This is a genomic window from Enterobacter sp. MGH119, from assembly GCF_001037675.1.
GTDB lineage: Bacteria > Pseudomonadota > Gammaproteobacteria > Enterobacterales > Enterobacteriaceae > Enterobacter > Enterobacter hormaechei_C.
Map to the genome: position 1 here is coordinate 2,198,546 of NZ_KQ089929.1, position 181,269 is coordinate 2,379,814.

Consider the following 181,269-nt stretch of genomic DNA (forward strand, 5'->3'; position numbering starts at 1 on the left):
GGCCTTTCACACGCTCTTCGTCAGCTTTCAGCTCGTGGGTACGAATCACTTCGCCCAGCAGCAGGCCAACAACAACGCGACGTTTCGCTTGCTCTTCGAACAGCTCGCGTGGCAGTTCCATCGCTTGCTGCTGGTTGCCACCGAAGCGCTGTGCAGCCTGACGGCGCAGAACGTCGATTTCGCTGTCGATCAGGGCAGCAGGAACGTCGATGTCGTTCGCTTTCACCAGACCTTCAATCGCCTGAGACTTCACGCGGTTACGTACAGCGCCGTTCAGCTCGCGCTCCATGTTTTTACGCACTTCGGTACGCAGGCCCGCAACAGAACCATCTTCCACGCCGAAACGCTTGATGAATTCTTCAGTCAGTTCTGGCAGTTCGCGCTCTTCCACTTTCTTCAGGTTGATAACGAACTTCGCTGCTTTACCTTTCAGGTTTTCAGCGTGGTATTCTTCAGGGAAGGTCACGTCGATGGTGAACTCTTCGCCCGCTTTGTGGCCTTTGATACCGTCTTCGAAGCCTGGGATCATACGACCCTGGCCCATCGCCAGTACGAAATCAGACGCTTTACCGCCTTCGAACTCTTCGCCGTCTACAGAACCGGTGAAGTCGATGGTTACGCGGTCTTCTGCGTCAACAGCGCCTTCTTTCTCTTTCCAGTTCGCCTGCTGCTTACGCAGGGTATCCAGCATGCCGTCAACGTCTTCGTCGGTCACGGAAACGATCGGTTTTTCAACTTCGATAGATTCCAGACCTTTCAGCTCAACTTCCGGGTACACTTCGAACTCTACGGAGTAGGTGAAGTCTTCGCCCTGCTTGTATTCGCCTGGAACGTAGTTCGGCGCACCGGCTGGATTGATTTTTTCTTTGATGATCGCGTCGATAAAGTTGCGGCTCATCAGTTCACCCAGCACATCCTGACGCACGGAAGCGCCATAACGCTGAGCAACAACATTCATTGGTACTTTGCCCTTGCGGAAGCCGTCAATACGTACTTTTTTTGCTACGTTGACCAGCTCGCTTTTCACAGCAGTTTCGATGCTGTCAGCAGCGATAGTAATCGTTACACGGCGGCCAAGGCCTTGAGTGGTTTCAACTGAAACTTGCATCTTGTTACCTCAAAAAAATCACAGTGCTCGGTCAACTCTGAATCTGTCTGTTATACCGGGATGCTCTCTTATGTGCAGATTCACATTCCCTGTCGCCAGAATCATCCCGAAGACATTCAATAAGACGCGGCATTATAGCGGCATCACTTAGGTGAGTCGAGAACGGTTGGAGCATGTTGCTGCGGCTTTTTTCACACTTTAAGGCTATTTTTAGCCTTAAAAACGCGCCATCCGCTCAAAACTCAGACAAAACAAAACGGCCCGAAGGCCGTCTTGACGAAATCTGTAAGCAACATACTGGAAAAACTCCGGCGGTTGCAAATCCGATTTATCAGGCGATGGTGCCTGCACCCCGACAAGGCGGTGATGCGAATACCGTATCCTGTAGCCCTTCCCATTCCTTAATGGTGTAGGTATGCAGCGCCAGCGCATGTACGGTTGTGGAGAGTTCTTCCGTCAAGGTGCTGTAGATCAAGCGGTGTCGGTTCAGGAAACGTTCTCCCGTGAAGCGATCGCTGACCAGAACCACTTTAAAGTGGCTTTCAGAACCTGCCGGCACGTTATGACGATAGCTTTCGTCGACAACTTCGAGAAACACAGGGTTGAACGCTGCCCTTAATTTTTCTTCTATCTGTTCACGTATCATCATGAAATCACTCCTCCGACAACGCTAAGATGTCACCCATCCCTTTAAATATTAGCCGCTTTTACCGGTTCCATTACACCTTGACAACAAATATTTAGCTTTCGTCTGATTTTCTCACCCAAACGAATGAAGTTCACTATGTGGTTCATACGTTTTGTCACTTACAGGCAGAGAAAAGCGCAAAGGTGGTCAGTTTTCGGACAAGGCGATGAATTTACATGCGTTGACCACTTCCCCTGGCCGTTAGCGATGTTATGATGGCGGCAATTTTTCTCTCTTTGCTTACGATTCGTTGAGAACCCGAAAATGTTAAAAAAACTCTTCTTTCCGTTGGTAGCACTCTTTATGCTCGCCGGCTGCGCGACTCCGCCGACGACCATTGACGTTTCACCAAAAATTACCCTGCCTCAGCAGGATCCAAGCCTGATGGGCGTTACGGTCAGCATTAATGGCGCCGATCAGCGTCAGGACCAGGCGCTGGCGAAAGTGACTCGCGACAACCAACAGGTCACGCTAACCGCCTCCCGCGACCTGCGCTTCCTGTTGCAGGAAGTGCTGGAGAAACAGATGACCTCCCGCGGCTACATGATTGGCCCAAGCGGCGCGGTTGATCTGCAAATCATCGTGAACAACCTGTACGCTGACGTCTCCCAGGGTAACGTTCGCTACAACATTGCGACTAAAGCCGATATCGCCATCATCGCTACCGCGAAGAACGGCAACAAAATGAACAAAAACTACCGTGCGAGCTATTCCGTTGAAGGCGCATTCCAGGCCTCCAACAAAAATATCGCTGACGCGGTTAACAGCGTGCTGACTGACACCATTGCCGACATGGCACAGGACACCAGCATTCACGACTTCATCAAGCAGAACGCCCGTTAATCCTGCTGACTGACCCGGTGCTTCACCGGGTCAGTTCATAAGAACATGTCCAGTCACTACTTACGCATTTTCCAGCAACCGAAATCAGCTATTCTGCTGCTCCTTGGTTTCGCCTCAGGTTTGCCCCTTGCGCTCACCTCCGGCACGTTACAGGCGTGGATGACGGTTGAGAACATCGATCTTAAAACCATTGGTTTCTTCTCGCTCGTCGGCCAGGCTTACGTCTTTAAGTTCCTGTGGTCGCCGGTGATGGATCGCTATACCCCACCGTTCCTCGGGCGCCGTCGCGGCTGGTTAGTGATGACGCAGGTGCTGCTGTTGCTGGCCATTGCCGCAATGGGTTTCCTTGAGCCGTCAACACAGCTGCGCTGGATGGCCGCGCTTGCGGTGGTCGTCGCCTTCTGCTCCGCTTCGCAGGACATTGTTTTTGACGCCTGGAAGACGGACGTCCTGCCAGCGGAAGAGCGTGGCGCCGGTGCGGCAATCAGCGTGCTTGGCTACCGCCTGGGTATGCTGGTTTCCGGCGGGCTGGCCCTCTGGCTTGCCGACCGCTATCTCGGCTGGCAGGGAATGTACTGGCTGATGGCCGCTCTGCTGATCCCCTGCATTTTTGCCACGCTATTCGCGCCTGAACCGAGCGATGTGATTCCGGTTCCCCGCTCGCTGGAGCAGGCCGTCGCCGCACCGCTCCGCGACTTCTTTGGTCGCAATAATGCCTGGCTGATCCTGCTGCTGATTGTCCTTTATAAGCTCGGCGACGCTTTCGCCATGAGTCTGACCACCACCTTCCTGATCCGCGGCGTCGGGTTTGATGCGGGCGAGGTCGGCGTGGTGAACAAAACCCTGGGGCTGTTTGCCACGATCGTCGGCGCGCTGTACGGCGGCGTATTGATGCAGCGTCTGTCGCTGTTCCGTGCTCTGCTGATCTTCGGCATCCTTCAGGGCGCTTCGAATGCCGGTTACTGGCTGCTGTCGATCACCGACAAGCATATGATCAGCATGGCGACGGCGGTATTCTTTGAAAATCTGTGCGGAGGTATGGGCACTGCGGCATTTGTCGCCCTGCTGATGACGCTGTGCAATAAGTCATTTTCCGCCACCCAGTTTGCCCTGCTCTCTGCCCTCTCAGCCGTCGGGCGCGTGTACGTAGGTCCCGTCGCGGGCTGGTTTGTTGAAGCCCACGGCTGGCCGACATTTTATCTCTTCTCTGTGGTGGCGGCTGTGCCGGGGATTTTATTGTTGCTGGTCTGTCGCCAGACGCTGGAATATACCCAGCGGACGGAACACTTCATGCCGCGCACGGAATATCAGGCTGCCTACCGGTTTGCCCTGCGTCTGCTGATGGCAGGTTGTCTTGCGCTGGTAGTGTGGCTCGCGGTTCTCATTATCAATGCGACGACCACCTTGTCGCTTCCTTTTGAAACCCAGCTGCTTGATGCAGGCGTGTTTCTCGCCATCGTGGGTATCCTGACCGGTGGGATGCTGGATTTCATGTCACTGCGGAAAACGCAGATGACATGAAGTAAAAAGCGAAAGGTTATTTCCCGTTGTAATAACGACACGAAATTATAACGGCGAAATAACCGCCATCGGCAAAAAAAAATATTTGTTGTTTTGTGCGGGATAGCATTCGGAAATTATTGGAGCTTATTTCGCTACGCTATTTTCCGTTAAACGATTCAGCATTCGAAAGATTGAATTTTCGTTTTTTAGTTGTCTTTTTATTGATAATTAATTGTTAATTATTTGTGTATTTTCCGCAATGGTTATACCAATTGTCCCTTTTGCGGTATGCTGGGGCACCCTTTCGTTATAACGCCCACTCCGTGCGGCTTCCCCCGGAAAACGCGACATAATTTGCAACACTTGTGACATGTGCGGCAGAACCCGGTAACACCTTCCTGACACAGGGCTAATGATGTTTACAGTAATGTAACCTTCCCGTAAAATGCCCCCACACTTTAAACGCCACCAGACTCCCGTGGAATTGAGGTCGTTAAATGAGACTCAGGAAATACAATAAAAGTTTGGGATGGTTGTCATTATTCGCAGGCACTGTATTACTCAGTGGCTGCGATTCTGCACTACTAGACCCCAAAGGACAGATTGGACTGGAACAACGTTCATTGATACTGACGGCTTTTGGCCTGATGTTGATTGTGGTTATTCCTGCCATCTTGATGGCTGTTGGTTTCGCCTGGAAGTATCGTGCGAGCAATAAAGATGCGAAGTATAGCCCTAACTGGTCACACTCCAATAAAGTGGAAGCTGTGGTCTGGACGGTACCTATTCTGATCATCCTGTTCCTTGCTGTACTGACCTGGAAAACCACTCACGCACTTGAGCCGAGCAAACCGCTGGTTCACGATGAAAAACCTATTACCATTGAAGTGGTCTCCATGGACTGGAAATGGTTCTTCATCTATCCAGAACAGGGCATTGCTACCGTGAATGAAATCGCCTTCCCGGCGAACACTCCGGTTCAGTTCAAAGTGACCTCCAACTCCGTAATGAACTCCTTCTTCATCCCACGTCTGGGTAGCCAGATTTACGCGATGGCCGGTATGCAGACTAACCTGCACCTGATCGCGAATGAAGCAGGCACCTACGACGGTATCTCCGCCAGCTATAGTGGCCCGGGCTTCTCGGGTATGAAGTTCAAAGCTATCGCTACGCCAGACCGCGCGACTTTCGACCAGTGGGTTGCAAAAGCGAAGCAGTCTACCAACACCATGTCTGACATGGCGGCGTTCGAAAAAGTGGCTGCACCTAGCGAATACAACAAGGTGGAGTACTTCTCTAACGTGAAACCGAATCTGTTCAAAGATGTTATTGGCAAATTTATGGATCACGGCATGAGCATGGACATGACCCAGCCTGAAGGCGAGCACAACACGCACCAGGGTATGGAAGGCATGGACATGAGCCACGCGGAAACCGCTCACTAAGGGGCCGAGGAAGAAAATGTTCGGAAAATTGACACTGGATGCAGTGCCCTACCATGAACCGATTATTATGGTTACGGTGGCTGCAATTATCATTGGTGGCGCGGCCTTAGTTGGCCTGATCACTTACTTCGGTAAGTGGAGCTACCTGTGGAATGAGTGGCTGACTTCGGTTGACCACAAAAAACTCGGTATCATGTACTGCATCGTCGGTATCGTCATGTTAATTCGTGGCTTTGCGGATGCAATCATGATGCGTAGCCAGCAGGCGCTTGCGTCTGCGGGCGAAGCCGGCTTCCTGCCACCGCACCACTACGATCAGATCTTTACCGCCCACGGCGTTATCATGATCTTCTTCGTGGCGATGCCGCTGGTAATCGGTCTGATGAACGTGGTCGTTCCGCTGCAAATCGGCGCGCGCGACGTTGCGTTCCCGTTCCTGAACAACCTGAGCTTCTGGTTCACGGTTGTCGGCGTTATCCTGGTTAACCTGTCACTGGGTGTGGGCGAATTTGCTCAGACCGGCTGGCTGGCCTACCCGCCGCTGTCGGGAATTGAATACAGTCCGGGCGTGGGCGTTGACTACTGGATTTGGGCGCTTCAGCTCTCCGGTGTCGGTACCACTCTGACCGGTATTAACTTCTTCGTGACCATCCTGAAGATGCGTGCACCAGGTATGACGATGTTCAAGATGCCAGTATTTACCTGGGCATCTCTGTGCGCCAACGTCCTGATTATCGCGTCGTTCCCAATTCTGACCGTCACCATCGCGCTGCTGACCCTGGATCGCTATCTGGGTACCCATTTCTTCACGAATGATATGGGTGGCAACATGATGATGTACATCAACCTGATTTGGGCCTGGGGTCACCCGGAAGTGTACATCCTGGTTCTGCCGGTGTTCGGTGTGTTCTCCGAAATCGCGGCAACCTTCTCGCGTAAACGTCTGTTTGGTTACACCTCTCTGGTGTGGGCAACCGTATGTATTACCGTTCTGTCGTTCATTGTCTGGCTGCACCACTTCTTCACCATGGGTGCGGGTGCCAACGTAAACGCCTTCTTCGGTATTACCACCATGATTATCGCGATCCCGACCGGGGTTAAGATCTTCAACTGGCTGTTCACCATGTACCAGGGTCGTATCGTGTTCCACTCAGCCATGCTGTGGACCATCGGCTTCATCGTGACCTTCTCCGTAGGTGGGATGACCGGGGTACTGCTGGCGGTACCTGGTGCTGACTTCGTTCTGCACAACAGTCTGTTCCTGATTGCGCACTTCCATAACGTTATCATCGGTGGCGTGGTCTTCGGCTGCTTCGCTGGCGTAACCTACTGGTGGCCAAAAGCGTTCGGCTTCACGCTGAACGAGAAATGGGGTAAACGCGCGTTCTGGTTCTGGATCATTGGCTTCTTCGTAGCATTTATGCCGCTGTACGTGCTGGGCTTCATGGGTATGACCCGTCGTCTGAGCCAGCAGATCGATCCGCAGTTCCACCCAATGCTGATGATTGCAGCGGGCGGCGCAGCGCTGATTGCCTGCGGTATTCTGTGCCAGCTGATTCAGTACTACGTGTCTATCCGTGACCGTAACCTGAACCGCGACCTGACCGGTGACCCGTGGGGTGGCCGTACGCTGGAGTGGTCTACCTCTTCTCCACCTCCGTTCTATAACTTTGCCGTAGTGCCACACATTCATGAGCGTGACGCATTCTGGGAAATGAAAGAAAAAGGTGAAGCGTACAAGCAACCTGAACATTACGAAGAGATCCATATGCCGAAAAACAGCGGTGCGGGCATCGTCATTGCCGCCTTCGCAACGGTATTTGGTTTCGCAATGATCTGGCACATCTGGTGGATGGCGATTGTTGGCTTCGCTGGCATCGTAATCAGCTGGATTGTGAAGAGCTTTGACGAGGACGTGGACTACTACGTACCAGTCCGTGAAGTTGAAAAGCTGGAAAACCAGCATTTTGACGAGATTTCTAAAGCGGGGCTGAAAAATGGCAACTGATACTCTGGCGCACTCGACTGCCCACGCGCATGAACATGCGCACCATGATACAGGACCGACGAAAGTCTTCGGTTTCTGGATCTACCTGATGAGCGACTGCATCCTGTTCTGCTGTCTGTTCGCAACCTATGCCGTTCTGGTGAACGGCACAGCGGGCGGCCCGACCGGTAAGGACATCTTTGAGCTGCCGTTCGTACTGGTTGAAACCGCACTGCTGTTATTCAGCTCCATCACCTACGGCATGGCGGCTATCGCCATGTACAAAAACAACAAGAGCCAGGTTGTCTCCTGGCTGGCGTTGACCTGGCTGTTTGGTGCTGGCTTTATCGGGATGGAAATCTATGAATTCCATCACCTGATCATGGAAGGTTTCGGCCCGGATCGTAGCGGCTTCCTGTCAGCGTTCTTCGCGCTGGTCGGCACCCACGGTCTGCACGTGACCTCGGGTCTGATCTGGATGGCGGTATTGATGTTCCAGATCTCCCGTCGCGGCCTGACCAGTACTAACCGTACCCGTATTATGTGCCTGAGCCTGTTCTGGCACTTCCTGGACGTGGTATGGATCTGTGTGTTCTCTGTTGTCTATCTGATGGGGGCGATGTAATGAGTCATTCTAACGATCATGGCGCTTCCCACGGCAGCGTAAAAACCTACATGACAGGTTTCATCCTGTCGATCATTCTGACGGTGATCCCGTTCTGGATGGTGATGAACGGTTCTGCATCTAAGCCGGTTATCCTGGGCGCAATCCTGGTGACCGCGGTGATTCAGATTCTGGTGCATCTGGTTTGCTTCCTGCACATGAACACCAAGTCCGATGAAGGCTGGAACATGACGGCCTTTATCTTTACCGTGATTATCATCGCTATCCTGGTAGTCGGTTCCATCTGGATTATGTGGAACCTTAACTACAACATGATGGTTCACTAAGAGCGGCGAGTATGTTTAAGCAATACCTGCAAGTCACGAAACCAGGCATCATCTTTGGCAACCTGATCTCCGTAATCGGAGGGTTCCTGCTGGCCTCTAAAGGCAGCATTGATTACACCCTCTTTATTTACACGCTGGTCGGTGTGTCACTGGTGGTTGCGTCCGGTTGTGTATTTAACAACTACATCGACATGGATATCGACAAGAAGATGGAAAGGACCAAAAATCGGGTGCTGGTTAAAGGCCTGATTGCCCCTTCCGTCTCGCTGGTGTACGCCACCTTGCTGGGTATTGCTGGCTTTATGCTGCTGTGGTTTGGTGCTAACCCGCTGGCCTGCTGGCTGGGGGTGATGGGGTTCGTGGTGTATGTAGGCGTCTACAGCCTGTATATGAAACGTCACTCCGTCTACGGCACGCTGATTGGTTCTCTCTCCGGCGCTGCGCCGCCGGTGATTGGCTACTGCGCCGTCACGAACGAGTTCGACAGCGGTGCGCTGATCCTGCTGGCTATCTTTAGCCTGTGGCAGATGCCGCACTCCTACGCCATCGCGATTTTCCGCTTTAAGGATTATCAGGCGGCGAACATTCCGGTTCTGCCGGTCGTGAAAGGCATTTCGGTTGCCAAGAACCACATCACGCTCTACATCATCGCTTTTGCCGTGGCAACGCTGATGCTCTCTCTGGGCGGTTACGCCGGATATAAATATCTGGTGGTAGCAGCTGCGGTGAGCGTCTGGTGGCTCGGCATGGCTCTGCGCGGTTACAAAGTGGAAGATGACAAGGTCTGGGCACGCAAGCTGTTTGTGTTCTCGATTGTCGCCATCACCTCCCTGTCCGTGATGATGTCCGTAGACTTCATGGTGCCTGATTCACAAAACCTGCTGACTTACGTCTGGTAAGCTATAGCAAGGACATAAAGGGGTGCTTCGGCACCCCTTTTTTATTCATGAAATCTATTAGTAACGTATGTAATATTTGTTAAATAACCGATTATTTACCCCGCCCCTTCCCCGCACTACACTATGGCCTGCTTTTGAACTGAGGTGGTAATGAACGATTATAAAATGACGCCAGGCGAACTGCGTGCGACCTGGGGTTTAGGGACTGTTTTCTCGCTGCGGATGCTTGGCATGTTTATGGTCCTGCCCGTTCTGACCACATATGGCATGGCGTTACAGGGTGCCAGCGAAGCGCTGATCGGTCTGGCGATCGGTATCTACGGCCTGGCGCAGGCAATATTCCAGATCCCCTTTGGCTTGCTCTCCGACCGAGTGGGTCGCAAACCGCTGATTGTCGGCGGGCTGCTGGTGTTTGTGCTCGGCAGCATCATCGCCGCCCTCTCCCACTCCATCTGGGGAATTATTCTTGGGCGCGCCCTGCAAGGTTCCGGGGCGATTGCCGCCGCCGTGATGGCGCTGCTGTCAGACTTAACCCGCGAGCAAAACCGCACCAAAGCCATGGCGTTTATCGGCGTCAGCTTTGGCGTCACGTTTGCCATTGCCATGGTGCTGGGGCCCGTTATCACCCATTCACTCGGCCTGCACGCCCTGTTCTGGATGATTGCGGTGCTGGCGACCATCGGGATCGCACTCACGCTGTGGGTTGTACCTGACAGTAAAAACCACGTCCTCAACCGTGAATCCGGGATGGTCAAAGGCTGCTTCAGCAAAGTCATCGCCGAGCCGCGCCTGCTTAAGCTGAACTTCGGCATTATGTGCCTGCACATTCTGCTGATGTCCACCTTTGTCGCCCTGCCCGGTCAACTGGCCTCAGCAGGTTTTCCGGCGGCAGAGCACTGGAAAATTTATCTGGTCACAATGCTGATCTCGTTTGTCTCCGTTGTGCCCTTCATTATTTACGCCGAAGTGAAGCGCAAAATGAAACGCGTCTTCGTGGGCTGCGTGGCGTTACTGCTGATTGCCGAGATTGTGCTGTGGGGCGCCGGCCCGCATTTCTGGGAGCTGATCGCGGGCGTACAACTGTTCTTCCTGGCCTTTAATCTGATGGAAGCCCTGCTGCCGTCGCTTATCAGCAAAGAGTCTCCGGCAGGATACAAAGGCACCGCGATGGGCATTTACTCCACCAGCCAGTTTCTCGGCGTGGCGATCGGCGGGTCACTCGGCGGCTGGGTGGATGGTCTGTTTGACTCCCAGACCGTTTTCCTCGCCGGTGCGCTGCTGGCGATGCTCTGGCTGTTTGTGGCCAGCACCATGAAAGAGCCGCGTTACGTGAGTAGCCTGCGGGTAGAAATTCCCGATGACGTGGCAATCGGTGACGCGTTACAACAGCGTCTGGAAGCGACAGAGGGCGTGAGCGAAGTGCTGATTGTCCCGGAAGAGCGCAGTGCGTATGTCAAAATTGACAGCAAAGTGACTAACCGCTTTGAGGTAGAGCAGGCGCTGAAGGCCTGAAAAAATGCCCGGTTTAGCCGGGCATGATTGTCTTAATCGCGGAAGTTTTTAAACTGGAATGGCTGACCGAGATCGCCGCCACGCACCAGCGCCATCACGGATTGCAGGTCATCACGGGATTTTCCGGTCACGCGGATCTCTTCCCCCTGGATCTGCGCCTGCACTTTGAGCTTACTGTCTTTGATAAGCTTCACGATTTTCTTCTGCACGGCGCTTTCAATCCCCTGCTTCAGCTTCGCTTCCACAAACCAGGTTTTGCCGCTGTGAACAAAATCTTCCGGCACATCGAGTGAGGTCCCTTCAATGCCGCGCTTGAGCAGCTTGGCGCGCAGGATATCCAGCAACTGGTTGACCTGGAAATCAGACTCGCTCAGGACTTTGATCGTCTTGTTCGCGTCGTTCAGTTCAATGGTCGCCTCAACGCCACGAAAATCGAAACGTGACTCAACCTCACGGACAGCATTTTCTACGCCGTTACGCGCTTCCTGCAAATCAACTTCAGAAACAATATCGAAAGATGGCATCTTTTCTTCTCCCTTCATTTTTGTTGCGTTGCATAATACCCGCAACGAGGCATAACTAGAAGCTTAGCTGATGGCGCTATACTTAGCGTCATAGCACCTGGCGCCGTTGCAGGTGAGGAGGAACGATGAAAGTAACAGTGCTTGGATGCGGAGCCCTTGGCCAACTCTGGCTTACAGCGCTATGCAAACAGGGACACGACGTTCAGGGCTGGCTGCGAATTCCCCAGCCCTATTGCAGTGTGAACGTGATGGGTACAGACGGTTCAATTTTTAATGAGTCTTTAACGGCAAACGATCCGGAATTTCTTGCCACCAGCGATTTGCTGCTGGTCACGCTGAAGGCCTGGCAGGTCTCCGATGCGGTGAAAAGCCTGGCCGCCCAGTTACCTGAAAGCACGCCAATCCTGCTGATTCACAACGGTATGGGTACCATTGAAGAGCTAAAATCTGTCCGGCAACCGCTGCTGATGGGGACAACCACACACGCGGCGCGTCGCGACGGTAACGTCATTATCCATGTTGCCAGTGGTATCACTCATATCGGTCCCGCGCGTGAACAGCCCGGCGATTACAGCTATCTTGCGGATACCCTGCAAAGCACGCTGCCTGACGTCGCCTGGCACAATAACATTCGCGCGGAACTGTGGCGCAAACTGGCGGTGAACTGCGCGATTAATCCGCTGACCGCCCTGCTGGATTGCCCTAACGGTGAACTGCGCCAGCATCCTGATCGGGTAGCGCTGATTTGCCGGGAAGTTGCCGCCGTCATTGAACGCGAAGGCTACCACACCTCAGAGTCCGATTTACGTTATTATGTCGACCAGGTCATTGAGAGTACGGCAGAAAATATCTCCTCAATGTTGCAGGATATCCGGGCTATGCGGCATACCGAAATTGATTACATTACCGGTTATCTGTTAAAACGCGCCCGGGCACACGGCATTACCGTTGCGGAAAACAGCCGTCTGTTTGAGTTAGTAAAACGAAAGGAGAGTGAGTATGAGCGCATCGGCACTGGTATGCCTCGCCCCTGGTAGCGAAGAGACAGAAGCGGTCACCACCATTGATTTGCTGGTACGTGGTGGTATTAAGGTTACTACCGCCAGCGTCGCCAGCGACGGAAGCCTGGCGATTACCTGCTCGCGTGGGGTGAAGATTCTGGCGGATGCACCGCTTGTACAGGTGGCGGACGGTGATTACGACATTATCGTTCTGCCGGGTGGTCTGAAGGGGGCTGAGTGTTTCCGCGACAGCCCGCTGCTGGTTGAAACCGTTCGTCAGTTTCATCTTTCCGGGCGTATCGTCGCGGCAATCTGTGCAGCCGCAGGTACGGTGCTGGTTCCGCACGACATTTTCCCCATCGGCAATATGACCGGCTTCCCTGGTCTGAAGGATACAATTCCGGAAGACCAGTGGGTGGATAAACGCGTGGTCTGGGATCCGCGCGTTAACCTGCTCACCAGCCAGGGGCCGGGCACCGCCATTGATTTTGGCCTGAAGATTATTGACCTGCTGGTTGGGCGCGAAAAAGCGTACGAAGTCGCGTCATCACTGGTGATGGCGGCGGGGATTTATAACTACTACGAATAAAAAAGTCGGGTGGCGCAAGGTAAAAGCAAAACGGCAACCCGAGGTTGCCGTTTTTAATGTTTGCGGCCTCTCCCTGTGGGAGAGGGACGGGGTGAGGGCATCAGGCCGCACTCCCCGACAATAAACTACGGGCGATACACCTTCACGTTCGCGAAGCCCTGCTCACGCAGATACAGCGCCTGCAAACGGCTCATGACCCCACGCTCACACCACAGCAGATACGTTTTGCTCTGGTCGAGATCGCCAAACTGGGTGCTCAGCTTGTAGAACGGCAGCGAAACCACCTCCACGCCTTCCACCTGCAACGGCTTGTCATCCTGCTCATCAACAGAACGGATATCCAGAATCGTATCGTTAGCACCAAAGCCGCTGACCGTCTCCACCTCAACCACTTCCTGCTCGGTCTGCTGGGCGATCTCACGGATATCGATGTTGGACGCTTCCGCCACCACTTTTTCCAGGATGCTGAAATCGAAGTTCTCTTCTTCCGCTTCGATCTTCGCCTTCACCGCTTTAATGGTTGGACTTTTTGAGATCACACCGCAATATTCCGGCATGGTACGGGCAAAATCTTCAGTACCGATTTTACGCGCCAGATCGATGATGTGCTCTTTATCGTGAGAGATCAGCGGGCGCAGGATCAGCGTATCAGACACGTTGTCGATAAGACGCAGGTTGGTCAGCGTCTGGCTGGAGACCTGCCCCAGCGCTTCACCGGTGACCAGCGCCTGCACGCCGTAGCGCTCAGCCACTTTGGACGCCGCGCGCACCATCATACGTTTCAGGACCACGCCCATCTGGCCGTCGTCCACTTTTTCGAGGATTTCCCCGACCACCGGCTCAAAGTTGATCGCCACAAAACGCACGCGGTGAGAGCTGCCGAAGCGGTTCCACAGGTAATGCGCCACCTGACGTACGCCGATTTCATGCGCCGCGCCGCCCAGGTTAAAGAAGCAGTAGTGCACGCGGCAGCCGCGACGCATCAGCATATAGCTGGAGACACCGGAGTCGAAGCCGCCCGAGATCAGCGACAGCACATCTTCCTGCGTGCCGATCGGGAAACCACCAATACCTTCATAACGACCCTTAACCAGCAGCAGACGATCGTTCTCGATCTCAAGGTTAACGGTGACGTCCGGGTTAGTCAGGCGCACGCGCGCCGTCTCAACGTGCTGGTTCAGACCGCCGCCGACGTAGCGCTCGACTTCAATCGAGCTGAACTCGTGTTTACCACGACGCTTCACGCGCACGCAGAAGGTTTTGCCTTCGATCTGGTCGCGGTACTGTACCAGCGCCTTTTCGAAGATATCGTGCATATCGCTGAACGGAACGTCTTCCACTTCCAGAATATGGTGAATACCCGGGATACGGGTCAGCGCGTCGCGAATATCAAGACGTTTGCTTTCGTCTTTCGCGCGGACTTCAACGTGGTCCCAGTGACGCACCACAGCGAGCGTTTCGTCGTAGTGTTTTAATACGTTACGAATGTTCCCGGTGAGAATTTTAATAAAGCGCAAACGCACAGATTGGCTTTTGATGGTGATTTCAGGGAACAATTTAATGATAAACTTCATGGCGGCAATGTTTCTTAGGCAAGCTTATAAAGGCTTGTAGTGGAAAATGATACAGCAGCCCACACCCGTGGCTGCATCCAGGCGCGCAAGTATACCACCATCGCGCCACTCGCGTTATTTGATAATTGCCCCGAGTCCGTTACCATGTTGGGGCGAAGAATATAAGAGTTAATTCACTATGCCGAAGAAGAACGACGCACCGGCCAGTTTTGAAACTGCGCTGAGTGAGCTTGAGCAGATTGTTACCCGCCTCGAGAGCGGCGATTTACCGCTGGAAGATGCCCTCAACGAATTTGAACGCGGTGTGCAGCTTGCGCGCCAGGGGCAGGTAAAGCTTCAGCAGGCCGAGCAGCGTGTGCAGATCCTGCTTTCCGACAGCGAAGACGCTAAAACCACGCCATTCACACCGGACGCCGAGTAAATGGATTTCTCCAACGCGCTTCAGGCGCGCGTCATCCGCGCCAACGATGCGCTGCGCCGATTCATTGAGCCGCAGCCTTTTCAGAACACTCCACTGGTTGAAGCCATGCACTATGGCGCACTCTTGGGGGGTAAACGCCTGCGTCCGTTCCTGGTATATGCCACGGGCAACATGTTCGGTATCAGCGATAACACGCTGGACGCCCCGGCAGCCGCCGTGGAGTGTATCCACGCCTATTCGCTGATCCACGATGATTTGCCAGCCATGGACGATGACGATCTGCGTCGCGGTCAGCCAACCTGCCATATCAAATTTGGCGAAGCGAATGCCATTCTGGCGGGTGATGCGCTGCAAACTCTGGCCTTCTCCATTCTGAGCGATGCGCCGATGGTTGAAGTGAGCGATCGCGATCGTCTGGCAATGGTGTCCGAACTGGCAATGGCCAGCGGCGTCGCCGGGATGTGCGGCGGCCAGGCGCTGGATTTAGAGGCTGAAGGTCGTCAGGTTACTCTGGAACAGCTGGAGCGCATCCACCGTCACAAAACGGGCGCACTGATTCGTGCAGCCGTTCGCCTGGGCGCGCTGAGCGCGGGTGAACGCGGGCGTAAAGCCCTGCCGATTCTGGACAGATACGCAGAAAGTATCGGTCTGGCATTCCAGGTTCAGGATGACATTCTGGATGTGGTGGGCGATACTGCAACATTGGGAAAACGTCAGGGTGCGGATCAGCAGCTTGGCAAAAGTACCTATCCCGCCCTGTTGGGCCTTGAGCATGCCCAACGTAAAGCCCGGGATCTGATAGACGATGCCCGCCAGTCGCTGAATGAGCTGGCCGCGCAATCGCTGGATACCTCGGCACTGGAAGCGCTAGCGGACTACATAATCCAGCGTGATAAATAAACTATAAATCTCGATGAGCCTTTGATGAGTTTTGATATTGCCAAATACCCGACACTGGCGTTAGTTGACTCCACTCAGGAGTTACGTCTGTTGCCGAAAGAGAGTCTGCCGAAGCTGTGTGACGAGCTGCGTCGCTACCTGCTCGACAGCGTTAGCCGCTCCAGCGGCCACTTCGCCTCCGGACTTGGCACGGTTGAGCTGACCGTGGCGTTGCATTACGTCTATAACACGCCGTTCGATCAGCTGATCTGGGATGTCGGCCACCAGGCCTATCCGCACAAAATTCTGACCGGTCGTCGCGATAAAATTGGCACCATTCGCCAGAAAGGGGGCCTGCACCCGTTCCCGTGGCGCGGCGAGAGTGAATATGACGTGTTAAGCGTCGGCCACTCTTCCACCTCCATTTCTGCGGGCATTGGTATTGCCGTTGCCGCCGAAAAAGAGAATAAACAACGTCGCACTGTCTGCGTGATTGGCGACGGGGCGATCACCGCCGGGATGGCCTTTGAGGCCATGAACCACGCGGGCGATATCAAACCGGACATGCTGGTGATCCTCAACGATAACGAAATGTCGATCTCCGAGAACGTCGGCGCGCTGAATAACCATCTGGCGCAGCTGCTGTCCGGCAAGCTTTACTCCTCACTGCGTGAAGGCGGTAAAAAAGTCTTCTCCGGCGTACCGCCGATCAAAGAGCTGCTTAAGCGTACCGAAGAACACATCAAAGGCATGGTCGTACCGGGTACGCTGTTCGAAGAGCTGGGCTTTAATTATATCGGCCCGGTGGACGGCCACGATGTGCTGGGTCTGGTGACGACGCTTAAAAACATGCGCGACCTTAAAGGCCCTCAGTTCCTGCATATCATGACCAAAAAAGGGCGTGGTTACGAACCGGCGGAGAAAGATCCGATCACCTTCCACGCGGTGCCTAAGTTCGACCATACCAGCGGCTGCCTGCCGAAAAGCAGCGGCGGGATGCCGAGCTACTCAAAAATCTTCGGCGACTGGCTGTGCGAAACGGCGGCGAAAGACAACATGCTGATGGCGGTGACGCCTGCCATGCGTGAAGGCTCCGGCATGGTGGAGTTTTCCAAAAAATACCCGGACCAGTATTTCGACGTCGCCATTGCCGAGCAACACGCGGTAACTTTTGCTGCGGGCCTGGCGATTGGCGGCTACAAGCCGGTGGTGGCGATCTACTCTACCTTCCTGCAACGCGCCTACGATCAGGTTATCCATGACGTTGCCATCCAGAAGCTGCCGGTGCTGTTTGCTATCGATCGCGCGGGCATTGTGGGGGCTGACGGCCAGACGCACCAGGGCGCGTTTGATCTCTCCTTCCTGCGCTGCATCCCGGACATGGTGATCATGACGCCAAGCGACGAAAATGAGTGTCGTCAGATGCTGTATACCGGTTACCACTATCAGGACGGTCCCTGCGCGGTACGCTATCCACGCGGTAATGCCCTTGGCGTTGAATTACAGCCGCTGGAAAAACTGGACATCGGTAAAGGTCTGGTGAAACGTCGCGGTGAAAAAGTGGCGATCCTGAACTTTGGTACGCTGATGCCGGAAGCGGCAAAAGTCGCTGAAAACCTGAATGCGACGCTGGTCGATATGCGCTTCGTGAAGCCGCTCGATGAATCTCTGATTCTGAGCATGGCGGAAAGCCATGACGTGCTGGTCACGCTGGAAGAGAACGCCATCATGGGTGGCGCGGGTAGCGGCGTGAACGAAGTGCTGATGGCGAACCATAAAGCCGTTCCGGTGCTTAATCTCGGCCTGCCGGACCACTTCATCCCGCAAGGCACCCAGGATGAGGCGCGCGCCGACATTGGTCTGGACGCCGCCGGTATCGAAGCCAAAATCCGCACCTGGCTGGCCTGATCTCTCCCCTTTTCTGCTCCTGCTATGCTTAAACGTATTGTTTAAACAGCAGGAGCGGAACCATGCAATACACGACATTAGGAAAAACGGACCTTAAGGTGTCCCGGCTTTGCCTGGGATGCATGACGTTTGGCGAGCCTGACCGGGGAAATCATGCCTGGACGCTGCCGGAAGAGAGCAGCCGCCCCATCATCAAGCGCGCCATTGACGGCGGCATCAACTTCTTCGATACCGCCAACAGCTACTCCGACGGCAGCAGCGAAGAGATTGTTGGCCGCGCCCTGCGAGATTTTGCCCGTCGTGATGACGTTGTGGTTGCCACTAAGGTGTACTACCCGTCAGGCGACCTGGCGGAAGGCCTTTCTCGCGCGCAGATCCTGCGTTCTATTGATGACAGCCTCAGACGCCTGAACATGGATTACGTCGACCTGCTGCAAATCCACCGCTGGGATTACAACACCCCGATCGAAGAGACGCTTGAAGCGTTGAACGACGTCGTGAAAGCCGGTAAAGCGCGCTACATCGGCGCATCGTCCATGCATGCCTCACAGTTTGCCCAGGCGCTCGATCTCCAGGCACAGCACGGCTGGGCGCGCTTTGTCACCATGCAGGATCACTACAACCTGATTTACCGGGAAGAAGAGCGCGAGATGCTGCCGCTCTGCTACCAGGAAGGCGTGGCGGTGATCCCGTGGAGCCCGCTGGCGCGCGGAAGGTTAACCCGTCCGTGGGGCGAAACCACCGCCCGGCTGGTATCGGACGAAGTGGGTAAAAACCTGTATGACGATACAGAAGCCAGCGATGCGTTAATTGCCGAACGCTTAGCCGGGATCGCCGACGATATCGGTGCAACGCGCGCGCAGGTGGCACTGGCGTGGCTGCTGAGCAAGCGCGGTGTCGCCGCGCCGATTGTGGGCACATCGCGGGAAGAACAGCTGGATGAGTTGTTGAGTGCGGTGGACTTATCGTTGACGCCGGAGCAGATTGCCGAGCTGGAGACGCCGTATCAGCAACATCCGGTGGTAGGGTTTAAATAAACAATTCAGGGAACAAAATCCGTAGGCCGGGTAAGCGCAGCGCCACCCGGCAATACAGAGCGCACAAAATTACGCGAAGTGATCGTACCCTTTCCAGTCAAGCGTAACCGGGGCGCCGTCGCGGACAAACAGCAGCCCTTCACTTTCCGGCATCACCTGCCCGATGCAGGTAAATTTCGCCCCCAGATGCGCTAACGCCACATCCAGTGTTCCGCGATTCAGCTCGGGCACCGTGAAGCACAGCTCATAATCTTCTCCACCGGATAACGCCCATCGCAGCGCCTGCTCAGGCTCGGCATGGCGACGCAACGGCTCTGACAGAGGAAACAGATCCAGATCGATCCGCGCGCCCACGCCGCTGGCTTTAAGGATATGGCCGAGATCGGAGATCAGCCCGTCAGACAAATCGATAGCCGAACTGGCCCGCTCGCGCAGCGCCTGGCCGTGCAAAATACGCGGCGTGGGCCGGAGATGGCGCTTCACCAGGTACGCCGCATCGTCAGCATCTTCAACCGTTAAACGGTTCTGAAGGATTGCCAGCCCTGCCGCGCTATCCCCCGGCGTACCGGTCACGTAGATCCAGTCGCCCGGTTTTGCGCCCGAACGTTTCAGCGCGCGCCCGGCAGGCACATAGCCGTGGATTGCCAGGGTCATCGACAGCGGACCGGCAGTGGTATCACCGCCAATCAGCTGCATATCGTAATAATTCAGCTGCTCAAACAGGGCATCGCTGAAGGCTTCAAGCCAGGCTTCATCCACCTCTGGCAAGGTCAGAGCCAGCGTCAGCCAGGCCGGGTCGGCGCCCATTGCCGCCAGATCGCTGACGTTCACCGCCAGCGCTTTATACGCCAGATCGGCAGGATCGATGTCGGGCAGGAAATGTCGCCCACACACTAAGGTGTCGGTGCTGATTGCCAGCGTCTGTTTTTCGGGAATATTGAGAAGTGCGCAGTCATCGCCAATGCCGGTTTCAACATCAAGACGAGAGGTTCTGACACGGTCGAAATAACGGGCAATCAGGGAGAATTCGCCGCATGCCATACGTTATGCCTCAGCAAATAAAAGAAAAAACCGGAGCCGCACTGCCCGTCAGGCAATGCAGAACTCCGGTTTGCGGATCACTTTTTGTGGGGACGGATCGCAGGTGCGGCTTTATCCAGCACGCCGTTAACAAACTTGTGGCTGTCTTCAGCGCCGAAGGTTTTCGCCAGTTCGATCGCTTCGTTGATGGCCACTTTGTACGGCACATCATCACGTTTAGACAGCTCAAACAGCGCGATACGCAACACTGCTTTTTCGACCTGGCCCAGCTCTTCGAGCAGACGGGACAGGTATGGCTTCATCAGACCATCGAGATACGCGCTATTAGTCGCCACTCCCGACAGCAGTTCACGGAAGTACAGAACGTCAACGTCTTTCACGTCCTGTTCTGACAGGAACTGGTATTCAACATCAGCGATGTCGTTCTGGGACAACTGCCAGGAGTAAAGTGCCTGGACGGCACATTCACGGGCGCGGCGACGAGCAGCAGGTTTCACGGAATTCCCCTTACAAAAAAATCAGGCCTTGATGGCTTTCAATACATTGATCATTTCAAGCGCGGTCAGTGCAGCTTCTGCACCTTTGTTACCGGCTTTGGTGCCAGCACGTTCGATGGCTTGTTCAATACTTTCGGTGGTCAGCACGCCGAACGCGACAGGAATTTCAGCATCCTGCGCAACGTGCGCCAGACCATTGCTTGCACCGCCCGCAACGTATTCGAAGTGCGCAGTGCCGCCACGAATAACAGTACCCAGCGCAATCACCGCGTCGTATTTACCGGTTTTCGCCAGCGCGCCCGCTGCCAGTGGCAGTTCGTAAGCACCTGGTACCCAAACGACGGTAATGTTGTCATCTTTAACCTGGCCGATACGTTTCAGGGCGTCAACCGCACCTTCCAGCAGGCTATCATTGATGAAGTTGTTGAAACGCGCAATGGTGATGGCGACGCGAGCGTCCGGGGTAGCTACAGCAGCTTCAATAATGTTCATACTCTTCCTTTACGGGTTCATTTGGCCCCGCAGGGGGGCGGATTTTATCATAATACTTTGCGTACTGCTTCCCTATTTCAGGAGCAATTACGCTGTCGTTAAATGGAGGCAGACATCCGGGCCTACCGGACGAATCTCACTGAATGAGAGTTGCGGCGCATCGGCCAGTTTTTCAAGGCCGGGCAGCACAAACAGGCCGCGCGCGTCGTTACCTAACAGTTTAGGCGCAACGTAGACGAGAAGCTCATCCACCAGCCCCGCCTGAAGCAGTGCGCCGGCGAGCGTCGGACCGGCTTCAACCCAGATACTGTTGACCTGCTGTTTGCCGAGCAACATCATCAGCACCACCAGATCCAGATGCCCGTTATGTTCCGGCACCGTAATGCTGCGCACGCCTTGCGGCCATTCGCGCGTATCTTCTTTGGTGCGTGCAATCCAGGTTACCCCCGGCTGCTGCACGATGCGGTGCTCCGGCGTCACGCGGTTCTGGCTATCAATAATAATGCGCAGCGGCTGACGCAGGTTCTCCTGCGGATAGAGCGCCTGCGTATCTGCATTCAGCTCTTCCCAGCGTACGGTCATGGCCGGATCGTCAGCCAGTACCGTTTCACTGCTGGTGAGAATAGCATGGCTTTGCGCGCGCAGACGTTGCACATCGCGCCTTGCCTGTGGCGAGGTGATCCACTGGCTCTCGCCGTTCGCCATCGCCGTGCGGCCATCCAGTGACGCGCCAAGCTTAAGCTGGATAAACGGGAAGCCGGTGCGCATACGCTTCAGGAAGCCTTTATTCAGGGCTTCCGCATCCTGCATCATCAGGCCGTGGCTGACGTCGATTCCTTCCTGTTGCAGACGATACAGTCCGCGGCCCGCTACCTGCGGGTTAGGATCCTGCATGGCGGCGACAACGCGCGAGACGCCCGCCGCAATCAGCGCTTCACAGCACGGCGGCGTACGCCCATGGTGGCTGCATGGCTCCAGCGTCACATAGGCCGTCGCGCCACGCGCTTTCTCCCCCGCCATGCGCAAGGCATGCACTTCAGCATGCGGCTCGCCTGCGCGATAGTGAAAACCTTCCCCCACGATCTCACCATCTTTAACAATGACGCACCCGACATTGGGGTTAGGGTGAGTGGTAAACCGACCACGCTGCGCCAGCTTCATGGCTCGCGCCATGTACATCTCGTCGTGCATGGTCTTAATCCTGTAAGCGGGCGATCTCTTCGCCAAACTCTTTGATGTCTTCGAAGCTGCGGTAAACGGAGGCAAAGCGGATATAGGCGACTTTATCGAGCTTTTTCAGCTGTTCCATCACCAGATTGCCGATCATTTTGCTCGGCACTTCGCGCTCACCTAACCCCCGCAGATAAGATTTAATGTGGTTTAACGCCATTTCGACGTCATCGGAGCTGACGGGCCGTTTTTCCAGCGCCTTGAGCATCCCGCTACGCAGTTTTTCTTCATTGAACGGTTCGCGCACATCGTTACTTTTTACCACGCGCGGCATTACCAGCTCTGCCACCTCGAAGGTGGTAAAACGCTCGTTGCACACCAGACACTGCCGACGACGACGCACGGAAGACCCTTCGCCTACAAGACGTGAGTCGATGACTTTGGTATCCACAGCGGAGCAAAATGGGCAATGCATACGATGTCCCTGTTATCTGGTTAACTGATTTCTATTTTACCCTGAACTGGCCCGACAACAAAGGAAGAGCTTTTTGAGACAAAGGATCTATGCCTGACGGCACTATCCTGTCTACCATTGCAGCAATCTGTGATTTCAAGGAATTAAACGCAATGACAAGACGTTACCTGAAAATAGTGCTGGTGGGGAGCCTGTTCACGCTTAGCGCCTGCGCACAGCAAAGCGAAGTCCGCGAGATGAAACAAAGCGTGAATACGCTTAACGTGGCGATGGACAAACTTAATAAAGAAACCGTGAAGATCACCCAGCAGAACGCGCTGAATGCCAAATCCAGCAATGGCGTTTATTTATTGCCAGGTGCAAACACGCCCGCGCGTCTGAACAGCCAGATTGGCACGCTAAAGATGTCTCTGGTGAATGTTGCAGCGAATGCCGATGGTACTCGCGCAACATTACGCATTCAGGGTGAGTCCAACGATCCGCTGCCCGCGTTCAGCGGCACCGTAGAGTGGGGCCAGATTCAGGGCACCACGGAGAGCTATCAGGAAGTGAACGTGAAGAATCAGCTCTTCACCGCCCCCGCCAGCACGCTGGCGCCGAGCGATGTTGACATCCCGCTCCAGCTGAGCGGACTGACGCCAGAACAGCTGGGCTTTATCCGTATTCACGACATTCAACCCGCCGCGCAATAACCCGCCCTTTTAGCGGAGTGAAATGTCACTCCGCTAACATTTACATTTCGTATGGATTGGCAACATAAATGATTGCCGCTACAATCGCGTCCGTCTAAAGTACGCAAACGTGAACGCAATCGATTACGTATGTGAGAGATATGTGAAACAACACATATTTTTGTGAGCAAGGATTCCTATAATAGGCTCCGCAGAAACACGAAATATTTAGAAACGCAATTCGCGCATTTTTCACTCCCGGAAGGGAATTTCAATCAGTGGCATGATTATGAAAAAAACATTACTCGCAGCCGGTGCAGTTCTGGCACTGTCCTCCTCTTTCACTGTTAACGCAGCGGAAAACGACAAACCACAATACCTCTCCGACTGGTGGCACCAGAGCGTTAACGTGGTAGGCAGCTACCATACCCGTTTCGGACCGCAGATCCGTAACGATACTTACCTCGAGTACGAAGCATTCGCAAAAAAAGACTGGTTTGATTTCTATGGCTACATGGACGCACCGGTATTCTTCGGCGGTAACACCGACGCGAAAGGTATCTGGAACCACGGTTCCCCACTGTTCATGGAGATCGAACCACGCTTCTCCATTGATAAACTGACTGGTACCAGTCTGGCGTTTGGTCCGTTCAAAGAGTGGTATTTCGCAAACAACTACATCTACGACATGGGCCGCAACAAGTCCGGTCGCCAGAGCACCTGGTATATGGGTCTGGGTACAGACATTGAGACTGGCCTGCCGATGAGCCTGTCCATGAACGTCTACGCAAAATACCAGTGGCAGAACTACGGCGCTGCGAACGAGAACGAGTGGGATGGCTACCGTTTCAAAGTGAAATACTTTGTGCCAATTACCCAACTGTGGGGCGGCAACCTGAGCTATATCGGCTTCACCAACTTTGACTGGGGTTCAGACCTGGGCGATAACGATTTCCGCGACCTGAACGGCAGAAAAGCGCGCACTAACGACTCCATCGCGTCCAGCCACATCCTGGCGCTGAACTACGATCACTGGCACTACTCTGTTGTTGCGCGTTACTGGCACAACGGTGGTCAGTGGAACGACGACGCCAGCCTGAACTTCGGCAACGGCGACTTCAGCGTTCGTTCTACCGGTTGGGGCGGTTACCTGGTCGTGGGTTACAACTTCTAATCAGTGCGGGATTGTGCGGGCTGGTGCCCTCACCCCTTCCCTCTCCCACGGGAGAGGGCGCAAACACAAAAAACGGCAACATCGTTGCCGTTTTGCTTTTACCTCGCCACCCGGCTTTTTACTGCTTCACCTTGCGCAAAAAATCCGCCAGCGACCTGTCCGCGCTTTCGCTAAAGTGTCTTTCCGTCAGCGTAATATGCAAACACCGGTCGAGACGGAAGCAGCGATAGTCATCGCGCCGTTCACACCACGCGGCCAGCAGCCAGTGCTCACCCCAGAAGAACAGCCCCAGCGGCTGAACCTCACGCCAGGTTAACTGCCCGGCTTCATCGCGATAGTGCAGCGCCAGCACACGCAGGGCAGAAATTGCCTGGTGGATCACGTCGAAACCACTACGGGAGTGTGGCTGAAGGGCAATATCCGGCGCGTAAATTCGCGTCTGTTCAGCTTTACGGCGGCTCTCTTCTGGCAGGATCGCCAGCACTTTTTCCTGGGCCGATTCCAGCTCGCGCGACAGCGATTCCCCGCCCCAGGTTTTGAGCAGACGGATCGCCACCATCAGCGCCTCGGACTCCTTGTTGGTCAGCATCAACGGGGGTAAATCAAAACCCGACATTAGCCGATATCCGCTTCCCGCCTCGCCTTCCACCGGCACGCCGGAAAGCGACAGGTCGCGGATATCGCGGTACACCGTGCGCTCGGACACGCCAAGCCTTTCCGCCAGATGCGCTGCCGTTGTCAGACGCCTGCCCCGCAGGATCTGCACAATCTGGAACAAACGGTCAGCGCGTCGGGTCATCGGTTTACTCTCATACCGGTTGATGGAGGCCGACGCGATTACCTTCGCTGTCGGTAAACAGGGCTATAGTGCCAATGCCTTGCGGCAGTTCCAGCGGGCCAAACACGCACTCACCGCCCGCAGAAGCAATACGATCGAGCGTGGCCGCCAGATTGTCAGTATGCAGGTAAATAATAGCGCCCTGCGAAGAAGGTGTAACGCCGTCAAATTTCGCCAGCGCGCCGCCGGTGGCCGGATCCTCGTGCGGGAAAACCGCCAGCTCAGCCACGTCCATCTTCTCGCGCCGCAGCGCGACCTGCATCACCGACTCATAAAATTTGATGGCGCGATCCATATCGGCGACCGGAATTTCAAACCAGTTAATAACACTTTTCATACGTCCTCCTGCCTGTTGTTAGGGTTCAGAAGGAGTCTACGACAGGGCTCCTGACAGCATACTGTCAGGAGTGTTTGTGAGATGCAGACAAAAAAAATCCCGGCCAGCAGGCCGGGATTTCGATACCGCATAAGACGCTTACGGCAGAATGGACGGCTGATCCGCCCCTTCTTTCTCGACTTTCTGCTGGATCAGATGCTCGCGCTTCATGCCCAGCTTCAGCGCCAGCGCGGACGCGACGTAGATAGACGAGGCCGTACCGATAGACACACCGATCAGCATGGTCAGCGAGAAGCCTTCCAGCACCGGGCCACCGAACAGGAACAGCATCAGGATCACCATCAGGGTGGTGCCGGAGGTGATCAACGTACGGTGCAGCGTCTGGGTCAACGACACGTTAAAGATTTCGTACGGCGTGCCGCGACGGATCTTACGGAAGTTTTCACGAATACGGTCAGATACCACGATACTGTCGTTCAGTGAGTAACCGATAACGGACATCAGGGATGCCACAATCGTCAGGTCAATCTCAATGTGGAAGAGGGACAGTATGCCCATGGTGATCACCACGTCGTGCGCCAGGGCGATAACCACGCCTGCCGCCAGTCGCCACTCAAAGCGGAAACCGACGTAAATCAGGATCGAGATCAGCGCCACAAGCAGCGCCATCGCACCGGTCTGCGCCAGGTCAGCACCAACGCTCGGGCCGACAAACTCAATACGCTTAACCGTTGCGTCCTGGCTGGTCGTTTCGTTAATAACCTGAACGACCTTGCTGCCCAACTCCTGGCTGCCGTTGGCATCGTGTACCGGCGGCATACGCACCATGATGTCGCGGCTGCTGCCGAAGTTCTGTAGCAGCGGCTCTTCAAAGCCCGCTTTTTGCAGAGACTCACGCATCTGGTCCATATCGACCGGTTTTTCCAGGGTAATTTCGATCACCGTACCACCGGTGAAATCCAGGCCCCAGTTAAAGCCTTTCACGCCCATAATGACGATGGACAAGATCAGCAGAAAACCTGAAATGCCGAAGGCCCAGTAGTCCCAGCGCATAAAGTCCCAGACTTTACGGCCGTGGTTCAATTGTTCAACAGTATATACCTGTGCCACAACGCACTCCTCAGATAGACAGCTTTTTGACGCGCTTGCCGCCGTACAGCAGGTTCACGATGGCACGGGTGCCGACAATAGCGGTAAACATCGACGTTGCGACACCGATACCGGTAGTAATCGCAAAGCCTTTGATCGCGCCAGTACCCACTGCATACAGGATAAGAACCTTAATCAGTGTTGTTACGTTCGCATCGAAGATGGAGCTGAACGCCCCTTTGTAGCCTTCTTCAATCGCCTGCTGTACAGAACGACCGTTGCTCAGCTCTTCTTTGATACGTTCGTTTATCAGTACGTTGGCGTCGACCGCCACCGCAAGGGTTAGAACGATACCCGCGATACCTGGCATGGTTAGCGTCGCCCCTGGCAGCAGGGACATGATACCGATGATCAGCACCAGGTTGGCAATCAGCGCGGAGGTCGCAATCAGGCCGAACTTCTTATAGAAGAAGATCATGAAGATGATGGACACCGCCAGACCGGCCAGACACGCTTCCAGACCCTGTTTGATGTTCTGCATACCCAGGGTTGGACCGATGGTACGTTCTTCAACAATCTGAATTGGCGCAATCAGCGCACCGGCACGCAGCAGCAGAGAGAGCTGACGCGCTTCGTTCGGGTTGCTGATACCGGTAATACGGAAGCTGTTACCCAGACGAGACTGGATGTTGGCGATGTTAATCACCTCTTCCTCTTTCACCAGCACGGCACGGCCATTGGCGTCTTTCTTACCGCTGTCTTTGTACTCCACGAACAGGGTCGCCATCGGCTTGCCGATGTTGTCCTTGGTGAAGTTAGACATAATGTTGCCACCTGCGCTATCCAGCGAGATGTTAACCTGCGGCTGGTTGTACTCATCCTGGCTTGAAGTGGAGTCGGTGATATGGTCACCGGTCAGGATCACGCGTTTGTACAGCACAACCGGCTGGCCTTCGCGGGTCTGCTTCACTTCGGAATCGCCCGGCACACGGCCTGAAGCCGCAGCAGCCTGGTCAACGTTGGAGTTAACCAGACGGAACTCCAGGGTCGCCGTCGCGCCCAGAATCTCTTTCGCACGGGCGGTATCCTGGATACCCGGCAGTTCGACCACGATACGGTCAGCACCCTGACGCTGTACCAGTGGCTCAGCCACGCCCAGCTGGTTTACACGGTTACGCAGAATGTTAATGTTCTGCTGAACGGCGTATTCACGTGCTTCACTCAGACGCGCGTCGGTCATTACCGCACGCAGCTGATTGCTGCCCTGAGAGGTGATCACCAGATCGCGGTGACGCTGAGACAGATAGGTCACAGCCTGATCGCGTGCCGCGCTGTCGCGGAACGTGATGCTCATGCCGTAGTTATCTTCTTTACGTACGGTGGTGTACGGAATGCCCTTATCGCGCAGATCGCTGCGCAGGCTGTCGATGTTCTGTTCCTGTAGCTTGCCGAGCGCGGTATCCATATCCACTTCCATCAGGAAGTGAACGCCGCCACGCAGGTCAAGACCCAGTTTCATTGGCTCTGCGTTCAGCGCAGCCAGCCAGCGTGGGGTTGCAGGAGCAAGGTTAAGCGCCACGACATATTTATCACCCAGCACGCCCATCAGCGCTTCACGTGCGCGGAGCTGCGTGTCGGTGGTGTCGAAGCGAGCAAGAATTGCGCCCTCTTCCAGTGCCACAGACTTAGCGGTAATTTTTTCTTCTTGTAACGTTTTCTGGACCTGGATCAGCGTTTGCTCACTGGCGGCGACACCGCGCGCGCCAGTGATTTGAACGGCCGGATCCTCACCATACAGGTTGGGAAGCGCGTACAGCAGGCCGACGATAATCACGACGACCAGCATGATGTACTTCCACAAAGGATAACGGTTTAACACGGCAGTTCCCTTTGGGAAAAGTTGGGATTACAGCGCCTTCATGGTGCCTTTCGGCAGAACGGCAGCTACGAAGTCACGTTTGATAACCACTTCAGTGGTGTCGTTGAGGGCGATAGCAATGTAGCCGTTTTCCGCTACTTTGGTTACGCGACCCACCAGGCCACCATTGGTCAGGACTTCATCGCCCTTCGCGATGGAGTTCATCAGGTTTTTGTGCTCTTTAGTACGCTTCTGCTGTGGACGCAGGATCATGAAGTAGAAGATCAGACCGAACACAACCAGCATCAGAATCAGAGACATCGGGCTGCCCTGCGCTGGTGCACCCGTTGCTGCTACCGCATCAGAAATAAAAAAGCTCATTCAAATTCCCTCATTATTAAAATTAATCAACGTTCAACGGTGGAACATCCCGCCCCTGACGTTGGTAGAAATCGGTCACGAAGCTCTCTAATTTACCCTCTTCGATAGCCTTACGTAAACCAGCCATTAAGCGCTGATAATAACGAAGATTATGAATGGTATTGAGACGCGCCCCCAAAATCTCGTTGCAACGATCGAGATGATGCAGGTACGCGCGAGAATAATTGCGACAGGTATAGCAATCGCACTCGGAATCGAGCGGGCTGGTGTCACTCTTATGCTTCGCGTTACGGATTTTCACCACGCCATCGGTAACGAACAGATGACCGTTACGCGCGTTTCGGGTTGGCATAACGCAGTCGAACATATCAATGCCGCGACGTACGCCTTCCACCAGATCTTCTGGTTTACCCACACCCATCAGGTATCGTGGTTTATCCGCCGGGATTTGCGGGCAGACATGCTCCAGAATGCGGTGCATATCTTCCTTCGGCTCACCCACAGCCAAACCGCCGACAGCGTAGCCATCAAAGCCTATCTCTACCAGACCTTTAACCGAGATATCGCGTAAATCTTCGTAAACGCTACCCTGGATAATGCCGAACAGCGCATTTTTGTTTTGCAGGGAGTCAAAACGGTCGCGGCTACGCTTCGCCCAACGCAGGGACATCTCCATAGAACGCTTGGCGTAGTCCCAGTCCGCCGGGTATGGCGTACATTCGTCGAAGATCATTACGATATCGGAGCCGAGATCGTACTGAATCTCCATGGATTTTTCTGGATCGAGGAAGATTGGATCGCCGTTGATCGGGTTACGGAAGTGTACGCCCTGCTCAGTGATCTTACGGATATCGCCCAGGCTGAAGACCTGGAAACCGCCGGAGTCGGTGAGGATGGGGCCTTTCCACTGCATGAAGTCGTGCAGATCGCCGTGGAGCTTCATGATCTCCTGGCCTGGACGCAGCCACAGGTGGAAGGTGTTGCCGAGGATAATCTGTGCGCCAGTGGCTTCAACTTCTTCCGGCGTCATTCCTTTTACGGTGCCGTACGTGCCCACAGGCATAAACGCGGGGGTTTCTACCACGCCGCGATCAAACACCAGACGACCGCGACGCGCGCGACCATCGGTGGTATCGAGTTCAAATTTCATTTTTTCTCCGACGTCAGAAAAACAGTCCAACGTTGTAACACAGTGCCGCGGACTTATTCCCCGACACGCTCATTCAAAGCCTGCGGATTGTACGTGATAAACATCGCGTCACCGTAGCTAAAAAAGCGATATTTTTGTTCTACCGCAGACTTGTAGGCGTTCATCGTATGCTGATACCCCGCAAACGCGGAAACCAGCATAATCAGCGTCGATTCAGGCAGATGGAAGTTGGTCACCAGCGCATCAATGACTTTGTACTGATAGCCCGGGTAGATAAAAATCTGCGTATCGCCAAAGAACGGTTCAATCAGCTCGCTTTTCGCGGCCTGCGCAGCGCTCTCAAGGGAACGTACCGACGTTGTACCGACGGCCACGACGCGGCTACCGCGCGCTTTCGCCGCCAGCACCGCATCCACAACCTCCTGCGGCACTTCGGCATACTCAGAGTGCATGATGTGATCTTCGATGCTGTCCACGCGCACCGGCTGGAAGGTCCCCGCGCCGACGTGCAGCGTCACGAAGGCCATCTCAATGCCCTTGGCGCGCAGCTTTTCCAGCAGCGGTTCATCAAAGTGCAGGCCCGCCGTTGGCGCCGCCACCGCACCCGGCTTCTGGCTGTAGACGGTCTGATACAGCTCGCGGTCGGCCTCTTCGTCCGGGCGTTCAATGTACGGCGGCAGCGGCATGTGGCCGATGGCGTTGAGGATATCAAGCACCGTGCGTTCGTCGTTGAACTCCACCTCGAACAGCGCGTCGTGACGCGCGGTCATGGTCGCTTTGATGCTCTCGTCATCCCCCAGCAGCAGCTCCGCGCCCGGCTTCGGCGCTTTGGAGGCGCGAATATGTGCCAGAATACGTTTATCATCGAGCATACGTTCGACCAGCACCTCAATCTTGCCGCCGCTGGCTTTACGGCCAAACAGACGCGCCGGGATCACGCGGGTATTGTTAAAGACCAGCAGATCGCCAGGGTTGAGCTTGTCGAGCAGATCGGTGAAAGTACCGTGCGTCAGCGCGCCCGTTGGCCCGTCCAGTGACAGCAAGCGACAGCTGCTACGCTCAGGCATGGGGTAGTGAGCAATCAGGGATTCAGGTAGTTCAAAGGAGAAATCGGCGACGCGCATGACGTATACTCGTGACTTAAAAACAGGCGGCATAGTCTAGTGCTCACACCCTTTTGCTGCAACAACTAGCCGCCACCGGACAACGAAAACGCATGAATTTTCTCGCTCACCTGCATCTCGCTCACCTCGCGGACAGCTCCCTCTCCGGCAATTTGCTGGCCGATTTTGTACGCGGCAACCCGGCGGAAGAGTATTCCCCTGAGGTTGTCGACGGGATTTTTATGCACCGCCGCATCGACGTGCTGACCGATAACCTGCCGGAAGTGACGGAAGCCAAAACCTGGTTCCGCCCCGAAACGCGACGGGTGGCGCCGATCACGCTCGACGTCATGTGGGATCATTTCCTGTCGCGCCACTGGCCGCAGCTGTCGCCTGATATGTCGCTGCCTGAGTTTGTGCGCTACGCCCACGCGCAGGTGTCGATCATTTTGCCGGACTCCCCGCCGCGCTTTGTGAATCTGAATAACTATCTCTGGTCTGAACGCTGGCTGGAGCGATACCGCGAGATGGATTTCATTCAGAACGTCCTGAACGGCATGGCGAGCCGTCGACCGCGTCTGGACGCGCTGCGCGACTCATGGCATGACCTGGATGAACATTACGATGCGCTGGAAACCCGCTTCTGGCAGTTCTACCCGCGTATGATGACGCAGGCGAAAAATAAAGAACTGTGATGCCGGTATGATTGATAGGTAAAAGCTGGTGGAACGATTGTTACCACCTCTTTGTCTTATTCCCGTACTGCCTCTATACTGGCCCGCGTTGCGTTCCAAATAACCTTAGTATCTACAGGAGAATCATATGGTTCTGGTAACTCGTCCGGCTCCGGATTTTACAGCTGCCGCCGTTCTGGGCAATGGTGAAATCGTTGAAAACTTCAACTTCAAACAGCATACCAACGGTAAAGCGACCGTTCTGTTCTTCTGGCCAATGGACTTCACTTTCGTTTGCCCGTCTGAGCTGATCGCGTTCGACAAACGTTACGAAGAATTCCAGAAGCGTGGCGTGGAAGTGGTTGGCGTCTCCTTCGACTCTGAATTTGTACACAACGCATGGCGTAACACCCCTGTCGAAAACGGCGGCATCGGTGCGGTGAAATACGCGATGGTTGCGGACATCAAACGCGAAATCCAGCAGGCTTACGGTATCGAACATCCGGACGCTGGCGTTGCACTGCGTGGTTCTTTCCTGATCGATGCAAACGGCATCGTTCGTCACCAGGTTGTGAACGATCTGCCGCTGGGTCGTAACATCGACGAAATGCTGCGCATGGTTGACGCGCTCCAGTTCCACGAAGAGCACGGTGAAGTGTGCCCGGCTCAGTGGGAAAAAGGTAAAGAAGGTATGGCGGCTTCCCCAGACGGCGTAGCTAAATACCTGTCTGAGAACGTATCCAGCCTGTAATCGGCACGGTTTACGAAAAAACCCGCGAATACGCGGGTTTTTTTATGGCTTATGCTGCGCCGTCTTTTTTTACCTCGCGCCAGATGCGCCATGCCATACCCGCAAGCACCATCACCCCCGCAATCAGTACGCCCCAGACCATCAGCGTTTTCATTCTGCTTTCCTGCTCAGCCGCAGACGTCGCGGTTAAACGCGCCTCGCCCCCCAGCGGGACAGGTTCCAGCGTATCCGCCATCGGCAAGGCTGCCAGATCGTAGGTTTTACGCAGTTCGGTCGGGATCAGCATATCCGTCTCCACGCTCGCCGGTTTCGCAGCCCCGTTCCCCCACGCGAGCAGGTACGGCCCCTTCCCCTGCGCGTTAAACACCAGATCGTAGCGCACGCGCTGCCCTATCACGCCAGGCAGGTTCTCGGGCAGTCGCGCATTGAGGGTCTTAATTTTTACCGCCTCGACCAGCCCGCCCGGGAGCGGAACAGGTTCAGCCGTTTTGCCGCCGAGCTGGTAGATCACCTCTTTTTTCAGCGTATGCCATCGATCCTTGTCCGCCCCCCGCCAGGCTATTTCTGCCGGGAGAACGCCGTCGCCATTCAGCATGAAGGCGATCGCACTCAGAGGCTGCGGATGTTTCCAGCGCCACACGGCTTCGCTTTCGGATAACCGCTCCCCCTCTCCCGCCAGGCTAATGTGCTCTGATTCCGGCGGCGCAGGCGCGTTAATCGCGTTGACGCCGGTTAACGTCAGGGCAGAACGTCCCGTGTTCAGCACCAGCAGCAGATAGCGATTCGCCTCAGGTGATAACACCAGATCGGTATCGATGCGGTCGAGCTTCAGGCGCTCCCGTCCACTCATCACGTCCAGCAGGGGCATCTCTTCGCGCAAGGTATACCAGTTTTTCAGATCCTCGCTGTAATAGACCGATGCCGTCCCCTGCCACGAGCCCTGCGGCGTGTCCCAGAAAAGCTGGAGCTGAGAGAGCGGAACCTCCGTCGCGTTTTCCGGCAGGGTCAGCAGATAGTGCTGTCCGGCAGCCGCAGCGTGTTGCCCTTCCAGCACAATTTCCACGCCGTTTCTGGCCCGTAGCATAATTTTATCGCCGCTGTCCTCTTCCCCGCCCGGCGAGGCGTTAAGCGCAAAAAGGCGCAGCGCCGTGGTGGTCGGTGCCGGCTGCGGACGCGTCGTAGTAACCAGGCTGAACGGTACAGGCTCGCCCGACTGATTAAACACGCGCACGTCGCGCAGATCGGGCGATGTGCTCTGCTGATAAATCGCCAGCGGCAGCATGACCCGATACCACGGCGAAGAGGCAGAGGTATCAAGGGACAGGCCGTAGGCATAATCCCGCGGGGATTCCGCTGGCGCGCCCTCGCTGAATGCCGGACCGGCCATGGCCAGCAGTGCTGCACAAACAACCGCATTCATCCATTTCATTTTTCTTCTCCTGCTTTAGGCGGTAGCGGCGAGAAATAGCCCACAATCAGGACCAGGATCGCCACGCCAATAAACGCGACGGCGCGCGCCAGGCCGCCACCGCCCGCGCTGTCCACCAGCATCAGTTTGAGCATGACCACCCCCAGCAGCGCCGCACCGCCAAGCCACTGCTGACGGGAGGCCTGACGGGTGGCGCGGATCATCACCACCAGCGCGCAGAACATCCAGAACAGGGCAAAGGTGGTCTGAATAAGCCGCGAATGCCACAGTGATTCCATGTTCCAGGCCACCTCGCCGTACCACGCCAGCGCACGCAGCAACGCGCCGTTGAGCCACCAGAAGCCAAGCGCCATCAGCACAACGGCGGGCCACGGTCGGGACTGCGCAAGCGATGCCGGATAGTAGCGATCCACTGCCCGATAAAATACTACCAGCCCCAGCAGCGCGAACGCCGCCCCTTCCTCAAGCGGGTTCACCAGCGGCAGCCAGGTCTGTCGATAGACCACACCGTCCTGGAAATTGGTCACGACCAGCAATACCACCAGCGCCACAACCACAGGGATCGCGGCAAGGCAGGCGTAGAGCGCAGGCCATACCCGGAAAGGCCACCCGCGACGCCGTACGGCCGCGGAGAGCGCCATAATCACCCCACCGCCGACAGCCATCGCAATGCCGCTTCCCCAGGCCGCCATGCCCCATGGCAGGGAGCGGGCAAACCAGTAAAGCTCGGCGGCAAGGGCGAGTAAAATCATCCACAACAGCGACAGATGCAGCCCCATTGAGATGCGCGGCAGAAGTTTATCTTCGTTGCGCCGCAGCAGCATCAGGGCGGCAGGCAGCGCGATAGCCCAGGCCAGATTTGCCCAGCCGGCCGCCAGAATCTGCTGGTGCGAGACCTGATACAGCACCATCAGCAGCATCACCGGCCACAGCAGCCATTTGCTGGCATCCAGCTCCCACCATGCCAGACGAGCGGCAGCCTGCCGCCATCCCCAGGTCGACGCCGCCGTCAGCGCCAGCACGCCTGCCAGAAGCGATAACTCCTGCTTCAGGAACAACTGCGACGCGCCCAGCAACGCCACTAACCAGAACAGCAACCCACCGGCCAGCAATGCCCAGCTGCCCGGCAGCGCGATTTTCTGCCACAGCCAGGCCGCAGCCAGCCAGCAAAGACTGAGCACTGCGAAAATAAGCAGGAGGCTCAGCGAAGTGACGCCGTCCATTTGCGCCCATATCGCGCTGCCGAGCGCCAGCACCAGCAACGCCGTCCCGCTATAGCTCATGCGCCGCTGCTGCTGTTGCACGCCCAACCAAAGAATACCCAGCCCTTCCAGCGCCCAGGCCATCGCCGTCCAGCGCGCTGAAAGCGCCAGCGGAATGGCAAGCGTGGCAAACCCGCCGCCGATCGCCAGCGCCGCCATAACCAGCGGTCGTCCGATGGAGGGGTAACGCCGCAGCGCGAGAAACGCCAGCGAGAGGTAAAACGCACCATAGCCCAGCGCGCTTAGCGCCGGGCCGTACGTCCAGTGAGACGTCATGCCATACTGCATCCCAAAACCAATCAGCGGCGGAGCAAACAGCAGTACGCCGTCAATAATCTGTTTGCCTTTTTCCTGCGCCCGCAGCGACAGCGCCACGCTAAACACGCCAAAAATAAGCGTATTGGCAATCAGGAACAGCTGACAAATAACATAGTCTTCCGGCTGGTAGTCGCTCAGTCCCCACACCCCGCCAACGCCAAACGTGAAGAGCAGCCCGAGCAGGTTGAGCTCGCGCCAGTGCTGCCAGATGCTGATGACGAGAATGCCGATGGACAGCAGGAGATAGAAGGAGAATAGCGCCACAAAGCTACCGCCCCCGGTAGACAGGAGCAGCGGCGCAAGATATCCGCCGAGGCTCGCCAGCATGGCAAGGCTCAGCGCCTTTTGCAACACGGCCAGCCCGACGCTCGCCGCGCAAATCACCACCAGCAGCGCAAACGCCAGCGTCATCGGCAGCATCTGCCACAGCCGGAATGCGCCAAAGACGGTCAGATAAAGCACGCCGGTCGCTCCGCCCTGGAGGATCAGCGCGTAGATCCGCTGCCTGTGCCGCAGCCGCCATCCAACGGCCAGCAGAACCATGGCAAACAGCGCCGTGGCGGCAAGACGCAGCTCAAGCGGAAACAGTGAATGTTCAACGGTATAGCGCAGCAGGAAAGAGAGGCCGAGGAAGAGCAGTACAATCCCCAGTTTTGCCAGCGGATTGCCCTGCATAAACCAGCGCGTCAGCGAGGACAGGATGCCGCCAAAGGCGGAAGGACGTTTTGCCGCCGGTACAGGCACAGGCTCTGCTTCAGTGACGGGCGGTTCGGGACGCCAGGGATCGACAGGTGCGTTAACGGCCTCTGACACCGGCGCTGGCGTCTTCACCGGCGCGGCGGTCTGCACCTGCTCCGGTGCTTTCTCAGCCACACTACGCTGCTCGAGCGCCTCAATGCGCTGGCGAAGCCGGGCGATCTCCTGCCGCGCCGCCGTGCTTCGGTTAAAGCCTATCACCGCGAGCACGGGTGCCACGACCAGCGCAAAAACCAGGAACAAACAGCCAAGGATGTAAAGCTCGTCCATGTTTCCACCTTCACCGTAAACGATCCGTTAAGATTGACACAAATCGTTGCATTTGCGCCATCTTAAAAGGTGAAAACCATTCTGCCTGCGCTTAGCTGCCGAACCAGACCGCAGCGGAGATCGCTGGCAGCGTGAGCACGCTCCCCTGGAACGTCGCTTTACCCTCTTTGCTCTTCCACATTTTACCAGCCAACAGCGGTGAATCTTCCAGCACGACTTCACACGCCTCGCCCCGGTTGATCGCCACCAGCACGCGCTGCTGGTTATAGACGCGGACAAACACCACCACGTTATCGTGGGCGTACATCACCTGACAGCCCCCATATCGCAGGGCCTGGCTCTGCTTGCGCAGCGTCGCCATGCGCTGGTAGAGGCTGAACAGATCCTGATCCTGCTTTTCAGGCTCCCACGGGAAGGTTTTACGGCAGAACGGATCGTTGTTGCCGTCCAGCCCGACTTCATCGCCATAGTAGATGCAGGGTACGCCCGGCCAGGTAAAGAGCCAGGTCACCGCCAGCGGCAGACGCGCCACATCCTTACCCAGCAACGATTTAAAGCGTGCGGTATCGTGGCTGTCGAGCTGGTTAAACATCCGCAGCTGCTGCTGATGCGACAGGCCAGCGCGATAGTTTTCCATCCACGCCATGCAGGTTTCGGCGTCAATATGCTGCGGATCGTAAGAGATATCGGTGTTAGCGAGGAAACCCCACAGCGGGAAGGTGAAGCCGCGATAGTTCATCGCCGCGTCTTCTGCATCAGCCTGCAACCACTGACGCGCGTCGCCAAAGTGCTCCCCGAAGACGAATGCTTCCGACCGGGCCGCTTTTGCCGACCGAGTAATGCCGGCGACATGCTGAAGGTTATTCCGCGCCCCGCCTGCTTCACCCAGCATATGCACCACGTCCAGCCGCCAGCCGTCCATGTTCCACGGCGCTTTCAGCCAGTGGCGCACGATGCTGTCGTCGCCGCCGTAGATCTCATTCACCAGCGATGGCGACTGGAAATCGAGCTTCGGCAGGCTCGGGTAGCCCAGCCAGTCCAGGGCGCGGCCATTCTCGTCAAAACTGTACCAGTCACGCTGCGGTGAGTCCGGATTATGGCATGCGCCGCCCATCGACTGATTGTGACGGTCAAACCACGCATGAGAATCACCGCTGTGATTGAACACGCCATCAAGGATCAGGCGCATACCCTCTTTTTGCGTGTTGTGCCGCAGCCGCAGCAGCGCTTCGTCACCGCCAAACTGCTCGTCAACGTGGCGGTAGTCCTGCGTATCGTATTTGTGCACGCTTGGCGCTTTAAACACCGGGTTCAGGTACAGCGCCGTCACGCCGAGCTTTTTCAGGTACGGCAGTTTTTCGCTGATACCGTCGAGATCGCCGCCGTAAAAGGTCGATCCCCCCGCCTGGGCGGTCAGCGGCTCGTCCCATTTTTTCAGAATGATGTCGTGACCGACCGCATGATGGTAATAAACCTTGTCCTGATCGACGGTGCGCTTTTCACTGCGCGCAAAGCGGTCCGGGAAAATCTGGTAAAAGACCTGATCGTTAACCCACTGCGGGCCGTTATCCGGGTGATCCACGGCAAACTGCTCCAGCCTGGCCGGAGGGAAACGGCTGAAACCCTGCGGGGTAAACCACAGCTGGCGGTTGTTCCACAGCAGCTTGAAGCCGTAGCGGCGACGCGGTTGCCCGCTGCGCAAATCGATATTTGCCCGCCACGCCGTGACGCCCGGCTGCGGCTGGCTGCGCACTTTGTGCATTTTCAACGACGTTTCTTCGTTATCCACTTCGGCGCGCAGGGTCACACGTTCAGGCTGATTGTCCCCTGCCAGCCAGAGCGTAATCACAAGGTTGTCTTTGTTTTGGTTAACAAATGGGGCAACCGGAAGGTGCCAGGCGTTTAACATCACGAATCCCCTTTGATGAAATTGACGTCACCTTGCCACAGGGTGATTAAGGATAGCTCACCATGATGGGATTTATTGGGGGAGGAGGACGGGGGAGGAGGCATCAGTGCAGCCTGATGCCCTCACCCTAACCCTCTCCCACGGGGAGAGGGGAAAAGAATGTTACTGTGCTTCCGCCAGCTGACGATCGCGGCGACATTTAAACATCCAGCCCACCAGCAGCAGGACGATCCACGCGAAGCCCACGTACAGGGAAATACGGGTATCCGGGTGATAACCAATCAGGCCAATGATGAAGACCAGGAAGATCAGACCGACAATGGTCGTTGGCACGCCGCCCGGCACTTTAAACTTCAGCGCTTTGGCCTCTTCTGGCGACAGGCGGCGACGGAACGCAATCTGCGACAGCAGGATCATGATCCATACCCACACGGTGGCGAAGGTCGCCAGTGACGCAATCACCAGGAAGACGTTCTCCGGCATGATGTAGTTCAGGTAGACCGAGAACAGCAGCGCCACGGTCATGACCAGCACCGTTACCCACGGGGTGCCGCGACGCGACGTTTTGGCAAACACCTTCGGCGCACTGCCCTGCTCCGCCATGCCGTGCAGCATACGGCCCACGCCGAACACGTCACTGTTGATGGCCGACAGCGAGGCGGTCAGCACCACAAAGTTGAGAATGCTGGCGGCAAACGCAATGCCCATATGCTGGAAAGTCAGGACAAACGGGCTGCCGTTGGTGCCCACCTGGTTCCACGGGTAGATGGACATAATCACAAACAGCGTGCCCACGTAGAACACCAGGATACGCATCGGCACCGAGTTGATGGCGCGCGGAATAGACTTCTCCGGATCTTTCGCTTCCCCGGCGGTGATGCCGATAATCTCGATTCCGCCATAGGCGAACATGACCATCTGGAGCGACATGACCATCCCGAGCCAGCCGTTGCTAAAGAAGCCGCCGTTGCTCCACAGGTTATGGATGCCGGTTGGCTGCCCACCGTTGCCGATACCCCAGATGATGATGCCGAAACCGGCGAGGATCATGATGATAATGGTCGCGACCTTGAAGAAGGAGAACCAGAACTCCAGCTCGCCAAACACCTTCACGCTCATCAGGTTAACGGCGCAGATAATCAGCACCACGCTCAGCACCCAGATCCAGTGCGGCACGGCAGGGAACCAGACCCCCATATAGATGCCAAACGCCGTCACATCGGCAATGGCGACAATCAGGATTTCAAAGCAATAAGTCCAGCCGGTGATAAACCCGGCCAGCGGGCCTAAGTTCTCTTGTGCATAGCGTGAAAACGAGCTGGCAGACGGGTTGTGAACCGACATCTCCCCCAGCGCACGCATGATGATATAGGCCGCGGCACCGCCGATGATGTAGGCCAGCAGAACGCTTGGACCGGCCATTTTGATGGCATCTGCCGAGCCATAAAAAAGACCGGTGCCGATAGCCGAGCCCAGCGCCATAAAGCGGATGTGGCGGGTGCTCAATCCACGTTTAAGTTTGTTAGTGCTTTCCATTAAAATCTTGCCATTCAACACGAAAAAAACAAAAAACCACGGGGCCTTAAGCCCCGTGGTTAAACAATTTGTTGCCGTTGATTAATGGGCGTTGGATGTCACCTGACGCCCGGCCGCACGGTCCCAGATAATCGCAAGAACCAGCGCTACAACGGAAGGCATCAGCCAGGCCAGGCCCTGCTCGGACAGCGGCAGACGCTGTGTCCAGGCTGGCAGGATTTCTGCAAATGCTGATGCTTTGATCCCGTCAAGGATACCAAAAATCAGGCTGATAAACATGGCCGGCGCAATAATTCGCGTCGAGTTATGCCACCACGGGCGGGTGAAGCTCAGCACCACCAGCACGATACATGGCGGATAGATAGCCGTCAGCACCGGAATTGACACCTGGATCAGGTGGCTCAGACCGAGGTTTGACACCGCCATGGAGAAGATGCCGAGGATAAACACCAGCGTGCGGTAAGAGAGCGGCAGATACTGAGCGAAGAACTCCGCGCAGGCGCAGGTCAGACCCACTGCCGTCACCAGACAGGCCAGGAAAATCAGCGCCGCCAGCAGCATACTGCCTGCACCACCAAAGGTGTGCTGCACGTAAGCATGCAGGATCGCCGCGCCGTTTGCGCTCTGATCGACCAGCGTTGCGCTATCTGAACCCAGACGGAACAGCGCCAGATACAGCAGCGTCAGGCCGACACCGGCCATCAGGCCAGCCCAGATAGTGTAACGAGTCAGCAGGCGCGCTTCGGTCACCCCACGGGAACGCGCGGCGTTAACGATAACAATACCAAACACCATCGCGCCAAGCGTATCCATCGTCAGATAGCCGTTCACGAAACCGTTTGAGAACGCCGCGTTCTGGTAGGCGTCCATCGCGGAGCTGATGGGCCCCGCAGGCCAGACAATGGCCGCAACCGCCAGCACAATCAGCGCCACAATTTTCAGCGGTGCCAGGAAGTTACCCACGGTATCCAGCAGTTTGCCGGGATAGAGAGAAACCAGAATCACGATGGCGAAGTAAATGAGGCTGTAAATAAACAGTGGCATCGCGCCGTCACCGGTCAGCGGGGCGATACCCACTTCAAAGGAGACGGTCGCCGTGCGCGGGGTCGCGAACAGCGGGCCAACGGCCAGATAGCAGACGGTTGCCAGCAGAACGCCAGCCACTTTGCCAATCGGGGTGCTGAGGCTGTCCACACCGCCACCGACTTTCGCCAGCGCGATAACGGTCAGTACCGGCAGGCCCACGGCAGTAAGCAGGAAGCCAAACGCAGCCGTCCAGACGTGTTCACCCGCCTGTAAGCCAACCATTGGAGGAAAAATGATGTTACCTGCGCCAACGAACAGCGCAAATGTCATAAAGCCCAGCGCGATAATGTCACGCGATTTCAAGTGATGGGTCATAAAACCTTACTGCCTGTGGATGTGGTGTTGAATACGTTGAGATTTTCGCCATCCCTGATGGGACGATACAGCGGAAAATTTGCTCAATTTCAGCGGGATATGCTCCCGTCCTGGCGTGGCGAAGAATAGTTTTTCGATTTACCACGCAAATACAGTCGGTCTGACAGTATATGGGGGGCAATTTAAACGCTTATAACGTTTAAAGGCAAGAAGGGATCGTAAAACCAGAACAATATGCCAGCATGAAAATCCAGACCAACATAATATGCCATGTATAAGAAAAACTCATGGCTAATCATGCGAACAAAAAAGCACCAGCCGTATAATATTCATCCGCGTTTCGCTTGACTGCAAAGCAAACGGGCCAGCAATCGCTGGCCCGTGGAAAGGTAGCCTGACACACACGCTGTCAGGCGCTTTTTTTGGCAATTAATCGTTCCGGAATCACGAAGCTAAAGCGCGTGCCCTTACCGAGGGTGCTTTCGATATTGAGCCGGCTTTCGTGGTGGCTGACGGCATGCTTCACAATTGCCAGCCCCAGTCCGCTTCCGCCGGTCTGCCGCGAGCGCGCCTTATCCACCCGGTAGAACCGTTCGGTGAGACGCGGGAGGTGTTCAGGCCCAATCCCCGGCCCGTTGTCCTCGACGCTAAACTCAGCCCCTGCCGGAGTATGCTGCCAGCGCACCGCGATATGCGTCCCTTTCGGGGTATGATTCACGGCGTTATAGACCAGGTTTGAGATAGCGCTTCGCAGCTCATCTTCACTGCCGAGCACTTTCAGCGTGTTATCAACATCAAAACTCAGGGTGTGTTGATTATGGCTCAGCGTTTGGGCTTCGCGCTCCACCACCCGCAACATCATCGGCACATCAATGATGTCATTTAGCGCCAGCGACGGGGCTGCCTCAATTTTTGAAAGCGTCAGCAGCTGTTTGACCAGCCCTTCCATGCGGAACGTCTGCTCCCTCATGGTATGCAGCGCTTTCTCACGCGGCGCCCCCTCAAGCGTTTGCTCCTGCATCATCTCCAGGTAGCCCTGAAGCACCGTTAACGGCGTACGCAGCTCGTGGCTGACGTTGGCAAAGAAGTTACGTCTCGCGCCCTCAAGCTGGTGCATCTGGGTAACGTCCCTCGCCACCATCAGCCACTGCCGATCGCTGTAGGGCATCACGCGGATCTCCAGATGGCGACCGTTATTGAGCTTCAGATTGTGCGGGCGCGAAAAATCCCGCTTTTTCAGATACAGCGTGAACTCGGGATAACGCAGAAGGTTCAGGATGTTCTGACCATTATCATCCGGCCAGCGCAGGCCCAGCAGCTGTTGCGCGAGGCCATTACACCAGAAGATTGTCCCTTCTTCCGTCGTCAGGATCACCGCGTCCGGCAGCGACTCCGCACCGCTACGAAAGCGTTTGATCAGGCTTCCCAGCTCACGACGGCGCTTTTTGTTACGCATCTGCATCTGGTGCAGGCCGTAGAGTAGCGGTTCCCAGCTCCCGCTTCCCGGCGGGGGTGTCATACTTCTGTCGACCCACAGCCACCAGGAAAGACGCAGTAAATTCCAGAAATGCCAGACGAGCAATCCCGTCACGGCCACCAGTAAAAACCACGGCAGATAGCCAAAGATAGCCCCCAGAATGAGGGCCGGAATACAGCATAAGATCAGTTCAAAGACGAGCCTTTTCCATGACAGACGTTCCAGCACGCGTCACACTCCTGTCATTGTTCAGAAACGGGTCGAGAAGCGATAACCCGTGCCGCGGACCGTCTGTACCATGCGATCGTGGCCGCTCAGTTCCAGTGCTTTACGCAGGCGGCGAATATGGACGTCAACCGTTCGGTCTTCGACATAGACGTTAGTTCCCCAGACGTTATTCAGCAACTGTTCGCGGCTGTAAACGCGCTCCGGGTGGGTCATAAAGAAGTGCAGGAGTTTAAATTCGGTCGGTCCCATATCGAGGGGATTTTCACCGGTCATGACCCGGTGTGAGGTAGGATCCAGGCTCAGCCCCTGCATCTCAATCACCTCTTCCACCGCCATCGGTGAAATACGGCGCATCACGGCTTTGATACGCGCCACCAGCTCTTTCGGGGAGAACGGTTTGGTGATGTAATCGTCCGCGCCGGTTTCCAGACCGCGCACGCGATCCTCTTCCTCGCCGCGCGCCGTCAGCATCACCACCGGGATATCACGGGTCATCGCCTCGCGTTTGATATGCTTGATAAACTGCAATCCGGAACCGCCAGGCAGCATCCAGTCCAGCAGGATCAGATCGGGCCAGGGTTCATTCAGCTGGTTCACCGCGCTGTCATAATCTTCCGCTTCAACCGGCTGGAAGCCATTTTGTTCAAGCACGAAGCACACCATTTCACGGATCGGAGCTTCATCTTCTACGACCAGAATACGTCTCGCCATACTTTGCCCTGTCTTATCGTATTTAAGTTACAAGTCTGTAATGCGGCGTCATTATGCGTCAGATTTATGACAGATTTATGAAAAACATTACCACGATAAATAGCAAACTGTTGTTTTATTACAGCGGTTATTTTCCGTTCCCCGAACGTTTATAATCCTGCTTTCTTATTATTGCCACGGATCTTTTATGCGCATACTTCACACCTCAGACTGGCACCTGGGTCAAAATTTTTACAGCAAAAGCCGCGCCGCGGAACATGAAGCGTTCCTGAACTGGCTGCTGGAGACGGCTCAGGCTCACGAGGTGGACGCGATTATTGTGGCGGGCGACATTTTTGATACCGGATCGCCGCCGAGCTATGCGCGTGAGCTATACAACCGTTTTGTGGTCAACCTCCAGCAAACCGGTTGTCACCTGGTGATTGTCGCCGGAAATCATGACTCGGTGGCGACGCTGAATGAATCCCGCGATATTCTGGCGTTCCTCAATACCACCGTGGTGGCCAGCGCCGGGCACGCGCCGCAGATCCTGAAAAAACGCGACGGCACGCCGGGCGCGGTGCTGTGCCCAATCCCGTTTTTACGCCCGCGAGATATCGTGCAAAGCCAGGCGGGTCTGTCCGGCAGCGAAAAACAGCAGCATCTGTTGCAGGCCATCACCCGCTATTATCACCAGCAGCATACGGAAGCCTGCGCCCTGCGCGGCGATCAGGCCATTCCGATCATTGCCACCGGACACCTCACCACCGTCGGAGCCAGTAAGAGTGATGCGGTGCGCGAGATCTATATCGGTACGCTGGACGCGTTTCCGGCGCAAAACTTCCCCCCCGCCGACTACATTGCCCTCGGGCATATTCACCGGGCGCAGATCATCGGCGGCTGCGAGCATATCCGCTACTGCGGCTCGCCCATTTCGCTCAGTTTTGACGAAACGGGCAAAGCCAAATCCGTCCATCTGGTGAGCTTCACCGGGGGCAAACTCAGCGCCGTTGAGACGCTTGAGGTGCCGGTCACCCAGCCGCTGGCGGTGCTGAAAGGCGATCTGGCCGCCATTACCGCTCAGCTTGAGCAGTGGCGCGGCGCAGCGCTTAATCCCCCCGTCTGGCTCGATATCGAAATCACCACCGACGACTACCTGTACGATATGCAGCGTAAAATTCAGACGCTGACGGAAGACCTTCCCGTGGAAGTACTGCTGGTACGCCGCAGCCGCGAGCAGCGCGAGAAAATACTGCTCAACGCCCAGCGTGAAACGCTTAGCGAACTTCGGGTTGAAGAGGTGTTCGCGCGGCGGCTTGCGCATGAAGAGGTGGACGAGGCCAGACGCACCAGGCTTAACGAGCTGTTTGCCCAGACCCTGCACTCCCTCCATGACGAGGACGAAAACGCATGAAAATTCTGAGCCTGCGTCTGAAAAATCTGAATTCGCTAAAGGGTGAGTGGAAAATTGATTTCACCGCGGAGCCGTTCGCCAGCAACGGGCTGTTTGCCATCACCGGCGCAACCGGCGCGGGTAAAACCACGCTGCTGGATGCCATCTGCCTGGCGCTGTACCACGAAACTCCGCGTCTTAATAAGGTCTCTCAGGCGCAAAACGACCTGATGACGCGCGATACCGCTGAATGCCTGGCGGAAGTGGAATTTGAGGTCAAAGGCGTTGCTTATCGCGCTTTCTGGAGCCAGAACCGCGCCCGCAACCAGCCGGACGGGAACTTACAGGCACCGCGCGTAGAGCTGGCCCGCTGCGAAGACGGCAAAATTCTGGCCGACAAAGTCACGGATAAGCTGGAACAAACCGCCGCACTCACCGGGCTGGACTATGGTCGCTTTACCCGCTCGATGTTGCTCTCGCAGGGGCAGTTTGCCGCCTTCCTGAATGCTAAACCGAGCGATCGCGCTGAGCTGCTGGAGGAACTGACCGGCACGGAAATTTACGGCCAGATTTCCGCCATGGTTTTTGAAAAACACAAAGCGGCACGTAACGCGCTGGAGATGTGCGAAGCGCAGGCCGCAGGGGTTGTGCTGTTGAGCGAGGAACAGCAGCAGCACTTGCAGCAAAGTTTGCAGGCACTTACTGACGAAGAGAAAATCCTGCTGGCACAGCAGCAGAGCCAACAGAAAGATTTTCAGTGGCTTACGCGTAACGACGAACTGATACGTGAGCAGCAGCGCGCAGCCGCTTCGCAGCATCAGGCGCAACAGGCTCTGACGGACGCCGCGCCGCAACTGGCTAAGCTCCAGCTGGCGCAGCCCGCCGCCCAGCTACGTCCGCTATGGCAGCACCAGCAGGAGCAGACCGCCCGCCTGTCGCAAACCGCAGAGCGAATTGTCGAAGTAAATACTCGCTTACTCGACAGAGCGGCACAGCGCGCGCGTATCCGCAACGGTGCGCAGCGCAACCGTGAACAGTTGCAGACAGAGCACACGGCGCTGACGCAGTGGCTAACCGAACACGATCGTTTCCGTCAGTGGGGACAGGAAATTGCCGGCTGGCGGGCGCATTTTACGCAGCTGAATCGCGATAAAAATCAGCTTGTTGCCCAGGCAGTGCGCATGGCTGAGCTTCGTCAGAAGCTGGCTGAGCTGCCGGAGAGTACGCTGACGCTGACGGCTGAGGATCTCGCGACGGCAATGGAGCAACAGGCACAATCGCGGGCGCTCCGCCAGCGTCTGACTGCACTTCACGCTCGCTATCAGCCGCTGCAAAAACGACTGCGCCAGAATGCGGAAAGCGTGCAGAAAGCGCAGGCTGAGCAGGGTAAGCTCAATGAAACGCTGATCCTGCGGCGTCAGCAGTTCAAAGAAAAAAATCAGCACTATGCCGACCTGAAAGCGCTCTGTGAGCGTGAGGCGACAATCAAGGATCTTGAGAATTATCGTGCTCAGCTGGAAGCGGGTAAGCCTTGCCCGCTCTGCGGTTCACGCGAACACCCGGCAGTTGTGCAGTATCAGGCGCTTGAACTGACTGACAATCAGCGCCGCCGCGACGCGCTGGAGAAAGAGGTTGCTGCGCTAAAAGAGGAAGGATTGCTGGTACTCGGGCAGGTGAATGCGCTGACCCAACAGATCCAGCGCGAGACTGAGGAAGCACAGGCTCTCTCTCAGGAAGAGCAAGCACTCACTAAAGAGTGGCTGGAGGTCTGCACCTCCCTGAACATAGCGCTGAATATTCAGGATGATATAGCACTCTGGATGAGCGCACAGGAGCAGTATGAACGCCAGCTGTATCAGCTCAGCCAGCGTCTGACGCTGCAAAACCAGCTCATTGAACAGGAAGGTCAGGCGCGCCAGTACCAGCAGCAGCTGACGGCGACGCGTCAGGCGCTGGCGGCCTCGCTAGAGTCGCTGTCGCTTAGCGTGCCCGATGAAGGGGCCGAAAGCGCCTGGCTGAGCGCGCGCGAAAGCGAATATACCCTGTGGCAGGAAAAACAGGCCCAGCACGGTACGATTCAGGAACGTATTAACGCCCTGATGCCAATCCTGGAGACGCTGCCGGTTACCGATGATACAGAAGCCGACGCGGTTATACCTGAGAACTGGCGCGGCATCCACGACGAATGCGTGTCGCTGCAAAGCCAGCTCACCACCCTCCAGCAGCAGGAGACGCTTGAGCGTGAACGGCTCCAGCAATCACAGGCTCAGTTCAACGCCGCGCTGACCGCGAGCTGCTTTGCCGATCGGGAGGCATTTCTCTCCGCCCTGCTGGATGAAGCGTCGATCCGCCAGCTTGAACAGCAAAAGCAGACGCTGGAAAACCAGCTCCAGCAGACCACGGCGCTTTCGGTGCAGGCAAGCCAGCAGCTTCAGGCGCATCAGGCACAGCGCCCCGAGGGGCTGGAAACCGATGCCGCAACGCTTCAGGCGCAGTTACATCAGCTGGCGCAACAGCTTCGGGACAACACCACGCATCAGGGGGAGATCCGCCAGCAGCTCAAACAGGACGCCGATAACCGTCTGCACCAGCAGGCGCTTATGCAGCAGATTGAGGAGGCGGCGCGTCAGGCCGACGACTGGGGCTATCTCAATGCGCTGATAGGCTCCAGCACCGGCGATAAATTCCGTAAATTCGCCCAGGGGCTAACGCTGGATAATCTGGTGTGGCTTGCCAACCAGCAGCTCAACCGTCTGCATGGCCGCTATCTGCTTCAGCGTAAAGCCAGCGACGCGCTGGAGCTGGAAGTGGTCGATACCTGGCAGGCCGATGCGATACGCGATACCCGTACCCTTTCCGGCGGGGAGAGTTTCCTGGTCAGTCTGGCGCTGGCTTTAGCGCTTTCCGATCTGGTCAGTCACAAAACGCGCATTGATTCGCTGTTCCTGGATGAAGGGTTCGGCACGCTCGACAGTGAAACGCTGGACACCGCGCTGGATGCGCTCGACGCACTGAACGCCACCGGGAAAACCATCGGCGTGATCAGCCACGTTGAGGCGATGAAAGAGCGTATTCCGGTGCAGATCAAGGTGAAGAAGATCAACGGGCTGGGGTATAGCAGGCTGGACAGGGAGTTTGCGGTGAATTGAATGGGGGACGGTGCGGTCTGATGCCCTCACCCTGACCCTCTCCCTGTGGGAGAGGGTACAAACATCATAAACGGCAACGCAAGTTGCCGTTTTGCGTTTATTCCGGCCACAGCCACGCCGCGCCTCGCACGCCGCTGGAGTCACCGTGGACGGCTTTGCGGATCGGCGTTTCGCACTCGCCGCCAAATACCCACTGTTTCACCAGCGTTGGCACCGTGGCGTAAAGTCGGTCGACGTTGCTCATGCCGCCGCCCAGCACAATCACGTCCGGATCGAGGATATTGATCACATGCGCCAGTGACTTAGCCAGCCGCATTTCGTAGCGGCTGAGCGCCAGTTCAGCCACCGGATCCTGCTCCTCAACCAGACGCATAATCTCGTTACCTTTCAGCGGCTGGCCGCTCAGACGATGATAATCGGTGGCAAACCCCGTACCGGAGATAAAGGTCTCTATACAGCCCTGCTTGCCACAGTAGCACGGCACTTCGGCGCGGTATTTGAGTTCATCTTCATCCATCCACGGCAGCGGGTTGTGCCCCCACTCGCCCGCGGTGCCGTTGCCGCCAATATGCGAGCGCCCTCCGAAGGCCACGCCCGCCCCGCAGCCGGTGCCGATAATTACGGCAAATACGGTCTGCGCGCCAGCCGCTGCGCCATCCACGGCCTCAGACACCGCCAGGCAGTTTGCGTCATTCGCCAGACGCACTTCCCGGTTCAGGCGTTGACTTAAGTCTTTATCAAACGGCTGACCGTTGAGCCAGGTGGAGTTGGCGTTTTTCACCACGCCGGTATACGGCGAAATGGAGCCAGGGATCCCCATCCCGACTGTGCCCGTCTCGCCCGTTGCCTGCTCTGCCATATCGACCAGGCGGGCAATCGTCTCTATGGTCTGGTGATAATCATCGCGCGGCGTAGGCAGACGGTGGCGAAACAGTTGCTCCCCCTGCTCGCTCAACGCAATGACTTCTGTTTTGGTGCCGCCCAAATCAATCCCAATACGCACAAGACACTCCTCATTATTTTGATTATCAACAGAGTAGAAGCCCGCTTCCCGATTAGCAATGCAAGCGATGCGACAATTCGTTATCATGCCCGCTGATTTAACGACAAGGCCGTGGAAATTATCATGCTGTGGTTCAAAAATTTGATGGTTTACCGTCTCAGCCGCGACGTTTCGCTGCGTGCAGAAGAGATGGAAAAACAGTTAGCCGCTTACTCCTTTACCCCTTGCGGTAGCCAGGATATGGCAAAAACCGGCTGGGTTCCGCCAATGGGTTCTCAAAGCGATGCGCTGACCCACGCCAGCAGCACGGGGCAAATCATCGTTTGCGCCCGCAAAGAAGAGAAGATCCTGCCGACGCCCGTGGTTAAGCAGGCACTCGAAGCGAAGATCTTCAAGCTGGAAGCTGAACAGGGCCGTAAGCTTAAAAAAACCGAAAAAGATTCGCTGAAGGATGAAGTGCTGCACTCGCTGCTGCCGCGCGCCTTTAGCCGCTTTAGCCAGACCATGATGTGGATCGACACCGTTAACGGGCTGATTATGGTGGACTGCGCCAGCGCCAAAAAAGCCGAAGATACGCTGGCGCTGCTGCGTAAGAGCCTTGGCTCATTACCGGTGGTACCGCTGGCGCTGGAAACGCCGATTGAGCTGACCCTGACCGAGTGGGTGCGCAGCGGGACTGCCGCGCAGGGCTTCCAGATCCTTGATGAAGCAGAGCTGAAAGCGTTGCTGGAAGATGGCGGCGTGATCCGCGCGAAGAAACAGGAACTGGTGAGCGACGAAATCGCCGTGCACATTGAAGCGGGCAAAGTGGTGACCAAACTGGCACTCGACTGGCAGCAGCGCATTCAGTTTGTGATGTGTGATGATGGATCCGTGAAGCGCCTGAAATTCTGCGATGAACTGCGCGATCAGAACGAAGATATCGACCGCGAAGATTATGCTCAGCGCTTTGACGCAGACTTTATCCTGATGACCGGCGAGCTGGCGGCGCTGATTCAGAACCTGGTGGAAGGTCTCGGCGGCGAAGCGCAGCGCTGACAGGCAAAACGTAGGCCGGGTAAGCGAATGCGCCACCCGGCATGCTTTTATTTCAGATAGCGGCACAGATAAGAGGTTGGCTCTGCAACCTGTAAATGGAACTCGCTGTGGCCCGGCACGTTGAAGACCTGCCCGGCACTATATACTTTCCACTCCGTTTCACCCGGCAGCAGGACGTTCAGCGCGCCGCTGACCACCGTCATCTCTTCCGCTTCTGCGGTGCCAAAGGTGTATTCCCCTTCCGCCATTACGCCGACACTGGCGCGGCCAGTGCTGCTGCTGGTAAAACCAATGGATTTCACTTTACCGGAAAAGTATTCGTTACTTTGAAGCATGAACTGGCCCTTATATTTATAGAGAAAAATCCACTATAGGGGCCATGCTCATGACCTGTCACGCAAAATCATTACACCAGTAATTCTGACGCCAGACGCGCCATCAGGACGTTAGAGAGCAGCACCGGAACATCCAGCGCCTTTTGCAATAAATCACGATGCCGCTGATGGAAGCCCAGGCAGTCGAGCATCAGGACATCCGCCCCTCTGTCGATCAATTCCTGCCCGGCCGCAATCAGCTTCGCTTCGCTGTCCCAGAACGGGTTAGCCAGCGCGTACAGCGGGGTGTGCTCCAGCGCAGCCCACTTCACCGTCTGGTTATCCAGCAGTTCCTCAACGGGAACGATGACCCCAACCTGATGACCATCAACAATAGAGGCCACCAGCGGGGGGATAATCCGCATCGGTTCGAGCAGAATGGCATTACGCGCGCTGAGTCCTTTAACGGGTGCCGTGCTCATCAGCAAAATGACGTCATAGTCCTGATTGTCGAGCACTTCGATCACGCCCTGTAGCGCGCGCTCGATTTTCTGGCGCGACACATGCGCCAGTTTACCGTCACTGAGTAACGTTGCCAGGGGATCTTCCCCCTCTCCGACCGCGTAGTCTTCCATGACCTCTTCCCGACTGAGCTTCCCTAACAGACTGAGATGCGTAATTTGTTGTTCAGAGACATGCTCGGTTAAGAGCGGTAATACTTCGCTTACAGGCACCACACCAATCGTGAGGATCGCCAACGTCGCCTTCATTTTGATCGCCTTCCGTTACTACCACAACTGCCACACAGGTGCAGGCTCACTACGCTGCACTGTTCATTTATTCAACAAAACAGCACCAAGCGTAGCAGGGGATCTCAACACCGTAGTGTAAAGATCGACTGGCCTTTCCGAATCCACCTGTAATAACTAAATATTAACTGCTGCTTAACATCAGCGATAAGTTAAAAGTGTGATTCAGGCACGGTTGTAACGAATTCGGATTCCTGTCAGGACTTCTCAGGATCCTCATAGCGCCGTTTCGCATCCAGCGCTTCCTGTTCGGTTTCATGTTCGCTGATCAGCGAATCAGGTTTAGGGTGATCGGCACGCAGCTGGTACCAGGTTACGGTTTGATCACCATTACCTTTTTCAACGGTAACGATGCGGGCTTCACGTGGATAGGGAGGTCTGGTTGGCATAGCTCATCCTTTTTTTATGTCTGAGCTATGAGTATAGACGGCTGTTAGCTGGCGCAAGCCAAACGCAGGGCGGTAATAATCTGAATCGCAACTTTTTCGGGTGACGCCGACGCATCCACAACGTGGTGTGCCGCCTCGCGGTACAGTGCATCGCGTTCGGCGAGGACCTCGCTGACCTCTTCACTCAGCGGTTTCGCGGTCAGCGCCGGGCGCTGCCCCTCTTCCGGAAACGCCTCCAGCCGCCCCACCAGCGTAGAGACCGGGGCACAGAGGTAGATCACGACACCCTTTTCGCGCATAAACTGGCGGTTATACGACGCCAGGATAATGCCCCCACCGGTCGCAATCACGGTTGACGGCGCGGTCACCGCTTCCAGCGTGGCCGTTTCACGCGCACGAAAGCTCTCCCAACCCTCATCTTCAACGATATCGGCGATAGTCTTACCCGCATTCTCCTGAAGCCAGTGGTCAGTATCGACAAACTGACTCTGGCACAAACGCGCCAGCTCCAGACCAACGGTGGTTTTCCCACAGCCGCGAGGGCCAACTAAAAAGATGGGTGGGTTCATAACCAGGTGTTCCCCTTGCTGCCGGATAACTGAAGGCTGTAAAGAAATGATTGCAGTAGATGTTGCGCTAACTTTACTGCAAAGCGGTACGGAATGACAAGCCTGTGGAAGCCACACTGTACCACAAAACCGCCCGGAGGTGGGCTACGCCGGGCGGCGCTTCACTTCCAGCAGCCATTTATCCAGCTCGGCGGCAAACTGCTGGCGATCGCGCTGCGACAGGCTGTCCGGCCCACCGGTTTGCACGCCGCTGGAACGCAACGTATCCATAAAATCACGCATGGTGAGCTTCTCCCGGATCGTTGCCGGAGAGTACCGCTCGCCGCGCGGGTTAAGCGCCGCGGCCCCCTTCGCCAGCACGTCGGCAGCCAGCGGGATATCCGCCGTGATCACCAGATCTCCTGCGTCACACAGGCGTACTATCTCGTTATCCGCCACGTCAAACCCGGCCGGAACGCGCAGAGATCGGATGTATCTGGAGGGCGGCACGCGGATATTCTGGTTCGCCACCAGCGTTAGCGGCATCTGCACGCGCTCGGCAGCACGAAATAAAATCTCTTTAATCACATTCGGACACGCGTCCGCATCAACCCAAATCGCCATCGTCTCTCCCCATTATGATTCTGGCGACTATTGTCGCCTGCATTTCGTTGTTAAGCTATCAATGAGAGATAACAACGCATAATAACGGAGAGACGTGATGGATAAGAAAATCGGGTTTATCGGCTGCGGAAACATGGGCAAAGCTATCCTCGGCGGACTGATTGCCAGTGGGCAGGTGCTGCCGGGGCAGATTTGGGTCTATACCCCATCCCCGGATAAAGTCGCGGCGCTGCGTGATGAGTATGGTGTCAACGCTGCCGAAAGCGCGCAGGAAGTGGCTCAGGTGGCGGATATTGTCTTTGGCGCCGTTAAGCCGAATATCATGATTAAAGTCCTGAGCGAGATCACCTCCAGCCTTAACAAAGAGACCCTGGTGGTGTCGATTGCCGCAGGCGTGACCCTCGATCAGCTCGCCCGCGCGCTGGGTCACGACCGTAAGATTGTTCGCGCCATGCCAAACACCCCGTCGCTGGTGAATGCCGGTATGACCTCCGTTACCCCGAACGCGCTGGTCACATCTGAAGACGTGGCAGATGTACTGAATATCTTCCGCTGCTTCGGCGAAGCGGAAGTGATTGCCGAACCGATGATCCACCCGGTGGTCGGCGTGAGCGGCTCTGCCCCGGCGTATGTATTTATGTTTATCGAAGCCATGGCCGATGCCGCCGTATTGGGCGGAATGCCGCGCGCGCAGGCCTACAAATTTGCAGCGCAGGCGGTGATGGGCTCGGCCAAAATGGTGCTGGAAACGGGTAAGCATCCGGGCGAATTGAAAGATATGGTGTGCTCGCCGGGGGGCACAACCATTGAAGCCGTGCGCGTGCTGGAAGATCGCGGATTCCGCTCCGCCGTGATCGAGGCGATGGAAAAATGCATGGAAAAATCAGAGAAGCTCAGTAAGTCCTGATGCGCTACGCCGGGCGTCAGGCGGCCACTTCGGTGCGGCCCCGTCCGGCATTTTTGGCTTTATAGAGGGCCACGTCCGCCGCCTTTAGCCATTCACGATAGTGGGTGAACTGCGCTCCCCAGGGGGCAACCCCAACGCTGATACACAACCTCGCCGTTGGTGCTCCGTGCAGCGGCATGTTGACCAGCCGTTCATGGACGCGCGACATCGCTGCAATCGCGCTGTCGGCAGGCGTGCCGGACATGATCACCGCGAACTCATCCCCACCAAAGCGGCCAATATAATCGCCTGAGCGCAGAGTCAGCTGAAGCTGGCGCGTAATGGCAACAATCGCTTCATCTCCCACGTCATGCCCCCAGGTGTCGTTGATCGTCTTGAAGTGATCGATATCAATGAGCAGTATCGTCGCCTGTCGATGGCTGCGACGGCAGGCCTCAAATTCGTAACGCAGCAGCGTTTCCCAGTGACGGCGATTGAACACGCCGGTCATTCCGTCGCGGGTACTCATCAGCTCAAGCCGACGCTTATGCTCTGCCAGCCGGATCGCCGTGCGGTGGCTGAGCCATGCAAACAGCATGGGGTAGACCACCAGCACGGGGAGCGTCAGCCACAACGCCAGCGGTTCAGAGGTCAATAGCACAGGAGTACCCGTGGATTGCACGGTGAGCAGAGCAGACAGGGCAAGCAGCGCCAGTCCTGTCAGAAATAAGCGACATCCCCCCGATCCCATCATATTCATGCCGATCATCATGATCAGCGCCGCCGTTGGTAGCGCATTGAACCCTGTTAGCCCCATCCAGACACCGGCAAGAATGGCATCGATTTTCAGATTAACAATTTCACTTCTGTGGGGTTCAGCCGAACGAAAAGCCAGCTGCCAGGCCAGATGGGGCCAGACAAAGACCCAGCCCACCAGCAATAACCACCAGACGCCGGAAAGAAACTGGCTCACCAGAACGCTGGCAAGCGGAACAAATAGCGCCGCCAGACCAACGATGCGTGCCAGCCGTATTCGCCGGGCAAATCGCAGACCGGAACGGTATGAATCATCCTGAGAAAGCTGCTGGTGCCACGCTTCCCGAATGTTCTCGTGACTGTCATAAAACTCATCATTCATCATCTTTGGGAATATTCTGAAACATTTTCCCAAATTATAGAGAGGGGGATAGCGGGGAAAGTATGAAATTTTGGGTGAGCCACAGCCGTGACTCACCCGTTAGCACTACGCCTGTTTTTTCAGGCACGCGCTCATGAACTTGCTGCGATCGTCGCCTTTCAGCATCTGCTGTGTCGCCTGGGCATTGCACTCGCGCATTTTTTGCTGCTGCGGGGTCAGGCTTTTTTCACCGGGTTTTGTCGCACCATTTTTTAGGCAGTCGCTCATGTACGTTTTACGGGCATCCCCTTTCAGGCTTTGCGATGTCGCCTGTTGGTTACAGGTCGTCATGCGTTGCTGCTGGGGCGTCAACGTTTTCTCTTCCGCATGTGCTGATGCCATCAGACACAGGCCAGAGAGCAGGGTAATCAGTATTGTTGTTTTCATTGCACCATCCTTTATGTGAAGTTCCACGTTAAGTCTGGTTCGTTACGGAAAAAAAACCACCCTGCGCACCTGATTTTCGCCGGGCTCCGCGGTTATTTCAGCCCTGTAGCGGCACAATGATCATTATCCGGTTTCGCCGGCAGGGAGGCGGTAATTAATAGCAGAAATTATGCGGTGAAAACTGTGCTCTGTCTCAATTTAATTTACCCTGAAAAATGTGTAAAAATAAAAACAGAGCGACGCCAGGCATCCTGCATGACAATTCTGTGACATGTCATTTCACCTCTGGCCGGTTAACTGCGAGGATGCCTCAAAAGCTTTTTTACGTATTGCTGAAGCAGCTCCGCATCCTCTGCGGGAACCTGTGAATCAGGGCGAGCTTTTTCCAGCGCGCCTTCAACGTTGTCGATCAACGCCTCCTGCTCTGGTTTTGCCATCTGTCGCAGCAGCGCCGTCACAACGATTTCCAGCGCCTCGACCTGGGCAACCAGCTCTTTCGACTCTTCTTCCTTTTGGGCAAGCTTAACCAACAACTCAGCAATGAGATTTTTCATGGTGCTATTTCCTTATGTGATTTCCCCTGAAATTAACACCCTCACTGAATAATGAAAAGCATGGATTGGCTTTATCTTATGCAAAAGTGACATCGCTGCCAAAAAAGATATTTCGTGGAGAAAGCGAAACGTTTTTCTAAAAGAAAGGCGCCGCATTTCGTTATATAAAAATGCGGCGTTCATAAGAATAAATAATATATTATCGTGTTTACCGGGCCGACTTTGCCTCAGCGATTCGCCTGCGACGGCGTAAGGCAAAGGCCAGTTGAATAATATTCAGCAGTACCACCACCGCCGTCGCGGCAAATACCCAGCGGAAACCCGCCATCGCCGAGACCGAGGCGCCAATAAGCGGACCCGCTACGTTGCCTAAATACATGAACGACTGGTTGTAGCCAAAAATGCGGCCGGTTACCTGGTCACTGGAATATTTCACCAGCAGCGTCTGAACAGCGGGCAGCATGGCGCCATCCGCGAAGCCAAGCAGGAAGCGCAGGATGCCCAACTGAAGAGGTGTGGTGACGAATGACATGGCAAAGAAAAGGATCACCGCAATGATGAGCGTTGCCATCAGAATACGTGCCGTACCGATCCTGTCGCCCAGTTTCCCCAGGCGCGGAGCAGACATCAGCGCCGACACGCCCGGCACGGCGGCAATCATCCCGCTCAGAAACGCAATGTTGCTGCTGTCCGGCGCCATCGACTTGATAAACAGCGCCAGAATCGGCCCCACCGAGCCGTTACAAAGCTGGATCACCATCGTCGTCACAAAGAGGCTAATCATCAGGCCAGGATAAGGCAGCGAGGCGAAAACCGCTTTTCCGCTCAGGCGTTCGGATTTGCTGACAACAGGCCGCCCGCCCTCTTTAATCAGAAAAAGGGTGACCAGAAAGCTGATCGTCAGCAGGATCGCAGTAATGATAAAGACCGCACGCAGCCCGACATGGTCCGCCAGGAAGCCGCCGAGCAGCGGGCCGCCAATGACCCCGCTGATCTGGGCGGTGGAAAGCGTGCTGAGCGCCCAGCCGCTTCGCTCACGCGGTACCTGTGAGGCCACCAGCGCCATGGCATTCGGAATGTACCCAGAGGTCAGCCCCATTATCGCCCGCAGAATAAACAGCTGCCAGACGTTGGTGGCGAAGGCCTGGAGCAAAATGGCTATCGCCATCCCCAGCGAGGCGCGGAGCAGCATCAACTTGCGCCCCTTGCGATCTGCCAGGCTACCCCACATCGGCGACACAATGGCGGAGACCAGAAACGTCACGCTGAACGTCAGGCCGGACCACATGGAGAGCGCTTCATGGGAAGTGACCCCCAGCTGCGACACATACAGCGGCAGGAAGGGCAATATCTGGCTGATAGCCAGTCCGGTGAAGAAGCAGCCGAACCAGACTGAAATGAGGTTAACTTTCCAGGATTCCATAACAGAAATAGTCTTCATTTTTAGGCGAATTCGCCGACAGATTAGCAAGTTACGCGCAATGACATAGCGCCAGAGATGCGGCCTTGCAGACTTTGGTGTTTTATCTTCCCAGTCATCATATTTGTGAAATAAGTCACAATTCATCCAAATTTCGGCGGAAGATTATGCTTCATCGACATAATCCATATCCGCGCATTCCCAGATGGAAATGGTTGGCATGGGCGGCATTATAGTCCGGTCCCAGACCGTTACCGTAATAACCACAGCTTGCCGAGAGCAGCGCCTGTAGCCAGGGCTGCGTCTTTTCCGCTTTCCAGCCGTTTAGAACGGTAACACGCTGTCCGTTTGCCAGCCTGAAAGCGCTGATATCCAGCGCATCCGCCGTGGCATGTTCGCTGCGCCGCGCATCCGGGCGGCTGTAGATATTGCGGCAGGCAAAGCTGCCCAGATGTTCAATACGCGCAAGCTCGCTTCCCGTCCAGGTTTTGGTGAGCGGCCGGGCCTGCTGGCTGACAAACAGCGCCGAACTTAACGCCAGCGGGCAACTGGCAAGAAAGCTGCTGTTCAGACTGACCGGGCCAAAATCACGTACGCGCACCACGTTACTCAGTGGACACTCCCCGGCGCTGTCAGCGACCGCCTGGGTACGGATAAGCCGACGTTGGTTCGCCTGCGTTAACAGGCTTTCGCACGCCTGGGGGGTTAAACGCCGAAGTTTAAACTGGGTTATTTTTCCGGGCGGATCGTCAAGCGTAAGCGGCACGAAAGGGTTGTACTGCGACGGCAACCAGCGGTAGCCCACCGTGACGATCCCGGCAATAACAATAAGAATAAACAGACCTTTTCCTTTCACGCGCCCCCCTTCAGCATCCCTCAAAACATTATGGCAGAAGGCCGCGAAACCCGCCGGGCATCGTGGTATGTTATTGGCTTTTCGTCAGACTGGAAGAGAGTGAGATGGCAAAGCAGCGCGTAGGTATTGTCTTTGGGGGAAAATCGGCAGAGCACGAGGTGTCATTGCAATCGGCTAAAAATATCGTTGATGCGATTGATAAAAGCCGTTTTGACGTGGTGCTGCTGGGCATAGATAAACAGGGCCAGTGGCATGTTAACGATGCCAGCCAGTATCTGTTACACGCTGACGATCCGGCGCACATCGCCCTTAATCCTTCTGATATCAGCGTCGCAACGGTTCCAGGCGTGGTACAGGGACAGCTTATCGATGCCGGGAACGCGCAGGCGCTGGCACAGATTGACGTGGTGTTTCCTATCGTTCACGGCACGCTGGGCGAAGATGGCTCCCTGCAAGGCATGCTGCGGATGGCGAACCTGCCGTTTGTCGGTTCCGATGTGCTGGGCTCTGCCGCCTGCATGGATAAAGACGTCACAAAACGTCTCCTGCGCGACGCCGGTCTGAATATTGCGCCGTTCGTGACGCTTACTCGTGCCAACCGCGATAAACATAGCTTCGCGCAGATCCAGGCGCAACTCGGCCTGCCGCTATTTGTGAAACCAGCAAATCAGGGCTCGTCCGTTGGCGTCAGCAAAGTCACCAGCGAAGCGCAGTTTAACGAAGCCGTTCGTCTGGCCTTTGAGTTTGACCATAAGGTGGTGGTTGAGCAGGGAATTAACGGACGCGAAATTGAGTGCGCCGTACTGGGCAACGACTTCCCGCAGGCGAGTACCTGCGGTGAAGTAGTGCTGAACAGCGACTTCTATTCCTACGACACCAAATATATTGACGACAAAGGTGCCCAGGTTGTGGTCCCCGCCGCGCTCGATCCTGACGTTAACGACAAGATCCGCGCGATCGCCGTTGAAGCCTATCAGGCGCTGGGATGCTGTGGGATGGCGCGCGTCGACGTGTTTCTGACGCCGGATAACGAGGTGGTGATTAACGAAATCAACACCCTGCCGGGCTTTACCAATATCAGCATGTACCCGAAACTGTGGCATGCCAGCGGGATAAGCTATCCGGAACTGATCACCCGCCTGATTGAACTGGCGCTGGAGCGTCACGCCGCTGACAGCGCCCTGAAAAGCTCTGTTAACTAACGGTTAGTCGGTTTTCTCTGCCGTCGTCGTCTCATCGGGGCGACGGCGGATAATGAATCCCGCCAGCCAGAAACTGATTACCCAGGTCACCAGCCCAACCGCATAGGTTTGCCAGCCTTTCGCTTCAAATCCCAGCAGCCCGACAACACCGTTGAGAATAAAGATCAGCCCGATCGCAAAGGCGTAGTAATGCCAGTCACGGCGTAGTTTGGAAGTGAGCTTCATGACAACTCCGGCAGAAAAAAAACTATCCTCTCACAGTTTGATAAAGGCGTCTGTGGCGGATACGTAAATTCTGAAAAGCAGCGCAGTTTCACTTATGTTATCAATTTGTGACGTGATGCAGAATTCGACAATCCAGGAGAAATCCTGAACCGAATTTCCCACGATTCTGATATTGACAAATGCTATGACCTGTCACACTCACCCTGTACGACGCGTATTAAAACAGAGTGATATTTTCGGGAGGTCTTATGGCAGACTTTACATTGTCGAAACCGATTTTTGGCGGAAAACAACCAAAAACCTCCACGGCGGGGAATATTGCCTATGCCCTGTTTGTTCTGTTTTGTTTCTGGGCAGGAACCCAACTGCTGAATATGCTGGTGCATGCTCCTGGCGTGTATGAGCATCTGATGCAGGTGCAGGATACAGGCCGCCCACGCGTTGAAATCGGTTTAGGCGTGAGCACCGTATTTGGACTCATTCCCTTCCTCGCGGGCAGCATGGTTCTGGGCGTGATTGCCCTCGTCCTGCGCTGGCGCAATCGCCACTGATTACAGTCCCATACAGCGTGCCCGACGATCGTCCACGCGTTTCGCGAACCAGGCGGTCGTCAGGTTACGCGTGATCTTCGGGCTTTCCAGCTGAATCCCTGGCAGAATGGCTCTGGGTAATGCCTTTCCACTTTTCTTCTCGGCCAGCGCAAAGACCTGCTTATAGAGATCCGTTTTCTCAAACGCCAGGCTGTCGCCCTTCTCCAGCTGTCGGCGAATGTCGTTGTTGCTCATCTCCAGCTTCGTCGAGAGTTTTTGCACCGCACGTTCGGTGGTCCCAGCCTCACTGCTGCCGTATGCAATGAGATCGCCATCCAAAGCGAGCTTCACACCGCTGGCGCGGCTTACCGCATTCTGGAAGGCTGCATTTCGGCTGGCATACCAGCCCGCATTAAAGTCGGCAAAGCGATACAGCGGTTTATCGTAGTTGGCCGGATAATTCAGCAGGTGATACGTCCCAAACCACAGCCCACCGCGCAGGGAGAAGACCTCCTGACGCACCGTACCATCGATATCCCACGGATAGCCGTCGGTATGCTTTTCCGCAAATGCGATACTCACCTGCATCGGACCGCCGGTATGCACCGGATTCAGCGATCCAAACAGCTTCTGCCCCATCGGCACCATATTGATGAAATCATCGAAAATGGCGCTAAGCTGCTTCTCGGTTTTCACCGTATCCAGCCGTTCGCTATAGCTTTTACCGTTTGGCGAGGTGATTTTAAGGGCGGTATGTACCAGGAAAACCGGGATATGCATCGATTCGGCCCGGCGGTCGATCTCTTTCCAGGCGATTTTGTTCAGGCCAGGCACAACAGGATCTGACTGATACATCGATTCCTGCTGCGCCACCGCGAGCACCGAGCAGATATTCTCTTCGGTAGGCGCGATCTTCTGGCTTTTGAAGGTCGTTGCCAGCGCATCAGCCCACTCACTGCGATCCTTCACGCTGGCGGGCATCTTCTGCCGCACCACGCTCGCCACATCCACAGGCTTCTCCCCTTCTTTGAGCGGGGCAGCCCCTTTTTCGGCACAGCCCGCCAGCACGAAAGCGGCGAGTAACGTCAGAGGTAATGCACGTGGTACGGCAAATGGCATAGCAATTCCTTTTTAACCTAATGTATGGGTGACTTCCTGCACGTCCTTATCGTCCAGCTCACGCTCGAAACTGCGTAAACGTTTGTAGATGGACATCAGCTCCACAAGCGTAGTCCAGGAGCTAATCAGATACTGGAACGAACCGCGAACCTGACCAAAGACGTTGGTGATTTGGGTCATCAGACCGAGCGTAATCGTACCCGCAACGATGGACGGGAACAGCAGGAACAACCCGAAAACGTTATCAACCTGAAGATAAAGAATGCGCGCGATATTGAAATACATGTAATGGAAATAGAGGCGGAAGTAGTTACGACGTACGGCGCCAAACAGCTCACGCACGGTAGGCGGTGACGCACGGTTGGCATCGTCTTCACCATACACCAGCTCTTTACGGTAGGCCGCTTCCACGCGCTGGTTTTTAAACTCCAGCCCCGGCAACTTGATCCCTACCACCGCCAGCAGCCCCGTTCCCATCAGCGACCAGACAATCGCGGCAATCACCAGGCCGTAGGGCAGATGGCCGACAATCGGCAGCTCCGGAACGTGCGACGAGAGCGTCACCAGCACCGGCAGGAAGGCGATCAGCGTCATGATGGCGTTGATAAAGCTCACGCCCATATCTTCCAGAGTAGAGGCAAAACGCATGGTGTCTTCCTGCACACGCTGTGCGGCACCTTCGATATGTCGCAGGTGCTGCCAGTGCGCCATATAGTGTTCGTTCATCGCGGTACGCCAGCGGAACACATAGTGGCTGACGAAAAAGTTATTCATCACGCCGATCACCACGGCGATGAGGGCGATGCCGAGGAAGATCCCCACCTCATGGTAGAACTGGTTAATGGTCACTTTATGCGGCGAACTCAGCGCCGTCTGGATCAGATCGTAAAACGGCGCATACCAGGCGTTGACCGCTACGCCCACCTCAACCAGGAACCAGGTGACAAAGATGATTAACGACGTGCCGAGAATCGACCAGTATTGCCAGCGGTGAGGAGAATAGACAAACCAGAACATGGCAAAAAGCCCTACGCAGAGCACGTAATAAGCGTAGAAAAGCAGATAGCTCATGGACCAGAAGCGCGCTGCGCTAATGGGAATATCGCCCGTTGCCCCCGTAAGACGGGTCAGCCACGCGCCGCCACCGGCCTGCCAGAAAATGACAGCCAGCAGTGCCCAAATAAATGCCGACAGGAAAAAGGGCCCCGGCTTTGGGAAAAAAGACTTAAACATTGTGCTTCCTTCTTGTTGTTATGGCTGTTGCTGTGTTCAACATATCGCCACACGAAACCTTGCCTGTACCAGCCTCCCGGCTCAGGCAAAAAAGTGAGACCTGCGGGTGAATTATTAGTTCGCTTCCCAATTTTCAAGAATTGTTTCGGTGCGTTTCATTCGCAACAGCGATCGTAGCGTCTATCATACGGTCGATGTCACAAAATGGGAGCCACGCTGCAAGTAAATTGTTCAAATTTACCCACGGTTACGTTTTTCTCGCTATCGTTATGCAAATCGGGCCATTGCCCGACGCCGATTAGTAGTATAACTACCCGTAACTTTCCTTATTCACTTGATGGATGCTTTTCGTTGAAACGTTGTCTGCTCTCTATCGCCGCGCTGTGTGCGGTGAGCCTGTCCACCGCCCAGGCAGCACAGCCTCTGACGGCCCCGGTTCTGGCCTCTGACATTGCCGATCGCTACGCGAACCTTATTTATTACGGCAGCGGTGCGACGGGAATGGCGCTGGTCGTGATCGACGGTAACCAGCGGGTGTTTCGCAGCTTCGGTGAAACACGACCGGGAAATAACGTTCGTCCGCAGCTGGATTCCGTTATCCGTGTCGCGTCGATAACCAAGCTGATGACCAGCGAAATGCTGGTGAAACTGCTCGATCAGGGCGTGGTTAAACTCGACGATCCGCTCAGCAAATATGCGCCGCCCGGCGCTCGCGTTCCGACATATCAGGGAACGCCGATCAGACTAGTGAATCTGGCGACCCATACCAGCGCCCTGCCGCGAGAACAGCCCGGTGGAGCTGCGCATCGCCCTGTCTTTGTCTGGCCAACCCGTGAGCAACGCTGGAACTACCTGAGCACAGCAACCCTGAAATCGGCCCCGGGCTCGCAGGCCGGCTATTCTAACCTGGCGTTTGATCTGCTGGCCGACGCTTTAGCGACGGCCTCGGGTAAGCCCTACCCTCAACTGTTTGAAGAGCAGATCACGCGTCCGCTCGGGATGAAAGATACCACTTACACCCCCTCCCCGGACCAGTGCAAGCGTCTGATGGTGGCGGAAAAAGGGGCCAGCCCGTGCAATAACACGCTGGCCGCCATTGGCAGCGGTGGAGTTTACTCTACGCCTGGCGACATGATGCGCTGGATGCAACAGTTCCTCTCATCGGATTTTTACGCGCGCAGCAATCAGGCCGACCGCATGCAGACGCTCATCTACCAGCGTGCTCAGTTACGTCGCGTCATTGGCATGGATGTACCCGGTAAAGCCGATGCCCTCGGCATGGGCTGGGTGTATATGGCGCCAAAAGATGGCCGACCGGGGATTATTCAAAAAACCGGTGGAGGTGGCGGATTCATCACCTATATGGCGATGATTCCGCAATCAAACGTAGGTGCTTTTGTGGTGGTCACCCGGTCGCCAAATACACGCTTCGTGAATATGAGTGATGGCGTAAATAATCTGGTGGCCGAGCTGAGCGCCAATAAAGCGCAGGTGCTTACGGCCTCTAACTGATCTCAATAGTCCGTGGGCAAACGGTTGATACTGACCAGTTTGCCCCGGCTCATATTGATGTAGTTCCCCTGACGCAGCGCCGCCAGAACCTCCGCAACGACCGAACGAGAAATACGCGTGCTACGCTGAATATGATTCATAACACCAATTTTTGAACGTAGCGCATCATCCCACTCGGCCATATTCAACAGCATCGCCCGAATTTGGCTATAGGAATTATTTCCAATCAGCTGTATATCACGTTTTCCCAGTAAATGGTTTAGCCATGACAGCCAGCAGAAAGCTTCTTGCCAAACATGCGCTTCTTGAATAAGTTCGCATGCAGTAGAGGCAGGCAAATAAAATCCGGTACAAGGTGTTTGTGCAATCAGAGAATATTCAAGATAGTTGTCATTTATCCATGCGCTTAAACCGTGGATATACGGTGCCCGCGCAATACCCATAAGTAATTCGTCTGATTTACGGTGGACGGCAGTCAGACCGGATTGTATGACAACGGTCAATGGTTCATCATCATTATTGCCGGTAGTTATTAATTGTTGTGGTTCGGTCTTAAATGGGGTACCGGCGATTTCCAGACACTTAATGAGCCGGCTTAATTCAGAAAGTGGTTTCGCATTAACGTTCATGCATACCTCAAGTCATCTGTATCTGTCGGTTCTTTATTATTTTTAAAGCACATAAAAAAGCGGGGGCAAAATCCCCCGCGTTTTTTTCTTACCAGGTATATTTCACACCCAGGTTTGCTCCCCAGTTCTGGTCAACGTCGCCGCCGCCCAGATAAGTCGCATCAGTGTAAGCACTGAAGTTTTTCGTGAAGCTGAACTGAGTACCCAGTCCCACGCGAACCGCAGAGCCTTCTACGCCGTTATCAATGCTGTCGTTGTTGATATCAGCATTGTTGTCAGCATCGTCATACACGTAAGCCAGTTTGAAGTAAGGCGTTAATGCCTGCTCGCCGCCGTAGTTGAAGGTATAACCTGCATCCACGCCGACTTCATAACGCATACTGTCGTAAGACTGACCATCGATACGCATGTCGTTGCTTAACTGGTAGTCATCACCGGACTGGAACAGGCCAGAAATCGCCGCGTAAGGCGTGACGTAGCCAGACAGGTTTGGTTTCCAGTCATAGCCCAGTTTCATCCCGAAACCAACGGCGTCAGTCGTGGTATTACCGTCAACATACTGACCATTGCTCATGGTGGCAGAGAGGTCGTTGTTGAAGCGGGTGTAACTCAGTGAGCTGTCGAGGAAGATATCGTTCATGAACTTCGCCGACGCGTAGATCATCACAGTCTGGCTGTCCTGATCGACCTGACCCGTACGATCGCTGATATCACCTTTCGCGAAACCAGCCGCACCACCGACAATCCACTTCGCATTATTACCGTCGATCTGAGTGTCCAGACCTACCATAATGCCGCTTACGTCCTGATCGTAGCTAACGGTGCCATTATCCGCGTCAAAGTTGCCGCCGAAATAGCTCACCCATGCGCCGCCGTTATCTGCCAGGCCATGACGGCTGTTGGTCAGACGGGTACCCACGGTATCCTGTTGCAGATTCCAGATGTTGGTATTGGCAGAAGGAATGCTCAGCGCCATGTTGGCGTAGTCAGTCAGCTCTTCCTGCTGGAGAACAACGGTGTCGCCCTTCTGCTGCGCCTGATAGGTGTATGCACCTAAATCAGCTTTATTTGCCGCAGTAAAGCTGGCAGCGGTATCCGCGTTATTGTCATAGACGCGAATGATCTCTTTGTTTTTGTAGTCAGCTACGGAGCCTGCGCCGGTCGCATCGTCGATGCGCACTTTATAGTTACCGGCAACGTCACCGTTCACCGCCAGATGACCGTCAGAGTTCAGCGCGACAACACCATAGTCGTAGTCCGCTTTATTGCGATCGTTGGTGATATACCGTGCGTTGTTCAGATCGCTGTTCAGCACATAATCGCGGCTGGCAACGTTGAGTACACCGCCATCGGTCAGCACCATATTGTGCGTATCAACCTGACCCAGACCCAGCGCCAGCTCTGCACCGTTGTCCACGGTAATGGTGTTGGCATACAGCTCAGCTGTCTCTTCAGTCAGTGCCGCACGGCTGTAGCTATCCAGATACAGGCTATCGGTTGCTACCGCGCCGTTGTCGCCGATGTTCAGGCTAGACGCATTGGTCAGGGTGATGGAATCCGCCAGCAGGCCGGAGTTTTCAACATTGACCTGAGACTGGTTGTTCACCGTCAGCGCGTCGATGTTGGAGATCTTACGGGTATCCCACTCGGAACCGTTATCCAGCGCCACGTTGAACAGGCCGCTCTGATAAACCTCTTCACCTGCAACGTGACCGTTGCTATCAAAGGTAGAATCAGGCCAGATGCTGTTTGGAGAAAGTGCATGCCAGTCTACATTGCTGTAGCCTTCACCATACATCTGCGCCGTGCCGATGGCCTCAACGCTGGACTGCGCGGCACCCACCCATTTACTGCCGTTGGTCAGCGTGACATCCAGCTTGTCGGTATCATCCCAGCCGTTGGTAGTTGGGTTATAGATGCCGTCATCGGTGGTATCCGTTGCCGGATCGCCATTCTCGTAGAAGTTGTTATCAAAGGTGCTGGAGAAAAGGATGTCGCCGGTAATGGTAGAGTGATCGAAGGTAGCGGTGGTCTGCATAGCGTTATCAGACGCGCCAGCCACAACGATCAGCGCCGCATCATCCGCAGCCGTGGCGTTGGTTTCACCGTAGTCGCTCGGCTTCGCCGTTTGACCGTAGAAGCCGCTGGTACCCAGATCGCTGTACGCACCGGAGGTCAGCACAGAGTCTTTCACCACCAGCGTATCGGTAAAGACATTGCTGCTGTTAGCAACGCCTTCAACACCGTCGTATGGCGTGTTATCCAGATCCTGGTAACCCTGCGTCAGCGTGATACCCGCAACGTGGGAATTGTTCTGAATAACGATATCAGATTCAACGTCCAGCGTGATGGCGTTACCCAGATCATAGGTGTCCAGATAATGCGTTTCAGTGGTTTCGCCATTGACGACATCATACGCGTAATGCTCGTAGGTATCGTTGATGGTGGAGTTATCAACGGTCAGGCTAAAACGATCATACTGGGTATGAGCGGTGCCGTCAGTATCTACGCCATCTGCACACGTCGTGGTCATACACTCTGAGGTGATCATGCCATTAATGGTGCTGTTAGAAATACTCAACGCGTTCGCACGGCCATTGACACCATCATCCAGATAGTATGTCGAAATAACTCCGTTTACGGTTGATTTATTGACGACCGGATAAATGTCACCATCATGTGTGGCATCTGAATAATTCCAGTCAGCATAACCATAATACCAGGGCGTGGACGCAGTATTGTCATATCCAAAAGTATTATATGTCGTGCCGGATATATCTTTCGCATTGGCCTGAGAAGCGATAGCCAGTGTGCAGGCTAATGCAAGTTGTGATACAACCAGTTTCTTTTTCCATGTTTGCATTGGGTCATCCCTCCTCAGGGACGTAAGCAAGTTTGTCCATCAAATCATTTAGCAACATTAAATTGCGGAAGGAATTATGCAGTTTCACTTCGAAAAGGTTCAATGAATGATTCCATTAAGTCCGTATTCAGACAAATAAGCTTATAAACCCACGGCAATATCAATCATTATGAATAAATATTATAAATTCAACTGATTGCAAACTACTTTAGTTGCTTCGACACATATAATAAAAAGCAATTAATCATTTATATTTATAATCCCAAACCAATATAGAAGCCTCACCAATATTACACGCCACGCTGAACATCAGAATAAGATTTATAATATAGACTAAATACATGCAGCGTATATTAGTCGATTTCGAAAATCTAAAAGACAACTTTAGTAAAACACCGCTCCCTGCTTTCAGGTACACTATACCTCTTTGTTCCACAAACATCAGGCATACCATGACCGATTTAATTGCACGTCCCCGTCGCCTGCGCAAGTCACCCGCACTGCGCGCCATGTTTGAAGAGACAACACTGACCTTAAACGATCTGGTGTTGCCGATTTTTGTTGAAGAAGAGATCGATGACTACAAAGCCATCGACGCGATGCCGGGCGTGATGCGCATTCCTGAAAAGCATCTGGCCCGCGAGATCGAACGCATTGCGAATGCGGGCATCCGCTCGGTGATGACGTTCGGTATCTCCCACCACACTGACGCGACCGGCAGCGATGCCTGGAAAGAAGACGGCCTCGTGGCACGCATGTCGCGCATCTGCAAAGAGAGTGTGCCGGAGATGATCGTCATGTCCGATACCTGCTTCTGCGAATACACCTCTCATGGCCACTGTGGTGTGCTGTGCGATCACGGCGTGGACAACGATGCGACCCTGCTGAATCTGGGCAAGCAGGCGGTGGTTGCCGCCGCCGCGGGTGCGGATTTCATTGCGCCTTCTGCGGCAATGGATGGGCAGGTACAGGCGATTCGCCATGCGCTGGATGCCGCAGGCTTCACCGACACCGCCATCATGTCCTACTCCACCAAATTCGCCTCCTCTTTCTACGGTCCGTTCCGTGAAGCAGCGGGCACGGCGCTGAAAGGCGATCGTAAAACCTATCAGATGAACCCGCTGAACCGCCGCGAAGCGATTCGTGAATCTCTGCTTGATGAAGCCCAGGGCGCTGACTGCCTGATGGTGAAACCGGCTGGCGCGTACCTGGATATCCTGCGCGACATTCGCGAACGCACCGAACTGCCGCTGGGCGCATACCAGGTGAGCGGTGAGTACGCGATGATCAAATTCGCCGCGCAGGCGGGTGCCATCGACGAAGAGAAAGTGATCCTCGAAAGCCTGGGGGCGATCAAACGTGCGGGCGCGGATCTGATCTTCAGCTATTTCGCGCTGGATCTGGCCGAGAAGAAAATTCTGCGTTAATCCGCTTTAGCGCCGGGTGGCGACTTCGCCTTACCCGGCCTGCTCTCTGCGCTAATCTTCACCAAACTGCAATACAAACGACATCTCCTCCTTCTACTGTCTGGGCAAGACGGCAGGAGGAGTGATCAATGTTTAGTCTCGACAGCGTTCTTGATGACCTTTGGCCTCAGGCGAGGCCCGCACCCTGGCAAAAAAGTCTGTTAAAAAGACTGCTTCACGAAGACGAATTTCAGCAGTTTGCTGCCAGCCACCGTCACCTGAAAGGGCTGGATATGGTGGATCAGGTTCTGGAACACCTTGATATTCACTGCTCCGTTTCCGCCCGCGATCTCGAACAAATCCCCGAACACGGCCCACTCATTGTGATAGCGAACCACCCCACTGGCACGCTGGATGGGCTGGCGTTGCTGTACGCCGTTTCCCGCGTGCGCCGCGACGTCAGGGTTGTTACCAACAGGATGCTGTCCCACCTTGAGCCCCTCAGTTCATTGTTTATTCCCGTGGATAATATGGGCGGCAGAACCGCAAAAGCTTCGCTGATACAGATGGAGCAGCACCTGCAAAACGCCGGTGTGCTGATCTTCTTTCCGGCGGGCGAAGTTTCCCGCCCAACGCGCAAAGGCATACGCGATAAAAAATGGCATCCGGGCTTTATCAAGCTGGCTGGCAAATTACGGGTGCCGCTACTTCCGGTACATATCCAGGCGCACAACAGCCTGCTGTTTTATGCCAGTACCCTGGTCTCGCCAACGGTATCCATGCTGCTGTTGATGCAACAGATGTTTCGCCGCCGTCACAGTCAGTTGCCGATCAAAATCGGCCAGCAGATTACCTGGAATGACCGGTTTAGTTCTACCCTTTCATCGCGTGAGATGGCCGAGCAGTGTCGTCAGCACGTGATACGTCTTGGCAAGGGATTGCCTGGCGTCTTTAAAACCCAGTGCGCCATTGCCCGCCCGGAAGACAGGGCCACGCTGAAGCGCGAACTGGCGCAGGCCGAGTGTCTGGGAAAAACGAGCGATGGTAAGGCCATCTATCTTTGGCAGCGCAACGGGCAGGAAGAGGCGCCTCTGCTGCGCGAGCTGGGGCGGCTGCGCGAGATTGCCTTTCGTGCCGTGGAGGAAGGCAGCGGGAAGCGGCGGGATACGGACAGCTACGATGATGACTATCTGCACCTCATTTTGTGGGATGACGATGACCTGGAGATTGTCGGCGCATACCGCTTTATGCCAACGGCCATGCAGGTGGAAAAGCGCGGCGTCGAGGGATTGTACAGCTACAGCCTGTTCCACTACGACGAAAAAATGCAGGACATACTGGAGCACGGCATTGAGCTGGGGCGCAGCTTTATACAGCCGCGCTACTGGGGACGTCGCGGTCTGGACTACCTGTGGTCAGGCATTGGCGCCTATCTGGCGCGCTATCCACATTACCGTTACCTGTTTGGTCCGGTGTCCATCTCCGGCGGCTTACCGCCTGCCGCCCGGGATCTGCTGGTCGCCTTTTACCGCCTGTGGTTCCCGGCGACGCATCCGCTAGCCGCCTCGCGCCAGCCCTATCCCGCATCCCTGCCAGACGTGCTGGCGCAATTTGGCGGGGTGGATTACGTGGATGACCTGACAAAGCTCAAATCCCTGCTCGGCAACCTGGGTTGCGGCATCCCGCCGCTCTACAAACAGTATTCCGAGCTATGCGAACCCGGCGGCGTGCAGTTTGTCGATTTCGGCAGCGATCCGGCGTTCAATAACTGTATCGACGGGCTGGTGCTGGTGGATCTGTGTTATCTGAAGGCGAACCGCTATCAGCGGTATATAGAGGCGCACTTAATACCCTCCCCCCAGCCCTCTCCCTAAAAGGGAGAGGGTGAAAACCGCACCGGTCAGTCCCCTCGCCCCTTTGGGGAGAGGGTTAGGGTGAGGGGCTCAAACCGCACGGTAGAACGGCTTATCCCCCAAAATCGTCGCCCGCTGCATAATCCTTCGCTGCGGCAGATAATCCGCATTGACGTAATGCTGCGTGACGCGGTTATCCCAGATCGCCAGATCGTTCTCCTGCCAGCGCCAGCGCACCTGAAACTCCGGTTTGGTGATATGCGCGAACAAGAAGCCGAGCAGCGCCTCACTCTCTTTCTCCGCTACGTCCACGATACGCGTGGTAAACCCTTCATTCACAAACAGCGCCTGCTTTCCGGTCACCGGATGCGTACGCACCACCGGGTGCAGCAGCGGGGGATGTTTTTCGACCGCATCCAGCCAGCGCTGGTGCTCCTCTTCCCTTTTACGGTACTTATATTCCTGGAATGATTTTTTGAAGTCATGCTCCGCCCGCAGGCCGCTCAGTAGGGTCTGGAGCGGCGCGGAGAGCGCCTCAAACGCTGCGATCCCGCTGGCCCACAGCGTATCGCCCCCCGTCTCAGGCAACAGCTTCGCCGCAAGAATCGCCCCGGCTGGCGGTGTGTCGATAAAGGTCACATCGGTATGCCAGTTATCGTTATCCGGCGGGTTATCGTTGTGGGTGTCGAGGACGATAATCTCCTCCACCCCTTCCGCATGCGGATAGACGGGGTGGATATGCAGGTCGCCAAAACGCAGGGCCAGCGCGCGCTGCTGATGCGGGGTAATGGCCTGTTCACGCAGGAACACCACCTGATGACGCAGCACCGCGTGGTACAGCTGCTCAAACTGGTTATCGCTCAGCGGACGGGTTACGTCCAGGCCCGACACTTGCGCGCCAATGTACGGCCCCAACGGGATAATCGTCAGACGTTCACTCATTGTATTTCTCCATGCCAGGGCGTCAGGCGACGCTGTAGCGCGCGCAGTCCCAGTTCTAATCCAAAGGCGATCGCGGCGATCACTGCGATCCCTGCCAGTACCACATCAGTCGCCAGGAACTCTCCCGCCGACTGCACCATAAACCCAAGGCCGCGCGTGGCGGCTATCAGCTCTGCCGCCACCAGCGTAGACCAGCCCACCCCAAGGCCGATGCGCAGCCCGGTCAATATCTCCGGCAGCGCGCCCGGTAAAATGACGAACAGCAGGACCTGCGCGCGGCTGGCGCCGAGCGACTGCGCCGCACGTATGCGTACCTGCTGCGCACTCTTTACGCCAGCCAGGGCCGACATCGCGACCGGCGCAAAAATCGCCAGGTATATCAGTAAGATCTTTGACGTCTCGCCGATGCCAAACCAGATCACCATCAGGGGCAAGTAAGCCAGCGGCGGGACGGGACGGTAAAGCTCTATCAGCGGGTCGAGAATGCCGCGTACCGTCGGGCTCAGTCCCATCGCGATCCCCACCGGAACGCCAATAATGACCGCCGCCAGCAGCGCCACCAGAATACGCGTCAGACTGGCGCCTAAATGCTGCCAGAGCGTGGCATCCATAAAGCCCTGCGGCCCGGCGATAGTAATCAGTTTTTCCAGAACCTGGCCTGGCGGGGGCAGAAACAGCGGGCTTACCCACTGCTGCGCGGCAACCGCCCACCATACCGCCAGCAACACCACCAGCGTGCTGACGCTTAAAGTGATCTGGCGAGAGAACGGCCAGCGTAAGGCAAGGCGCGTCCGCCGCGTTTTTTCACTGAAAACAATGCTCATGAGAACGCCTCCCGTTGCTCAAACACGCGGCTTAAGACGTATTCACGCTGTTCAATAAACAGCGGATCGGATTTGATGCTGCGTACCGGTTCTCCCGCCACATAGCGCCGGGCAAACTCAAGCGGCAGGCGCTCCAGCACGCGTCCCGGCCCCGGTGAGAGCAGCACCAGCTCCGTCGCCATAAACACGGCCTCTTCGATATCGTGGGTGATTAACAGCACCTGCTTGCCGGTTTCGTGCCACAGGCGCAGCAGCAGGGTTTGCATCTGCTCGCGGGTGAAGGCATCCAGCGCCCCGAAAGGTTCGTCCAGCAACAGCAGCTGTGGGTTAGCCGCCAGCGCACGGGCGATCCCGACGCGCTGACGCTGCCCGCCTGAAAGCTGCCAGATAAAGCGTTTTTCAGCCCCCTCCAGCCCGACCTTTTTCAGCATATCGCGCGCCGTATTCAGGCGCTGTTCACGTGCTACACCGGCCAGTTGCAGACCAAACGCAACGTTTTCCTGAACGTTTCGCCACGGGAGTAACCCTTCGTTCTGGAAAACCACGCCGCGCTCTGCGCCCGGCCCCGTGACCCGTTTCCCTTCCAGTTGGATCGAGCCGTGCTGATACGGTACAAACCCGGCGATCAGGTTCAGCAGCGTCGTTTTCCCGCAGCCGGACGGTCCCAGCACCACCAGCAGTTCACCGCTGTCCAGCGTCAGGTTGATCGCTTCCAGGGCGGGTTTGCCGCCGTAATCGGCAGACAGGTTTGTAATGTTCAGCATTGCAGCCCCCTTATTTCACAAAGCGATCGGTCACGAACTGGCTGTAATCCGCCGCCACCGCAGGCACTTTGCCCTGCTCTTTCAGGAACGTCGCAGTGTCAACAATCGCTTTGCTTACCGGCCCGTTCAGCTGCTGGACCTGCTGAGCAGGCGTCAGATAGGTGTTGCCTTTTACCAGCCCCGGCACGTCAGCTTCCGGCACGCCGCTCAGACGTGAGAGTTTCTCCAGGTTGGTGGGCTGTTTCAGCCATTCATCCGGGTTACTGATGTATGGCTGCTGTGCGTCGATGGCGCTTTTGGCGAAGGCTTTCACCACTTCAGGGTGTTTCTCGGCAAAGTCCTTACGTACCACCCAGACATCAAGGGTTGGCGCGCCCCACTGCCCCACTTTTTCGGAGTCGGTCAGCACGGTGCCCTCTTTTTCCAGTTCGTTGACGGCGGGCGCCCAGACGTATGCTCCGTCGATGTCGCCACGCTGCCAGGCGGCAATAATCGCCGGAGGTTGCAGGTTGATGATCTGCACCTGGCCGGGCTTAATGCCCCAGTGTTTCAGCGCTGCCAGCAGGCTGTAATGCGTGGTGGAGATAAACGGCACCGCGATGCGTTTGCCGATTAAATCTTCGGGTTTCGTGATGCTTTTCTTTACCACCAGCGCTTCGGAATTTCCGAGCTGCGACGCCAGCAGGAAAACTTCAATCGGCACCTGCTGGCTGGCGGCCACCGCCAGCGGGCTGGAGCCCAGGTTGCCAATCTGCACGTCGCCCGAGGCTAACGCCCGCACAATCGCCGCGCCGCTGTCGAACTTGCGCCAGTCGACGTTCGCCCCGCTCGCTTTGGCGAAGGTGTTATCCGCCTGCGCGACTTTCGCCGGCTCAGCGGAAGTCTGATACGCGACGGTGACGTCCACCGCCTGCGCCTGAAATGCCCACAGCGCCAGTGCGCCGAGAAGTGTGATCCGCGATGAAATTGCCATAATGTCTGCTCCCTTGTTGTTATGAGAGCAGTATTTCCGGCGCGAGAATTTTGATAAAGGAATAAAAAAGAATCGCTAATGACGATTCGTTTTTAGAAAAAAAGCGGGAAAGGATAGTGAATTTTGTGCGGTTGTTTCGCCGGGTAAGGCGCAGCCGCCACCCGGCAAAGACCTCAGCGCTGAACCGTCAGCGCAGCAATATCTTTCGGCGTGGTCCGGCAACATCCCCCGATTAATTTAGCGCCAGCCGCCAGCCACTGCGGTAAATACCCCGCCAGCGTCTCGCACGCTTCACCGTGGTGATGCCAGGTTTTGCTCACCGCATCATAATGCTCGCCGGAATTCGGATAGACCACCAGCGGCAGCGATGTCAGGCTGTGCAGATGCGTCAGCGCCGAGGTGGTGTTTTCCAGCGCGATACAGTTGATCCCCAGCGCGACAACCTGCGGGTAGTTTTCCAGCGCAGAAACGACATCCCGCAGCGGCGTTCCGTCACTCAGGTGCTCGCTGTCACGCAGGGTAAATGAGAACCATGCCCGGGCGCGGGGATACGCCGTCAGCAACGCCGCCAGCGCCTTAATCTCAGTGAACGAAGGCAGCGTTTCACAGGCCAGCAAATCCGCGCCCGCATCCAATAGCGCCTCTACACGCGGGCGGTGGAAGGCGGTGAATTCTTCAGCGCTACGCACGTAATCGCCGCGATACTCGGAACCATCGGCCAGATACGCGCCGTAAGGGCCCACAGATCCCGCCACCAGCAGCGTGCCTGCATTTGCGTTCTCAGCCAGGTACGCTTCCCGCGCTTTGCGTGCCAGCTCTACGCTTTTGCCAATCAACGCCCGGGATTGCGACTCGTCCAGCCCGCGAGCGGCAAAGCCCGCGGGTGTCGCCTGATAGCTGGCGGTGATCGCCACCTGTGCCCCCGCGCGGTAGTAGTCGAGGTGTACGTCACGGATCAGCTCCGGGTTTTCCATCAGCACTTTAGCCGACCAGAGGCTGTCGGCAAGGTTACAACCGCGCGCTTCCAGCTCCGTTGCCATTGCCCCATCCAGCACGACAAACGGCTGGTTTTCAAGGAGGGCGGTAAGCGGATTATTCTGCGACATGTTCAGGCTCCTGCGTGGTCAGGTTTCGGGTCAGATAGTACGCACCATAACACAGGGCGACAAACGGAAGCCCGCAATAAAGGGCAATACGCTGGCTGGGGTCAAACCACAGGCCGACGCAGGCCACCAGGCAGAGGATAAATCCAAGCACGGGCACCAGCGGATACCATGGCGCGCGATACTGCAACGCCGAAAGCGGTTGCCCGGACTGCACGTGACGGCGACGAAACACAAAGTGCGACGCGCAGATGCTGATCCACACCGCCACCACCGCAAAGCCGGAGATAGCGGACAGCGCCACAAACACCGTATCCGGCGCGACCACGCTGGAGAACAGCGCCAGCACGCCGCCCAGCATGGAAACGGAGAGCGCCGTCAGCGGCACGCCGTTTTTGTTGACGCGGGCAAAGCAGCGCGGCAGCGTTTTCTCGTTAGACAGAGACCACAGCATACGGCCAGAGGCGTACAGGCCCGAGTTCGCCGCCGAGAGGATCGCCGTCAGGATCACGAAGTTAAAGATATCCGCCGCATACGGAATGCCGACCTTTTCAAACACCAGCACAAACGGACTTTTCTCCACGCCAGCCTGCTGCATGGGGATCAGCGCCGCCAGCACAAACACGGTGCCAATAAAGAAGATGATGAGCCGGGCGATGGTGGTGCGAATAGCAACCGGAATAACCTTGTGTGGGTTTTCCGTTTCCCCTGCCGCGATGCCGATAAGCTCTGTACCTGAGAAGGCAAAGTTGACCGCCACCATGGTCATCAGGATCGGCAGACCGCCGTGCGGGAACCAGCCTTCGGCAGTAATGTTGCTCAAGCCCGGCGCCGGTGACCCATCCTGCATCGGGATAAAACCGAAGATCGCCGCTCCGCCGAGAATAATGAAGGCGATGATGGTGATGACTTTCACCAGCGAGAACCAGAATTCCCCTTCGGCGAAGAAACGCGTGGAAATCACATTAAGAGCAAAAATCACCACGCAAAAGACGACGCACCACGTCCAGACGGGAACCTGCGGGAACCAGTACTGCATACAGAACCCGGCTGCGGTAAAGCTCGATCCCAGCGCCACTGTCCACGTAAGCCAGTACAGCCACGCCACGGTATACCCTGTCGCCGGGCCGAGATAACGAGCGGCGTAGACGTGGAACGCCCCGGTTTCCGGCATCGCCACGGAGAGCTCGCCCAGACACTGCATAACCAGCCAGACCACCAGCGCACCGATAAGATACGCCAGCAGCGTGCCCGCCGCGCCAGTTGTCGAAATGATGTATCCGGTATTGAAGAATAACCCTGTGCCGATAACGCCACCCAGCGAGAGCATAATCAGGTGGCGGGTTTTCATGGTGCGCTCAAGCTGCCCGTTTTGTTGTTCTGTTTGCATATTACCTTCTAAACGTATGGACATCTAAACATCCAAAGAAGGGTGTTATACCGCGATTGTTAACAAAAAGCCACCCGGCACGACTTCGGCGCAATTATTGGTAAATCCTTAAATCAGTTCTATAGTCGACACAGTTTCTTCTTCACCAGGACTCACTATGCGATTTAACGGACTGACCAAAGGTTTCTTTATTCTCATCCTGGCCCTTGTAACCTGGGCTTTCTTTGACGTGCTGTCACCCTATTTCTCGGCGATTCTGTGGGCCGCGATCCTGACCATCATTTTCAACCCGGTGAAAAACAAGCTGCGTACCGCGCTGGGCGATCGCAACGGGCTGGCTTCCCTCCTCACACTCGGCATTATCTGCCTGATCGTGTTTATTCCGTTGATGGTGATCCTTTCCTCGCTCGCGGTGGAACTGAACATGGTTTACACCAAGCTGCAACAGAACAACACGCAGTTCCCGGAAGTCATCGCTGGTATCTTCAACCGCCTGCCGGACTGGGCCAGCGGCTTCCTGGCGGATCACAACCTGACCAACGCCGCGCAGATCCAGAAAAAGCTTTCCGATGTCGCGTTACAGGGCGGACAGTATCTGGCGGGTAGCGCGTTCCTGATTGGTAAAGGGACGTTCGGCTTTGCTATTAGCTTCGGCATTATGCTGTACCTGCTGTTTTTCCTGCTCAAAGACGGGCCCTATCTGGTGCGCCAGATCCTCGACTCGCTGCCGCTGTCTGACTTCGTCAAACAGCACCTGTTCGCGAAGTTTGTCGGCGTCTCGCGAGCTACGGTAAAAGGTACGGCGGTCGTGGCGGTGGTTCAAGGTACGCTTGGCGGTATCGCCTTTGCCATCGTCGGTATTGACGGTAGCGTACTGTGGGGAGCGCTGATGGCGTTCCTCTCCCTGGTGCCCGCCGTCGGCTCGGCTATCGTCTGGGTTCCCGCCGCCATCTTCCTGTTTGCCACTCACCAGCTGTGGCAGGGTCTGTTCATTGTGGGCTTCTTTGTCATTATCGTCGGGCTGGTGGACAACCTTTTACGTCCGCTGCTGGTGGGCAAAGACACCAAAATGCCGGACTACCTGATACTGATCACCACGCTCGGCGGTATGGAGCTGTACGGCATTAACGGCTTTGTGATTGGGCCGCTGATTGCCGCCCTGTTTATCGCCTGCTGGAACCTCTTCTCCGGCCGCGACCACGCAGGCAACGCCGAGGAGCTGGACGCAGATTTTATCGAAGAAGGAAAAAATCCTCCGGATCTCTAACTAAACGCGTTTTGACAGGCGGCCCGGTGCCGCCTTTTTTTTCGCGATAAATCAGGGGTTTTCTATAATCTTTAATGAACGCTCTTCCACATTTGTCGTAGAAGGATCCAACAGGTGCGAATCGCCACGATCACAAACTGGGCCTATGGTGTCACGGTGTGCCTGACCATTGCTTCCGGTATCGTCATGCTGATGGCTTCCCATGCCGACAACGTAGAACGTCAGGCTGTTAAGCAACGACAAATTTTTGACCAGCTTACGGAAGAGATTGAAGCAGAAACCTGGATGCTCTCCGACTTAGCGCGCCTTTACGCCATCAAAAAAGAGCCCGATGTGCTGAAAACGTACCAGGCGAAAGAAGGCGAACTGAAGAATATCGAGCGCAAGCTGGGCCAGTTAAAAGATACGGGCGCAACGGGCGAAGAGCTGGCGCTGCTGTACGAAGGGCTGAAGATTGTCGATGACCTACAGGATGAACAGCAGGCAGCAATTGCCAGCGTCGCCAGGGGTGAGGAACAACAGGCCATTGCGTTACTCTTCGGCAAAATCTACGAACTTGAAATGGAACGCGCCCAAAGCAAGATTGACCATTTTCGTGTGCTTCTGGATAAGCGCATTATCGCCGATGTCCAGGCAGCGACCAACACGTCAAAAACCCTGCGTACCGCCTCTGAAATGATGGTCGGCCTGACCGCCCTGCTCTTCTTATTCGTGATGGGTTTTATTCTCAAGCACCGCGTGCTGCGCCCGGTGGTGCGCCTCAGTGATGTGGTTCACCGGCTGGCCTCACAGGATTACGCCGTCGAAACGCCAAATTTCAACCAGGTCGATGAGATAGGCGATATGGCGCAGGCCATTCGCATTTTCCGCGAGAACGGGCTGGCAAGGCAGCGGCTTGAAAAAGAACGCGACGCAGACTGGGCCATCCGCGAGCTGCTCGCGCGAATGACCCAGCGCTTGCAGGGCTGCGAGAACGTTAGCGACGTGATTGAGGTGGCAGAGCTGTTTGCTCCCAACATTGCGCCGGGTGTCGCCGGGCGTCTGTATATTCTGGATCGAAACCCGTGGGAGATGCGCTGTGCGGCGGAATGGTTATCTCCCCAGGGAGAAAAAAATGCTTTCCACCCCGATCAATGCTGGGCCATACGCCGTGGTCAGAGCCACCCACCGGTCAACGGCGAGCCGGATATCGGTTGCCAGCATCTGCCTGAATCACAAAAAGACAGTTCATTCTGCGTGCCGCTCATTGCGCAGGGGGAAGCCATTGGTTTGCTGTCGTTTCAGAACATCACGCCTGAAACGGCACCGTCCCGCGCCTATCTCGAATTAATGGCGGAAGCCCTGGGTCTGGCGCTGGCCAACCAGCGTCTGCGCGATGCCCTGCTGGAAAAAGCGCTATTCGACCCGCTCACCGGCTTGCGTAACCGCCACCACCTTGAAGATACCCTGCGCACTCAGATAGCTCAGGCGATGCGCAATGATGAACCGGTGAGCTGCATGATGATCGACATCGATCACTTTAAAAGCATTAACGATCGCTTCGGCCATGAGGCTGGCGATCATGTGATTAAGAGCGTGGCGACAATTGTTCAGCGTGCCGTGCACGATGCCGGCCTGGCCTTCCGCTTTGGTGGCGAAGAGTTTCTGGTGCTACTTACGGGTGCGGATGAGGACGCGGCTCACGCCTGCGCAACGGAGATTTATAACGGCGTCCATACGCTGTCGCTACGTTATGGGCTTGCTGAGATTGGCCCGGTAGATGTGTCGATCGGGGTCGCCAGTTACCCGCAGCACGCCCAAAGCGACGACCTGCTGCGCGCGGCAGACGTGGCGCTCTACCGGGCGAAAGAGCTGGGGCGCTCGCGGATCGTCAGTTTCAGTATGCTGGAGGCGGGTTAAGCGAAACTCAGTGCCAACGACGTCAGAGGTACGCGCACTCTCTTATTCCCTCACATTGAGGGTGCGTTATCATTCTTTGTACAAATAAATTCATCTTAACGATGCCACCATTGATAAAAAATGGGGGTGCGTAAATATATCAATAAATCAAAGCGATCATTTTTTAAACTCGGGTGGTTTATTACACTAAGTTTTTATGTTTTAAAAAACGTAAGCTTCAGCCAGCGGTCTGCAATCATGGGGCAAAATACAGCTATCATTTTGATTTTTATGATTTTAATCAAGTAGCGTTTGCAAAAAGGCGTGGCGTTCAACAAAATAGACAAACTTATAGGATAAATAACTTATAATTCTTATACTTCTGTTAAAAAGAGGAGGCCAATATGCGAATAATCCTAATGCTGTGCTGCTTTTTGGTACAAAGTTTAAGCTGGGCTGGCGAACTGCCAAAGCCTGTGGGCAAACCCATCTTAACCATTACCGGTAATATAGAAAATACGAACGAAAATGGAAATGCCGTTTTTGATATTGCCAGCCTTGAAAAACTGGGCATGGTGAGTTTCCAGACGACCTCTCCCTGGTATAATGGCCGCACGAAGTTTGAGGGTATCCCGATGCGCAAACTCATGGAGTATGTGGGTGCAAAGGGTTCTGTCCTGAATGTGATTGCACTCAATGATTACACTACCGTCATCCCTCTCAGCGACTTCCAGAAATACAACGCCATCCTGGCTTTAAAGGTCAATGGCGAATATATGCGCATCCGCGATAAAGGTCCGTCATTCATCGTCTACCCTTATGACAGTCTTCCTGAACTCAATAATCAGATTTATTACTCGCGATCGGCATGGCAGGTCAGCAAAATGAAGATTGAATAGTAGTTCAGGAGAACATAATGAACAGGATCCTGGTTGGTATCATTTTTTCTCTTTTTATCACTACTGGATATATAGCATTTCTTGTTTACGATCGTCAGCAAGAGTTGCAAAAATTGACTCACTACACTGAGTCCTGGTCTGTAGCCCAACTGGTATCTGAATATTACCGATTTGAATCATGGATTGGACTGTACGCAACCGAGACTGATGACGTTACGGTAGACCAGGTTCGCATGCGCCTGGAAATCATGCTGAGCCAGAATGATTTATTGAAAGAGGGCGGCCTGGGTCGTTATATAAACAGCGAAAAAGCGCACCAGGCGCTCGCCTTACGCCTGGAAAATATACTGAACTATCTGGATGGTCATCTTGAGAAAATGAGCCGTTCAGAGTTAAAGCTCTATCTGAACAATATGCATTCACTGGATGCCCCGCTAAGCCAGCTTTCATCCACGGCTTTAACAAAAGATGTTAATACAATCAATGAAACCAACCTTAAAATACAGGTTCTGTATTATATTTATTCGGCACTTTCGCTGTTGCTGGTTATTTTAAGCTTCATACTGGGCTTTTTGATTATCTATCAAAATAAAAATATCCTGAAAGCCCATATGCAGGTGAAAACGCTGGCTGAAGAACTTCAGCTATCCAAAGAAACCCTGCAAATCCAGAATACAAAACTGGAATACGATGTTTATCATGACTCCCTTACCGGAATGAAAAACCGTCTTTTCTTTTGGGATGATCTCAATAAACTTAATCTACAGGCTGAGAAAAAACATATTTCGGTCACGGTGATGTTATTCGATTTAGACCGATTCAAAGAGGTGAATGATACCTACGGTCATGATACCGGGGATTTACTGTTACGTGAGGTATCCACGCGCCTTAATGCTTTGGGCCGCTTTTCAGAGACATTTTATCGTTTGGGCGGCGACGAATTTGCGTTTCTCTCCAGTGGCTTAACCGAAACCGCAGCCGTCTCACGCGCGCGAGAAATCAGTGATAGCATCAGCAAGCCCTATACAATCAATAATCAACTCATAAAAATAGCCACCTGTGTAGGTATTGTTTTATCGGATAACGAACGACGTTCAGATTACCTTTATAAGTTTGCCGATCTGGCGCTCTATGAAGCCAAGAAAGAAGGTTCTCAGCAAATCAAAGTCTTCCGCCAGCGAATGCTACAGAAGTTGCAGGAAAGCAGAACCCTTGAAAATGATATGGCAAGAGCAATAGAGAATGATGAATTTGTTGTTTATTACCAGCCTATTGTGAATTCCGTCAGCAAGGAAATTTACGGCTATGAAGCGCTTATTCGCTGGATGCATCCTGTAAAGGGAATGCTTGCCCCGGATAGCTTTATTTTCGCCGCTGAAAAAACAGGCATGATCAACGAGATAGGTAAAACCGTACTTAAACTGGCCTGTAGGGAAGCGGTCTCCTGGACTGTTCCGGCCAGGATCTCCGTCAACGTCTCGCCTGTTCAATTGGGCAGCAAATCATTTATTAATACGGTGCAGTCCGTTCTGGCTGAAACCGGGCTCCCGGCTAACCGTCTTGAGTTAGAGGTCACGGAGTCCTCCCTCTTCAGTGACAGAAATAACCCCATTGCGATTCTGAAAAAACTCCGCGCACTGGGCGTAAGAATCTCCATTGATGATTTTGGCACGGGCTATTCGTCGCTCTCCAGACTCAGCGAACTGAATTTTGATAAAATCAAGATCGATAAATCTTTTGTCAATCCGATATCTACGCAGGAAGATGCGCTTAATATTGTGAAGCTGATTACCGGTATGGCTAAAAGCCTTAATATGGGCGTCATAGCTGAGGGCGTTGAGACCGAAGAGCAGCTTGAGCGGCTTCAGGCTCTGGGTTGCGAGCTTGTGCAGGGATATCTTTTCAGCAAACCACAGCCTCAGGTCGACAGCAAAATCAAGAGCGGCCCGGAATGATTCCCTCTCCTCAGCCCGATACCAACCGGGATCACATTTTTCACCCCTGGGTATTCACTGACAATAAACAGGTGTTATCATTCACCCCGTAAATATCTATCAACTCAATCCGAGGCTTTGATGCTGGAGAATGTAATCATCCGATAATCAGCTTCCCGACCATTCCAGGCCGGACTGATTATCAATGCGCTGAAACCGTATGCGGACACCGCTGTGTGTTTGCACGTTTTGCCCATGATGATTAAACAGGTTTTCCAGTATGAATTTATCCCGTCAGGAACAACGTACCTTACACGTTCTCGCCAAAGGTGGCCGTATTGTGCACGTCCGCGATACCTCCGGCCGCGTCACCGCCGTTGAATGCTATAGCCGCGAAGGGCTACTGCTGGCTGACTGCACGCTCGCCGTTTTCAAAAAGCTCAAAACCAAAAAGCTGATCAAATCCGTTAACGGTCAGCCCTACCGCATTAACACTACGGGGCTGAACAACGTTCGCGCTCAGCCTGATAATCGTTGAGGAGAGGATGATGGATATCCCACGTATTTTTACTGTTAGCGAAAGCGAACACCGCATTCATAACCCCTTTACGCCAGAGAAGTACGCGACGCTGGGCCGCGTGTTACGCATGAAGCCAGGCACACGCATTCTCGATCTTGGCAGCGGCTCGGGAGAGATGCTTTGTACCTGGGCACGTGATTACGGTATTACCGGTACCGGCATCGACATGAGCCCGCTCTTCACCGCGCAGGCCACACTGCGCGCAGAGGAACTTGGCGTCAGCGAACGCGTCCATTTCATTCATAACGACGCGGCCGGCTACGTCGCGAATGAAAAATGTGACGTGGCGGCCTGCGTTGGCGCAACCTGGATTGCGGGGGGCGTAGCCGGGACAATGGATCTGCTGGCAAAAAGCCTCAAGCCCGGGGGAATAATGCTCATCGGCGAACCGTACTGGCGTCAGGTACCCGCGACGGAGGAGACAGCCCAGGCCTGCGGCGTCTCGTCGATTGCAGACTTTCTCACTCTGCCCGGTCTGGTTGCGTCTTTCGATCAACAGGGCTATGACCTGGTTGAAATGGTGCTGGCTGACCAGGAAGGCTGGGACAGGTACGAAGCCGCAAAATGGATGACCATGCGGCGCTGGCTGGAGGAAAACCCAGACGATGACTTCGCGCAGGAGGTTCGGGCGGAGCTGACGATAGCGCCTGAACGTCATGTGACGTACACGCGGGAGTACTTTGGCTGGGGAGTGTTTGCGTTAATGGCGCGATAACATAACGCTGGCGGTATAGCCTTTAGGGTTATGCCGCCGTTCAACAGACAGGGTTAAGCATTCAGCCAGAAAGTGCAGCATAGATGGGTTGAGTTGTTTGAAGTGGTCAACCAAAACTGGCCACGGCTTTAGAGTTTTTCCAGTATCGGTTTTCCGATTCGTTTGGGGGTAACCCACCGTTATAGTCATGCGGCCTTACCGAACTGTAATACCCGACGATATAGTCTGTGATCGCATGAGCTGCTTCGCTAAAGTTTATATAGCCTGTCACTGGCACCCACTCGTTTTTCAGACTTCTGAAGAAGCGTTCCATCGGGCTGTTATCCCAGCAGTTTCCGCGTCGGCTCATACTTTGCCTGATCCGGTAACGCCACAATAACTGCCGGATCTGCCTGCTTGTGTAGTGGCTACTCTGGTCACTGGGGAACATCACTCCCGCTGGTTTACCTCGGGTTTCCCACGCCATTTCCAGCGCTTTGATGGTTAGCTTGCTGTCCGGTGAGAATGACATTGCCCAGCCTACCGGTTTCCTGGCGAACAAATCGAGAACAATGGCGAGGTAAGCCCAGCGCCTGCCTGTCCAGATATACGTCACATCGCCGCACCACACCTGATTAGGCTCTGTCACTGCGAACTGTCGCTCAAGGTGGTTTGGGATAGCAATGTGTTCATGGCCACCACGTTTATACCGGTGGGTGGGTTGCTGACAACTAACCAGTCCCAGTTCTTTCATGAGTCTGCCGGCAAGCCAGCGTCCCATTCTGAAACCTCTCAGGGTTGCCATAATGGCGATACTCCTCGCGCCAGCAGAGCCATGGCTAATGTTATGCAGCTCCAGAACCTGGCTACGTAATACAGCCCGCTTGCCGTCTGGCTTTTCGGGGCTTTTCACCCAGTATTTGTAGCTGCTGCGATGAACCCCGAACACCTGGCAGAGTGTGACCACAGGATACTGCGCTCTGAGTTTTTCGATTAACGAGAACTGTTCAGGGAGTCTGACATCAAAAGCGCGGTAGCCTTTTTTAATATGTCGTTTTCCATTTCAATGCGTTGTAGCTTTTTCTTTAGCTCACGTATTTCAATCTGTTCCGGGGTTATAGGGGAGGCTTTAGGTATTTTACCCTGTCGTTCATCCCGTAACTGCTTTACCCATCGCGTCATGGTAGAAAGCCCCACGTCCATAGCACTGGCCGCAGCTGCAACGGTGTAGTTCTGATCAAGGACCAGTTGAGCGGATTCGCGTTTAAACTCTGCGCTGAAATTTCTTTTTTCATTGGGACACCTGTATTGTTCTGAGATGAGCATATCACCTCTGTTCAGGTGGCCAAATTCAGTAAACCACTTCACACAGCGTTGCGCTGCATGGGGCTATTCTGGTGCTGAGCCTTTCGGTGGTTCAACTTCTGTTTGTTCTCAACCATCCTCAAGCGGATGTATGGAAACAATGGTCACAATGGAATATCAATGTACTGGTGACTTGAAGAAATAAGATTTGGGGGCAGAATGCCCCCTTATTCTTTGGGATAAGAAAATTCAGCAGTGACTAAATACGCCCCTGATTTAGCAGATTGGACGTCATACGCGAAGTTATACCGCTCTCCAGGTGTAAACTTAAATCCGAATACAGGAAGACACTCACCCTTCGGTACATAAACAGGCTTGTCATCAAAAATATTGTGAAGAGAGTCGCTATTATCACTGTTGATTTGGATAGCAGTGATCCGTTCCTGTGGCTCCAGTGGTGACACCACACAAACTTGATTATCTTTGATAAATGCCGTTGTAGATTCACGATCTACCATTCGATCACCAGGCCCAGGGCATCCCGTTAAGAGGAATACAACACCCAGCAACATTTTGTTTTTCATGTTTAACGCCCCTTCCCTGTTACGATTTTCTGGTAAAGCGAAGGGACATCCTGCAATTTGTCTACGCCCCTGTACATCCCCATGCGCCCTGGTCTCTGATAGGAAGACCACTTACTGATCCCATAAACCAGCAGTAACCAGTAATCAGCTAAAATAGAGGCTTGCTGCTCAAGAGAGTAATCAGTGAGCTTTTCTTTATCCAGCCTGTAGGTATATTCAGCAGCCCAGCTAAACGCACCCCGCATTCTCACCCATTGCCCGTGCTGGTGTTGCCACACATGCCCCAATTCATGGATGAAAACATATTTATCTTCAACGAAAACTGAGTTTGCGGAAAAGTCTTCCCTGTACATCTGTTTTCTGTACCACAACTCCCCGTTGGGAGTCATCGCGTAGTTCTGTTTCTGGAGGCCGAACGGTAAATAGCTGTCGCAATGAATCCAGACACGGCTATACACTATCGAATCACCGAACACTCTGCGAGCCATTGCAATCTCGCCTAAGGTCATCCGGCGTAATGTTCCTTCCTCTGCCTGTGCGCTCATAAACTGTCCTCCTTGTATGATTTATATCAGGGTATCCAGAGAGCAGGAAATGCGCAACTAACAGATTTTGGACAATAGAAGCCAATTAGCGGCGTGTTCGGTAGTTTAAAACATGTTGTTAGCCGCTCGCGCCAACTTGATTTCCTCTCGCTCTTCCTGCTTCTTAGCAAGCCAGGCTTTCCCCTCTGGTGTTGCCAGGAATTTACGGGCGTGAATCTTACGGTTGTTGCGCTTAGTGGCTGCTGTATTCGTGGCTTTTGACATGGTATCCCCTCCGCTGAATCTGCCAGCGTTCAACGTACAGCAGAGAGACAGTACAACGAAAGTTACAATGGTGCAGATAATAGATGATCATTACGTGCCGTGTTGGGCACATAAGAAAAGGCGGCGCATAGCGCTACCGCAGGGTGTAATCCCTTCGCAGGGAGGATAAAGCCTTAGCACGTTCTCTTATCAGGTGATCGTTATACTCCGGTGATCGAAACCGTGGCAGAGCCGGATTCTTTCCCGATCCGGTTAGTCTTCCCAACATTACGCCTGTTTATTCTCTGTGACCTTTCACAAGGTGTAGCATCATTGAGCGCCGCACGAAGCGCGGAACGTATCGCTAATGGTTCAAGTGATGTGTTTAGAGAGTCCGGCAACTCTTTCAGCTTCAAGGGATGGCAAAATTTCTAATGCTGTTCGGGCTTGAGCCTGGTAACTACCCGCCAGTACGTTGTACAATCCTTGAGCCGATACAACGGAAAGGCGTTTACCAAGTGTTATCAAGGATGATAATGAAAGATACAATCCTTTAGGTTTTTGACGATAAGTGATTGATTTTCTTAGATGGTGCCGATAATAGGAGCAAAACACAACACCTATATCATTGTTTTTTAAGCATTAAATGTATTAGATAATTATACATACCCCCATAAGTACCCCCAAGAAAAAATTTACTGATGATTTATCCAACAATCAGAACCGATTACCAAATGCCACGAGCTAACAAGCACCAAGTTCCGATAGGGTAGCAGGTAATAAAAGATGGAATATGTTACTTTAGAAGGGCAGGTATAGTGTGTCATTTTTCATGCGCACAATATCTATCATTATGTATTACCTTAACTATCGAGGTTGCCGTGAACGAAATATCAATTCCGATTCTAATTTCAAACTTTAAACCATTTAGATTGATATGCAGGGACAAATTTGACATTTGGAATCCCAGTTTAGAACAGATAAACAAGTCAACCTATGATTATGTTAAGTTGCACAGAGCAAGCAAATTTTTCGATGCAAACTTGCCAAGGAAAATGCCCGCCTGCCTCGGTTTTGATGGCAGTCTAATCTTCCCCTTCATTGAAGAATTCCAAAATGATGACTTTGTCATTGAGGAATTTAATCGAATTCTTGCCTCTATTTTTATTGGTGGCGTTTATGTTGAATCCATTTCTCCACTAGATGTTTCAAAGGGGACAATAAATACCATTGGTTACTACCGCTACTCTACCACTCACAGCAGCAATTCAGATTTCCATCGAGCTGTAGGGGAATGTGATGCAGGATCCTTAGCTTCAATAAAATTATTAGAGCCCGATATAATGGACGCTGATAATATCATTTCAGCTTACAATTATGGGCATCTAATTCTCTCGAAACTTACAAACGTTTCACCTACCCTTCTTATTGGTTCATTCACGTATTATAGACATCATCAATTACGTGAGTCTTTAGCCCATGCTTGGATTAGCATTGAACAAATATTAGAGATTATTTGGAACCAAACTATCATTGAAAATGCCAAAAATATAAACATCCAAAAAAGAAGAAAATTCCTAGAATCGCAACAATGGAATTCTGCACATAAAATCGAAATGCTATATCAAAATAACTTTATATCCGAAACCCTGTATTCTTATTTAAGTACAGCCAGATTTGCACGGAATGATTTCATACACAAAGGCCTAACACCATCTTATGACGATTCACTTTCGGCTTTAATGTCTTTAATACTACTTCTAGAAGTTGTTTCGTTATTAAATGAAATTAATTTTGACAAAAATAGACTTGAAAAGAATTTGATGAATAAATCAAATCACTTCACTCTTCATACATATACCCCTGCACGAGAATCGCACGAAGTTGAAGGTATAAAATACTGGAGAGAGTTAAAAAAAATCCCAGGAGATAAAAATTGGGAGGGTGAATACGAGTCATTTCCTGATATAACATTATCCCCCTTAGATCCTGATTAAAAATCATGGGTTAATTATCAAATCGTCAGCGAGCATCTGATTGTTAATGAATCATAACCTCTCCATTATTTAAAAAGCTTTGATGTTAATATATACCTTCATCCAGTGGGGGACCGTCAAAAGTCACCCCAGAGAAACTATTTTTAGGTTCAAATATAGACCCACCAAATATTGCATCAAACTTTCCCTTAACTTCTAATAGATAATTTATAATTGCTTCTAAAAGGTCCCTAAAAGTACGACAATCCGTATTAACTGTAAAACCTAATAACGTTGAAAGTTTTGACTTAAATTCATCAAGATTCTTTTGTGGGATGAGGATATCACTTTTTTTAAATAGCTTTGGCATAATGCCAATATTAAACATAGTAAAAAACGTTACTATTATTTCGGTATCTTTTTTCAGCCGATCAAAACAGTCCTGTTTTTCGGGAGTGAGCCTATCATATTCACGATCTCTGTGAGAATTGAATGGTTCGACATATTGGAAAGGCTCATCAGCCGCATCACCAATGCGGGGGCAGAAATACCTTTTCCACCAAGCTTCAAAATATCGCTCTTGGAACTCTAAATATGTCATACCGACGATGTTCGTATTTTTTGTATACTGAATTGCTCCTTGTTGTAGTCCCTGCTTGGTGACTATGAACCCGATGTTTGCACCTGTTTCATGCATTACAGTAGTAAAAGAATGTACTACTGACTGCGGAATTGAATTAGACCAATTTTTACATTCCACAATATATTTTATTTTATCAACACTTCTGGTATCAATAGCAAGAACATCTACGTTAATTGTACCCCGTGGGGTTTGTAAATCAACTTCAACATCAGCCTTCATACCCACATTTCGAAAAATTCGCTGAACACCTGCCTGAAGCTCTCTCCAATCGTCTGGTAATGGATCATCAATCATGTTCTACCACCTATAACCTACTCAAAAGCGCTATTGAGTTCACTAAAAGAAAGACTTAATCACTATATTAATTAATGATGCCGGGAAAGAAAACTCCAATAAATGAAAGTATCACTTACTCCACTCCCTTGTGCCACTAATATTAGACATAACATCATCGAAATCGAAGTTAGGATCTAAATCAGGGTTATATTTACCTTTTTCTTTATTATATTCAAAATCATGACAATCACAGTCATCTTCATACTCACCGCAGTCCATACACTGTGCGTTACAGTAATCTATCATTCTATCATTTGCGTCATATGGTTCATAGTCATATGAAAAATGACCATAACCACAACTCCCACAGATTCTTCCATTTATAAAATCATCGATATCATTATTATCTTTGAGCCCACAATCGAATATTTTTGCAATTGGCCTTAGAACTACTCTAGAATAATCAAACTGATAGCTAGGCATTCTAAAGAAAACTTTTCCAGAAATTTCTTTTAAGCAGTGGAATGAAAGATCACCATATCTTTTTATCAGTTCAGGATATCGTTCCTTTTTTAACTCAACGTGTTTAAATGAATTATTTACAGCATCTAACAGCTCGAACTTATTATTAATAAAACTACAACCATCAACAGAGTATCTTTCATCAAAACCTCTCAGGAAATCTACTCTTTTCATACTGACTTTTTTGTTAACGATATAAACTATATAATCCGTCGCATGAGCAAGAATTGCATTAAATGAGAAAACATGATGCAATCTCAACGTATTAGATTCTAGTTTTTCAAAAAAATCGACTGAAGCAGGCAAAATAACATCATTTATATAAGAAAGAAGATATGATGCATCTTTCTCATCCGAGCTCTCACAATACAATTCCATAACTATACCTCACTAAAAAGACCTGTTTATAAAATCATATGGTATTTTTTGCTTACAGAAAAGTAAAAATAATGCTTAATATTATTTTGGATAAATTAGCCTGAGGGATCTTTCATATCAATGCAACTCACTGATGCAACTGTAACTTAGAGCGCGTTCTGCCAAAAATCCCCACTTGCGCTGCCGGTGGGTGACAACTTTTGACAACTCAATCTGAACGCCAGCGTCCGGGCAAACCAGAACAGTGATCTGAAAGAGGCTCGAGGATGGTTGCAAAGGGGGAGTGCTTGACACCTCCCCTTCACGAGTTCGTGTGCCTGAAGTTTTCTGAAGCGGTAGCGGTTGACACTTTCCCCCTGGTTTTCCCTAGTAAGGCATAACAAACCATAACAGGCTGACACCTGCCCTGCTTAGCATCAGGGTTAACAAAAGCTAACAGCCAAGGCTCAACAAATCTCAACGCCAGCCCTTTACACTTCTGCTCTAGCTGCTGTTCGCAGGCGTCAGGATCCGTTAGGTTGGGTTGACACTTTTCCCAGTTTCTCGCGAAAAAGTGTCAAGTTTGAGGGGCTGGGGGGTTTACAGTTTTTCGCCGTCCAGCAGGCAGAGTGACATTAAACCAGTTTTGTTCCAGGCATCCAGCGTATCGGGGTGCATTGTGGCAACGTAAGCCAGCTCAGAACGAAGAAACCGTAAAGCGCCTGCTGCACGGTCTTTGCCATAGAAGCTGTGGGTTTCTTCATCCAGCCGGAAGAGAATCAGTAGTTGCTCTGCGGGCTCGTGCTCAACATCAAAACCCAGCTCAGCGGCTGCTGCCTCTATTCGCTGGCCAGCATCAATATCAGCCGGCAGCTCTTTCCCGCCGTCATGCCCCCATACCCACGCGGCGGCCTGCGCCCACGTCATTTCAGTCTGGTGTTCGCCAGCACCAGCAGAATTTTGTTTAGCCTGCGATGCTTCGACATCCACCTTATCGCCTGAAATTACAATTTCACCTCGCGCTATCCAGCCGTAAACAGTTTGCCGGCTAACGCCCATATGCCTGGCGTAGGCTGATTTACTTAATAGCATCGTGATGTTTCCCTCCGGACAGAAAAAAGCCGCCCTCAGGCGGCCTGCTTCTCTTCTGAATGTGTCTGCCGCAGGCTGCCTTTGAGCATCGCGCTGACATGTTCGCTTAACTGGTCGAGGCCGGTCATGCGTGGCTGTACGTCTGATGGATCGTCGTTCTTCCCGTACACGAGATTGTTATACCAGGTACGGACAGCTGTAATTTGTGCGACGTCTTTCCTTACCGCGTCGACCAGATCGGCAACCGCGCTAATCACCTGCCCGTTCTCTGATGCGATACGGGAGAAGCCGAGACGTTTTAGCTGTTCCGTATCGAGTCCCGAACACACTGCGTGCGCCCTTAATAAGGCGTCAGCCAGCTCCTGATGCTTTCCACTGTGCATCGACAGCAACATTTTTTCCTGGCTGCGGCGATCCAGTCGGGCGAATGCCTGGCGCATTTCGCTGTCACGCATGAATCCCTGAACATCATCAGATGCCAGGGGATTAACCGGAGCGAGCTTGTTCTTCAGGTAATCGAGAATATTTGCGGCCTGCTCACTTACAGCTGCCACCCCGCGGGTAAAGTCTTTGAGCGTGTCCGGGTTCCGGGCTTCACCTGCCCTGCGGTTTTTTGCCTGTTCGTTCAGATCCGGGTCGTTGCGGATAACGTCCAGCAAATCCGCCTCAGCTTCGGCCTGCTGCGCCGTTGTCCTCAGGCTGGTGAGTTCGCCCGCCATGCCACGGAATAAAGCGGCCATCTGAGTATTTGGCGCAACAACCTTACCGGCATAGCCCGCCAGCTCGATGCTGTGTTTCCCTATTTTGATTGAGTAGCTCACTGGCCAGCCTCCATTTTTGACAGCCCTGCATCAAATACCTTGCGCGCAACAGCATGGATTGACGGTGCGATCCCCATGCCCGACTTCTGGCGCTCCCTCTCCTGAATGGTTTTCAGAGCCTGAATCTGCTCCCCGTTCAGCAGAACGGGCTTAACGTTAACCTTGCTCATGATGCCCCCTGTAATAGCGACCGTTAAAGCTCCATTAATCGCAACAATCAATTAATTAATTGCGATTTATGAAACGATATTAATGAAATAGCAGGGGTTCACAACGTGAAAAGAGTGGATGCGTTTTAAAGAATTTGCCCTCAAGGTATACATGGTGTTCACAAAGGCAACAAATTACTTATAAAACAATATATTAACCCATGAATACCAGCCTACATTTTGGGATTTCAGGTCTACACGGTATACATCATTCTGTTTAATAAACCATCAGATGATTAATGAGAGAATGAACACCATGTACACCCTGTGTATACCTGAAAACAAGGTATACATGGTTTAATTCACTGATTTATATATAAATTATTCTCTCGATGTATACCATGTATACCTTTCTCCATATTTATCTGAACTTCATTCTTTATGACCGGCTACAGGATGCGTCTGAGGTAACCAGTCTTCCGCACTTTCCGAAAGTTCGACGTTAGTCACCATGCCACGGGCTCTCCGTTCCTTACGGTACTCGTGATTAAACTCCCTCATCGCGCTTTCCATCCCCTCTGCGAATTTATTCAGCGTCAGCGGTTTGTCGAATCCATTGGCCTCAAGGAATGCCAGATAAGCGTGATAGAGATAAATTCGCGGATAGTGAGGCGGATTGCGGTTTCCTACCATCATTCCCGCACAATCAGCCAGGCGCTCAAGGTGAGCGCAGAAGGCATATAGCGGATCTGTTTTCTGCTTTACCTCCAGTGCTTCTTCGCTGTTCCGTTGCTCCAGCAGCAGCGCCCGCGCTTTTTCCGGGTTCGCAAAGTTCGCCAGCAGCCGGCGAACAACCACCGGAATTTCAGCGGATATCTTTTCTGCCAGGTCGGGATCCTTATCCTCTTCGCTGACGCGCCGGTTAAACTGGAAAATTACGCGGCGCCGGGAAACGCCGCCGGCGCGTTCGGTGAAAATCATCGGCGTGTTGTTCGTGGCCACAACCACCGCCCGCAGAACGGCGGTGTACTGGTGCTCGTGTTTCGGGTCGATCTCCACCGCATCCCCGCCGGTTATCGCTTTTATCCCGGTGCCCTCTCCTGAATATTTGGGCTGGTCAGGAAGCGTTATCATGCTTTTCCCGACGAACTGCGCCCGCCCGCGTGCGCTATCAAGTGCCGCCATGTTCCCGCTGGCGGTGTTATGCGCGCCGGCCAGCATCGTGGCGATATGGGTAAAGACACTTTTCCCGCTGCCACCCTCCCCGGTTATCTCGAGGAACAGCTGCCAGTCGTACCGGTTCGCCAGAACCATAAAGAGCGCCGCAGCGATACGCTGCATCTTAATTGCGTCTCTATCTGATGCGTAACTTAGCCACTTATGGAAGTTCGGCGCGTGGTCGCGGAGGTTTTCGCCCGGCACCGCCGGCGTATAGGTCACGCCGTTATGGTTGGTCAGCCAGTTATCCTGGCTGTGTTCGGAGAAAACGCCGGTTTCCATATCGTAGACGCCATTAGCAAAGGGGATCAGGCTGCGCCGCGGCTCCCCCATTACCGGGATAACGATTTTTAGGGCGTCGATAACGTTGTTGATCGCGCGCTTGCTGAAGTTGGTTTTGTTCTCGTTGTAGATAGCCACCATTTCGCGGCTCAGCTCGAGCAGAGACGTTTTCTCCCAGATGCCGGCGCGGTAGACGTACACTCCCTCGCTGTTTTCGTTGATTGCAATGCCGGTGTAACGCGCGGCCAGTATGAGCGCCTTTTCGTTATCAGCCAGGTCGCGGAGGTTTACATCCGTCAGCGGTTTGCCGATCACCATGCTTTTGCCGGCTTCCGCATCGGCTTTGAGGCGCGGCAGTTGCGGCGTCCAGTCCTCAAGAAGCTGATAACCTTCAGAGTAGAATTGCGCGCGCTCCACGCCGGCCACAGCCAGCTTTGTAGCGAGAATGGTTATCTGCCGTTCGGTCAGATGCCCGCCACGGCAAACCCGGGCATAGAGCCGGCCATCATCCACAATGCGGATATTCTCCAGCTCCGCCAGCTGCTTTTTATCCAGCACGACCGGCGGCACAGTGTCACCAACCGGGTTCATTTCCTGCCATGCTTTGGCAAACGTCCAGGCATCGGCGCCGGCAAAGATAATTGACTCCTCCATGAGATCCGCCGGCTGCTTTTTAAGGTTTGGTGCATTTTTCATTTTCTGTTCCCTCGCTCCCTGATGATTTCCCGCATAACCCGAATTCGTTCGATGCCCTGCACCCGCATAATCCGATCGATATCTCTTCCACCGGTGCCCGGCGCGGAAGAAACAAATTCAAATTCCCGCACCAGTCTTTCTGGCGTGCAAAAACACGGTGAGCTGTACCCCTCGCGGCAATATGTCACTCTGTCGAATCGGTAACTTTCGATAATTACCAGGTTGCCCCGACCGTCCTTCCATTTATCGCCCGGCCTGATTTCAGGGTGAGCGCGGCCACCAGCAGCTAAGCCGGAATTTTTAATCGTCATAATTTTTTACCTCATGCCGCTGGCGGGATTACCTGATAACCAATTTTCTTCAGAAAGCGCGCGGCACTCTCCACCGTAAAAATGATCTCGTCGTCCATAAGGGGGCGCATCGACTGAAGACCGTTTGACGTGTCCACCAGATAGCGGCCGCCGGCCGGGAAACTGAAAACGTTTTTTCCGTCGGCCCGGCGAACCAGATCGTAAACAGGAGTCATAATTTCCCCTCCCCGTCCCTTAATGACTGGCTGGTAAAACAATATCGCGCGCTATTTAATTGATCAGATACGTGATCGGCAAAAGCTCCGAGACGGCAAAATTGGATAACCATTCTCATACAGATACCTCCATCGCCAGACGGGATTGAATGGCGGAGGCCTTACTGCCTAACTGAAGGTAAGTTCGGGTGATTGCCGGGTTACTGTGCCCGAGCATTTCAGAGGCGACCAGCAAGCCCTGTTCGCCGCCGGCGGACATGAGATTAAAGGCGGCAATCTTGCGGCTGGAATAGGCGCTCAGGCGCAGACGCGTGTTTACCACTCGGGTAAACCACACCATTACGTTGTGCAGTTTCTTCCAGATCGTCTGGCGGCTCACGCTACCTTCCAGAGACTGGCAACGGTTACTTTCGATCTGGCTGCGGGAAAATACCAGGTCATCACCGATAAGATTGCGCTCCATGCGTTCGCGCAGCCGCTTGATGATGCCCGGCGGCAGCTGTTTGGTATCGTGCTTAACTTCAGCCTTTGCCACCAGCTCAAACACGATCGCCTGTTCTTCTTCCGTCATGCCGGCGGCCAGTTCGTCGCAGCTCACGCTATCCCATTGCATGTAAGCAATGTGATCGCCAGCAAGCCGGGCAGCGTCCTTGCGCTGCTGGCGAACAATCTCGATCCCCTTCCGGGTCGCTCTGGCTTCTGCTGCTTTGGTCTGCTTCGCTACGATAATTGTTGCTATGCCGGTTTCCCAATTGATGCAGGAGTAACGGAAGTTGCACACGTCGCTGGTACGCCAGCCAGTAACGGTCGCAATATCCCACCAGAGTAATACCCAGTCCGGCTGGGTCTGCTGTATTCGTTCACGCAGTTTGCGCTGCTCTTCCCGTTCGTAAACAGGGGTCATGGTGCGGGTGCCCTTCGTGGTAGTGGCTTTTACCACGTTACCGCGCAGCTCGCGGGCTTTAGCTGTAAGGGTCTGGAGGTTAAACATGCTGCACCTCCTCAACACGAAATCGACACGCCAGGATACAGACACATCCTTCTGGCGTTTTTTCGCGGGCTTCGCGCTCGGTGGAAGCAGTAACATTGACGATCTGATTTGTGAATTCACCCAAGGTGAGAAAACGCCATGTAAATTCAGGGCGTGTTTGGGTAGACTTAGTGCAAGCCATAATGTTACCTCAACTAACGTTTTGGTTAGACGCCCTGAAAGTGTTCCCGCACTTCGGGGCGTTGTCTTTTTCATTTCCTGTGTGTAATGTGTCATTACACATAAACACATTACATCGGGTGTAATTGACGTGTCAACACACAAAAACGAGAGACGAGGCAATCCTCCATTCCAATTTCGGCTTGATCCAGAGCTTCGAGAGATGATGGAACGAGCGCAACAGCAAGATGGTGATGAGTCTCTAGCCGCATGGCTTAAGAGAATTATTCGCAAGGAACTCCAGCAGCGTGGTATCGAGCCAAAGGGCTGATTAAGCATGCTCTCTGCCGGGTAAAAATCCCGGCGTCTTTCCGCCTTTTTATTCATCGCTATTTTCCTTCAATAGCTCGGGCTGATACTTACGCCACAACTGAATCTCTTCCCGCTCAAGAGCTTCTTTTGCCCCCTTACACTGCTGCAACTTATACCCGCGTTTGCTGGCCTCCTGCTGATAAGCCGCCATGCGCCGGCTAAAGTCGTTCAGGAACGCGAACGGCACACCATAAGAGCCAGTTTTGCGGATAGAAGGGATAACCTCTCGAAATACCCAATTACTGAAACGATGGGCGAATGTGCCCGGCGTAATAGCTTTACGGCTGCGGGCGATCAGCTTGTAGAAACCAGATTCAGAGACAGCGCTATGATTTGGGTTCCCGCGAATACCGTAAGTTAAAGTTACGGTATTTCTCTCGTCATCATCCAGAGCCTGCAACGCCATGCGCGAATTGGATAATTCCAGCGCCGCGCAAACATCTATTGCAACGAACCACGGTTCACCGTTGATCTTAACAATACGGACTTTCGCGGCCTCAAATTTAATGACCGAAATATCATCGCTGCTGTTTTCAGGTTGAGCGAAACCCTGCCCGGCTAGGGCATTTTTGTTAGTCATAATAAATTTCCCGGGCTAAGTTACAGTTGAGGTTTTGAGTTGTTTACAGCATTGCGAGCTTCAATACGCTGAGTTATCCAATCGTCAATCTCACCCTCTACGAATGCAATTGCGCGTAAACCAATCTTCACTGGCTTTGGAAAACGATTTTGATTAATTAACCTGTATAGCCATGCCTTGCTATAACCAGTTCTACGCATCACTTCCGGCAAACGGATAAAAGATCGTACGTTCTGAGACATGTTTTCTCCTTCGTATCAAAATAGACATCACTGGACGTCTAAAGATTTCAGGAGAAATTAAATTGAAATGACGTTGTTTAGAAGAGACTACAGAAAGCTCATTTCACCCCGGAGCACGAGCTTCTAAATTGCGCATCGGGGTAAAATTTTTATCTTTTCGGGGCGGAATGGAAATCGCAAAAATCTATTACATGAATGGGTCAACGCGACTTTCAAGCAACTCCATGGCTTTCGGCCTTGTCACAGACCTCAGGCGATCTTTGATATCCACCTCAAACTCATTCGGAAAGAGCAACTGCGCCAGCTGGTACTGAGTCAGTGTAATGCCGGTGATTTCTCCCCAGAAAAACAAGTCTATGAATGGCAATACTCGGTACTCATGTAATTTCTTGAGGTCATTATCAGTTTTTTTCTGAGATCTATTTAACTCATTGTTGATTTTCCTTTCGTTTGCTAGCCAATTGGAAAAATCACGCATTATTTTTTCGTCATTATTATTGAAATCTATGGAAATAAATTTCCTTATCCCTTGATAATTTTCACTCAATGGTGAATACAGATCCATGCCGGATTTAGAGTTAACGTCATGTTCAAAGTCATCCCAAAACGTATCTATGCTGTTAATTCCTTCATCTCTTTTATCGAAATGCTTTTTAAGCATGTCATTTACGCCGTTCACAACTTCAGGAGACTGCTCGTATAACTCGGCATAGAGATCAATGAAGTCAAACATTCCCATCTCGTCAATACTGGAGTTCTCAATAACATCTTGTCCCTTAAAAATTAGTTCATTGTTTTTGGAAAGATGGATTAACGATTGTAATAGGAAATCTTTACTGATGCCGTTCGCCACGTCATCCTTAATACCGTTATACAGTACAACTTTGCGGATCATGATCGACTTCCACCAGTGGTTTCTGGTGTAACTTTCACATACGCGGTAATTTTCTAAGTCAAACCAGTCAGGACAGTAATCCGGCTTCTCACTCATCACGCCACCTCACATCCTCTTATTAGAGGCTATGCCAGCCAGCAGAGGTGTACTGGTTTTCGGTGATCAGCCTAGGCATGGCCTTAATTTCTCTATTCTACCGAAGTCTACTACTGTCAATTAGCACTGTCTATACATACAGTTAAGCGCTTTTCCCAAACGTTCCATGCACTACATTTTCGCCGTTTTCCAACGCTTCCATATAGTCGGCATACCACTGAAGCATTTCACGCCGGCCGTCTATGTACTGAGCGTGGTTGTACGTTCCTCGAATAGAGTTTTTGTCGACGTGTGCCAGCTGCGTTTCTATCCACGCGGTGTTGTAGCCCTGTTCGTGAAGGATGGTACTCATGGTGTGCCGGAAACCGTGCCCGGTGACTTTTCCGTCATAGCCAATCCGCTTAAAGACTTGGTTTATGCTGGCTTCACTCATTGTTTTTCGCGGATCGTTACGGCCAGGGAACATAAGCGGGTAATTGCCTGTTAGCTCTTGGAGCTGGCCAATTAGCGTAAGAGCTTGCCTGGACAACGGCACCACATGAGGGCGACGCATTTTCATGCGTGAGGCGGGTATTTCCCAGACCGCCTTACTGATATTGATTTCATCCCAAAATGCCCCGCGGAGTTCGCCGGTACGCAAGCCGGTGATAATCAGCAGACGAGCGGCCAAAACTACTAAAGCGCTTCCTGTATATCCTGACAACGCCTTGAAGAAATCAGGCAATTCTTTCGGTGTAAGGAAAGGATAATGATTGGACTCATGCCCTTGCATGGCGCTGGTGAGATCCGGAGCGGGGTTATACTCAGCACGGCCGGTGACTATTGCGTAACGGAAAACTTCCCCGCAGCGCTGCCTAACTTTTTTGGCCTTTTCTGTAGCGCCGCGCCCCTCAATGCGCCGCAGCACATTCAACAGTTCAAGCGGTTTGATATCGGCTATTGCTTTTTTGCCAATGTAAGGGAACACATCTTTGTTGAAAGCCTCAAGGATGTCTGAAGCATACCCAGCAGACCATTTTTTTAGTTTGCTGCTGTGCCACTCAAGGGCAATATCTTTGAAGGTGTTGTTTAACTGCGTTTCACGGGCGATCTTCTCTTCCCGTTTCGCTTCCATAGGATCGATACCCCCAGCGATACCCCTTTTGGCTTCTTCACGTTTTGCCCGAGCATCGGCCAATGTGACTTCAGGATACACACCCAGCGCTAACAGCTTCTCTTTGCCGGCTACACGATACTTGAGCCGCCAGTATTTGCCGCCATTAGGTTTAATCAGGAGATACAAACCACCACCATCAGCCAGCTTGTAAGGCTTATCTTTAGGTTTGGCGGTGTCCACCTGCCGGGCGTTTAGTTTCACTTGGGGGTACCTCCTCTAGACCGAACAGCAAATACCCCCATAAGTACCCCCAAACGACCGTAGATTTCAGGGAACTTTAGTAGACGTAGAAATACTAAAAGGGGCTTCAAGTCGCAGAGTATAAGGGGTTTCAGTGAACTTTAGTAGACTTGGGGAGACATTAGAATGGTGCCGATAATAGGAGTCGAACCTACGACCTTCGCATTACGAATGCGCTGCTCTACCAACTGAGCTATATCGGCCCTGAAAGGCAGGTTACGAGCGTAACCACGGGGCAAAAGAGTAGATCTAACCGGGTGATGCGTCAATGCCCTTTTGAATCAAACGGCTATTTTTGCATCACCCGCGATTATTTACCCACGAATGGTATCATCACCGAAGCCGATCCACTTGTAGGTGGTCAGTGCTTCCAGCCCCATCGGACCGCGGGCATGCAGCTTCTGTGTGCTCACCGCCACCTCCGCGCCCAGACCAAACTGGCCGCCATCGGTAAAGCGCGTCGAGGCATTGACGTAAACCGCAGACGAATCCACTTCATTCACAAACCGATCGGCATTGCGCAGGGTGCGCGTCAGGATCGCGTCAGAATGCTGGGTTCCGTGTTCACGAATGTGCGCAATAGCGTCATCGAGATCCGCAACTACCTTCACGTTCAGATCCAGCGACAAATACTCATCGTCGTACTGCTCCGCGTTAACCGGAACGACCTTCGCCGGACCGTCTTTCAGCAGGGCGAAAGCCTTCTCGTCCGCATGCAGCGTGACGCCACTTTCCGCCATCTGCTTGCTCAGCGCTGGCAGGAAGGTACTGGCGATGCCCTGATGCACCAGCAGCGTTTCTACCGTATTACAGGTGCTTGGACGCTGGGTTTTAGCGTTGACGATAATCTTCAGCGCAGGTTCTACCTCCGCGGTGTCATCCACCACGATATGGCATACGCCAATACCACCGGTGATCACCGGAATGGTAGATTGCTCGCGGCACAGCTTGTGCAGGCCCGCACCGCCGCGTGGGATGAGCATGTCGATGTATTTGTCCATGCGCAGCATCTCGTTAACCAGAGCACGGTCGGGGCTTTCAATCGCCTGCACGGCACCCGCCGGTAAACCACACTCCTCCAGCGCCTGCTGAATGACATTTACCGTCGCGGCGTTGGTGCGCCAGGTCTCTTTCCCGCCACGCAGGATCGCGGCGTTACCGGTCTTCAGGCACAGGGAGGCGACATCCACCGTCACGTTTGGACGCGCTTCGTAAATCACCCCAATGACGCCAAGCGGCACGCGACGACGTTCAAGGCGTAACCCGCTGTCGAGCACCCCACCGTCAATCACCTGCCCTACCGGGTCGGCGAGGTTGCACACCTGACGGACGTCGTCGGCAATACCTTTCAAACGCGCCGGGGTCAGCGCCAGACGGTCGAGCATCGCTTCGCTCAAGCCGTTGCGACGCGCTTCCAGCAGATCCTGCTCGTTGGCGAGCAAAATTTCCTGCGACTGAGATTCCAGATAATCAGCGATTTTTTCCAGCACGCGGTTTTTCTCGCGGCTGGAAAGGAGCGCCAGTTTATACGAGGCGGCTTTCGCGGCTGCGCCCATTTGTTCCAGCATGTTCTGGCTCCTTAACGAATAATCATGTCGTCACGATGCACGGCAACCGGGCCATATTCATAGCCCAGGATGGCGTCGATCTGCTGGGAATGGTGACCAGCAATCCGACGCAGCGCGTCGCTGTTATAACGACTTACGCCATGAGCGATGTCGCGACCTTCAAGGTTACGGATTCGGATCACTTCACCACGCGAGAAGTTGCCTGTCACGCTTTTAATTCCTTTTGGAAGTAACGAGCTTCCTCTTTCCAGAATAGCGGCGGTCGCGCCTTCATCCACGGTCAATTCACCAGCCGGGGGCGCGCCAAAGATCCAGCGTTTGCGGTTTTCCAGCGGGGACGCCTGGGCGTGGAAGCGAGTGCCTACAGAGATGCCTTCCATCACATCACCTATCACGCCCGGACGGCTGCCTGCGGCGATGATGGTGTCGATGCCGGCCCGGCACGCCACGTCCGCGGCCTGGAGCTTGGTGCCCATGCCGCCTGTCCCCAGACCAGAAACGCTGTCACCCGCGATGGCGCGCAGCGCATCGTCAATGCCGTGAACGTCTTTGATCAGTTCAGCCTGTGGATTAGAGCGCGGATCAGCGGTAAACAGCCCCTGCTGATCGGTCAGAAGCAGCAGCTTATCGGCCCCTGCCAGGATCGCCGCCAGCGCAGAGAGGTTATCGTTGTCGCCCACTTTGATTTCAGCGGTGGCAACAGCGTCGTTTTCGTTAATGACCGGAACGATATGGTTATCCAGCAGCGCACGCAGCGTATCGCGGGCATTCAGGAAACGTTCTCTGTCTTCCATATCCGCACGCGTCAGCAGCATCTGCCCGACGTGAATGCCGTAGATGGAGAACAGTTGTTCCCAGAGCTGTATGAGTCGGCTTTGTCCCACGGCGGCCAGCAGCTGTTTGGAAGCGATCGTCGCGGGGAGTTCGGGGTAGCCCAGGTGTTCACGCCCGGCGGCAATCGCCCCGGATGTCACAATTACAATACGATGCCCTGCGGCATGCAACTGAGCGCACTGACGTACAAGCTCAACGATATGGGCACGATTCAGGCGGCGCGATCCGCCTGTTAACACACTGGTACCGAGTTTTACCACCAGCGTCTGGCTGTCACTCATGATTCTCTGCCGTTCAACAATAAGGGAAAATGATGTCAGTCAGACGTTTTAACAGGTGTCAGCCCCGTTGCCAACTGCCTTAGCGCATGACCCGTCACTTTGTTGCGCGGGATCAGGAAGCGTAGCGGCACATTTTGACAATTTTATTACCGAAAAATTAAAACATACTTTTTTAGACATATTCTTACTTTGTCATAAAACTTTCACCCACGAACGATAAAACCCTTCCTGTTTTTCACGGGGTAATAAGCCGAATCTTATTACTCAGCGAATATTAGCGCGTTTTTATAAAATCAGGATTGAAAATGAAAAAGAGCACTCTGGCATTAGTGGTAATGGGCGTAGTTGCTTCCGCATCTGTTCAGGCAGCAGAAGTTTATAATAAAAACGGGAATAAACTGGACGTGTACGGCAAAGTAAAAGCAATGCACTACATCAGTGATGATGACGCTAAGGATGGTGACCAGACTTATGTTCGTTTCGGCTTTAAGGGTGAAACGCAGATTAACGATCAGCTGACGGGCTACGGACGTTGGGAAGCTGAGTTCGCGGGTAACAAAGCTGAAAGCGACTCTTCTCAAAAAACACGTCTGGCATTTGCCGGGCTGAAACTGAAAGACTTCGGCTCACTGGATTATGGCCGTAACCTGGGCGCGCTGTATGACGTCGCCGCATACACCGATATGTTCCCGGAGTTCGGCGGTGACGGCCTGGCACAGACCGATAACTTCATGACGAAACGCGCCTCCGGTCTGGCCACATACCGTAATACCGATTTCTTTGGCCTGGTTGACGGCCTGAATATGACCCTGCAATACCAGGGCAAAAATGAAAACCGCGACGTGAAGAAGCAAAACGGTGACGGCTTCGGTACCTCCCTGAGCTATGACTTCGGCGGCAGCGATTTTTCTGTGATTGGTGCGTATGCCAGCTCCGATCGCACCAACGAGCAAAACCTTCAGGCTCGCGGCGAAGGTAAAAAAGCAGAAGGCTGGGCAACCGGTTTGAAATATGATGCCAACGATATTTATCTGGCCACTATTTATTCCGAAACCCGCAATATGGCCCCTATTTCCGGTGGCTTTGCAAATAAAGCGCAAAACTTCGAAGTGGTCGCGCAATATCAATTTGACTTTGGTCTGCGTCCATCTCTGGGTTACGTGCAGTCTAAAGGCAAAGATATCGAAGGTATCGGCGATGAAGATATCGTGAAATACATTGACGTTGGTGCGACATATTATTTCAACAAAAATATGTCTGCCTTTGTTGATTATAAAATCAACCAGATCGATGACGATAATAAACTGGGCGTAAGCAGCGATGATATCGTTGCGCTGGGCATGACCTACCAGTTCTGATGTTGTGGTAATAAAAAAACCGGCGATGAGCCGGTTTTTTTATGCCCGATGATGCTGTGCTTACCAGATCTACGGGTTAATACATTTTACAGGCCGGGTAAGGCGTAGCCGCCCCCCGGCGCTGTGACATCATCAGGCTCTCAATTTCACCGCTTCGCTGGAAAAATCGTCCGCAGGCTCCAGCTTCAGATCCAGCGTGGCCAGCAGGTCGCGAGCTTTGCCGTGAAATTCTTTTAGCGTATGCTCCAGGCGATCGATCACTTCCTGATCTTTGATGCTCGTCGCCTGCCAGTGCCCGTCTTTATTAAACAGGCCAAACTGATAGCTATAGGTAAAACGGTTTTCCTGTGCTTCCATTTCCATCCACCAGCCCCAGAACTCACGTTTTTCGGGTGCAGGCTTCACGTTGACGCAAACAGCCAGGCAGTCGAAAAAAAAGCGATTCTCTTCACACTGCTCTTCTCGAATATACGGGCCAAGAGCCATGAACTTCTTAATCAGTCTACTTTTCGGGTGTCCACTCGGTAACGTCATTGCGATCTCCTTTTGTGAAGCACTGTTTTACCAAACCAACGAAATTTAGCAAACTATTAACACAATCTCTGCGTGATCCAGCGTGTGATCTCTTTCAGCGCTTTGTCAAAATTCTGGTACACCGGGCTGAAGGGCACCTCCAGCAATTTACCATCAGAAGATGACGACGTGATTAAGCGTGACTCCTCTTCCGGGCTAAACGGATCGTTCTTCCAGAAACCGGACATCATCGGGGTTGGGCAGCGGCGGCCGAGTAAGCCCTGCGTTTTTAATGAATAACGATTAAGTTCAATGCGCAACGCTTCGTCTGAAGCATCATGCATGCCAAGTCGGCTCGCCAGTACGTCCAGATACATCTCAGGAACGCTACCCTGACGCGCAGGATCGCTTAACAGAGCATGCACCACCGGACCAAGACAGGCGACGGCCTTCAGGCGTGAAGATTCAAGGTAGGCAAGCCGTACCGCGACGTTAGCGCCAAAGCGGAAGCCAAACGCGCCAACCCGGGTGTGATCAACCCAGGGGATATTCTCCAGCGCTTTTAAAGCATGCTGATGCAGCAGGCTGGAGTCTTGCGTAAGTTTCCATTTGGATGAAAAACCAATGGAAGGCATATCAAGCGTGAGCATGGCGATTCCGTTTGGGGCAAAGTAGCGCTCATACAGGCTGTAATAGTCAATTTGTAACGAGTCCAGTCCACCGCACATCAGAACCGTCGGGAACGGCCCTTCCCCCTCCGGCATATGCAGGAATCCGGTCACCGGGCTGCCGCCGGGAATGGCGAACTCAATTTCACGCATCCGGCCAGGCAACCGCTGCGCAGCCTCTTCATAAGCCCGGTTTGCCAGCGCCTGCGCCTGCTCTGCCAGTTCGTCGCCTTTAAGATGCGGATATGCAGCGATGCTGTAAAGGTTTGCCGCATGCAGCCAGTGCTTGCCGCTGAGAGTGGCATCTTCTTCCTGGCTCGCTTTTTGCTGCCAGAGCATGGCCTGCTTTGACCATTCGTAGATCCAGTTTCCACCACGGTAGCCCACCACCGTATCGTAGAGATCGCTGTCGGTACGCTCGGACTCGCTCATCACGATACGCGCCTGCACGTCGAGGATTTCACGCGGATCGATGCCGCGCCAGATCCACATCAGGCGGTTAATCATTCGATACCAGTGGGGCACGTTTTTACCGTCTAACGCTGACTGAACGGCAGGCATTGTCCCCGGATTAAACCGACGCACCAGCGTCGACGTTTCAGGGTGCTTGAAACGGGGTTTGAAGAGAGTTTCGGTGAGATTCGCCTGCGTCATTGCGTTGCCTCCATGGATACGTCATATGAAGACCATTGTAACGCGTGGCAGGGTAAAAAGAACAACGCCCGGCATAACCGGGCGTGTAAAGTTACGTACTGAAATTAACGGCCAGAGATAGGCGGTACGAAGACCACGCCCATATCCCATGGCTGTTCAATCCAGGTATCCTGCGGGATATCAATGACGTAATCATCAACCAGTGGGCGACCCGCTGGTTTCGCGAAGATAGTGACGAAGTGCGCTTTTGGATACATTTCGCGGATAGCCACCGCAGTACCGCCGGTATCCACCAGATCGTCGATAACGATAAAGCCTTCACCGTCGCCTTCCGCGCGTTTCAGCACTTTCAGTTCGCGCTGGTTGTCGTGATCGTAGCTGGAGATACATACGGTATCGACATGACGAATACCCAGCTCACGTGCCAGCAGCGCCCCCGGTACCAGACCGCCACGGCTGACGGCAATAATGCCTTTCCACTGTTCGGAAGGCATCAGACGCGCAGCCAGTTTGCGTGCGTGAATCTGCAACATGTCCCAGGTGACGACGTATTTTTCGCTCATGTGAAGTGTCCCAGCCTGTTTATATACGGCTTAAAAAAAATGAGGGTGAACCAGGTTGCGCGAGATTATAGAGATCTGACGCACTAAAAACCAGTGTTACGCGCCATGAGCCTGAGTTTTTACATGCTTAATGCTACCAGCCACGGGAGAAAGTGGTATTCTCAGTTGCATCTCGCAAGCCTGACTTGTGGTAACGATTAACCTGCTAACCCTGTGACCTGCAACATTGTTTTGCAGCGCAACGACAAGGAGACCTATCGTGTCTGAACTGTCTCAATTATCTCCACAGCCGCTGTGGGATATTTTTGCCAAAATCTGCTCCATTCCGCACCCTTCCTATCACGAAGAACAGCTTGCCGAACATATTATGGGCTGGGCAAAGGAAAAAGGTCTGCACGCTGAACGCGACCAGGTTGGCAATATTCTTATCCGCAAACCTGCCACCGCAGGTATGGAAAACCGTAAGCCAGTGGTATTGCAGGCGCACCTGGACATGGTTCCGCAGAAAAACAACGACACCGTTCACGACTTCACAAAAGACCCGATTCAGCCGTACATCGACGGCGAGTGGGTGAAGGCGCGGGGCACGACCCTGGGCGCAGATAACGGCATTGGTATGGCTTCCGCGCTGGCCGTGCTGGCTGACGACAGCGTTGAACACGGTCCGCTGGAAGTGCTGCTGACCATGACTGAAGAAGCGGGCATGGATGGCGCGTTCGGTCTCCAGGCAAACTGGCTGCAAGCGGACATTCTAATCAACACCGACTCCGAAGAAGAAGGTGAGATCTACATGGGCTGCGCGGGCGGGATCGATTTCATCTCTACCCTGCCGCTGTCCCGCGAAGCGATCCCTGCCGGATTCGAGACCTTTAAGCTGACGCTGAAAGGGCTGAAAGGCGGTCACTCCGGCGGGGATATTCACCTGGGCCTGGGCAACGCCAACAAACTGCTGGCGCGTTTCCTGGCGGGCCATGCCGCTGAACTGGATCTGCGTCTGGTGGACTTCAACGGCGGTACTCTGCGTAACGCGATCCCTCGCGAAGCCTTCGCTACCTTGGCAGTGCCTGCGTCGAAAGCGGACGAACTGAAAAAACTCTCCAGCGTGTATCTGGAGATCCTGAAAAACGAACTGTCTGCAAAAGAGAAAAACCTGACGGTGGTGCTGGAGTCCGTTACGACGGATAAAGCCGCGCTGACCGCACAGTCTCGTGACACGTTCGTCCAGCTGCTGAACGCAACGCCAAACGGCGTTATTCGCAACTCTGACGTGGCGAAAGGCGTGGTGGAAACCTCCCTGAACGTGGGCGTGGTGACCATGGGTGACGACAGCGCAGAGATCATCTGCCTGATCCGTTCCCTGATCGACAGCGGTAAAGAGTACGTTGTGAGCATGCTGGAATCTCTGGGTACCCTGGCGGGCGCGAAAACGTCTGCAAAAGGCAGCTACCCGGGCTGGCAGCCGGATGCAAGTTCTCCGGTCATGGCACTGGTGCGTGAAACTTATCAGCGACTGTTCAACAGCACCCCGAACATTCAGGTTATTCACGCGGGTCTGGAGTGTGGTCTGTTCAAGAAACCGTATCCGGATATGGACATGGTCTCCATTGGGCCGACCATCACCGGGCCACACTCCCCGGATGAGCAGGTTCATATTGAAAGCGTCGGTCACTACTGGACGCTGCTGACTGAGCTGCTGAAAGCAATCCCTGCGAAGTAATTCGCCGTCTGTTGCCCGGTGGCGCTACGCTTACCGGGCCTACAATTAGCGTAATCTACAGTCCCAACACCAGCTGACGCTCCAGCTGCGGATCCAGCAAGGTGACGTGCAGCCCCACCAGCCTCACCCCTCGCCCGCCCCGCCGTTCTTCCCATGCCTTTTTTGCCGTCGCGATAAGATCCTCTTTGTTGAGGCGTGGCCAGACGTGTTCCTGCGTCGTTTGCTGAAAATCGTTAAATTTCAGTTTGATGCCCTGCCGGGCAATAAGCAGATCCGGTTTGACCTTCAGTAAGCGTCGTTCAAGTTCAGGATAGAGTTGTTCCGTAATAATGGTTTCACATTCGGTCCAGTCATGGATATCTTCACTCAGCGTGCGTTCAACGCCGACCGATTTACGCAGCCGTTCGTTGTTCACATCCCGGTCATCAATGCCCTGACTGCGTTCCCACAGTACGCGGCCAAACTTGCCAAAACGCTTAAGCAGCAGCGCCAGATCGCTGCGCTGAACGTCTTCGCAGGTGCGTAGCCCCATACTTTCCAGCTTCGCGGCGGAGACTTTGCCCACTCCGGGGATTTTGCTGAGCGGCAGCGTCTTTAAAAACGCCGAAACTTCTTCCGGAGTGATAACGTACTGGCCGTTGGGCTTATTTAAATCGGAGGCGATTTTGGCGAGAAATTTGACCGGCGCGACACCCGCCGATGCCGTCAGGTTCAGCTCGTTGAAAATAGTCTGGCGGATCTCCTGCGCCATCAGGGTGGCGGAGCCGTGGCAGTGCACGCTGTGGGTGACATCCAGATAGGCTTCATCCAGCGATAACGGTTCAATCAGTGAGGTGTAGCGGGAAAAGATCTCCCGAATGTGGCTCGATGCTTCTTTATAGGCATCAAAACGTCCGGGCAAAAGAGTGAGATGCGGGCACAGTTTCAGCGCCATCGCTGTCGGCATGGCGCTGCGCACGCCGTATTTGCGAGCAGGATAGTTGGCGGTGCTGATGACACCGCGCTGTACCCGGCTGCCGCCAATGGCAATGGGAATATCCCGCAGCGCCGGGTTGTCACGCATCTCCACTGCGGCAAAAAAGCAGTCCATATCGACGTGGATTATTTTGCGCATAGTAAGCCCTCACTCGTTACTGGATAAGTATACAGTAAACAAATGAGGGTTGAGAAGTGTGCATGGGAATTGTCGGGTGGCGGCGTTGCCTTACCCGACCAGGAAGACTAAATAATGCGTTGCTGCTCGCGAGCCATCCGCTTTTTCCGCGCATCGCACGGTTCCGGACAATCGCACACTTTTTCCATTCCGATGGAAGAGATGCCTCCGCAACTGCCCTGAATGCTTTTACGCTTGATGATCCAGCCTAAGGACATGCCGAAGATCACCAGCACAAACACCGCAAAGGTCGCCAGAAAGGTCAGCATAATCAGCCTCCGAAATCATCGAGCATGATGTTCTCATCTTCCACGCCAAGATCTTTTAGCATCTTAATCACGGCCGCGTTCATCATTGGTGGACCACACATATAGAACTCGCAGTCTTCCGGTGCCGGGTGCTGTTTGAGGTAATTTTCATACAGCACGTTGTGGATGAAGCCCGTATAGCCTGTCCAGTTATCTTCCGGCTGCGGATCGGATAACGCCACATGGAAGGTAAAGTTAGGGTTATCACGTGCCAGTTGTTCAAACTCATCGTCATAGAACATTTCGCGCAGTGAACGCGCTCCGTACCAGAAGCTGATCTTGCGCTTGCTGCCAAGTCGTTTGAGCTGGTCAAAGATATGCGAACGCATCGGCGCCATACCCGCTCCGCCGCCGATAAAGACCATCTCCGCGTCAGTATCTTTGGCAAAGAATTCGCCGAACGGGCCGGAAATCGTCACTTTGTCGCCAGGCTTGAGGGACCAGATATAGGATGACATGACGCCAGGGGGGGCATCAGGCACATTCGGTGGCGGCGTGGCGATACGCACGTTGAGCATAATAATGCCCTTCTCTTCCGGGTAGTTAGCCATGGAATAGGCGCGGAGCGCGGGCTCTTTTACCTCGGAAACGAAGCGGAAGAGGTTAAATTTATCCCAGTCGGCCCGGTACTCTTCGGGCACGTCGAAGTCAGCATACGCGACGGTGTGTGCCGGACATTCAATCTGGATATACCCACCCGCACGGAACGGGACGCTCTCCCCTTCAGGGACACGCAGCTTGAGCTCTTTAATGAACGTGGCTTTGTTATCGTTAGAGATAACTTCGCACTCCCATTTTTTCACGCCGAAGATCTCCTCCGGCAGCTCAATCTTCATGTTCTGGCGCACAGCGACCTGACACGCCAGACGGCATCCCTCTTTCGCTTCACGCTTCGTAATATGGGACAGTTCCGTTGGCAGAATATCACCGCCGCCCTCTTTCACCGTCACACGGCACTGGCCACAGGAGCCACCGCCGCCACAGGCAGACGAGACAAAAATCCCGTTGCCGGAGAGCGTGTTAAGCAGCTTATCCCCTGCCGGGGTACGGATCTGATTCTGCGGATCGTCATTGATATCAATGATCACATCCCCGGAATTGACCAGCTTCGCACGCGCCGCCAGGATCAGCCCTGACAGCACCAGTACTATCAGCGTGAACATCACCACGCCAAGAATAATTTCCATTTGTTAGCCCTTATAGCTGCACACCGGAGAAGGACATAAAGCCCAACGCCATCAGGCCGGTGGTGATAAAGGTGATCCCTAAGCCACGAAGCCCCGCAGGTACGTTGGCATATTTCATTTTTTCACGGATCCCCGCCATGGTAACAATCGCCAGCATCCAGCCGATACCGGAACCGAAGCCATACACAACCGATTCACTGAAGTTGTAATCACGCTGAACCATAAAGGAAACACCGCCAAAAATGGCGCAGTTCACGGCGATCAGCGGCAGGAAGATCCCCAGCGCGTTGTACAGCGACGGGAAGTATTTATCGAGGATCATCTCCAGGATCTGAACAAGCGCCGCAATCACTCCGATAAAGGTGATGAAGTTCAGGAAGCTAAGATCAACCCCCTCCACCAGCGCGCCATCGCGCAGCACGAAGTTGAATACCAGGTTGTTAATCGGAACGGAAAGCCCCAGCACAACGGTAACTGCCACGCCCAGACCAAATGCCGTCGATACCTTTTTAGAAACGGCAAGGAACGTACACATGCCCAGGAAGAAAGCGAGCGCCATGTTTTCAACAAACACCGCGCGCACAAATAAACTCAGGTAATGAGCCATTGTCGGTTACTCCTTTTCCTGCTGTTCAGGCTTCAACGTACGAATCAGCCAGATCAGCAAACCGATAATGAAAAATGCGCTTGGGGCCAGCAGGAACAGGCCGTTCGGCAGATACCAGCCGCCGTTCTGTACCGTATCCAGCACCGGAATGCCAAACAGCTTGCCGCTGCCAATAAGTTCGCGCAGGAAACCAACCGTCAACAGGATTACGCCGTAACCCAGGCCGTTGCCGATACCGTCCATAAAGCTCGCCAGCGGCGGCATTTTCATCGCATAGGCTTCAGCACGCCCCATCACGATACAGTTGGTGATAATCAGGCCGACAAACACCGAAAGCTGCTTCGAGGTTTCATAGGCGAAGGCGCGCAGGAGCTGATCGACCACGATCACCAGCGAGGCGATGATCGCCATCTGCACGATGATCCTTACGCTGTTGGGTATGTGGTGGCGGATCATTGAGATAAACATGCTGGAAAAAGCTGTCACCAGCGTTACCGCCAGCGTCATGACCACCGCCGTTTCCAGCTTGGTGGTGACCGCCAGCGCCGAGCACACCCCCAGCACCTGAAGCGTTATCGGGTTATTGGCTAACAGCGGGCCAATCAGCACCTTTTTAACTTCTTTCAGTTCACCCGTATCAGCCATTATTCAGCGCTCCTTCACGTACATTCTTCAGGAAGGGACCAAAGCCCAGTTCACCCATCCAGAAATCAAAGCTGTGCTGCACACCGTTTGAGGTGAGCGTGGCGCCGGAAAGGCCATCAACGGCAAATTCATCGCCGGGACGCGCGCCCCCTTTTACCACCTTCAGCGCAGGCTGGCCGTTGTCGTCGAGCACTTTTTTACCAACAAACTGTGCCCGCCAATTAGGGTTCTCAACTTCGCCCCCCAGCCCCGGCGTTTCGCCCTGATCGTAATAAGTAATGCCTTTAACCGTACGGCCGTCGGTATCCAGCGCCACAAAGGCGTACATCATTGACCATAAACCGTTGCCATAGATGGGCAACACGATTTTCTGAATGCGTTTTTGCTCGTCACGGACGAGGTAAATCTCCGCGACATTGCTGCGGCGCTTAATGCCTGCCGGATCCTGCGAGGCGTCAAGCGTGGTGCTCATTTGCGGATCTTTTAGCGCCAGCGCCTGGTTGTATTTCGCCGGGTCTTTATCCATTAACTCCCCGGTTTTTAAATCCACCAGCCGTGCGGTAATACGTTCGGCAAACACCGCTGCGACGTCATCCTTCGTCATGCCTTCCTGTATCAGTCCAGCCACGGCCAGGATGTTACGCTGTTTATCCAGCGCTCGTTGTTCCTGCTGGAGAGGTTTTAACCCTACGGCAGAACCGGCCACGACAATGGAACAAACCAGACACAGTACCAGCACCACCAGCAGCGTTTTGCTGATGCTGTCGTTATTTTTGATCTCAGCCACGCGCCTTCCTCCGCTTAATGTTGGCGCGCACGACCAGGTAGTCGAACAGCGGCGCAAACAGATTGGCAAACAGAATGGCCAACATCATCCCTTCCGGATAAGCCGGGTTGACCACGCGAATCAGTACACACATCACCCCAATGAGCGCGCCGTAACACCATTTACCTCTGTCGGTAAACGAAGCCGAGACGGGATCGGTGGCCATGAACATCATGCCAAACGCAAAGCCCCCCAGCACGAGGTGCCAGTACCACGGCATGGAGAACATCGGGTTTGTGTCTGAACCAATGAAGTTGAAAAGCGTGGCGGTGAGTACCATCCCGAGCATGACGCCAGCGACAATGCGCCAGGACGCCACGCGGCCAAAGAGGATGATGGCCCCGCCGATCAAAATCATCAGGGTAGACACTTCACCGATGGAGCCTGGAATATTGCCGATAAACGCATCAAACCAGGTGACAGGCTGTCCGGTTGCATTATTGACCAGCGTTTCGCCGCCGCCAGCCGCCCACTGTGAAAGTGGCGTCGCGCCGGAGAATCCGTCTGCTGCCGTCCACACCAGGTCGCCCGAGATTTGCGCCGGATAAGCAAAGAACAGGAACGCGCGTCCTGCCAGCGCCGGGTTGAGGAAGTTGCGTCCGGTCCCGCCGAAGATCTCCTTGGCAATCACCACGCCAAAGCTGATCCCCATCGCCGCCTGCCAGAGCGGCAGCGTTGGCGGAACAATCAGCGCAAACAGAATAGAGGTAACAAAGAAGCCCTCGTTGATCTCATGTTTGCGAATAATGGCGAACAGCACCTCCCAGAAACCGCCCACGATAAAGACAGTCATATAGATGGGGAGGAAGAAGACAGCGCCCAGCGTCATCATGCTGATCCAGCCGGCATCTGCCGCAAAGCTCACCCCCAGCGACTGTGCCAGACGATAGTGCCAGTCAGACTGAATCACCTGCGCCAGCTGCTCTGCATCATACATATGGTGCAGCGCCGGAATAGTTTGCAACCCAACGTTATACATCCCCCAGAACATGGCCGGGAAGACCGCAAACCAGACCAGAATCATCATTCGCTTGAGGTCGATGGCGTCGCGAACGTGCGCCGCGCCTTTCGTTACCAGACCCGGCGTGTAGAAAATGGTCGTTGTCGCTTCATACAGCGGGTAGTACTTTTTGAGCTTCCCTTCGGTAAAGTGCGGCTCAATTTTTTCAAAGAGGTGTTTTAAGCCCATGTTTATCCTTCCTGCTCAATGCGGGTTAACACCTCGCGCAATACGGGTCCATATTCGTATTTACCTGGACACACATAGGTACACAGCGCCAGATCTTCTTCGTCCAGCTCCAGACAGCCCAGCGCCTGGGCACCGTCGGTATCACCGGCCAGGAGATCCCGCAGCAGCACGGTGGGCAGAATATCCAGCGGCATCACGCGTTCGTAGTTGCCAATCGGAACCATGGCGCGCTCACCGCCGTTGGTGCTGGTGGAGAAGTTAAACAGCTTATGACGCAGGAAGTGGCCGAGCGTGGTGCGGGTTACCGAGTATTTTTCTGCGCCAGGCAGTACCCAGCCGAACAGCTCTTTATCGCGTCCTTCAAGCACCACACTCACCTGAAGATGGAAACGACCCAGCCAGGCCATCGGGCCTGTCGCGTGCCTGCCGCTCAGCACCGAACCGGAAATAATACGGTTTTCACCCTCTTTCGTTTCGCCAGCCAACAGCGCCGTCAGGTCAGCCCCAAGCAGCGTGCGAACCAGACGCGGTTGGGTTGCCTGAGGGCCGCCGATGGCAATAATGCGTTCTGCGCACAGCTCACCCGTGGTGAACAGCTTACCGATAGCGATCACGTCCTGATAATTAAGATGCCAGACCTGTTTCGTCAGGCTTACCGGCTCCAGGAAATGAATATGCGTTCCCACCAGCCCCGCCGGATGCGGGCCGGCAAATTCATTAAAGGCCACCTGCCCTTGCGGATGACCGCCCAGCTTACCGCCGCTGGCCTGGCAGACATGCACTTTGCCCGGCGTCAGGCGTGTTAACACGGTGAGGCCGGCATCGAAAGCTTTTCGTTCCGCCAGGATAAGAGGCTGCGGATCTGCGCTGAGCGGGTTGGTGTCGATGGCCGTAACGAAGATAGCGGCCGGCACAGTGCCTGGCACGGGCGTTTTGCTATAGGGCCGCGTGCGAAGCGCCGTCCACAGTCCCGACTCCAGCAGTTGCGTCTGCACCACGTCGTGGCTGAGGGTGGCGAGATCGGCGGCGTCAAAACGCGCAAATTCGCGTTTCTCATCACCTTCAATTTGAATAACAACCGATTGCAGGACGCGACGCTCACCACGATGGATGGCAACAACGGTGCCGCTGGCTGGGGCTGTAAACATAACGCCAGGATTTTTTTTATCCTCGAAGAGTGCCTGGCCTTTTATTACGCGATCGCCTTCCTGTACCAGCATCGCAGGACGCATGCCCACGTAATCATCACCTACAATGGCGACATGATGAATACTGGCGCCGGTGGTAACGTGCTGTTCAGGCACGCCAGAGATTGGCAGATCGAGTCCTTTTCTGATTCTAAACATGTGGTTAGCAGGTATCCATGAACAACAATCCAGAGAGGCCGGAGTGTACCATTTTCGGCCCTGCCAGGGGCAGCAAATCCGCCGTCTGGCGCGCCGAAATGCGAGCTATTGCGCAAAGTTCCTGGAGTCAGGACAATGTGAATGGGTTATAAAGTAAAACTAATTTGTAAACGCAAAGGTTGGCTCTTGCGAAAATCTCCATCGGTGCTAATGTGAGCGCTCCTGTCCAGATTAGTCTGATTTCGGGTGTCTTTTGCCGTTCTGGCAAGTTGGTCATTGTTTTATCAAGGAACCAGTAGTATGCGTAAAATCGCATTGTTCATTGCGATGCTTCTGATACCGTGCATGTCGTTTGCCGGGCTGCTTGGCAGTAATAGTTCAACGACGCCGATCAGTAAAGAGTATAAACAGCAGTTGATGGGATCCCCGGTTTATATTCAAATCTTCAAGGAAGAGCGCACACTCGATCTGTTTGTCAAAATGGGCGAGACTTATCAGCTGCTCGATAGCTACAAAATCTGTAACTATTCTGGCGGGCTGGGGCCGAAACAGCGGCAGGGTGACTTCAAAAGTCCGGAAGGGTTTTACAACGTTCAGCGTAACCAGCTAAAACCGGACAGCCGCTTCTATAAAGCGATTAACATCGGTTTCCCCAATGCCTTCGACCGTGCGCACGGTTACGAAGGGAAATACCTGATGATCCACGGCGCCTGCGTGTCTGTCGGCTGTTATGCGATGACGGATTCCGGCATTGATGAAATCTTCCAGTTTGTCACGGGCGCACTGGTCTTCGGTCAGCCGAATGTTCAGGTCAGCATCTATCCGTTCCGTATGACGGATGCGAACATGGCACGCCATAAGTACTCTGTTTACACAGATTTCTGGAAACAGCTAAAACCGGGCTATGACTACTTCGAGCAGACCCATAAGCCGCCGGTGGTGTCCATCGTCAATGGCCGTTACGTGGTGAGTAAACCGCTCAGCCATGAAGTGGTTCAGCCGCAGCTGGCGTCAAATTACGCGGTCCCCGAGACAAAATAGCGCCCACTCGCCTGGCATGATCTTTTGCCAGGTTTCGTTGCCCGTCAGCGGCTGCGTTGCAATGACAGTGACCACATCGTTCGGTGTGGTCTCCTTCTGAAAATCAATTTCCACATCCTGATCGAGCAGCGTGGCGACGCCAAACGGCGCACGTCGGGTGATCCAGAACAGATTTGTCGAGCAGAACGCCATCACGTAGCGCCCGTCAGACAGCAGCATATTAAAGACGCCCTTCTCGCGTAACTCAGACGCCAGTGACGCTATGTATTTAAAAACGGCGGTCATGTTGCCGGGCGTACGGGGGTAGCGCTCGGTCAGCTTGTGCAGCAGCCAGCAAAATGCTTTTTCGCTGTCCGTTTCACCGACAGGACGAAAATTGCCGGTTTCCAGTGATTTATAGCCCGAGAGCTGCCCGTTGTGCGCGTAGGTCCAGTTACGGCCCCACAGTTCACGGGTAAACGGATGGGTATTTTCCAGCGCCACTTCGCCGCGATTGGCCTGGCGAATATGCGCGATCACCGAACAGGATTTAATAGGATAGTCCTGCACCAGTCTGGCAATGGGTGAGTTAAAGCTGGGCTGTGGATCTTTAAACGTGCGGCATCCTTTGCCTTCGTAGAAGGTAATGCCCCAGCCGTCTTTATGCGGCCCGGTTCCTCCACCGCGCTGAACCAGCCCGGTAAAACTAAAGCAGATATCGGTTGGCACATTGGCGCTCATCCCGAGCAGTTCGCACATAGATCACCTCCACAACAGCGGGGGGCACCGGCGCCCCCCAGCGAAGTCTTACTTAACCATCTCTTTTTCGATCAATTGGATCAGGATGTGGATCACTTTGATGTGAATTTCCTGAACGCGATCGGCATAACCGAAGTGTGGAACGCGGATTTCAATGTCCGCTGTACCGTCCATCTTACCGCCATCTTTCCCGGTCAGGGTGATCACTTTCATGCCCTTCTCACGCGCGGCGGCGATCGCTTTGATCACGTTAGCGGAGTTACCGGACGTGGAGATACCGAGAAGCACATCGCCTTCACGGCCTACGGCTTCAACGTAGCGGGAAAAGATGTGGTCGTAACCAAAGTCGTTGCCTACACAGGAGATGTGGCTCACGTCGGAAATCGCAATCGCCGGGTAGCCCGGACGGTTTTCGCGATAGCGTCCGGTCAGCTCCTCGGCGAAGTGCATGGCGTCACAGTGGGAACCGCCGTTACCGCAGGAGAGCACTTTACCGCCGGCTTTGAAGCTGTCGGCAAGCAGGACCGCCGCGCGCTGAATAGCGTGAATATTGGCATCATCTTTCAGAAAGTTCGCCAGCGTTTCCGCCGCTTCGTTCAGTTCGTTACGAATAAGATCCTGGTACATGAGGATAATCCTTCAGTATTGATGAAATAACACAGTGGAGTGTACCGGATAGCAGTAAAAGCGAGAAGCTAAAGCCATGCGAATCGTCCGGCGTTTTGATTTTTTGTGCCGGCTAAAACGCGAACAATGTGAACCAGGTTGTAATTATTTTGTAAACACATTGCTAAAGGAAATGACATCAACTACAACCATATCATCACAAGTGGTCAGACCTCCTACAAGCAAGGGAGCTTTTCTTTATGATGATTTTGAGCATTCTCGCAACCGTTGTACTGCTCGGTGTGTTGTTCTATCACCGTGTTAGTTTATTCCTGAGTAGCCTGATTCTTCTGGCCTGGACGGCTGCACTTGGCGTCGCTGGCCTGTGGAATATCTGGGTTCTTGTTCCCCTGGCCATCATTTTACTGCCGTTTAACCTGACGCCGATGCGTAAGTCGATGATCTCTGTGCCGGTGTTCAGGGGATTCCGTAAAGTGATGCCGCCGATGTCGCGTACAGAGAAAGAAGCGATTGACGCCGGTACGACCTGGTGGGAAGGCGATCTGTTCCAGGGCAACCCGGACTGGAAAAAGCTTCACAACTATCCACAGCCGCGTCTGACCGCCGAAGAACAGGCCTTTATTGATGGTCCGGTAGAAGAAGCGTGCCGCATGGCAAACGACTTTGCCATCACTCACGAAATGGCCGACCTGCCGCCTGAGCTGTGGGCATACCTGAAAGAGCATCGCTTCTTCGCGATGATCATTAAGAAAGAGTATGGCGGTCTGGAATTCTCCGCTTACGCTCAGGCTCGCGTGCTGCAAAAACTGGCGGGTGTCTCCGGGATCCTGGCGATTACCGTTGGCGTGCCAAACTCCTTAGGCCCGGGCGAGCTGTTACAGCATTACGGTACAGAAGAGCAGAAAGATCACTACCTGCCGCGTCTGGCGCGTGGCCAGGAAATTCCGTGCTTCGCGCTGACCAGCCCGGAGGCGGGCTCTGATGCCGGCGCGATCCCCGATACCGGCGTGGTTTGCATGGGCGAGTGGCAGGGCCAGCAGGTGCTGGGCATGCGCCTGACCTGGAACAAACGTTATATCACCCTCGCGCCTATCGCCACGGTGCTGGGCCTGGCGTTCAAACTCTCTGACCCGGAAAAACTGCTGGGCGGTGAAGAAGATCTGGGCATTACCTGTGCGCTGATCCCAACCTCGACCCCAGGTGTTGAGATTGGTCGCCGTCACTTCCCGCTGAACGTACCGTTCCAGAACGGTCCTACCCGCGGTCAGGATATCTTTGTCCCGATTGATTACATCATCGGTGGCCCGAAAATGGCCGGTCAGGGCTGGCGTATGCTGGTAGAATGTCTGTCTGTGGGCCGCGGCATTACCCTGCCGTCGAACTCAACCGGCGGTCTGAAATCGGTGGCGATGGGGATTGGGGCTTACGCGCATATCCGCCGTCAGTTCAAAATCTCCATCGGCAAGATGGAAGGTATCGAAGAGCCGCTGGCGCGTATTGCGGGCAATGCATACGTGATGGACGCCGCAGCCTCGCTGATTACCTACGGAATTATGCTGGGCGAAAAACCCGCCGTGCTGTCGGCAATTGTGAAATACCACTGTACCCACCGTGCACAGCAGTCAATTATTGATGCAATGGATATCGCAGGCGGTAAAGGGATCATGCTCGGTGAAGGCAACTTCCTGGCACGCAGCTATCAGGGCGCTCCGATTGCCATCACTGTTGAAGGGGCAAACATCCTGACCCGCAGCATGATGATCTTCGGTCAGGGCGCCATTCGCTGCCATCCGTACGTGCTGGAAGAGATGGCTGCCGCTCAGAATAATGATGTGGATGCCTTCGACAAGCTGCTGTTCAAACATATCGGTCACGTCGGCAGTAACAAGGTGCGCAGCTTCTGGCTGGGCCTGACGCGCGGGCTGACCAGCGCGACGCCAACCGGTGATGCGACCAAACGTTACTACCAGCACCTTAACCGTCTGAGCGCCAACCTGGCTCTGCTGTCTGACGTTTCCATGGCGGTGCTGGGCGGTAGCCTGAAGCGTCGCGAGCGCATCTCCGCCCGTCTGGGTGATGTGCTGAGCCAGATCTTCCTGGCCTCTGCGGTGCTGAAACGCTACGACGATGAAGGCCGTCAGGAAGCGGATCTGCCGCTGGTGCACTGGGGCGTGCAGGATGCGATGTATCAGGCCGAACAGGCAATTGACGATCTGCTGGCGAACTTCCCGAACCGCTTCGTGGCAGGTGCCCTGCGCGTCGTGATCTTCCCGACCGGTCGTCATCACCTGGCGCCGTCCGACAAGCTGGATCACAAGGTAGCGAAGATCCTCCAGGTACCGAGCGCAACCCGCTCTCGTATTGGTCGGGGTCAATATCTGGCACCTACCCCGCATAACCCGGTAGGTTTGCTGGAAGAGGCGCTGCTTGACGTGATGGCCGCCGACCCGATTCACCAGAAGATCTGCAAACAGCTGGGCAAAAATCTGCCGTTTACACGACTGGATGAGCTGGCAAAACAGGCGCTGGCGGGTGGCATCATCGACAACAGCGAAGCTGCGATTCTGGTGAAAGCCGAAGAGAGCCGTCTGCGCAGTATTAACGTGGATGATTTCGAACCAGAAGAGCTGGCGACACAGCCGGTAAAGCTGCCGGAGAAGCACCGCAAACCTGAAGCCGCATAAGACGTTCAGCGTCCATCAACCCCGCTCCGTGCGGGGTTTTTTAATGCCACATTTTCTCGTAATGACGTGCTACAGTGTCAAAAAGCGATCTTTTAAGGAGTCGGTATCGTGCCTGGTTTGAAGATTTCTGTTTTGCAGCAGCCTTTAGTTTGGATGGACGGTCCAGCCAACCTTCGCCATTTCGATCGCCAGCTCGAAGAGATTAGCGGTCGCGATGTGATTGTCCTGCCGGAGATGTTCACCACGGGTTTTGCGATGGAGGCTGCAAAACAGTCGATGCCGCAGGACGAGGTTGTGGCCTGGATGCACGCCAAAGCGCAGGAGACAAACGCGCTGATTGCCGGTAGCGTCGCCCTCCAGACCGAACGCGGGCCGGTTAACCGCTTCCTGCTGGTCGAGCCAGAGGGAAAGGTGCATTTCTACGATAAGCGCCACCTGTTCCGCATGGCGGATGAACATCAACATTATGAAGCCGGAAGCGAACGCGTGGTATTTGAATGGCGCGGCTGGCGTATTCTGCCGCTGGTCTGCTATGACCTGCGCTTCCCGGTGTGGTCGCGCAACCGCAACGATTATGACCTGGCGCTGTATGTTGCCAACTGGCCTGCGCCACGTTCACTTCACTGGCAGGCGTTATTAACGGCGCGGGCAATTGAAAACCAGGCTTATATTGTGGGATGTAACCGCGTAGGCACGGATGGTAACGGACACCATTATCGCGGCGACAGCCGGGTAATAAGCCCGCAGGGAGAAATTATTGCTACAGCCGAGCCGCATCAGGCCACGCGAATTGACGCCGAGCTTTCGTTAACTGCGCTAACGGAATATCGCGAGAAGTTTCCGGCCTGGCAGGATGCCGATCGTTTTAGCATAGAAAATAAATAAAGGACATCGTCGTTTACTTTAGCCAGGTCGTACGAGAACCTAATGCGCGACCTGGTAAATAAGCAATATTTACATTCACACTGAATCTGACGTTCCCGCCCACCCCCTCTTTTCTTTTTATCGAAACATTCTATTCCAACCTTATAAAGTTTAGTCCTTCAATGTTTAACATTATGTTAATTGCAATAGCATTACCAAGTGAAAACAAATAACCACCCATTAACAAAACAGAAGAACAATAACCCAAAAACCCGTAAATCGGCCATTTAAGAAAACATGTAAGCACTTGAAAAATATAGACTTAAATCTTAAATGCAGCCTGAAAAGGTGTGTTCAGACTATTTAATTAAGACTTATACCAGGTATTCAGTATGATGCCTCACATCAAACGACGAGGTTGATGCTTCGTCCAAAACTAATATCGTGCTTAATCATCGCGTATAAGGTGTAATATGTTATTTCACACTAATAACTCTATTTATTTATCTCATAATGATGGTCAGCAGGTGAGCCACATGCCGTCGATGCATTGCTATGGTTGTGTGAAAAAATGCCTGTTTGGTGACGCTGAAGCGTGCGCTCGTAAAACCTGCACAGGACTTGAATGCTATATTTGGCCTGATAACAATTCTTACCTTGTAGAAGGTATCCGGCACTATTTTGAATGTGTGAGCGACAAATATATTTCTCAGCCAGTCGTGATTATTGATTTTAGCCATAAAAATATCACCTATTTTCTGAACGATAGCTGGCTCGAACAATTCAAAAATATGCGCCTTATCCTCGTCACTGACAAAAAGATGACGGCGATTGCCCATTACTGGTTCTATAACGATACGTTAGAGACCACCATCAGCTCTATTATCTTTTATGATGATTCCGCTGAGGAGGTTGCCACGAAACTGAAGAAAACGTTCCTGGCAAAAACGATCAAACCATCCGGGAGTAGGCCAAAACTGAGCCAGAATGAATTCAGCCTGTTTTCGTTCTTGTTCAATGGATGGACACCTAAAAAAATCGCGTATCAGAACGGTACTAGCGTCAAAAACACCTATGCCATGAAAAACAGAATTGAGCGCAAACTGGGAGTTTCTATCACCCGCCTGGTGAATTAGCCTTAAATGGTATTGCGTAAAAAAATCGACAATCACGGATGGGGATTAATTTCTGTAGAAAATTCCTGGATAAACGATGCTTTATCTCATCACAACTCGTTTTTTTCCTTAATGCATTATTAATATAAATATTGATATATTATAGTAGATTTAACATTTATAATTTTAACGCATAGAGTTTTATCACATGGATATCGTTACTATTAGACATATTGAGCACAACGACAACACTATGCGCTGCTATGGGTGTATGAATAAATGTGTTTTTCCTTCTTTTCGTACTGAACAACAGGGCGAGTGTAATGGTTCTGAATTTTATATCTGGCCTGAAAATAACTCTTTTTTGATAGAAGGTATATTACAATACTTTAACAACATTACGGTTAAAATCATTTCTCAACCCATTGTAGTCATTGATTTTAACTATAAGAATATAAATTTTTTCTTAACAAACAGCTGGTTAGATCGTTTTAAAAACGCAAGACTGATCCTGATAACTGATAAAAAGATGGCCGCGATTGCCCATTACTGGTTTTATAACGACACAAGCGAAACAATAATCAGCACCGTCATTTTTCATGATGATATTATTGATGATATAAAATTTAAAATTCGCCAGTCGTTCCTTGGCAAGATAACGCGACCTTCGGAGAAGAAAGCCAAACTTAGTGCAAATGAATACGCCCTGTTTTCTGAATTGTATAAGGGACAACTCCCGAAAAAGATAGCCATGAAGAATGCTACAAATGTTAAAAACATTTACGCCATGAAGATAAGAATCGAGAACAAGCTGGGCGTACCTATTTCAAGGCTCGCCAGTTAACCCTCAGTTCAAAAAACCTGAAAAAACATAAACCTGGATCAATCCACATATAATATTCTTAATCATGCAGTGGTTTATCTTTATTGTGTACATATACGGCTAACTTTACACTACGATATTGCCAGCGCTTGTAATTTCACTATAACCATCAGCCATAAACTTCGTACTTACGGATGTTCTTGGTCAATTTTAATAGCATGCCTTCACTTTATTTTTAAAGTAAGGAACGTAACTACAGGTCTGGATTCGATAATGAATACGCATCTTTCCACCGTAAAAGTTAATTCAGAGCACGATTTCAATAATATTGAAGAACCCAGAAAAGATTCTCTTCTGTGGGGTGTTGAATGGCTTTGTGCACATCACGCTAAGTATGCCAGCAAAGAAGTTCTTTACGCTGGCTTGCCGAAAAGCGACAAGCTTGAGCCGGAAATGGCTTTGCGTATGCTCGACCAGATGGGGATATCTGCTGGCTGGGTAAAACGCGATCTTAATTCAATATCGTCCTGGCTCTTTCCGCTGCTGATCGCCCGCAAAGATGGAACGTATTGCATTATTACCGCGCGTAACGGTAAACGCGGACAATTCACCTATCAGATCGTGGTGCCTGAAAACGAAGGAATACTTACCGTTTCAGCGGCTGATTTGCTGGAAGTTTACGGCGGCTATGCCCTTGTCACCACGCCAAAACCCAGTCTGGATGCGCGTGCCGACGATCTTCTCTTACCGAAAGCGCAGAATGAAGGTCACTGGCTTTATTCTACGCTGTGGCGCTACCGCCACTATTTTTACAGCGCTGCGCTGGCGGCACTGCTGGCAAATATACTTACGCTGGCTGGCACCTTCTTTACGATGAACGTCTATGACCGGGTGATCCCGACGCAGGCCTATGTCACCCTCTGGTCGCTGGCTATTGGCGTCGTGATTGCCAATATATTTGAGTTTTCCAGCCGCCAGATCCGCGCATACCTGATCGATATCGCGGGGAAAAAGGCAGACCTGATCCTGGGCGCGAAGCTTTTTCGCCAGGTGATGTCTATGCGCATGGAATATAAACCACAGTCTTCCGGGACCTTCGCTAACCAGCTGCGCGATTTTGAGGCAGTACGGGATTTTATTACCTCTGCGACGCTCGCCACGCTGTCCGACCTGCCCTTCTGCGTGCTGTTCATGTTCATCATTTATATGATTGGCGGTCCGCTTGCCGTGGTGCCCCTGGTGGCAATGCCGCTCATTTTAATTGCCAGCATCGTTATTCAGTGGCCGCTGGGTCGCTATATGGAAGAAAACGTTCGCGAGATTTCGCTCAAGCAAGGCCTGCTGATTGAAAGCATTGAGGGACTTGAAGCCCTGAAAGCTGCGCAGGGTGAAGGCGTTATGCAAAAGCGCTGGGATGATTTCAGCGCGCTGGCTGCCGCTTCCTCCATGAAAACCCGCAACCTTTCCATGCTGACAACCAATTTTGTCTCCTTCGTTCAGCAAATTACCACGGTCTGTATTGTTGTGCTGGGTGTGTATTTGATCCACGCGGGCGAGCTCACGATGGGCGCCATGATTGGCGTAGTGATCCTTTCCAGCCGTTCTCTCGCCCCGCTGGCATCCGTTGTCGGGCTGGCGTTGCGTTATCAGCATGCCAAAACGGCCCTGAAATCGCTTAACCAGCTGATGGATACCCCCACTGAACGCGATTCCTTAATTACCTATCTACCAACGCCGAATTTCACGGGCAGCATGCGCCTGCACAAAGTGGGGTTCACCTATCCAGTGCCGGGAATGATGGTAGCCCCGCGCATTCTCGAGAATATCAATATCAATATTGAAGCCGGTGAGCAGATTGCGATTCTGGGCAGGATCGGCAGCGGGAAGTCTACCCTGCTGCGGGTGATGGCGCGCCTGTATCAGCAGAGCAGCGGGCAGATATTCATTGATGACGTTGATGCAACCCAGGTTGATCCGGCGGACTGGCGTGCGGCCGTAGGCTATGTCGGGCAAGACTGCCGTCTTTTTTACGGCACGCTGCGTCATAACATCATTATTGGCAACCCGGGCGTAAGCACGGAAGAGTTTCTGCGCGTGGTTCGCCTGACCGGGCTGGATCAGGTCGCAGCCAGACACCCGCTGGGTTTTGACATGCCCATTGGTGAAATGGGGAACTGCCTGTCGGGTGGACAAAAGCAGCTCGTTGCACTGGCCCGCTGCCTGTTGCTAAGGCCGAAGATTTTACTGATGGATGAACCGACCAGCTCCATGGATGCGATGACGGAGACGTTATTCCTGCGGCGGTTAAAAGAGGCCACAAAGGGGCAAACGCTGATCATTGTCACGCATCGCATGTCCGTACTCAGTCTGGTTGAACGCCTGATTGTGCTGGAAGACGGGCACGTTGTGAAAGACGGGGCAAAAGATCGGGTCATGGAAAGCCTGAATGAGAACGTGCTGAAGAAAAAACAAACGATGCATTCGGTTGAAGAAAAGCAACAGGAACAAGGTGTGAAGGGATGATGAACGAGGACGATGTGAATCAGAACGCCTCAAAAGGAGAGGCCGATAGCGGAGCGGGAGCTTCCTCCACGGCGTTGAGAAAAATTGAGGGCGGCGCCGGAAAAACAGCGCTGGCGGTGCAAAAACCGCAGCCGACAGGAAAGGTAAAAGCGGACGATCTGAAATTCATGCATGACCTGCAGGGCGCCCTGATCGCGCAGAAAACCCCTTTCAGCATGATCATGCTCTATACCATCACGATGGTTGTCGTCGTCGCGCTGGTGTGGGCACATTTCGCTCGCGTTGAAGAGATTACGCGTGGCGATGGAAAAGTCATCCCGGCCAGCCGTGAGCAGCTTATTCAGAGCCTGGAGGGGGGCATTCTTGAGGAGCTGAACGTTCAGGAGGGCGATATTGTCGAGAAAGGACAAATCCTGCTGAAAATCGACCCCACGCGTGCCGGCGCCAGCTACGGTGAATCGCTTTCAAAAGTTCAGGGGCTGAAGGGCAGCATTGCTCGTCTCAGGGCTGAAGCCTATGACACTCCCCTGACCTTCCCGCCGGAAATTGCAGGAATTGAGTCCATCGTGCGTGATGAGACGCAGGCCTATAACGCGCGCCTCAAAACCCTGAATGAAAGCGTACAGGCATTGCAGCGCAGCCTGGCACTGGCGCAAAACGAGGTCAGCCTTTCCGAGCCGCTGGCTCGCAAAGGGCTGATGTCCGATGTGGAGATCCTGCGCCTCAAGCGTCAGGCCAACGAGTTCAGCCTGCAAATTGCCGAACGGACCAACCGCTTCCGCTCTGATGCCAACAGCGAGCTAAACCGTCTGGAATCTGAACTGGCGCAGGCGGAGGAGATCCTGCGCGGACGTCAGGACGTGATGAACCGTACAACCGTTGTCGCCCCCGTGCGCGGCACGGTAAACAATATCCGCGTGACCACGCGCGGCGGAGTTATACAGCAGGGAGCGGAGATCATGACCATTATTCCGCTCGAAGATAACCTGCTGGTCGAAGCCAAAATTAAACCCTCTGATGTGGCATTTATTCATCCGGGTCTTCCCGCGACGGTAAAAATTACCGCCTACGACTACGCCATTTACGGCGGCCTGACCGGCGTCGTCGAACACCTGAGTTCAGACACGCTAATTGATGAAGAGAAAGCCCGTCAGGGACGTGGTGATTCGACCTATTACCGGGTCTTTGTCCGTACAAACCGGGCGGCGCTACAGGTTAAAGATAAAGCGTTCCCGATCATTCCGGGGATGGTGGCAAACGTTGAAATCAGAACCGGGGAGAAGACCATTTTGTCTTACATCCTCAAACCAATACTGAAAGCGCGTGAAGCATTCAGGGAGAGATAATTTTATGGTTAAGGCACGTAAAGAGCGCCGTTGGGCCAGGGTTGCAGCCGCGGTTGCACTCTGTTTGCCCTGCTCTTCTTTTGTCACCCCGCTTCACGCGGCTGACGTGGCGCAGATCAAAAACATCCCGGCCTCGCTGCCACCTATGCGCACGCAGTCAGAACTAAACCGCGCATCGCAAACGCAGCCGGTAGCACGCGCGCGTTCTCAGAATGCCGCGCCTGCCACATCCTTGCCTTCTATGCGCACGCAGTCGCAATATGCCAGTACGTCCAAAGCCGTGCCGACTCGGGCCTTCTCCGCGCCGCAACCTGAGCGTTATGCCACCGCACAGCAGGCCGCAGCGCCAATGTCGAAGCCGCAAAGCACGGCGGGTAACAGGGCAGCACTGAAAAAGAATTACGACTTCTTCCCGGCCGTCACCGAATACTATGAGCCCGATCCGGCCTATGCCACAGTTCGTCGCCACAGCGCGTCGGCAAATAGTCGCGCCACCAGCGGCATGGTGCAAGGCAACTTCAACGGCACCAGCACCAGTGATTCGCGGGAGTTTCTTCGCAGCATGGTCGCAAGAGCGCTGGCGTACAGCCCCGAACTTCGTGCAGCCTCCTCTGAGGTTCTGGCCTCGGATTATATGGTGGATCAGGTCAAAGGCCAGCGTTTGCCCCAGGTGCGGCTGGGCGTAACCTCGCCGTTGACGACGATGGGCGGAGATCGGCAGGCTTCTTCCAACAACACGCATTTTAGCGACTCCAGCGGAACCGTATCCGTTAATACCCCGATCATCGACTGGGGCAGGATCGGTAATCAGGTGGATAACTCGCTGGAGACGGCCAAGGCCGCTCGTTATTCAAAAGAGTATTCCCGGGAGCAGCTGGCCTATAACACCGTGTCTGAACTGATGAATATGAGCCGCTATGAGCAAAGCCGAATAGTGGCGAAGCATTACGTTGGTCGGATGAAAGAGCTGGTTAATATGCTGTCGCAAATTACCCAGGCGGACCGCGGCAGAGAGAGCGAACTGGTACAGGCAAAAGCGAAACTGATGTCTGCACAAGCGAGCATGGACAATATCGAACATCAGCTGAGCGCGAGTAAAATTAAGCTGGTGCGCCTGCTTGGCGCAGAGCCATCGCTACCAGACGATCTCAACTGGCAGGATACGATTATTCCGGCATCGGTCGCCATTGCGTCGCTGGATAAGAACCCGATGATGCTGAACCTGCAAGCAAAAGTCCGCGCTGCGGAATATGAAGCGGAGAGCATTAAGGCCGCGGCGCTGCCGCAGGTCAACTGGGTGGTATCTAAAAGCACAGCCAAAGACAGCAACGGCAACGAAAGCGGCTGGTATACCGGCCTTAACGTCGAATGGGAAGCGTTTAGCGGCGGCTCTCAGCGTGCCGCTCAGATGACGGCCCGCGCCAAAGCTAACGTCGCGCAGCAGCAGTATGAGGTGAGTTACCGCGACCTGGAGTATCAAATCAACTATCAGGTGCAGGTCCGTGATTCGTCATTCCTGCGCGCCGATGACTACGATCGTCTCTCAGGCGAAACAGACCGCGTGCGTCAGATGTTCTACCAGCAGTGGTATCACCTGGGCAAACGAACGCTGCTTGACGTTTTGACCGCTGAAAACGACCACTTTAACAACCAGCTCTCCGCCATTAATAATCGCTATGACGGATACATTTCCAACGTAAATGTTATTGCCAGCGCCGCGATGATGCTGTCCTGGATGCGAATAACCTGAATCGTATCGACCTGATAAAAAGCCAGACCGTCAGTAATGACGGTCTGGCTTTTTTATTGCCTCTGACGTCTTACCACAGCGGGTTTTCTTTATCGATCTCCGCCCAGCGCAGATACATATCGCTCGACATCATGAAATCGTTATGCCATTTCCACCACGTATGGAGAGCGTAATAGGCCAGGCAAGGGAGGTAGCTGAGCAGGAAGTACACTTCAAACCATACCTTCCATCCGAGCAGGGTAAGCAGCAATCCGACAATCGCCGACCAGGCAAACTCCACACACAACAGCATCACCAGCCTCAGCCACAGCGGTTTCTCAGACAAAGCCCGCCAGGGGATCGCCGGAGAGAAAAAGAGATCGATCTCGTTAAGGAAAAGGTGCCCCAAAAAGATATATCGCTTCGTGAACCGTAAAAACAGAAGATTGATTGCCAGCACCACCGCACAAAGCACCAGCATGGTAATGATGGACTCGAGGGTGAAGTACCGGCCATAGCGCTCAAATTGCTCACTGTTACGTAAGGGACTTATTGTCAGCAGGTTCATCACGATGGACAGGGTAATGGCGATGGCCAGATACTGGGACAAACGCTTATATTTCCCTTTATCCCTTGTCGATGCGATGACCTGTCGAATGTAGATCGTGCGCATCGCGGCGAACATTCCCCAGATAATCAGCGGGGCAACGATGGTCAGCGTCAGCAGCACGATGTCCGGCTGAGCCAGGGTAAGCATCAGTGCACTAATGCCAGCGAAAACCAGCGTGGCGATAACCATAGCAACGAGAGGATCGTAAACAATCGGAGCCGTCGGCCGGGCCTCTTTCTTGAGAAAAATGGACAAGTCGACATTCTTAACCACGCACTTGTACGCCCAGAACGCCTTGAGGTCGGCAGTGAAGCTATACAGTATCAGCGCAAAAATAGCGCTCGCCAGCCAGACATCCTGTCGGGTAAAGGAGAACCCGGCATTTTTCCAGTAAAAGCCCAGCAGCACAAACGTCACGATATAGATAAAAAGAAGGTTCCTTTTATCCTGAAAGCGAATGAACGTTAAATAATCTGGAATCATATCTCGACCTTTACATCTCTAATGCTTTTCTACAGTGCAGAACGCGTTCGGCATTAAAACCGACGAAATCATTCAGCATTTGGCCAAGATAAGGTTTGTTACTCATCTCCAGGAACAGCGGGCTGCCTGGCTGTTCGATAAACCGCGTCATGGATTCACGCCATTTGACCGTGTGGGTCAGGTGCAGCGAGAGGTTTTCCTTAATGGCCTCCGAAACGATTTCTATTTTGCCCGTCACGTTCATCAGCACGTCGTACGCGGGTGAGGTGAAAGGCTGTCCGGCGAGAAAATCGCGCATCAGCTGTACGCCCTCTTCCATCAAACGCGTGTGCCACGCGCCGCTGACGCCGAGCTTAATCGGCTCATAGCCTTCGTCCACCAGCACCTTAGCGAACTCGCTAAGCGCAGCCGGTGTCCCGCCGATAACTTGCTGACGCGGGGTATTATCACAGCTAATATCCAGCTCAAACCCGTAGCGGGTGATGATGTTGCTCAGGGCGGCAAAATCCGCCCCCTTCAGCGCAATCATCGCGCCCTTCTGCCTTTTGCTGACCGCATCCATGGTGCTGGCGCGAAAATGGAGGGTGCGGAAAAGCGTCTCCAGCGAGATCGCACCCGCAGCGTAAAGCGCACTGTATTCCCCCACGCTGTGGCCACAGGCTCCCGTCACCCGAAGCGCCGGAAAACGCTCGCGGCAAAGGGTATACAGCGATACGTTAATTGCCGTGACGGCCAGCTGTTGCACTGTAGTCTGAATCAGTCTGTTCATCGGCCCCTTTAGGCAGAGTCGGCGCAAATCAAGCCCAGAAATATCGCTGGCACAATCCCAAATCTGTTTCGTCGTTGAATTCAGATCCCAGAGATCGCTACCCATCCCAATCACTGGATTCCCTTGCCCGGAAAACAGCAGCACGACAGGCTGCGATGCGTTATTAAGCGTCATTGTCATTTCCTTATAAATAATACTTAAAGCCAACATAGCCACCGGCGACATCGCCGAAGAAGGCAAACTCAGAATTTGCGCTACCCAGTGCTGAATAGACGCCGGTATAGGCCTCCAGCTGGTCATCAATAAAGGTCAGCGGTGCGCTGAGGTGTAGCCCCGTCAGGGTGCTTTGATCCATCAGGTTGAGGATCAAATAGGGTTGCGCGGCGATCTGATGCGTGAACTGCACGCTGGACCAGGCGTTGAGATAGTGTTTCCCCTGCAGCATGCCTTTATTGCCCGTATTGCTTATCTCGGAGGCCATCAGGTACTTGTAGGAATCAAATGCCCTGTCGAGCGGCGCATAGCCTGTCGCGGTGTTCAAAAAGGTCATCAGGTCACGCTGTTTATTCCACTCAGAGCGCGAATAGCCTTCGCTCTGGTAGTAATATTCCAGTCCAAACACGTTGAAGGTATCGGAGGTGTATTGCGCACCAACGGCCACCTCCACGCCCAGTTTATCCTCTGTTTCATACAGCGAGTCGGGGAATTCATATCGCGCCAGCTCAGCAGTTTTTTCGTCCGACAGATGGCGCCAGCGCTGCTCCGCATGCCACGCCACTTCGGCACTGATGGTGAGCTGCGGGGTGTAGTGGTAACTGTCTGAAAGCGCAACCGAATGCGAATCGCCCATCAGAACGCGCATACCCGGCGTATGGTCACGGAAGGCGTGAGAGGTATAGCCCAGCAGCCATGACTCACTGCTGTTGCCGCGCTGGTTTGCAGACCAGTTTCCGGAGGTCAGATAATATTTATCAATTGAGGCCAGCTTCGGAATCACCGTCAGCGAGAACGACTCATCCCGGTTGTCCATCGACAGCGTTGCCGCCCATGAAGAGGACTGATAAGCCGTACGGAGCTCGGGATCGTAAATCCGCGTTGGTTTTGCTCCGTCGTAATAATGCGGCGTGAGATCGGAAGGCGAGCGCAGGAAGAAGAGCCCTTGCCTGGCCTGGAGTTTGCCAACCTCAAGCTGCAGGCTGTCCGACACGGTATAGGCAAGCTTGAGCCGCTCAATTAGCAGACGCGAGCGGCGATCGTCCTCTTCAAATGCCCCGAGCTTGCGCGGCGTGTACCAGGTCAGCCCATAGACGGAAAAGTCCAGATCAAGCGCATTATCAATCAACGAGCAGCGACTTGAAACATTCACTCCGGCATCGTTATAGATATTGTGTCTGGTATATGGGTTTCGACCATTGATTCGCCAGTCTGAAATCTGTTTTTTAACGGCGGACACCTGCTCATATAACGTCACGGACGTGTTTTTTGCGACGTCATTACCCGAGAGGCAGTCAGCAAACACGCTTACCGGCAGAGCAGAAAGCACGAGGGTTAATCCGGTCAACGTGCGCTTCATTTCACACCTCGCTGAATAGACTCGCGAGTGAACGCCGATTCAGGTAACGACTCCAGACGGACGTCGCTGTACTCCATGACGGAATAACTGTTACCGTGACGCACCTCTTTCACTGTAATTTTCATCGGCCGCATCTTGCCTAATACCATTTGGAAATCCTGATATAAAACTTCTTTAATTAACTTATTATCCAGAGAGAAATAGGCCGCCTTATACGGACGGTTATCTCCCATGCTTTCGACGTAATACATCACCTTCGGCCAGGTGACCTCCGCAGATTTGCGGACCAGCTCCAGCACGTAACACCGCGCCTCACCGCAGGCAGTTTCTCCCTTAAGCGAGGCGTCGTAGGCATATTCAAAGTTGGTGACAATCACGTCGCCATTGGATATTTGCCCAATCAGCCGCTGCTGGCGTGAGACGGGAACCGGACGGCGCAGTTCAGGGGTGTAGAACCATAGATCGTACCAGTCTGAGAGCAGCACTTTGCCCTTGTCGCGCGGGGGATAAACAAAGCGCGCCAGGGAGCGGGCATCCGCTTTGATTTCCCCCTCTGGTTTCATAAAGCGCATGGAAATATCCAGCACCTGTTTATTTTCGGGCCGTGTGGCGCCCGCTTTAAATTCATGAATAGTGAGGGTGTAGCGAAACGGCTTATTTGGCGAACGGACTTCATCCGCACGGCGAATAATTTCCAGCGCGCGTTCGTCAGCCGCGGCAGAATAAGCCGCTGCTGAAAAGAGGCACGCCCCCATCAGGAGATGAGCAATAACACGAACTTTCATATCGTTTCCTTACGAGAATTTAAATGCATCCGAAATATTGAGACGTGAAGCACGCAGCGCGGGCAGTACTGAAGCTCCCGTCGCGGCCAGGATCGGCAATACCAGGGTTATCCAGTTAAGCGCGGCGCTGTCGGTTTTGATAAATGCCGTGTAGCCCTGCGATTGCCCTGGCGACGGCGGCATCGCGATACCGTAGAGGTTAATCACGGCAGCAATGGCATAACCAATCGCCAGGCTGCCCAACGCGCCGATAATGCCGATGAAAATGCCCTCCAGCAAAAACAGGCGAGTCACGTGTAGCGGCTTCAGGCCAATCGCCCTGAGCGTGGTAATTTCCCGGGTGCGCTCGATAATATTCATCGTCATCGAGTTACCGATCATAAAGATGACAATCAGACCAACGATGAGCTTAATGAAGAAGTAGATCCCTGATAAAAGCCCCTCGACCTGCTGATAAAATATCGAGGCCTCTTTCCAGTCTTTGACGATTAACGGTAATTTGTGGTCGGCAATAAATTGACGCAGTTTCGCCGTGAACGCGGCAGTATCGTCCTCTTTTAACAGGATCAGCACCTTACTCACGCTAGCGGTGCCCATAATACGTTGCGCAGTATCCAGCGGAATTTTCATCGCTACGTCATCGTAATCTTTGATGCCCGATTCAAAGATGCCGCGAAGCTTCATTGACAGCGCGCCCTGTCCGCCCTGCGTGTTGACCACCAGCACGTCCAGCCAGTCGTCATAGTGGGCATTGAGCGTTTTCGCCAGCCCGCTCCCAAGCGTGATTTCATCCGTACGGATGCGGGACAGATCGCTGCCGATGATTAATTTATCAAACGAGCCCAGCTTCAGTGCCGGCAGCGGCTCTACGCCCAGCGCGGAGAAATAGCTGGAGGTTTCGCTATCATACTGCGAAATAACACCGGTGAACTCCAGCTGGCCGGAGAGCGTCGAGATACTCTCGGCCAGAGTCGGATCGTTGAGGATCGCTTTCTTTAATGCCGGGTAATCTTCGATCAGACTTTTGTTTTTATTGGATGTTTCGAAATAGTTTTTATTATAAATCTGAACATGACCAATGTTAGTACGGATGGTTTGCTCTTTCAGGATCCAAAAGGAGTAATCAATAAAACCGCCGTACAGAAAAATCGACACGCCACCTAACATAATGGCGGCAATCGTTGAAAACGAGCGCCTTTTGTGGCGAAACAGATTTAAGAAAGCAAACTTTACGTCCCGCGAACGAAATAATACACACCAGAGGACAAAAAGCAGGATCAACACAACAACGCTTATCGCGAACACCATTTCCCCGGACATTTATTTCCCTTTCACCAGCGGTAACAGGACTTCTGTCACTTCGTTGATATCCCACTCTGGCGCATTGCCCGATGCCAGAGACGATGCGGTACTGGCATTACGCAGCTCTATTTCAGCCAGTAACGCGTCCGCCTGCTTCTTGCGTTTACAACTCAACAGCGCGCGATAGCGCATTTCGTTAATGTGTTCCACTAAACCGGCATTGAATATGCCAGGGGTTTTCAGCATCTGTTCCGTATCGTTTAACGTCACCACACAGCGTCCGATAGCCGCAGGCAAATACGCATCGACTCGCGCGCGCATGTAGCGCACCAGCGGGTTCTCTGCATAGAGATCGACCGCCTCATCCAGGTAGAAAAAGCCCGTTTTGCCGAACTCAGATGCCCGAATAAAGTCATTGGTTTTAAGGAAATAGTCGGCCTGACGCAGCGTACCGTAGGCATAGAAAACCAGAGACAGAGGATTGTCGTTGGCTTTGTATTCCTTGAAGAGCGACTGCGTCATCTCGGCGAGCATGTCTGCCTCCATCGGGAAACCGCTTTTTATGACGTGCTCGGCTACCGGTGCCGGTGCAGCTTTGATGTTTCCGGCATAGGCCAGGCACAGCAGAAACCAGCAGAGAAGGAAAAAATTACGTTTGTGAATCATGAACTAAAACTCCGTCCTTAATTTCAACCACGCGCCGTGCACGCTCTTTAAGCTGGCTGGAGTGCGTGGAAATAATAAAAGTGGTGCGTGTCTCCTGATTAATTTTCAGCAGGAGATCCAGAATGGCTTCCCCGGTGACCAGATCGAGATTTCCGGTCGGTTCATCGGCAATGACAACCTGCGGGTCGTGTGCCAGCGCCCGGGCGATGGCCACGCGCTGCTGCTGCCCGCCCGAAAGCTGGCCCGGTTTACGTTCGGTAAATCCCGCAAGCCCCACGCTCTCAATAAAATGCAGCGCCCGCTCTCTGGCTTCTTTTTTTCCGACATGGCCGTTTAACACCAGCGGGAAAAAGACGTTATCGAATACGCTCAATACGGGTATCAGATTGAAAAACTGAAAAATAAAACCCAGGTGTCTACCGCGGATCGCCGCGAGCTGTTCTTCCGGCAGATGGTTGAGTAATTTTTTCAGAAACATCACCGTTCCCACGGTGGGTTTATCAATTCCCGAGAGGATATTTAACAAGGTACTTTTACCGCTGCCGGACGGGCCGCAAAGCGCCAGAAATTCACCTTTTTCTATTTCCAGATTGATATTTTTCAGGGCATCGACTTTGCCTTCGCCCGAGCCATAACTCTTATAGATATTGTTCAACGATATCATTGGGAGTTCTTTAATTATTCCGCTCATGGAGATGTCGTTATTCCTTGCAATATTCAATGTCGAAATAGCTGTAGCCAAACTGCTTGTCGGGAACGATGGTTCTTAATCGCCCCGAAAAATCAGCATGTTGTTTGAGCCAGGCGAAACTTAACGCTGGAGTCAGGCAGCCGCTGGCACCGTAGAGATCAACCAGATCCAGCGTGTTATTCGCGGGCAGCGCCGAGCGAAACAGCAGGTCTTTGCGCAGGCCCGAAAACGCAATCTGTTCAGGAACCTGGGTGTGCTCGATGGCATCGGCCATGACGTATTGCCCCCCCTTCACCCGAATAGCGCTCTCCTGCTGGCTGAAGATGAAACATCCGGCGCGTTCAACCGTTAAATTCACGTCTTCGGCCTTGTCCCTGCGTTTCTCCCCCCACTTTAGGGAAATATCTTCATCAGAAAACACCAGGATGGGGATCGCCCGGTAAGCCGTACAAATCACCACAAAATCAAAAACATCCCAGCTCAGGTAATCGTTCGCCAGAGCGATGGCCTGCACGAAAGATTGCTTCTCGCTTCGCAGCTTGAACGTAGGTGCGTTAACCGAGAATTTCTTGACCAGGTTTTTCGGCAGCGTATCGATCGTTGATATGTGCAACGCGCTGGAAATATTCTCAAACGGCCCGGATTCGCCCCAGGAATCGACGTAGATAAATGCCGTACGCTGCTTTAATAGCTTCATACGCTCTTTGGTCGGCAGCGCCATCAGCGCGTCATCAGCCGCCTTCTCCATCGCCTCAAGATATTTTTGATAGTGAGGGTTACGGATCATCTCTCCCGGGTAGAGGTCCGGCTGCGTACCAAAACGTTTTAATCCCCATCCATTGGCGTGGGTAGATTTAAGCGCCTTATTAAATAAATGTGCTTCCCAGGCGTTTAACCAGCTGGGTTGATAGAAATAAAATTTATCTTCCGGCTCAACAAGCGAAAATGAGGATAAATACATATGGCTCTCCACGCTCCTTCAAAGGCCCCGGTGAATATCAGACATCACGGCACCAATGATTGAACCATCCACGCCAACGCCGACTTTAAGAAGATGTTTTTTGTGGTGCCCAATAATGCCCTGGTCAATAAGGACATGCTGCGCAACGCTTTCAATAATGGTGTCATTCCCCACCGGGGAAATAAGCTCTTGCTGCGATAACGTATGGTGTCCAATAATTAAATCGACAATTCCTGAACCGGTGGCGGTATAGCCAATCTGGCCTTTGTAGGCGAGAACCGGAATGGTATTTTCCTCAGCGAAGACCGCTATTGCTTTAGCTTCCGCTTTGTCACTGATGGATGAGCCGTTACCGTGCGGCATGATTGCGCACAGTTCTTCCGCACTCAGGTCCGCTTTTTTCATCGCAGCCTGCATCACCTTCAGGATATTGGTGCTGAGCCATGAGCTGTCATTGCTTCTTCCGGCGCTAATCTGCGTGTAGGTGGTTTGCAGCCGCACGCCGGAGCCTGCCTTCCTTGCGCGGCGGTGACGCGCATTTTCGAGCAGAATCGCGCTGTATCCTTCCGCAAAAAGAACACCTTTACTGTTCTCACCGAAAGGCTGAACCAGGTGCGTATCCAGCATCGATTGGGTATCGAGGAACCAGATATCCTGGGTTTTAATTTTTGAGCAATTCACCACCAGCACAATATCAACGCCGCCATGCTCGATGGCCTGACAGCCTAAATGCATCGCCGTCATCGCTGAATTACTGGTGCAGTTCATATTGGGGGGGAGATACTGCAGGTGATATTTACGCGCAATATGTCCTGCAATCTTGTCCTGCGACATATTGTCGACGTGCAGCGTCATTAATGATTTTGAAAGATAAATATCTTCAACATCATTTTTGTTATAAAAATTCTTGAAGGCCATACCATCGACCCGAGGGCCGATGCCGGTTAAATAAACGCGAGCGTTACACCCGCCCAGCCACTGGACATCCAGCCCGGCCTGGGCGAGTGCATCGTCAATCAGACGATAAAGCAGATCTAATGCGCTATCATCCGTATGATCCAGCGTGGCAATATGCTTATTGCCATCGAACCCACACTTAATTGCCTCGTCGTCGGATTTAAACCAGGGCTTTCTTTCAACGCGTTTGCCCAGCTTCAGGTTTTGCATAAGCTGAAGGCTGTCTTCGGCAAACGGCAGGCAGGAACTGAACCCCGAAATAATAGCGGCATTATCCACAATATTATCCTTTAATCACAAACGCGTAGTAGTTGCCGCCTTCCGTCGCGCCCACCAGCAGCACGTGCTTAAGGGCCAATTTCAACGGTTCACGAACGAAGTTAATTCGCTTATCGAAGAACTCAACGGTATGAGGAATAGCGGGAACCGCCTGCTTCTTAATACAGTCAATGATGACCGCCAGGTTAAGCAGCCCGGCAGCAGACGCGACAAAACCAAAGCAGGCGTTATAGTTCACCACAGGCACGTCCGGTTTTGCCTGCGCGAAGGCTTCAGCGATCGCATCGATTTCAATGCGTGAACTTTCATCGCTGCCTTTGCTGGTGCCGCAGACCAGGTCGATCTCCTGCGCCGTCATGCCGGCATCCTTCAGCGCGCGGGCGATGGCCAGCGCCATAGAGGCAGATTTCTCGCCCTGCTGTGAGGCGTCAAAATAGCTATTGCTACAGGATTTGCCGTAACCAACCACTTCTGCCAGCACCTCGGCGCCGCGCTCCGCCGCGCGCTGCGGATCTTCCAGCAGCAGCATGCACGCACCTTCGCCTGGGATATAACCCTTCGGATCGTTACCGTAGATGTGATAATCCCGCGCGTCAGAGGTCATATGGAGCTTCCGGGTGACCGCATCCATGTAGAGAGACATTGAGGGGAAATACTCGTCCGCACCGCCCACCAGCACCTGCGGCTGCAGATCCTGACGCACAATTTCGTAGCCGTAGGTTAATGCGCCGAGTGCCGCGTTTTCCCCGGTCGCCAGCGTGGTGGTATAGCCCTTGATCCCTTCGGAAATGCCGCAGAACGTTGGGATAGAGTTCATCAGCGAGCCCGGGAATTCAGAGGTTCTGACCTTGCGCGGATCGGGCTTCAGGCTTTGCAGATATTTGTAGGTGGTTTCCTGCGGGCCGCTGGACATTCCCATCACCATACCCAGCGCATCGCCATCACGTTTAATTTTACGCTTCGCCTGCTCCAGCGCTTCGGACAACGCGATTAGCGCAAACGTACCGCCACGGGTGGCTTTTCGCGGATCGAAGCGACGCAGATGTTTACGCGGCTCAAGGCCGGTGACCTGGAAGGTTTTGAAGTGCTCGTTCGCTTCCGGACGGGTTGCCGTGAGATCGCTAAACGCTTCACCGAACAGGTTCTCAAACTGACGGGTCGTTTCGAGAACATCCAGCAGCTCTTTCGCTTCTTCCAGCGTGTCTTCCGGGAAGGTGACGCCCCCCAGCTCTACGCTTTGGCTTTGCTTCCAGACGTTGTCGAGGATCTCGTTAACGGTGTGGCCAATCGCGGAGACGGCACCGAGACCGGAGATCGCGACGCGCTTTTCGTCGTAGACGCTGACCGGAACGGAACACGGATCCATGCTGATAATCATGCTGCAGTTATTACCGCCGAACGCATAATTGTTCTTCATGAAGAGGTTGATTTTCCGATCGCGGAAGTCGTTCGGCACGTAGTCCAGATCGCAGTTAGGACGCGCGTTATTGAAGTTCAGCGTCGGCAGCACGCGGTTATCCGGTAGCGTAACCAGGCAGGCGATCAGTTCGACGATCCCCGCCGCACCGATGTTGTGGCCGAAGTAAGACTTGGTAGAGCTAACCAGCAGCTTTTCGTTGTTAGCGAACACCTTTTTCATCGCCAGCGTTTCGATGCGGTCGTTCGCTTCAGTGCCGGTACCGTGGGCGTTGACGTACTCAATCTGCTCTGGGGTGACGCCCGCGTTTTCCATCGCCTTATGCATTACCTGCACAGCGCCGCTGGCGCGCGGATCCGGTCCGGTTTCATGGAACGCATCGCAGGAGGTGGCATAGGAGAGAATTTCACCGTAAATGGTGGCACCGCGCGCAACGGCGTGCTCATATTCTTCCAGCACCACGGCACCCGCGCCTTCGCCAATCGACATGCCGGAGTTGCCGGAAAACGGCGTGCAGGCTTCGGGATGCATCACGTTGAGGGCGTAAAACCCAGCGAAGGTTGGCAGGTAGATTGGCTCTGTCCCAACGGCCAGCATCGTTTTGCTTTTGCCGTTCTGGATATAGTCAAACGCCATCCCGACCGCATTCGGGCTGGCCGTACAGGCGGTCGCCACCAGCTCAACCCCGCCCTGCAGCCCGAGCAGCGTAGAAACGCTGGAACAGCAGGAAGAGAAACCGCCTGAGAATAAGGCTTTACGCAGGGAGAAATCTTCCATACGTTGTTCGAACAGCGGTAAGAACGCCTCGGTGCCGGCGGAAGAAACGCCCACAATCAGGCCGGTGTCTTTCAGGTGAGCCTTATTTTCGGCCAAGCCCGCCTGGTTCAGCGCATCTTTTCCGACCTTGTAGGCCCAGAGTGCAGCATTATCCAGAGATGCAATCACATCATCAGCCAATTCTGAATAATCAATATCATGCAAAACTTCAGCCGCTCTGGCGTTTTCAAACCATTTTGAAAAACGCACGCTGTCGGTCACGCCATTTTTTTTATTTAATAATGCGTCTCTGAAATCCTGCAGGTTATCCGCCAGCGAGGAGAGGATCCCAATCCCGGTAATAACAACGCGTTTCCGGTTTGTCTTCATAACTATGTACCACCGTGTACAGACAAGTAACAGCATGAGAGGAGCCGTGGCATTAATTAATCCACGATTCTCCCTCACTGTTTCAGTGAATAATTAACTACAGCGCGCTTTTTGCTTTAGATGCATCAACAAAGCTGTTCTCGGTCGGATTAACCAGCATGCTCAGGTTATAGATGAAAGGCATCCCTTTGGTTTTCGCGGCGACGTTTTCAGAAGCGGTTTGAATATCAAAGCCGCTAATATCAGACCAGGCAAATTCATTCTCAATCAGTGCCAGCGCAATAACGCACTGCAGGGCTGGAGAGAAAATAGCCTTCGCCACTTTACCGACTTCCTGACCGTCAACCAGTACGCTGTCGCCTGAGGCAATACCCGCACATTCCCCTTCGACAATCATGCCGATTACCTTGCGAGAGCCTTCGCTATGGGACAACGCTTCCGCTGCCTCTTTACCCACAAAGCCTTCTTTGTCGTACTGTACGGCCCACTGCATCTGGAGCTCTACCGGGTTGAGGCGGTAGCCAGCCCACAGCGCCTCGTCCCAGCCAGGGTTTTCGATACGCACGATTTTCTGGTAGTCCAGACCGCCGGTCTTCAGCTGATATTTATCCCCCCGCTCCAGCAGCTGCTGCCACTGCTCCAGCAGCTGTTCCTGCTGGCCCACAACCATATAGGCGAACTCGCCGTGCTTGCCGCAGCGGAATACCATCAGCTCGTCGTCGGTATTCATATACTCATAGTAAGGCAGGCCGATAACGTCGAAACCGTGGATCTCAGACATCAGTTCCCAGGAGTATGGCCCTTCAACCATGATGGCCCCCCAGTTCTGCTCGCGCATATCAGCAATGTCCGGGGTTTCCTGAATATCCAGTTCGTCCGCTTTTACCAGAAGGGCATTCAGGCCAGCGATAATTTCCGCTGCCGGAATGTTTTCAGACATGATGTAGTAGCCGTCTGAAGCGCAAAGGACATACACGTCACCGCGCACGGTACCGTCTTCATTCAGTACCAGAGAGTAAATCCCCTGCTCGTCACGGATAATAGAAACGTCCGCAGAGACATAGTAATTCACCAGAGCCCAGGCATCATCGCCCATCACGCTGACGATGGACATGTGGGAATAGTCCACCAGCAGAGCATTTTCACGCACGGCTTTATATTCCACCATCGGGTCGTGGTAGGCAGAAGGCACGTTGGCATTGTTATAAATGCCCATTTTCGCATTGTTTTTCAAATGAAAATCATAAAGAGACGTCATAACGGGATCCTGTTATTCGCAATGGTGAATTACGCTTTTTTCTTCTGGATGATAAATGTTGCCAGATTGTTGATACTTCTCATATAAGAAGTATCGTCGCTTTCGCTGACTTTAATATCGAAAACTTTATCCAGCATGACCACGATTTCCGTTGCATCAACGGAATCCAGTTTTAAGCCATTACCAAACAGGGCAGTATCATCATCAATTTGAGATTCATCGCGCTGAATATTCAAACGCTGAATAATCTCAGTTTTAATTGTTATCAGCACATCCTTGCGCTGGTCAATTTCGTTTTTCATTGTAGACATGGTATTAACTCTCTCAGGGGTTTACTTACTTTCGCGGTAATTAATAATTGTGCCGTGGCTGATTAATCGCTTTCCGACGTTTGCCGTCACGGAGTAGTGCTTAAAGCCATGAGCATCAGAAAATGCCAGCTTGCTGGTGACTTCAATCGAGTCGCCAGGGTAGGCAATATCCTTAAATTTTAAATTCTGGGCAGCCAGTACGCCGCGCACCTGCGCGCGGCGGGTGCGGATGATCTCCCGCATTTCATCACGCTGAATGAGCGCATGGATATCGCGTAACGATTTGAGTTCGCCACCGTACGTCTCGCCGTAGATGTCGCAGATATCGGTGAGGAACGAGAGGTATTCGCTGGCCTGCCCAAAGATTTCAGAAATAATCACCCCGGGCATGATCGGATCGTCCGGGAAGTGCCCGAGCAGATAAGGTTCGTTATAGGTGATGTGCTTCGTCACCTTCACAAAGCCATTTTCGCCGTATTTGAAGTCATCAATTCTGTCGACCATCAGCAGCGGCTGACGCCAGCCGCCCATTTCCAGAAAGATCTTCGAGGGGATAACGTATTTAGACATAACTCACCGCATCACCAGGCCGCCATCGATAACGATGGTTTGGCCCACAATGTAACTGGACGCTGTCGATCCTAAGTAAACGACGGTGTTCGCCACCTCGTCGCATTTACCCAGCCGGCGCAATGGAATAGACGCGGTAACGCCGCGCACTACCGTGCGGGAAACTTTTTTGACCATTTTGGATTCAATCATTCCCGGCGCAATGGCGTTAACGCGCACGCCGTACGGCGCCAGCTCGGCTGCCAGCGTACGGGTAAATCCGAGGATCGCCCCTTTTGAGGCACTGTAGTTCGCCTGCCCGACGCTTGGGATAATGGCCGCAATGGACGCCACGTTGATGATGGCCGGGCTTTCCGCCGAACACAGCAGCATTAGTGCCTCTTTGGTCAGGCGGAAAATACTGAACAGGTTGGTGTCTACTACCTGACTAAAATCATCAAAGCTCATCGAGGCGAAGAGGCTGTCTTTGACAATGCCGGCATTGTTGACCAGCACGTCCAGCTTTCCGGCAGCTTGCGTCAGATGAGCACAGAGCGCAGAAACGCTCTGCGGATCGGCAAGATCGCACTGAATAATCGACAGCTTGTTCCCGGCAGGATGCGTCTCTTTCAGCTCCGTTAACTGCACGGCATTCGATTTGTACAGCGCATACACATCGCAGTCCTGATCGAGAAACTTCGCACAGATCGCCAGACCAATATCACCGCTGGCTCCGGTAACCAGAACCGTCTTTGCCTTCAGATCGTTATATTGATACATAATATTCACAAATAATTAGGTTAATAAAGTATGACAACGGCAGTCGCATAATTCTGACAATGCGAAATACTGAGCAAGGCATTCTTGAGCTGCTTGTCGTCAAGCATCTCTTTGACTCGCCCGGAAAAAATGAAATGGGGGCAGCCCAGTTCGTCATGGCTAATTTCAATATCTTTAAACGTAATCCCGTCGCGATATCCACAACCAAGCGCTTTAACCATCGCCTCTTTTGCCGCCCAGAAGCCCGAGGCGCGTTCATAGTTCGGATCTTCCCGGTTAATTTTTATATTTTCCTGCTGGGTAAAGACGCGCTGTAAAAAATCATTTTGCCAGTTTGTTATCGCCCGCTTTATTCGCGAAACCTCCACGATGTCCGTGCCGATACGCATGTGTCATGCTTCCCTGTTCAGAGCTGATAAGAAATATTCAGATTAAAATTAAATTTGTTCACGTCCATGCTGCCGGGGAATTTTATCGGCATTGAGATGGACGAATCATATGCCAGGCTCTTCACGTTCCCCTGAATACCGAGCGTGCTGCCGATGATAATTTCCTGGCCATACTGGCTGTCTCGTCTTATGTGACCCGCGTCAACGCCTAAATAATAATTAGCGTCAATTCCACGCACCGGATGATAAAACGTATTTTGCAGAAAGTATCCGCTGTTTCCGGTAAGGCCAACGCTGTTTTCAAACCCGCGCACGCTCCAGCGATCGCCTATCGTCATCTGATCCTGAAGCGTCAGCTCACGCGGTGCGTATTGCGCCAAAAAAAAGGCGCTATACACGCTGCTGCCGAGCTGGCGGGTGTAGTTGCTTTCAACGTTCACCAGCTGGCTAACGGGACTGACGTCGCCGTAGACCATATCGGGCGTATGTTCTGCCCCGAACCAGGTTAAAAAACGCTGCCAGGAGAGTGAGGAGTCCCAGTGAGCATTCACTAACTGTTGCTTATAGTTAACGCCAACCTTAACGTTATCCATATCACGCTTCTGTAAGACCAGCGCTTCGCCATCAACGGTATAGCCTGATTTCCGGCGTATCAGCTCTGCACTGCCGCTCACCTTACGGGTTTTATCCCGATACAGCGTGCGCGATGCTTTGACGTTTGCGTAATCGCTTTTACCCGCATAGTCTACGCTGGTGTAGAAAAGCGGTATGGTCTGACGCGACCTGCTGGTGCTGTAGAACAGAGAATAGTTCCAGTAGCCTACCGGCAGCGCGTAGTAACCACTCACACTTTCATAGCGGCCGTTTGTGCTTTTTGTTCCCGCCAGATAAAACAGGTCACTGAACCGGGCGATGTTATACAGGTAGCCCACCGCAGAGGTCAGGTATTGCCCCGTCTCTTTAACCCCCCAGTTGTTATAGCTCGCGCGCACGCTCCAGTTTTTCACGCGGTTGGTGCGGATGTGAATCGTGCTATAGCCCTGCCTTGTACCCGGTTCGATGTTGATTTTGACGTCAACGCCCGGCTCCTGCTGGAGGTTTTCCAGCCCTTGCTCGATATCGCGAATATTCAGGATGTCTTCTTTCGCAAAAGGCAGCATCCACGGATTAATGTCGCTACTGTCGACAATAATCTTTTCAATTTTCCCTGCGCTCACGTCAAGCTTCAGCGTGCCGGACGAAATGTTTTGCGTTGGGATCGTAATTCGGGTCGTGATGTAACCCGCATCAATATAAAAGTCCTGCAGCGCCGCGGCAATTTTTACCACGCCAATACTGCCTACACAGCGGCCCAGGATCTCTTTTTTAATGGCCCTGTCGGTCTTACGCTGTAGAAAATCATTTTTAAGAACGAGCGACGTAATCGTAAAGCAGTTCTCTTCTTGCGGTAAATCATTCAGCCTGAATACTTTACGCTCGGTGCTGGAATAAACGTCCTGCCGATAAACCTTTTGCTCTTTGAAAGTATTCAGATCGGCATTTTGCTGCTGTTTGATAAGATTGTTTATGCCATCTTCAGCGAAGGCGTGAAAACTCAACAGCAACAATAGCGGTAAAAATTTAAATCGCGATTCCATTAACTTTCTCAGAAAAAAAGGCAGCAGGGTCTCGTTCTGACTTTGCGCTATCAGGCGATAGCTGCTGCCTTTTGTTACACCTTATAAATTACAGACCTACAACGTCGCCGGTATTAGTGACTTTATTTGCATTAAGTTCCATACCAGACAGACCGCCGAACACGGCGCTGCTACCGCTGTTAGTCAAGTTGTTGACGGTGATACCGGCAACACCATAACTCACCATATTCAGGTAGTTATAAATATTGCCTGCCGTTTTCACCAGCAGGGTATAATCGCTCACGATATTACCGCGGTTGTTAATGTCGGTACCGGCATTAATCGCGATATTCTGCGCGAGGATATTGCTGTTGGCGTTATTGGTGACATGACGCTGAGTATCAATTTTTACGCTGGTGACGCCTACGATGTCTTTATAGTTCTCAACACCGTTTGCGGCATTAATTGCCAGTGCATTACCTGAAGAGATGGCATTGCGGTTAGTCAGTGCACCTTTCAGGACGTTGAAGTTCAGATCGCCTTTACCGCTGATCCAGCCATAGTTGGTGACGTTGTTATCAACGGTCAGATTCAGAGTCTTATCTGACGCGATAACGCCGGTCGCGGTGTTGTTCTCCATGCTGCCGTCGCTGTAGTTATTCAGCGTACCTGCGGTGACGTCAAGGTTGCCCGCACTCCAGGTGGTTGCATAGTTGTTATAGAACGTTCCCGCTGCTTTGATGACGGCATCCGCGCCGCTCACCAGCATTGCACGCGTATTATCCAGCGTCCCATTAGACAGTACGCTCAGCGCACCTTCATCCGCGATGATGCTGCTGTTGTTGTTGTAGACGTTCTGACCGGAAAGCGACGCGCCTTGACGACCAATCATGCCGCCAACATCGCCCGTCACACCGAAGGTTTCGCCGTGATTACGAACAAAGTTGTTACCGTCACGGTTTTCAATATTCCCTGCCGCAGTAACAGAGAGCTTCTTATCAGCTACGATCATGGCGGTGTTGTTGTACACGGTGCCTTTTGCATCGACGGTAACGTTCTTACCAGCAATCAAACCGTTATTGTTGTCAACGGTGTTGGCAGCCAGTTTGATGTCACCAGTCTGAGAAAGGACAGAGCCACGGTTGCTGTCGAAATTACCCGTCAGAGCCAGATCGATATTGCCGTAGGCGGCAACCTGACCGTAATCGTTGTTCAGTCGGTTGGCTTTCAGGGCAATGTCGCTACCGGACAGGATCTGACCGTAGTAGTTATCAACCGTACCACCAGCAGTAATGGTCACGTCGCCAGCCTCAGCGCTGATTTCACCGCGGCTGTTGTTAACATTCCCTGCGGCAGTCAGCGTTAAATCACCGACCGCTTTGATTTTGCGCGAGTTGTTATCAATGGTATTGGCACTTAAGGTCGCATCGCCATAGCTGATCATATTCAGATCGTTATAGATATTGCCTTTCGCGCTCATTGCCAGGCTGCTGTCAGCAACGATATTCCCACGGTTATTGATGTCATAGCCCGCGGAGATCGTAACCTTATCGCCAACCATGTTGCTGTTGGAGCTGTTGGTCACGCCACGCTGGCTGTTCACCACCAGATGCTCGCCAGCAGCGATATCTTTCAGGTTGTCGATACCGGTCAGCGCGGAAACCGTCAGTGATTTCTCGGCAGAAACGGTATTACGGTTAGTGAAAGAGCCGTTCAGAATGTTGACGATGGCATCACCCAGACTGCTGATCCAGCCGTAGTTGGTCAGGCTGCCCTTCACGTTCATGGTCAGGTTTTTATCAGCCGCAATAACGCCCGTTGCATCGTTATCTTCGAGCGCGCCATCGCTGTAGTTGCTCAGGCTGTTGGCGTCGATCGCCATATTACCCATGCTGTAGATGGTCGAGTAGTTGTTGTTCAACGTACCGCCAGCTTTGATGGTTGCATCTCCACCGCTCACCAGTAACGCGCGGCTGTTGTCGATGGTACCTTTCGCCAGAATTGTGAGCGGACCGTCCTCCGAAACGATACGGCTTTGGCTGTTGTAGATGTAGTTGCCAGACAGCGAAACGCCCTGCTTGCCGACCATTCCACCATTTTGCTGCGGCATACCGAAGTAGGTACCGAAGGCAGTGCCGAAATCATCAGCGTAGCGGTTTTCAATATTGTCGCCGGCCGTTACGGACAGAACCTTATTGGCTACAATAAATGCCGTGTTGTTGTTCACACCAGCGTTGGTATTAATGGAGACGTTCTGTCCCATAATGAAGCCACCGCGGTTGTTCAGGGCATTCGACGCCAGGGCAACATCACCTTCTTCAGAGCTGAAGACGCCGATGTAGTTGGTGATATTGCCGCCAACCGCCGCGCTCACGCCGGTACGGCCTGCAACACCGCCGTTGTCGTTACGCAGGGAGGCCGCTTTAGCAATCACTTTGCTGTTGGAGTTAAGCTTGCCAGAGTAGTTATCAATAGCGCCGGCGCTTTCCAGGGAGATATCGCCATTCGACGCCATCTGCCCACCGTTGTTGTTGATGCTGTTCGCTGCAATCTGCACGCCCTTCTCGGCAATAATGCCCAAAGAGTCATCGCTGGCGGTATCTGCCGTTTTGGTTGAACCGTTATTAACGGTACCTTTGGCTGCAATCTTGGTGAAACCACCGGCAGAACGGAGCATGCCGCGGTTGTTATCAACGTTACCGCCGCTGACGACGTTCACATCGCCCAGAGAGTCAACCATACCGCTGTTGTTATTTACCGAAGCAGACTCAAGGCCAACGTATCCGCCGAGGATCTGACCGTTGCTGTTATTCAGGGTGCCGGTTTTTAACGCAACAATTCCTGCTTCAATCCCTACAGCAACACCTTTTCCATAGTTGGTTAAGGTATTGTTATTGGTATCTACCGCCAGCATGCCTGCAGCCGCAATCTTTCCGTTGGTATTGTCGATAGCACCGCTATTTACATAGAGGTCTGCCATGGTCGAAATATTGCCCGAACGGCTGTTGTTGAGGCTATTTTTATTGGTGTCCAGCGCAATGGTACCGACGGAAGTAATATCCCCGGTGGTGTTGTTCAGTGCACCCTTGGTTTTAATATTGATCTGACCAGAGGATTCAATGCGCGCATTGTTGTTCAGCAGCTGACCGTTAGCGTCAATATTTACGCCGCCGATGCCGCCAGCAATAACGCCCTGGTTACGCGCGCCCACACCGCTCTCGGTGCTGATGAGGTTAATTTTATTGGCATACATACCGCCCAGAGCAGCAACGTCAATGCTGTTAGCATTGCGCGTTCCGGCGGCCGTTACCGAACCGGTCACCTGGCCTGCTGCATCAACGTAGTTATTGCCGGCAACAACGTTCAGCTCGTTGGCGGTGACTTTACCGTTCACCACAACGTTGCGGGACAGAATTTCGGTCGGGCTGGAGTTGTTCAGTTTACCCAGCGTAATGGTTCCACCATTCACAGAATAACCGGCTAACGCATCGTTCTGAATATCTGGCGTACCGGTAGTCAGGGTCAGCTTACTGGTGTTAATAGAACCACCGCCGTTAACGGTAATTCCGTTCGGGTTGGCAATGATTAAATCGGCTTTATCACCCGCAACTTCCATCATGCCGTTAATTGCAGAGGCATTTTTAGAAGTGACTTCGTTCAGAATAACTTTTGCTGCACCGGAGGTCAGGTTGCTGTTCCCCTGAATCTGGCCCGCCAGGGTTGTATTCGCACCCCCAACGCTGTTATTAAAGATAAGACCGTTCTTATCTACGTTTAGCTTGTCATACACATTATGTGAAAGCCCCTTATCGTTGGCTTTATTAATGTTGATAACAGGCACGTTGCCGACAGAAGAAACGACACCGTTCTTCATGCTGATCTCTGCAGTGTGCGCAACAAACGGCAGAGCGAGCAGAACTGAAGCGGCAACAGGGTGCCACTTCAGTTCTAATTGAAAGACATTATTCTTATTACTTTTCATTATTACCTACTCTTTATTACGGAATCATTACATTCTCTAGGAATTATAATTTCGCCACTCTAAATAAAATCTTCACTTCCTATGATCATTGACCTCCTGGGGTTCCCTACCTTTTCGTTAATTTAGACTCAAGCGCGTAATTAAGATTAATTTTGTCATTTTTGATCTGGAATGGCATTCAGACTGCACCACTTATTCGGCACTTTTGATTAGGAACAAGTCATTTGACATTAGGAATAGTAGACTTCCTGTTGCCTTAATGACTCATCCTTTATTAAAAACAATGCGCTAATCCTGATAAGAATAATCACCATAGGTGTAAGACTCAGCAGCCCTTTTTTCTACACCGTTAAATATCGTACCCTGAATGGCAACATCATTTTGTTCAAAGCGGCGCAGTCCCGCCTCCACTTCTTTTATCGAGTTTTGTTCGAACCGCACCACCATCAGGGAAGTCGATGCATATCTTCCTATAATCGCTGCGTCCGTTACGCTCAGGATGGGAGGGGTATCAACGATTACCACGTCGTACAACGTTGAGCATGCCCTTATCAACTCTGCAAAATTATCCGTCATGATGAGTTCCGCCGGGTGAGTGACCATGCGCCCGCGGCCGATAAAATCCACTCCTGAATATTCGGTTTTCTGAATAACGCTTTCGATATTGCCGCCTTCCGTTAAGAAATCAGCCAGGCCGGCTCTGCTCTCGGTCTTTGAGAAAATGCGATGCAAATATCCTCTGCGTAAATCGCAGTCAATCAACAATGCCCGTGTTCCCGCCTGAGCCATCAGGACAGCCAGGTTGGAGCAGACAAATGACTTCCCTACCCCAGGAGAGGTGCCGGAGATCATTAATATGTTATTACCGGCTTTAAGCATGGCGAAATGGAGACTGGTACGAAGCCCTCTCAGCGCCTCTATCGCAAGCGACGTTGGGGCTGAATTTGCCAGCAGCTCATCAGACTGATACGTCGGGATCGCACGGCACCGTCTGCGCTTCGTCAACTCCGGAGCGAGGGGAACAACCGCATACACTGGAATATCGCGCATCTCAAGTTCCGCCGGCTGCCTGATCCCTTTTATCAGCATGTTGCGAACAAGGATGATCCCCGATGAGAAAAGGAAACCGAGCATGGCTGACAGAATAACAATCAGCAGCTTTTTAGGTTTGACCGGCTTCAGCTGCGTTACCGCGCGATCGATAATACGCACGTTGCCCAGCGTACTGGCCTTACTGATATTTAATTCATGCTGTTTATTCAGTAAAACCAGATAAATGTCATTACCCATCTGCACATCGCGGGTCATACTCAGGATCTCTTGCTGCGTGCTGGGCATCGCGCTAATTCGCTGGTTGAGCTTCTCTTTTTCTGCAACAAGAATCGCTTTTTTCTCTGACAATGCTTTATACGCAGGGTGCGTTCGTTTATACAGCTTGGAGATTTCTGCTTCCTTGAACGTCAGTTCATTAAGTTGAGTGTCAATAGCAACAACATTATCCAGAATAAATTTCGCTTCTAATGATAAGTCAACAGACTCATTATTCTTCCGAAATTCATTAAGTTTACTTTCAGCCTCTATCAAATTACTTTTGATTTGCAGTAACTGTTTATTTAAAAAAGCCAGGCTTTTACTGGCCTCTTCTGACTTCCGCGCAACGTCCTGAGCCAGATAGTTATGTGCTATATTATCGAGTATTTTGCTGATAATCACCGGTTCGGGGCCAGTCATGCTCAAATGTAACATGCCGTTCCCACCCGATTTGGTATCAATGGAGAGTCTCTCCTTTATTTCTTCGATGACAGAATACTCGTTGCGCTTTATAATAATAAATGAAGTATTTTCAGTGAGCTGAGCGCTGTCAATCAGGAAATCAACGTCGTCAGTGTGGACAGGCACACCGACTTTGCCCTCAACAATGGACTCTCCGATATATAATACGAAGCCTCCAGACTGAACCATGTCCAGCTTCAGGGGCTGATTGATATACGGTTCCGGTACGGAAAGATAGGCAATCGCAATTTTCGCCGGTTGATGACCGAACAGACGTTGCAATAGGCCGTTGGCTACAGGATAGGTTTTTTCAGTCGTGACGATATCCAGCCCTAAATCGCGCACCGTTTTTCCAATCACCAGGCGTGATTTTATTAACGACACTTCTGATTCAGAACTTACCCCTGCCCCCTCAGGTAGCACAGGGGACAGCTTGCTTAATATTCCCAGAGAAGGGTTTTTCTCAACCTGAATTAACGCATCACTTTTGTAAATGGGCGTCAAAGTGTTAGCAATAATAATGCCGCACACAATAAACAGGAGAGTCGTGGCCGCTATCCACACTTTGCTATAAAATAAAACCTTGAGGGTATGGACAAGATCAATCTCCTCCCCGCGCTGGAGATAATCGGGAGGATCGTTGCTAACGTATCTGTTATTCATACGGTAATCAGCCTTACTTATTCAATCTGCTGAAAAACCTTTACCCATTCTTCAGCAGAGGATAAAAGTTGTTTAAAAATCAAATCTGATATTTCACGTCCCCGGCGGTACGGGTCGGCAATTTCGAGCTGCTGAAGCCAGTAGCCGAATAAAAACGTTTTCCCCCTGGCCTCCATGGCCATCCGGGTTACCGCTTCAATATGATTCTTCTCCATCGTCAGGATAAGATCGTACTCACGGCACATCGCTGGGGTGAGCTGACGTGCGATATGCCCTTCCAGAGAAAATCCATAATTCCGGGCGGTTTGCAGAATAACGGGATCGGCACATTCACCCGATAGTGCTGAAATCCCGGCGGAGTCCACCGTCATTTCCGGCAAGCAGGAACGCAATATTCGTTCTCCCGCCGGAGAACGACATATATTGCCCGTGCAAACCACCAGGATGGCGTTATAGTGCCCCTTCACGATTAATTTCCCCAGTTTCTCACAAAGCGAGTCGTTTCCGTCAGGCTGTAGATACCCGTAATGGTCGGCATTAGCTGGTTAATGACCCTGTTCCAGCGCGCAACTGGTGCGGATGTCACATAGACAATGTCGTAAGGCTTGAGCTTAAATTCTGTTCCAAGTACCAGTGCAGTAGCATCTCGCGCGTCGAGCTGGTAGATCGCCGCACGTTTCTCGTTTACGTCTTCTGATTTGGCCTCAGAACGGATCACGAATATCCCACTGGCATCGCTGGTTAGCTGATTCATCCCCTCAGCATTCCCCAGCGCTTCCGTCAGCGTCATGCCTGAGCGATCCATTTTCATGGTGCTCTGCTTAACAACATCCCCCATGACAAACACTTTTAAATCGTCATTGCGTGGGACATAGAGAATATCGCCCGGATAAAGCAATTTATTCTGCTGTAAATCGCCATACTGCATGAGGGCCTGAAGCGAAATTGTCGACTTTTTGCCCCCCTGGGTTAATACCACATTGCTCCAGTCGGCATTTTCCGTCAGGCCACCGGCCTGGTTTACTGCATCAATAATCGTCAGCGGCACGTTAGTAATAGGCTGCTGGCCAGACTGGTTTACCTCACCCGATACCGTGACCTTCTGTGAACGGAACGCAGCAATCCCCACTTCCACCTGAGGAGACTCAATATATTTCGCCAGATGCCCGGTAATCATCTCTCTGACTTCCGTCACCGTTTTATCTTTCACGACAACTTTCCCGATGTAGGGATAAAAAATAGTTCCGTCTGAATGTACCCAGTTTCCCGTATCGCTGGCGCTTCGATACTGTCCTGATGGAGTGGTGAGTTCCGGATGTTCCCAAACGGTCACCATAATAATGTCGCCAACACCAATACGGTATTCATACGCCTCCAGGCGCTTGTTTAGCTCTGCATTGCCCTGGGCAACAGCCACGTTTTCCCGCAGCTGCGCTATCAGCGCAGGTGTGACGGGATAAACATGAATATCCAGCTCGCTCTGCTTATTCTCCTGCGAATGAACCACTTTTTTTCCGGAAGTATCGATATGGCTGCCCGGCGCGATCTGGCAGCCGGCAAGAAGTAAGGTAGAACTTAAAATAAACAGAACCGCGATTTTTTTCATGCTTTTCACAATGTCATCCCTGTACAACGACACTCTCTTTAATTAATCGGCCAAACGACATGCTTCCCGTAAGGAAGAAATCCAGCAAGCCATTATTTATAAAATTATAACCATCACATGTTTTGCCTGTCCTGGATATGTGGATTATTCCTGGTTGAAAACATCGCTTTCTTACATTAATGTCAGCGTGAAATTACATTCCTGCGAGGTTAACAATTCCCATTTACTGAAGGAGTGTTCTTAATTAATAGTTTATTCATGTCGTGTAAAATATAAATATATTCATACCGTAGTACCTGTCTGTCGGTATGCAACATTACGAAGATGGACTCCTTCCATTCAAGTTAACCAAAGGAATACCAATGGATACGTCTAAAGTTATTTTATCACGATGTCAGTTTAGCAATATCGGTCTACATCATTTGCTTTCAGAAACATTCAGGAAAGAGAAAGTCATCTCTTTTGACAATCAACAGAATCTTTTTTCCTGGACTAAAGAGGTCAGGAGGGGCTCTTTTTTTACCCTATATTTAGTTTTACCTGACTCGATATACAGTAATATCATTTACTTCCACTGGCTGATCTCTCTTCGAAAAAAAGCGCATAATGCAACCATATCAGAAGTTATTATCGCCTATCATTCGGATATTTTTCCCACACTGTTTTCCTGCATTTGTTCCCATTTCAGGCATCGTCTTGTAAACATAAATAATCTTACGAACGATGAGATCATCAAAAAAATGCATGCCCAGCGTCACCCCAGCAAAAGCAAGGTAGTTAACAAATACATCGAACTGACGCATATGGAGTTTTGTGTGTTGAAGCTGATGATTGCGGGTTACACCATTGATGACATTAGCCTCGTGCACAACATTAAACCTAAAACAACCTACACCTATACCAATAATATTATGAAGCAACTGGGTTTTAACTCGTTGAAAAAAATATATTCCTGTGGCGAGATCATCCGGGAGTCAATCGAGAACGAGATTATCAGGGAGAAGAAAAAATACTACAGCAGCGCCAGCCCTCTTGCTTTCGAACCCCAGTGTGCATAATCGCCGTTAACCCTTCCTCGCTTCTGCAAAAAAATACGGAAAGCATCGCTGCGATCCGTATTTTCTTTAGGCATAATTAGTGGCTTTTCACTAAAATTTCTACACGACGGCTATTAACGTTACAACCCGCCGCTTGCTGGGTGGCACTGGTTCCACAACCTTCAGCGGTTTGTGCTACCCCCTGTCCAACTGTGTTATTAATAAGCTCTGGCTTAATACCTTTCTCAATCAATAACGAACGAACCGTATTCGCACGCGCTTCAGAGAGACGCTGGTTGGCTTCACGGCTACCAATCGCATCGGTATAACCAATAATCTGAATTTCACGAACGTTATTCGCCTGGCGGATAAATTTCACTACCTCATCCAACTTCTGGCGAGATTCCGCAAAAATGCCCGCCGTGTTGCTTGCGGCAAAGCGGAACAGTACCTGCTCCTGAATAAGCACTATGCCGGTATTATTAACGTAATCACAGGGTTTGACCTGCGAGGCTCGATTAATAATCCTGGTCTGCTTATGCATATTTTTCAGAAGTGATTCCGCGCGCGCGCGTTCCTCCAGCGCCGCCGTATTTCCCGTAGTGCCTGGGTTCACCTGAATAAAATAGGTTTGAGCACTTTCGGTATTGAGCTGCTGCTGCGGGTTTTGTTTGCCCTGATAGGTCGGCTGGTCGTTGAACCAGGATTCCACCGTGTGCGCACCGGGTGCGGCACACAGGACGGTAAACTGGCCTGGCAACAGCACCGACTGCAGCTCGCGGTCCACATAGACTGTCGCAGGAACGGTGCCCTGCGGATAATAGACGACAACCTGCGCCAGTTCAGGCGTTACGCCAGCTACCGGACGATAAGGCTGCGGTGCCGTATTTTTTGGCGCTGGTTTAATCACTACCGGTAAATCGATGGCCTTTTCCACTTTTTCGGCTGAATAAGCGGGATTAGCCATAAATGCACTTAAGGCAGCAGCGACACAGAACGCCAGATTAATTTTTTTAAAATTCCGAGGGGTTACTTTCATTTATCAAATTCCCGATTAACCCAGTGATTGATCGTAAAACAACAGAGATGCGCAGAAATCCCGCCATCCGAAGATGGCGGGTTTTACTGGGTTACATCATTATTTGGTTATTCTGCAGCAGCGTAACCAGATCGGTTTGAACATCAGCCAGCGTGACAACCTGAGTAAATCCATGCTGTCCGCCCTGACCGTCACGGTCGATACTGATCACGGTATCGCTTCCGACAACTTCCACCTTGACGTAATCCAGCACGCCGCGGGAGGAGTAATCCAGCTCCAGTTTTCCATCGTCCTCGAAGAAGGAGATAGAGCCCTTATAGTCAAGCAGCTCGCTCATATCGAGCAGGTCTGCATCACTGTCTTTCACCAGATTACCCACCTTGAAGCCGTGGATAGTGTCGTGCCCGTTGCCGCCGGTGCTGTCGTTGGTCATTCCTTCCAGCACGTTGTACATCAGCGTGTCGTTACCGCCGTTGACCAGGTAGAAGGCGTCATTGCCACCGCGACCATCGAACAGGTTATTTGCGGAGTTATCCGTAAACGTATCCTGCTGGCTGGAACCTAAGAGACCCTCGATATTGAGGAGTTTATCGGTGCCGTTACCGGTTGCAGTACCTGTCCACAGGTTCGCGTTGATCGCAGTAGTTGAACGGCTATAGTCAACAACGTCCATACCGGCAGTTTCGCTCCAGACCGGCTTACCGCTCACAATCTGGTTCCAGCCGCCGCCACCGTTGTAGGTGTCGTTGCCTGCAGAACCGAAGAAGGTGTCGTTATAGCCCGTCCCGACAATCCCGCTGTTGCCAGAGGTGTTGTTTGCCGCATTGCCGCTTTCCGCCGTCAGTACGTAGGAGTCATGGGCTTTACCTGTTGTCAGGCCACCCCAGCTCTCATTTACCGTACCGTTGGTGTAACCACCAATGCTGCTCGTTGCGCCAACGTGATCCGCTTCACCGTCGGTAATGCGCAGCATCTGCACGGAGTAAACTTCATTCGGATCCAGCCCGAAGAAGCTCACCAGACCAATGCTGTTGCTGGAACCAGAGGACTGCGGGTTAATCAACTGGGTTGCCACAAGCTCGCCCGCTGAGTTGTATAACTTCACGGTGTTGCTGTAGAAGGTATTGATGCCGTTGCCGTCAACAATACGGATCTGCAGGCTCGTGCCGTCCGCCGCGATATTGGTGTTTTTCACCAGCATCGTGCGTCCCGCGTCGTCTCTTGCCACGACATCAGCATCCGCGCCAGAGCGGTACAGCACCAGGTCCATCGAACCGTCCCAGTCATAGTCGAGTGCGACGGCACCCGTCATGTTGTTGAACGTCGTGCTACCTGTCAGGCTGACTTTATTGGCGCCCCAGTTGTTACTACCGGTATTGGTATACAACATTGGCGAGCCAGTCACGCCAGAGCGTGGCACTTCGATGATGTCCATCTTACCGTCGTGGTTCCAGTCCACTGCCAGCGACGTGCCGCCATCAACGTTATCGCCAAACCACTGCGCCTGGCTGTCCGTTGCATTGAGCTTACCGGTACCATCGTTCAGATAGATACGGCTCTCGTCGCTGTTACTGCCCCCCTTCGAACCACGGCTCAGGAACAGATCCAGCCAACCATCGTTGTTGTAATCCGCATAGGTCATGGAGATAGACAAGTTACCGTAGTCTTCATGGCCATCGTCACGGAACACGTTCGCGTAGTAGCCAACTTCACCGAAGTTGGTCTTCGACGTCCCGGTAGTCTGGTTATACAAGATACCCAGACCGCGGGAGTTGTTGCCGACGAGGTTGCCAGCGCCGTTGTAGTCGATATGTGCCGTAATATCTACGGTACCGTTGTTATCGATATCCACAGCCCCTACTTCGTGCAGCACACTCAGCGACGCTGGCAGTGCCCCGCCAGGATGTCCGTCAGAGAAGCCGGAATTATCCTCGTAACTCAGCGTGCCCTGCGTATTTTTGATGAACGAAATGGAGTCTGCTTCGGAGTCACCCAGCACAAAGTCCAGATAGCCATCACCTTCACGGTCATAGGAAATCACGCCGCCGAGGTGGTTCAGGGTGCCCTGATCCAGCGCCTTCGCGGAGTAACTACCGTCTGCGTTCTGCAGCCAGTAGGCGGTACGACCCGCGTTACTATAGCTACTGATCTGAGACATGACGTCGGCATAGCCATCGCGGTTAATGTCCGCAAAGGCTGCGGAGTTAACATAACGGCTGTATGACGTGCTATCTACGTCGTAACCCGCACCGTTTTCAGTTGACGGTTGGGCAAGGTACGTTGAATCGTAGTCTTCACGCGTGACGGAGTCATAGACACGTCCGGCGTTAGCGGTTGCTGTACCAGAAGTGCCGCGAGCACTCTGGAAGAATGACCACAAACCGTCCTGACTGATGGTCACCGCAGCGGCGTTCAAACCGCGGCTATCCGCATCGGTCGTTCCCCCCCAGGTTTGTTCAATCAGCGTACTGCCGCCACCTTCGGTGACACCTGTACTGGTGCTGGCGCTCATGCTTGAGCGGTTACCCGCTTCATCCCAGACCACAAAGGCCAGGTTATGTGCGCCAGAAGGCAGCGACGTATTCAGACTCCAGGAGCCGTCAGCGTTAGCCTTCACGAAGCCAATGACCTGATCCAGACCTTCCTGATATGTCCCGTTGTTGTTGACGTCACTCACCAGCGAGATAATCGCCCCCGCTTCAACACGACCGTATTGACCGCTGGAGAAGGTGAACGAATCTCCTGTGGTGGTGTGCTGCGGCACATCTGGCGCCCCGGTAATACCGTTCGGAGAATCCAGATCGATAACCACGTTGTAGCTATCGGCAAAGTTCGTGTTCGTACCCGGGTTACCCGCAACGTCAATCACCTGCAGCTTGAAGCTGTGGGTGGTGCTTGCCGTCGCTTCCGGCAGTTCATAGCTCCAGCTCTGGCCGTTGAGCGCCAGCGTTTTCCAGGTCTTTCCGTTATCCAGAGAGATCTGCAGATGTTCGCCCGCCTGCAGCGCCGCGCTCAGGTTGCCGCTGATGGTCACCGTACGGTCACGGGTGACCATGTCGCCGTTGGTTGCCGTTGCCGCGTGGCTGAAGTGATCCCCGGTCGTCAGACCATGGCTGGTATCGGTAGTCACTTTGGTTGTCGTAGACAGACCGTTCATGTCACTGCCGCCCGATGCCACCTGCAGCGCCTGAGAATCGGTGCTGCCGACGTTACCGGCGTTATCCACCACGCGCGCCTGAATGGTGTAAGCACCATCGTTCAGCGGCGTGCTCTGCATATCCACAGTCCAGGATGTGCCGGTTACCGTTGAGGCACGCGTCCAGGTCACACCGTTGTCGAGGCTAATCTCAACCCACTCGTCCGCCTGCAGGGCTTTGTTCAGCTCACCGTTAATCAACAGCGTGTTATCGCTGGTAATGAAGTCAGTATCTGAAGCGCCACGGTCTTCCGAGACAGAGCTGATGTTGATAACCGCGTCAGACACGGTGGTATCGACAACAATTGTCCAGGTGTTGCTCGGCGTACTGACGTTGCCCGCCGCGTCCGTGGAGGTTGCGACCAGATTCCAGGTGCCTTCAGCCAGCTTGTTCGCGTCAGTGATTTGTAGCGTCCACTGACCCGTTGTGCTATCGGCAACGGCGGTACCCAGCAGAATGCGGGTTGTCGCATCCACCTGATGGTACACATTCACCGTGCTTCCCTTCTCTGCCGTACCGGTGATTTCCGGCGTGGTGTCGTTGGTCGGCTTGCCGTGAGCAACGGAACCCTGAACCGGGTTGACGTCGTCCAGCACATCGGTGATAGCCGGTGCGACAGGCGCAACCGTATCCACAACCAGATCAAAGTCGATCGGCGTGAGCGGGTTATTGGACGGGTCGGTCCCGGTGATGCGCAGCGTGTGCGCGCCATCACTCAGGCTGCTCGTCGGCGTGAATTCCCAGTTACCGTTGGCATCCGCTTTCACGGTGCCCAGCTGAACGCCACCCACGTCGGTGATGATAATGGTACTGCCCGCCGTCGCCTTACCGACCAGCTGTACCTGGCTGTCGTTGGTGACTTCACCATCGCGAAGCACGCGAGAACCACCCGCTTCCTGGACATCATCCACCACCTGCAGCAGCTGCAGATAGCTTGCGCCCGTAGAGACGTTAACGGTGATATCGTCAACGATCGCGCTGGCGTTACCTGCCGGATCCGTTACCTGGGTCGCGAACTGGTGTTCGCCATCAACCAGCGGCGTGGACGGCGTGAACTGCCAGCTACCGTCTGGGTTGGTGACGGTGACGGTACCCATCGCCTGGCCATTATCATAGATAGTAACCGTGCTGCCCTGCTCCGCTTTACCGGTGAAGGTTGGCTTGTTGTCGTCGGTGGTCATACCGTCGGTCAACTGACCTTTCCAGGCACCCTGATCGTCAGACACCTGCAGTCCGGAAACCGGATTCGGCGCTGTTGAATCAATGGTTACCGTAAACGAACCGCTGCGATCGCTCTCCTGACCCGCGCTGTTGGTATTGGTCACCGTAAAGGTGTAGCTACCGTCAGCCAGTGCCGGAGATGGCGTGAAGCTCCAGGTGCCATCGCTGTTCAGCGTTGTTTTACCTACAACCTGACTGCCGTTGTAAATGGTGATAGTATCGCCCGCAGCACCGTCCGCCGTTCCTTTCAGGGTTGGCGTATCGTCTTTGGTCAACGCATTGTTGGCCAGGTTGATAACGGTTGTGCCGGTATCGTCCAGAACGTTAAGGATCGCTGGCGCATCCGGCGTGTCGGACATAATGACGTCATAGCTGTCAGCCGGTTTCGCCACGTTGCCAACGCGATCGGTTTCCGTCACGGTCAGTTGGTTGATGGAATCACCGTACAGCGATTCAGATGGCGTCAGTTCCCATTTGCCGTTCTGATCGACCGTGGTGGTGCCCAGTACTTTGGTGTTGCCGTCTTTATCCGTGGTGTACACGGTAATAACGTTGCCTACTTCCGCACCAGAGCCGCGAATTACCGGACGTGTATCGTCCAGAACGCCGCCATCTGCAACAATCCCCTGAACGTTACCCACGTTATCCGTGACGGAATCAATGGTCACTTTGCTCGCATCCGGCGCGGTGTAGTCGGTAGTCAGAATAAAGTCCGCAGACTTGTCGCTGACGTTGCCGGCTTCATCCGTGGCCGTCACGTAGAAGGTGTTTTTCCCTTCAGGTAACTTGCTGCCCGGCTTGAAGTTCCATGCCCCGTTGCTGTTCGCGGTGACTGAACCCAGCAGGGTGCCGTCAACGGTGTAAATATTGACGGTGCTGCCCGCTTCAGCCGTACCGTGCAGGATCGGCTGCGGATCGTCAGTGACATCGTTGCTGTTCAGGTCGTCCTTAACGGTACCCACCTGATCCTCCGCGTAATCAATGCTCGGACGATTCGGTGCTTTACTGTCAATTTCGAAGCTGAAGGTGCTGGAGGTATCCTCTTTACCCGTCAGATCTTTCGCGGTTGCCGTAATGTTGTGTACGCCATCGCCCAGATCGCTGGTAGGCGTAAATACCCAGTTGCCGCTGGCATCGGCCTTGACGCTGCCCAACACCACGTTGCCATCCATGATGGTGACAGTGCTGCCTGCTTTCGCCTTACCGATAATTTCCGGACGCGCGTCGTCAGTGACGTCGTTCGCCTTCATTTCACCCGTGACGCTGCCTTTATCGTCCATCACGCGAACGATGGTGACCGGAACGCTGGAGGTATCAAGCGTGACGGTAACACCGGCATTTTCAGCTCCCAGGTTGCCTGCTGAATCTTCAGCACGCGCGGTGAAGGTGTATTCTCCATCCGCCAGAGAACCGGTGGTGTAGGTCCAGTTACCGTTCGCGTCTGCAACCGCAGTACCGTTTTCCTGGCCGTTCACGTAGACGTGAACAACGCTGCCTGGCTCTGCCTTACCGCTGATGGTCGGCGTCGCATCGTCAGTGGTGTCGCCATTAGCCAATACGCCGGTCTTCGGACCTTCGTTATCGCTCACGATAAAGCCTGTGACCTCACCCGGCGCGCTGGTATCAACCGTGATTGGGAAGCCGCCAGTCTGCGGGCTTACCTGACCAATGTCGTTAATCGCTTCCGCGACAAACGTATGAACGCCGTCCGCCAGTTTCGGCGTGTTGAAGCTCCATTTGCCCTGGGCATCGGCCTTGGTTTCACCCAGCAGGGTGGTACCGTTCGGGCCGCCATAAATGCGAACCGTCACGTTGGCTTCCGCAGTACCGGTCAGAAGCAGGGTGTTGTCGTTGGTTGTCGCATCCTTCTGCAATGGACCGGTATGCGGCGCGACGTCATCTTCGACACTGCTCAGGGTCGGTGGCAGCGGCTGACCGCCTGCATCGATCTGAATAATGTATTCCGGTGAAGCCGCCGTGGTGTTACCCACGCTGTCGGTCTCTTTCACCGTCAGGTTGTAAGTCCCGTCAGGCAGGGCTTTCGTGACCTGAAGCTCCCAGGTGCCGTCAGCCTGTACTTTGGCGGTGCCAATCACCTTGTCGCCGTTGTACACGGTGATGGTGTTGCCCGCTTCCGCGCCGGTGCCTTTGATCAGCGGCGCGTTATCGTCAGTCTTACCGCCTGACGTCACGGAGCCGGTCACAGAACCAAAGTCATCCACCACGTCAGTGATGCTCACTTTGCTTGCATCTGGTGCGGTGTAGTCCAGGTTCAGCACGAAATCGTCGGACGCTGCGCTGGTATTACCCGCCCTGTCCGTCGCCGTCACGTGGAAGCGGTGCTCGCCTTCCGGCAGCTTCGCCACCGGCGAGAAGCTCCAGGTGCCGTCGGCCTTCGCCGTCACTTCGCCCAGCAGGCCGTTCTGATCGTAGATCTTCACGGTGCTGCCCGCTTCCGCCTTGCCGCTCAGGGTCGGCGTCGGGTCGTCGGTGCTGCCGCCGTTCGCCAGGTTACCCTGCACGCTGCCCACGTCGTCCAGCGCCGCGTCGATGGTCGGCTTCACCGGCGCATCGGTATCGATGGTCACGGTCCAGCTGCTGCTGGCTGACTCATTACCCATCGGATCCTTCGCCGTGGCGGTGAAGGTGTGCTCGCCGCGGCCCAGATCCACGCTCGGCGTGAAGCTCCAGGTGCCGTCCGCGCCCGCGGTGGTGGTGCCCAGCACGTTGCTGCCGTCCATGATGGTTACGGTGCTGCCCGCCTTCGCCGTGCCGCTGATTTGCGGACGGGTGTCGTCGGTGACCGCGTTCCGGGACAGGCTGCCGGTCACGCTGCCGGCGTCATCGGTCACGGCGGTGATTTCCACCTTGCCCGGGACCACGTCAACGGTGATGACCACGTGCGACCCTTCCGGCCCGGTGTTGCCCGACGGATCGGTGACGGTGGTGGTCAGGTCGTGTGCGCCGTTCGCCAGCGGCTGGTCAGGGGTGTAGCTCCAGGTGCCGTCCGGGTTCACCTTCGTGGAGCCGATAACCTGGCCGTTGTCGATGATGTTCACCGTGCTGCCCGGCTCGGCCCTGCCGCTCAGGGTCGGGGTGTTGTCATCGGTGGTGTCGCCGCTCACGACCGGGCCCTGGTACGCACCGACGTTGTCGGTGACCAGCAGGTCGGAGGCCGCGTCCGGTGCTTTTGTATCGATAACGATACCGAAGCCGCCGGTTGGCTCACTGGTGCGGCCCACGCCGTCGGTGACGGTGGCGGTGAAGCTGTGGCTGCCGTCAGCCAGCGCCGTATCCGGCGTGAAGCTCCAGCTGCCGTTGCTGCCCACGGTGGTGGTGCCAATCAGGCGGCCGTTGTCGTAGATGCTGATGGTGCCGCCCGCCACGCCGCTGCTGCCGCTCAGGGTCGGGGTGGTGTCGTTGGTGACGTCACCCTTCTGCAGGTAGTCCGCGTGCGGGGCCACGTCGTCATACACGGTGTCCAGCGTCGGTGCCTGCGGCGGCACGGTGGCCACGTTGATGATGTACTCACCGGACGGACCGGAGACGTTGCCCACGCCGTCGGTCTCTTTCGCCGTCAGGGTGTACTTCCCGTCCGGCAGCGGCGTGGTCGGCTCGAGGGACCAGGTGCCGTCGGCCTGCACGGTCGCGGTGCCAATCACCTTGTCGCCGCTGTAGACGGTGATGGTGTTGCCAGCTTCCGCACCGGTACCCTTGATCAGCGGACGGTTGTCGTCGGTTTCTTCGCCGGAGGCAATGACGCCTGCGGTGTTCACGTCGTCATAGACTTCGGTGATCGCCACTTTGCTCGCGTCAGGCGCGGTGTAGTCGGTGATCAGTACAAAATCATCTGATTCCGGACCCGTGTTACCGGCCTTATCGGTTGCGGTAGTGGTGATATGGTGCTCACCCTCTGGCAGCGCGGTGGTTGGCGTAAATTGCCAGCCGCCATTTTCGTCCACCACGGTAGAACCAATCAGCTCCCCGTTATCATAGATATCGACACGGCTGCCCGGCTCCGCGGAACCTTTGAAGGTTGGGTTCGCATCGTCGGTGGTGCTGCCGCTGCTCAGATCGCCACGGCTGGAACCCACGTCATCTGTCGCAAGGCCGACAACCGGTTTTTCCGGTGCCACGGTATCGACAGAGATATCAAAGGACGGAGAGGTCACGTCGTTTCCGGCCGGGTCTTTGGAAATCACGGTCAGGCTGTGATCGCCATCGGCCAGATCCTGCTCTGGGGTGAACGTCCAGTTGCCGTCCGGATCCACCACGGTGGAGCCCAGTACATCGTCGCCATCCATGATGGTTACGGTGCTGCCCGGCTTGCCTTTACCGCCCAGTTCCGGACGCGCATCATCGGTCACGTTGCCCGGCCTCAGGTTACCCACGATCGGCCCCTGATCGTCCACCACTTCGCCCACGGTGACCTGGTTTGGATCCGGATCGACGGTGAAGGAGATCCCCGGTGACGGTTCGCTGGTGTTGCCAGACGGATCGGTCACTGTAGTGGTGATCTCATGATCGCCTTTAGCCAGAGGCTTGTCTGGCGTATAGGACCATTTACCTTCGTCATCAACGATGACGGAACCGATCTTCTCGTCGTTGTCGTAGATGTCCACCACGCTGCCCGGCTCGGCTTCACCGCTCAGGGTTGGAGACTGGTCGTCGGTGGTGTCACCGTCGCCTACCGGCCCCTGCTTGTCGCCCACGTTATCATTGATAACGATATTTTCTGCCGGAGACGGTGCCGCAGTATCGATCACGATCGGGAAGGTACCGCTGGTGCGCGCGTTGCCCGCTGCGTCAGTCGCCGTGACGGTGAAGGTGTGCTGACCATCCGCCAGCGCGGTATCCGGGGTGAACGACCACTTACCGCTGCTATCCGCCTTGACGGTGCCAATCACTTTCCCGTTGTCGAGGATAGACACAACGTCGCCCGGTGCAGCGCTGCCGCTCAGGGTTGGGGTGGTGTCGTTGGTGGTTTCGCCTTTCTGCATTGGGCCGACGTGCGGCTCGGCGTTGTCCACCACGCTGTTGATGGACGGCTCGGTGCTGACCGGGATCAGAACGGTAATATCATAAGACGGTGCTTCACCCGCCACGCGGTTACCAACGGCATCCTGCGTTTCGAGCGTCAGCTGATTAAGCCCTTCCACCAGCGGTGTATCCAGCGCCAGCGTCCAGGTGCCTTCACTGTTGACTACGGCTGAGCCCAGCAGATGTTTGCCGTTAGCATCCGTGCTGTAAACAAAGACGGTGCTTCCCGCTTCACCAATACCATTGATAACCGGTTTGCTGTCATCGGTGATTTCACCGCTGGCCACGTTACCCTGACGGCCGCCGACATCATCCATTACGGACGTAATGTTCAGCACATCGCCGGTTGCTACAGGTGGGGTGTAGTCGGTCACCAGCACAAAATCATCCGATTCCGGACCGGTGTTGCCCGCTTCATCCGTTGCGGTAGTGGTGATATGGTGCTCACCTTCTGGCAGAGGCGTAGTTGGCGTGAACTGCCAGGCGCCTTTATCGTCCGCAATCGTCGAACCAATATGCTCACCGTTGTCGTAAATATCGACACGGCTGCCCGGCTCTGCAGAGCCGTTGAAGGTTGGGTTTGCGTCGTCGGTGGTGCTGCCGTTGCTCAGATCGCCGCGAATAGTGCCCACGTCATCCGTTGCGGATCCCAGCACAGGTTTTTCCGGCGCGGTCGCATCGACGGTGATATCGAAGGACGGTGAGGTCACCTCGTTACCCGCCGGATCTTTGGACACCACGGTCAGGCTGTGATTGCCGTCAGCCAGATCCTGCTCTGGCGTGAACGTCCAGTTGCCGTCCGGATCCACCACGGTGGAGCCCAGCACGTCGTCGCCATCTTTAATGGTCACGGTGCTGCCTGGCTTACCTTTACCGCTCAGTTCAGGGCGAACATCATCGGTCACGGTGCCCGGCTTTAGGTTGCCCACGATCGGGCCCTGATCATCCACCACTTCACCCACGGTAACCTGGTTTGGATCAGAGTCGACGGTGAAGGAGATCCCCGGCGACGGTTCACTGGTGTTGCCAGACGGATCGGTTACGGTAGTGGTGATCTCATGATCGCCTTTATCCAGCGGTTTGTCTGGCGTATAGGACCATTTACCTTCGTCATCAACGATGACGGAACCGATCTTCTCGTCGTTATCATAGATGTCCACCACGCTGCCCGGCTCGGCTTCGCCACTCAGGGTCGGGGACTGATCGTCTGTGGTGTCGCCTGAACCTACCGGTCCCTGCTTGTCGCCCACGTTATCATTGATAACGATATTTTCTGCCGGAGATGGTGCCGCAGTGTCAATCACGATCGGGAAGCTGCCGCTGGTGCGCGAGTTGCCCGCTGCGTCAGTCGCAGTGACGGTGAAGGTGTGCTTGCCATCAGCCAGCGCGGCGTCCGGAGTGAACGTCCACTTGCCGTTGCTGTCCGCCGTGACGGAGCCAATCACCTTACCGTTGTCGAGGATCGACACGATGTCACCCGGCGCAGCGCTGCCGCTCAGGGTTGGCGTGGTATCGTTGGTGGCGTCGCCTTTTTGCAGCGGGCCAAAGTGTGGTTCTGAATTGTCCACCACGCTGTTGATGGACGGCTGAGTGCTGATCGGGATCAGGAGGTTGATGTCGTAAGACGGTGCATCGCCCGCAACGCGGTTACCCGCCGGATCCTGTGTCTCCAGCGTCAGCTGGTTCAAACCTTCCGTCAGTGGGGTTTCAGGCGTCAGGCTCCAGGTGCCATCGCTGCCCACAACCGCTGAACCAATCAGGTGTTTACCGGAGGCGTCGGTGGTATAGACATAGACGGTATTGCCCGCTTCGCCGATACCGCTAATGAACGGCTTGCTGTCATCGGTGATTTCACCGCTGGCAACGTTGCCCTGACGATCGCCTACGTCATCCGCTACGGCGGTAATTTTCAGAACATCTGCTGAAGCATCAGGCGCGGTAGTGTCAACTTCAAACTCCAGCGCTTCCGAGGGGTCGCTGGTATTGCCCGCCTTATCCGTTTGCGTAACGGTGATGCTGTGATCGCCTTCGCCCAGCGGTTTCTCCGGTTTCAGCGACCAGTTGCCTTCGTCATCGATGACGGTAGAGCCCAGAACTTCATCACCATCATAAATGGTCACGGTGTCGCCCGGTTCACCTTTACCGCTGAATACCGGACGCGTTTCGTCAGTGACGTCGCCGCCCTTCAGCTGGCCGGTAATCGGACCGGTATTATCTTCAGCATCGACCCTGTCCGGTCTTGCCGGCGGCGTGGTATCGACAATGATCTGGATCGGATCGGAGGGTTGGCCGACATTACCCAGCGGATCTTCTTCAATCACCTCAACGTTATGCTCACCCTCGCTGAGATCTTTCTCAGGCGTGTAGGTCCACTTCCCTTCGTCATCGACGATAACGGAGCCGATCTCTTTGTCGTTATCCTTGATAACGATGGTATTGCCCGGCGTGCCTTCACCGCTGAATGAAGGTTTAGTGTCATCCGTCACGTCACCCGGCTTAAGCGGACCCGTTACCGGACCGTTGTCGTCAATAACTGACGGCGTTTCTGCTTTCCCCGGAGGTTCCGTCAGAACAATAAAATCACGTTCATCAGAAGGCTCGCTGACGTTACCCGCTTTATCCGTCTGGCTAACCGTGATGCTGTGGTTGCCGTCAGTCAGGTTTTCTGAAGGTTTGAAATACCAACGACCGTCGTCGTTAACGGTGGTTTCGCCGATCTTTTTACCGTTATCGTAAATGGTAATCGTCGCGCCCGCTTCACCGGTACCGCTCATCTCCGGTTTTGGATCGTCGGTGTAAGCGTCTTCAAGGATCTCGCCGGTGACTTTACCCACTTTATCCATGATGTGCTCAATCGTTGGCGCATCTGGCGCAACGGTATCAACCACGATGGTAATGGGGTCAGACGGCGGGCTCATGTTGCCGTCCGGATCTTCAACCACAACGGAGAGGTCATGTTCACCGTCGCCCAGCGGCTTATCCGGCGTATAGCTCCATTCGCCTTCGTCGTCGACGATGACGGAGCCAATTTCCTTATCATTATCGATGATATGGATGGTATCGCCCGGCTTGCCTTTACCGATTAATGAAGGCGTTGAGTCATCAGTCACGTCTCCGGACTTAAGCGGTCCTTTAATCGAGCCTTCATCATCCACAGCCTTGCCAATGCTCGGTTTTTCGGGGGCGGGCTGGCTATCGCTTTCATCCTTGTCCAGTTCGGACAGAGCAAACGCAGCGCCAACACCTGCCGCCGCAAGCGCAAACCACCCTAACATGCCAAACAGCATGTCATTTTCGTCGTCCGGGGCAGACAAAAGAGGCCCACCGGCGCCTAACGGTTCACCGCCCAGGGCAACCGGAGCCAGACCACCTTCAGCCATGAGATAGCCATTATCGTAGCTTTCACCAGACAAAGGGATATAGGCATAAAGCAATCCATCTTCGGCCATACCCATCAGGGTTGGGTTTTTCGAATCGCCGTCAAAATAATTTTCAATAATAATGCTGGGCTGTGTGTCGCCTTCCTGAATAATATGTAACGCTTTGCCAACGCGTTGAAGCGTAATATTTTCTGGCGCAAAGTCGTCATTCACATTTTTCAGCAAATATTTATTGCCGGGGATAAGCTTTACCTTAACCGTACGGCCTGCATCTGCTGTCAACAACCGCGTTTTACCGTCTCCGTTGTTGACCGCTAAAATGACCTTATTTTCAGTCATACTTAAAGTCCTTGGTGAAATTCAATGCTAAATTAAGGACATATGCACATCGGCGTGAATACATCCTTTAGTGCCATGCTCTTATGCCTTCCTTACATAATTCACGCCCATAGAGTCTATTGACATGATGCTCAAAAATAGCATGACTGGTTTCTTTATAGAGGTAGGAAAAAACCACGAGAGAATCTACGCAGGATTAAGAATAGTTAACACCAGAGGGTTATTAAGAATGACGTGAAAACAGAATTATAAGAGGAGGGAAATGATGTAATTAACCTACACTATTTTTAAGCGGATTAGAATTGATTAAATACAAAAAACAGAATGGTATAAATATGATTTTCAGCAGATGTGCCAGAGCAGAAATTAAGGAAAACATGAGAAAGAGGAAAAACAAAAAGGCCCACGTTACAAGTAACGTGGGCCTGAATAGTGGCGGAACGGACGGGACTCGAACCCGCGACCCCCTGCGTGACAGGCAGGTATTCTAACCGACTGAACTACCGCTCCACTGTTCCCGTGTGGGGAACGAGGCGAATATTACGGTTTGACTCTGAACTCGTCAACGCTTTTTCTTAACTTTTGAATCGTTTGCTGCAAAAATCACCCAAACGATGAATTAACAAACGTTTCGGCACCTTTTCAGGCGCGCCACAGACAGCTCCCGCCCTTCTTCTGCACCAAATCAAGACGAGACTCGTGATTCATCAACTCTTCATCACTGGCTAAAACGACCCGTAAGCGATTCGCCTGACGCACAATGCGCTGAATTCCCCCTTCATCTCGCGTCTGCTGGGATTCATTTTCCATACTGAATTTCATCGACGTTTGCCCGCCGGTCATGGTCAGGTAGACATCGGCCAGGATCTGGGCATCGAGCAACGCGCCGTGCAGCGTTCGCTTGGTGTTGTCTATCTCATAGCGAGAGCACAGGGCATCAAGGCTGTTACGCTTGCCGGGGAACATCTTCCTTGCCAGCGCCAGGCTATCCGTGACTTTACAGAACGTATTCGTCTTCGGAATATCACGGTTGAGCTTGCTGAACTCATAGTCCATAAAGCCGATATCGAACGACGCGTTATGAATGACAAGTTCCGCACCTCTGATGTAGTCGAGAAATTCATCTGCGACGTCGGCAAAGGTGGGCTTATCCAGCAAAAACTCATCGGCAATTCCGTGAACGCCGAACGCTTCCGGGTCCACCAGCCGATCGGGTTTGAGGTAAACGTGGAAGTTGTTGCCCGTAAGGCGACGGTTCACCACTTCAACGGCACCAATCTCAATGATTTTATGCCCTTCGTAGTGGGCGCCAATCTGGTTCATACCGGTGGTTTCGGTATCGAGAACAATCTGGCGAGTAATTGCAGTGCTCATAGCGGTCATTTATGTCAGACTTATCGTTTTACTGAACGTTTCAAATACAGGAAGTCTACCAGAGATGCGTAAACAGGTAGAAATTTTCACCGATGGATCTTGTCTCGGTAACCCAGGGCCCGGCGGCTATGGTGCCATTATGCGCTATCGCCAGCATGAAAAAACCTTTAGTGAAGGCTATTTCCTGACCACCAACAACCGCATGGAGTTGATGGCGGCCATCGTGGCGCTGGAAGCGTTAAAAGAACATTGCGACGTGGTGCTGAGTACCGACAGCCAGTATGTCCGCCAGGGCATTACCCAATGGATCCACAACTGGAAAAAACGCGGCTGGAAAACGGCAGAGAAAAAACCGGTCAAGAATGTCGATCTCTGGAAGCGTCTTGATGCCGCCCTCGGTCAGCACGAAATCAAATGGGAGTGGGTAAAGGGGCACGCCGGTCATCCTGAAAACGAACGCTGTGACGAGCTGGCTCGCGCGGCGGCATCCAACCCAACCCATGAGGATGCAGGTTATCAACCTGAATCCTGATCACGGTTTTTTGTACTGCCGCGTTGCCCCCACGGTCTGGCGGATCCGCGTTTTTGATTTGCTTTGCTTCATTGGGTTGAGCGTAAGGGGGATCGTCCTCTTACGCGCGACAATAAATTGCATGCAGCCCAGCGCGGGTAAATGGGTGCTTAATAAAACCCCGCCTTTACGCGTCCAGGGGATGACCTGAAAACCCCCATAGCTCAGCACTTCGAAATTTAACAGTGAAAGCCAGTCCAGCTGGCGCATCATGGTAAACATCCTGCTGTTATAGGGCGGCGTGCGGCGCAGAACGGGCGTCAGTTTACGTAGCCCCATCAGACTCAGCGGATTAAAACCGCTCAGGATCAGCCAGCCGTCATCAATCAAAACGCGGTCGGCTTCCCGCAGCAGACGATGGGGATCGCTGCACCAGGGCAGCGTATGGGCGAGCAGACAGGCATCAATGGATTTTTCCGCAAACGGCAAATGCAGCGGATCCGCTTTCACCTGAACCGGGGAGCCATTAAGCGATACGCTAACCTGATGCGAGATAGCGCAGTTTTCGGTATTGATTTCTGCGCTCAGATTGCCAATCTTAAGCAGGTGAAAACCATACATTTTCGCGAGCCAGGGTTTAAGCTGAAGTTCTAAGGCCTCGCGATAATATTCACCCCAGGGCAACTCTGCCCAACGTTCCGGTGGTGCGACAGTCTGAGGTATCCTTGCCGGTTTCATCAAAACACCCGCCACGCTATAAGAGGTAATGCATGAATCTTATCAGTATTTCCGCCTTTCAGGACAATTACATCTGGGTTTTAGTCGACGACGATCGCAGATGCATCATTGTTGATCCAGGCGAATCCGCACCGATCCTGCACGCGATAAAAGAAAACGGCTGGCAGCCTGAAGCGATCCTACTTACCCATCACCATCACGATCATGTCGGCGGTGTTCCCGATCTCCTTGCGCGCTATCCTCATCTTCCCGTCTACGGACCGGCAGAGACACAGGATAAGGGTACGACGCAAGTTGTCGAAGAAGGCGAAAGTATCCTCATCCTCGGGTGGGAGTTTTCCGTATTTGCTACGCCAGGTCACACTTCCGGTCATCTCTGTTTCTACAGCAAACCTTATCTGTTTTGTGGCGACACGCTGTTTTCTGGCGGCTGTGGAAGGCTGTTTGAAGGCACGCCAGAACAGATGTATCAATCTTTACAAAAAATTAATGCGCTTCCAGCCGACACCGTAATTTGTTGCGCACATGAGTATACATTAGGGAATATGAAGTTTGCTGCAAGCGTGCTGCCTGAGGATCGGGCGATTCAGGATTATTACCTGAAAGTGAAGGAGTTACGTGCAAAAAACCAAAAAACACTCCCCGTAATTCTGAAAAATGAACGACAAATTAATTTATTTTTAAGAACTGATGATGTTGATTTAATTAATAAAATTAATCAAGAAACAAATTTGTTACAACCTGAAGCGCGATTTGCATGGTTAAGGTCAAAGAAAGATAACTTCAGATAATTGCGGGTTGCCTTTTCAAAATTTCGCCGTTATCATCGCTCGTCTTTTAAGCAACTATTGACACACACATGAAGGCAAAAGCGATATTACTCGCCTCTGTCCTGCTTGTAGGTTGCCAGTCACAAAACGGCAGCAACGTACAACAGCACGCACAGAGCCTTTCTGCGGCTGGTCAAGGGGAAGCAGGGAAGTTTACGAGTCAGGCGCGATGGTTGGACGATGGGACATCCTTCGCGCAGGAACAAGACTTGTGGGCCTCTATTGGCGACGAGCTAAAGATGGGAATTCCGGAAAACAGCCGGATTCGCGAACAGAAACAGAAGTATTTGAGAAATAAGAGCTATCTCCACGATGTAACATTACGGGCAGAGCCGTATATGTACTGGATAGCCGGGCAAGTTAAGAAACGTAACATGCCTATGGAACTGGTACTACTACCCATAGTGGAGAGCGCTTTTGACCCGCACGCGACGTCTGGCGCCAATGCAGCAGGCATCTGGCAGATCATTCCGAGCACAGGGCGAAATTATGGTTTAAAGCAGACCCGCAACTACGATGCGCGTCGTGATGTTGTCGCTTCAACGACAGCCGCTCTCGACATGATGCAACGTCTGAACAAGATGTTTGACGGCGACTGGTTATTGACTGTCGCGGCGTATAACAGTGGTGAAGGTCGTGTACTGAAGGCAATGAAAGCGAATAAAGCGCGTGGAAAATCCACAGACTTCTGGTCGCTCTCACTGCCACAGGAAACAAAGATTTACGTACCGAAAATGCTGGCACTGAGTGACATTCTCAAGAACAGCAAACGTTACGGTGTACAACTGCCAACACCAGACGAAAGTCGTGCACTGGCGCGTGTCCGCCTCAGCAGCCCGGTTGATATTCAACAGGTTGCCGATATGACGGGTATGTCGGTAAGTAAGCTTAAAACCTTTAATGCAGGTGTTAAAGGCTCCACGCTGGGTGCTAGTGGCCCACGCTATGTGATGGTTCCGCAGAAACATGCGGAACAGTTACGAGAGTCTTTAGCTTCGGGTGAAATCGCAGCCGTTCAGTCCACGCTGATCGCTGATACGTCGCCTGTAAGCAGCCGCAGCTATAAGGTGCGTTCAGGTGATACGCTTTCAGGTATTGCATCACGTCTTGGCGTGAATGCGAAAGATCTCCAGCAGTGGAATAATCTGCGCGGATCTGGTCTGAAAGTGGGTCAAACGCTGAACGTAGGTGCAGGTAGCAGCGCACAGCGTCTCGCTAAAAACAGCGATAGCATTACCTATCGCGTACGTAAAGGCGACTCGCTGTCCAGTATTGCTAAGCGTCACGGCGTAAACATCAAAGATGTGATGCGCTGGAACAACGATACTGACAACCTGCAACCTGGCGACCAGCTGACGTTGTTTGTGAAAAACAGCGCTACGCCAGATTCCTGATAGTACGTTCGCTTGTTAAAAAGGCACCGATTCCCCTCGGTGCCTTTTTTGTTTATCCTGCTTTTTGCGCTTCAGCCATAATGGTGTCGCTAGTAAACGAACCATCGTCATGCAGCTCAAAGTACGCCTTCACATCAGCAGAGGCGCTCTCCTGGTACAATCGGATCGCCTGAGTTAATGCCTCGGGGGTGCGCATCCGCGCAATCCATGACGCAAACTCCAGCGGCAAACGGTCGGTTATCAATGAGCGTGAAATCAAGCCGGCTTCGGTGATAAACGTAAGCCACTCTCCACTGGAGTAGTTTTGCACGTGCGAGGTATCACGCAGCGCTTCAACCGTCTGGAGCCAGATATTTCGTACCGGATGTCCGGGAGACATCACGTCCATGATGATGAAGATTCCGCCCGGTTTGAGTACGCGTTTCACTTCCCGTAATGCCTGCCCCACATCATGCCAGTGGTGTGCAGAGTAACGGCTAATCACAACCTCAAACGATGCATCCTCAAAGGGTAATGATTCAGCGTAGCCCTGGCGCGTCGTGACGTTATTCAGTCCTTTCGCTTTCGCCGCTTCAGCGACCACATCGAGCATCTGGCTCGATAAGTCATACGCCGTCACCTGAGCAACCTGATCTGCGGCGGTAAAACTGGCATGCCCTGCCCCGCAGCCTAAGTCCAGCACGTGCGCGTCAGGAAACGCGGCGAGCCGCTCGCCGAGACGCACCAGGTCGCGGCCAGAGGCGTGCACGGCGCTGCTCAGGTAGGCACTTGCCTGCGAACCAAACTGTTTTTCGACGTTGTCATGATGGGAGTGTGTTGTTGTCATGTTGCTGTCCTTTTATGGGTTAAAAAATAAAGGGCAGCACCCGCACAGGCCTGCCCCACGGCAGACCTGACGCACCATTATTTATCAGGTTTGCCGGGACTGAATTCAACTAGTAGAGGATTATGATCGGAGGCGCGCGTCACCAGAACGGAGGCGTCGTGCACGCTTAAACCCCGATAGAAGACAAAATCGAGAGGACGACCAAACGCTTTCTTGCGCTGGTCATCGTTAAAACGAACTTCACGCAGCGACATTTCACGCGCGAAGCGGTACAACGCGTTCATACGCGGACGGCTCCAGGCATTGAAGTCCCCTGCCATAATGATCGGCCCACTGTGATGAGCAATCTGATCGCCAATGGGAAGTAACTGCTTACTGTACACATCAACACCGAGGCTGAAGTTCACCGCATGAATGTTTACCACCATCAGCAGACGGGTGTCGGGCAACGGATAGACTGTGACCAGCGCCGATTTTGCCAGACGCAGGATCGGCTCACGTTCACGCAGCGGGCAGCAATAGACCGGATGTGCGGCTGAAAGGGTCATCACCCCAGAAGGATGCTGTGGCAGAACAAAGGCAGGCACCTGATCGGCTGCAAGATAGTTTGTCGTTGCAAACCTGACCAGCTCAGGCGTGGTTTGCGCCTCCTGTAACAGAACCAGATGCGCATCTTTACCAAAATTTTGAAGTACGGATAACCACTCCGCACGCTGTTGTTTAAAGATGTTCCACACCAGTACGCGAATTTTTTCGTCACTGCTTAATGGCGTACCCGCTGGTAATGCCTGACCCAGGCTCGCAAACGACCCCGGAGGCAAGATCCTCTCCGCGGGCATTCCGGCAACATAACGCATGGCATAGGTATTTTTTCGCACTTTTGGAAACGGCCTCTGTAACATGAACCAGCCCGGAAAACGGACTGGTTCTAATGTTATAGGGATTTTAGGTCACACTTTCAACGCAATTACTGAGAAACCGCTTTCCAGTTTTGTAAGCAAGCACTTACTGATACTTACCCAAGCGCGACACGAGCGGGTTTATCAAGCCGTCCACTCAGACCAATAAGGAGGAAAGCGACAAGCACAATTACCGCACCAATCCATGGCGTTTGGGTTAATCCAACGTGTTCAACCGTCTGCCCGCCGATAACCGATCCGAGTGCGATGCCGATATTGAATGCGGCGATATTCAGGCCGGATGCGACATCCACCGCATTGGGCGTATAGCGTTCGGCTTTCTGTACAACATAGACCTGCAATCCCGGTACGTTACCAAACGCGAATATTCCCATAACCAACACGGTTACCAGCGCGGCGTATTGTATCGACGCGGTGAACTGGAAAATCATCAGCAGGACAACCAGCGCGGCGAAAATGAATTTCAGCGCCGGTACCGCACCATGCTTATCCGCAAGTTTGCCGCCCCAGATATTGCCGATTGCGACGGAGATACCGTAGCCCAGTAAAATCCAGCTCACTGCGCCCGGAGAAAAACCAGCCAGTTCCTGCATCATCGGTGCAAGGAAAGTGAACGCAGTGAACACACCTCCATAACCCAGAGCCGTAACGGCATAGATCAGCAGCAGGCGCGGGTGTGTGAGAACCTTAACCTGATCGCTCAGGCTGGCGCTCGCGCGCCCCGGAATACTGGAGGGTACCAGCAGCAGGCTGGCTACCAGAGCAATCACGCCCAACAGCGATACCGCGAGGAAGGTTTCTCGCCAGCCAAAATGTTGCCCAATAAACGTTCCTAACGGCACGCCGGTGACCAGCGCAACGGTTAAGCCGCCAAACATAATCGCAATGGCTGACGCCGCTTTCTCTTTTGGCACCAGGCTGGTTGCAATCGTGGAACCGATGGAGAAGAAGACACCGTGCGCGAGGCCAGTCAGCAAACGGGCAATGACCAGCGTGGTGTAGTCCGGAGCCTGCCACGCCAGAATATTGCCGGCGGTGAAGAGCACCATCAGGGCAACTAACAGTTTTTTACGCGCAAAGCGCCCAGTCAATGCGGTCAGCACAGGCGCCCCAACAGCGACGCCTAACGCGTAAATAGATACCAGCAGCCCGGCAGAAGGCAGCGAAATGGCGAGTTGTTCAGCAATGGTGGGAACAAGTCCTACAATAACAAATTCGGTCGTGCCAATTGCGAAGGCACTGATCGTCAGGGCAAGAAGCGCCAGTGGCATAAATACTCCGTCTCTTCAGGATTAAGATGACAGGCAGTATGCGCCAGTGTTTAAATAACAAAAATGGTTAGAATCTCAATAGAATTTTGCGGATGATGCAATAATGAAAGCCACATCGGAAGAACTGACTATCTTTGTTGCCGTTGTTGAAAGCGGCAGCTTCAGCCGTGCGGCCGAACAGCTCGGGCAGGCGAACTCCGCCATCAGCCGCTCGGTGAAAAAGCTGGAGATGAAGCTCGGGGTAAGTCTGCTCAACAGAACAACGCGGCAGCTCAGCCTGACGGAAGAAGGCGAACGTTATTTTCGCCGCGTACAATCCGTTTTGCAGGAGATGGCGGCAGCTGAGACGGAAATAATGGAGACGCGTAGCACTCCGCGTGGATTGCTACGCATTGATGCGGCGACGCCGGTTGTGCTTCATTTTCTGATGCCGTTAATCAAGCCATTCCGGGAGCGTTATCCGGAGATGACTCTGTCCCTGGTCTCCTCCGAGACGTTTATTAACCTGATTGAGCGTAAAGTTGATGTGGCGATCCGCGCGGGAACCCTGACGGATTCAAGTTTACGCGCTCGCCCTCTGTTCACCAGCTATCGCAAAATTATCGCGTCACCGCAATATATTGCAGAGCATGGCAAACCGGAGACCGTTGAGGAGCTGAAGCAGCACCTGTGCCTGGGCTTTACGGAGCCTGTCTCGCTGAACACCTGGCCCGTAGCCTGTCATGACGGACAACTTCATGAGATCACCTGCGGACTTTCGTCTAATAGCGGAGAAACGCTGAAACAGCTTTGTCTTGAAGGAAATGGGATCGCCTGTTTATCAGACTATATGATTGATAAGGAAATAGCTGCGGGTCAGCTTGTAGAACTGATGGCTGACAAACGCTTACCTGTAGAGATGCCTTTTAGCGCAGTGTATTACAGTGACAGAGCGGTAAGTACGCGCATACGCGCTTTTATCGACTTCCTTAGCGAACATATAAAAACAGCTCCCGGAGGAGCTGTGTGAGGGTTTAAGGGTACAGAGGGAGGGTTTTATTAATCCCAGTCTGGTGCTAACCCTTCCGGGCTGACAAGACGATCGTTGCATTCCAGTGCAGCGATCGCGTTTTTATCTTCATCATCAAGCTGGAGATCCCGCGCTAACAGGTTACTTGCCAGGTTTTCACGTTTGGTTGAAGACGGGATCACGGCATAGCCCTCACCCATCGCCCATGCCAGGATCACCTGTGCGGCTGTCGCATTGTGTTTCTCAGCGATGCGCGCAATCACTTCATCTTTCAGCGCCTTACCATATGCCAGCGTCATGTACGAGGTGATGTGAATACTATGCTGTTTCGCCCAGTCCACGACTTTGCGGTTTTGCAGGTAAGGAGAGAGTTCAATTTGGTTGGTGGCAATATTCTCTTTACCCACTGCGGCGATGGCCCTTTCCATCAACGGGATGGTGAAGTTAGAGATGCCAATTTCACGCGTTAAGCCTTGCTCTTTTGCTTCCAGCAGCGCCTGCATAAACTCTTCCACAGAGACGGCATCATCAGGAGATGGCCAGTGGATCAGCGTCAGATCAACATAATCAGTACGCAGCTTTTTCAGACTTTCCTTCAGGCTTGGGATCAGCTTGTCTTTGCTGAGATTCTCAATCCAGATTTTAGTGGCGACGAAAAGTTCGTCGCGCGGTACGCCACTCTCTTCGATAGCCTGGCCTACGGCAGCTTCGTTATCATAAATCTGCGCCGTATCAATAGCACGATAGCCCAACTCGAGTGCGGTTTTAACAGATGCAATAACAACATCGTCTTTCAGGCGAAAAGTGCCCAGACCCAGTGCAGGGATAGTCATATGATTCCTCAATCGTTATGTTCGTAAACTGAGGAAGATTATCGCTGTAGTTGTTATGACGAAAAAGATCGTAAAACGCAGAGGATTTTTGCTAATTTCGCAACAATCAAATGGCAGATAAGAAAAAAGCCCTGAGCTAACGCTCAGGGCTTTTAATAAGTGGCGGAACGGACGGGACTCGAACCCGCGACCCCCTGCGTGACAGGCAGGTATTCTAACCGACTGAACTACCGCTCCACCGAATACTTCTGTAACCACCGGATTAATGCACCGGCTTACTACTTAATTTGATGCCTGGCAGTTCCCTACTCTCACATGGGGAGACCCCACACTACCATCGGCGCTACGGCGTTTCACTTCTGAGTTCGGCATGGGGTCAGGTGGGACCACCGCGCTACAGCCGCCAGGCAAATTCTTGTGCTCTGTCCTGTGTCTTTCGCACTGATACTGCGTTGGCTGCTCTCGTAAAGTCAGTCACATACCTCAGTATGCTCCTTCCTTTCCTTCGTTTGCCGCCTTGTCTCAGCGCAAAATCCTTCGGACTCTGAATCTAAGCTGAAAATTTCGTCTCTTCGCCAAAACAGCTTCGGCGTTGTAAGGTTAAGCCTCACGGTTCATTAGTATCGGTTAGCTCAACGCATCGCTGCGCTTACACACCCGACCTATCAACGTCGTCGTCTTCAACGTTCCTTCAGGAGACTCAAGGTCTCAGGGAGAACTCATCTCGGGGCAAGTTTCGTGCTTAGATGCTTTCAGCACTTATCTCTTCCGCATTTAGCTACCGGGCAGTGCCATTGGCATGACAACCCGAACACCAGTGATGCGTCCACTCCGGTCCTCTCGTACTAGGAGCAGCCCCCCTCAATTCTCCAGCGCCCACGGCAGATAGGGACCGAACTGTCTCACGACGTTCTAAACCCAGCTCGCGTACCACTTTAAATGGCGAACAGCCATACCCTTGGGACCTACTTCAGCCCCAGGATGTGATGAGCCGACATCGAGGTGCCAAACACCGCCGTCGATATGAACTCTTGGGCGGTATCAGCCTGTTATCCCCGGAGTACCTTTTATCCGTTGAGCGATGGCCCTTCCATTCAGAACCACCGGATCACTATGACCTGCTTTCGCACCTGCTCGCGCCGTCACGCTCGCAGTCAAGCTGGCTTATGCCATTGCACTAACCTCCTGATGTCCGACCAGGATTAGCCAACCTTCGTGCTCCTCCGTTACTCTTTGGGAGGAGACCGCCCCAGTCAAACTACCCACCAGACACTGTCCGCAACCCGGATCACGGGTCTACGTTAGAACACCAGCCATTAAAGGGTGGTATTTCAAGGATGGCTCCACGCAGACTGGCGTCCACGCTTCAAAGCCTCCCACCTATCCTACACATCAAGGACCAGTGTTCAGTGTCAAGCTATAGTAAAGGTTCACGGGGTCTTTCCGTCTTGCCGCGGGTACACTGCATCTTCACAGCGAGTTCAATTTCACTGAGTCTCGGGTGGAGACAGCCTGGCCATCATTACGCCATTCGTGCAGGTCGGAACTTACCCGACAAGGAATTTCGCTACCTTAGGACCGTTATAGTTACGGCCGCCGTTTACCGGGGCTTCGATCAAGAGCTTCGCGTTGCCGCTAACCCCATCAATTAACCTTCCGGCACCGGGCAGGCGTCACACCGTATACGTCCACTTTCGTGTTTGCACAGTGCTGTGTTTTTAATAAACAGTTGCAGCCAGCTGGTATCTTCGACTGATTTCAGCTCCACCCGCAGGGGCTTCACCTACACATCAGCGTGCCTTCTCCCGAAGTTACGGCACCATTTTGCCTAGTTCCTTCACCCGAGTTCTCTCAAGCGCCTTGGTATTCTCTACCTGACCACCTGTGTCGGTTTGGGGTACGATTTCGTGTTACCTGATGCTTAGAGGCTTTTCCTGGAAGCAGGGCATTTATCACTTCAGCACCGTAGTGCCTCGTCATCACACCTCAGCGTTAACAAGGTACCGGATTTACCTGGAACCTCCGCCTACATGCTTAAACCGGGACAACCGTCGCCCGGCTGACATAGCCTTCTCCGTCCCCCCTTCGCAGTAACACCAAGTACAGGAATATTAACCTGTTTCCCATCGACTACGCCTTTCGGCCTCGCCTTAGGGGTCGACTCACCCTGCCCCGATTAACGTTGGACAGGAACCCTTGGTCTTCCGGCGAGCGGGCTTTTCACCCGCTTTATCGTTACTTATGTCAGCATTCGCACTTCTGATACCTCCAGCATGCCTCACAGCACACCTTCAACGGCTTACAGAACGCTCCCCTACCCAACAACACATAAGTGTCGCTGCCGCAGCTTCGGTGCATGGTTTAGCCCCGTTACATCTTCCGCGCAGGCCGACTCGACCAGTGAGCTATTACGCTTTCTTTAAATGATGGCTGCTTCTAAGCCAACATCCTGGCTGTCTGTGCCTTCCCACATCGTTTCCCACTTAACCATGACTTTGGGACCTTAGCTGGCGGTCTGGGTTGTTTCCCTCTTCACGACGGACGTTAGCACCCGCCGTGTGTCTCCCGTGATAACATTCTTCGGTATTCGTAGTTTGCATCGGGTTGGTAAGCCGGGATGGCCCCCTAGCCGAAACAGTGCTCTACCCCCGAAGATGA

157 protein-coding genes, 3 tRNA genes and 2 rRNA genes (1 of these 162 running past the window's edge) are annotated in these 181,269 nt (G+C 53.4%); 51 read left to right on the top strand and 111 right to left on the bottom strand.

Translation table 11 applies throughout. The annotated features are described in order from the left end of the window. Together tig and bolA are read right to left on the bottom strand one after the other, a co-directional pair. Positions 1–1,108: the 5' portion of a trigger factor gene (gene tig / locus SK53_RS10525; protein WP_015571277.1), read on the bottom strand. Its footprint begins 191 nt before the window's first position; only the first 1,108 of its 1,299 coding nucleotides appear in the window; the start codon lies at positions 1,106–1,108; its stop codon lies off the left edge, out of view. A 331-nt stretch (positions 1,109–1,439) separates the two neighbouring features. Further along, a complete protein-coding gene (gene bolA, locus SK53_RS10530) occupies positions 1,440–1,757 on the bottom strand; it encodes a transcriptional regulator BolA (protein ID WP_003859051.1) in 318 nt (105 codons plus the stop codon). A 303-nt stretch (positions 1,758–2,060) separates the two neighbouring features. Between bolA and SK53_RS10535 the strand changes: the two genes are divergently transcribed. From SK53_RS10535 to SK53_RS10575, 8 genes are all read left to right on the top strand, one after another. Next, on the top strand, positions 2,061–2,639 hold the full coding sequence (locus SK53_RS10535) for a lipoprotein (protein WP_003859052.1): 579 nt from the start codon (positions 2,061–2,063) through the stop codon (positions 2,637–2,639). A 45-nt stretch (positions 2,640–2,684) separates the two neighbouring features. Next, entirely contained in the window at positions 2,685–4,160 is a 1,476-nt protein-coding gene (gene ampG, locus SK53_RS10540; protein WP_048209279.1) for a muropeptide MFS transporter AmpG, read from the top strand. Between the two features lie 479 nt (positions 4,161–4,639). Further along, entirely contained in the window at positions 4,640–5,587 is a 948-nt protein-coding gene (gene cyoA, locus SK53_RS10550) for a cytochrome o ubiquinol oxidase subunit II (RefSeq protein WP_003859054.1), read from the top strand. A gap of 16 nt (positions 5,588–5,603) precedes the next feature. Continuing rightward, positions 5,604–7,595, top strand: coding sequence for a cytochrome o ubiquinol oxidase subunit I (gene cyoB, locus SK53_RS10555; protein WP_022650473.1), 1,992 nt, complete (start codon positions 5,604–5,606; stop codon positions 7,593–7,595). Further along, positions 7,585–8,199 (top strand): cytochrome o ubiquinol oxidase subunit III, encoded by a 615-nt coding sequence (locus SK53_RS10560; RefSeq protein WP_003859057.1) that lies wholly within the window; start codon positions 7,585–7,587, stop codon positions 8,197–8,199. Before cyoB ends, SK53_RS10560 begins: the two co-directional genes overlap by 11 nt. Continuing rightward, positions 8,199–8,525, top strand: a complete 327-nt coding sequence (locus SK53_RS10565) for a cytochrome o ubiquinol oxidase subunit IV (RefSeq protein WP_006809888.1) — start codon at positions 8,199–8,201, stop codon at positions 8,523–8,525. Before SK53_RS10560 ends, SK53_RS10565 begins: the two co-directional genes overlap by 1 nt. 11 nt (positions 8,526–8,536) lie before the next feature. Continuing rightward, entirely contained in the window at positions 8,537–9,424 is an 888-nt protein-coding gene (gene cyoE / locus SK53_RS10570; RefSeq protein WP_003859062.1) for a heme o synthase, read from the top strand. 150 nt (positions 9,425–9,574) lie between these two features. Beyond that, on the top strand, positions 9,575–10,936 hold the full coding sequence (locus SK53_RS10575) for an MFS transporter (RefSeq protein ID WP_022650465.1): 1,362 nt from the start codon (positions 9,575–9,577) through the stop codon (positions 10,934–10,936). 32 nt (positions 10,937–10,968) lie between these two features. Here the strand turns inward: SK53_RS10575 and SK53_RS10580 are convergent, their stop codons facing one another. Next, positions 10,969–11,460 (bottom strand): YajQ family cyclic di-GMP-binding protein, encoded by a 492-nt coding sequence (locus SK53_RS10580; protein WP_017383179.1) that lies wholly within the window; start codon positions 11,458–11,460, stop codon positions 10,969–10,971. Between the two features lie 125 nt (positions 11,461–11,585). Here SK53_RS10580 and panE point away from each other — a divergent pair, with 125 nt between their 5' ends. Both panE and yajL read left to right on the top strand, forming a co-directional pair. Next, positions 11,586–12,497, top strand: a complete 912-nt coding sequence (panE, locus tag SK53_RS10585) for a 2-dehydropantoate 2-reductase (protein WP_022650464.1) — start codon at positions 11,586–11,588, stop codon at positions 12,495–12,497. Then, the gene (yajL, locus tag SK53_RS10590) at positions 12,460–13,050 is read left to right on the top strand and encodes a protein deglycase YajL (protein ID WP_003859085.1); all 591 of its coding nucleotides are present in this window, start codon (positions 12,460–12,462) and stop codon (positions 13,048–13,050) included. The genes panE and yajL overlap by 38 nt, the downstream gene beginning before the upstream one ends. A gap of 125 nt (positions 13,051–13,175) precedes the next feature. Here the strand turns inward: yajL and thiI are convergent, their stop codons facing one another. Continuing rightward, the gene (gene thiI / locus SK53_RS10595) at positions 13,176–14,624 is read right to left on the bottom strand and encodes a tRNA uracil 4-sulfurtransferase ThiI (protein ID WP_022650463.1); all 1,449 of its coding nucleotides are present in this window, start codon (positions 14,622–14,624) and stop codon (positions 13,176–13,178) included. Between the two features lie 178 nt (positions 14,625–14,802). On the opposite strand from thiI, the gene xseB reads away from it, so the two are divergent. The 4 genes from xseB (at position 14,803) to SK53_RS10615 (ending at position 18,869) form a co-directional block, all read left to right on the top strand. After that, positions 14,803–15,045: an exodeoxyribonuclease VII small subunit gene (xseB, locus tag SK53_RS10600; RefSeq protein ID WP_003859094.1), complete on the top strand. Its 243-nt coding sequence runs from the start codon at positions 14,803–14,805 to the stop codon at positions 15,043–15,045. Beyond that, complete coding sequence (ispA, locus tag SK53_RS10605; RefSeq protein WP_032608639.1) at positions 15,046–15,945, top strand: (2E,6E)-farnesyl diphosphate synthase; 900 nt, start codon at positions 15,046–15,048, stop codon at positions 15,943–15,945. Between the two features lie 24 nt (positions 15,946–15,969). Further along, positions 15,970–17,832: a 1-deoxy-D-xylulose-5-phosphate synthase gene (dxs, locus tag SK53_RS10610; protein ID WP_045330256.1), complete on the top strand. Its 1,863-nt coding sequence runs from the start codon at positions 15,970–15,972 to the stop codon at positions 17,830–17,832. Positions 17,833–17,894: 62 nt separating this feature from the next. Then, a complete protein-coding gene (locus SK53_RS10615) occupies positions 17,895–18,869 on the top strand; it encodes an aldo/keto reductase (RefSeq protein ID WP_017383171.1) in 975 nt (324 codons plus the stop codon). A 69-nt stretch (positions 18,870–18,938) separates the two neighbouring features. Here SK53_RS10615 and thiL read toward each other — a convergent pair whose 3' ends face one another. The 5 genes from thiL to nrdR form a co-directional block, all read right to left on the bottom strand. Then, on the bottom strand, positions 18,939–19,910 hold the full coding sequence (gene thiL / locus SK53_RS10620) for a thiamine-phosphate kinase (protein WP_023315516.1): 972 nt from the start codon (positions 19,908–19,910) through the stop codon (positions 18,939–18,941). A 77-nt stretch (positions 19,911–19,987) separates the two neighbouring features. Next, entirely contained in the window at positions 19,988–20,407 is a 420-nt protein-coding gene (gene nusB, locus SK53_RS10625; protein ID WP_006809908.1) for a transcription antitermination factor NusB, read from the bottom strand. A 21-nt stretch (positions 20,408–20,428) separates the two neighbouring features. After that, on the bottom strand, positions 20,429–20,899 hold the full coding sequence (ribE, locus tag SK53_RS10630; protein ID WP_003859098.1) for a 6,7-dimethyl-8-ribityllumazine synthase: 471 nt from the start codon (positions 20,897–20,899) through the stop codon (positions 20,429–20,431). A gap of 87 nt (positions 20,900–20,986) precedes the next feature. Next, positions 20,987–22,090: a bifunctional diaminohydroxyphosphoribosylaminopyrimidine deaminase/5-amino-6-(5-phosphoribosylamino)uracil reductase RibD gene (gene ribD / locus SK53_RS10635; RefSeq protein WP_032657362.1), complete on the bottom strand. Its 1,104-nt coding sequence runs from the start codon at positions 22,088–22,090 to the stop codon at positions 20,987–20,989. 4 nt (positions 22,091–22,094) lie between these two features. Next, positions 22,095–22,544: a transcriptional regulator NrdR gene (gene nrdR, locus SK53_RS10640; protein ID WP_003859099.1), complete on the bottom strand. Its 450-nt coding sequence runs from the start codon at positions 22,542–22,544 to the stop codon at positions 22,095–22,097. A gap of 152 nt (positions 22,545–22,696) precedes the next feature. On the opposite strand from nrdR, the gene SK53_RS10645 reads away from it, so the two are divergent. Both SK53_RS10645 and SK53_RS10650 read left to right on the top strand, forming a co-directional pair. After that, on the top strand, positions 22,697–23,236 hold the full coding sequence (locus tag SK53_RS10645; RefSeq protein ID WP_003859100.1) for a SadB/YajI family lipoprotein: 540 nt from the start codon (positions 22,697–22,699) through the stop codon (positions 23,234–23,236). Between the two features lie 268 nt (positions 23,237–23,504). Beyond that, the gene (locus SK53_RS10650) at positions 23,505–24,389 is read left to right on the top strand and encodes a nucleoside-specific channel-forming protein Tsx (RefSeq protein ID WP_032610182.1); all 885 of its coding nucleotides are present in this window, start codon (positions 23,505–23,507) and stop codon (positions 24,387–24,389) included. 118 nt (positions 24,390–24,507) lie between these two features. Here SK53_RS10650 and SK53_RS10655 read toward each other — a convergent pair whose 3' ends face one another. From SK53_RS10655 to queA, 7 genes are all read right to left on the bottom strand, one after another. Continuing rightward, a complete protein-coding gene (locus SK53_RS10655; RefSeq protein ID WP_022650457.1) occupies positions 24,508–25,188 on the bottom strand; it encodes a helix-turn-helix transcriptional regulator in 681 nt (226 codons plus the stop codon). 10 nt (positions 25,189–25,198) lie between these two features. Continuing rightward, positions 25,199–25,564: a VOC family protein gene (locus SK53_RS10660; protein WP_023315514.1), complete on the bottom strand. Its 366-nt coding sequence runs from the start codon at positions 25,562–25,564 to the stop codon at positions 25,199–25,201. 138 nt (positions 25,565–25,702) lie between these two features. Then, complete coding sequence (gene secF, locus SK53_RS10665) at positions 25,703–26,674, bottom strand: protein translocase subunit SecF (RefSeq protein WP_048209281.1); 972 nt, start codon at positions 26,672–26,674, stop codon at positions 25,703–25,705. 10 nt (positions 26,675–26,684) lie between these two features. After that, positions 26,685–28,532 (bottom strand): protein translocase subunit SecD, encoded by a 1,848-nt coding sequence (secD, locus tag SK53_RS10670; protein WP_003859106.1) that lies wholly within the window; start codon positions 28,530–28,532, stop codon positions 26,685–26,687. Between the two features lie 27 nt (positions 28,533–28,559). Then, positions 28,560–28,892 (bottom strand): preprotein translocase subunit YajC, encoded by a 333-nt coding sequence (yajC, locus tag SK53_RS10675; RefSeq protein WP_003859109.1) that lies wholly within the window; start codon positions 28,890–28,892, stop codon positions 28,560–28,562. Between the two features lie 22 nt (positions 28,893–28,914). Continuing rightward, positions 28,915–30,042: a tRNA guanosine(34) transglycosylase Tgt gene (gene tgt / locus SK53_RS10680; RefSeq protein WP_003859110.1), complete on the bottom strand. Its 1,128-nt coding sequence runs from the start codon at positions 30,040–30,042 to the stop codon at positions 28,915–28,917. A 53-nt stretch (positions 30,043–30,095) separates the two neighbouring features. After that, complete coding sequence (gene queA / locus SK53_RS10685; RefSeq protein WP_006809916.1) at positions 30,096–31,166, bottom strand: tRNA preQ1(34) S-adenosylmethionine ribosyltransferase-isomerase QueA; 1,071 nt, start codon at positions 31,164–31,166, stop codon at positions 30,096–30,098. A 92-nt stretch (positions 31,167–31,258) separates the two neighbouring features. On the opposite strand from queA, the gene acpH reads away from it, so the two are divergent. Further along, positions 31,259–31,840, top strand: a complete 582-nt coding sequence (gene acpH / locus SK53_RS10690; RefSeq protein WP_023315511.1) for an ACP phosphodiesterase — start codon at positions 31,259–31,261, stop codon at positions 31,838–31,840. 127 nt (positions 31,841–31,967) lie between these two features. Continuing rightward, the gene (locus SK53_RS10695) at positions 31,968–32,570 is read left to right on the top strand and encodes a peroxiredoxin C (RefSeq protein ID WP_003859113.1); all 603 of its coding nucleotides are present in this window, start codon (positions 31,968–31,970) and stop codon (positions 32,568–32,570) included. Between the two features lie 49 nt (positions 32,571–32,619). On the opposite strand, the gene SK53_RS10700 is transcribed toward SK53_RS10695, so the two are convergent. The 7 genes from SK53_RS10700 to phoB form a co-directional block, all read right to left on the bottom strand. Beyond that, positions 32,620–33,999, bottom strand: coding sequence for a DUF3999 domain-containing protein (locus tag SK53_RS10700; RefSeq protein ID WP_045330266.1), 1,380 nt, complete (start codon positions 33,997–33,999; stop codon positions 32,620–32,622). Further along, entirely contained in the window at positions 33,996–36,605 is a 2,610-nt protein-coding gene (locus SK53_RS10705; RefSeq protein ID WP_048209283.1) for a DUF2339 domain-containing protein, read from the bottom strand. Before SK53_RS10705 ends, SK53_RS10700 begins: the two co-directional genes overlap by 4 nt. A 91-nt stretch (positions 36,606–36,696) precedes the next feature. Then, a complete protein-coding gene (malZ, locus tag SK53_RS10710) occupies positions 36,697–38,514 on the bottom strand; it encodes a maltodextrin glucosidase (protein ID WP_048209285.1) in 1,818 nt (605 codons plus the stop codon). Between the two features lie 162 nt (positions 38,515–38,676). Continuing rightward, complete coding sequence (gene proY / locus SK53_RS10715; protein WP_003859117.1) at positions 38,677–40,050, bottom strand: proline-specific permease ProY; 1,374 nt, start codon at positions 40,048–40,050, stop codon at positions 38,677–38,679. An 81-nt stretch (positions 40,051–40,131) separates the two neighbouring features. After that, positions 40,132–41,451, bottom strand: coding sequence for a branched-chain amino acid transporter carrier protein BrnQ (gene brnQ / locus SK53_RS10720; protein ID WP_003859118.1), 1,320 nt, complete (start codon positions 41,449–41,451; stop codon positions 40,132–40,134). A 409-nt stretch (positions 41,452–41,860) separates the two neighbouring features. Next, positions 41,861–43,156: a phosphate regulon sensor histidine kinase PhoR gene (gene phoR / locus SK53_RS10725; protein ID WP_023315505.1), complete on the bottom strand. Its 1,296-nt coding sequence runs from the start codon at positions 43,154–43,156 to the stop codon at positions 41,861–41,863. Positions 43,157–43,177: 21 nt separating this feature from the next. Beyond that, on the bottom strand, positions 43,178–43,867 hold the full coding sequence (gene phoB / locus SK53_RS10730) for a phosphate response regulator transcription factor PhoB (protein WP_003859122.1): 690 nt from the start codon (positions 43,865–43,867) through the stop codon (positions 43,178–43,180). 187 nt (positions 43,868–44,054) lie between these two features. On the opposite strand from phoB, the gene sbcD reads away from it, so the two are divergent. Then, entirely contained in the window at positions 44,055–45,260 is a 1,206-nt protein-coding gene (sbcD, locus tag SK53_RS10735) for an exonuclease subunit SbcD (RefSeq protein WP_017694432.1), read from the top strand. Next, complete coding sequence (gene sbcC / locus SK53_RS10740) at positions 45,257–48,388, top strand: exonuclease subunit SbcC (RefSeq protein ID WP_048209286.1); 3,132 nt, start codon at positions 45,257–45,259, stop codon at positions 48,386–48,388. Before sbcD ends, sbcC begins: the two co-directional genes overlap by 4 nt. Before the next feature lie 97 nt (positions 48,389–48,485). Here sbcC and mak read toward each other — a convergent pair whose 3' ends face one another. Beyond that, the gene (gene mak, locus SK53_RS10745; protein ID WP_003859127.1) at positions 48,486–49,391 is read right to left on the bottom strand and encodes a fructokinase; all 906 of its coding nucleotides are present in this window, start codon (positions 49,389–49,391) and stop codon (positions 48,486–48,488) included. A 123-nt stretch (positions 49,392–49,514) separates the two neighbouring features. On the opposite strand from mak, the gene rdgC reads away from it, so the two are divergent. Further along, complete coding sequence (rdgC, locus tag SK53_RS10750) at positions 49,515–50,429, top strand: recombination-associated protein RdgC (protein ID WP_003859129.1); 915 nt, start codon at positions 49,515–49,517, stop codon at positions 50,427–50,429. Between the two features lie 47 nt (positions 50,430–50,476). Here the strand turns inward: rdgC and ppnP are convergent, their stop codons facing one another. The 5 genes from ppnP to SK53_RS10775 form a co-directional block, all read right to left on the bottom strand. Continuing rightward, positions 50,477–50,764, bottom strand: a complete 288-nt coding sequence (gene ppnP, locus SK53_RS10755; protein ID WP_003859131.1) for a pyrimidine/purine nucleoside phosphorylase — start codon at positions 50,762–50,764, stop codon at positions 50,477–50,479. A gap of 71 nt (positions 50,765–50,835) precedes the next feature. Then, positions 50,836–51,513: an AroM family protein gene (locus SK53_RS10760; RefSeq protein ID WP_003859133.1), complete on the bottom strand. Its 678-nt coding sequence runs from the start codon at positions 51,511–51,513 to the stop codon at positions 50,836–50,838. 236 nt (positions 51,514–51,749) lie between these two features. Next, the gene (yaiA, locus tag SK53_RS10765) at positions 51,750–51,941 is read right to left on the bottom strand and encodes a protein YaiA (RefSeq protein ID WP_003859135.1); all 192 of its coding nucleotides are present in this window, start codon (positions 51,939–51,941) and stop codon (positions 51,750–51,752) included. A 44-nt stretch (positions 51,942–51,985) separates the two neighbouring features. Beyond that, positions 51,986–52,510, bottom strand: a complete 525-nt coding sequence (aroL, locus tag SK53_RS10770; RefSeq protein WP_023315502.1) for a shikimate kinase AroL — start codon at positions 52,508–52,510, stop codon at positions 51,986–51,988. A gap of 144 nt (positions 52,511–52,654) precedes the next feature. Continuing rightward, positions 52,655–53,113 carry a YaiI/YqxD family protein gene (locus SK53_RS10775; protein WP_003859141.1) on the bottom strand — a complete coding sequence of 153 codons (459 nt, stop codon included), beginning with the start codon at positions 53,111–53,113 and terminating at the stop codon, positions 52,655–52,657. A 97-nt stretch (positions 53,114–53,210) separates the two neighbouring features. On the opposite strand from SK53_RS10775, the gene proC reads away from it, so the two are divergent. Beyond that, complete coding sequence (gene proC / locus SK53_RS10780; RefSeq protein WP_022650449.1) at positions 53,211–54,020, top strand: pyrroline-5-carboxylate reductase; 810 nt, start codon at positions 53,211–53,213, stop codon at positions 54,018–54,020. Between the two features lie 16 nt (positions 54,021–54,036). Here the strand turns inward: proC and adrA are convergent, their stop codons facing one another. The 5 genes from adrA to SK53_RS10805 form a co-directional block, all read right to left on the bottom strand. Next, a complete protein-coding gene (gene adrA / locus SK53_RS10785) occupies positions 54,037–55,140 on the bottom strand; it encodes a diguanylate cyclase AdrA (protein WP_023324219.1) in 1,104 nt (367 codons plus the stop codon). 102 nt (positions 55,141–55,242) lie between these two features. Then, complete coding sequence (gene psiF, locus SK53_RS10790) at positions 55,243–55,563, bottom strand: phosphate starvation-inducible protein PsiF (protein WP_022650447.1); 321 nt, start codon at positions 55,561–55,563, stop codon at positions 55,243–55,245. A 293-nt stretch (positions 55,564–55,856) separates the two neighbouring features. Beyond that, positions 55,857–56,117: an anti-adapter protein IraP gene (gene iraP / locus SK53_RS10795; protein WP_003859148.1), complete on the bottom strand. Its 261-nt coding sequence runs from the start codon at positions 56,115–56,117 to the stop codon at positions 55,857–55,859. A 208-nt stretch (positions 56,118–56,325) separates the two neighbouring features. After that, the gene (locus tag SK53_RS10800) at positions 56,326–57,540 is read right to left on the bottom strand and encodes a multidrug efflux MFS transporter (RefSeq protein ID WP_015571317.1); all 1,215 of its coding nucleotides are present in this window, start codon (positions 57,538–57,540) and stop codon (positions 56,326–56,328) included. A gap of 169 nt (positions 57,541–57,709) precedes the next feature. Further along, the gene (locus SK53_RS10805; RefSeq protein ID WP_003859154.1) at positions 57,710–58,393 is read right to left on the bottom strand and encodes an extensin-like domain-containing protein; all 684 of its coding nucleotides are present in this window, start codon (positions 58,391–58,393) and stop codon (positions 57,710–57,712) included. Between the two features lie 104 nt (positions 58,394–58,497). Between SK53_RS10805 and ddlA the strand changes: the two genes are divergently transcribed. Beyond that, complete coding sequence (gene ddlA / locus SK53_RS10810; protein WP_045344169.1) at positions 58,498–59,595, top strand: D-alanine--D-alanine ligase; 1,098 nt, start codon at positions 58,498–58,500, stop codon at positions 59,593–59,595. 3 nt (positions 59,596–59,598) lie between these two features. Here the strand turns inward: ddlA and SK53_RS10815 are convergent, their stop codons facing one another. Then, on the bottom strand, positions 59,599–59,820 hold the full coding sequence (locus SK53_RS10815; RefSeq protein WP_003859157.1) for a DUF2754 domain-containing protein: 222 nt from the start codon (positions 59,818–59,820) through the stop codon (positions 59,599–59,601). Between the two features lie 248 nt (positions 59,821–60,068). Here SK53_RS10815 and SK53_RS10820 point away from each other — a divergent pair, with 248 nt between their 5' ends. Further along, the gene (locus SK53_RS10820) at positions 60,069–60,371 is read left to right on the top strand and encodes a DUF2755 family protein (RefSeq protein ID WP_003859159.1); all 303 of its coding nucleotides are present in this window, start codon (positions 60,069–60,071) and stop codon (positions 60,369–60,371) included. Here SK53_RS10820 and SK53_RS10825 read toward each other — a convergent pair whose 3' ends face one another. Next, positions 60,372–61,469 carry a DUF1615 domain-containing protein gene (locus tag SK53_RS10825; RefSeq protein ID WP_048209288.1) on the bottom strand — a complete coding sequence of 366 codons (1,098 nt, stop codon included), beginning with the start codon at positions 61,467–61,469 and terminating at the stop codon, positions 60,372–60,374. 12 nt (positions 61,470–61,481) lie between these two features. Continuing rightward, on the bottom strand, positions 61,482–62,702 hold the full coding sequence (gene sbmA, locus SK53_RS10830; RefSeq protein WP_003859162.1) for a peptide antibiotic transporter SbmA: 1,221 nt from the start codon (positions 62,700–62,702) through the stop codon (positions 61,482–61,484). Positions 62,703–63,053: 351 nt separating this feature from the next. Between sbmA and ampH the strand changes: the two genes are divergently transcribed. After that, a complete protein-coding gene (gene ampH / locus SK53_RS10835; protein ID WP_003859164.1) occupies positions 63,054–64,214 on the top strand; it encodes a D-alanyl-D-alanine-carboxypeptidase/endopeptidase AmpH in 1,161 nt (386 codons plus the stop codon). A 2-nt stretch (positions 64,215–64,216) separates the two neighbouring features. Here the strand turns inward: ampH and SK53_RS10840 are convergent, their stop codons facing one another. Next, positions 64,217–64,843, bottom strand: a complete 627-nt coding sequence (locus SK53_RS10840; protein WP_003859165.1) for a helix-turn-helix domain-containing protein — start codon at positions 64,841–64,843, stop codon at positions 64,217–64,219. Between the two features lie 88 nt (positions 64,844–64,931). Next, on the bottom strand, positions 64,932–67,706 hold the full coding sequence (locus SK53_RS10845) for an autotransporter outer membrane beta-barrel domain-containing protein (RefSeq protein WP_048209290.1): 2,775 nt from the start codon (positions 67,704–67,706) through the stop codon (positions 64,932–64,934). 452 nt (positions 67,707–68,158) lie between these two features. Between SK53_RS10845 and hemB the strand changes: the two genes are divergently transcribed. Further along, the gene (gene hemB, locus SK53_RS10855; RefSeq protein ID WP_003859169.1) at positions 68,159–69,133 is read left to right on the top strand and encodes a porphobilinogen synthase; all 975 of its coding nucleotides are present in this window, start codon (positions 68,159–68,161) and stop codon (positions 69,131–69,133) included. A 128-nt stretch (positions 69,134–69,261) separates the two neighbouring features. Then, a complete protein-coding gene (locus SK53_RS10860; protein ID WP_048209292.1) occupies positions 69,262–70,986 on the top strand; it encodes a bifunctional ornithine lipid synthase OlsF in 1,725 nt (574 codons plus the stop codon). Positions 70,987–71,055: 69 nt separating this feature from the next. Here the strand turns inward: SK53_RS10860 and tauD are convergent, their stop codons facing one another. The 6 genes from tauD to mmuP form a co-directional block, all read right to left on the bottom strand. Next, complete coding sequence (gene tauD / locus SK53_RS10865) at positions 71,056–71,907, bottom strand: taurine dioxygenase (RefSeq protein ID WP_048209294.1); 852 nt, start codon at positions 71,905–71,907, stop codon at positions 71,056–71,058. Next, positions 71,904–72,731: a taurine ABC transporter permease TauC gene (gene tauC, locus SK53_RS10870; protein WP_045350620.1), complete on the bottom strand. Its 828-nt coding sequence runs from the start codon at positions 72,729–72,731 to the stop codon at positions 71,904–71,906. Before tauC ends, tauD begins: the two co-directional genes overlap by 4 nt. Beyond that, on the bottom strand, positions 72,728–73,495 hold the full coding sequence (gene tauB / locus SK53_RS10875) for a taurine ABC transporter ATP-binding subunit (RefSeq protein ID WP_003863171.1): 768 nt from the start codon (positions 73,493–73,495) through the stop codon (positions 72,728–72,730). The genes tauC and tauB overlap by 4 nt, the downstream gene beginning before the upstream one ends. A 10-nt stretch (positions 73,496–73,505) precedes the next feature. Then, the gene (gene tauA, locus SK53_RS10880; RefSeq protein WP_003863172.1) at positions 73,506–74,468 is read right to left on the bottom strand and encodes a taurine ABC transporter substrate-binding protein; all 963 of its coding nucleotides are present in this window, start codon (positions 74,466–74,468) and stop codon (positions 73,506–73,508) included. 173 nt (positions 74,469–74,641) lie between these two features. Continuing rightward, entirely contained in the window at positions 74,642–75,574 is a 933-nt protein-coding gene (gene mmuM, locus SK53_RS10885; protein WP_022650442.1) for a homocysteine S-methyltransferase, read from the bottom strand. Beyond that, positions 75,561–76,961: an S-methylmethionine permease gene (mmuP, locus tag SK53_RS10890; protein WP_048209297.1), complete on the bottom strand. Its 1,401-nt coding sequence runs from the start codon at positions 76,959–76,961 to the stop codon at positions 75,561–75,563. The genes mmuM and mmuP overlap by 14 nt, the downstream gene beginning before the upstream one ends. Positions 76,962–77,118: 157 nt before the next feature. Between mmuP and SK53_RS10895 the strand changes: the two genes are divergently transcribed. The 6 genes from SK53_RS10895 to SK53_RS10920 all read left to right on the top strand — a co-directional run bounded on the left by SK53_RS10895 (position 77,119) and on the right by SK53_RS10920 (position 84,234). Beyond that, a complete protein-coding gene (locus tag SK53_RS10895) occupies positions 77,119–78,228 on the top strand; it encodes an AI-2E family transporter (RefSeq protein WP_003863175.1) in 1,110 nt (369 codons plus the stop codon). 114 nt (positions 78,229–78,342) lie between these two features. Continuing rightward, positions 78,343–80,127: a diguanylate cyclase gene (locus SK53_RS10900; RefSeq protein WP_048209299.1), complete on the top strand. Its 1,785-nt coding sequence runs from the start codon at positions 78,343–78,345 to the stop codon at positions 80,125–80,127. A 383-nt stretch (positions 80,128–80,510) separates the two neighbouring features. Then, positions 80,511–81,005, top strand: a complete 495-nt coding sequence (locus tag SK53_RS10905) for a putative pterin-binding protein (RefSeq protein WP_022650440.1) — start codon at positions 80,511–80,513, stop codon at positions 81,003–81,005. A gap of 17 nt (positions 81,006–81,022) precedes the next feature. Next, entirely contained in the window at positions 81,023–82,960 is a 1,938-nt protein-coding gene (locus SK53_RS10910) for a putative bifunctional diguanylate cyclase/phosphodiesterase (protein ID WP_048209301.1), read from the top strand. 259 nt (positions 82,961–83,219) lie between these two features. Next, positions 83,220–83,477: a YjhX family toxin gene (locus SK53_RS10915; protein ID WP_003863178.1), complete on the top strand. Its 258-nt coding sequence runs from the start codon at positions 83,220–83,222 to the stop codon at positions 83,475–83,477. A 10-nt stretch (positions 83,478–83,487) separates the two neighbouring features. Beyond that, entirely contained in the window at positions 83,488–84,234 is a 747-nt protein-coding gene (locus SK53_RS10920) for an SAM-dependent methyltransferase (protein ID WP_048209304.1), read from the top strand. Positions 84,235–84,340: 106 nt separating this feature from the next. Here the strand turns inward: SK53_RS10920 and SK53_RS10925 are convergent. Further along, a protein-coding gene (locus tag SK53_RS10925) for an IS3 family transposase (RefSeq protein ID WP_121301499.1) occupies positions 84,341–85,539 on the bottom strand; the annotation gives its coding sequence in 2 pieces (ribosomal slippage) (positions 84,341–85,260 and positions 85,260–85,539; 1,200 coding nt in all). Between SK53_RS10925 and yecR the strand changes: the two genes are divergently transcribed. Next, complete coding sequence (yecR, locus tag SK53_RS22755; RefSeq protein ID WP_071785715.1) at positions 85,532–85,723, top strand: YecR family lipoprotein; 192 nt, start codon at positions 85,532–85,534, stop codon at positions 85,721–85,723. The genes SK53_RS10925 and yecR overlap by 8 nt on opposite strands. 22 nt (positions 85,724–85,745) lie before the next feature. Here yecR and SK53_RS10935 read toward each other — a convergent pair whose 3' ends face one another. The 3 genes from SK53_RS10935 to SK53_RS23755 form a co-directional block, all read right to left on the bottom strand. Continuing rightward, complete coding sequence (locus tag SK53_RS10935) at positions 85,746–86,102, bottom strand: putative T6SS immunity periplasmic lipoprotein (RefSeq protein ID WP_032608610.1); 357 nt, start codon at positions 86,100–86,102, stop codon at positions 85,746–85,748. Between the two features lie 2 nt (positions 86,103–86,104). After that, positions 86,105–86,647, bottom strand: a complete 543-nt coding sequence (locus SK53_RS10940; RefSeq protein WP_048209309.1) for a type IV secretion protein Rhs — start codon at positions 86,645–86,647, stop codon at positions 86,105–86,107. Between the two features lie 105 nt (positions 86,648–86,752). Then, entirely contained in the window at positions 86,753–86,911 is a 159-nt protein-coding gene (locus tag SK53_RS23755; RefSeq protein ID WP_023315491.1) for a hypothetical protein, read from the bottom strand. Between the two features lie 860 nt (positions 86,912–87,771). Here SK53_RS23755 and SK53_RS10945 point away from each other — a divergent pair. After that, positions 87,772–88,887 carry a hypothetical protein gene (locus SK53_RS10945; RefSeq protein ID WP_133147738.1) on the top strand — a complete coding sequence of 372 codons (1,116 nt, stop codon included), beginning with the start codon at positions 87,772–87,774 and terminating at the stop codon, positions 88,885–88,887. A gap of 85 nt (positions 88,888–88,972) precedes the next feature. Here SK53_RS10945 and SK53_RS10950 read toward each other — a convergent pair whose 3' ends face one another. The 10 genes from SK53_RS10950 to SK53_RS22765 form a co-directional block, all read right to left on the bottom strand. Continuing rightward, on the bottom strand, positions 88,973–89,803 hold the full coding sequence (locus tag SK53_RS10950) for a restriction endonuclease (protein ID WP_048209313.1): 831 nt from the start codon (positions 89,801–89,803) through the stop codon (positions 88,973–88,975). A 111-nt stretch (positions 89,804–89,914) separates the two neighbouring features. Then, positions 89,915–90,685, bottom strand: a complete 771-nt coding sequence (locus SK53_RS10955; protein WP_048209315.1) for a hypothetical protein — start codon at positions 90,683–90,685, stop codon at positions 89,915–89,917. A gap of 579 nt (positions 90,686–91,264) precedes the next feature. Beyond that, positions 91,265–91,756, bottom strand: coding sequence for a hypothetical protein (locus SK53_RS10960; RefSeq protein WP_048209317.1), 492 nt, complete (start codon positions 91,754–91,756; stop codon positions 91,265–91,267). Between the two features lie 35 nt (positions 91,757–91,791). After that, a complete protein-coding gene (locus SK53_RS10965; protein WP_048209318.1) occupies positions 91,792–92,577 on the bottom strand; it encodes a hypothetical protein in 786 nt (261 codons plus the stop codon). After that, positions 92,574–92,747 carry a hypothetical protein gene (locus SK53_RS23760; RefSeq protein WP_014830800.1) on the bottom strand — a complete coding sequence of 58 codons (174 nt, stop codon included), beginning with the start codon at positions 92,745–92,747 and terminating at the stop codon, positions 92,574–92,576. Before SK53_RS23760 ends, SK53_RS10965 begins: the two co-directional genes overlap by 4 nt. Positions 92,748–93,158: 411 nt before the next feature. Further along, positions 93,159–94,922, bottom strand: a complete 1,764-nt coding sequence (locus SK53_RS10970) for a DNA primase family protein (protein WP_048209320.1) — start codon at positions 94,920–94,922, stop codon at positions 93,159–93,161. Beyond that, entirely contained in the window at positions 94,919–95,233 is a 315-nt protein-coding gene (locus SK53_RS10975) for a DUF4222 domain-containing protein (RefSeq protein WP_048209321.1), read from the bottom strand. The genes SK53_RS10970 and SK53_RS10975 overlap by 4 nt, the downstream gene beginning before the upstream one ends. An 11-nt stretch (positions 95,234–95,244) precedes the next feature. Beyond that, on the bottom strand, positions 95,245–95,448 hold the full coding sequence (locus tag SK53_RS10980; RefSeq protein WP_014830796.1) for a hypothetical protein: 204 nt from the start codon (positions 95,446–95,448) through the stop codon (positions 95,245–95,247). 115 nt (positions 95,449–95,563) lie between these two features. Beyond that, entirely contained in the window at positions 95,564–96,439 is an 876-nt protein-coding gene (locus SK53_RS10985) for a tyrosine-type recombinase/integrase (protein WP_048209323.1), read from the bottom strand. Further along, positions 96,432–96,620 (bottom strand): host cell division inhibitor Icd-like protein, encoded by a 189-nt coding sequence (locus SK53_RS22765; protein ID WP_071531908.1) that lies wholly within the window; start codon positions 96,618–96,620, stop codon positions 96,432–96,434. Before SK53_RS22765 ends, SK53_RS10985 begins: the two co-directional genes overlap by 8 nt. A 129-nt stretch (positions 96,621–96,749) precedes the next feature. Between SK53_RS22765 and SK53_RS23920 the strand changes: the two genes are divergently transcribed. After that, positions 96,750–96,929, top strand: coding sequence for a hypothetical protein (locus SK53_RS23920; protein ID WP_086519776.1), 180 nt, complete (start codon positions 96,750–96,752; stop codon positions 96,927–96,929). Between the two features lie 48 nt (positions 96,930–96,977). Here the strand turns inward: SK53_RS23920 and SK53_RS10990 are convergent, their stop codons facing one another. The 7 genes from SK53_RS10990 to proB all read right to left on the bottom strand — a co-directional run bounded on the left by SK53_RS10990 (position 96,978) and on the right by proB (position 102,862). Then, positions 96,978–97,550 carry a BRO-N domain-containing protein gene (locus SK53_RS10990; RefSeq protein WP_048209326.1) on the bottom strand — a complete coding sequence of 191 codons (573 nt, stop codon included), beginning with the start codon at positions 97,548–97,550 and terminating at the stop codon, positions 96,978–96,980. A gap of 20 nt (positions 97,551–97,570) precedes the next feature. Continuing rightward, positions 97,571–97,792 (bottom strand): helix-turn-helix transcriptional regulator, encoded by a 222-nt coding sequence (locus tag SK53_RS10995; protein ID WP_048209327.1) that lies wholly within the window; start codon positions 97,790–97,792, stop codon positions 97,571–97,573. A 187-nt stretch (positions 97,793–97,979) separates the two neighbouring features. Then, complete coding sequence (locus SK53_RS11000) at positions 97,980–98,783, bottom strand: DUF6387 family protein (protein WP_048209329.1); 804 nt, start codon at positions 98,781–98,783, stop codon at positions 97,980–97,982. A 142-nt stretch (positions 98,784–98,925) separates the two neighbouring features. After that, entirely contained in the window at positions 98,926–100,140 is a 1,215-nt protein-coding gene (locus SK53_RS11005) for a tyrosine-type recombinase/integrase (RefSeq protein ID WP_048209331.1), read from the bottom strand. 166 nt (positions 100,141–100,306) lie between these two features. Next, positions 100,307–100,382 (bottom strand) — tRNA-Thr (locus SK53_RS11010). Between the two features lie 111 nt (positions 100,383–100,493). Then, positions 100,494–101,747 (bottom strand): glutamate-5-semialdehyde dehydrogenase, encoded by a 1,254-nt coding sequence (gene proA / locus SK53_RS11015; protein ID WP_048209333.1) that lies wholly within the window; start codon positions 101,745–101,747, stop codon positions 100,494–100,496. Between the two features lie 11 nt (positions 101,748–101,758). Continuing rightward, positions 101,759–102,862, bottom strand: coding sequence for a glutamate 5-kinase (gene proB / locus SK53_RS11020; RefSeq protein ID WP_015571369.1), 1,104 nt, complete (start codon positions 102,860–102,862; stop codon positions 101,759–101,761). A gap of 305 nt (positions 102,863–103,167) precedes the next feature. Between proB and phoE the strand changes: the two genes are divergently transcribed. Continuing rightward, positions 103,168–104,220: a phosphoporin PhoE gene (phoE, locus tag SK53_RS11025; RefSeq protein ID WP_003863199.1), complete on the top strand. Its 1,053-nt coding sequence runs from the start codon at positions 103,168–103,170 to the stop codon at positions 104,218–104,220. Positions 104,221–104,352: 132 nt separating this feature from the next. On the opposite strand, the gene crl is transcribed toward phoE, so the two are convergent. The 3 genes from crl to gpt form a co-directional block, all read right to left on the bottom strand. Then, positions 104,353–104,754: a sigma factor-binding protein Crl gene (gene crl / locus SK53_RS11030; RefSeq protein WP_006809999.1), complete on the bottom strand. Its 402-nt coding sequence runs from the start codon at positions 104,752–104,754 to the stop codon at positions 104,353–104,355. 56 nt (positions 104,755–104,810) lie between these two features. After that, on the bottom strand, positions 104,811–106,055 hold the full coding sequence (gene frsA, locus SK53_RS11035; protein ID WP_023295967.1) for an esterase FrsA: 1,245 nt from the start codon (positions 106,053–106,055) through the stop codon (positions 104,811–104,813). A 104-nt stretch (positions 106,056–106,159) separates the two neighbouring features. Beyond that, positions 106,160–106,618, bottom strand: coding sequence for a xanthine phosphoribosyltransferase (gene gpt / locus SK53_RS11040; protein WP_003863205.1), 459 nt, complete (start codon positions 106,616–106,618; stop codon positions 106,160–106,162). Positions 106,619–106,877: 259 nt separating this feature from the next. Between gpt and pepD the strand changes: the two genes are divergently transcribed. After that, positions 106,878–108,335, top strand: coding sequence for a cytosol nonspecific dipeptidase (pepD, locus tag SK53_RS11045; protein ID WP_003863206.1), 1,458 nt, complete (start codon positions 106,878–106,880; stop codon positions 108,333–108,335). Positions 108,336–108,390: 55 nt separating this feature from the next. On the opposite strand, the gene dinB is transcribed toward pepD, so the two are convergent. The 8 genes from dinB to SK53_RS11085 all read right to left on the bottom strand — a co-directional run bounded on the left by dinB (position 108,391) and on the right by SK53_RS11085 (position 115,596). Next, a complete protein-coding gene (gene dinB, locus SK53_RS11050) occupies positions 108,391–109,449 on the bottom strand; it encodes a DNA polymerase IV (RefSeq protein ID WP_003863209.1) in 1,059 nt (352 codons plus the stop codon). Positions 109,450–109,556: 107 nt separating this feature from the next. Next, positions 109,557–109,757, bottom strand: a complete 201-nt coding sequence (gene nqrM / locus SK53_RS11055) for a (Na+)-NQR maturation NqrM (RefSeq protein WP_003863212.1) — start codon at positions 109,755–109,757, stop codon at positions 109,557–109,559. 2 nt (positions 109,758–109,759) lie between these two features. Next, a complete protein-coding gene (gene nqrF, locus SK53_RS11060) occupies positions 109,760–110,983 on the bottom strand; it encodes an NADH:ubiquinone reductase (Na(+)-transporting) subunit F (protein WP_023315477.1) in 1,224 nt (407 codons plus the stop codon). A 10-nt stretch (positions 110,984–110,993) separates the two neighbouring features. After that, positions 110,994–111,590 carry an NADH:ubiquinone reductase (Na(+)-transporting) subunit E gene (nqrE, locus tag SK53_RS11065; RefSeq protein WP_003863217.1) on the bottom strand — a complete coding sequence of 199 codons (597 nt, stop codon included), beginning with the start codon at positions 111,588–111,590 and terminating at the stop codon, positions 110,994–110,996. A gap of 6 nt (positions 111,591–111,596) precedes the next feature. After that, positions 111,597–112,235 (bottom strand): NADH:ubiquinone reductase (Na(+)-transporting) subunit D, encoded by a 639-nt coding sequence (locus SK53_RS11070; RefSeq protein WP_003863219.1) that lies wholly within the window; start codon positions 112,233–112,235, stop codon positions 111,597–111,599. Continuing rightward, entirely contained in the window at positions 112,228–113,022 is a 795-nt protein-coding gene (locus SK53_RS11075; RefSeq protein ID WP_045895633.1) for a Na(+)-translocating NADH-quinone reductase subunit C, read from the bottom strand. The genes SK53_RS11070 and SK53_RS11075 overlap by 8 nt, the downstream gene beginning before the upstream one ends. Continuing rightward, complete coding sequence (locus tag SK53_RS11080) at positions 113,015–114,250, bottom strand: NADH:ubiquinone reductase (Na(+)-transporting) subunit B (protein WP_022647143.1); 1,236 nt, start codon at positions 114,248–114,250, stop codon at positions 113,015–113,017. Before SK53_RS11080 ends, SK53_RS11075 begins: the two co-directional genes overlap by 8 nt. A 2-nt stretch (positions 114,251–114,252) precedes the next feature. Then, complete coding sequence (locus SK53_RS11085) at positions 114,253–115,596, bottom strand: Na(+)-translocating NADH-quinone reductase subunit A (protein WP_023315474.1); 1,344 nt, start codon at positions 115,594–115,596, stop codon at positions 114,253–114,255. A 300-nt stretch (positions 115,597–115,896) separates the two neighbouring features. On the opposite strand from SK53_RS11085, the gene dpaA reads away from it, so the two are divergent. Then, on the top strand, positions 115,897–116,637 hold the full coding sequence (gene dpaA, locus SK53_RS11090) for a peptidoglycan meso-diaminopimelic acid protein amidase (protein WP_023315473.1): 741 nt from the start codon (positions 115,897–115,899) through the stop codon (positions 116,635–116,637). Here the strand turns inward: dpaA and SK53_RS11095 are convergent. Together SK53_RS11095 and lpcA are read right to left on the bottom strand one after the other, a co-directional pair. After that, a complete protein-coding gene (locus SK53_RS11095) occupies positions 116,608–117,375 on the bottom strand; it encodes a class II glutamine amidotransferase (RefSeq protein ID WP_017383120.1) in 768 nt (255 codons plus the stop codon). The two genes, dpaA and SK53_RS11095, sit on opposite strands and share 30 nt — an antisense overlap. Positions 117,376–117,423: 48 nt before the next feature. Continuing rightward, positions 117,424–118,002 carry a D-sedoheptulose 7-phosphate isomerase gene (gene lpcA / locus SK53_RS11100; protein WP_003863232.1) on the bottom strand — a complete coding sequence of 193 codons (579 nt, stop codon included), beginning with the start codon at positions 118,000–118,002 and terminating at the stop codon, positions 117,424–117,426. Between the two features lie 239 nt (positions 118,003–118,241). On the opposite strand from lpcA, the gene fadE reads away from it, so the two are divergent. The 7 genes from fadE to SK53_RS11135 all read left to right on the top strand — a co-directional run bounded on the left by fadE (position 118,242) and on the right by SK53_RS11135 (position 129,107). Beyond that, on the top strand, positions 118,242–120,686 hold the full coding sequence (gene fadE, locus SK53_RS11105) for an acyl-CoA dehydrogenase FadE (protein WP_023315472.1): 2,445 nt from the start codon (positions 118,242–118,244) through the stop codon (positions 120,684–120,686). Between the two features lie 108 nt (positions 120,687–120,794). Further along, positions 120,795–121,571 (top strand): amidohydrolase, encoded by a 777-nt coding sequence (locus tag SK53_RS11110; RefSeq protein ID WP_023324198.1) that lies wholly within the window; start codon positions 120,795–120,797, stop codon positions 121,569–121,571. Between the two features lie 515 nt (positions 121,572–122,086). Continuing rightward, positions 122,087–122,686 (top strand): helix-turn-helix transcriptional regulator, encoded by a 600-nt coding sequence (locus tag SK53_RS11115; protein WP_242637234.1) that lies wholly within the window; start codon positions 122,087–122,089, stop codon positions 122,684–122,686. Positions 122,687–122,873: 187 nt separating this feature from the next. Next, a complete protein-coding gene (locus tag SK53_RS11120; protein ID WP_023324197.1) occupies positions 122,874–123,509 on the top strand; it encodes a hypothetical protein in 636 nt (211 codons plus the stop codon). 252 nt (positions 123,510–123,761) lie between these two features. Next, positions 123,762–126,011: a type I secretion system permease/ATPase gene (locus SK53_RS11125; RefSeq protein ID WP_023315468.1), complete on the top strand. Its 2,250-nt coding sequence runs from the start codon at positions 123,762–123,764 to the stop codon at positions 126,009–126,011. Then, entirely contained in the window at positions 126,008–127,357 is a 1,350-nt protein-coding gene (locus SK53_RS11130) for an HlyD family type I secretion periplasmic adaptor subunit (RefSeq protein WP_023315467.1), read from the top strand. The genes SK53_RS11125 and SK53_RS11130 overlap by 4 nt, the downstream gene beginning before the upstream one ends. A gap of 4 nt (positions 127,358–127,361) precedes the next feature. Further along, positions 127,362–129,107, top strand: coding sequence for a TolC family protein (locus SK53_RS11135; RefSeq protein ID WP_048209336.1), 1,746 nt, complete (start codon positions 127,362–127,364; stop codon positions 129,105–129,107). Positions 129,108–129,177: 70 nt separating this feature from the next. On the opposite strand, the gene SK53_RS11140 is transcribed toward SK53_RS11135, so the two are convergent. The 20 genes from SK53_RS11140 to SK53_RS11235 all read right to left on the bottom strand — a co-directional run bounded on the left by SK53_RS11140 (position 129,178) and on the right by SK53_RS11235 (position 153,652). Continuing rightward, on the bottom strand, positions 129,178–130,179 hold the full coding sequence (locus tag SK53_RS11140) for a hypothetical protein (protein WP_023324195.1): 1,002 nt from the start codon (positions 130,177–130,179) through the stop codon (positions 129,178–129,180). 10 nt (positions 130,180–130,189) lie between these two features. Continuing rightward, positions 130,190–131,122 carry an ACP S-malonyltransferase gene (locus tag SK53_RS11145; protein WP_048209338.1) on the bottom strand — a complete coding sequence of 311 codons (933 nt, stop codon included), beginning with the start codon at positions 131,120–131,122 and terminating at the stop codon, positions 130,190–130,192. 10 nt (positions 131,123–131,132) lie between these two features. Next, positions 131,133–132,521, bottom strand: coding sequence for a hypothetical protein (locus SK53_RS11150; protein WP_048209340.1), 1,389 nt, complete (start codon positions 132,519–132,521; stop codon positions 131,133–131,135). Then, a complete protein-coding gene (locus SK53_RS11155) occupies positions 132,518–133,276 on the bottom strand; it encodes an outer membrane lipoprotein-sorting protein (RefSeq protein WP_032628354.1) in 759 nt (252 codons plus the stop codon). Before SK53_RS11155 ends, SK53_RS11150 begins: the two co-directional genes overlap by 4 nt. Positions 133,277–133,315: 39 nt before the next feature. Further along, complete coding sequence (locus SK53_RS11160; protein ID WP_048209342.1) at positions 133,316–134,626, bottom strand: ABC transporter permease; 1,311 nt, start codon at positions 134,624–134,626, stop codon at positions 133,316–133,318. After that, positions 134,627–135,274, bottom strand: coding sequence for a hypothetical protein (locus SK53_RS11165; RefSeq protein WP_023315460.1), 648 nt, complete (start codon positions 135,272–135,274; stop codon positions 134,627–134,629). Further along, a complete protein-coding gene (locus SK53_RS11170; RefSeq protein ID WP_023315459.1) occupies positions 135,258–135,965 on the bottom strand; it encodes an ABC transporter ATP-binding protein in 708 nt (235 codons plus the stop codon). The genes SK53_RS11165 and SK53_RS11170 overlap by 17 nt, the downstream gene beginning before the upstream one ends. A gap of 10 nt (positions 135,966–135,975) precedes the next feature. Beyond that, positions 135,976–136,926 (bottom strand): hypothetical protein, encoded by a 951-nt coding sequence (locus SK53_RS11175; protein WP_048209344.1) that lies wholly within the window; start codon positions 136,924–136,926, stop codon positions 135,976–135,978. Positions 136,927–136,944: 18 nt separating this feature from the next. Beyond that, complete coding sequence (locus SK53_RS11180) at positions 136,945–138,162, bottom strand: beta-ketoacyl synthase (protein ID WP_048209346.1); 1,218 nt, start codon at positions 138,160–138,162, stop codon at positions 136,945–136,947. Positions 138,163–138,166: 4 nt separating this feature from the next. Beyond that, positions 138,167–140,725 carry a beta-ketoacyl-[acyl-carrier-protein] synthase family protein gene (locus tag SK53_RS11185; RefSeq protein ID WP_048209348.1) on the bottom strand — a complete coding sequence of 853 codons (2,559 nt, stop codon included), beginning with the start codon at positions 140,723–140,725 and terminating at the stop codon, positions 138,167–138,169. A 97-nt stretch (positions 140,726–140,822) separates the two neighbouring features. Beyond that, positions 140,823–141,983, bottom strand: coding sequence for an aminomethyltransferase family protein (locus SK53_RS11190; RefSeq protein ID WP_032608593.1), 1,161 nt, complete (start codon positions 141,981–141,983; stop codon positions 140,823–140,825). Between the two features lie 29 nt (positions 141,984–142,012). Next, positions 142,013–142,294, bottom strand: a complete 282-nt coding sequence (locus SK53_RS11195) for an acyl carrier protein (RefSeq protein ID WP_048209350.1) — start codon at positions 142,292–142,294, stop codon at positions 142,013–142,015. 21 nt (positions 142,295–142,315) lie between these two features. Further along, positions 142,316–142,864 (bottom strand): 3-hydroxyacyl-ACP dehydratase FabZ family protein, encoded by a 549-nt coding sequence (locus SK53_RS11200; RefSeq protein WP_023315453.1) that lies wholly within the window; start codon positions 142,862–142,864, stop codon positions 142,316–142,318. 3 nt (positions 142,865–142,867) lie between these two features. Next, positions 142,868–143,623, bottom strand: a complete 756-nt coding sequence (locus SK53_RS11205; RefSeq protein WP_048209351.1) for an SDR family oxidoreductase — start codon at positions 143,621–143,623, stop codon at positions 142,868–142,870. A gap of 20 nt (positions 143,624–143,643) precedes the next feature. Beyond that, on the bottom strand, positions 143,644–144,012 hold the full coding sequence (acpS, locus tag SK53_RS11210) for a holo-ACP synthase (RefSeq protein ID WP_048209353.1): 369 nt from the start codon (positions 144,010–144,012) through the stop codon (positions 143,644–143,646). A 17-nt stretch (positions 144,013–144,029) separates the two neighbouring features. Next, positions 144,030–145,649, bottom strand: coding sequence for a ShlB/FhaC/HecB family hemolysin secretion/activation protein (locus SK53_RS11215; RefSeq protein ID WP_023315450.1), 1,620 nt, complete (start codon positions 145,647–145,649; stop codon positions 144,030–144,032). Between the two features lie 88 nt (positions 145,650–145,737). Further along, positions 145,738–149,610, bottom strand: coding sequence for a two-partner secretion domain-containing protein (locus SK53_RS11220; protein ID WP_156174854.1), 3,873 nt, complete (start codon positions 149,608–149,610; stop codon positions 145,738–145,740). 288 nt (positions 149,611–149,898) lie between these two features. Continuing rightward, positions 149,899–152,046 carry a polysaccharide biosynthesis tyrosine autokinase gene (locus SK53_RS11225; protein ID WP_048209355.1) on the bottom strand — a complete coding sequence of 716 codons (2,148 nt, stop codon included), beginning with the start codon at positions 152,044–152,046 and terminating at the stop codon, positions 149,899–149,901. A gap of 17 nt (positions 152,047–152,063) precedes the next feature. After that, entirely contained in the window at positions 152,064–152,513 is a 450-nt protein-coding gene (locus SK53_RS11230; protein ID WP_023315447.1) for an arsenate reductase/protein-tyrosine-phosphatase family protein, read from the bottom strand. 2 nt (positions 152,514–152,515) lie between these two features. After that, the gene (locus tag SK53_RS11235; protein ID WP_023315446.1) at positions 152,516–153,652 is read right to left on the bottom strand and encodes a polysaccharide export protein; all 1,137 of its coding nucleotides are present in this window, start codon (positions 153,650–153,652) and stop codon (positions 152,516–152,518) included. A gap of 362 nt (positions 153,653–154,014) precedes the next feature. Here SK53_RS11235 and SK53_RS11240 point away from each other — a divergent pair, with 362 nt between their 5' ends. Next, on the top strand, positions 154,015–154,710 hold the full coding sequence (locus SK53_RS11240; protein WP_023315445.1) for a helix-turn-helix transcriptional regulator: 696 nt from the start codon (positions 154,015–154,017) through the stop codon (positions 154,708–154,710). A gap of 76 nt (positions 154,711–154,786) precedes the next feature. Here SK53_RS11240 and SK53_RS11245 read toward each other — a convergent pair whose 3' ends face one another. The 4 genes from SK53_RS11245 to dnaQ form a co-directional block, all read right to left on the bottom strand. Further along, positions 154,787–155,656, bottom strand: coding sequence for an OmpA family protein (locus SK53_RS11245; protein ID WP_226880227.1), 870 nt, complete (start codon positions 155,654–155,656; stop codon positions 154,787–154,789). 163 nt (positions 155,657–155,819) lie between these two features. Next, complete coding sequence (locus SK53_RS11250; RefSeq protein ID WP_048209358.1) at positions 155,820–168,905, bottom strand: Ig-like domain-containing protein; 13,086 nt, start codon at positions 168,903–168,905, stop codon at positions 155,820–155,822. Positions 168,906–169,338: 433 nt separating this feature from the next. Beyond that, positions 169,339–169,415 (bottom strand) — tRNA-Asp (locus SK53_RS11255). A 132-nt stretch (positions 169,416–169,547) separates the two neighbouring features. Further along, positions 169,548–170,279, bottom strand: coding sequence for a DNA polymerase III subunit epsilon (gene dnaQ, locus SK53_RS11260; RefSeq protein ID WP_057979995.1), 732 nt, complete (start codon positions 170,277–170,279; stop codon positions 169,548–169,550). On the opposite strand from dnaQ, the gene rnhA reads away from it, so the two are divergent. Then, positions 170,233–170,811: a ribonuclease HI gene (rnhA, locus tag SK53_RS11265; protein WP_160840538.1), complete on the top strand. Its 579-nt coding sequence runs from the start codon at positions 170,233–170,235 to the stop codon at positions 170,809–170,811. The two genes, dnaQ and rnhA, sit on opposite strands and share 47 nt — an antisense overlap. On the opposite strand, the gene SK53_RS11270 is transcribed toward rnhA, so the two are convergent. Continuing rightward, positions 170,812–171,528, bottom strand: coding sequence for a class I SAM-dependent methyltransferase (locus SK53_RS11270; RefSeq protein WP_048209360.1), 717 nt, complete (start codon positions 171,526–171,528; stop codon positions 170,812–170,814). It abuts the gene before it with no gap. Positions 171,529–171,560: 32 nt separating this feature from the next. On the opposite strand from SK53_RS11270, the gene gloB reads away from it, so the two are divergent. Together gloB and mltD are read left to right on the top strand one after the other, a co-directional pair. Continuing rightward, positions 171,561–172,319, top strand: a complete 759-nt coding sequence (gene gloB, locus SK53_RS11275; RefSeq protein WP_022650425.1) for a hydroxyacylglutathione hydrolase — start codon at positions 171,561–171,563, stop codon at positions 172,317–172,319. A gap of 68 nt (positions 172,320–172,387) precedes the next feature. Next, positions 172,388–173,752, top strand: coding sequence for a murein transglycosylase D (gene mltD / locus SK53_RS11280; protein WP_022650424.1), 1,365 nt, complete (start codon positions 172,388–172,390; stop codon positions 173,750–173,752). 52 nt (positions 173,753–173,804) lie between these two features. Here mltD and SK53_RS11285 read toward each other — a convergent pair whose 3' ends face one another. The 3 genes from SK53_RS11285 to SK53_RS11295 all read right to left on the bottom strand — a co-directional run bounded on the left by SK53_RS11285 (position 173,805) and on the right by SK53_RS11295 (position 176,769). Next, a complete protein-coding gene (locus tag SK53_RS11285; protein ID WP_048209362.1) occupies positions 173,805–174,578 on the bottom strand; it encodes a class I SAM-dependent methyltransferase in 774 nt (257 codons plus the stop codon). A 77-nt stretch (positions 174,579–174,655) separates the two neighbouring features. Beyond that, complete coding sequence (locus SK53_RS11290; RefSeq protein WP_003863247.1) at positions 174,656–175,456, bottom strand: endonuclease/exonuclease/phosphatase family protein; 801 nt, start codon at positions 175,454–175,456, stop codon at positions 174,656–174,658. A 137-nt stretch (positions 175,457–175,593) separates the two neighbouring features. Further along, on the bottom strand, positions 175,594–176,769 hold the full coding sequence (locus SK53_RS11295; protein ID WP_003863248.1) for an MFS transporter: 1,176 nt from the start codon (positions 176,767–176,769) through the stop codon (positions 175,594–175,596). A gap of 103 nt (positions 176,770–176,872) precedes the next feature. On the opposite strand from SK53_RS11295, the gene yafC reads away from it, so the two are divergent. Next, entirely contained in the window at positions 176,873–177,778 is a 906-nt protein-coding gene (yafC, locus tag SK53_RS11300; protein ID WP_048209364.1) for a DNA-binding transcriptional regulator YafC, read from the top strand. A gap of 29 nt (positions 177,779–177,807) precedes the next feature. Here yafC and dkgB read toward each other — a convergent pair whose 3' ends face one another. The 4 genes from dkgB to SK53_RS11320 form a co-directional block, all read right to left on the bottom strand. Continuing rightward, complete coding sequence (gene dkgB / locus SK53_RS11305; RefSeq protein ID WP_048209366.1) at positions 177,808–178,611, bottom strand: 2,5-didehydrogluconate reductase DkgB; 804 nt, start codon at positions 178,609–178,611, stop codon at positions 177,808–177,810. 160 nt (positions 178,612–178,771) lie between these two features. Continuing rightward, positions 178,772–178,848, bottom strand: a tRNA-Asp gene (locus SK53_RS11310). A 55-nt stretch (positions 178,849–178,903) separates the two neighbouring features. Beyond that, a 5S ribosomal RNA gene (rrf, locus tag SK53_RS11315) occupies positions 178,904–179,019 on the bottom strand. A gap of 188 nt (positions 179,020–179,207) precedes the next feature. Beyond that, positions 179,208–181,269: ribosomal RNA gene (locus SK53_RS11320) — 23S ribosomal RNA — on the bottom strand; the annotation flags it as partial.

Coding starts and splice junctions, on each gene's coding strand:
- bolA (WP_003859051.1), bottom strand. CDS start 1,757: ATGATGATACGTGAACAGATAGAAGAAAAATTAAGGGCAGCGTTCAAC.
- SK53_RS10535 (WP_003859052.1), top strand. CDS start 2,061: ATGTTAAAAAAACTCTTCTTTCCGTTGGTAGCACTCTTTATGCTCGCC.
- ampG (WP_048209279.1), top strand. CDS start 2,685: ATGTCCAGTCACTACTTACGCATTTTCCAGCAACCGAAATCAGCTATT.
- cyoA (WP_003859054.1), top strand. CDS start 4,640: ATGAGACTCAGGAAATACAATAAAAGTTTGGGATGGTTGTCATTATTC.
- cyoB (WP_022650473.1), top strand. CDS start 5,604: ATGTTCGGAAAATTGACACTGGATGCAGTGCCCTACCATGAACCGATT.
- SK53_RS10560 (WP_003859057.1), top strand. CDS start 7,585: ATGGCAACTGATACTCTGGCGCACTCGACTGCCCACGCGCATGAACAT.
- SK53_RS10565 (WP_006809888.1), top strand. CDS start 8,199: ATGAGTCATTCTAACGATCATGGCGCTTCCCACGGCAGCGTAAAAACC.
- cyoE (WP_003859062.1), top strand. CDS start 8,537: ATGTTTAAGCAATACCTGCAAGTCACGAAACCAGGCATCATCTTTGGC.
- SK53_RS10575 (WP_022650465.1), top strand. CDS start 9,575: ATGAACGATTATAAAATGACGCCAGGCGAACTGCGTGCGACCTGGGGT.
- SK53_RS10580 (WP_017383179.1), bottom strand. CDS start 11,460: ATGCCATCTTTCGATATTGTTTCTGAAGTTGATTTGCAGGAAGCGCGT.
- panE (WP_022650464.1), top strand. CDS start 11,586: ATGAAAGTAACAGTGCTTGGATGCGGAGCCCTTGGCCAACTCTGGCTT.
- yajL (WP_003859085.1), top strand. CDS start 12,460: ATGAGCGCATCGGCACTGGTATGCCTCGCCCCTGGTAGCGAAGAGACA.
- thiI (WP_022650463.1), bottom strand. CDS start 14,624: ATGAAGTTTATCATTAAATTGTTCCCTGAAATCACCATCAAAAGCCAA.
- xseB (WP_003859094.1), top strand. CDS start 14,803: ATGCCGAAGAAGAACGACGCACCGGCCAGTTTTGAAACTGCGCTGAGT.
- ispA (WP_032608639.1), top strand. CDS start 15,046: ATGGATTTCTCCAACGCGCTTCAGGCGCGCGTCATCCGCGCCAACGAT.
- dxs (WP_045330256.1), top strand. CDS start 15,970: ATGAGTTTTGATATTGCCAAATACCCGACACTGGCGTTAGTTGACTCC.
- SK53_RS10615 (WP_017383171.1), top strand. CDS start 17,895: ATGCAATACACGACATTAGGAAAAACGGACCTTAAGGTGTCCCGGCTT.
- thiL (WP_023315516.1), bottom strand. CDS start 19,910: ATGGCATGCGGCGAATTCTCCCTGATTGCCCGTTATTTCGACCGTGTC.
- ribE (WP_003859098.1), bottom strand. CDS start 20,899: ATGAACATTATTGAAGCTGCTGTAGCTACCCCGGACGCTCGCGTCGCC.
- ribD (WP_032657362.1), bottom strand. CDS start 22,090: ATGCACGACGAGATGTACATGGCGCGAGCCATGAAGCTGGCGCAGCGT.
- nrdR (WP_003859099.1), bottom strand. CDS start 22,544: ATGCATTGCCCATTTTGCTCCGCTGTGGATACCAAAGTCATCGACTCA.
- SK53_RS10645 (WP_003859100.1), top strand. CDS start 22,697: ATGACAAGACGTTACCTGAAAATAGTGCTGGTGGGGAGCCTGTTCACG.
- SK53_RS10650 (WP_032610182.1), top strand. CDS start 23,505: ATGAAAAAAACATTACTCGCAGCCGGTGCAGTTCTGGCACTGTCCTCC.
- SK53_RS10655 (WP_022650457.1), bottom strand. CDS start 25,188: ATGACCCGACGCGCTGACCGTTTGTTCCAGATTGTGCAGATCCTGCGG.
- SK53_RS10660 (WP_023315514.1), bottom strand. CDS start 25,564: ATGAAAAGTGTTATTAACTGGTTTGAAATTCCGGTCGCCGATATGGAT.
- yajC (WP_003859109.1), bottom strand. CDS start 28,892: ATGAGCTTTTTTATTTCTGATGCGGTAGCAGCAACGGGTGCACCAGCG.
- tgt (WP_003859110.1), bottom strand. CDS start 30,042: ATGAAATTTGAACTCGATACCACCGATGGTCGCGCGCGTCGCGGTCGT.
- queA (WP_006809916.1), bottom strand. CDS start 31,166: ATGCGCGTCGCCGATTTCTCCTTTGAACTACCTGAATCCCTGATTGCT.
- acpH (WP_023315511.1), top strand. CDS start 31,259: ATGAATTTTCTCGCTCACCTGCATCTCGCTCACCTCGCGGACAGCTCC.
- SK53_RS10695 (WP_003859113.1), top strand. CDS start 31,968: ATGGTTCTGGTAACTCGTCCGGCTCCGGATTTTACAGCTGCCGCCGTT.
- SK53_RS10700 (WP_045330266.1), bottom strand. CDS start 33,999: ATGAAATGGATGAATGCGGTTGTTTGTGCAGCACTGCTGGCCATGGCC.
- SK53_RS10705 (WP_048209283.1), bottom strand. CDS start 36,605: ATGGACGAGCTTTACATCCTTGGCTGTTTGTTCCTGGTTTTTGCGCTG.
- malZ (WP_048209285.1), bottom strand. CDS start 38,514: ATGTTAAACGCCTGGCACCTTCCGGTTGCCCCATTTGTTAACCAAAAC.
- proY (WP_003859117.1), bottom strand. CDS start 40,050: ATGGAAAGCACTAACAAACTTAAACGTGGATTGAGCACCCGCCACATC.
- brnQ (WP_003859118.1), bottom strand. CDS start 41,451: ATGACCCATCACTTGAAATCGCGTGACATTATCGCGCTGGGCTTTATG.
- phoB (WP_003859122.1), bottom strand. CDS start 43,867: ATGGCGAGACGTATTCTGGTCGTAGAAGATGAAGCTCCGATCCGTGAA.
- sbcD (WP_017694432.1), top strand. CDS start 44,055: ATGCGCATACTTCACACCTCAGACTGGCACCTGGGTCAAAATTTTTAC.
- sbcC (WP_048209286.1), top strand. CDS start 45,257: ATGAAAATTCTGAGCCTGCGTCTGAAAAATCTGAATTCGCTAAAGGGT.
- rdgC (WP_003859129.1), top strand. CDS start 49,515: ATGCTGTGGTTCAAAAATTTGATGGTTTACCGTCTCAGCCGCGACGTT.
- ppnP (WP_003859131.1), bottom strand. CDS start 50,764: ATGCTTCAAAGTAACGAATACTTTTCCGGTAAAGTGAAATCCATTGGT.
- SK53_RS10760 (WP_003859133.1), bottom strand. CDS start 51,513: ATGAAGGCGACGTTGGCGATCCTCACGATTGGTGTGGTGCCTGTAAGC.
- yaiA (WP_003859135.1), bottom strand. CDS start 51,941: ATGCCAACCAGACCTCCCTATCCACGTGAAGCCCGCATCGTTACCGTT.
- aroL (WP_023315502.1), bottom strand. CDS start 52,510: ATGAACCCACCCATCTTTTTAGTTGGCCCTCGCGGCTGTGGGAAAACC.
- SK53_RS10775 (WP_003859141.1), bottom strand. CDS start 53,113: ATGGCGATTTGGGTTGATGCGGACGCGTGTCCGAATGTGATTAAAGAG.
- proC (WP_022650449.1), top strand. CDS start 53,211: ATGGATAAGAAAATCGGGTTTATCGGCTGCGGAAACATGGGCAAAGCT.
- adrA (WP_023324219.1), bottom strand. CDS start 55,140: ATGATGAATGATGAGTTTTATGACAGTCACGAGAACATTCGGGAAGCG.
- psiF (WP_022650447.1), bottom strand. CDS start 55,563: ATGAAAACAACAATACTGATTACCCTGCTCTCTGGCCTGTGTCTGATG.
- iraP (WP_003859148.1), bottom strand. CDS start 56,117: ATGAAAAATCTCATTGCTGAGTTGTTGGTTAAGCTTGCCCAAAAGGAA.
- SK53_RS10800 (WP_015571317.1), bottom strand. CDS start 57,540: ATGGAATCCTGGAAAGTTAACCTCATTTCAGTCTGGTTCGGCTGCTTC.
- ddlA (WP_045344169.1), top strand. CDS start 58,498: ATGGCAAAGCAGCGCGTAGGTATTGTCTTTGGGGGAAAATCGGCAGAG.
- SK53_RS10815 (WP_003859157.1), bottom strand. CDS start 59,820: ATGAAGCTCACTTCCAAACTACGCCGTGACTGGCATTACTACGCCTTT.
- SK53_RS10820 (WP_003859159.1), top strand. CDS start 60,069: ATGGCAGACTTTACATTGTCGAAACCGATTTTTGGCGGAAAACAACCA.
- SK53_RS10825 (WP_048209288.1), bottom strand. CDS start 61,469: ATGCCATTTGCCGTACCACGTGCATTACCTCTGACGTTACTCGCCGCT.
- sbmA (WP_003859162.1), bottom strand. CDS start 62,702: ATGTTTAAGTCTTTTTTCCCAAAGCCGGGGCCCTTTTTCCTGTCGGCA.
- SK53_RS10840 (WP_003859165.1), bottom strand. CDS start 64,843: ATGAACGTTAATGCGAAACCACTTTCTGAATTAAGCCGGCTCATTAAG.
- SK53_RS10845 (WP_048209290.1), bottom strand. CDS start 67,706: ATGCAAACATGGAAAAAGAAACTGGTTGTATCACAACTTGCATTAGCC.
- hemB (WP_003859169.1), top strand. CDS start 68,159: ATGACCGATTTAATTGCACGTCCCCGTCGCCTGCGCAAGTCACCCGCA.
- SK53_RS10860 (WP_048209292.1), top strand. CDS start 69,262: ATGTTTAGTCTCGACAGCGTTCTTGATGACCTTTGGCCTCAGGCGAGG.
- tauD (WP_048209294.1), bottom strand. CDS start 71,907: ATGAGTGAACGTCTGACGATTATCCCGTTGGGGCCGTACATTGGCGCG.
- tauC (WP_045350620.1), bottom strand. CDS start 72,731: ATGAGCATTGTTTTCAGTGAAAAAACGCGGCGGACGCGCCTTGCCTTA.
- tauB (WP_003863171.1), bottom strand. CDS start 73,495: ATGCTGAACATTACAAACCTGTCTGCCGATTACGGCGGCAAACCCGCC.
- tauA (WP_003863172.1), bottom strand. CDS start 74,468: ATGGCAATTTCATCGCGGATCACACTTCTCGGCGCACTGGCGCTGTGG.
- mmuM (WP_022650442.1), bottom strand. CDS start 75,574: ATGTCGCAGAATAATCCGCTTACCGCCCTCCTTGAAAACCAGCCGTTT.
- mmuP (WP_048209297.1), bottom strand. CDS start 76,961: ATGCAAACAGAACAACAAAACGGGCAGCTTGAGCGCACCATGAAAACC.
- SK53_RS10895 (WP_003863175.1), top strand. CDS start 77,119: ATGCGATTTAACGGACTGACCAAAGGTTTCTTTATTCTCATCCTGGCC.
- SK53_RS10905 (WP_022650440.1), top strand. CDS start 80,511: ATGCGAATAATCCTAATGCTGTGCTGCTTTTTGGTACAAAGTTTAAGC.
- SK53_RS10910 (WP_048209301.1), top strand. CDS start 81,023: ATGAACAGGATCCTGGTTGGTATCATTTTTTCTCTTTTTATCACTACT.
- SK53_RS10915 (WP_003863178.1), top strand. CDS start 83,220: ATGAATTTATCCCGTCAGGAACAACGTACCTTACACGTTCTCGCCAAA.
- SK53_RS10920 (WP_048209304.1), top strand. CDS start 83,488: ATGGATATCCCACGTATTTTTACTGTTAGCGAAAGCGAACACCGCATT.
- yecR (WP_071785715.1), top strand. CDS start 85,532: ATGAGCATATCACCTCTGTTCAGGTGGCCAAATTCAGTAAACCACTTC.
- SK53_RS10935 (WP_032608610.1), bottom strand. CDS start 86,102: ATGAAAAACAAAATGTTGCTGGGTGTTGTATTCCTCTTAACGGGATGC.
- SK53_RS10940 (WP_048209309.1), bottom strand. CDS start 86,647: ATGAGCGCACAGGCAGAGGAAGGAACATTACGCCGGATGACCTTAGGC.
- SK53_RS23755 (WP_023315491.1), bottom strand. CDS start 86,911: ATGTCAAAAGCCACGAATACAGCAGCCACTAAGCGCAACAACCGTAAG.
- SK53_RS10950 (WP_048209313.1), bottom strand. CDS start 89,803: ATGATTGATGATCCATTACCAGACGATTGGAGAGAGCTTCAGGCAGGT.
- SK53_RS10955 (WP_048209315.1), bottom strand. CDS start 90,685: ATGGAATTGTATTGTGAGAGCTCGGATGAGAAAGATGCATCATATCTT.
- SK53_RS10960 (WP_048209317.1), bottom strand. CDS start 91,756: ATGCTATTAAGTAAATCAGCCTACGCCAGGCATATGGGCGTTAGCCGG.
- SK53_RS23760 (WP_014830800.1), bottom strand. CDS start 92,747: ATGAGCAAGGTTAACGTTAAGCCCGTTCTGCTGAACGGGGAGCAGATT.
- SK53_RS10970 (WP_048209320.1), bottom strand. CDS start 94,922: ATGAAAAATGCACCAAACCTTAAAAAGCAGCCGGCGGATCTCATGGAG.
- SK53_RS10975 (WP_048209321.1), bottom strand. CDS start 95,233: ATGACGATTAAAAATTCCGGCTTAGCTGCTGGTGGCCGCGCTCACCCT.
- SK53_RS10980 (WP_014830796.1), bottom strand. CDS start 95,448: ATGACTCCTGTTTACGATCTGGTTCGCCGGGCCGACGGAAAAAACGTT.
- SK53_RS10985 (WP_048209323.1), bottom strand. CDS start 96,439: ATGTTTAACCTCCAGACCCTTACAGCTAAAGCCCGCGAGCTGCGCGGT.
- SK53_RS22765 (WP_071531908.1), bottom strand. CDS start 96,620: ATGGCTTGCACTAAGTCTACCCAAACACGCCCTGAATTTACATGGCGT.
- SK53_RS10990 (WP_048209326.1), bottom strand. CDS start 97,550: ATGACTAACAAAAATGCCCTAGCCGGGCAGGGTTTCGCTCAACCTGAA.
- SK53_RS10995 (WP_048209327.1), bottom strand. CDS start 97,792: ATGTCTCAGAACGTACGATCTTTTATCCGTTTGCCGGAAGTGATGCGT.
- SK53_RS11000 (WP_048209329.1), bottom strand. CDS start 98,783: ATGAGTGAGAAGCCGGATTACTGTCCTGACTGGTTTGACTTAGAAAAT.
- proA (WP_048209333.1), bottom strand. CDS start 101,747: ATGCTGGAACAAATGGGCGCAGCCGCGAAAGCCGCCTCGTATAAACTG.
- proB (WP_015571369.1), bottom strand. CDS start 102,862: ATGAGTGACAGCCAGACGCTGGTGGTAAAACTCGGTACCAGTGTGTTA.
- phoE (WP_003863199.1), top strand. CDS start 103,168: ATGAAAAAGAGCACTCTGGCATTAGTGGTAATGGGCGTAGTTGCTTCC.
- crl (WP_006809999.1), bottom strand. CDS start 104,754: ATGACGTTACCGAGTGGACACCCGAAAAGTAGACTGATTAAGAAGTTC.
- frsA (WP_023295967.1), bottom strand. CDS start 106,055: ATGACGCAGGCGAATCTCACCGAAACTCTCTTCAAACCCCGTTTCAAG.
- gpt (WP_003863205.1), bottom strand. CDS start 106,618: ATGAGCGAAAAATACGTCGTCACCTGGGACATGTTGCAGATTCACGCA.
- dinB (WP_003863209.1), bottom strand. CDS start 109,449: ATGCGCAAAATAATCCACGTCGATATGGACTGCTTTTTTGCCGCAGTG.
- nqrM (WP_003863212.1), bottom strand. CDS start 109,757: ATGCTGACCTTTCTGGCGACCTTTGCGGTGTTTGTGCTGGTGATCTTC.
- nqrF (WP_023315477.1), bottom strand. CDS start 110,983: ATGGAAATTATTCTTGGCGTGGTGATGTTCACGCTGATAGTACTGGTG.
- nqrE (WP_003863217.1), bottom strand. CDS start 111,590: ATGGCTCATTACCTGAGTTTATTTGTGCGCGCGGTGTTTGTTGAAAAC.
- SK53_RS11070 (WP_003863219.1), bottom strand. CDS start 112,235: ATGGCTGATACGGGTGAACTGAAAGAAGTTAAAAAGGTGCTGATTGGC.
- SK53_RS11080 (WP_022647143.1), bottom strand. CDS start 114,250: ATGGGCTTAAAACACCTCTTTGAAAAAATTGAGCCGCACTTTACCGAA.
- SK53_RS11085 (WP_023315474.1), bottom strand. CDS start 115,596: ATGTTTAGAATCAGAAAAGGACTCGATCTGCCAATCTCTGGCGTGCCT.
- dpaA (WP_023315473.1), top strand. CDS start 115,897: ATGCGTAAAATCGCATTGTTCATTGCGATGCTTCTGATACCGTGCATG.
- SK53_RS11095 (WP_017383120.1), bottom strand. CDS start 117,375: ATGTGCGAACTGCTCGGGATGAGCGCCAATGTGCCAACCGATATCTGC.
- lpcA (WP_003863232.1), bottom strand. CDS start 118,002: ATGTACCAGGATCTTATTCGTAACGAACTGAACGAAGCGGCGGAAACG.
- fadE (WP_023315472.1), top strand. CDS start 118,242: ATGATGATTTTGAGCATTCTCGCAACCGTTGTACTGCTCGGTGTGTTG.
- SK53_RS11115 (WP_242637234.1), top strand. CDS start 122,087: ATGCCGTCGATGCATTGCTATGGTTGTGTGAAAAAATGCCTGTTTGGT.
- SK53_RS11120 (WP_023324197.1), top strand. CDS start 122,874: ATGGATATCGTTACTATTAGACATATTGAGCACAACGACAACACTATG.
- SK53_RS11125 (WP_023315468.1), top strand. CDS start 123,762: ATGAATACGCATCTTTCCACCGTAAAAGTTAATTCAGAGCACGATTTC.
- SK53_RS11130 (WP_023315467.1), top strand. CDS start 126,008: ATGATGAACGAGGACGATGTGAATCAGAACGCCTCAAAAGGAGAGGCC.
- SK53_RS11135 (WP_048209336.1), top strand. CDS start 127,362: ATGGTTAAGGCACGTAAAGAGCGCCGTTGGGCCAGGGTTGCAGCCGCG.
- SK53_RS11140 (WP_023324195.1), bottom strand. CDS start 130,179: ATGATTCCAGATTATTTAACGTTCATTCGCTTTCAGGATAAAAGGAAC.
- SK53_RS11145 (WP_048209338.1), bottom strand. CDS start 131,122: ATGACGCTTAATAACGCATCGCAGCCTGTCGTGCTGCTGTTTTCCGGG.
- SK53_RS11150 (WP_048209340.1), bottom strand. CDS start 132,521: ATGAAGCGCACGTTGACCGGATTAACCCTCGTGCTTTCTGCTCTGCCG.
- SK53_RS11155 (WP_032628354.1), bottom strand. CDS start 133,276: ATGGGGGCGTGCCTCTTTTCAGCAGCGGCTTATTCTGCCGCGGCTGAC.
- SK53_RS11160 (WP_048209342.1), bottom strand. CDS start 134,626: ATGTCCGGGGAAATGGTGTTCGCGATAAGCGTTGTTGTGTTGATCCTG.
- SK53_RS11165 (WP_023315460.1), bottom strand. CDS start 135,274: ATGATTCACAAACGTAATTTTTTCCTTCTCTGCTGGTTTCTGCTGTGC.
- SK53_RS11170 (WP_023315459.1), bottom strand. CDS start 135,965: ATGAGCGGAATAATTAAAGAACTCCCAATGATATCGTTGAACAATATC.
- SK53_RS11175 (WP_048209344.1), bottom strand. CDS start 136,926: ATGTATTTATCCTCATTTTCGCTTGTTGAGCCGGAAGATAAATTTTAT.
- SK53_RS11185 (WP_048209348.1), bottom strand. CDS start 140,725: ATGAAGACAAACCGGAAACGCGTTGTTATTACCGGGATTGGGATCCTC.
- SK53_RS11190 (WP_032608593.1), bottom strand. CDS start 141,983: ATGACGTCTCTTTATGATTTTCATTTGAAAAACAATGCGAAAATGGGC.
- SK53_RS11195 (WP_048209350.1), bottom strand. CDS start 142,294: ATGTCTACAATGAAAAACGAAATTGACCAGCGCAAGGATGTGCTGATA.
- SK53_RS11200 (WP_023315453.1), bottom strand. CDS start 142,864: ATGTCTAAATACGTTATCCCCTCGAAGATCTTTCTGGAAATGGGCGGC.
- SK53_RS11205 (WP_048209351.1), bottom strand. CDS start 143,623: ATGTATCAATATAACGATCTGAAGGCAAAGACGGTTCTGGTTACCGGA.
- acpS (WP_048209353.1), bottom strand. CDS start 144,012: ATGCGTATCGGCACGGACATCGTGGAGGTTTCGCGAATAAAGCGGGCG.
- SK53_RS11215 (WP_023315450.1), bottom strand. CDS start 145,649: ATGGAATCGCGATTTAAATTTTTACCGCTATTGTTGCTGTTGAGTTTT.
- SK53_RS11220 (WP_156174854.1), bottom strand. CDS start 149,610: ATGAAAAGTAATAAGAATAATGTCTTTCAATTAGAACTGAAGTGGCAC.
- SK53_RS11225 (WP_048209355.1), bottom strand. CDS start 152,046: ATGAATAACAGATACGTTAGCAACGATCCTCCCGATTATCTCCAGCGC.
- SK53_RS11235 (WP_023315446.1), bottom strand. CDS start 153,652: ATGAAAAAAATCGCGGTTCTGTTTATTTTAAGTTCTACCTTACTTCTT.
- SK53_RS11240 (WP_023315445.1), top strand. CDS start 154,015: ATGGATACGTCTAAAGTTATTTTATCACGATGTCAGTTTAGCAATATC.
- SK53_RS11245 (WP_226880227.1), bottom strand. CDS start 155,656: ATGGCTAATCCCGCTTATTCAGCCGAAAAAGTGGAAAAGGCCATCGAT.
- SK53_RS11250 (WP_048209358.1), bottom strand. CDS start 168,905: ATGACTGAAAATAAGGTCATTTTAGCGGTCAACAACGGAGACGGTAAA.
- dnaQ (WP_057979995.1), bottom strand. CDS start 170,279: ATGAGCACTGCAATTACTCGCCAGATTGTTCTCGATACCGAAACCACC.
- SK53_RS11270 (WP_048209360.1), bottom strand. CDS start 171,528: ATGAAACCGGCAAGGATACCTCAGACTGTCGCACCACCGGAACGTTGG.
- gloB (WP_022650425.1), top strand. CDS start 171,561: ATGAATCTTATCAGTATTTCCGCCTTTCAGGACAATTACATCTGGGTT.
- mltD (WP_022650424.1), top strand. CDS start 172,388: ATGAAGGCAAAAGCGATATTACTCGCCTCTGTCCTGCTTGTAGGTTGC.
- SK53_RS11285 (WP_048209362.1), bottom strand. CDS start 174,578: ATGACAACAACACACTCCCATCATGACAACGTCGAAAAACAGTTTGGT.
- SK53_RS11295 (WP_003863248.1), bottom strand. CDS start 176,769: ATGCCACTGGCGCTTCTTGCCCTGACGATCAGTGCCTTCGCAATTGGC.
- yafC (WP_048209364.1), top strand. CDS start 176,873: ATGAAAGCCACATCGGAAGAACTGACTATCTTTGTTGCCGTTGTTGAA.
- dkgB (WP_048209366.1), bottom strand. CDS start 178,611: ATGACTATCCCTGCACTGGGTCTGGGCACTTTTCGCCTGAAAGACGAT.